The organism is Pseudomonas sp. GW821-FHT09C08 (genome assembly GCF_059418125.1).
Window position 1 is genome coordinate 111365 of the sequence record NZ_JBWKPG010000003.1, and the last position, 227243, is coordinate 338607.

Annotated in this window: 199 protein-coding genes and 1 pseudogene (2 of these 200 running past the window's edge); 104 read left to right on the forward strand and 96 right to left on the reverse strand. The window is 61.9% G+C overall.

The genetic code is table 11. The features are described 5' to 3' along the window. Together AC07OJ_RS11560 and AC07OJ_RS11565 are read right to left on the reverse strand one after the other, a co-directional pair. Window positions 1-511, reverse strand: the beginning of a protein-coding gene (locus AC07OJ_RS11560; protein WP_495094566.1) for a CHASE2 domain-containing protein. It extends 1769 nt beyond the left edge of the window; the window shows 511 of its 2280 coding nt (coding positions 1-511); its start codon is at window positions 509-511; the stop codon falls past the left edge of the window. A gap of 3 nt (window positions 512-514) precedes the next feature. Next, complete coding sequence (locus AC07OJ_RS11565; RefSeq protein WP_495094711.1) at window positions 515-1429, reverse strand: FecR family protein; 915 nt, start codon at window positions 1427-1429, stop codon at window positions 515-517. A 314-nt stretch (window positions 1430-1743) separates the two neighbouring features. On the opposite strand from AC07OJ_RS11565, the gene AC07OJ_RS11570 reads away from it, so the two are divergent. Continuing rightward, window positions 1744-2469 (forward strand): response regulator transcription factor, encoded by a 726-nt coding sequence (locus tag AC07OJ_RS11570; RefSeq protein ID WP_106805570.1) that lies wholly within the window; start codon window positions 1744-1746, stop codon window positions 2467-2469. 94 nt (window positions 2470-2563) lie between these two features. Here AC07OJ_RS11570 and gyrB read toward each other — a convergent pair whose 3' ends face one another. Genes gyrB through dnaA form a run of 4 tightly spaced genes read right to left on the reverse strand, consistent with a single transcriptional unit; the run spans window position 2564 to window position 8769 of the window. Continuing rightward, window positions 2564-4981, reverse strand: coding sequence for a DNA topoisomerase (ATP-hydrolyzing) subunit B (gene gyrB / locus AC07OJ_RS11575; protein WP_065902697.1), 2418 nt, complete (start codon window positions 4979-4981; stop codon window positions 2564-2566). A 4-nt stretch (window positions 4982-4985) separates the two neighbouring features. Further along, on the reverse strand, window positions 4986-6089 hold the full coding sequence (gene recF / locus AC07OJ_RS11580) for a DNA replication/repair protein RecF (RefSeq protein WP_065902696.1): 1104 nt from the start codon (window positions 6087-6089) through the stop codon (window positions 4986-4988). A 20-nt stretch (window positions 6090-6109) separates the two neighbouring features. Beyond that, a complete protein-coding gene (dnaN, locus tag AC07OJ_RS11585) occupies window positions 6110-7213 on the reverse strand; it encodes a DNA polymerase III subunit beta (protein ID WP_053258802.1) in 1104 nt (367 codons plus the stop codon). Window positions 7214-7251: 38 nt separating this feature from the next. Further along, on the reverse strand, window positions 7252-8769 hold the full coding sequence (gene dnaA, locus AC07OJ_RS11590) for a chromosomal replication initiator protein DnaA (RefSeq protein ID WP_106805571.1): 1518 nt from the start codon (window positions 8767-8769) through the stop codon (window positions 7252-7254). 585 nt (window positions 8770-9354) lie between these two features. Between dnaA and rpmH the strand changes: the two genes are divergently transcribed. From rpmH to mnmE, 5 genes are all read left to right on the forward strand, one after another. Next, window positions 9355-9489 (forward strand): 50S ribosomal protein L34, encoded by a 135-nt coding sequence (rpmH, locus tag AC07OJ_RS11595; protein ID WP_003213577.1) that lies wholly within the window; start codon window positions 9355-9357, stop codon window positions 9487-9489. 13 nt (window positions 9490-9502) lie between these two features. After that, the gene (gene rnpA / locus AC07OJ_RS11600; protein ID WP_020302575.1) at window positions 9503-9910 is read left to right on the forward strand and encodes a ribonuclease P protein component; all 408 of its coding nucleotides are present in this window, start codon (window positions 9503-9505) and stop codon (window positions 9908-9910) included. Continuing rightward, window positions 9903-10148, forward strand: coding sequence for a membrane protein insertion efficiency factor YidD (gene yidD, locus AC07OJ_RS11605; RefSeq protein WP_010207715.1), 246 nt, complete (start codon window positions 9903-9905; stop codon window positions 10146-10148). The genes rnpA and yidD overlap by 8 nt, the downstream gene beginning before the upstream one ends. A 2-nt stretch (window positions 10149-10150) precedes the next feature. Next, window positions 10151-11833, forward strand: coding sequence for a membrane protein insertase YidC (yidC, locus tag AC07OJ_RS11610; RefSeq protein ID WP_065902690.1), 1683 nt, complete (start codon window positions 10151-10153; stop codon window positions 11831-11833). Between the two features lie 79 nt (window positions 11834-11912). After that, window positions 11913-13283 carry a tRNA uridine-5-carboxymethylaminomethyl(34) synthesis GTPase MnmE gene (gene mnmE / locus AC07OJ_RS11615; RefSeq protein ID WP_213551889.1) on the forward strand — a complete coding sequence of 457 codons (1371 nt, stop codon included), beginning with the start codon at window positions 11913-11915 and terminating at the stop codon, window positions 13281-13283. A gap of 68 nt (window positions 13284-13351) precedes the next feature. On the opposite strand, the gene AC07OJ_RS11620 is transcribed toward mnmE, so the two are convergent. The 3 genes from AC07OJ_RS11620 to AC07OJ_RS11630 all read right to left on the reverse strand — a co-directional run bounded on the left by AC07OJ_RS11620 (window position 13352) and on the right by AC07OJ_RS11630 (window position 17332). Further along, a complete protein-coding gene (locus tag AC07OJ_RS11620) occupies window positions 13352-15790 on the reverse strand; it encodes a TonB-dependent siderophore receptor (RefSeq protein ID WP_495094567.1) in 2439 nt (812 codons plus the stop codon). A gap of 91 nt (window positions 15791-15881) precedes the next feature. Continuing rightward, window positions 15882-16826 carry a FecR domain-containing protein gene (locus AC07OJ_RS11625; RefSeq protein ID WP_495094568.1) on the reverse strand — a complete coding sequence of 315 codons (945 nt, stop codon included), beginning with the start codon at window positions 16824-16826 and terminating at the stop codon, window positions 15882-15884. Beyond that, window positions 16826-17332, reverse strand: a complete 507-nt coding sequence (locus AC07OJ_RS11630) for a sigma-70 family RNA polymerase sigma factor (protein WP_495005718.1) — start codon at window positions 17330-17332, stop codon at window positions 16826-16828. Before AC07OJ_RS11630 ends, AC07OJ_RS11625 begins: the two co-directional genes overlap by 1 nt. A 554-nt stretch (window positions 17333-17886) precedes the next feature. On the opposite strand from AC07OJ_RS11630, the gene mnmG reads away from it, so the two are divergent. The 19 genes from mnmG to AC07OJ_RS11725 all read left to right on the forward strand — a co-directional run bounded on the left by mnmG (window position 17887) and on the right by AC07OJ_RS11725 (window position 35971). Beyond that, window positions 17887-19779 (forward strand): tRNA uridine-5-carboxymethylaminomethyl(34) synthesis enzyme MnmG, encoded by a 1893-nt coding sequence (mnmG, locus tag AC07OJ_RS11635; protein ID WP_495094569.1) that lies wholly within the window; start codon window positions 17887-17889, stop codon window positions 19777-19779. Then, window positions 19776-20420 (forward strand): 16S rRNA (guanine(527)-N(7))-methyltransferase RsmG, encoded by a 645-nt coding sequence (rsmG, locus tag AC07OJ_RS11640; protein WP_065902677.1) that lies wholly within the window; start codon window positions 19776-19778, stop codon window positions 20418-20420. Before mnmG ends, rsmG begins: the two co-directional genes overlap by 4 nt. Window positions 20421-20438: 18 nt before the next feature. Further along, window positions 20439-21236: a ParA family protein gene (locus AC07OJ_RS11645; RefSeq protein ID WP_010207696.1), complete on the forward strand. Its 798-nt coding sequence runs from the start codon at window positions 20439-20441 to the stop codon at window positions 21234-21236. 9 nt (window positions 21237-21245) lie between these two features. Continuing rightward, window positions 21246-22118 (forward strand): ParB/RepB/Spo0J family partition protein, encoded by an 873-nt coding sequence (locus AC07OJ_RS11650; protein ID WP_015886650.1) that lies wholly within the window; start codon window positions 21246-21248, stop codon window positions 22116-22118. A 148-nt stretch (window positions 22119-22266) separates the two neighbouring features. Next, window positions 22267-22674: a F0F1 ATP synthase subunit I gene (locus tag AC07OJ_RS11655; protein ID WP_043048220.1), complete on the forward strand. Its 408-nt coding sequence runs from the start codon at window positions 22267-22269 to the stop codon at window positions 22672-22674. Between the two features lie 16 nt (window positions 22675-22690). Then, entirely contained in the window at window positions 22691-23560 is an 870-nt protein-coding gene (gene atpB, locus AC07OJ_RS11660) for a F0F1 ATP synthase subunit A (protein WP_034101609.1), read from the forward strand. A gap of 134 nt (window positions 23561-23694) precedes the next feature. After that, entirely contained in the window at window positions 23695-23952 is a 258-nt protein-coding gene (atpE, locus tag AC07OJ_RS11665) for a F0F1 ATP synthase subunit C (protein WP_002555987.1), read from the forward strand. 56 nt (window positions 23953-24008) lie between these two features. Next, complete coding sequence (locus tag AC07OJ_RS11670) at window positions 24009-24479, forward strand: F0F1 ATP synthase subunit B (RefSeq protein ID WP_015886647.1); 471 nt, start codon at window positions 24009-24011, stop codon at window positions 24477-24479. A gap of 12 nt (window positions 24480-24491) precedes the next feature. Beyond that, entirely contained in the window at window positions 24492-25028 is a 537-nt protein-coding gene (locus AC07OJ_RS11675; RefSeq protein WP_015886646.1) for a F0F1 ATP synthase subunit delta, read from the forward strand. Window positions 25029-25049: 21 nt separating this feature from the next. After that, complete coding sequence (gene atpA, locus AC07OJ_RS11680; RefSeq protein WP_003177064.1) at window positions 25050-26594, forward strand: F0F1 ATP synthase subunit alpha; 1545 nt, start codon at window positions 25050-25052, stop codon at window positions 26592-26594. A gap of 50 nt (window positions 26595-26644) precedes the next feature. After that, window positions 26645-27505: a F0F1 ATP synthase subunit gamma gene (atpG, locus tag AC07OJ_RS11685; protein WP_003233565.1), complete on the forward strand. Its 861-nt coding sequence runs from the start codon at window positions 26645-26647 to the stop codon at window positions 27503-27505. Window positions 27506-27532: 27 nt separating this feature from the next. Beyond that, window positions 27533-28909 (forward strand): F0F1 ATP synthase subunit beta, encoded by a 1377-nt coding sequence (atpD, locus tag AC07OJ_RS11690; protein ID WP_015886645.1) that lies wholly within the window; start codon window positions 27533-27535, stop codon window positions 28907-28909. Between the two features lie 44 nt (window positions 28910-28953). Next, window positions 28954-29370 carry a F0F1 ATP synthase subunit epsilon gene (locus AC07OJ_RS11695; RefSeq protein ID WP_003177061.1) on the forward strand — a complete coding sequence of 139 codons (417 nt, stop codon included), beginning with the start codon at window positions 28954-28956 and terminating at the stop codon, window positions 29368-29370. Between the two features lie 122 nt (window positions 29371-29492). Then, on the forward strand, window positions 29493-30860 hold the full coding sequence (glmU, locus tag AC07OJ_RS11700) for a bifunctional UDP-N-acetylglucosamine diphosphorylase/glucosamine-1-phosphate N-acetyltransferase GlmU (protein ID WP_495094570.1): 1368 nt from the start codon (window positions 29493-29495) through the stop codon (window positions 30858-30860). A 229-nt stretch (window positions 30861-31089) separates the two neighbouring features. Then, window positions 31090-31857 (forward strand): DeoR/GlpR family DNA-binding transcription regulator, encoded by a 768-nt coding sequence (locus AC07OJ_RS11705; RefSeq protein ID WP_028618576.1) that lies wholly within the window; start codon window positions 31090-31092, stop codon window positions 31855-31857. Window positions 31858-31867: 10 nt separating this feature from the next. Beyond that, a complete protein-coding gene (gene glmS / locus AC07OJ_RS11710; RefSeq protein ID WP_065902670.1) occupies window positions 31868-33700 on the forward strand; it encodes a glutamine--fructose-6-phosphate transaminase (isomerizing) in 1833 nt (610 codons plus the stop codon). Window positions 33701-33760: 60 nt separating this feature from the next. Further along, window positions 33761-34126 (forward strand): avidin-fold protein, encoded by a 366-nt coding sequence (locus tag AC07OJ_RS11715; protein ID WP_495094571.1) that lies wholly within the window; start codon window positions 33761-33763, stop codon window positions 34124-34126. A 100-nt stretch (window positions 34127-34226) separates the two neighbouring features. Further along, window positions 34227-34808 (forward strand): LemA family protein, encoded by a 582-nt coding sequence (locus tag AC07OJ_RS11720; RefSeq protein WP_106805580.1) that lies wholly within the window; start codon window positions 34227-34229, stop codon window positions 34806-34808. Further along, complete coding sequence (locus AC07OJ_RS11725) at window positions 34805-35971, forward strand: hypothetical protein (protein WP_495094572.1); 1167 nt, start codon at window positions 34805-34807, stop codon at window positions 35969-35971. The genes AC07OJ_RS11720 and AC07OJ_RS11725 overlap by 4 nt, the downstream gene beginning before the upstream one ends. On the opposite strand, the gene pbpC is transcribed toward AC07OJ_RS11725, so the two are convergent. The 3 genes from pbpC to AC07OJ_RS11740 all read right to left on the reverse strand — a co-directional run bounded on the left by pbpC (window position 35972) and on the right by AC07OJ_RS11740 (window position 44761). Next, window positions 35972-38269 (reverse strand): penicillin-binding protein 1C, encoded by a 2298-nt coding sequence (pbpC, locus tag AC07OJ_RS11730; protein ID WP_495094573.1) that lies wholly within the window; start codon window positions 38267-38269, stop codon window positions 35972-35974. Continuing rightward, window positions 38250-44054: an alpha-2-macroglobulin gene (locus tag AC07OJ_RS11735; protein ID WP_495094574.1), complete on the reverse strand. Its 5805-nt coding sequence runs from the start codon at window positions 44052-44054 to the stop codon at window positions 38250-38252. Before AC07OJ_RS11735 ends, pbpC begins: the two co-directional genes overlap by 20 nt. 77 nt (window positions 44055-44131) lie before the next feature. Beyond that, a complete protein-coding gene (locus AC07OJ_RS11740; RefSeq protein WP_065902661.1) occupies window positions 44132-44761 on the reverse strand; it encodes a LysE family translocator in 630 nt (209 codons plus the stop codon). A 127-nt stretch (window positions 44762-44888) separates the two neighbouring features. Here AC07OJ_RS11740 and AC07OJ_RS11745 point away from each other — a divergent pair, with 127 nt between their 5' ends. Next, window positions 44889-45371 carry an Lrp/AsnC family transcriptional regulator gene (locus AC07OJ_RS11745; protein ID WP_065902660.1) on the forward strand — a complete coding sequence of 161 codons (483 nt, stop codon included), beginning with the start codon at window positions 44889-44891 and terminating at the stop codon, window positions 45369-45371. A gap of 95 nt (window positions 45372-45466) precedes the next feature. On the opposite strand, the gene AC07OJ_RS11750 is transcribed toward AC07OJ_RS11745, so the two are convergent. The 6 genes from AC07OJ_RS11750 to AC07OJ_RS11775 are packed head-to-tail and all read right to left on the reverse strand — an operon-like array spanning window position 45467 to window position 51154. Continuing rightward, entirely contained in the window at window positions 45467-46399 is a 933-nt protein-coding gene (locus AC07OJ_RS11750) for a phosphatidate cytidylyltransferase (protein ID WP_065902659.1), read from the reverse strand. 1 nt (window position 46400) lies between these two features. Then, complete coding sequence (locus AC07OJ_RS11755) at window positions 46401-47021, reverse strand: lysophospholipid acyltransferase family protein (protein WP_065902657.1); 621 nt, start codon at window positions 47019-47021, stop codon at window positions 46401-46403. A 9-nt stretch (window positions 47022-47030) separates the two neighbouring features. After that, window positions 47031-47474: a hypothetical protein gene (locus AC07OJ_RS11760; RefSeq protein WP_106805586.1), complete on the reverse strand. Its 444-nt coding sequence runs from the start codon at window positions 47472-47474 to the stop codon at window positions 47031-47033. Next, the gene (locus AC07OJ_RS11765; protein WP_495094575.1) at window positions 47464-48762 is read right to left on the reverse strand and encodes a phosphatase PAP2/dual specificity phosphatase family protein; all 1299 of its coding nucleotides are present in this window, start codon (window positions 48760-48762) and stop codon (window positions 47464-47466) included. The genes AC07OJ_RS11760 and AC07OJ_RS11765 overlap by 11 nt, the downstream gene beginning before the upstream one ends. Before the next feature lie 2 nt (window positions 48763-48764). Beyond that, the gene (locus tag AC07OJ_RS11770; RefSeq protein WP_495094576.1) at window positions 48765-50519 is read right to left on the reverse strand and encodes a bifunctional alpha/beta hydrolase/class I SAM-dependent methyltransferase; all 1755 of its coding nucleotides are present in this window, start codon (window positions 50517-50519) and stop codon (window positions 48765-48767) included. Between the two features lie 11 nt (window positions 50520-50530). Continuing rightward, window positions 50531-51154, reverse strand: a complete 624-nt coding sequence (locus tag AC07OJ_RS11775) for a CDP-alcohol phosphatidyltransferase family protein (protein WP_495094577.1) — start codon at window positions 51152-51154, stop codon at window positions 50531-50533. A 304-nt stretch (window positions 51155-51458) separates the two neighbouring features. On the opposite strand from AC07OJ_RS11775, the gene hflK (AC07OJ_RS11780) reads away from it, so the two are divergent. The 8 genes from hflK (AC07OJ_RS11780) to cfaB all read left to right on the forward strand — a co-directional run bounded on the left by hflK (AC07OJ_RS11780) (window position 51459) and on the right by cfaB (window position 60626). Continuing rightward, a complete protein-coding gene (gene hflK, locus AC07OJ_RS11780; protein ID WP_495094578.1) occupies window positions 51459-53384 on the forward strand; it encodes a protease modulator HflK in 1926 nt (641 codons plus the stop codon). A gap of 9 nt (window positions 53385-53393) precedes the next feature. Next, window positions 53394-54380: a protease modulator HflC gene (hflC, locus tag AC07OJ_RS11785; RefSeq protein WP_371920718.1), complete on the forward strand. Its 987-nt coding sequence runs from the start codon at window positions 53394-53396 to the stop codon at window positions 54378-54380. After that, window positions 54377-55411, forward strand: a complete 1035-nt coding sequence (gene hflK, locus AC07OJ_RS11790) for a protease modulator HflK (protein ID WP_106805591.1) — start codon at window positions 54377-54379, stop codon at window positions 55409-55411. Before hflC ends, hflK (AC07OJ_RS11790) begins: the two co-directional genes overlap by 4 nt. Continuing rightward, window positions 55408-57294 (forward strand): cation-translocating P-type ATPase, encoded by a 1887-nt coding sequence (locus AC07OJ_RS11795; RefSeq protein ID WP_495094579.1) that lies wholly within the window; start codon window positions 55408-55410, stop codon window positions 57292-57294. The genes hflK (AC07OJ_RS11790) and AC07OJ_RS11795 overlap by 4 nt, the downstream gene beginning before the upstream one ends. A gap of 115 nt (window positions 57295-57409) precedes the next feature. Beyond that, window positions 57410-57661, forward strand: coding sequence for a BufA2 family periplasmic bufferin-type metallophore (bufA2, locus tag AC07OJ_RS11800; protein ID WP_065902641.1), 252 nt, complete (start codon window positions 57410-57412; stop codon window positions 57659-57661). Between the two features lie 68 nt (window positions 57662-57729). Further along, entirely contained in the window at window positions 57730-58575 is an 846-nt protein-coding gene (bufB, locus tag AC07OJ_RS11805) for an MNIO family bufferin maturase (RefSeq protein WP_106805593.1), read from the forward strand. Then, a complete protein-coding gene (locus tag AC07OJ_RS11810; protein WP_495094580.1) occupies window positions 58566-59354 on the forward strand; it encodes an HvfC/BufC family peptide modification chaperone in 789 nt (262 codons plus the stop codon). The genes bufB and AC07OJ_RS11810 overlap by 10 nt, the downstream gene beginning before the upstream one ends. A gap of 87 nt (window positions 59355-59441) precedes the next feature. After that, window positions 59442-60626 (forward strand): C17 cyclopropane fatty acid synthase CfaB, encoded by a 1185-nt coding sequence (cfaB, locus tag AC07OJ_RS11815; protein WP_065902635.1) that lies wholly within the window; start codon window positions 59442-59444, stop codon window positions 60624-60626. Between the two features lie 137 nt (window positions 60627-60763). Here cfaB and cls read toward each other — a convergent pair whose 3' ends face one another. After that, window positions 60764-62203 carry a cardiolipin synthase gene (gene cls / locus AC07OJ_RS11820; RefSeq protein ID WP_065902633.1) on the reverse strand — a complete coding sequence of 480 codons (1440 nt, stop codon included), beginning with the start codon at window positions 62201-62203 and terminating at the stop codon, window positions 60764-60766. A 130-nt stretch (window positions 62204-62333) separates the two neighbouring features. Here cls and AC07OJ_RS11825 point away from each other — a divergent pair, with 130 nt between their 5' ends. After that, the gene (locus tag AC07OJ_RS11825; RefSeq protein WP_065902631.1) at window positions 62334-62855 is read left to right on the forward strand and encodes a DUF3617 domain-containing protein; all 522 of its coding nucleotides are present in this window, start codon (window positions 62334-62336) and stop codon (window positions 62853-62855) included. On the opposite strand, the gene AC07OJ_RS11830 is transcribed toward AC07OJ_RS11825, so the two are convergent. Genes AC07OJ_RS11830 through folE2 form a run of 7 tightly spaced genes read right to left on the reverse strand, consistent with a single transcriptional unit; the run spans window position 62852 to window position 68477 of the window. After that, the gene (locus AC07OJ_RS11830; RefSeq protein WP_495005732.1) at window positions 62852-64189 is read right to left on the reverse strand and encodes a dihydroorotase; all 1338 of its coding nucleotides are present in this window, start codon (window positions 64187-64189) and stop codon (window positions 62852-62854) included. The genes AC07OJ_RS11825 and AC07OJ_RS11830 overlap by 4 nt on opposite strands. Window positions 64190-64192: 3 nt before the next feature. Next, window positions 64193-64753 (reverse strand): gamma carbonic anhydrase family protein, encoded by a 561-nt coding sequence (locus tag AC07OJ_RS11835; RefSeq protein WP_048721911.1) that lies wholly within the window; start codon window positions 64751-64753, stop codon window positions 64193-64195. Then, on the reverse strand, window positions 64750-65163 hold the full coding sequence (gene hisI / locus AC07OJ_RS11840; RefSeq protein ID WP_065902628.1) for a phosphoribosyl-AMP cyclohydrolase: 414 nt from the start codon (window positions 65161-65163) through the stop codon (window positions 64750-64752). Before hisI ends, AC07OJ_RS11835 begins: the two co-directional genes overlap by 4 nt. Continuing rightward, window positions 65160-66038: a metal ABC transporter substrate-binding protein gene (locus AC07OJ_RS11845; protein ID WP_120450584.1), complete on the reverse strand. Its 879-nt coding sequence runs from the start codon at window positions 66036-66038 to the stop codon at window positions 65160-65162. Before AC07OJ_RS11845 ends, hisI begins: the two co-directional genes overlap by 4 nt. A gap of 11 nt (window positions 66039-66049) precedes the next feature. Beyond that, the gene (locus AC07OJ_RS11850) at window positions 66050-66916 is read right to left on the reverse strand and encodes a metal ABC transporter permease (RefSeq protein ID WP_065902624.1); all 867 of its coding nucleotides are present in this window, start codon (window positions 66914-66916) and stop codon (window positions 66050-66052) included. After that, a complete protein-coding gene (locus AC07OJ_RS11855) occupies window positions 66916-67584 on the reverse strand; it encodes a metal ABC transporter ATP-binding protein (RefSeq protein ID WP_106802246.1) in 669 nt (222 codons plus the stop codon). The genes AC07OJ_RS11850 and AC07OJ_RS11855 overlap by 1 nt, the downstream gene beginning before the upstream one ends. Continuing rightward, window positions 67581-68477 carry a GTP cyclohydrolase FolE2 gene (folE2, locus tag AC07OJ_RS11860; RefSeq protein ID WP_495094581.1) on the reverse strand — a complete coding sequence of 299 codons (897 nt, stop codon included), beginning with the start codon at window positions 68475-68477 and terminating at the stop codon, window positions 67581-67583. Before folE2 ends, AC07OJ_RS11855 begins: the two co-directional genes overlap by 4 nt. 128 nt (window positions 68478-68605) lie before the next feature. On the opposite strand from folE2, the gene AC07OJ_RS11865 reads away from it, so the two are divergent. Further along, window positions 68606-69817: an N-acetylmuramoyl-L-alanine amidase gene (locus AC07OJ_RS11865; protein ID WP_106802248.1), complete on the forward strand. Its 1212-nt coding sequence runs from the start codon at window positions 68606-68608 to the stop codon at window positions 69815-69817. On the opposite strand, the gene AC07OJ_RS11870 is transcribed toward AC07OJ_RS11865, so the two are convergent. Beyond that, entirely contained in the window at window positions 69814-70182 is a 369-nt protein-coding gene (locus AC07OJ_RS11870; RefSeq protein ID WP_120450577.1) for a glutamine synthetase, read from the reverse strand. The genes AC07OJ_RS11865 and AC07OJ_RS11870 overlap by 4 nt on opposite strands. Before the next feature lie 125 nt (window positions 70183-70307). Here AC07OJ_RS11870 and dksA point away from each other — a divergent pair, with 125 nt between their 5' ends. Genes dksA through AC07OJ_RS11890 form a run of 4 tightly spaced genes read left to right on the forward strand, consistent with a single transcriptional unit; the run spans window position 70308 to window position 73598 of the window. Next, on the forward strand, window positions 70308-70712 hold the full coding sequence (gene dksA, locus AC07OJ_RS11875) for an RNA polymerase-binding protein DksA (RefSeq protein WP_282395540.1): 405 nt from the start codon (window positions 70308-70310) through the stop codon (window positions 70710-70712). Between the two features lie 26 nt (window positions 70713-70738). Then, window positions 70739-71947 (forward strand): zinc metallochaperone GTPase ZigA, encoded by a 1209-nt coding sequence (zigA, locus tag AC07OJ_RS11880; RefSeq protein ID WP_495094582.1) that lies wholly within the window; start codon window positions 70739-70741, stop codon window positions 71945-71947. Continuing rightward, a complete protein-coding gene (locus AC07OJ_RS11885; RefSeq protein WP_106802251.1) occupies window positions 71947-72591 on the forward strand; it encodes a DUF1826 domain-containing protein in 645 nt (214 codons plus the stop codon). Before zigA ends, AC07OJ_RS11885 begins: the two co-directional genes overlap by 1 nt. Before the next feature lie 44 nt (window positions 72592-72635). Beyond that, on the forward strand, window positions 72636-73598 hold the full coding sequence (locus AC07OJ_RS11890; protein ID WP_495094583.1) for a CobW family GTP-binding protein: 963 nt from the start codon (window positions 72636-72638) through the stop codon (window positions 73596-73598). Here the strand turns inward: AC07OJ_RS11890 and AC07OJ_RS11895 are convergent. Further along, complete coding sequence (locus AC07OJ_RS11895) at window positions 73592-73987, reverse strand: DUF3301 domain-containing protein (protein ID WP_065902609.1); 396 nt, start codon at window positions 73985-73987, stop codon at window positions 73592-73594. The two genes, AC07OJ_RS11890 and AC07OJ_RS11895, sit on opposite strands and share 7 nt — an antisense overlap. A 117-nt stretch (window positions 73988-74104) precedes the next feature. Here AC07OJ_RS11895 and pdxY point away from each other — a divergent pair, with 117 nt between their 5' ends. Then, the gene (gene pdxY / locus AC07OJ_RS11900) at window positions 74105-74977 is read left to right on the forward strand and encodes a pyridoxal kinase PdxY (protein WP_106802254.1); all 873 of its coding nucleotides are present in this window, start codon (window positions 74105-74107) and stop codon (window positions 74975-74977) included. Window positions 74978-75059: 82 nt separating this feature from the next. Beyond that, window positions 75060-76091 carry a hypothetical protein gene (locus tag AC07OJ_RS11905; protein WP_495094584.1) on the forward strand — a complete coding sequence of 344 codons (1032 nt, stop codon included), beginning with the start codon at window positions 75060-75062 and terminating at the stop codon, window positions 76089-76091. A gap of 21 nt (window positions 76092-76112) precedes the next feature. Here AC07OJ_RS11905 and AC07OJ_RS11910 read toward each other — a convergent pair whose 3' ends face one another. Continuing rightward, the gene (locus AC07OJ_RS11910) at window positions 76113-76595 is read right to left on the reverse strand and encodes an acyl-CoA thioesterase (protein ID WP_065902603.1); all 483 of its coding nucleotides are present in this window, start codon (window positions 76593-76595) and stop codon (window positions 76113-76115) included. Between the two features lie 291 nt (window positions 76596-76886). On the opposite strand from AC07OJ_RS11910, the gene AC07OJ_RS11915 reads away from it, so the two are divergent. After that, the gene (locus AC07OJ_RS11915) at window positions 76887-78650 is read left to right on the forward strand and encodes a cation:proton antiporter (protein WP_495094585.1); all 1764 of its coding nucleotides are present in this window, start codon (window positions 76887-76889) and stop codon (window positions 78648-78650) included. 79 nt (window positions 78651-78729) lie between these two features. Here the strand turns inward: AC07OJ_RS11915 and AC07OJ_RS11920 are convergent, their stop codons facing one another. The 3 genes from AC07OJ_RS11920 to uvrD form a co-directional block, all read right to left on the reverse strand. Further along, entirely contained in the window at window positions 78730-79137 is a 408-nt protein-coding gene (locus tag AC07OJ_RS11920; RefSeq protein WP_017739032.1) for an SMI1/KNR4 family protein, read from the reverse strand. A gap of 136 nt (window positions 79138-79273) precedes the next feature. Then, complete coding sequence (locus tag AC07OJ_RS11925; RefSeq protein WP_065902599.1) at window positions 79274-80146, reverse strand: Tim44 domain-containing protein; 873 nt, start codon at window positions 80144-80146, stop codon at window positions 79274-79276. Between the two features lie 271 nt (window positions 80147-80417). Continuing rightward, window positions 80418-82601, reverse strand: coding sequence for a DNA helicase II (gene uvrD, locus AC07OJ_RS11930; protein WP_106802256.1), 2184 nt, complete (start codon window positions 82599-82601; stop codon window positions 80418-80420). Window positions 82602-82880: 279 nt separating this feature from the next. Between uvrD and AC07OJ_RS11935 the strand changes: the two genes are divergently transcribed. The 3 genes from AC07OJ_RS11935 to AC07OJ_RS11945 all read left to right on the forward strand — a co-directional run bounded on the left by AC07OJ_RS11935 (window position 82881) and on the right by AC07OJ_RS11945 (window position 87176). Then, entirely contained in the window at window positions 82881-85754 is a 2874-nt protein-coding gene (locus tag AC07OJ_RS11935) for an EAL domain-containing protein (RefSeq protein WP_065902596.1), read from the forward strand. A 162-nt stretch (window positions 85755-85916) separates the two neighbouring features. After that, on the forward strand, window positions 85917-86783 hold the full coding sequence (hexR, locus tag AC07OJ_RS11940; RefSeq protein WP_010168370.1) for a transcriptional regulator HexR: 867 nt from the start codon (window positions 85917-85919) through the stop codon (window positions 86781-86783). A 195-nt stretch (window positions 86784-86978) separates the two neighbouring features. Further along, the gene (locus tag AC07OJ_RS11945) at window positions 86979-87176 is read left to right on the forward strand and encodes a PA3496 family putative envelope integrity protein (RefSeq protein WP_106802257.1); all 198 of its coding nucleotides are present in this window, start codon (window positions 86979-86981) and stop codon (window positions 87174-87176) included. On the opposite strand, the gene AC07OJ_RS11950 is transcribed toward AC07OJ_RS11945, so the two are convergent. Further along, the gene (locus AC07OJ_RS11950; RefSeq protein ID WP_065902594.1) at window positions 87106-88080 is read right to left on the reverse strand and encodes a LysR family transcriptional regulator; all 975 of its coding nucleotides are present in this window, start codon (window positions 88078-88080) and stop codon (window positions 87106-87108) included. The two genes, AC07OJ_RS11945 and AC07OJ_RS11950, sit on opposite strands and share 71 nt — an antisense overlap. Window positions 88081-88275: 195 nt before the next feature. On the opposite strand from AC07OJ_RS11950, the gene AC07OJ_RS11955 reads away from it, so the two are divergent. After that, on the forward strand, window positions 88276-89691 hold the full coding sequence (locus AC07OJ_RS11955) for an acetyl-CoA carboxylase biotin carboxylase subunit (protein ID WP_003195732.1): 1416 nt from the start codon (window positions 88276-88278) through the stop codon (window positions 89689-89691). A gap of 102 nt (window positions 89692-89793) precedes the next feature. Beyond that, window positions 89794-91602, forward strand: a complete 1809-nt coding sequence (gene oadA / locus AC07OJ_RS11960; RefSeq protein ID WP_065902592.1) for a sodium-extruding oxaloacetate decarboxylase subunit alpha — start codon at window positions 89794-89796, stop codon at window positions 91600-91602. An 83-nt stretch (window positions 91603-91685) separates the two neighbouring features. Here oadA and AC07OJ_RS11965 read toward each other — a convergent pair whose 3' ends face one another. From AC07OJ_RS11965 to AC07OJ_RS11980, 4 genes are all read right to left on the reverse strand, one after another. Beyond that, entirely contained in the window at window positions 91686-92987 is a 1302-nt protein-coding gene (locus AC07OJ_RS11965; RefSeq protein ID WP_495094586.1) for an autotransporter outer membrane beta-barrel domain-containing protein, read from the reverse strand. 179 nt (window positions 92988-93166) lie between these two features. After that, window positions 93167-93847 (reverse strand): GNAT family N-acetyltransferase, encoded by a 681-nt coding sequence (locus AC07OJ_RS11970; RefSeq protein WP_495094587.1) that lies wholly within the window; start codon window positions 93845-93847, stop codon window positions 93167-93169. A gap of 10 nt (window positions 93848-93857) precedes the next feature. Then, window positions 93858-94304, reverse strand: coding sequence for a GNAT family N-acetyltransferase (locus AC07OJ_RS11975; protein WP_065902585.1), 447 nt, complete (start codon window positions 94302-94304; stop codon window positions 93858-93860). After that, entirely contained in the window at window positions 94301-94939 is a 639-nt protein-coding gene (locus AC07OJ_RS11980) for an FMN-binding negative transcriptional regulator (RefSeq protein ID WP_106802262.1), read from the reverse strand. The genes AC07OJ_RS11975 and AC07OJ_RS11980 overlap by 4 nt, the downstream gene beginning before the upstream one ends. A gap of 87 nt (window positions 94940-95026) precedes the next feature. Here AC07OJ_RS11980 and pdxR point away from each other — a divergent pair, with 87 nt between their 5' ends. Beyond that, window positions 95027-96568 (forward strand): MocR-like pyridoxine biosynthesis transcription factor PdxR, encoded by a 1542-nt coding sequence (gene pdxR, locus AC07OJ_RS11985; RefSeq protein WP_201146177.1) that lies wholly within the window; start codon window positions 95027-95029, stop codon window positions 96566-96568. A gap of 2 nt (window positions 96569-96570) precedes the next feature. Here pdxR and AC07OJ_RS11990 read toward each other — a convergent pair whose 3' ends face one another. The 7 genes from AC07OJ_RS11990 to aspA all read right to left on the reverse strand — a co-directional run bounded on the left by AC07OJ_RS11990 (window position 96571) and on the right by aspA (window position 108925). Then, the gene (locus AC07OJ_RS11990; RefSeq protein WP_495094588.1) at window positions 96571-101178 is read right to left on the reverse strand and encodes a dermonecrotic toxin domain-containing protein; all 4608 of its coding nucleotides are present in this window, start codon (window positions 101176-101178) and stop codon (window positions 96571-96573) included. Between the two features lie 116 nt (window positions 101179-101294). Then, window positions 101295-102386, reverse strand: a complete 1092-nt coding sequence (locus tag AC07OJ_RS11995) for a polyamine ABC transporter substrate-binding protein (RefSeq protein ID WP_106802264.1) — start codon at window positions 102384-102386, stop codon at window positions 101295-101297. Continuing rightward, entirely contained in the window at window positions 102383-103417 is a 1035-nt protein-coding gene (locus AC07OJ_RS12000) for a histone deacetylase family protein (protein WP_495094589.1), read from the reverse strand. The genes AC07OJ_RS11995 and AC07OJ_RS12000 overlap by 4 nt, the downstream gene beginning before the upstream one ends. 133 nt (window positions 103418-103550) lie before the next feature. After that, window positions 103551-104543 carry an AraC family transcriptional regulator gene (locus tag AC07OJ_RS12005; protein WP_495005746.1) on the reverse strand — a complete coding sequence of 331 codons (993 nt, stop codon included), beginning with the start codon at window positions 104541-104543 and terminating at the stop codon, window positions 103551-103553. A gap of 50 nt (window positions 104544-104593) precedes the next feature. Next, complete coding sequence (locus tag AC07OJ_RS12010; protein ID WP_495094590.1) at window positions 104594-105571, reverse strand: asparaginase; 978 nt, start codon at window positions 105569-105571, stop codon at window positions 104594-104596. 86 nt (window positions 105572-105657) lie between these two features. After that, a complete protein-coding gene (locus tag AC07OJ_RS12015) occupies window positions 105658-107109 on the reverse strand; it encodes an alanine/glycine:cation symporter family protein (protein ID WP_106802267.1) in 1452 nt (483 codons plus the stop codon). A gap of 391 nt (window positions 107110-107500) precedes the next feature. Beyond that, window positions 107501-108925 (reverse strand): aspartate ammonia-lyase, encoded by a 1425-nt coding sequence (gene aspA / locus AC07OJ_RS12020; protein ID WP_017135792.1) that lies wholly within the window; start codon window positions 108923-108925, stop codon window positions 107501-107503. Window positions 108926-109107: 182 nt separating this feature from the next. Between aspA and AC07OJ_RS12025 the strand changes: the two genes are divergently transcribed. The 5 genes from AC07OJ_RS12025 (at window position 109108) to AC07OJ_RS12045 (ending at window position 112903) form a co-directional block, all read left to right on the forward strand. After that, the gene (locus AC07OJ_RS12025) at window positions 109108-110016 is read left to right on the forward strand and encodes a LysR substrate-binding domain-containing protein (RefSeq protein ID WP_010566930.1); all 909 of its coding nucleotides are present in this window, start codon (window positions 109108-109110) and stop codon (window positions 110014-110016) included. 331 nt (window positions 110017-110347) lie between these two features. Continuing rightward, window positions 110348-110839 carry a 5-(carboxyamino)imidazole ribonucleotide mutase gene (gene purE / locus AC07OJ_RS12030; RefSeq protein WP_003195648.1) on the forward strand — a complete coding sequence of 164 codons (492 nt, stop codon included), beginning with the start codon at window positions 110348-110350 and terminating at the stop codon, window positions 110837-110839. Window positions 110840-110850: 11 nt separating this feature from the next. Beyond that, entirely contained in the window at window positions 110851-111936 is a 1086-nt protein-coding gene (locus tag AC07OJ_RS12035) for a 5-(carboxyamino)imidazole ribonucleotide synthase (RefSeq protein WP_017476761.1), read from the forward strand. 106 nt (window positions 111937-112042) lie between these two features. Next, a complete protein-coding gene (locus AC07OJ_RS12040) occupies window positions 112043-112288 on the forward strand; it encodes a GlsB/YeaQ/YmgE family stress response membrane protein (protein ID WP_010168336.1) in 246 nt (81 codons plus the stop codon). A gap of 78 nt (window positions 112289-112366) precedes the next feature. Next, window positions 112367-112903, forward strand: a complete 537-nt coding sequence (locus AC07OJ_RS12045; protein ID WP_017135795.1) for a DUF3299 domain-containing protein — start codon at window positions 112367-112369, stop codon at window positions 112901-112903. A 50-nt stretch (window positions 112904-112953) separates the two neighbouring features. On the opposite strand, the gene AC07OJ_RS12050 is transcribed toward AC07OJ_RS12045, so the two are convergent. After that, window positions 112954-113853, reverse strand: coding sequence for a D-hexose-6-phosphate mutarotase (locus AC07OJ_RS12050; RefSeq protein WP_282395511.1), 900 nt, complete (start codon window positions 113851-113853; stop codon window positions 112954-112956). A gap of 57 nt (window positions 113854-113910) precedes the next feature. Next, window positions 113911-114315 carry an acyl-CoA thioesterase gene (locus tag AC07OJ_RS12055; protein WP_003176975.1) on the reverse strand — a complete coding sequence of 135 codons (405 nt, stop codon included), beginning with the start codon at window positions 114313-114315 and terminating at the stop codon, window positions 113911-113913. A gap of 466 nt (window positions 114316-114781) precedes the next feature. On the opposite strand from AC07OJ_RS12055, the gene AC07OJ_RS12060 reads away from it, so the two are divergent. The 8 genes from AC07OJ_RS12060 to AC07OJ_RS12095 all read left to right on the forward strand — a co-directional run bounded on the left by AC07OJ_RS12060 (window position 114782) and on the right by AC07OJ_RS12095 (window position 125244). Next, the gene (locus AC07OJ_RS12060) at window positions 114782-116071 is read left to right on the forward strand and encodes an MFS transporter (protein ID WP_065902562.1); all 1290 of its coding nucleotides are present in this window, start codon (window positions 114782-114784) and stop codon (window positions 116069-116071) included. A 243-nt stretch (window positions 116072-116314) separates the two neighbouring features. Further along, window positions 116315-117301: a phosphate ABC transporter substrate-binding protein PstS gene (locus AC07OJ_RS12065; protein WP_065902556.1), complete on the forward strand. Its 987-nt coding sequence runs from the start codon at window positions 116315-116317 to the stop codon at window positions 117299-117301. Between the two features lie 384 nt (window positions 117302-117685). After that, on the forward strand, window positions 117686-119719 hold the full coding sequence (locus AC07OJ_RS12070; RefSeq protein WP_495094712.1) for an ABC transporter permease subunit: 2034 nt from the start codon (window positions 117686-117688) through the stop codon (window positions 119717-119719). 15 nt (window positions 119720-119734) lie between these two features. Beyond that, complete coding sequence (gene pstA / locus AC07OJ_RS12075) at window positions 119735-121405, forward strand: phosphate ABC transporter permease PstA (protein ID WP_065902554.1); 1671 nt, start codon at window positions 119735-119737, stop codon at window positions 121403-121405. Between the two features lie 93 nt (window positions 121406-121498). Further along, complete coding sequence (gene pstB, locus AC07OJ_RS12080) at window positions 121499-122332, forward strand: phosphate ABC transporter ATP-binding protein PstB (protein WP_065902553.1); 834 nt, start codon at window positions 121499-121501, stop codon at window positions 122330-122332. A gap of 115 nt (window positions 122333-122447) precedes the next feature. Further along, the gene (gene phoU, locus AC07OJ_RS12085; protein WP_025856390.1) at window positions 122448-123209 is read left to right on the forward strand and encodes a phosphate signaling complex protein PhoU; all 762 of its coding nucleotides are present in this window, start codon (window positions 122448-122450) and stop codon (window positions 123207-123209) included. A gap of 168 nt (window positions 123210-123377) precedes the next feature. Further along, the gene (locus AC07OJ_RS12090; RefSeq protein WP_065902551.1) at window positions 123378-124286 is read left to right on the forward strand and encodes a response regulator; all 909 of its coding nucleotides are present in this window, start codon (window positions 123378-123380) and stop codon (window positions 124284-124286) included. Between the two features lie 286 nt (window positions 124287-124572). Next, a complete protein-coding gene (locus AC07OJ_RS12095) occupies window positions 124573-125244 on the forward strand; it encodes a M23 family metallopeptidase (protein ID WP_282395502.1) in 672 nt (223 codons plus the stop codon). A gap of 30 nt (window positions 125245-125274) precedes the next feature. On the opposite strand, the gene AC07OJ_RS12100 is transcribed toward AC07OJ_RS12095, so the two are convergent. The 3 genes from AC07OJ_RS12100 to phoB form a co-directional block, all read right to left on the reverse strand. Continuing rightward, the gene (locus AC07OJ_RS12100; RefSeq protein WP_010207573.1) at window positions 125275-126615 is read right to left on the reverse strand and encodes a hemolysin family protein; all 1341 of its coding nucleotides are present in this window, start codon (window positions 126613-126615) and stop codon (window positions 125275-125277) included. A 269-nt stretch (window positions 126616-126884) separates the two neighbouring features. Continuing rightward, window positions 126885-128171: a phosphate regulon sensor histidine kinase PhoR gene (gene phoR / locus AC07OJ_RS12105; protein ID WP_216864248.1), complete on the reverse strand. Its 1287-nt coding sequence runs from the start codon at window positions 128169-128171 to the stop codon at window positions 126885-126887. A 136-nt stretch (window positions 128172-128307) separates the two neighbouring features. Next, complete coding sequence (phoB, locus tag AC07OJ_RS12110; protein WP_003176964.1) at window positions 128308-128997, reverse strand: phosphate regulon transcriptional regulator PhoB; 690 nt, start codon at window positions 128995-128997, stop codon at window positions 128308-128310. A gap of 154 nt (window positions 128998-129151) precedes the next feature. On the opposite strand from phoB, the gene AC07OJ_RS12115 reads away from it, so the two are divergent. After that, window positions 129152-129529: a COG4315 family predicted lipoprotein gene (locus AC07OJ_RS12115; RefSeq protein WP_065902547.1), complete on the forward strand. Its 378-nt coding sequence runs from the start codon at window positions 129152-129154 to the stop codon at window positions 129527-129529. Between the two features lie 189 nt (window positions 129530-129718). Here the strand turns inward: AC07OJ_RS12115 and ubiA are convergent, their stop codons facing one another. Both ubiA and AC07OJ_RS12125 read right to left on the reverse strand, forming a co-directional pair. Continuing rightward, window positions 129719-130609: a 4-hydroxybenzoate octaprenyltransferase gene (ubiA, locus tag AC07OJ_RS12120; protein ID WP_065902545.1), complete on the reverse strand. Its 891-nt coding sequence runs from the start codon at window positions 130607-130609 to the stop codon at window positions 129719-129721. Next, complete coding sequence (locus tag AC07OJ_RS12125) at window positions 130609-131172, reverse strand: chorismate--pyruvate lyase family protein (protein WP_495094591.1); 564 nt, start codon at window positions 131170-131172, stop codon at window positions 130609-130611. The genes ubiA and AC07OJ_RS12125 overlap by 1 nt, the downstream gene beginning before the upstream one ends. A gap of 195 nt (window positions 131173-131367) precedes the next feature. Between AC07OJ_RS12125 and AC07OJ_RS12130 the strand changes: the two genes are divergently transcribed. The 3 genes from AC07OJ_RS12130 (at window position 131368) to AC07OJ_RS12140 (ending at window position 133188) form a co-directional block, all read left to right on the forward strand. Further along, entirely contained in the window at window positions 131368-131535 is a 168-nt protein-coding gene (locus AC07OJ_RS12130; protein WP_015886569.1) for a rubredoxin, read from the forward strand. A 37-nt stretch (window positions 131536-131572) separates the two neighbouring features. Further along, window positions 131573-132721, forward strand: a complete 1149-nt coding sequence (locus AC07OJ_RS12135) for an NAD(P)/FAD-dependent oxidoreductase (RefSeq protein ID WP_065902543.1) — start codon at window positions 131573-131575, stop codon at window positions 132719-132721. Between the two features lie 191 nt (window positions 132722-132912). After that, the gene (locus AC07OJ_RS12140; protein WP_003213368.1) at window positions 132913-133188 is read left to right on the forward strand and encodes an HU family DNA-binding protein; all 276 of its coding nucleotides are present in this window, start codon (window positions 132913-132915) and stop codon (window positions 133186-133188) included. Between the two features lie 159 nt (window positions 133189-133347). Here the strand turns inward: AC07OJ_RS12140 and AC07OJ_RS12145 are convergent, their stop codons facing one another. Further along, on the reverse strand, window positions 133348-133962 hold the full coding sequence (locus tag AC07OJ_RS12145) for a DUF6707 family protein (protein WP_495094592.1): 615 nt from the start codon (window positions 133960-133962) through the stop codon (window positions 133348-133350). Between the two features lie 234 nt (window positions 133963-134196). Between AC07OJ_RS12145 and AC07OJ_RS12150 the strand changes: the two genes are divergently transcribed. Continuing rightward, the gene (locus AC07OJ_RS12150; protein WP_495094593.1) at window positions 134197-134472 is read left to right on the forward strand and encodes an HU family DNA-binding protein; all 276 of its coding nucleotides are present in this window, start codon (window positions 134197-134199) and stop codon (window positions 134470-134472) included. A gap of 116 nt (window positions 134473-134588) precedes the next feature. On the opposite strand, the gene AC07OJ_RS12155 is transcribed toward AC07OJ_RS12150, so the two are convergent. The 12 genes from AC07OJ_RS12155 to tssA form a co-directional block, all read right to left on the reverse strand. Continuing rightward, complete coding sequence (locus AC07OJ_RS12155; protein WP_065902541.1) at window positions 134589-135215, reverse strand: hypothetical protein; 627 nt, start codon at window positions 135213-135215, stop codon at window positions 134589-134591. Continuing rightward, window positions 135212-139636 (reverse strand): RHS repeat-associated core domain-containing protein, encoded by a 4425-nt coding sequence (locus AC07OJ_RS12160; protein ID WP_495094594.1) that lies wholly within the window; start codon window positions 139634-139636, stop codon window positions 135212-135214. The genes AC07OJ_RS12155 and AC07OJ_RS12160 overlap by 4 nt, the downstream gene beginning before the upstream one ends. 12 nt (window positions 139637-139648) lie before the next feature. Next, window positions 139649-140083, reverse strand: a complete 435-nt coding sequence (locus AC07OJ_RS12165) for a DcrB-related protein (protein WP_065902540.1) — start codon at window positions 140081-140083, stop codon at window positions 139649-139651. 14 nt (window positions 140084-140097) lie between these two features. Then, the gene (locus AC07OJ_RS12170) at window positions 140098-142038 is read right to left on the reverse strand and encodes a type VI secretion system Vgr family protein (RefSeq protein WP_065902539.1); all 1941 of its coding nucleotides are present in this window, start codon (window positions 142036-142038) and stop codon (window positions 140098-140100) included. 111 nt (window positions 142039-142149) lie between these two features. Further along, window positions 142150-144807, reverse strand: a complete 2658-nt coding sequence (gene tssH / locus AC07OJ_RS12175; protein ID WP_495094595.1) for a type VI secretion system ATPase TssH — start codon at window positions 144805-144807, stop codon at window positions 142150-142152. Beyond that, window positions 144800-145843 carry a type VI secretion system baseplate subunit TssG gene (gene tssG, locus AC07OJ_RS12180; protein WP_065902535.1) on the reverse strand — a complete coding sequence of 348 codons (1044 nt, stop codon included), beginning with the start codon at window positions 145841-145843 and terminating at the stop codon, window positions 144800-144802. The genes tssH and tssG overlap by 8 nt, the downstream gene beginning before the upstream one ends. Further along, a complete protein-coding gene (tssF, locus tag AC07OJ_RS12185; RefSeq protein ID WP_065902533.1) occupies window positions 145807-147666 on the reverse strand; it encodes a type VI secretion system baseplate subunit TssF in 1860 nt (619 codons plus the stop codon). Before tssF ends, tssG begins: the two co-directional genes overlap by 37 nt. Beyond that, entirely contained in the window at window positions 147663-148178 is a 516-nt protein-coding gene (gene tssE / locus AC07OJ_RS12190; RefSeq protein WP_005792513.1) for a type VI secretion system baseplate subunit TssE, read from the reverse strand. Before tssE ends, tssF begins: the two co-directional genes overlap by 4 nt. A 78-nt stretch (window positions 148179-148256) precedes the next feature. Further along, the gene (locus AC07OJ_RS12195; protein ID WP_005792512.1) at window positions 148257-148745 is read right to left on the reverse strand and encodes an Hcp family type VI secretion system effector; all 489 of its coding nucleotides are present in this window, start codon (window positions 148743-148745) and stop codon (window positions 148257-148259) included. 184 nt (window positions 148746-148929) lie between these two features. Continuing rightward, window positions 148930-150426, reverse strand: a complete 1497-nt coding sequence (gene tssC, locus AC07OJ_RS12200; protein WP_032884437.1) for a type VI secretion system contractile sheath large subunit — start codon at window positions 150424-150426, stop codon at window positions 148930-148932. Between the two features lie 2 nt (window positions 150427-150428). Then, window positions 150429-150935 (reverse strand): type VI secretion system contractile sheath small subunit, encoded by a 507-nt coding sequence (gene tssB, locus AC07OJ_RS12205; protein WP_010207547.1) that lies wholly within the window; start codon window positions 150933-150935, stop codon window positions 150429-150431. Window positions 150936-150989: 54 nt separating this feature from the next. Continuing rightward, on the reverse strand, window positions 150990-152009 hold the full coding sequence (gene tssA / locus AC07OJ_RS12210) for a type VI secretion system protein TssA (protein ID WP_495094596.1): 1020 nt from the start codon (window positions 152007-152009) through the stop codon (window positions 150990-150992). Between the two features lie 395 nt (window positions 152010-152404). Here tssA and tagH point away from each other — a divergent pair, with 395 nt between their 5' ends. From tagH to AC07OJ_RS12275, 13 genes are all read left to right on the forward strand, one after another. Further along, window positions 152405-153733 (forward strand): type VI secretion system-associated FHA domain protein TagH, encoded by a 1329-nt coding sequence (gene tagH, locus AC07OJ_RS12215; protein ID WP_495094597.1) that lies wholly within the window; start codon window positions 152405-152407, stop codon window positions 153731-153733. Between the two features lie 51 nt (window positions 153734-153784). Further along, window positions 153785-154294: a type VI secretion system lipoprotein TssJ gene (gene tssJ, locus AC07OJ_RS12220; RefSeq protein WP_213551336.1), complete on the forward strand. Its 510-nt coding sequence runs from the start codon at window positions 153785-153787 to the stop codon at window positions 154292-154294. A 16-nt stretch (window positions 154295-154310) separates the two neighbouring features. Next, window positions 154311-155645, forward strand: coding sequence for a type VI secretion system baseplate subunit TssK (gene tssK, locus AC07OJ_RS12225; protein ID WP_495094598.1), 1335 nt, complete (start codon window positions 154311-154313; stop codon window positions 155643-155645). Between the two features lie 6 nt (window positions 155646-155651). Further along, on the forward strand, window positions 155652-156941 hold the full coding sequence (locus tag AC07OJ_RS12230; protein WP_065902521.1) for a DotU family type VI secretion system protein: 1290 nt from the start codon (window positions 155652-155654) through the stop codon (window positions 156939-156941). Continuing rightward, window positions 156938-160438, forward strand: coding sequence for a type VI secretion system membrane subunit TssM (gene tssM / locus AC07OJ_RS12235; RefSeq protein WP_495094599.1), 3501 nt, complete (start codon window positions 156938-156940; stop codon window positions 160436-160438). The genes AC07OJ_RS12230 and tssM overlap by 4 nt, the downstream gene beginning before the upstream one ends. Beyond that, window positions 160435-161088 carry a type VI secretion system-associated protein TagF gene (gene tagF, locus AC07OJ_RS12240; protein ID WP_065902517.1) on the forward strand — a complete coding sequence of 218 codons (654 nt, stop codon included), beginning with the start codon at window positions 160435-160437 and terminating at the stop codon, window positions 161086-161088. Before tssM ends, tagF begins: the two co-directional genes overlap by 4 nt. Beyond that, entirely contained in the window at window positions 161089-161808 is a 720-nt protein-coding gene (locus tag AC07OJ_RS12245; RefSeq protein ID WP_065902515.1) for a PP2C family protein-serine/threonine phosphatase, read from the forward strand. Further along, window positions 161805-164795, forward strand: coding sequence for a serine/threonine-protein kinase (locus tag AC07OJ_RS12250; protein WP_213551333.1), 2991 nt, complete (start codon window positions 161805-161807; stop codon window positions 164793-164795). Before AC07OJ_RS12245 ends, AC07OJ_RS12250 begins: the two co-directional genes overlap by 4 nt. After that, window positions 164795-165499, forward strand: a complete 705-nt coding sequence (locus tag AC07OJ_RS12255) for an ABC transporter ATP-binding protein (protein ID WP_315413980.1) — start codon at window positions 164795-164797, stop codon at window positions 165497-165499. Before AC07OJ_RS12250 ends, AC07OJ_RS12255 begins: the two co-directional genes overlap by 1 nt. Next, window positions 165499-166683 (forward strand): FtsX-like permease family protein, encoded by a 1185-nt coding sequence (locus tag AC07OJ_RS12260; RefSeq protein WP_495094600.1) that lies wholly within the window; start codon window positions 165499-165501, stop codon window positions 166681-166683. Before AC07OJ_RS12255 ends, AC07OJ_RS12260 begins: the two co-directional genes overlap by 1 nt. Continuing rightward, entirely contained in the window at window positions 166676-168388 is a 1713-nt protein-coding gene (locus AC07OJ_RS12265) for an SUMF1/EgtB/PvdO family nonheme iron enzyme (RefSeq protein WP_065902506.1), read from the forward strand. The genes AC07OJ_RS12260 and AC07OJ_RS12265 overlap by 8 nt, the downstream gene beginning before the upstream one ends. Before the next feature lie 84 nt (window positions 168389-168472). After that, window positions 168473-169396: a type VI secretion system-associated lipoprotein TagQ gene (tagQ, locus tag AC07OJ_RS12270; RefSeq protein ID WP_065902504.1), complete on the forward strand. Its 924-nt coding sequence runs from the start codon at window positions 168473-168475 to the stop codon at window positions 169394-169396. Between the two features lie 124 nt (window positions 169397-169520). Continuing rightward, on the forward strand, window positions 169521-169901 hold the full coding sequence (locus tag AC07OJ_RS12275) for a helicase (protein WP_065902893.1): 381 nt from the start codon (window positions 169521-169523) through the stop codon (window positions 169899-169901). A 178-nt stretch (window positions 169902-170079) separates the two neighbouring features. Here AC07OJ_RS12275 and AC07OJ_RS12280 read toward each other — a convergent pair whose 3' ends face one another. From AC07OJ_RS12280 to exbB, 6 genes are all read right to left on the reverse strand, one after another. After that, window positions 170080-171480 (reverse strand): aminoacyl-tRNA deacylase and HDOD domain-containing protein, encoded by a 1401-nt coding sequence (locus AC07OJ_RS12280; protein ID WP_065902502.1) that lies wholly within the window; start codon window positions 171478-171480, stop codon window positions 170080-170082. A gap of 129 nt (window positions 171481-171609) precedes the next feature. Beyond that, entirely contained in the window at window positions 171610-173685 is a 2076-nt protein-coding gene (gene recG / locus AC07OJ_RS12285; RefSeq protein ID WP_262133612.1) for an ATP-dependent DNA helicase RecG, read from the reverse strand. An 8-nt stretch (window positions 173686-173693) separates the two neighbouring features. Then, a complete protein-coding gene (locus AC07OJ_RS12290) occupies window positions 173694-174614 on the reverse strand; it encodes a hydrogen peroxide-inducible genes activator (protein WP_065902501.1) in 921 nt (306 codons plus the stop codon). 223 nt (window positions 174615-174837) lie between these two features. Beyond that, window positions 174838-175587, reverse strand: a complete 750-nt coding sequence (locus AC07OJ_RS12295) for a TonB family protein (protein WP_065902499.1) — start codon at window positions 175585-175587, stop codon at window positions 174838-174840. Next, a complete protein-coding gene (gene exbD / locus AC07OJ_RS12300) occupies window positions 175584-176009 on the reverse strand; it encodes a TonB system transport protein ExbD (RefSeq protein WP_003195519.1) in 426 nt (141 codons plus the stop codon). The genes AC07OJ_RS12295 and exbD overlap by 4 nt, the downstream gene beginning before the upstream one ends. 6 nt (window positions 176010-176015) lie before the next feature. Beyond that, window positions 176016-176990: a tonB-system energizer ExbB gene (exbB, locus tag AC07OJ_RS12305; protein ID WP_106802287.1), complete on the reverse strand. Its 975-nt coding sequence runs from the start codon at window positions 176988-176990 to the stop codon at window positions 176016-176018. Window positions 176991-177178: 188 nt separating this feature from the next. Between exbB and AC07OJ_RS12310 the strand changes: the two genes are divergently transcribed. Beyond that, entirely contained in the window at window positions 177179-178030 is an 852-nt protein-coding gene (locus AC07OJ_RS12310; RefSeq protein ID WP_120450510.1) for an SDR family oxidoreductase, read from the forward strand. 510 nt (window positions 178031-178540) lie between these two features. On the opposite strand, the gene AC07OJ_RS12315 is transcribed toward AC07OJ_RS12310, so the two are convergent. From AC07OJ_RS12315 to AC07OJ_RS12340, 6 genes are all read right to left on the reverse strand, one after another. After that, window positions 178541-179284, reverse strand: coding sequence for a hypothetical protein (locus AC07OJ_RS12315; protein ID WP_065902495.1), 744 nt, complete (start codon window positions 179282-179284; stop codon window positions 178541-178543). A gap of 55 nt (window positions 179285-179339) precedes the next feature. Next, complete coding sequence (locus tag AC07OJ_RS12320) at window positions 179340-179720, reverse strand: RidA family protein (protein WP_003176922.1); 381 nt, start codon at window positions 179718-179720, stop codon at window positions 179340-179342. 24 nt (window positions 179721-179744) lie between these two features. Further along, window positions 179745-181850, reverse strand: a complete 2106-nt coding sequence (spoT, locus tag AC07OJ_RS12325) for a bifunctional GTP diphosphokinase/guanosine-3',5'-bis pyrophosphate 3'-pyrophosphohydrolase (protein ID WP_065902493.1) — start codon at window positions 181848-181850, stop codon at window positions 179745-179747. Window positions 181851-181910: 60 nt separating this feature from the next. Next, on the reverse strand, window positions 181911-182174 hold the full coding sequence (gene rpoZ, locus AC07OJ_RS12330; protein ID WP_003176920.1) for a DNA-directed RNA polymerase subunit omega: 264 nt from the start codon (window positions 182172-182174) through the stop codon (window positions 181911-181913). Window positions 182175-182341: 167 nt separating this feature from the next. Then, a complete protein-coding gene (gmk, locus tag AC07OJ_RS12335) occupies window positions 182342-182962 on the reverse strand; it encodes a guanylate kinase (protein WP_010168203.1) in 621 nt (206 codons plus the stop codon). 10 nt (window positions 182963-182972) lie between these two features. Continuing rightward, window positions 182973-183836 carry a YicC/YloC family endoribonuclease gene (locus AC07OJ_RS12340; RefSeq protein ID WP_262133620.1) on the reverse strand — a complete coding sequence of 288 codons (864 nt, stop codon included), beginning with the start codon at window positions 183834-183836 and terminating at the stop codon, window positions 182973-182975. A gap of 227 nt (window positions 183837-184063) precedes the next feature. Here AC07OJ_RS12340 and rph point away from each other — a divergent pair, with 227 nt between their 5' ends. Together rph and AC07OJ_RS12350 are read left to right on the forward strand one after the other, a co-directional pair. Continuing rightward, complete coding sequence (gene rph / locus AC07OJ_RS12345; RefSeq protein WP_010207511.1) at window positions 184064-184786, forward strand: ribonuclease PH; 723 nt, start codon at window positions 184064-184066, stop codon at window positions 184784-184786. 22 nt (window positions 184787-184808) lie between these two features. Beyond that, window positions 184809-185177 (forward strand): DUF4870 domain-containing protein, encoded by a 369-nt coding sequence (locus tag AC07OJ_RS12350; protein ID WP_106802289.1) that lies wholly within the window; start codon window positions 184809-184811, stop codon window positions 185175-185177. 58 nt (window positions 185178-185235) lie between these two features. Here AC07OJ_RS12350 and crc read toward each other — a convergent pair whose 3' ends face one another. Next, window positions 185236-186015: a catabolite repression control protein Crc gene (gene crc, locus AC07OJ_RS12355; protein WP_003195493.1), complete on the reverse strand. Its 780-nt coding sequence runs from the start codon at window positions 186013-186015 to the stop codon at window positions 185236-185238. A gap of 82 nt (window positions 186016-186097) precedes the next feature. On the opposite strand from crc, the gene pyrE reads away from it, so the two are divergent. Beyond that, window positions 186098-186742 carry an orotate phosphoribosyltransferase gene (pyrE, locus tag AC07OJ_RS12360; RefSeq protein ID WP_106802290.1) on the forward strand — a complete coding sequence of 215 codons (645 nt, stop codon included), beginning with the start codon at window positions 186098-186100 and terminating at the stop codon, window positions 186740-186742. Between the two features lie 204 nt (window positions 186743-186946). Here pyrE and argB read toward each other — a convergent pair whose 3' ends face one another. The 4 genes and pseudogenes from argB to coaBC form a co-directional block, all read right to left on the reverse strand. Further along, window positions 186947-187852, reverse strand: a complete 906-nt coding sequence (gene argB, locus AC07OJ_RS12365) for an acetylglutamate kinase (protein WP_065902486.1) — start codon at window positions 187850-187852, stop codon at window positions 186947-186949. Window positions 187853-187871: 19 nt separating this feature from the next. Continuing rightward, window positions 187872-189293: pseudogene (locus tag AC07OJ_RS12370) on the reverse strand (phosphomannomutase/phosphoglucomutase); the annotation flags it as partial. Between the two features lie 241 nt (window positions 189294-189534). Continuing rightward, a complete protein-coding gene (gene dut / locus AC07OJ_RS12375) occupies window positions 189535-189990 on the reverse strand; it encodes a dUTP diphosphatase (RefSeq protein ID WP_065902484.1) in 456 nt (151 codons plus the stop codon). A 5-nt stretch (window positions 189991-189995) separates the two neighbouring features. Next, on the reverse strand, window positions 189996-191204 hold the full coding sequence (coaBC, locus tag AC07OJ_RS12380) for a bifunctional phosphopantothenoylcysteine decarboxylase/phosphopantothenate--cysteine ligase CoaBC (protein ID WP_010207499.1): 1209 nt from the start codon (window positions 191202-191204) through the stop codon (window positions 189996-189998). A 154-nt stretch (window positions 191205-191358) separates the two neighbouring features. Here coaBC and radC point away from each other — a divergent pair, with 154 nt between their 5' ends. After that, window positions 191359-192033: a RadC family protein gene (gene radC, locus AC07OJ_RS12385; RefSeq protein ID WP_065902483.1), complete on the forward strand. Its 675-nt coding sequence runs from the start codon at window positions 191359-191361 to the stop codon at window positions 192031-192033. 101 nt (window positions 192034-192134) lie between these two features. Here the strand turns inward: radC and AC07OJ_RS12390 are convergent, their stop codons facing one another. Continuing rightward, window positions 192135-193727, reverse strand: coding sequence for an ABC transporter substrate-binding protein (locus tag AC07OJ_RS12390; protein WP_065902482.1), 1593 nt, complete (start codon window positions 193725-193727; stop codon window positions 192135-192137). A gap of 458 nt (window positions 193728-194185) precedes the next feature. On the opposite strand from AC07OJ_RS12390, the gene rpmB reads away from it, so the two are divergent. Next, entirely contained in the window at window positions 194186-194419 is a 234-nt protein-coding gene (rpmB, locus tag AC07OJ_RS12395; RefSeq protein ID WP_003176907.1) for a 50S ribosomal protein L28, read from the forward strand. A gap of 11 nt (window positions 194420-194430) precedes the next feature. After that, entirely contained in the window at window positions 194431-194586 is a 156-nt protein-coding gene (rpmG, locus tag AC07OJ_RS12400; RefSeq protein ID WP_003176906.1) for a 50S ribosomal protein L33, read from the forward strand. A gap of 70 nt (window positions 194587-194656) precedes the next feature. Here rpmG and AC07OJ_RS12405 read toward each other — a convergent pair whose 3' ends face one another. Continuing rightward, window positions 194657-195019 carry a cupin domain-containing protein gene (locus AC07OJ_RS12405; protein WP_065902480.1) on the reverse strand — a complete coding sequence of 121 codons (363 nt, stop codon included), beginning with the start codon at window positions 195017-195019 and terminating at the stop codon, window positions 194657-194659. A 230-nt stretch (window positions 195020-195249) separates the two neighbouring features. Between AC07OJ_RS12405 and AC07OJ_RS12410 the strand changes: the two genes are divergently transcribed. Both AC07OJ_RS12410 and AC07OJ_RS12415 read left to right on the forward strand, forming a co-directional pair. After that, window positions 195250-196743: an aldehyde dehydrogenase gene (locus AC07OJ_RS12410; RefSeq protein ID WP_065902478.1), complete on the forward strand. Its 1494-nt coding sequence runs from the start codon at window positions 195250-195252 to the stop codon at window positions 196741-196743. Window positions 196744-196931: 188 nt separating this feature from the next. Further along, window positions 196932-198074 carry an MFS transporter gene (locus AC07OJ_RS12415; RefSeq protein WP_213551321.1) on the forward strand — a complete coding sequence of 381 codons (1143 nt, stop codon included), beginning with the start codon at window positions 196932-196934 and terminating at the stop codon, window positions 198072-198074. 60 nt (window positions 198075-198134) lie between these two features. Here AC07OJ_RS12415 and AC07OJ_RS12420 read toward each other — a convergent pair whose 3' ends face one another. Both AC07OJ_RS12420 and AC07OJ_RS12425 read right to left on the reverse strand, forming a co-directional pair. Then, window positions 198135-199703, reverse strand: coding sequence for a phospholipase D family protein (locus tag AC07OJ_RS12420; RefSeq protein ID WP_106802296.1), 1569 nt, complete (start codon window positions 199701-199703; stop codon window positions 198135-198137). Window positions 199704-199765: 62 nt separating this feature from the next. Beyond that, the gene (locus AC07OJ_RS12425; protein ID WP_065902472.1) at window positions 199766-201190 is read right to left on the reverse strand and encodes an aminotransferase-like domain-containing protein; all 1425 of its coding nucleotides are present in this window, start codon (window positions 201188-201190) and stop codon (window positions 199766-199768) included. A 167-nt stretch (window positions 201191-201357) separates the two neighbouring features. Between AC07OJ_RS12425 and AC07OJ_RS12430 the strand changes: the two genes are divergently transcribed. Beyond that, window positions 201358-201582 carry a DUF1127 domain-containing protein gene (locus AC07OJ_RS12430; protein WP_120450501.1) on the forward strand — a complete coding sequence of 75 codons (225 nt, stop codon included), beginning with the start codon at window positions 201358-201360 and terminating at the stop codon, window positions 201580-201582. Here the strand turns inward: AC07OJ_RS12430 and AC07OJ_RS12435 are convergent, their stop codons facing one another. After that, window positions 201583-202875 carry an NAD(P)/FAD-dependent oxidoreductase gene (locus AC07OJ_RS12435; RefSeq protein ID WP_495094601.1) on the reverse strand — a complete coding sequence of 431 codons (1293 nt, stop codon included), beginning with the start codon at window positions 202873-202875 and terminating at the stop codon, window positions 201583-201585. Between the two features lie 115 nt (window positions 202876-202990). Between AC07OJ_RS12435 and AC07OJ_RS12440 the strand changes: the two genes are divergently transcribed. Further along, window positions 202991-203344, forward strand: a complete 354-nt coding sequence (locus AC07OJ_RS12440; RefSeq protein ID WP_016975913.1) for a YkgJ family cysteine cluster protein — start codon at window positions 202991-202993, stop codon at window positions 203342-203344. A 98-nt stretch (window positions 203345-203442) separates the two neighbouring features. Here AC07OJ_RS12440 and AC07OJ_RS12445 read toward each other — a convergent pair whose 3' ends face one another. Further along, entirely contained in the window at window positions 203443-203931 is a 489-nt protein-coding gene (locus AC07OJ_RS12445; protein WP_003176896.1) for an Lrp/AsnC ligand binding domain-containing protein, read from the reverse strand. Window positions 203932-204087: 156 nt separating this feature from the next. On the opposite strand from AC07OJ_RS12445, the gene dadA reads away from it, so the two are divergent. The 6 genes from dadA to AC07OJ_RS12475 all read left to right on the forward strand — a co-directional run bounded on the left by dadA (window position 204088) and on the right by AC07OJ_RS12475 (window position 210185). After that, window positions 204088-205389 (forward strand): D-amino acid dehydrogenase, encoded by a 1302-nt coding sequence (dadA, locus tag AC07OJ_RS12450; protein ID WP_120450497.1) that lies wholly within the window; start codon window positions 204088-204090, stop codon window positions 205387-205389. Next, entirely contained in the window at window positions 205361-205714 is a 354-nt protein-coding gene (locus AC07OJ_RS12455; protein WP_495094602.1) for a RidA family protein, read from the forward strand. Before dadA ends, AC07OJ_RS12455 begins: the two co-directional genes overlap by 29 nt. Window positions 205715-205794: 80 nt before the next feature. Beyond that, on the forward strand, window positions 205795-206868 hold the full coding sequence (gene alr / locus AC07OJ_RS12460; RefSeq protein ID WP_201146138.1) for an alanine racemase: 1074 nt from the start codon (window positions 205795-205797) through the stop codon (window positions 206866-206868). Between the two features lie 116 nt (window positions 206869-206984). Next, entirely contained in the window at window positions 206985-207533 is a 549-nt protein-coding gene (locus tag AC07OJ_RS12465) for a cupin domain-containing protein (RefSeq protein ID WP_003176893.1), read from the forward strand. 182 nt (window positions 207534-207715) lie between these two features. Further along, window positions 207716-208126 carry a c-type cytochrome gene (locus AC07OJ_RS12470; protein WP_106802302.1) on the forward strand — a complete coding sequence of 137 codons (411 nt, stop codon included), beginning with the start codon at window positions 207716-207718 and terminating at the stop codon, window positions 208124-208126. A 136-nt stretch (window positions 208127-208262) separates the two neighbouring features. Then, the gene (locus AC07OJ_RS12475; protein ID WP_065902458.1) at window positions 208263-210185 is read left to right on the forward strand and encodes an acetyl-CoA hydrolase/transferase C-terminal domain-containing protein; all 1923 of its coding nucleotides are present in this window, start codon (window positions 208263-208265) and stop codon (window positions 210183-210185) included. A 57-nt stretch (window positions 210186-210242) separates the two neighbouring features. Here AC07OJ_RS12475 and AC07OJ_RS12480 read toward each other — a convergent pair whose 3' ends face one another. Both AC07OJ_RS12480 and rep read right to left on the reverse strand, forming a co-directional pair. Continuing rightward, window positions 210243-210815, reverse strand: a complete 573-nt coding sequence (locus AC07OJ_RS12480; protein WP_003195447.1) for a xanthine phosphoribosyltransferase — start codon at window positions 210813-210815, stop codon at window positions 210243-210245. 58 nt (window positions 210816-210873) lie between these two features. Beyond that, a complete protein-coding gene (gene rep / locus AC07OJ_RS12485) occupies window positions 210874-212883 on the reverse strand; it encodes a DNA helicase Rep (RefSeq protein WP_065902456.1) in 2010 nt (669 codons plus the stop codon). A 267-nt stretch (window positions 212884-213150) separates the two neighbouring features. Here rep and AC07OJ_RS12490 point away from each other — a divergent pair, with 267 nt between their 5' ends. Next, window positions 213151-214815 (forward strand): putative bifunctional diguanylate cyclase/phosphodiesterase, encoded by a 1665-nt coding sequence (locus AC07OJ_RS12490; RefSeq protein WP_065902454.1) that lies wholly within the window; start codon window positions 213151-213153, stop codon window positions 214813-214815. Between the two features lie 67 nt (window positions 214816-214882). Here AC07OJ_RS12490 and AC07OJ_RS12495 read toward each other — a convergent pair whose 3' ends face one another. Beyond that, window positions 214883-216286 carry a NorM family multidrug efflux MATE transporter gene (locus AC07OJ_RS12495; RefSeq protein ID WP_262133647.1) on the reverse strand — a complete coding sequence of 468 codons (1404 nt, stop codon included), beginning with the start codon at window positions 216284-216286 and terminating at the stop codon, window positions 214883-214885. A 152-nt stretch (window positions 216287-216438) separates the two neighbouring features. Between AC07OJ_RS12495 and AC07OJ_RS12500 the strand changes: the two genes are divergently transcribed. Both AC07OJ_RS12500 and AC07OJ_RS12505 read left to right on the forward strand, forming a co-directional pair. Then, window positions 216439-217359, forward strand: coding sequence for a LysR substrate-binding domain-containing protein (locus AC07OJ_RS12500; RefSeq protein WP_065902450.1), 921 nt, complete (start codon window positions 216439-216441; stop codon window positions 217357-217359). Window positions 217360-217537: 178 nt separating this feature from the next. Next, on the forward strand, window positions 217538-219514 hold the full coding sequence (locus AC07OJ_RS12505) for a methyl-accepting chemotaxis protein (RefSeq protein ID WP_120450489.1): 1977 nt from the start codon (window positions 217538-217540) through the stop codon (window positions 219512-219514). Window positions 219515-219565: 51 nt separating this feature from the next. On the opposite strand, the gene AC07OJ_RS12510 is transcribed toward AC07OJ_RS12505, so the two are convergent. Continuing rightward, entirely contained in the window at window positions 219566-221062 is a 1497-nt protein-coding gene (locus tag AC07OJ_RS12510) for a YifB family Mg chelatase-like AAA ATPase (RefSeq protein WP_065902447.1), read from the reverse strand. A gap of 163 nt (window positions 221063-221225) precedes the next feature. After that, window positions 221226-221486: an accessory factor UbiK family protein gene (locus tag AC07OJ_RS12515; RefSeq protein WP_027608312.1), complete on the reverse strand. Its 261-nt coding sequence runs from the start codon at window positions 221484-221486 to the stop codon at window positions 221226-221228. 422 nt (window positions 221487-221908) lie between these two features. On the opposite strand from AC07OJ_RS12515, the gene glnK reads away from it, so the two are divergent. From glnK to sutA, 4 genes are all read left to right on the forward strand, one after another. After that, complete coding sequence (gene glnK / locus AC07OJ_RS12520; RefSeq protein ID WP_002555808.1) at window positions 221909-222247, forward strand: P-II family nitrogen regulator; 339 nt, start codon at window positions 221909-221911, stop codon at window positions 222245-222247. 34 nt (window positions 222248-222281) lie between these two features. Then, window positions 222282-223622: an ammonium transporter gene (locus AC07OJ_RS12525; RefSeq protein ID WP_065902443.1), complete on the forward strand. Its 1341-nt coding sequence runs from the start codon at window positions 222282-222284 to the stop codon at window positions 223620-223622. 211 nt (window positions 223623-223833) lie between these two features. Beyond that, complete coding sequence (locus AC07OJ_RS12530; RefSeq protein WP_065902441.1) at window positions 223834-224259, forward strand: secondary thiamine-phosphate synthase enzyme YjbQ; 426 nt, start codon at window positions 223834-223836, stop codon at window positions 224257-224259. Window positions 224260-224361: 102 nt separating this feature from the next. Beyond that, window positions 224362-224688 carry a dormancy-specific transcriptional regulator SutA gene (gene sutA, locus AC07OJ_RS12535; RefSeq protein ID WP_015886504.1) on the forward strand — a complete coding sequence of 109 codons (327 nt, stop codon included), beginning with the start codon at window positions 224362-224364 and terminating at the stop codon, window positions 224686-224688. Between the two features lie 101 nt (window positions 224689-224789). Here sutA and AC07OJ_RS12540 read toward each other — a convergent pair whose 3' ends face one another. The 4 genes in view from AC07OJ_RS12540 to dapF are tightly spaced (at most 13 nt apart) and all read right to left on the reverse strand, a layout consistent with a single transcriptional unit that may run on beyond the window. Further along, window positions 224790-225491 (reverse strand): HAD family hydrolase, encoded by a 702-nt coding sequence (locus AC07OJ_RS12540; RefSeq protein ID WP_065902439.1) that lies wholly within the window; start codon window positions 225489-225491, stop codon window positions 224790-224792. Beyond that, window positions 225488-226387, reverse strand: a complete 900-nt coding sequence (xerC, locus tag AC07OJ_RS12545) for a tyrosine recombinase XerC (protein ID WP_065902437.1) — start codon at window positions 226385-226387, stop codon at window positions 225488-225490. Before xerC ends, AC07OJ_RS12540 begins: the two co-directional genes overlap by 4 nt. Window positions 226388-226389: 2 nt before the next feature. Then, window positions 226390-227106 carry a DUF484 family protein gene (locus tag AC07OJ_RS12550; RefSeq protein WP_120450487.1) on the reverse strand — a complete coding sequence of 239 codons (717 nt, stop codon included), beginning with the start codon at window positions 227104-227106 and terminating at the stop codon, window positions 226390-226392. Window positions 227107-227119: 13 nt separating this feature from the next. Next, window positions 227120-227243, reverse strand: partial view of a diaminopimelate epimerase gene (gene dapF, locus AC07OJ_RS12555; protein WP_495094603.1) — the 3' end only. Its footprint extends 707 nt past the window's final position; only the last 124 of its 831 coding nucleotides appear in the window; its start codon lies beyond the right edge, outside the window — the gene reads right to left on this strand; its stop codon occupies window positions 227120-227122.

Sequence of the window (227243 nt, forward strand, 5' to 3'; positions counted from 1 at the left end):
CGGCTTCCACGTTGATATGGCCCACGCCCCTGGCGCATTTCAGCAGCGCGGACATTTGCTCGCCTGGCCGGCTGTAGCTGGCGGTGCTATCGCGCAACAGTGGCAACAACACGTTACCGGCGTTGCACACGGCATCAGCCAGGCGTTTGTCATTAACGGGGTTGCCGGGCTCGCTGAAGATCACATCAAACAGGATACCGGCGGGTTGTGCGGCATTCAGGCGGTCGATGAGGTCGGCGTGCAAACTGCGCGGCCAAGGCCATTGACCGAGCTTTTTCAGGCTTTGATCGTCAATCGTCACCAGCAAAATACGCGGGTCCACCGGCAGTGGGGTCAGCCGACGCAGGCTGTCATACAACGGGTTGTTCAAGGCAAGGCCGGGGCTCAATGACAGATAGGCCGTGATCGGCAGCAGCAGTAAACCGATCCACAGCCACTCGCGGACCAGGCCATGGAACAAGCGCTGGGCGTGGGTGGGCTGGCGTTTCTCGGGCTTGCCCCAGAGCATCATCGGTCAGCCACCGGTAGCCTGCGCCTGCGCGGCGGGCGGGTAGTAGAAAATGTCATAGACCCCGGTTTCTCCTTCCAGTCCGTGGGCGTCATACGCCGACAAACGCACGTGATAAAACGACGCCTTGAGCCCATTGAAGCTCATTTTCGGCTCACTGGAGAAGTTTTCCTGCTTGATGTTCATGAAGGCTTTATCAGTCGCCACCTGGGCGCGATAACGTTGCGCGCCCGCCAATGGCCGCAGGTAGAGACGCCAGACGGGCGCGTCGCCTTTCTGCCCGTCCTGGCCAATGAGTTTCGGCGCGGGCAGCAACGCTAACGGCTCAAGCTCGCCTTGTTTCTTGAACAGCAGCCCTTGTCGCGCGCCGACTTTTACTTCGCTGTCAGACGCGCCAGCCTTGCTGTCACGGCTGACTGCGACCTGGCCGTCGAGTACTTCGAGCACCGATTGCTCACCATCGTCGCGCACTCGAAAATGGGTGCCACGTACCCCCAGCACGCCCACCGGCGTGACGATCTGGAAGCGATCATAATCGGTGGCCCGCTTGATCACATACGCTTCGGCCTGGCCTTGTTCGAGCATCACTTGGGGGATCAACTGCTTCTCGTCGAGGTGCAGGCGCACCTGGGAACTGGACGGCAGCACCACCCGAGAACCGTCGCCGAGCAACAGGCTGACAAATGCCGCAGCGGATGTTCTCACCCCCTCTTGCTCATCAATGGTCATGCCCTCCTGCAAAGGCGTCACCTTGCCGCCTACATCGAGCTTCCAGGCTTCCCCGGTCAGGTGCTGGACAACAGCCGGCAACGGCTGCGCACGGCACAGGGTGTGGTCATCGATATAGGCCGGCCGCGCTTTGGCCGATGCACCCGCAACCCCTACCGCCAGGATCAACAGGGAGGGAAGGGCGCGAAGCATTGAATGGGGGGAAAGCGTCATGGTTCTCATCAATGTCCAGGTTCCAGAGGACGTCTGACATCGGCACGCGGGCATTTACGGCAGCGCATGTGTCGGCTGATCCTTTTACTTACCCTCGGGAGCCGGTATCTTTCCCACAGAGGTACCCAGGACTTTCAGGGGGTTACGGCCCTTTGATATCAGCGTACCGAGAGATCCAAGGGGTCGTCGAATCTGACCACAATTATTCAGATTCAATGGCCGGCAACTGCGCAGTATGTGCCGTTATTCATTGGCCGTCGGCTGCCCTATATTAAGTACAAAGGACCCTCGACATGCGTGTCGCAATACTGGATGACGAACCTGCCGAGTTGCGGCGGGTGGAACAGACACTGCGACAGATCCCCGGCACCGCGGAGCAGCCTTGGTCCCTGCATTGCTTCGAGCGTGGTGAAGACCTGCTACGCCAACTGCGCCGGGAAACCTTTGACCTGCTGATACTCGACTGGCAACTGCCCGATATCACTGGCATTGCCTTGCTGCGCTGGACCCGCGAACACATGGAATCGCCGCCCGCCGTCATCATGCTCACCAGCCGCGATGCCGAGAGCGATATCGTCACGGCGCTCAATAGCGGCGCCGACGACTACGTCAGCAAACCCTTTCGTCCCAACGAACTGAAAGCCCGTGTCTCTGCAGTGTTGCGTCGCCACGGCCTGCAGAAGTCGGCGACCCAAGAGGTGCAAAGCTTCAACGACTTGACCTTTGACGATGCTGAACTGACGGTGACCCGAGCCGGCAAACCGATCAACCTGACCGAGCGTGAATACCGCCTGGCCAGTTGCCTGTTCGCCAACCTGGCCCGACCGCTGTCCCGTGAGTACCTCTATGAGCGCTTCTGGACTCATGAAGAAATGGTCTCGTCTCGCCCACTGGATACGCATATCTACCGGCTGCGTAACAAGCTTGGGCTGACGGCGGATCGGGGCTGGCAGCTGTTGACGATCTACGGGTATGGGTATCGGCTGGAGAGTGTCGCAACGGCGCCATCGCCCAACTGAAATGGCGATGTTCCACGTGGAGCATTTAAAAAATGCCCAATAAAAAAGGCCAACGCTGAGCGTTGGCCTTTTTGTTTTTAGCGGTCTTGCCTGATCAGAAGTCCAGGTTGGACACCGCCAATGCGTTGCTTTCGATGAAGTCACGGCGAGGTTCGACCGCATCACCCATCAGGGTGTTGAAGATCTGGTCTGCGCCAATGGCGTCTTCGATGGTCACGCGCAGCATGCGACGCTGAGCCGGGTCCATGGTGGTTTCCCACAGCTGATCCGGGTTCATTTCGCCCAGACCTTTGTATCGCTGGATGGTGTGACGCTTGGTGCTTTCAGCCATCAGCCAGTCGAGGGCTTCCTTGAATTCCTTGACCTGCTTCTTGCGTTCGCCACGCTGGATATAAGCGCCGTCGTCCAGCAGGGTGCTGAGTTGCGCGCCCAGGGTTACCACGGTCTTGTAGTCATTGCTGCCGAAGAAGTCGCGGTTGAAGGTGACGTAGTTCGACAGGCCGTGGGAGATCAGTTCGACCTCTGGCAGCCAGACATTACGTTCACGGTCTTCGCGCAGACTGGCTTTGTACACCAGGCCAGATTTCTCCACGGTGCGCAGGCGCACTTCGTACTGGGCCAGCCAATCCTGCATGTGAGCGTGGTCACCCAACTGCTCCAGGCTTACGGATGGCAGGTAGATGAAGTGCTCGGTCAACTCCTGCGGATACAGGCGCGACAGACGCTTCAGAGTCTTCATCACCATGCGGAAGTCGTTAACCAGGCGCTCCAGCGCCTCACCGGAAATGCCCGGGGCTTCGTCGTTCAAGTGCAGGCTGGCATCTTCCAGGGCCGACTGCGTCATGTACTCTTCCATGGCGTCGTCGTCTTTGATGTATTGTTCTTGCTTGCCCTTTTTCACTTTGTACAACGGCGGCTGGGCGATGTAGATGTAGCCGCGCTCGATCAGCTCCGGCAACTGACGGAAGAAGAACGTCAGCAGCAGGGTACGGATGTGCGAACCGTCGACGTCAGCATCGGTCATGATGATGATGTTGTGGTAGCGCAGCTTGTCGATGTTGTACTCGTCACGGCCGATACCGCAGCCCAACGCTGTGATCAAAGTGCCGACTTCCTGAGAGGAAATCATTTTGTCGAAGCGCGCCTTCTCGACGTTGAGGATCTTGCCCTTCAACGGCAGGATCGCCTGGGTGCGACGGTTACGACCCTGCTTGGCGGAACCGCCAGCAGAGTCACCTTCCACCAGGTACAGCTCGGAGAGGGCAGGGTCCTTCTCCTGGCAGTCAGCCAGCTTGCCTGGCAGGCCGGCGATATCCAGTGCGCCTTTACGGCGGGTCATCTCGCGAGCTTTACGCGCCGCTTCACGGGCACGAGCCGCGTCGATCATCTTGCCGACAACCAGCTTGGCTTCGTTCGGGTTTTCCAACAGGAAGTCCGAGAAGTACTTGCCCATTTCCTGTTCGACGGCGGTCTTCACTTCGGAAGACACCAGCTTGTCTTTGGTCTGGGAGCTGAACTTTGGATCCGGCACTTTCACCGAGATAATCGCGGTCAGGCCTTCGCGCGCATCGTCACCGGTAGTGGCAACTTTGTGCTTCTTGGCCAAGCCTTCGGCTTCGATGTAGGTGTTCAGGTTACGCGTCAGTGCGGAACGGAAACCCACCAGGTGAGTACCACCGTCGCGCTGAGGAATGTTGTTGGTGAAGCACAACAGGTTCTCGTTGAAGCTGTCGTTCCACTGCAGGGCGATTTCCACGCCGATGCCGTCTTCGCGTTGGATGTTGAAATGGAAAACCTGGTTGACCGCAGTCTTGTTGGTGTTCAGGTATTCAACAAACGCACGCAGGCCGCCTTCGTACTTGAACAGCTCTTCCTTGCCGCTGCGCTCGTCCTTGAGGACGATACCCACACCGGAGTTGAGGAAGGACAATTCACGAATCCGCTTGGCCAGGATGTCCCAGCTGAAGTGGATGTTCTTGAAGGTTTCAGCCGATGGCTTGAAGTGGATCTGAGTACCGGTCGATTCGCTGTCGCCAACGATCTTCATCGGCTCTTTCGGTACACCGTGGACATAGGTCTGTTCCCAGATCTTGCCACTGCGGCGAACGGTCAGGATCAGCTCTTCGGACAGTGCGTTCACCACCGACACGCCCACACCGTGCAAACCGCCGGAGACTTTATAGGAGTTGTCGTCGAACTTACCGCCGGCGTGGAGCACGGTCATGATGACCTCTGCCGCCGAAACGCCTTCTTCTTTGTGCACGTCTACCGGAATACCGCGACCGTTGTCGCGCACGGTAATCGACTCATCCGGATGGATGATGATGCTGATGTCGTCGCAGTGACCGGCCAAAGCTTCGTCGATGGAGTTGTCGACCACCTCGAACACCATGTGGTGCAGACCGCTACCGTCATCAGTGTCGCCAATGTACATACCGGGACGTTTGCGTACGGCATCCAAACCTTTCAGCACTTTAATGCTGGTCGAGTCGTACGTGTTTTCTTCGCTCATGCCTTCACTCCCGATGGTCGTGGGTCTGGGTGATACGGCCTTGTTCCACGTGGAACAAAGCGACTGGCGTATCCGTGTGCCAGCCTTCCCTCAATAATTCGTGGTCTACACAGGTGATGAACACCTGGCAGCGTAATTCTTCCAACAAGCGGCATAACGCGCGGCGGTGCTGCTCGTCGAGTTCGGACGGCAAGTCATCCACCAGATAAATACACTGACCGCGGCGGGCTTGGCTAACCAAGTGGCCTTGGGCGATCCGCAGCGCACACACCACCAACTTCTGCTGACCCCGGGACAAGATGTCCGCGGCATTGTGTGCGCCCAATCTAAGACGCAAATCAGCCCGTTGAGGGCCGGCCTGGGTATGACCCATTTGCTGATCCCGTTGCAAAGACGTGGCGAGCACGGCACTCAGGTCGCGCTCTTTGTCCCAACCACGGTAATAACTCAGCGTAAGCCCCTCGAGATCTAGCAACTCGCTCAAGGTCTGCTCAAAGACTGGTTTCAAGGCTTTGATATAGGCGCGGCGGTATTCATCTATTTCGTCGCTGGCCAGGCACAGTTCCCGGTCCCAGGCCGCTTGCGAAGCGGCGTCAAGTGTACCATGCCGCAGCCACGAGTTCCGCTGCCGCAGGGCCTTCTGCAGGCGCTGCCAAGTGGCCATAAAACGCGGTTCCACGTGGAACACTCCCCAATCGAGGAATTGCCTGCGGATTTTCGGTGCACCTTCCAACAGCCGAAAGCTGTCGGGGTTGATCAGTTGCAGTGGCAGAATTTCCGCCAACTGCGCAGCGCTGCGGGCATTTTGCCCGTCGATGCGAATCTGGAACTCCCCACCGCGATCACGCGATATCCCCAGGCTGCTATGCCCACCTTCCGCTAGTTCGACTTGGCCAAACACCGTGCACGCCAGTTGCTCGTACTGAATCACCGGTAACAGGCGCGCACTGCGAAATGAACGGGCGAGACCCAACAGGTGAATGGCTTCCAGCACGCTGGTTTTGCCACTGCCATTGGCGCCGTGGAGAATATTGATGCGGGGGGAGGGGGAGAAGGTCACCGGGTGCAGATTGCGCACCGCGGTGACCGAGACGCGACTGAGGGACATCTAGCTTCTGCTGAGCATGATTACAGGCGCATCGGCATGACAACGTAAGCCGAGTCGTCGTTGTCGGATTCCTGCACCAGGGCGCTGCTGTTGGAGTCGGACAGGATCAGGCGAACCTGTTCGGTCGTCATCACACCCAGCACGTCCAGCAGATAGCTCACGTTGAAGCCGATTTCCAGCGAGCCGCCGTTGTAGTCGACGCCCACTTCTTCTTCCGCTTCTTCCTGCTCCGGGTTGTTGGCCTGGATCTTCAGCTGACCATTGGCAAGTTGCAGGCGGATGCCACGGTACTTTTCGTTGGACAGAATCGCGGTACGGCTGAACGCTTCGCGCAGGGCCTGACGATCACCAATCACCAACTTGTCGCCGCCCTTAGGCAGGACACGCTCGTAATCCGGGAATTTGCCGTCAACCAACTTGGAGGTGAAGGTGAACTCGCCGGTGGTCGCACGGATGTGGTGTTGACCCAGGACGATGCTGACGTTGCCGTCCGGCTCGGTGAGCAAACGCGCCAGCTCGAGGATACCTTTGCGCGGCACGATAACCTGGTGGCGATCCGGCTGGCCGATGTCGGCTTTCATCGAGCACATGGCCAGGCGGTGACCGTCAGTGGCCACGGCGCGGATGATGCCTTCGGAGACTTCCAGCAGCATGCCGTTGAGGTAGTAACGCACGTCCTGCTGCGCCATGGCGAAGCTGGTGCGCTCGATCAAACGACGCAGTTTGCTTTGCTCCAGGCTGCACGTCAGCGAGCCAGGACCTTCTTCCACGGTCGGGAAATCATTGGCAGGCAAGGTGGACAAGGTAAAGCGGCTGCGACCGGCCTTGACCACCAACTTCTGCTCATCAACCTTGATGTCGATCAGCGCGTCGTTGGGCAGGCTTTTGCAGATGTCCATCAGCTTGCGCGCCGGTACGGTGATCTCGCCAGGCTCGGCGGGCTCTTCCAGCTGCACACGACCCACCAGCTCGACTTCCAGGTCGGTACCGGTCAAGGACAATTGCTGGCCTTCGACCACCAGCAATACGTTGGAGAGCACCGGCAAGGTCTGTCGGCGCTCGACGACGCCTGCGACCAGTTGCAGGGGTTTCAACAGGGCTTCGCGTTGAATGGTGAAATGCATGGTCTAGTCCCTTGCCTTAATAAGCTGCGCTGGTGTCATCAAGTTGTCAGTGTACGCAGCAGGTTCTTGTAGTCCTCGCGAATATCCGCGTCGGATTCCTTAAGTTCATTGATCTTGCGGCATGCGTGCAAGACCGTTGTGTGGTCGCGACCACCAAACACATCACCGATTTCCGGCAGGCTGTGGTTGGTCAACTCCTTGGAGAGGGCCATGGCCACCTGACGGGGACGTGCCACCGAACGCGAACGGCGCTTGGACAGCAGGTCGGAGATCTTGATCTTGTAGTACTCGGCCACGGTGCGCTGGATGTTATCCACACTCACCAGCTTGTCTTGCAGGGCCAGCAAGTCTTTCAGGGATTCGCGAATCAACTCGATGGTGATGTCGCGGCCCATGAAGTGCGAGTGCGCAATGACCCGCTTGAGCGCGCCTTCCAGCTCACGCACGTTGGAACGGATGCGTTGGGCAATAAAGAAAGCAGCATCATGCGGCAGGTCGACCTTCGCCTGATCGGCCTTTTTCATCAGGATCGCAACGCGGGTTTCCAGCTCCGGCGGCTCGACCGCCACGGTCAGGCCCCAGCCGAAACGTGATTTCAGGCGTTCTTCCAGCCCTTCGATTTCCTTCGGATAACGGTCACTGGTCAGGATGACCTGTTGGCCGCCTTCGAGCAGGGCGTTGAAGGTGTGGAAAAACTCTTCCTGGGAACGTTCTTTGCGCGCGAAGAATTGAATGTCATCGATCAGCAACGCATCAACCGAACGGTAGAACCGTTTGAACTCGTTGATGGCATTGAGCTGCAAGGCCTTGACCATGTCAGCCACGAAGCGCTCCGAGTGCAGGTACACGACCTTGGCATTCGGGTTCTTCTTTAATAGGTGGTTACCCACAGCGTGCATCAAGTGGGTCTTACCCAAACCGACGCCGCCATAAAGGAACAGCGGGTTGTAGCCGTGCTTGGGGTTATCGGCGACCTGCCAGGCGGCCGCGCGAGCCAGCTGGTTGGATTTACCTTCGACGAAGTTCTCGAAGGTAAAGGTGCGGTTCAGGTAGCTGGTGTGCTTGAGCGCGCCTTCGACCTGCACGGTGCGCTGTTCGGCGCGAACCGGCGCCTGCTGGGAGCTTGCGCCCGCCATCGGGTCAAAACTGTCGCGGGACGGTTCTTCGTGTTCGGGCGCATTTTTTTGCGCGGCGGATTTCGAAGGTGTCGGCGCAGGAGCTGGCGTGTTGTTGACCGGCGAGGTCGCCGCCTGAGCCTGCGATGCCGCAGCCGCCAACGGCGCGTTCGGCGCAGCACGCGGGACTGAACTGCGTTTGCTGCCTATTAATAAGGAGAGCACCGGTGCGAGACCATTGCCATGTTCATCGAGCAATTCGAGAACGCGGCTCAGGTACTTCTCGTTGACCCAGTCGAGGACAAAACGGTTAGGCGCATAGACACGCAACTCGTCGCCTTCGGCTTCGACCTGTAGCGGACGGATCCAGGTGTTGAATTGCTGGGCAGGCAGCTCTTCGCGCAAAAGCTCCACGCACTGCTGCCAAAGTTCCACTGACACGGATATCCCCTAAGTTGAAAGCCGGTGAGGCAAAAACAGCCGCCATTGTAGCGGCCAGCCGTCCACTTATCCACATGTAGGTTGCGCACAGGAGGCCCAAAATCAACGCGTTAAGTGAGAAAAAGGCGACCAATGGTCTGTGCATAAGCTCTGTGGATAAGCCTACCTAAGCTCGTTGTACAAGTGGGGTCGAAAGTCTGTGGGTAACTGGCCTGTGGATAACAACCTATTCCACACACAGCTTATCCGACAGTGCAGCACAGGCAGAGCACCGTTTTCCCCCGTAGTTGTCATTCTCTGTACAGTAGGCAGCTCATGGCCTCAGGGCACTTATCCACAGAGGATCGCCTGCCTAGCTTTTATAAGCTTTACAGAAAAGCTTTAAATAACTTCCTTCTTTATTTTTATATCTATGGCATTGCTCGTGAAAGCCGAGCGCATGGAAAACGGCAGATGACCCGTAAAGATCTAATTAAAGGAAAAGCTGGTTGGAAATTGACCTAGAGGCTTGCTTTCTCTAGAATCGCCGGTCTCTTAAAACGGGGGCCATTCCGGCCCGTTGTGGACGAACCAGGTAACAACGCCATGAAACGTACTTTCCAACCAAGCACCATCAAACGCGCCCGTACCCACGGCTTCCGTGCTCGCATGGCTACCAAGAACGGCCGTGCTGTCCTGTCGCGTCGCCGCGCCAAAGGTCGTGCGCGTCTGGCAGTTTGATAATCCGGTACTGGTGGTGAGTCAGGACTTCAGTCGGGAAAAGCGTCTGCTAACCCCCCGGCACTTCAAGGCAGTCTTTGACTCCCCCACCGGCAAGGTTCCGGGGAAAAATCTCCTGCTCCTTGCGCGTAACAACGATCTTGATCATCCCCGTCTCGGGTTGGTGATCGGCAAGAAGAGCGTAAAGCTCTCCGTTGAGCGCAATCGCCTCAAGCGTCTGATGCGCGAATCGTTTCGCCTCCACCAGGACACTCTGGTTGGTTGGGATATTGTTATCGTCGCGCGCAAAGGCTTGGGTGATGTAGAAAACCCCGAATTGATTCAGCATTTCGGCAAGCTCTGGAAACGTTTGGCGCGTACCCACAAGCCAGCACCAGCAGTCAGCACCGAAACTGTAGGGGTAGACAGCCTTGATGCGTAAACTGGCCCTCGTTCCGATCCAGTTTTATCGCTATGCCATTAGTCCTCTGATGGCCAGCCACTGTCGTTTCTACCCCAGTTGTTCCTGCTACGCGTTAGAGGCCATAGAAAATCATGGCCTTCTGCGCGGTGGCTGGCTGACCTTTCGTCGTTTAGGTCGCTGTCATCCGTGGAATCCCGGTGGTTATGACCCGGTTCCACCTATCCCTACCTCCCGTTCTTCTTCGATGGCCGAGTAATCATGGATATTAAACGCACGATCCTGATCGTCGCCCTGGCAATCGTGTCCTACGTCATGGTTCTTAAGTGGAACCAGGACTACGGCCAGGCTGCCCTGCCGACTCAGAATGTTGCTACCAATCAGGCTGCGCCGGCTATTCCGGACACCCCGCTGGGTAACAATGCGTCCGCGAGTGCCGATGTTCCCAGCGCGAATGGCGAGACAAGCGCCCCTTTAGAAACGCCAGTGGTCACCAATAAAGACCTCATCCACGTGAAAACGGATGTGCTCGACCTGGCTATCGACCCACAAGGTGGTGATATCGCGCAGTTGAAACTGCCGCTGTATCCACGTCGCCAGGACCATCCGGATGTCCCGTTCCAACTGTTCGATAACGGTGGTGAACGGACTTATCTGGCGCAAAGTGGCCTGACCGGCACCAACGGTCCGGATGCACGTGCTACCGGTCGTCCGGTTTATTCGACCGAGCAAAAGACTTATCAACTGGCTGACGGCCAGAACCAGTTGAACGTCGACCTGAAATTCAGCCTCGACGGCGTCAATTACATCAAGCGTTTCAGCTTCACCCGTGGTTTGTACGACTTGAAGGTCACTTACCTGATCGACAACGAAAGCGACAAGCCATGGAGCGGCAACCTGTTTGCCCAGCTCAAGCGTGACGCCAGTTCCGATCCTTCTTCCAGCACCGCCACTGGCACCGCGACTTACCTGGGCGCTGCCCTGTGGACAAGTAACGAGCCGTACAAAAAAGTGTCGATGAAAGATATCGACAAGGGCTCGCTGAAAGAAACCGTCCAAGGTGGCTGGGTTGCCTGGCTGCAACACTACTTCGTGACCGCCTGGATCCCGAACAAGGGTGACGCGAACCTGGTTCAAACCCGCAAGGACAGCCAGGGTAACTACATCATTGGCTTCACTGGCCCGGCGTTGACCGTCGCTCCAGGTGCCAAGGCCGAGACCAGCGCTACCCTGTACGCCGGTCCGAAAAGCCAGGCCGTGCTGAAAGAGTTGTCCCCAGGTCTTGAGTTGACTGTGGATTACGGCTTCCTCTGGTTCATTGCCCAGCCGATTTTCTGGTTGCTGCAACATATCCACAGCATTGTGGGTAACTGGGGCTTCTCGATCATCTTCCTGACCATGCTGATCAAAGGGATTTTCTTCCCGCTGTCGGCCGCCAGCTACAAGTCGATGGCGCGTATGCGTGCCGTTGCGCCGAAACTGGCCGCGCTGAAAGAGCAACATGGTGATGACCGGCAGAAAATGTCGCAGGCCATGATGGAGCTGTACAAGAAAGAGAAGATCAACCCGCTGGGTGGATGCTTGCCGATTCTGGTGCAGATGCCGGTATTCCTGTCGTTGTACTGGGTACTCCTGGAAAGCGTGGAAATGCGCCAGGCACCGTTCATGCTGTGGATAACTGACTTGTCGATCAAAGACCCGTTCTTTATCCTGCCGATCATCATGGGCGCGACCATGTTTATCCAGCAGCGTCTGAACCCGACTCCGCCGGATCCGATGCAGGCCAAGGTAATGAAAATGATGCCAATCATCTTCACCTTCTTCTTCCTGTGGTTCCCTGCTGGTCTGGTGCTGTACTGGGTGGTCAACAACGTGTTGTCGATCTCTCAACAGTGGTACATCACTCGTAAGATCGAAGCGGCTACCAAAAAAGCTGCGGCGTAATTTACTCTGTGGATAACCACTCAAGACGCCCCCTAGTGGGGCGTTTTGCTTTCTGTCACTTTCGTTCTGGAACCTGCTGATGAGCGCTCCTCGTGAAACCATCGCTGCTGTCGCTACCGCTCAAGGTCGCGGCGGTGTCGGTATCGTTCGTATTTCCGGGCCGCTTGCCGGCAGGGCAGCACAAGCGATCAGCGGTCGCGAGTTGAAGCCGCGGTATGCCCATTACGGGCCGTTCCTGGACGCTGACAACAGTGTGTTGGACGAGGGCCTGGCGCTTTATTTTCCGGGCCCGAATTCATTCACCGGTGAAGACGTCCTTGAACTGCAGGGCCACGGCGGCCCGGTAGTGCTGGATATGTTGCTGCAGCGCTGCCTGCAATTGGGTTGCCGCCTGGCTCGCCCGGGCGAATTCAGCGAGCGCGCCTTCCTTAACGACAAGCTCGACCTGGCCCAGGCTGAAGCCATTGCGGACTTGATCGAAGCCAGTTCTGCACAGGCGGCACGCAATGCGTTGCGCTCGTTGCAGGGGGCTTTTTCCCTGCGTGTGCATAACTTGACTGAGCAATTGATCAGCCTGCGTATTTACGTGGAGGCTGCGATCGATTTTCCGGAAGAGGAAATCGACTTTCTTGCCGATGGCCATGTCCTGGCAATGCTGGATAAAGTCCGCGATGAGTTATCCACAGTACTGCGTGAGGCCGGGCAGGGCGCGTTGTTGCGTGACGGCATGACCGTCGTGATTGCCGGCCGGCCGAATGCAGGCAAATCCAGTCTGCTCAACGCCCTGGCAGGTCGCGAAGCCGCGATTGTCACCGAGATTGCCGGCACCACCCGTGACATCCTGCGCGAACATATCCACATCGACGGCATGCCGTTGCACGTCGTCGACACCGCTGGCCTGCGCGACACTGAAGACCAGGTGGAAAAGATCGGCGTCGAACGGGCCCTCAAGGCAATCGGCGAAGCCGATCGCGTGCTGCTGGTGGTGGATGCCACGGCACCGGAGGCTGTGGATCCTTTTGCACTGTGGCCGGAATTCCTCGAGCAACGGCCGGACCCGGCCAAAGTCACCTTGATCCGCAACAAGGCCGACCTGACGGGCGAAGCCATCGCCCTCGAAACCAGCGAGGATGGCCACGTCACCATCAGCCTGAGCGCCAAGTCGGCAGGCGAAGGCCTGGAATTGCTGCGTGAGCATCTCAAGGCGTGCATGGGCTTCGAGCAGACGTCGGAAAGCAGCTTCAGTGCGCGCCGCAGGCACCTGGAGGCACTGCGCCACGCCAGCGCGGCGCTGGAGCATGGTCGAGCGCAGCTGACCCTGGCGGGGGCGGGGGAGCTGCTGGCTGAGGATTTACGTCAGGCGCAGCAGCTGCTGGGGGAAATCACCGGTGCATTCAGCTCCGATGATTTGTTGGGACGGATCTTTTCCAGCTTCTGCATCGGCAAATAACCAGGTTATCCACAACCCCTGCCGACGATAGTGGCCTGAAGACGTCCAGATGCTTCAGGCCTCATCCATCACCAGTTATACGAAACTGTCCCAAGCAGTGTACGGCTGTCGCCCCAATAGCAGCGGCCCGCATCGTTACAGCCGGACACATATTCCTTGTCGAACAGGTTCTTGGCGTTCAGATCCACAGACCAGTGTTTGTCTATCTGATAACCCACTGACGCATCCACCAAGGTGACACTTCCCGCGTCGAGTTTTCCGTACAGCGATGGCCCCGTGTAGGAAAAGGTGCTGTCGAAATAACGCACACCGCCGCCCAGGGACACGCCTTTCAACTGGCCGTCGAGGAACCGGTACTTGCTCCACACCGACGCCTGGTTGCGTGGAACTCCGCTCATCTGGTGTCCTTCGACCAGCGACGTGGCCGAGTCCTTGGTAATACGTGCGTCCGTGTAGGTGTAGGCCGCAGTGAGGTTCAGGTTGGGCGTAATGTTGCTGTTGACCTCCACCTCCACGCCCTTGGCTCGGCTCTCGCCAACCTGGCGATAACTGTTGGTGGTGGCATCGAGGTAGGTGTCGTCCTGCTTGCGCAGGTCATACACCGATAATGTCATCGCGGTGTCCCAGCCGATCGGCTCGTATTTCACACCCACTTCATACTGGCTGCTGGTGATCGGCTTCAAGGGGGAGCCGGCATTGGAAATCTGCTGCACCGGTACAAACGCGGTGGAGTAGCTGACATACGGCGTCAGGCCGTTGTCGAACTGATACATCACCCCGCCCTGATAGGTGAACTTGCGATCCTGCGAGTCGGTATTGCTGGCCTTGTTCACTTTGTCGCGGAAGTCACTGTCGACCCAGTCCTGGCGGCCTCCCAGCAGAAACAGCCAGTGGTCATACTTGCTCTGGATCTGTGCATAAACCCCTTTCATCTGCTGTTCGAGCAAGGTGTTTTGCACCGCGACCGGCGTGAGCGGGTCGCGCAGGTATACCGGGTTATACACATTGATGGTGCCGGCGAAGCCAGCGTCCCAGTCCTGGTTGAATGAGGTGCGGTCGTAGCTGGCGCCGAACAACAGGGTATTTTCCAGTTCGCCCAGCTGGAATTTGCCTTCAAGCTGGTTATCCAGGGAGTAGACCATCGACTTGTTGTAGCGGTCGTAGGCGGTCATGTTCAGTTGGGTACCGAAACCACGATTATTCAGCGTGCTTGGCCAGGTTTCATGCCGGTTGATGCGTGACTGCATATAGCGCGAGTTCTGGCGGAACTGCCAGTCGTCGTTGAGGGTGTGGCTGAATTCGTAGCCGGTGCTCCAGGCTTCGCGTTCGAAGGTGTTCCAGTCCGGATCACCGAGCATGGTGTGCTTGGACAGCTTACCGTTGGGGTTTTTAAGCAACGTGCCGGCAGCGGGCAGGCCGAGTTCCAGGTTGGTGTGGTCTTTCTGATAGTTGGCCAGCAGGGTGAGGGTGTTGTAGTCGTCGAAATTCAAGGTCAGGGAGGGCGCGATATAGAGCCGATCATCCGGGACGTGATCGGTCTGGGTGTCGGACTTGCGACCCAGCATTACCACGCGGCCAAGGATATTCTCGTTGTCATTGAGCGGACCGGAGATATCCACACCCACCTGGCGACGGTTGTTCGTGCCATACCCCAACTGCACCTCGCCTTGCGGGGTAGAAGTCGGGTGTTTGCTGACCAGGTTGACCAAGCCACCTGGGGCGTTTTCGCCGTACAGCAGGGAAGACGGACCACGGAAAATCTCGACTCGCTCCAGGCCATAAGGCTCGCTGGTGGTGTCGTACCGATTGCCTTGTACGCGTAAGCCATCACGTAGCAGGCCGTAGCCATAATCCGTGGCGTTGAAACCGCGAATGAAGAACAGGTCGCCCGCCAGGCTGTCGCCGGCCGCAAAGGGTGGAGCGAAGATGCCGGGTACATAGCCCAATACTTCAGTCAGGCTCTGGGATTTCTGGTCCTTGATGCGCTGGCCGGTGACCACCGAGACCGAGCGCGGTGTTTCCGACAGCGGCGTGCTGGTCTTGGTACCGATGCGGCTGTTTTGCGCCTTGTAGCCAACATCCGCGGCGATGTCCTGATTGAAACCCGCCTGTTGATAAGTACTCACGGTTGTTGGGGCGAGGGTCAGTTGACCTTCGGGAGCCGCCTGCAGGACATAGCTGCCGGGGGCCTGGGCGACAGCCTGCAGCCGCGAGTCTTGCAGGAGCAGTGCGAAGCCCTGGTCCACCGAATAGTCCCCCTCCAGCCCTGGGGTGTTCAATTGCGCGGTTTGCTGGGGCGAAAAGGATAGAATCACATTGGCCCGGGCGGCGAACTGGCTCAAGGCGCCGTCCAGCGGGCCAGCCCCGATGGTGTAGTGCTGCACCGCGCTGGCAGCCATCGCACCCGTGCAGAGCAACAGGCTGGTGGCGGCGGCAGACGTGAGCAGCAAACCGCAGCTCATGCCATGGTAGGAGAGTCGTTGGCGGATCTTGGTAGAAAGGCGCATAGGTGGATAAGCCCTGAAGGTAGCGTCGTGATTACCTGTAGGGCCGCGCCAGGTAAAAAAAAGATAACCCCCTTGTGGATAATTTTTTCCCTCAGCCGATGCGTTTTACCGATACCCAATAACGGGTGAAGTATTTCACCTGGATCGGCAGGGTTGCTTGCAGGTTGGCCAATACCGCGTCGGTGGCGTCCAGGCGAAACGTCCCGGAAACACGCAGGCGTGCCGAGGCCGGATCGCACTGCAGCATGCCCGGCCGATAGCGGGCGAGGTCGTCGATCACATCCCCAAGCCGTGCGTCCAGCACGATCAGTTGTCCGTCGACCCAGGCTGCCTGGGTGCGGCGATAAGGCTGGTTGAGCCCCACGTTCTGTCGGTCGAAGTCGACGCTTTCACCTGCTCCGAGCAGTCGGACATGATCGGGTTGGTCACCCGGCGCCACACTGACTCGATCTTCCAGCACACCAACGCGCGTGGCGTCCGGCAATTGGCGCACGGTAAACCGCGTGCCCAATGCCTGGATCCGGCCCTGGCGCGTCTCCACATAAAAGGGCGTCTGCCCGCCGGACTTGCCGGTGTGGATAAGCACTTCACCCTCGCGCAGGCGGATCAAACGCTGGCGACCGTCGAACAGCACATCAATTGCGGTGTTGGTATTCAGGTCTATCCGCGTGCCATCCGCCAGCTCGATGCGCCGTCGCGTGCCCACCGGTGTGCGGTAGTCAGCCCAGACATTGCCCAGGGAAGTATGTTGCTGGACATTCCAGCCCAGGTAGCCGGTAGCACCGAGTACCAGCATCCACTTGAGCACCTGGCGGCGTTGTTGCGTGGTCGACAATGCGCGGCGCGTGAGGTCCTGGGGCAGGGCGCCGAGGCTGCGCTGCAACCGCTCCATCTGGTTCCACGCAGCCAAGTGGGACGGATCACCATTGAGCCATTGCTGCCAGGCATGACGCTCGGCGGCGGTCGGCGGCTGGGATTGAAATTGCACAAACCAACTGGCGGCGGCCTCGAAGGTCTTGCGATCGGGCGCAGCCATCAAAGACTGGCCATGATCAGCGAGCATTCGGTCAGGGCGCGGATCATGTGTTTCTTCACAGTGGTCAACGAGACCTGCAACTGGTCGGCAATCTGTTGATAAGTCAGCCCGTCGATCTGCGAGAGCATGAAGATCCGCCGTGCCCGTTCACCCAGGCCAGCCAGCGCTTTATCCACAGCTACCAGGGTCTCGATGATGATCGCCTTGTCTTCTTCACTGATGGCGATGGCTTCGGGACGTTCGGCCAGGGTCTGTTTATAAGCCTGTTCGATGGCATGGCGGCGGTAACGATCAATCACCAACCCCCTGGCAATGGTCGCCAAGTAGTCGCGCGGTTCGAGGATCTGTCCCGCATGTCGCCCTCCCAGAATACGCACGAACGTATCGTGCGCAACATCAGCGGCATCGCAGGCGTTATGCAATTTACCTTTGAGCCATCCGTGCAGCCACGAGTGGTGTTGCTCATAGATGTGCTGGACGGCAACGGTGTGTGAAGAAGGGGACATAGGGCATGACAAGCGAGGTTAATGATAATCGCTATTATTAACTGCGCCGTGGTTTTCTCACAATAGCTCTGTTTTTGCCGCAGTCGAAGGATTCTGGTGGCCTCGTCGTGGGCGCTATTCACTCGGATCCAGCAATTTCTGTGGATTAAGCCCTGTGAATAACCGCCCCTGTGCCCAGTTGATAACAGGGCTTGAAACCTGAGCAAAAACCCCTCTGTGGATAACAACCTGTTTAATCCACAGGCTTAAAGCACTTATCCAAGGGCCTCCTTGGCACATGACCACAGACTTTTGAAACGCTGTACACAACGTAAATAAAGGCTTGTAGAGATCTATCCACAGAAACCATGCTCAGTAGAAATAAACATAAAAACAAAGATTTAATAAATTTCTCTCTTTTAATTTCTATTGTCTGTGATTCATCCACAGCTGGTTAAATTTTGTGCAAAGGGTTCTTTAGGAAGGGCTAAGTCCCTATACTTGCCGCCAAAGCTCTAAAACCAGCTCAACCAATCAATTCCTAATAACCTACATAAGCAGGCACGAGGTGCGTGGTGGATTTCCCTTCCCGTTTTGAAGTGATCGTCATCGGCGGCGGTCATGCCGGTACCGAGGCAGCACTGGCGTCAGCACGCATGGGCGTAAAAACCCTGTTGCTCACGCATAACGTGGAAACCCTCGGTGCAATGAGTTGCAACCCCGCTATTGGTGGGATCGGCAAAAGCCATCTGGTCAAGGAAATCGATGCCCTTGGTGGCGTCATGGCCGAAGCAACCGACAAGGGTGGTATTCAATTTCGCGTGCTCAACAGCCGCAAAGGCCCGGCGGTGCGTGCCACTCGGGCACAAGCCGACCGCATCCTGTACAAGGCGGCGGTACGCGAAACCCTGGAAAACCAGTCGAACCTGTGGATATTTCAACAAGCTGCCGATGACCTGATCGTCGAACAGGACCAGGTCCGCGGTGTTGTCACGCAAATGGGCCTGCGGTTCTTCGCAGAATCCGTGGTGCTGACCACCGGTACGTTCCTCGGCGGACTTATCCACATCGGTATGCAGAATTATTCGGGCGGTCGCGCCGGTGATCCGCCGTCGATTGCCCTGGCGCATCGCCTGCGTGAACTGCCACTGCGCGTCGGGCGCCTGAAAACCGGGACCCCGCCGCGTATTGACGGGCGTTCTGTGGATTTCTCGGTGATGACCGAACAAGCCGGCGATACGCCGATTCCGGTGATGTCGTTCATGGGCTCCAAAGAGCAGCACCCGAAACAGGTGAGCTGCTGGATTACCCATACCAATGCGCGCACCCACGAAATCATCGCGGCCAACCTCGACCGCTCGCCGATGTATTCCGGGGTGATCGAGGGCATTGGCCCACGTTATTGCCCGTCGATCGAAGACAAGATCCACCGCTTTGCCGACAAAGAAAGCCACCAGGTCTTCATCGAACCGGAAGGCCTGACCACTCACGAGCTGTACCCGAACGGGATTTCCACTTCGCTGCCGTTCGACGTGCAAATCCAGATCGTGCAATCGATCCGTGGTATGGAAAACGCTCACATCGTGCGTCCGGGCTACGCCATCGAGTACGACTATTTCGACCCGCGTGACCTGAAGTACAGCCTGGAAACCAAGGTGATCGGCGGTCTGTTCTTTGCTGGCCAAATCAACGGCACCACCGGTTACGAAGAAGCCGGCGCCCAGGGTTTGCTGGCCGGAACCAACGCGGCACTGCGCGCACAGGGCAAGGACAGCTGGTGCCCGCGTCGCGATGAAGCGTATATCGGCGTACTGGTTGATGACCTGATTACCCTGGGTACCCAGGAACCGTACCGGATGTTTACCTCCCGGGCGGAATATCGCCTGATCCTGCGCGAAGACAACGCCGATCTGCGCCTGACCGAAAAAGGTCGCGAGCTGGGCTTGGTCGATGACGCGCGCTGGGCGGCCTTCTGCAAAAAACGCGAAAGCATCGCGCTCGAAGAGCAGCGCCTGAAAAGTACCTGGGTTCGCCCGGGCACCGAGCAGGGCGACGCGATCGCGGAAAAATTCGGCACGCCGCTGACCCACGAATACAACCTGCTGAACCTGCTGTCCCGTCCGGAAATCGACTACGCTGGTCTGGTCGAAGTGACCGGCCAGGGCGCAGAAGATCCACAGGTCGCCGAACAGGTCGAGATCAAGACCAAGTACGCCGGTTACATTGATCGCCAACAGGACGAGATTGCTCGCCTGCGCGCCAGTGAAGACACCAAGCTGCCTGTGGATATCGACTACACCGGGATTTCCGGGCTGTCGAAAGAAATCCAGAGCAAGCTGGGGATAACTCGACCTGAGACCCTCGGCCAGGCTTCACGTATTCCTGGCGTCACCCCGGCGGCCATTTCGCTGTTGATGATTCATTTGAAAAAACGCGGCGCGGGCCGTCAGTTGGAGCAAAGCGCTTGAGTTCGTTGGTCACCTCGCAACACGCCGAAGAGTTATCCACAGGTGCACGCCAGTTGGGCGTGGACCTGACCGAAGCCCAGCACACGCTGCTGCTGGGTTATCTGGCCCTGTTGATCAAATGGAACAAGGCTTACAACCTGACCGCTGTGCGCGACCCCGATGAAATGGTCTCGCGTCATTTGCTCGATAGCTTGAGCGTGATGCCGTTTATCGAAAACGGTCGCTGGCTCGACGTAGGCAGTGGCGGCGGCATGCCCGGTATTCCGCTGGCCATCCTGTTTCCGGACGCGCAAGTGACATGCCTGGACAGCAACGGCAAGAAAACCCGCTTCCTGACCCAGGTCAAACTCGAACTCAAGCTGGATAACCTGCAAGTTATCCACAGTCGGGTCGAAGCCTTCACGCCTGAACAGCCTTTCAACGGAATTGTTTCCCGGGCGTTCAGCAGCATGGAGAACTTCAGCAACTGGACTCGCCACCTGGGCGACCGCGATACCCGCTGGCTGGCAATGAAGGGCGTTCATCCAAGCGACGAGCTGTTAGCATTGCCGGCAGACTTCCACCTCGATAGCGAACACGCCTTGGCCGTACCCGGTTGCCAAGGCCAACGCCATCTGCTGATACTGCGCCGCACGGCATGATTGGGAACACAAGCAAGAATGGCTAAGGTATTCGCGATAGCGAACCAGAAAGGTGGCGTGGGTAAAACCACCACCTGCATCAACCTCGCAGCATCCCTGGTCGCCACCAAGCGTCGGGTGCTGTTGATCGATCTCGATCCACAGGGCAACGCCACCATGGGTAGCGGTGTGGATAAACACGGCCTGGAAAACTCGGTCTACGACTTGCTGATTGGCGAGTGCGACCTGGCCCAGGCCATGCACTATTCCGAACACGGCGGTTATCAACTGCTGCCGGCCAACCGCGATTTGACCGCGGCGGAAGTGGTGCTGCTGGAAATGCAGATGAAAGAAAGCCGTCTGCGCAGCGCCTTGGCGCCGATCCGCGAGAATTACGACTACATTTTGATCGACTGCCCGCCGTCACTGTCGATGCTGACACTGAACGCGCTGGTGGCCGCCGATGGGGTGATTATCCCCATGCAGTGCGAGTACTACGCGCTGGAAGGTTTGAGCGACCTTGTGGATAACATCAAGCGCATCGCCGAGTTGCTCAACCCGAACCTGCAGATCGAAGGCCTGCTGCGGACCATGTTCGATCCGCGCCTGAGCTTGATGAACGATGTGTCGGCGCAGCTCAAGGAACACTTTGGCGATCAGCTGTACGACACGGTGATCCCGCGCAACATCCGTCTGGCCGAAGCCCCGAGCTACGGCATGCCGGCCCTGGCGTACGACAAACAATCGCGGGGTGCCATTGCCTACCTGGCACTGGCCGGCGAAATGGTTCGTCGCCAGCGCCGCAACTCACGCACCGCTGCAGCCCAGCCAACTTAAGGAATCCCCATGGCCGTCAAGAAACGAGGTCTCGGACGTGGACTGGATGCACTGTTGAGTGGTCCGACCGTCACATCGCTTGAAGAACAAGCGGTGCAGGCCGACGAGCGCGAGCTGCAACACCTGCCCCTGGACCTGATCCAGCGCGGCAAATACCAGCCACGCCGGGACATGGACCCCCAGGCGCTGGAAGAACTGGCCAATTCGATCAAGGCCCAGGGCGTGATGCAGCCGATCGTGGTACGCCCGATCGGTGGCGGACGCTTCGAAATCATCGCCGGTGAACGCCGCTGGCGTGCCAGCCAGCAGGCTGGCAAGGACACCATCCCGGCGATGGTGCGTGATGTGCCGGATGAAACGGCCATCGCCATGGCGTTGATCGAGAATATCCAGCGTGAAGACCTCAACCCGATCGAAGAAGCGATCGCGTTGCAGCGTTTGCAGCAGGAATTCCAGCTGACCCAGCAACAAGTGGCCGAGGCTGTGGGTAAATCCCGGGTCACCGTGTCCAACCTGCTGCGCCTGATCGCGTTGCCGGAAGTCATCAAGACCATGCTGTCCCACGGTGACCTGGAGATGGGCCATGCCCGTGCCTTGCTCGGATTGCCGGAAAATCAACAGGTTGAGGGGGCGCGACACGTTGTCGCACGAGGGCTCACCGTTCGTCAGACAGAGGCCCTGGTTCGCCAATGGCTCAGTGGTAAACCTGCACCGGTCGAAACGGCCAAACCTGATCCGGATATTGCACGTCTGGAGCAGCGCCTGGCCGAGCGCCTGGGCTCTGCGGTGCAAATTCGCCACGGCAAGAAAGGCAAAGGCCAATTGGTCATCGGATATAACTCTCTCGATGAGCTTCAGGGCGTCCTTGCCCACATCCGCTGAAACATTTGCTTATGTAGCGCGTGATCGGAAATCACTACCCGGCAGTTGAATAGGGGCAGAACCGCCCCTATACTCTGCGCGCATTTTGTCGGCACAAATTATGCCAAGTTATTGATTTCCGGCAGCCGACCATTGAGGAGCAAGAGTGATGGAAACCCGCACGCCAAACACGTTGCCGTTCCATCGCTTGGCCGTTTTCCCGGTTTTATTGGCTCAGTTAGTCATTTTGCTGATCGCCGCATTGGCGCTTTGGTATTGGCATGGAGTCGTAGCCGGGTATTCAGGACTTTGCGGAGGCCTGATAGCCTTGCTGCCCAATATGTATTTTGCTCACAGGGCCTTTCGGTTTTCCGGCGCCCGAGCAGCCCAGGCTATCGTCCGGTCCTTTTATGCCGGCGAAGCAGGGAAACTGATTTTGACGGCAGTGCTGTTTGCACTGACCTTTGCAGGTGTGAAGCCATTGGCGCCGCTGGCTGTATTCGGCGTCTTCGTGTTGACCCAACTGGTCAGCTGGTTCGCTCCCCTGCTAATGAAAACAAGACTTTCGAAACCTTAGGGCGTTTGAGGCAACCATGGCAGAAACAACCGCTTCGGGCTATATCCAGCACCACTTGCAGAACCTGACCTTCGGTCAGCTTCCCAACGGCGGCTGGGGCTTCGCCCACACCGCAGCAGAAGCCAAAGAAATGGGCTTCTGGGCTTTCCACCTGGATACTCTGGGCTGGTCGGTCGCACTGGGCCTGATTTTCGTCCTGATTTTCCGCATGGCGGCAAAGAAGGCGACTTCCGGTCAACCAGGTGCCCTGCAGAACTTCGTTGAAGTATTGGTCGAATTCGTCGATGGCAGCGTGAAAGACAGCTTCCATGGCCGTAGCCCGGTGATTGCACCGCTGGCACTGACCATCTTCGTCTGGGTGTTCCTGATGAACGCCGTCGACCTGATCCCGGTCGACTGGATTCCTCAGCTGGCCATCCTGATCTCCGGCGACCACCACATTCCATTCCGTGCGGTTTCCACCACGGACCCTAACGCCACCCTGGGCATGGCCCTGTCGGTGTTCGCGTTGATCATTTTCTACAGCATCAAGGTCAAGGGCATCGGCGGCTTCATCGGCGAACTGACCCTTCACCCGTTCGGCAGCAAGAACATCTTCGTTCAAGCCCTGCTGATCCCGGTGAACTTCCTGCTGGAGTTCGTGACCCTGGTCGCCAAGCCGATTTCCCTGGCCCTGCGACTGTTCGGCAACATGTATGCCGGCGAACTGGTGTTCATTCTGATCGCTGTGATGTTCGGCAGTGGTCTGCTCTGGCTCAGCGGCCTGGGCGTGGTTCTGCAGTGGGCGTGGGCTGTGTTCCACATCCTGATCATCACCCTGCAGGCCTTCATCTTCATGATGCTGACCATCGTCTACCTGTCGATGGCGCACGAAGAGAACCATTAAGACCAGTCTCGACTAGTCTGATGTCCTTCCCGGTCACCCGGGAAGGTGGGCTCTAACGGCCTATGAAACGATTTGTTTTACCGCTTTAAAATCTAAAAAACCTAAACCATACGACGTAAAAGTCGGGAGGAAAGATGGAAACTGTAGTTGGTCTAACCGCTATCGCTGTTGCACTGTTGATCGGCCTGGGCGCCCTGGGTACTGCCATTGGTTTCGGCCTGCTGGGCGGCAAATTCCTGGAAGGCGCAGCGCGTCAGCCAGAAATGGTTCCAATGCTGCAAGTTAAAATGTTCATCGTCGCCGGCCTGCTCGACGCCGTGACCATGATCGGCGTTGGTATCGCACTGTTCTTCACCTTCGCGAACCCCTTCGTTGGTCAACTCGCTGGCTAATCACTCGACTTTTCGAGTGATTGGGGTGATGGACAACGAATGAGCGAGGTGTTGGCGTGAACATTAATGCAACCCTGATTGGCCAATCCGTTGCGTTCTTCATTTTTGTAGTGTTTTGCATGAAGTTCGTGTGGCCTCCGGTCATCGCGGCTTTGCACGAACGTCAGAAGAAGATCGCGGATGGTTTGGACGCTGCCAGCCGTGCAGCTCGCGACCTGGAGTTGGCCCAAGAGAAAGTGGGTCATCAACTGCGCGATGCTAAAGCACAGGCAGCTGAAATCATTGAGCAAGCCAAGAAACGCGGTAACCAGATCGTCGAAGAGGCTGTTGAAAAAGCCCGCGTCGAAGCTGACCGTGTGAAGGCTTCGGCTCATGCCGAGATCGAACAGGAACTGAACGGCGTCAAAGACGCGCTGCGTGCCCAACTGGGTGCTCTGGCGGTCGGCGGTGCTGAGAAGATCCTCGGTGCCACAATCGATCAAAACGCGCACGCGGAGCTGGTTAACAAACTGGCTGCTGAAATTTAAGCGAGGGCGATCATGGCAGAACTGACCACGTTGGCCCGACCTTACGCTAAGGCAGCCTTCGAGCACGCCCAGGCCCACCAGCAGCTGGCCTCTTGGTCAGCCATGCTCGGCCTGGCTGCAGCAGTGTCGCAAGACGACACCATGCAGCGCGTGCTCAAGGCCCCGCGCCTGACGAGCGCAGACAAGGCCGCCACTTTTATTGAAGTGTGCGGCGACAAGTTTGATGTGAAAGTGCAGAACTTCATCCATGTCGTTGCCGAAAACGACCGTCTCCCGCTACTGCCGGAGATCGCCGCTCTGTTCGACCTGTACAAGGCCGAAGCAGAGAAATCGGTAGACGTTGAAGTGACCAGTGCTTTTGCATTGAACCAAGAACAGCAAGACAAACTCGCCAAGGTTCTCAGTGCACGACTCAATCGGGAAGTGCGCCTGCAAGCTTCGGAGGACGCATCCCTGATTGGTGGTGTTGTTATCCGTGCCGGCGACCTGGTTATCGATGGCTCGATTCGCGGCAAAATCGCGAAACTTGCCGAAGCATTGAAATCTTGAGTTTGAAGGGGCAGCAGAGCAATGCAGCAACTCAATCCTTCCGAAATAAGTGAAATTATCAAGGGCCGCATCGACAAGCTCGATGTGACCTCCCAAGCCCGTAACGAAGGCACTGTCGTCAGCGTATCTGACGGCATCGTGCGGATTCACGGTCTGGCCGACGTTATGTACGGCGAGATGATCGAGTTTCCGGGCGGCGTCTACGGTATGGCCCTCAACCTGGAGCAAGACTCCGTAGGTGCCGTTGTATTGGGCGCGTACACCAGTCTGGCTGAAGGCATGAGCGCCAAGTGCACCGGCCGCATCCTGGAGGTTCCGGTTGGTAAGGAACTGCTGGGCCGCGTAGTCGACGCACTGGGTAACCCTGTTGACGGCAAAGGTCCACTGGGCAACACCGAGACCGACGCGGTCGAGAAAGTTGCTCCAGGCGTGATCTGGCGTAAGTCGGTAGACCAGCCTGTACAGACTGGCTACAAGGCTGTCGATGCCATGATCCCTGTCGGCCGTGGCCAGCGTGAGCTGATCATCGGTGACCGTCAGATCGGTAAAACCGCTCTGGCGATCGACGCGATCATCAACCAGAAGAACAGCGGCATTTTCTGCGTCTACGTAGCTATCGGTCAGAAGCAATCGACCATCGCCAACGTGGTTCGCAAGCTGGAAGAAAACGGCGCCCTGGCCAACACGATCATCGTGGCTGCCAGTGCTTCGGAATCTCCTGCGCTGCAATTCCTGGCACCGTACTCCGGTTGCACCATGGGTGAATTCTTCCGCGACCGCGGTGAAGACGCGCTGATCGTTTATGACGATCTGTCCAAGCAAGCAGTGGCTTACCGCCAGATTTCCCTGCTGCTGCGCCGTCCACCAGGCCGTGAAGCCTACCCAGGCGACGTGTTCTATCTCCACTCCCGTCTGCTGGAGCGCGCATCCCGCGTTTCCGAAGAGTACGTAGAGAAGTTCACCAACGGCGCAGTGACCGGCAAAACCGGTTCCCTGACCGCACTGCCGATCATCGAAACCCAGGCTGGCGACGTTTCCGCGTTCGTTCCGACCAACGTGATTTCCATCACCGACGGTCAGATCTTCCTGGAATCGGCCATGTTCAACTCGGGCATCCGCCCTGCAGTGAACGCCGGTGTTTCGGTATCCCGTGTGGGTGGTGCCGCTCAGACCAAGATCATCAAGAAGCTCTCCGGTGGTATCCGTACCGCTCTGGCTCAGTACCGTGAACTGGCGGCATTCGCCCAGTTCGCTTCTGACCTGGACGAAGCGACCCGTAAGCAACTTGAGCATGGTCAGCGCGTTACCGAGCTGATGAAGCAGAAGCAATACGCCCCGATGTCGATCGCTGACATGGCGTTGTCGCTGTATGCCGCTGAGCGTGGGTTCCTGACCGACGTTGAAATCGCCAAGGTCGGCAGCTTTGAACAAGCGCTGATTGCTTACTTCAACCGCGATCACGCCGAATTGATGGCGAAGATCAACGTGAAGGGTGACTTCAATGACGATATCGACGCTGGCATGAAAGCCGGTATCGAGAAGTTCAAGGCCACCCAAACCTGGTAAGCCGCAGCGGGAGCCGCAAGGCTCCCGCTTGCTAACCTGATAGGTGTTACATGGCAGGCGCAAAAGAGATTCGCAGTAAGATTGCGAGCATCAAAAGCACGCAAAAAATTACCAGCGCCATGGAAAAAGTGGCGGTCAGCAAAATGCGCAAGGCACAAATGCGCATGGCTGCTAGCCGTCCTTATGCGGAGCGTATCCGCCAGGTAATTGGGCATCTGGCCAACGCCAACCCGGAATACCGCCACCCGTTCATGATCGACCGCGCAGTCAAGCGTGTGGGTTATGTGGTAGTGAGCAGTGACCGTGGTTTGTGCGGTGGTCTGAATACCAACCTGTTCAAGGCCCTGGTCAAGGACATGGCGGTAAACCGCGAAAACGGCGTCGAGATCGATCTGTGTGTTGTTGGTAGCAAGGGTGCGGCCTTTTTCCGCAACTTCGGCGGTAACGTCGTTGCAGCTATCAGCCACCTGGGTGAAGAGCCGTCGATCAATGATTTGATCGGCAGTGTGAAGGTGATGCTGGATGCGTACCTGGAAGGCCGGATTGACCGCCTGTCCGTGGTATCCAACAAGTTCATCAACACCATGACCCAGCAGCCAACCGTGGAGCAATTGATTCCACTGGTGGCGACTCCGGATCAGGAACTCAAGCACCACTGGGACTACCTCTACGAACCAGACGCCAAAGAGCTGCTTGACGGCTTGATGGTGCGCTACGTGGAGTCGCAGGTGTACCAGGCGGTGGTCGAGAACAACGCAGCTGAACAAGCGGCGCGGATGATCGCGATGAAAAACGCTACCGATAACGCCGGTGATCTGATCAGCGATTTGCAGCTGATCTACAACAAGGCGCGTCAGGCTGCGATCACCCAAGAGATCTCGGAAATCGTCGGCGGCGCTGCCGCGGTTTAACGGTTCAAATATTCAGAGGATCCAGCTATGAGTAGCGGACGTATCGTTCAAATCATCGGCGCCGTTATCGACGTGGAATTTCCACGCGACAGCGTACCGAGCATCTACAACGCGCTGAAAGTACAAGGCGCGGAAACTACTCTGGAAGTTCAGCAGCAGCTGGGCGACGGCGTAGTTCGTACCATTGCGATGGGTTCCACCGAAGGCTTGAAGCGCGGTCTGGACGTTGTCGACACTGGCGCTGCCATCTCCGTACCGGTCGGTAAAGCGACCCTGGGCCGGATCATGGACGTACTGGGCAACCCGATCGACGAAGCTGGCCCGATCGACACCGAAGAGCGCTGGGGCATTCACCGTCCAGCACCTTCGTTCGCCGAGCAAGCTGGCGGCAACGACCTGCTGGAAACCGGCATCAAGGTTATCGACCTGGTTTGCCCGTTCGCCAAGGGCGGTAAAGTTGGTCTGTTCGGTGGTGCCGGTGTAGGCAAGACCGTAAACATGATGGAACTGATCCGTAACATCGCCATCGAGCACAGCGGTTATTCCGTGTTCGCCGGTGTGGGTGAGCGTACTCGTGAGGGTAACGACTTCTACCACGAGATGAAGGATTCCAACGTTCTGGACAAAGTGGCACTGGTTTACGGTCAGATGAACGAGCCGCCGGGAAACCGTCTGCGCGTAGCACTGACTGGCCTGACCATGGCCGAGAAGTTCCGTGACGAAGGTAACGACGTTCTGCTGTTCGTCGACAACATCTACCGTTACACCCTGGCCGGTACTGAAGTATCCGCACTGCTGGGCCGTATGCCTTCGGCAGTAGGTTACCAGCCGACCCTGGCTGAAGAGATGGGCGTTCTGCAAGAACGTATCACTTCGACCAAGGAAGGTTCGATCACTTCGATCCAAGCGGTATACGTACCTGCGGATGACTTGACCGACCCATCGCCTGCGACCACCTTCGCCCACTTGGACGCCACCGTCGTACTGTCCCGTGACATCGCTTCCCTGGGTATCTACCCAGCGGTCGATCCACTCGACTCGACTTCGCGCCAGCTGGATCCGAACGTGATCGGCCAGGAGCACTACGACACCGCTCGCGGCGTCCAGTACGTGCTGCAGCGTTACAAAGAACTGAAGGACATCATCGCGATCCTGGGTATGGACGAGCTGTCGGAAACCGACAAGCAGTTGGTATCCCGCGCTCGTAAGATCCAGCGCTTCTTGTCGCAGCCGTTCTTCGTGGCTGAAGTCTTCACCGGTGCCTCGGGTAAATACGTTTCCCTGAAAGACACCATTGCTGGCTTCAAAGGCATCCTCAACGGTGACTACGACCACCTGCCAGAACAAGCGTTCTACATGGTCGGCGGCATCGAAGAAGCGATCGAGAAAGCCAAGAAACTGTAATCCAGGCGCCCGGAAACGGGCGCTCATCAGGTTGAGGCAATCAGATGGCTATGACAGTCCATTGCGATATCGTCAGCGCGGAAGGGGAAATCTTCTCCGGTCTGGTAGAAATGGTGATTGCACACGGCGAACTCGGTGACCTGGGTATTGCCATGGGCCACGCGCCGTTGATCACCAGCTTGAAGCCAGGTCCGATCACTCTGACCAAGCAAGGCGGGGAAAAGGAGGTGTTTTACATCTCCGGTGGTTTCCTCGAGGTTCAGCCGAACATGGTCAAGGTACTTGCCGACACCGTGCAACGTGCTGGCGACCTGGATGAAGCCTCCGCTCAGGAAGCCGTCAAGGCTGCCGAGAAGGCCCTGAATGAAAAGGGTGCGGACTTCGACTACAGCGCTGCTGCTGTACGTCTGGCCGAGGCTGCAGCCCAGCTGCGCACGCTCCAGCAGATCCGCAAGAAGTAAGCGGCTACGCCGTAATACTTATGCGCGATTGATTAAAAAGGGTAGCCTCGGCTACCCTTTTTCTTTTTCAGCAAAACACATCTCTGGTCTGAAGCAGGACCGCTCAGGATTGGTAGCCATTCATGTCTCTTGAAATCGTCATTCTCGCCGCAGGCCAGGGCACCCGCATGCGTTCAGCCCTGCCCAAGGTGCTGCATCCGGTCGCCGGCAATTCGATGTTGGGCCATGTTATCCACAGCGCTCGGCAGTTGGACCCCCAGCGAATTCACGTGGTGATCGGCCACGGTGCCGATGTGGTGCGCGAGCGCCTGGCTGCCGATGACCTGAATTTCGTTCTGCAAGACAAACAGCTGGGTACTGGCCACGCTACCGCGCAAGCCGTGCCGTTCATTACCGCCGACACCGTGCTGATCCTCTATGGCGACGTGCCGCTGATCGAAGTGGAAACCTTGCAGCGCCTGCTCAAACACGTAGTGCCTGGCCAGATGGGCCTGCTGACCGTTGAGCTGGACGACCCTACCGGTTATGGCCGCATCGTGCGCAACGCCGATGGCAAGGTCGCAGCCATTGTTGAACACAAGGATGCCAGTGAAGCCCAACGCGCGATCACCGAGGGCAACACCGGCATTCTTGCGGTGCCAGCCAATAAGCTCGCCGACTGGATGAGTCGTCTGTCCAACAACAACGCCCAAGGCGAGTATTACCTCACCGACGTGATCGAGATGGCCGTGAGTGATGGCTTGCTGGTCGCCACCGAGCAACCCCACGACCCGATGGAAGTGCAGGGCGCCAACGACCGCAAGCAACTGGCCGAACTGGAACGTCACTATCAACTGCGCGAAGGCCGTCGCCTGATGGCCCAGGGCGTTACCTTGCGCGACCCGGCGCGCTTCGATGTACGCGGTGAGATCACCGTTGGCCGCGACGTGCTGATCGACATCAACGTGATCCTCGAAGGCCGTGTGGTCATCGAAGACGACGTAGTGATTGGCCCGAACTGCGTGATCAAGGACAGCACCCTGCGCAAAGGTGTGGTGGTCAAGGCCAACAGCCATATCGATGGTGCCGTGATGGGCGAGGGCAGTGACGCTGGCCCGTTCGCGCGGTTGCGTCCAGGTAGCGTGCTGGGAGCCAAGGCCCATGTGGGTAACTTTGTTGAATTGAAGAATGCCAGGTTGGACGCGGAAGCTAAAGTCGGCCACTTGACCTACCTGGGTGACGCCAATGTAGGCGCGCGAACCAACATTGGCGCCGGCACCATCACGTGTAACTACGATGGCGCCAACAAGCACCAGACCACCATTGGGGCGGACGTGTTTATCGGTTCCAATAACTCCTTGGTTGCTCCGGTCACCCTCGACGATGGCGCCACCACAGCAGCCGGCTCAACCATCAACCAGGATGTGGATAAGTCTCAACTGGCCGTCGCCCGCGCCCGCCAGCGCAACATCGACGGTTGGAAACGCCCGGTCAAAATCAACAAGACCTGAGTTATCCACACGCTCATCGGCTAACGCTATCTCCTGTGGGAGCTGGCTTGCCTGCGATAGCGGTCTGGCATTCACCATGAATGTCGCCTGACACGCCGCGATCGCAGGCAAGCCAGCTCCCACATTTTTTGCTCCGAGTATTCAAAAAGCTCATTCCCGCGCTTGACGATCTTTCGCCAATAGGTTTTGATTGCCTTCGTTATCTTTCGAAGCGAAACTTATCATCACCATGTCGAAACGAAATACACCCCAACGACGCCACAACATCCTGACCTTGCTCAATGAACAGGGCGAAGTCAGCGTGGACGAATTGGCGAAGCGTTTCGAAACGTCGGAAGTGACCATCCGCAAGGACCTCGCTGCCCTCGAAAGCAACGGCCTGCTGCTGCGCCGCTACGGTGGCGCGATCACCATGCCGCAGGAACTGGTCGGCGACGCCGCCCAACCCATCTCGGTTTACAAGCGCGCCATCGCGCGGGCCGCCGTGATGCGTTTGCGTGAGCATGCCCGCATCATCATCGATAGCGGCAGCACGACGGCGGCCATGATCCCCGAACTGGGCCACCAGCCCGGCCTGGTGGTGATGACCAACTCCCTGCACGTGGCCCGCGCCTTGAGCGAACTGGAACACGAGCCGGTGCTGTTGATGACCGGTGGCACCTGGGACCCGCATTCGGACTCATTCCAGGGCCAGGTTGCCGAGCAGGTGCTGCGGTCCTACGACTTTGACCAGTTGTTCATTGGCGCCGATGGCATCGACCTGGAACGCGGTACCACTACCTTCAACGAATTGTTGGGCCTTAGCCGCGTGATGGCCGAGGTCGCCCGTGAAGTGGTGGTGATGGTCGAATCCGACAAGATCGGCCGCAAGATTCCCAACCTGGAACTGCCCTGGAGCAGCGTCCATACCCTTATTACCGATGATCGCCTGCCGCTTGAGGCCCGCGACCAGATCCAAGCCCGCGGCATTACGCTGATATGCGCGGCAATCATCTAGGAGAAATACCATGTGTGGAATTGTAGGCGCAGTCGCTGAACGCAACGTCACCGCCATCCTGCTTGAAGGTCTCAAGCGCCTGGAATACCGCGGCTATGACAGCGCCGGTGTGGCGGTCTTCACCAACGCCGGCAAGCTTGAGCGCATGCGCCGCCCGGGCAAGGTCGCCGAGCTGGAGCAAGCCCTGCTCGGCGAGCCGCTGGTCGGTCGCCTGGGGATTGCCCACACCCGCTGGGCCACCCACGGTGCGCCGTGCGAACGCAATGCCCACCCGCACTTCTCCGGTGACCTGGCCGTGGTGCACAACGGCATCATCGAAAACCACGAAGTACTGCGCGAACAACTCAAGGGCCTCGGCTACGTGTTCACCTCGGACACCGATACCGAAGTCATCGCCCACCTGCTCAACCACAAGCTCAAGGACCACAGCGACCTGACCACCGCCCTCAAGGCCACGGTCAAGGAACTGCATGGCGCCTACGGCCTGGCGGTGATCAGCGCCAGCCAACCGGACCGTGTGGTGGCCGCTCGCAGTGGTAGCCCGCTGGTGATCGGCCTGGGCCTGGGTGAGAACTTCCTCGCGTCCGACCAACTGGCCCTGCGCCAGGTCACCGACCGCTTCATGTACCTGGAAGAAGGCGATATCGCCGACATCCGCCGTGAAAGCGTGTCGATCTGGGACGTCGACGGCAATCCCGTCGAGCGCGAAGCCGTGCAATACCGTGATGGCGCCGAAGCCGCCGACAAGGGCGAGTTCCGCCACTTCATGCTCAAGGAAATCCACGAGCAGCCTTCGGTGGTGCAGCGCACCCTGGAAGGTCGCCTGAGCCAGAACCAGGTGCTGGTCAACGCGTTCGGCCCGCAAGCCGCCGAGCTGTTCGCCAAAGTGCGCAATGTGCAGATCGTCGCCTGCGGCACCAGCTACCACGCCGGCATGGTTGCGCGTTACTGGCTCGAAGAGCTGGCCGGCATCCCGTGCCAGGTCGAAGTCGCCAGCGAGTTCCGCTACCGCAAGGTGGTGGTGCAGCCTGACACCCTGTTCGTGACCATCTCCCAGTCCGGCGAAACCGCCGACACCCTGGCCGCCCTGCGCAACGCCAAGGAATTGGGCTTCCTCGCAAGCCTGGCGATCTGCAACGTCAGCATCAGCTCGCTGGTGCGCGAATCCGACCTGACCCTGCTGACCCAGGCTGGTCGCGAAATCGGCGTAGCCTCCACCAAAGCCTTCACCACCCAACTGGTCGGCTTGTTGCTGCTCACCCTGTCCCTGGGCCAGGTTCGCGGCACATTGGCCGCCGGTGTCGAAGCCACCCTGGTAGAAGAACTGCGTCGCCTGCCGACCCGCCTGGGTGAAGCCCTGGCCATGGACAGCACAGTGGAAAAAGTCGCCGAACTGTTCGCCGACAAAAACCACACCCTGTTCCTCGGCCGTGGCGCGCAATACCCGGTGGCGATGGAAGGCTCGTTGAAGCTCAAGGAAATCTCCTACATCCACGCCGAAGCCTACCCGGCCGGCGAATTGAAGCACGGCCCACTGGCCCTGGTGGATGACGACATGCCGGTGGTGACCGTCGCGCCGAACAACGAGCTGTTGGAAAAGCTCAAATCCAACCTGCAGGAAGTGCGCGCCCGTGGCGGCCAGTTGATCGTGTTCGCCGATGAGAAAGCCGGCATGGTCAACGGTGAAGGCACTCACGTCATCAACATGCCGCACATCCACGACACCCTGTCGCCGATTCTCTACACCATCCCGTTGCAGCTGCTGTCGTACTACGTCGCCGTGCTCAAGGGCACCGACGTCGACCAGCCGCGCAACCTGGCGAAATCGGTGACCGTGGAGTAACCCGCCATGCCCTGGAGACCCGCCCGGGTCTCCAGATCCCCGCGAAAGGACGCGACCTCGATGCACACGCCCTCCCAGATCCATCCACTTCTGCACAATCGCCGATTCACTGTCGCCAACAACGCCCAAGGGCTGTCGGGTACGGGTACGGTGTTTCATTACCTTGTCGAAGGTGATGCCATCTCCGGCACCTACCAAGGCGGTCGCATCCGGCTGGGTACGCAAGTAGGACGTGTGACAGGCCCGGATACCATCGAGTTGCTGTATCAGTGCCTGACGCTGGACGGTCAGCTGCTGTCCGGTTGGTCGCGTGGGACGGTCGCTGTAGACCCTGTCGGACGCACTACGCTGAGCTTCGAGTGGGGTTGGTTGTCAGGTGCCGCTGGCGGTGGCGAGTCGAGCTACGTGGAGCTTTCCTCGGGTTAAGCACCTCTTGTCGGTTCTGTGGGCCAGTGCCCGTCGCGTGACACCGTTTTCCCCCTAGAATGCGACCCTGTGGATAACTCAGCCAGGGAACGCCTTCACCATGAATATCGAACTGCTAATCGCCGGCATCGTTGCGCTGATCATTGTCGTGGGCGTCGTGGGCTGGATGGTGGGGGTCTACAACGGGCTGGTGATGCGGCGTAACGATGTGGACAAGGCTTTCGCCAACATCGACGTATTGCTCAAGCAGCGGGCCGATCAGATCCCGGACCTGATGCGCGTGGTCCAGACCGCCATGAACCATGAGAACGCGCTGTTCACCCGCCTGAGCGACGCGCGTACACAATACCTTAACGCCAGCAGCCTCAACGACAAGGTCGACGCCTCCAACCAGCTCAATGCTGCGCTGAAGTCGGTGATTGCGGTGGCGGAGAATTACCCCGCGCTGATCTCGGGGCCCAACATGGTCGCGTTGCAGCAGGCGATCTCGGCGGTGGAGGAGCGGATTGCCGACCGGCGTGAGTTCTTCAATGAGTCGGTCAACCTCTACAACATCGCGATTGCGGTGTTTCCCGACCTGTTCTTTGCGCGAATGCTCAGTTACCAGCGTATTCCGTTGCTGGCCATCAGTGCTGAAGAAACCCGCTACGAAGGCGTCAAGCTCGAAGTGCCCGGCACATGAAGACCACCCAGGCTGGCGCCATCAAGAAAAAGCAGGCATGGAAAACCCTGCTGGCGCTGCTGATACTCGCAGGCTTTATTGGCTTGATGGTCTATGCGCCGAACATCCTGATCGCGTTGTTTTTCCCGACGTTGATCCTGCTCGGCCTGTTGGCCAGCTTCGGGCCCAATTTCTACAAGACTGAACAGCGGCTGGCCACCAGCCAGATCCGCTCGCTGGCGATGGGGTTGGTGGAACTGCGCGGCAAGGTGGTTGTGGATAAGCCGCTGCTGTCGCCGGTGTATGGCAAGCCCTGCGCGGGCTACGTGTTGATCATCGAAGACGGCAAGAAGGACGACGACGGGCATTGGAGCTGGAGCCGGGCTTCGGGCGAGGCGCGCTGCAATGACTTCAGCCTGCAGGACGCCAGCGGCGAAATCCGGGTGATTGCCGAGGGTATTGATCTGTTCGGCAACAAGTCGCCTGACGATTACGAGCCGATGGGCAGCTCCCGCCGCCAGGGTGAAATCCTGCTGAGCCAGGACCTTGATGTGATGCTTATCGGCGATGCCTGCGAACGCGACGGCCTGCGCGTGATTGCCCAGGGCAAACAGGCCAAGGCGGTGTTCGGTGTAGCGCTGACTCAGGATGTGGAAAACCGTCGGGTCCTCGCGCCGCTGTGGCGCGCCGCTGGCTTCTACGCGGCCTGCGTGGGGCTGATCGGCGTGGGCATCATGGCCCTCACGCCCGAACACATTGCCCAACTGCATTTGCCGGGGCCGGACACTTATCAACAGATGGCCGAGCTTGGCCCTGTGTATAAATTGCTGGCCTGGTTATATCGCGAGGGCGGTTTCCAGATTCCGTTCATGGCGGCGTTTGGCTTCTTCCTGGCGATGATCGTGGTGCTGATGGCGACCCGCCTGGTGCTGCCCAAGGGCATCCGCATGGCCGTGGGCCGGGTGTTGGGTGCGTGGACCGGGCTGGGCATGGTGATTGGCGGCGTGGTCACCTTGCTGCTGTTCGTGGCCCAGGTGGATACGCTGAAGTTGTTTCTGGTGTGGATGCTGATCTTGGTCGGCACCCTGGTGTTCTCGATCTTCGAGCAGCGCAAGCTGGGCGCGGCGTACAACCATTTTGCCAAACGCGTGGGCAAAGCCAGTTTCGGCGACGAAGACGCCTGATCAGGGCACAAACTCCACTTTTAGCCCGCGACTCGCGCTGCGCCCCTGATCATCACTGACCCGCAGCCGGTATTCCCCCGACTTGCCCGGTCGCCAATTCAGCGTGGATTGCGGCGGGCCCTGGCCGATCAGGGTCTGGTCGGCGAACCAGTACAGGGTCGCCGCATCGCTGGCGGCGTTGGCGTTCAGTGGGATGCTTTCCTGGGGCTGGGACAGGCGTAACTGGTAGCTCACCTGGGTCAGGGGCGAGCGAATCTGCGGCGCTTCGCTCTGGTCGCTGAGGCGGTTGGGCTGGCAGTTTTTCATCACCGTGGGCGGCGTGCGGCGCGGCAGGCCGGCGGCGCGGTACAGGCGTTGTATGTCGCTGGGCCAGAACTCGAAGACTTCCTCGCGGGTGTACTGCGCCTCGAATGGCGGGCACGCGGCCTTGCCGGTGCGGGTGTCGATCAGCACCGGGCGGTGCAGGTTGGAGACGCGTATCGGCGAGACGCCGGGGATGTACCAGGTCTTGCGGGTTTGCGGGCACCAGCGGTTGGGCAGCTCGCCGGAGGCTGCGCACACGTCGATGCGCACCAGTCCGGCGGGCGGCTTGTCAGGCTTGATCAGCACATTGGGCAAGGCCAGGGGCAGGGCGTCGGCGATACGGAAGAACAATGGCGCGGCGGTTTTGGCGCCGATGAACGCCGGGTTCGGCCGCCCATCGAAGTTGCCCACCCACACCACCAGCACATACGGGCCGATCAAACCGGCACTCCAGGCATCGTGAAAGCCCCAGGAGGTGCCGGTTTTCCAGGCAGTGCGCCAATGGCGGCCGGGCAAGCCATCCGGACGCGGATTGCGGCGCAGCATGTCGCGCACCATAAACGCGGCCTGGGGGGTAAGCAGTTGCGCGCCGGTGGTCTGCGGTTGCTCCTGCAGATAGCGCAATGGCCGTAGATGCCCATCGCCGGCGAGCATTACATACAGCCCCGCGAGTTCTTCCGGGGTCATCTCACCACCGCCGAGGGCCAAGGCCAGGCCGTAATGGCTTTCACCCCGCAGGCCCTTGATACCGGCCCGTTGCAACAAGCCATACAGCGAAGGTGACCTCACCTGGCTGGCCAGCCACACCGCCGGGATATTGCGACTACGGATCAAGGCATCCCGCGCCGTCAGCGGCCCGACAAAACTGCCGTCGAAATTTTCCGGCTGGAAGTAGCCAAAATTACTCGGCAGGTCTTTGAGGATGCTCATCGGATGAATCACCCCCTGATCCAGCGCCAGCCCATACAGGAACGGCTTGAGGGTCGAGCCCGGCGAGCGCCGCGCCAGCACGCCGTTGACCTGGCCATGCAGGCTTGTGGATAAGTAATCCGCCGAGCCCACCAGGGCCTTGACGCTCTGGTCGCGGCTGTCGATCAGGATCGCGGTGGCGTTTTCCACCCCGGTGCTGCGGCGCTCGGCGATAAAGCCGCTGATCAAGCGCTCCAGCAATTGCTGAAGTGGCAGGTTAAGGGTGCTGTTCAGCTCATTACCGGTCTGGGATGCCAGCAGTTGCTCGCTCAGGTGCGGTGCCAGAAACGGGATCTGCTGGCGATTGCGGGCTTCCAGGGGCAGGTCGAGCAGACTGGCGTTGCGCGCGTCCTGTGGATAAGTTTCGCGCCAGTCGGCCATCAGCCGCAGCCGCGCGTTTTGCAGCGACGGCCCAAAGCGCGCACGCCGCCCCGGTTGCTGGGGGATCACCGCCAACGCCAGGGCTTCGGACAGCGACAACTGCGCCGCCGACTTGCCGAAATAGATGCGGCTGGCCGCCTCGGCGCCTTCAATATTGCCGCCCATCGGTGCCAGGTTCAGGTACGCCTCGAGGATGTCGTGCTTGCTGTAGCGTGCTTCCAGCCACAGGGCCAGGGCGATCTGCTGCAGTTTGCCCGGTACTTGCCGGGTGTTGAGATCCCACAGGCGCCGCGCCAGTTGCATGCTCAGGGTCGAGCCGCCCTGGCGCTGGCCACCGGTGTAGGTCGCCATGGCTGCGCGCAGCAACGCCGGAGGATTGACCCCCGGGTGCCAGTAGAAATTACGGTCTTCCTTGAGCAGCAGGGCCTCGACCAGTGATGGCGACATGCGCTCCAGCGGCAGCCATAAACGGTATTGGCCGTCTTGCGCGAGGGTCATGCGCAACAGCGAGCCGTCGTCGGCCAATACCACCCGTGACGAGGTCACGGCCTGCTCCAGCGGGGCATGGGGCCACAGCCGCAACCCCGCCAGCACCACCGCCGCTGCCAGCAGCGGCGTCAGGCGTTTAAGGCTTGGTAATTTCAAGCTGGCCTACTTTGCCGCGCCCTTGCAGGGTGGTTTCGTACATGCCTTCGGCGTAGGCCGGAGGTGTATTGAAGGTGCCTGCGTTAGTGGCGCGCACGCGGTAAACGAAAGTGCCTACGTCGCGCAGCGCAGTGCCGTACAACACCACCCGATCATCGCGGACATCCACATACTCCGGCTGCCAGTTACTCAGATCTGTTTCGCCGATCGGCGCCTGCCAGGTGTCGGCCTCTTCGTCGCTGGCTTCCACGTACTCGGATTCCTCTCCTTCACTTTCCTCGGCACTGGCGGCTTCCGGCTCCGGCGGCAAGTTATACACAGGCTCGACGCCACCCGGCAGCAAGTCGACCACGGCGACTTGCTGCACTTGGTCACGGTCAGTGGCGCGCAGGCGCAAGCGCACCAGGAACTCGTCGCCCACCGCCACTTTACTCACCGGCTCGCCCTTGAGGTCGAGGTATTCGTGGATGATCTCCAGGCCATTGGTGATTGGCTTGAGCTTGGCGCCCTTGTCGAAACCGGCCTCGCTGAGCATGTAGAACGCCGCTGGGCCGTCGGATTTTTCCATTACCAGCTTTTGCGTGGCACCCGGCACGGCAGCGCGTGGCGGCTGGCCGGCCATTTCCAGCAATTGTTGCTGTTTGTCGCCCAGCCAGGCGGTGGCCTTCAGGATCATGTCGCTTTGCGCGCGCTGGCCATAGTTGTCCAGAGCGCGCAGCAACAGGGCGGCCGACAGCGAGTTGTAACGTTGCTCGTTGAGGCGTTTGCCGAGTTTATCCAGCAACGCCACCGGCACATCGTCCAGCAGTTCGGGGAAGTGCCGCGCCAGCAGATGCAGATGCTCCGCGTCATGCACCAGCGGGTCGTAGTACAGGCCATCGCTTTCCCACTTATCCACAAGCGAACGCCATGGGATCTTGCGGAACAACGTATCGGCCTGGCGATCCTGCTTGAGCAGTTTGTAACTGGCGGCCAGGTAAGCGGCGCCGAGGTCGTTCTGCCAGGTGTCCTTGAAGTAGCTTTCGTAGCGTTCGCGGATATCGCTCAAGGCGCCGCTGACGAGAATCCCCTGACGGCTCAGCAGGTAACTGGCGTAGGCACGGTTGCGCAATTCCGACAGGCCTTCGCTCGGGCCGTTGGCCAGGTCTGTCAGATACGCATTCGAGCGCACCAGCAGGTCTTCGGGAACCGGCAGCCCACGTTCCCGGGCTTCGATCAGGAAGTCGGTGGCGTACAGGCTGGCATACGGCGCCACGTCCGGGTTGGCCGCCCACAAACCGAAGCCGCCGGCCTGGTTCTGGCGCTGGCGCAGCATGCGTACCGCGCTGCCGAAGGCCTGTTCGGCCTCTGGTGCATTGCCGCCCCAGATCAATGCCGGCATGGCCTTGGACACCAGTTGCTCGGTGCAGGCATAGCCGTAGTCATCCAGGTAATGCTTGAGGCCGTTGGCCCACACCAATGGCGAGGCCGCCACACCCAATTGCACGTCGCGCAATTGACTGAACAGTTCGCGGGTCGGCTTGAGCTCTTTGCTGGCGCTGTCGAAGCGGCCCAGGCTCAGGGCCACGCGATGCTCGCTCAGTGGGCGGATCGAGGTGGTTTCGGCGACCTGGATACGTTTGCCATCCGGCAGCACCGCGACAAAACGCAGGTCCGCCGAACCGAGGGTGTCGCCGACCTTGATCTTGAACTCGGCGGTGCCTTCCTTGCGCGGTTGCAGGGACAAGGTGCTGCCCTTGTCACCCTGCACCACCAGGCCGGCACTGGTCTGCACTTCAAACTTCACGTCCGCCGCCGCGTCGAGGTTACTGAACACCCCGGCACTGACGTTGAACACATCGCCCGGCGCCACGAAGGCCGGCACGTTCGGGGTGATCACAATCGGCCCGCGCACCTCGGTGTTGGCCTCGCTGACGCCGACGCTGTCGGCATCCACCGCCACCGCAAACAGGTGCAACTTGCCGTTGAAGCTGTCCGGCACCTGGTAATGCAGCACGGTTTCACCCGCCGGCAGGTCCACCAGGCCCGACCACCAGGCCACTGGCGGCTGGTGTTTACGCTTGAACGGGTTGAGGTGGTTGGCCAGGGCGCCTTCGGTATCGCCACCCGGCGCTGCCCCACTGAGCAGGCGGCTGAATTCCGGCAGGATCAGGTCAAGGATCTGACTGGTGCCGACCTCCAGCGCCCGCTTCTGGAAGAAGAAGCCCAGCGGGTCCGGCGTCTGGTAGCGCGCCACTTGCAGGATGCCTTCGTCCACCGCGTACACCACCGCGCGGCCCGGACGGTCGGCGTTGACCTTGATGTCCAGGGTCTGCCCCGGTTCGATCTTCGCCGGGCCTTCGACCTTCAGTGCCATGCGCCGCGCATCCAGGTTGATGCTGAAGGGCACCACGCCGTAGGACAGCGGGCTCATATAGACCTCGGACGAACCGATGTCCCGCACGAACTGCACGTTGACGTAGGCATTGCCCTCAAGCCCTGCCGGAACGCGGATATGTTGCACGCTGTTGGTGCTGTCGGCCTTGAACCACTGCTGGGTGTAGACCTTGTCGCGCTCGATGGTGATCAAGCCGGCGCCGGTGTACGGCGCGCGGATGCTGATCGCGATCTCATCGCCGGTGGCGTAGCTGCGTTTATCCAGGCGCAATTGCAGCTCGGCGTTGCGTTCCAGCGAGCGCGAAGTGTTGCCACGGCCGGCCACGCTGTAGTCGATCTGGTTGAGCAGGTTGCCGTTGGCGTCTTTGAGTTGCAGGGTGAAATCACCCGGCGTGCCGGTGTTCAGCGTCTGCTTGGCACCTTCCTGGGTCATCACCAGCGGTGAGGCGGGTTGGCTGATGTTCTTGATGCGCGACTCGTATTTGTAGGTGCCGTTGGACTGTTTCACCAGTACCGACACGTAGCGGTGCTCGACCACTTCGCTGGTCAGGCCGTCCACTGCCAGTGGCGTGAGGTCCGGCGCGACGGCCAGCCATTGCACCTGGCGTGGGGCGTCCTTGGCGACGTACGACAGCGAATCCTGACTTTTCACACCCACCAGGTAGGGCGCGGATGACACCAGCACGGCACTTTGCGCGGCCACGTTGCGGCCGCCTTCAGCCTCGAACACCTGGGTCATCACCTGCAGGCGATAGGTGCTGTTGGCGAAGCGTTGCAGGTTGAGGTCGAGCACGGCCTGGCCGTTGTCGTCGACGGTGGTCTCGGCCAGGTCTTCGGTGCTGGCCTCCTCTAGGGCATCGTTGAGGCGGAAGCGGTAATCGGGGTAACGGTCGAAGGCCGCGAGCGTGGGGCTCAGGGACATTTTCGCGGTGACACGCCGGCCGGATGCCGGGGCACCGAACAAGTGCATCGCAGTGACTTTGGCCACCACCTGGTCAGGTGGGATCCAGCCCTGCACCGGGGTGTCGTGCAGGCTCAGGCTGACCTTCATGCGGTCCGGCTCGAAGTCGCGGACTTTGAAGCTGACACTGCCCAGGTCGGTGCGGGTCTGCTTCTCGCCGATCAGCTGCAAGGTCGCGGTGTAGTCGCCGGCGGGGGCCACTTCGCTGCTGGGGAAATCAAAGGTTTCAAAACCGCTGGCGGATAGCTTCAGCGGCTGGCGAATCACTTCAAGGCCCCGCGGGTCGGTGATTTGCAGCTCCACCGGCAAGCCTTGCAGGGCGCCTTTCCAGTTGCCGCTGCGCACGATCATGCCCAGGTGCGCGGTTTCGCCGGGCCGGTACAGCCCACGGTCGGTGAACAGGTAGGCGCTGAGACGATCAACCGCACCGTCTTCTTCCAGACCACCTACGTCGAAGCGCGATAAATCCAGTTGTTGGGACTGACGGGCAATCGGCAGGAACGACTGGTCATTGCCGCGAGTGACCACATACATCAGCGGCGTTTTCTCACGGCGCAGTTCATCCAGCTTGGCGAAATGCACGTGGCCTTCGGCGTCGGTATGGCCGCTGCTCACCGGCAAACCGTTGCGGCCAATGATGTCGACTTGCGCATCCGTCACCGGCGAACCGCTGCCGATGGACTGCACGTACACATCATGGCTGCCGTCGCTGGAGCGCTTGGCGATGATGCCAAGGTCGGTCACCACGATAAAACGCAGATCGCTGGTGCTGCTGCGCTCGTACTCGAATGTGCGTGTTGCGGGATCATCCTGCGGGCTGAGCTTGAGTACGAAAATGCCGCGACGGCCGCCATTGGCGGTGAGGTAGTGACTGAGATCGACGTTGTCGTAGACAGTTTTCGCAGGATCCGAGGACGACAGCGGAATATCCAGTGCCTGACGCTCGACCATACGGTCGAAGTATTCGTTGCCGAAGTTAGGCCGCGCAAAGCTGCCGCTGCTCTGGTCCACCAGGTGTTGCAATTGGTTGGGCAGCAGGCGGGCGATTTCCACATGCGCGCCGGGCACGCCGCGAGCCATGAAGCCCAGGCGTTTTTCGCCATTGAGGCTGAGCAGCGCGCCGTCGGACAGGAACTGCAAGGTGCGCGGATACGCGGGCATGCTGAGCAGCGACGCTGTCGGATTTTTCGCCAGATAGCCACCGATGGCTTCGAGGTTGGCGGGCACGCGTACATACACGGCGCGACCGGCCGGGGCCTTGAATTTGAAGGCGTGCAGGGTGTTCAACGGTTCGACGCTGGGCACGTGGGTCAAGGTGATTTTGCTGCTGCGGGCGAGCAGGGCGTCGTCGATGTCGTTGCTGTTGTAGGGGCGCGTGTCGTCCTGGGCTTTTTCCGGCAACAGCCAGGCCTGCACCTTACCGGCGATGGTGTCATCGGCTACGGCGCTGGAGCTGCTGAACATCAGCACCGGCTCGGGCTCGCCGCGCGCGTTATCCACAAAGCTGACGTCGGCGCCGGTAAAGGTCAGGCGGTAGCGGCCGGGCACGGTGACTTCCGCCACCAGCGCTGCGGCGCTGGCGTTACCGCCGTCGCGCGCCTTGATGCCTTCGTCGAGCTTGGCGCTGACCGGCGTGCTTTCCAGCGGTGTGGCCAGGGCGGCAGAGCGTATGTAGGCGTTGAGTTTTTTCTCGTCGAAGGTGATTTCCGGGCGGTTGGGCAATTGGGCGTCGCGGTAGGCCAGGCCTTTGCCGAGGGTCACCGAGACACGCTTGCGCAGGCTGTCTTCGTCAACAGGGTGGGAAAAATGGAAGGTTGCCACCAGCTGTTTCAGCGTCGGGTTGGACGGGTCCTGGTACAGCTCGTTTTGCGCCAGGGTGGCGCGGAACGGTTGGGTGGAAAACTGGCTGCTGTATTGGCTGAGGAGCACGCCATCGGCCAGCAGGTTTTTCTTGGCCAGGCCGAGGGTGTAATGGGCGTCTACCGGCCAGTCCTTTTCCGGCACGAACAGCAAGGTGCGGTCATCGGACCAGCGCCAGGCACCGGCCACGGAGGGGTTCAGGGTGATGCCTTCGGTCACCGGCTTGCCAATGGCGGCCAGCGGGGCCACGGATTCGGCGAAGCGTACTTGCAGGTTATCCACAACCGGCGGCTGTAGGGTGTAGTCGGTCAGGTTGGGCTTGTGCAGCGAATACCCCACGGTGTGGGGCTGCGGCAGGTTGGAATACCAGTGCCAGCCGTAGAACCCTGCGGCCGCCAGCAACACCAGGCCCACTAGGCCGGCGCCGGCCTGACGCGGATAGGCACGCGCCTTGTGCCCCAGGTTCGCCACGCCACGGCCGATCGCACGGAGCCAGAGCGGCGGATGCCATTGGCCGAAAACGGCCCCCACCACAGTCAACAACACAGCGCTGATACGGCGGCTGATCGCTTTGAACGAATCGAACATGGTGAGCATCCCTGGCTAAGTGCGGCGTATCTTACACGCGTCTTTGATACAAAAGATGACGCCGATACGCCGTACCGCTAGGCGTGTTGCACAAAAGTGAGGCGCACCGCAAAACCGATCAGAAGACTGCCGAACAACCACTGCTGCATACGCTGCGCCGAGCGATTACGCGCCAGCCAATGGCCGATGCGCGCACCCGTCAGGGCATAACAACAGTCGAAGGCGAAACCGACGCTCACCAGCATCACCCCCAACCACGCAAACTGCATTGCCACTGGCCCAGCCTGCGGGTTGATGAATTGCGGCAGCAATACCGAGCAGAACAACAGCGCCTTGGGGTTGAGCAGGTTGGTGAGCAGGCCGCGTTGAAACGCCGTGCGCCAGGCATGCAGCGTTGGCGGCGTGTTCGCGTTGGCGAGGGACGGCAGCATATTCGCGCGCAAGCATTGAACCCCCAGCCATAGCAGATAGGCCGCGCCGCCCAGGCGCACCACATCGAATGTCCACGGCGCCACTTTGAACAAGGTCGCCAGGCCCATGCCTGCCAGCGCCACATGGCACGCCCGGGCAATCCCCAGCCCGATCGCCGTGGTCAGCGCGAGGGCCTTGCCCTGGCGTGCGCCGGTCTGCAGCAACAGGATCATGTCCGGCCCCGGCAACAGATACGCCACCGACAGGGCCATCAAAAACAACCAGAGTTCCGCCATGTTCCACCCCCGTATTTGGTCGACTGATTCTAGGGCGCGAGGGCGGGGCAGGTGCTTGCGTAATAAGCCAGAAAAGCGTCTAGTCTTGGCATTCTCTGCCACTGAATAAGCTAACAGCCATTCACTTATGCCAACTCTCAAACTCGATACGTTTGATCGCAAGATTCTCGAGGCCCTGCAACGCGACGGCCGCTTGAGCAACGTGCAACTGGCCGACGAAATCGGCCTGTCTGCCTCACCGTGTCTGCGGCGTGTGCGCCTGCTGGAAGAGGCCGGCGTGATTCGCGGCTACCAGGCCACGCTCGACCGCGATGAAGTGGGGCTGGGCATGATGGTATTTGTCGGGGTGAAAGTGGAACGGCATAACGACACCGAGGCCAACGCCTTTCGCGAGGCGGTCACTGCGCTGCCCGAGGTGATCTCGGCATTCCTGGTCTCGGGCGAGTCGGACTTTCTGCTGCAGGTGGTGGTGCCGGACTTGCGTGGCTATGAGCGGTTCGTCACCGGCAGCCTGTTGAAGCTGCCGGGCGTGAGGGATATCCGCAGCAACTTCGCGATCCAGACCGTGAAAACCCCGGGGGCGTTGCCGCTCGGGCATTTGCCAGGCTAATGATCCGTAGGCGTCGGGGTGCCAGCGATGAGGCCTGCGAATTTCATGCAGTGTTCAAGACCGTCATCGCCGGCAAGCCGGCTCCTTAGGATTTTTCAGGTCCACCAGTAGCGCACGAGGTGGAAGAAGATCGGCGCGGCAAAACATACCGAATCCAGTCGATCCAGCATGCCGCCGTGCCCTTCGATCATGTGCCCCCAGTCTTTCACGCCGCGGTCGCGCTTGATCGCCGACATCACGATGCCGCCGGCAAAGCCCAGCAGGTTGATCAGCAATGCGATCAAAAACGACTGCCACGGGTTGAACGGCGTGGTCCACCACAGCGCGGCGCCGATCAGCGAGGAGAGCAAAACCCCGCCGATAAACCCTTCAACGGTCTTGGACGGCGACAGGTTGGGCGCGATCTTGTGCTTGCCGAACAGCTTGCCGCACACGTACTGCAGCACGTCCGAGAGTTGCACCACGATCACCAGGTAGGCGATCAGCAAGAGGTTGCGGCCCTCATAGCCAGGGATGTCGAGGGTCAGCAGGGCCGGGACGAACGACACGCAGAACACCGCGATCATCAGGCCCCACTGCACCTTCGAGGCACGCTCCAGGAAGTGCGTAGTGTCGCCGCCAAGCGAGGCGAGGATCGGCAGCAGCAGGAACACGTACACCGGGATGAAGATCGAGAACAGCCCGTACCAGTCCGAGTAGATCAACAGGTATTGCAGCGGCAGGGCCAGGTAGAACGCGGCCACCAGGGCCGGGTAGTCGCTGCGGCGGGTAGGCGTGAGGGTGAGGAATTCGCGCAGGGCGTAGAACGAGACCGCGTAGAACAGCAGGATCACCGCGCCGGTACCGAGCCAGAAGGCGATGCCGATCACGACTACCATCACCCACCAGGCGTTGATGCGCGCGTTGAGGTTCTCGATCACCGCATTCGGCGTGCCACGCGTGCGCAGTTTGAGGACCAGGCCGATCAGCGAGGCGAGTACCAGGATCGCGCCGATCCCGCCGAACAACATCAGGGTTTGGCTATCCATCTCAGGAATGCTCCGGGGCAAGGGCGAGCAAAGCATCGCGGGTACGGGCGAGGAACGCGGCTTTGTCTTCGCCTTCGGCCAATTGCAGCGGGGCGCCGAAGCTGGTGGTGCACAGCAGAGGCAGCGGCAGCACGCGGCCCTTGGGCATGACGCGGTTGAGGTTGGCGATCCACACCGGGATCAACTCGGCCTGTGGGTAACTTTTCGCCAGGTGATACAGGCCGCTTTTGAACGGCAGCAGGCCGTCTTCCAGATTGCGTGTGCCTTCGGGGAAGATGATCAGCGAGTCTCCACCCTCCAGCGCATCGAGCATGGGCTGCAAGGGGTTATCCACAGGGTCCTTGCGCTCGCGGTCGATCAGCACGCCATTGAACACGCGGTTGATGATGTAGCGGCGCACTGCGCTTTTGTTCCAGTAATCGCTGCCGGCTACCGGGCGCGTGAATTTGCGCAGGTTTTGCGGCAACGACGCCCACAGCAGCACGAAATCGCCGTGGCTGCTGTGGTTGGCGAAATAGATGCGCTGCACCGGCACCGGCGCGCAGCCCAGCCACAGGCTGCGGGCGCCGGTGACGGTGCGGGCCATGGAGGTAATCAGCGTGGCGACCACGGGTTCGAACATGGGGATTCCTTATCCGGCGAAGGGCAGCCAGGGGCTGGCGAGGATCACGGCGAGGGTCAGCAGCGCTTGCGCGCCCAGCAGCCAGGCTTGTTTGCGCAGCAGTTTGAGGGCGCCGCGACGGCGCTCGGTCCAGGGGCGGCCCGCGCGCTTGGCCGACTGCAGGCCAAGGGATTGCAGGGCCTGGTCGAGGTCTGCGGTACGATCGGTGTCGCGGGCGAGCAGCGCGAAGAGGTCGGCATCAAAGGCCACGCGCAGTGCCCAGTACTTTTGCAGCAGCCCGAGGATAATCATCCACAGGCTGAGCAGCAGGCAGATGGTCGAAATACTCGCCATCAGCAACTGGGCCAAGCCGAATAACACACCGACCACGGTCAGGCCTGTGGATAACTGATCCAGTGAACGACCACGGCGTAGCAGGCTGGCGACGACCTGCAGTTCCATATCAGCGGGCATGGGGCAAACCCTCCAGAGCTTTACGGTGAGCGGGGTGCAGGACTACACGGGTACGCGCTGCACGAATAATAGCCAGCGCGTCATCTACTGTGGCCGCACGGCCGCTGTGCAGCAGCCAGGCAGCGACGGCGGTGGCGCTGCGTGAATAGCCGAGGGCGCAGCACACCAGCAGCGGCCCGCTCTGGCGCAGACGTTCGATGGCGTGTGCGGCTTGCAGGCATTGTTCGGGTGTCGGTGCGATCAGGTCCAGCACCGGCACATTCTGATAAGCGCGGCCCTGTGGATTAATCGGCAATTCGGCGCACAGGTCGACGATAGCCTTGAACGGCTCCTGCTCGCGGGCGCTGGGAATCCTGCCGAGCCAGACGTTATCCACAATCAGATCCGGCTGTGGATGTTTGCGTGTCCACAGCCGTGAATTGACCCACGCGCCCGCGAGGTAAGGCGCGTACAGCCAGCGGGCGGCGGGTGTGAGCCGGCCATCGGCGCGTTTCTGGAAGCCTGCAGCACCGAGCACGAAGTAATTGGCCTTGATCAGACCCAATGAAACCGCTGGCCACAGCAGCCACAACCACCCGCCGCCCAGCCCAAAGGCCAGGATGACCAACACCAGGGCGCCGAGGCCGTAGCGCGCGCCCAACCGCCAGCGCTTCGGGTCTCGCGTCAGCCGCGCATTCAATAGCGGGCTGGGGTGCTCCAGCGGCCACAACCACACGCACAGCCAGCCGGCGAGGGCGCCTGTGGGTAAGTCGATAAAGTGGTGTTGATAAGTGGTCAGCACTGAAATCCCGATCAACGCGAACCAGCCATGCACCACCCAGCGCCAGAAGCCCTGCGTATGGCGTTGGTACATGACCCACAGGATCACCAGCAGCGCGATGTGCAGCGAGGGCGCCTGGTTGAACGGCTTGTCGAACCCCGCCAGCACGGCGAACAGCCAGCCAAACACGCCGTCCAGTTCCGGGCGTTCGAAGGTGAAGCGCAGCGGCCAGATCAGGAAGCAACTCACTGCGATGACCTGCGCCGTCAACAGGCGCAGGGCATGTTGCTTGAGCTCGTGACGGCTATTGGGCAGCAACAGCGAGAAACCGTAGAGCAGGTCGATGGACCAGTAGGGCACGATGGTCCAGGCCCAGAAGGGCATATGGGTTTCCCAGTCGAACACCAGCGTGCCGACGTCGCTGCGCTGGCTGGTGACCCAGGTGGCGAAGCCATAGGTACTGAAAAACAGCGGCGCCAACAGCAGCAGCCATAGCACCGCTGGCTTTAACAGGCCGGGTTCGCGCATGTTCAGATCTTCTGTGCCAGGGACACGGTAAAGATGCCCCACTCGTCCACACGCTGGGTGATCTTGCGGAAACCGGCGGCTTCCACCAATTGGTCCATTTCCGCCTGGCTGCGGCGGCGCATCACCCAGGCCTGGCCCTGGCGATGGCTGGTCAGCGCACGGGCGATCAGTTCCAGCTGCGGGTGCCACGGCTGGCCGGTGTAGACCAGATAACCGCCAGGCTCCACGGCCTCGGCGAGGCCCGCCAGTGAGCCGCCGACCATGCCGTTGTCGGCAAACAATTCATACAGCCCGGACACCACCGCCAGCGTCGGCTTGGGCTCCAGTGCGGCCAGGTCCAGTCGGTCGAATGCATCGCCTTTGACGAACTGCGCGATATCTCCCAGGCCCTTCTCGCGGATCAGGGCGCCACCGTCGCGCACGTTGATGTCGCTGTAGTCGCGCAGCAGGATCGACTCCGGCAGCGGCGACACACCCTGCAAGGCTTCCAGGATGTAGCGGCCGTGGCCGGCGGCGATGTCGACGATGCGCACTTCGCGCTGCTGATCGCGCAGCCGGGTCATGGCCAGGCGCAGCAGTTCTTCGACATTCAACTTGCGCTGGCGAATGCCACGCCAGCCGATGGAGTTGAGGTAGTTGGTGTCGATCATCCGCCCCAGCCCGCCCTTGCCGGTGGGCTTGTTGCGGTACACGTAATCCAGGGTACTGCCGGAGTCGAAGCCGGTGTCGAAACCGAGTTTCACCCCGTCCGACAGGTTCTTGCCCAGACCCATGCTGGCGCGGGTCAGGCGCCAGTACAGGTCGCGCAGGGAATTGCGCGGCAGCGGCGCGGCGAGGGCTTCGGACTCGGCGCAGGTGGCACCCAGCTTGTCGGCGTCCAGCAGGCAAGCGCGGTCCAGCGGCTGGGTGAAATTCTGCAGGATAAAGCGCCGGGCACTGCTCACGGCCACCGCGCGGTCGCGTTCGCCAAGGGTGTCGTGGAAGAAACCGGGGAGGATATGCAGCTCTTTTTTCAGGCTGCCAAGGCGGTCGAAAAACTGCTGCTGGGGTTTGCGGTGCACCACAAAGTCGGAGCCGGAGATCAGCAGTTGGGTCGGCACCTGGATCGCCTGGGCATCGGCCACGACGCGGTCGGCCGCTTCGTACAGGCCAAGCAGCACATTGACCGAGATGGCCTTGGTGATCAGCGGGTCGCTGTCGTAGGAAGCCACGCGCTCAGGGTCATGGCTGAGGAACTTGGCCTTGACGTAACTGTTGACGAAAAAGTTGCCGCGAAACTTGCGCATCAGCGCCAGCCCTGGCCGTGCGAACGGCACGTACAGCTTGACCTTGAACGCCGGCGAGGCGAGTACCAGCGCGCGGATTTTCGGCGCGTAGTCATGCACCCAAGTGGCTGCGATCACCGCGCCGACGCTTTGCGCGACCACCGCGAAGTTTTCTTCCTCGATGCTGTAAGCCGCGCCGATATGCTCGCAGAAGGTCTGCACGTCGCGGGCGCTGGTGGCGAAGCTCGGGCTGTCGCCGCGCGCGCCCGGTGATTGACCGTGGCCGCGGGCGTCCCAGGCGAAGAAGTCGAATTGCGGCAGGTCGAGTTCATCCACCAGGTGCGCGATGCGCCCCGAATGCTCATGGCCGCGATGGAACAGCAGGATCGCCTTGCGCGGCTCATCGCCCGCAGGCGCAGTAGCCGGCCAGTGCCGATAGAAAAGCTCGACGCCATCATGGGTACTGAAGGTGTGCTCTTGCTGTTCGCGCATCGCAAAAATCCTTATGCAATCGGTGGAGTATCTGAGTGTTCCTTGAGGCCCTGGCGCACCCGGTTGACCAGGGTGTAGGCGAGCAGGGCGGCGACCAGCCACATCACGGTGTCGACCCAGCCCGCGCCGAGCCAACCCAGTGCAACACCGGTGGCCAGTACGCCGAGGACGAAGGCCCGGTCACTCTTGCCCATCGGCCCGTCGTAGCGGCGCGACGCACCGACCATGGGCCCGAGCACGCCGGCGTATTCGCTGAATACCGCCAGCAGCGCCACCAGCAGCACCGGCGCCAGGCTCACACCGGGGATCAGCGCGAAAGGCAGGATCAGCGCGCTGTCGGCGATGACGTCGCACAGTTCATTGAGGTAGGCGCCCAGGCGCGACTGCTGGCCAAATTCACGCGCGAGCATGCCGTCGATGGCGTTGAGGGCCATGCGCAGGATCATCCACAACGGGATCAGCGCAAACAGCCACAGGTGTTGAGCGAAGCTGGCGATCAGCAGGCCGACCAACAGGGAAATCACGCCGGCCAGGACGGTGATCTGGTTGGCGGTGGTGCCGTTGTCGTAGAGGCGCTGCACGAGGGGGCGCAGCAGGTTTTGAAAACGCGGCTTGAGCTGATAGATCGAAATCATGGGGAGTGACGCTTCCTTGTCCGTGAGCCCGCGAAAAACTGGTTTGGAGTGTGCCGATTATTCATGGCCTGCACCAGTGATGGCGCGTGTTTATGGGGGTTTTGTCACGCTATAGAAGGCGTCGCCGGACAAATCAGCGAGCGGGCCGGCTCGCGAATGCGGTGGGTAAGGGTGAACAGCGATAACTGACAGACCGCCATCGTGGGCAAGCCCACTCCCGCAGGGGTTTTACACGGGTTTCGAACAAAAATTTCACGCTGCGTGTTATATCGTAACGAATTGTGTACAACTGGGCGTTAAGTAGATGCAAGTGGATCTAGAGGCTGACGGCGCTTCGGTGGAAGGCCTGCCGCGTTTTCAGCAAGGGCTGTTCCATGCCCGTCGATTGCGCCAGGCCGGCATCAGCCTGACGGCCCTGGCCGTTGCCGGTTGGGTGCTGGCGCTGTTTGTCGCGCTGTTTGCGCCGCTGTCGATCTGGCCGGTGGTGTTGATCAACTGTGCCTCGGCGCTGCTGGTGGTGGTGGCCGGGTTGCAGTCGGCGTGGTGGGTCGCCGATTGGCGTGCCCAGGCGCTGGAAGAACCGGTGGCGGTGTTGACCGAACAGCCCGATGACCCCGTCACCTGGCATCGAAGCCTGGCCAACCGCCTGGGCAGTGGCCTGCTGGCCCAGATCGGTGCGCCGGTGTTGTGGCTGTGCGGTTGGGCGCTGCTGGCGCTGGTGAGTGTTATCGAGTTCTGGAACCTGGCGCTGCCCACCGCGGCGGTGGGGCAGTCGGCCAGTGTCGGTGCCGCGCTCGGCTTGGCACTGGCTTTTGGTTTGCTGGTGTTCGAGCGGCGCCTGGCTCAGGAAACCACCACGCAATGGCCGGAAGCCGCGCAATTGGCACAGTTGAGCCGGGTGGCGATTGTTTGCCTGGTGGTCAGCGCGATCTGCCTGCTGTTTGCCGGCGCAGCGTCTGTCTGGCCGCTACGCCTCGCCACACTGATCGGCCTGTTGCCCGCCCTGGTGGCGCTGGAGTTTCTGCTTCGGGCCGTGCTGTCGCTGTTCAGCCCGCGCCAGCCACGCCTTGAACCGCGCTTGATGGCGCAGAGCTTTATTGCCGACCTGCTGCGCTGGCCGCCGCAACCGTTGCTCGCCTTGCAGCATGAACTGCACAACCGCTTCGGCATCGACCTGCGCCAGATCTGGGCGTTTACCTACATGCGCCGTGCATTCTTCCCGGTGCTGCTGGTGGTGCTGGCTGTCGGCTGGACACTGACCGGCGTGCATGAAGTACCGCTGCAAGGGCGTGGGATTTATGAACGCTTTGGCAAGCCCGTCGAGGTGTTCGGGCCCGGCTTGCATGCCGGTCTACCCTGGCCGTTAGGCCGTGTCATCAACGTGGAAAATGGCGTGGTGCATGAGTTGGCCACCAGCGTCAGCGAAGCGGCTGCGCCGGAATTGGCGCCTGCCGAGGGCCCGGCGCCGTTGATCGCCAATCGGTTGTGGGACGCCAGCCATGTGAATGACAAATCCCAGGTGATCGCCAGCAGCAGCGGCGACAAACAGAGCTTCCAGATCGTCAATATGGATGTGCGGTTTGTCTATCGCATCGGCCTCACCGACCAGGCCGCGCTGGCCGCCACCTACCACAGCGCGGACGTGCCGACCCTGATTCGCAGCACCGCCAGCCGTATCCTGGTCCACGACTTTGCCTCGCGCACTCTCGACGAATTGCTCGGCGAGCAACGCACTCGCCTCGCTGACGAAATTGGCAGCGCGGTGCAGGCGGACCTGCAAAAACTCGACAGCGGCGTGGAAATCCTCGCCACGGTCGTGGAAGCCATCCACCCACCGGCCGGTGCCGCCAATGCCTACCACGGCGTGCAAGCCGCGCAGATTGGCGCCCAGGCCCTGATCTCTCGCGAGCGCGGTGCCGCCAGCGAGCAGACCAACCAGGCCTTGCTGCAAGCCAGTACTGCGCGCGACCAGGCGCTGGCCAGCGCGCGTGAAGTGAAGGCCGGGGCCCAGGCGGCCGACCTGCGCTTTGCTGCCGAACAAAAGGCCTACGCCACGGCCGGCCAGGCCTTTGTGCTCGAGCAGTACCTCGGCCAACTCAGCCAGGGCCTGGCCCACGCCAAGCTGCTTATTCTGGATCACCGCCTGGGTGCCGATGGCGCGCCGACGATCGATCTGCGTTCTTTTACCTTACCGGCCGATCCTTCGGTGCCGCGTAAAGCCGTTCAATAAGGAGTCTGTCTGTTGAGCGCTCATTCTCACGATCATCATCATGGCCATCACCACCACGCTCATCATGGTGATGAACACGCGGCAGGCCCGTTCCCCTGGCGGCGCATGGCCTGGGCGGTGCTGCTGGTGCTGTTTGCCGTAGCGGCGGCGAGCCTGGTGCAGGTGCGTTCCGGTGAAGCCACAGTGATTACCCGCTTCGGCAACCCGTCGCGGGTATTGCTGGAGCCGGGCCTGGGCTGGCGCTGGCCGGCGCCGTTCGAAGCGGCGATCCCGGTGGACCTGCGCCTGCGCACCACGTCCAGTGGCTTGCAGGATGTAGGCACCCGCGACGGCCTGCGCATCATCGTGCAGGCCTATGTGGCGTGGCAGGTGCAGGGCGATGCCGACAATGTGCAGCGCTTCATGCGCGCGGTGCAGAACCAGCCGGATGAAGCGGCGCGGCAGATTCGCACCTTTGTCGGCTCGGCGCTGGAGACCACGGCCGCCAGTTTTGACTTGTCGAGCCTGATCAATACGGATGCCAGCCAGGTGCGCATTGCCGATTTCGAGGCTCAGTTGCGCCAGCAGATTGATCAACAATTGCTCACTACTTATGGCGTGCGCGTGGCCCAGGTCGGCATCGAGCGGCTGACGTTGCCGTCGGTCACCCTCACCGCGACGGTCGACCGCATGCGTGCCGAACGCGAAACCATCGCGACCGAACGCACCGCCGTGGGCAAGCGTGAAGCGGCGCAGATCCGTTCCGCCGCCGAGCGTGATGCGCGCATCGTGCAGGCCGATGCCACGGTGAAAGCGGCTGACATCGAAGCACAGTCGCGTGTCGAAGCGGCGCAGATCTATGGGCGTGCCTACGCCGGCAACCCGCAGCTGTACAACTTGCTGCGCTCGCTGGATACCTTGGGCACCGTCGTGACGCCGGGTACCAGGATCATCCTGCGCACCGACGCGGCGCCGTTCCGTGCATTGGTGGACGGGCCGAAGGACGTCCAGCCATGATCGAGCGTGGCAGCCCGGACAGCCCGTGGATCCAGGCTGGGCGCCTGACCTTTCTGGCGCTTTACGCGGTGACGGTTTTGGCGGCATTGGCCTGGGCGTTTTCCAATGTGCGGCAGATCGACCCGCAGAACCGTGCCGTGGTGTTGCACTTCGGCGCGCTGGATCGCATCCAGAATGCCGGCTTGTTGCTGGCCTGGCCGCAGCCGTTCGAGCAAGTGGTGCTGTTGCCGGCGGCGGATCGCGTGATCGAGCGGCGCGTGGAGAACCTGCTGCGTTCCGATGCGGCGATCCAGGCCGACCGCGTGGCCAGTTTCGCCACCCCGTTGAGCGACGCACTGGCCGGCTCCGGCTACCTGCTGACCGGCGATGCCGGCGTGGTGCAGCTGGATGTGCGGGTGTTCTACAAAGTCACCGAGCCCTATGCGTTTGTGTTGCAGGGCGAGCATGTGCTGCCGGCGCTGGACCGCCTGGTGACCCGCAGCGCGGTGGCCCTGACTGCCGCGCGGGACTTGGACACGATCCTGGTGGCGCGACCGGAACTGATCGGCACCGACAACGGCGCCGCGCAACGGCGCGAAAGGCTGCGTGGAGACCTGGTGCAAGGCATCAACAAGCGCCTCGCGGAGTTGACTTCCACTGGCCTGGGATTGGGCATCCAGGTCACCCGCGTCGACGTGCAATCAAGCTTGCCGGGCCCGGCGGTAAATGCCTTCAACGCCGTGCTCACCGCCAGCCAGCAGGCCGACAAAGCGGTGGCCAATGCGCGTACCGACGCGGAAAAACTCACCCAGACCGCCAATCAGGAGGCCGACCGCCTGGTGCAGGTTGCCCATGCCCAGGCCAGCGAACGCCTGGCCAATGCGCAGGCGCAGACTGCTACCGTCGCGAGCCTGGCCCAGGTGAAAGATCCCGGCTTGCTGCTGCGTTTGTACCGCGAGCGGCTACCGAAGATTCTCGGCCAGGCCGGCGCTGTGACCACCGTCGATCCCAAAGACGACTCCCGCTTGATCATCCAGGGAGCCGAACAATGAGCGCACCCATGTTGACCTCCGCCGAGCAGCGCAGCGCCGCCCGGCAATTGACCCTGGCGATGCTCGCCCTGGGTTTGCTGGTGCTGGGCCTGGTCTGGCGCTGGCTGGCGCCGGACCAGGGTGGCGTCAGTCAATTGCTGCTCGGCGCGGCGTCCTTGCTGGTCGCGGTGCCGGTAATGCGCTCGGCCTGGTACAGCCTGCGCTTCCCCAGCCTGCATGGCATCACCGACCAGTTGATCGCCCTCGCGATGATGGGGGCGTGGGCCACCGGTGACCTGCTGACCGCCGCACTGCTGCCGATCATCATGATTTTCGGGCATGTGCTGGAGGAGCGCAGTGTCATCGGCTCCCAGGAGGCGATCCACGCCCTGGGTAAATTGACGCGCAGCCATGCCCGTCGGGTGCACGCCGATGGCAGCATCCATGAGGTGGATAACGGCACGCTGAACCCCGGCGATATCGTTGAAGTGCGCGCCGGTGACCGCGTGCCGGCGGATGGCGTGGTGCTGTCGGGCCAGGCCAGCCTGGACACGGCGCCGATCACTGGCGAGTCGGTGCCGCTGGAGGCCCATGTCGGCGTCCAAGTGTTTGGTGGCGCGATCAACCTCGACGGCCTGTTGCGTTTGCAAGTGACCCGCACCGGCAATGAGTCGACGCTGGGCAAGGTGATTGCGCTGATGCAGAACGCCGAGCGTTCCAAGCCACCGATCACGCGGCTGCTGGAGCGTTACGCCGGCAGCTACATGGTGCTGGTGCTATTGCTGGCGGCGGTGACCTGGTTTGTGACCAATGACGCCCAGGCGATGTTGGCTGTGCTGGTGGCGGCGTGCCCGTGTGCGTTGGTGTTGTCGGCCCCGGCCACGGCGATTGCCGGAATTGCCGTGGCGGCACGGCATGGGATTCTGATTCGCAGCTCGGCCTTCCTCGAAGAGTTGGCGGACCTGACCTCGCTGGTGGTCGACAAGACCGGCACCCTGACCTTTGGCACCTTGCGCTTGCAGTCCATCGAGAGCGCATCGATGGATCGCCAGGCGCTGCTCAACCTGGCGGCCAGCCTCGGCTCGGCCAGCAGCCACCCGGTCAGCCGCGCGTTGGCGGAACTGGCGGCGCCGGAACAACGGCTGGCGCTCAGCGATATCCGCGAGCGCCAGGGCCTGGGCGTGGTGGCACAGACCGAACAGGGCGAGGCGGCGCTGGGGCGTCCGGAGTTGTTCGAGCAATTGGGTATCGCCGCGACGCCTGTTCCTGACCACGACGGCCCGATTGCCGGGCTGGCGCTGAAGGGGCAATTCGTCGCCTGGCTATTGCTCGCCGACAGCGTCAAGCCCGAAGCCCGCCAGGCGCTGCAGGAACTGCGCGACCTCGGCCTGGGCCGCCAATTGCTGCTGACCGGCGACCGTCAGAGTGTGGCCGACAGCCTGGCGCTGGACGTGGGCATCAGTGATGTCGAAGCCCAGGCCCTGCCGGAAGACAAGCTCAACCGCGTGCTCGGCGAGATCGACAGCGGCTTTCGGCCCATGGTGGTGGGCGACGGCATCAACGATTCCCTGGCGCTCAAGGCCGGTGTGGTCGGCGTGGCCATGGGCGCGGGCGGCGCGGATATCGCGCTGGCCTCGGCGGATGTGGTGTTGATCGGCAGCGACCTGCGCCGGCTGGGCACCTGCGTGCGCTTGAGTCGCCAGTGCCGGCACACGTTGCAGGTCAACGTGATCATCGGCCTGGGCTGGACGCTGGCCATCGTGGTGTTTGCCGCCTTCGGCTGGCTGGGCGCCGCCGGGGCCATGATTGCGGCGGTGCTGCACAACCTCAGCACCTTGCTGGTACTGGGCAATGCCGGGCGTTTGCTGCGGTTTCAGGAGCCGCTGCTGAAGCTTGAGGAATAATTTTCGAATTATTTTCGTAGCGCTGTAACGCCGGCAGGGGGCCTCACTCTAGTGGTGTGTCGAGACTGAACAATCCGTTCAGACCGACTCCACTACCGATCATGAGGACTACAAAATGAACATTAAATCCGCTGCTGCCGGTGCCGCTCTCGCCATGGCCGCCGCTACGATGTTTGCCGGTGTTGCTACCCAGGTCCAAGCCGCAGACGCCTCGGTTCATTGCTATGGCGTCAACGCCTGCAAAGGCCAGAACGACTGCAAAACCAAGGACCATGCGTGCAAAGGCCAGGGTTCTTGCAAAGGCCAGGGCTTCCTCTCCATGAGCAAGGCCATGTGCGACCAGAAAGGCGGCACCGTCGGCGAGTAACCGGCAACCGAGTGCAACCGCAGCGGCTGCCTCCCACCGCTGCGGACACTTTTACCTTGGAGTGTCCTATGCCCACTTCTCTTGCGAGCCTCGGTTACGGCCTGGGCTTACGCAGCGAGTACTACCAGCAGATCCTCGAACAATCGCCGCCGGTGGATTGGTTCGAAGTGATCTCCGAAAATTACCTGGTGCAGGGCGGCAAAGCCCTGTACTACCTGGACGCAATCGCCGAGCGTTATCCGCTGGTGATGCACGGTGTGTCCCTGTCCATCGGCGGGCCGCATGCCCTTGATACCGATTACCTGAAGCAGCTCCACGCCCTCGCCGAACGCATCCAGCCGGCGTGGATTTCCGATCATCTGTGCTGGAGCCGCGGCAGCGCGCACCAGTTGCACGACCTGCTGCCGTTGCCCTACACCGAAGAAAGCCTTTACCACGTGGCCGCACGCGTGCGGCAGGTGCAGGACGTTCTGCAGCGCCCGCTGGTGCTGGAAAACGTCTCCAGCTATGTGCGCTCGAAGGCCGATGAATTTACCGAGTGGGAATTCCTCAACGCGCTGACGCACTTGTCGGGGTGCCAATTGCTGCTGGACGTCAATAACGTCTACGTCAGCTCGCGCAACCACGGGTTCGACGCCTGGACCTTCATCCGCAACCTGCCGCCTGCGAGCATTCGCCAACTGCACCTGGCCGGGCATATGGACTACGGCGATTATGTCGTCGATACCCATGACCAACCGGTATGTGATCCGGTGTGGGCGCTGTACCAGCAGACGTTGGAGCACCTGGGGCCGGTCTCGACGCTGTTGGAGCGCGATGATCATTTCCCGCCGTTCGACGTGTTGCTCACCGAGTTGGACAAGGCTCGCGCGTTGGGTGCTAGCGCCCTGGCCCGGAGATCGTTATGCGCCTGACCGATTGGCAGCTGGCGTTTGAACAGCATGTGTTATCTGAAGCCCCGCTGGCCAACAGCAGCTTTGCCGCCACTTTGCTGGGTGGGCCGACGCTGGACGTGGACACGGGCCTGGCGATTTACCACAACGCCTACCTGTCACGGCTGCAGGACGTGTTGCGGCATGACTTCAGCGCCATCCGATATTGGCTTGGGGACGATGAGTTCGCCGCGCTGACCGAGGCCTACGTGCGGCGTTATCCGTCGGCCCATTACAGTTTGCGTTGGCTGGGCGAGCGGTTCCCGGCGTTTATCCTCGAACACCTGGTGGCCGAACAGAGTGCGCCGCTGGCCGAGCTGGCGCGCTTGGAATGGGCCTTCACCCTCGCATTCGATGCGCCATCAGGGCAGCCACTGACCCTGGACGACATGGCATCGTTGCCGCCTGAAGCCTGGCCGGCGCTGCAGGTCAGTCTGGCGCCCTCGGTGCAGCAGTTGCTCTGCCACTTCAATACGCTGGCGCTCTGGCGGGCCAGCAAGGAGGAGTCCGCCTTCCCGCCCAGCCAGGCGTTGGCGTTGGCGCACATCTGCCTGGTGTGGCGTCATCAGAATGTGTGCCATTACCGCAGCCTGGAGCCGGCAGAAGCCTGCGCGCTGGCCGGTATGGTGACCACCGGCTGGAATTTTTCAGAACTGTGCGAGCAGCTGCAGGTCACTTATGCAGAGGGAGCCCCATTGCAAGCGGTCACGTGGCTTAAACAGTGGATCCAGGACGGTTTGCTCGAGCGCCGAGCCCCATAGAAGAACGCTATCAAATCGATAGCCTCCTACTTTGTCTTCGGATGGTCTACCCTCACACCAGACGTCTGAAACAAGGGGGGACTACTCATGCTCGCGCAACTTCCACCGGCCTTACAGAATCTTCAGCTACCGCTGCGTCTTCGACTCTGGGATGGCCATGAATTCAACCTGGGACCCGATCCCAGTGTGACCATCGTGGTGAAGGACCCCACGGTTGTCTCCAAGCTCACCCATCCCACGCTCGATTCATTGGGCGCAGCCTTTGTCGAGGGCAAACTGGAGCTGGAAGGCTCCATCAGCGAAGTGATCCGGGTGTGTGATGAATTGAGTCACGCCCTGATCGATGACGACGAGGGGAGTCGTCCGGTGCGCTCGATCCACGATAAGGCCACTGACGCAGCGGCGATTTCCTACCACTACGACCTGTCCAACGAGTTCTACCAGCTGTGGCTGGACCAGGACATGGCGTATTCCTGCGGTTATTTCGAAACCGGCAGCGAGTCCATCGACCAGGCCCAACAAGACAAATTCCGCCATCTGTGCCGCAAGCTGCGCCTGCAGCCGGGCGAGTATCTGCTCGACGTCGGCTGCGGTTGGGGCGGGTTGGCGCGGTATGCCGCGCGGGAGTTCGGCGTCAAAGTATTTGGCATTACCCTGAGCAAGGAGCAGTTGGCGCTGGCCCGGGAACGGGTCAAGGCCGAGGGCCTGGAAGACCAGGTCGACCTGCAACTGCTGGATTACCGCGACCTGCCCCAGGATGGCCGTTTCGACAAAGTGGTCAGCGTGGGGATGTTTGAACACGTCGGTCATGCCAACCTGGCGGAATACTGCAAGACACTGTTCGGTGCGGTACGCGAAGGCGGCCTGGTGATGAACCACGGCATTACCGCCAAGCACACCGACGGTCGACCTGTGGGCCGTGGTGCCGGTGATTTTATCGAACGTTATGTCTTCCCCAACGGCGAGTTGCCGCACCTGGCGATGATGACCGCCGAAATCAGTGAGGTCGGGCTGGAAGTGGTCGATGTCGAAAGCCTGCGCCTGCATTACGCGCGCACGCTGGACCACTGGAGCGAGCGGTTGGAAGACAACCTGGAAGCGGCGGCGAAGATGGTGCCGGACCAGGCGCTGCGTATCTGGCGGCTGTACCTGGCCGGTTGCGCCTATGCGTTCGCACGCGGCTGGATCAACCTGCACCAGATCCTCGCGGTCAAGCCGCACGCCGATGGCAGCCATGAACTGCCGTGGACGCGGGAAGATATCTACCGCTGAAACACAATCACGACAACTGCGGTGATCTAGATGTGGGAGCGGGCTTGCTCGCGAAAGCGCTTTATCAGTGACTCATCGAGTACTGATGTAACGCCTTCGCGGGAAAGCCTGCTCTCACATGGATCGCGTATTGATCGCTAGAGAATGGGTGAAATAAGCCGCGCCACCCGCATGCCCAGTTGTTGCAGGCGGCGGGTTTCGCGGCTTTCTTCCTGGCTGACTTCATGGGCCAGGGCGAAGTCGTCGAGCAGCATCTGTTCCACTTGCTGGGCGAAGGCTTCGTCGACCGTGAGCAACATCACTTCGAAATTCAACCGGAATGAGCGGTTGTCCATGTTCGCACTGCCGATGGCGCTGATCTCGCTATCGACCAACACCACCTTCTGATGCAAAAAGCCCGGCGTGTAGCGGAATACACGAACCCCGGCGCGTACCGCTTCGATCGCATACAGGCTGGACGCGGCGTAGACGATGCGGTGGTCGGGGCGCGACGGCAGCAGCAGGCGCACATCCACCCCACGCAGCACCGCCAGGCGCAGCGCGGCAAACACGGCTTCGTCGGGGATGAAATACGGGCTGGTGATCCACACGCGCTCGGTCGCCGCATGGATGGCCTCGACGAAAAACAGCGAGCAGGTTTCATACGGGTCGGCCGGGCCGCTGGCGAGCAATTGGCAGAGCACACCGTCTTCCGGGTAGGCGTCCGGCAGGATCAGCGGCGGCAACTCGCGTGCGGCCCAGAACCAGTCTTCGGCAAACGACTCCTGCAGGCATGCAACCACCGGCCCGGTGACCTGCACATGGGTATCGCGCCACGGCGCCAGCGGCGGCTTTTTGCCGAGGTATTCATCGCCGACGTTATGCCCGCCGACAAATCCAGTGACGCCATCCACCACGACGATCTTGCGGTGGTTGCGGAAGTTGACCTGAAAGCGATTGAGCCAGCCGCTGCGGGTGGCGAAGGCCTTGACCTTGACCCCGGCGTCGCGCAGCGATTGCACATAGTGATGGGGCAGGGCGTGGCTGCCGATGCGGTCGTAGAGCACGTGAATATCCACGCCCTCGGCGGCCTTGGCTGTCAGCAAGGTGTGCAGTTGGCGGCCCAACTCATCGTCGTGAATGATGAAGAACTGGAACAGCACGGCCGTCTTCGCGCGGCGGATGGCGTCGAAGATCGCGCTGAACGTAGCCTCGCCATTGATCAGCAAGCGCACCTCGTTGTTTGCCAGGCACGGCATGCGGCCCAACTTGGGCATGGCGCGCAGCGAGGCGTAGGCGCTGGAGTTGCGCGCGGCCAGGGCTTCCTCGACCCACGGGCGCCAGTTCAGCTCGGTGATCGCGGTGTGCATTTCCTGGTTGGCCTGGCGCCGCGCCTGGATGTAGGCGTCGAAGGTGCTGCGGCCGAAAATCAGGTAGGGAATCAGCGTCAGGTAGGGCATGAACATCAGCGACAAGGCCCAGGCGATCGAGCCTTGGGCGGTCCTGACGGTCAGCACCGCGTGGATCGCGGCGAGAGTCCCGAGAAAGTGCAGCGTGGCGATGAAGTAGGCGAGCAGGTGCGGGCCAAAAAAATCCATGGACGACATGACTCCAGACAATCCAGTGCCTAACAGACCATGAACGGCTGCGAATGTCGCTATTTTATTTGCCGTGCAACACTGGCACTTTTGCGGCGTCTAACGCCCACAATTGCCCAGGAGTTACCCGATGAATGCTCGTCTGCTTGGTTTGGCCATGGTTATTGGTGTGTCGCTGCCCGTGGCGGCGCAGGCGCAGATGCTGGCGCCGGGCTTGTGGGAATTGACCACCAGCAACATGAAAGTCGATAACCAGGACCTGCCGGACCTGTCCTTGATCCTCGGTCAGCTCAAGCAACAGATGACCCCCGAACAGCGTGCGATGCTGGAAAAACAAGGCATCACCATGGCCGGCAAAGGCGTGCAGGTGTGCCTCACGCCGGCGCAAGTCGCCTCGGACTCGATCCCCCTGACCGACCCGCAATCGGGCTGCAAACAGGAAGTGACCGACAAGACCGGCAACCAGTGGAAATTCCGCTTCAGCTGCCCCAAAGCCCAGGGCACTGGCGTCGCAACCTTCCAGAGCCAGAAAGAATTCACCACCACCGTCAACGGTACCTTCAATGCCACCGGCATCCAGCAGAAGGGCAGCCTGGACAGTCATGCGCAGTGGCTCGGCAACGATTGCGGTACGGTCAAGCCCCGCGCTTAACGCAGGAAATGCAGCGGCAAGCCCTGGCAGCTGTCGACCACCTGGCCTTTGTGCCAGGCCAGGTGGCCGGACACCAACGTGGTGCTGACGCTGTGGCGAAAGCGCCGCTCGGCAAACGGCGTCCAGCCGCAGCGGGCCAGGATCGGCTCGTCGCTGACCGGCTTGCCTGCAGGTTCGGGTTTGATCAGCACCAGGTCGGCCCAATACCCTTCACGTAAATAACCCCGATCCGGGATGGCGAACAAGTCGGCGACGCGGTGGCTGGTTTTCGCCACCAGGGTGGTCAACGGCAGCAGCCCGTCGGCGACCAATTCCAGCAGCGCCGGCAGCGCGTGCTGCACCAGCGGCAGACCCGCTGGCGCGTCCCGGTACCCCAGCTGCTTTTGCGTCCAGGTATGCGGCGCATGATCAGTGCCAATCACATCCAGGCGATCACTCAACAAGGCCCGGCGCAGGGCGTCGCGGTCGGCGCGGGTCTTGATCGCCGGGTTGCATTTGATCTGGTGGCCAAGGCGGTGATAGTCGCGGTCATCGAACAGCAGGTGGTGCACGCAGACTTCCGCCGTGATGTGCTTTTGCGCGAGGGGCAGGTCTTCAAACAGTTCCAACTCTCGGGCGCTGGTCAGGTGCAGTACGTGCAAGCGCGTACCCAAGCGCCTGGCCAACTCCACGGCAAAAGAAGACGAGCGATAACACGCCTCGGCATCGCGGATCAGCGGGTGGGCAACCGCCGGGATCTTGTCCCCGAAGCGCTCGCGCAGGCGCTGTTCATTGGCCTGGATGCTCGGCGTGTGTTCGCAGTGGGCAAGGAGCAGGGTGGGCACCTCGGCAAACAGTCGCTCCAGGACCTTCGGGTCGTCTACCAGCATGTTGCCGGTGGAGGCGCCCATGAACACTTTGACCCCGGCCACTTCGCGCGGATCGAGCGCGGCAACGGTGTCGAGGTTGTCGTTGCTCACGCCGAAGTGAAAGCCGTAGTTGGCCACCGAGTGCAGGGCCGCGCGGCGCTTTTTATCGGCCAGGGCTTCCAGGGTCAGCGTGGCCGGGTTGGTGTTGGGCATGTCCATGAAACTGGTGATGCCACCGGCCACGGCCGCCCGGGACTCGCTGTAGAAACTGCCTTTGTCCGGTGCGCCAGGCTCGCGGAAATGCACTTGGTCATCGATCATGCCCGGCAGCAGCCACTGGCCTTGGGCGTCAATGGCCACCGGCGCATTGCAGCCCTCGATGCTGGCGGCGATCTTCTCGATGCGGCCGTTGGCAAGCAGTACGTCGGCGTCGAACTCCTGGCCCTCATTCACCAGGCGGGCGTTGCGGATCAGCAGGCGGCTCATGGTTCAGAACTCGTTTTGCAAGGCTTTATAGCCGCGCACCAGGTCGACGTTGGTACGCGCCACGTCTTCGGAAAACTCCGAGGCGCTGACGCTGACCGGCGGGAATTGCGACAGGTCGGTGTTGGGCCCGATGCGCGTGGTGGAGGGCACGTAAAACGCGGCGGGCAAGTCGCGGCCGTCGACCACCGAGTTGTGGCGCACTACGCAGCCGTCGCCCACGGCGCAATTGAACAGCACGCTGTTGAAGCCGATGAACACACGGTCGCCGACGGAGCAGGGGCCGTGGACGATGGAGCGGTGTGCGATCGAGGTGAACTCGCCGATGGTCACCGCCGCGCCGGACTTGGAGTGGATGACCACGCCGTCCTGGATGTTCGAGTTGGCGCCGATGGTGATCGGATCCATCGCGCCGCTGGCGTCGACTTCGTCGGCGCGGATCACGGCGTAGGGGCCGACGAACACGTTCTCACCGATGATGACCTTGCCGCAGATGATCGCGGTCTTGTCGACGTAGGCCGATTCGGCGATCACCGGCAGATCGCCGGAAGGGTTCTTGCGGATCATGCGGCGGGCTCCGTAATGATGTGAACGTAATGACCGTCGATGGCGTTGTAGAAACAGGTCGGGCGGCCGGTGTGGCAGGCCGGGCCTTGCTGGTCGACGATCAGCAGCACCGCGTCGCCGTCGCAATCGAGTCGCGCTTCCACCAGTTGCTGCCAGTGGCCGGACGACTCGCCTTTGCGCCACAGTTGCCGACGCGAGCGCGACCAGTAGCAGACCTGCCCGGTGGCCAGGGTTTCGGTGAGGGCCTGGCGGTTCATCCAGGCCAGCATCAATACCTCGCCGCTGCCGTGTTGCTGGGCAATGGCGGCAATCAGTCCATCGCTGTTCCACGCCAAGGCATCGAGCACCGGATCGAGTGGAAAGCGGCTGCCGAGGGCAGCCTCTTCCAGTTCGAGCATGCTCACGGTCATGGCTTGCCCAGGGCGGCGCACAGGGTGTTGAGGTTGTATTCGAACAGCCCGGTGAAGGTGCTGGCCGGGCCTTCGGCGGCCAGGGCATCGGAGTACAGCGTGCCGCCGATCTGCGCGCCGCTTTCGTCAGCGATCTGCTTGAGCAGGCGCGAGTCCTTGATGTTTTCCATGAACACCGCCTTGACCTTGTCTTTGCGGATCTGGGTAATCAGCGCAGCGACTTCGGCAGCCGACGGTTCACGCTCGGTGGACAAGCCTTGGGGCGCGAGGAACTCGATGCCATAGGCCTGGCCCAGGTAACCGAAGGCGTCATGGGAGGTGACGATGCGGCGGTTGCCCGGCGGCAGTGCGCCGAACTTGGTCTTGGCTTCGGCCAGCAGACGGTAGATTTCTTTCAGGTAGGCCTGGCTGTTGCGCAGGTAGTCGGCCTTGTTGGCCGGGTCGGCGGCGACCAAGGCCTTGGTGATGTTGTTCACGTAGATTTCGGCGTTGGCCAGGTTGTGCCAGGCGTGCGGGTCGGGGATGGTTTCGCCGTCCTCTTCCATGGTGTGGGAAATCACGCCCTTGCTGGCGGTGACCACGGTGGCCTTGGTTTCGGTGCTGGTCACCAGGCGGTCCAGCCAGGGTTCGAAGCCCAGGCCGTTCTTGATGATCAGCCTGGCCTTGAGCAGCGCCTTGGCGTCGTCCGGAGTGGGCTCGTAGGTGTGGGCGTCGGAATCCGGGCCGACCATGTTGCTGATCTGGATGTGATCGCCACCGATCTGGTGGGTGATGTCATCGAGAATACTGAAACTGGTAACCACCTGGAGTTTGTCAGCGGCCTGGGCCGTCGATAACGACAGCACCAGACTGAACAGCACGAGTAGAGCGCGCATCGGGAAACACCTCATTGGGATGACAGCAAGGGCGGGCGGCGCAGCAAGCCGTGCACCGGACCGAAGACCACGGACAGCAAATACCCGACGCCAGCCACCAGCACGATCGCCGGGCCGCTGGGTAGCGAGTAGTAGAACGACAGCAGCAAGCCAAACCACACCGACAGGCATCCCAGCACCGCCGATACCGCGATCAGCACCGGCAGGCGCCGGCTCCAGAAACGTGAAGCGATGGCCGGCAACATCATCAAACCCACCACCATCAACGCGCCGATAGCCTGGAAGCCGATCACCAGGTTCAGTACCACCAGGGTCAGGAACAACCCATGGGCGAGCGGGCCGAGGCGGCTGACGGTTTGCAGGAACAGCGGGTCGAGGGTGTCCAGCAGCAGCGGTTTGTAGATCAGCGCCATGGCGAGCAGGCTGAAACCGGAGACCCAGAGCATGCCGGTCAGGGTGGTTTCATCCACCGCCAGGGCGGAACCGAACAGCAGGTGCAAAAGGTCCAGGCGCTTGCCGGCGATGCCCAGGATCAGCACCCCGGCGGCGAGCGAGATCGGGTAGATGGCGGCGAGGCTGGCGTCTTCGCGCAGGCCGGTGCGGCGGGTGATCCACGCCGACAGGCCGGCCATGCCCAGGCCTGCGCCGAGGCCGCCGATGGTCAGCGCGGGCAGGCTCAGGCCAGCGAACCAGAAGCCCAGCGCGGCGCCGGGCAGGATGCCGTGGGCGACGGCGTCACCGATCAGGCTCATGCGCCGCAGGATCAGAAACACCCCCAGCGGCGCGGTGCTGCAAGCCAGTACCAGGCCGCCGATCAAGGCGCGACGCATGAACACGAAGTCGAGGAAGGGCATCCACAGGTGGGCGGCGAAGTGCATCAAGCCACCTGCATGTGCGGTTGCGGGCGGATCAGCTCTTTACTGGCCCCGAACACGCAGCCGGTGCTCTTGATCTGCACCACTTGCTGGGTGTGGTGGCGCACGGACGCGAGGTCGTGACAAACGATCACCACGGTGCGGCCTTCATCGTGCCAGGCGTGCACATGTTTCCAGCACAGCGCCTGGCCTTCTTCGTCGAGGGCAGCGTGGGGTTCGTCGAGCAGCAACACTGGCGCTTCGGCCAGGCTCATGCGGGCGAGCAGGGCGCGTTGCAGTTCGCCGCCGGACAAGGCCATCAACGGGCGATGTTCAAGGCCGCTGAGGCACCAGTCTTCGAGTACTGCTTGCAGGCGTTCGCTGCGTTGCGGCGGCGTGAGCCGGGTGCCCCAGAAACCGGCGGCAACCAACTCTTGCAGGCTGATGGGGAACTGGCGGTCGAGGTGCTGTTGCTGAGGCAGAAACGACAGGCCGCCGCGGCGTGGAACATCCACGGTCACTTTACCGGCCAGCGGTTTCTGCAGGCCGGCGATGACTTTGAGCAAGCTGCTCTTGCCGGTGCCGTTGGCGCCGATGATGCCGGTGAGGCTGCCTTTTTCCAAGGTGAAATCCACCGCCGGCGTCAGCGGTTGGCCGGGGGCGCCCCAGCGCAAAGCGGTGCAGGTGATCATGCAGAGGGTCTCGTCCAGCGGCTTTCAGCCACGGCATCGTGCGCGTGCAGGCTTTCGGCGTGGATCACTTTCAGGTGGAAGGCGTTGATGGCATCCGAGCGCTTCAAGGCGAGGTTCAGGCGGCGGGCAGCGTCTTCGCAGAACATCAGGTTCTGCCCGTTGGCCAGGGCGAAGGCTTGTTCGTCCGCGCGTTTTACAGCGGTTTGTACGGCGGTGCCGAGGGCCGCCTCGACGTCGTCGATCAGCGCGGTGATGGGCAGTTCGGGCTGTTGGCCGTCCAGCTCGATCAACAACTGCGCACTGCTGCGCTGGCTGTGGGGCGTGGCAACAATGCCGTTGGCGCTGCCGAGCCAGGTGAGGACGTCTTCATGTTGCAAAGGCGTGTTGCCGAAATCTTCAACAAATTGCTGCTGAATCAATTGCCTGGCGAGGGCAGCCGAGCAAGGGCAAGTCGAGGAATAAGTAACGTCAATTTTTAGTTCCACGTGGAACATCTGGTTTTGCAGACGCGCTTCGATGCTCACCGGGTAGCTTTTCCAGCCGGCCAGCGGGCTGACCAACGCCGGGCGTTTGAGCAGCAAATCGGTGTGGATCCGCAGGTAGGCGTTCTTAGATAAACCTTCATGACTGTCGAGAAAACGCTGCAGTACATTACGCAGAAGTGCCGGCGTAAGGGGCTGCTGGTCGAGCATCTCCAGTGCCAGGTACAGGCGTGACATATGAATGCCACGGGCGGCGCCATCGTCCAGGCTGACGCCGGCATCGGCGGTGGCGGCCAGGCGATGGCCGTCGATGAGGATCGGCAAGGCGATACCGCACATGCCGACCCAGTCGAGTGGCAAGGCTTGGCGTGAAGCCTGCGCGGCGATATCCGGCAGAGTCAGCGCATTCATGAGCAGGTCCATCGTTGGAAATAAAAAGACATGTTATATTATAACTATTGAGTCGACGATGATTTTTCTGCTCCAGCCTTTTTTCAGTCATGTCGAGCAGGGACGCTCCTTTATTTGCGGTATTTGTCATGCACAGACGTCAGCTCCTAAACCTGCTTCTGGCCAGCCCGCTGTTCACCTTGCCTTTCACCGCGTCGGCCACGCAGATTCGCAATGCGCGCCTGTGGCGCTCGGACGACAAGCTACGGCTGGTGTTCGACCTCAGCGGGCCGGTGCAATACAAGACCTTTTCGCTGAGCGCACCCGAGCGCCTGATCATTGACCTCAGCGGCGCGGGGCTCAGTGGGGATTTCTCCCAGTTGATGCTCAAGGGCAGCGGGATCACGTCGATTCGCTCCGGACATTTCGGCAAGGGCGATACGCGGATCGTGCTCGACCTGGCCGCGCCGATGCAGCTCAACAGCTTTTTGTTGCCGCCCCAGGACGGCCAAGGGCACCGGCTGGTGCTGGACCTGACCGGCGCCACCCATGCGCCGCGCCAGATCGCGGCGCAGCCTGCGCCGTTGGTGGCACCGGTGGACAAGGCTCATCCCAAGCGCGACATCATCGTGGTGGTCGACCCCGGCCACGGCGGCAAGGACCCCGGCGCCGTCGGCTCCAAAGGCCAGCGTGAGAAAGACGTGGTGCTGTCCATCGCCCAGCTGTTGGCCAAGCGGCTGAAGCGCGAGAAGGGCTTCGATGTGAAGCTGGTGCGCAATGACGACTTTTTCGTGCCGCTGCGCAAGCGCGTGGAAATTGCCCACAAGCACAACGCCGACATGTTCATCTCGGTGCACGCGGATGCCGCACCACGGATTACCGCGTCGGGCGCTTCGGTGTATGCCTTGTCCGAAGGCGGCGCCACGTCCGCGACCGCGCGGTTCATGGCGCAACGTGAAAACGGCGCCGACCTGCTCGGCGCCACCAGCCTGCTGAACCTCAAGGACAAGGACCCGATGCTGGCCGGGGTGATCCTGGACATGTCGATGAACGCCACCATCGCTTCCAGCCTGCAACTGGGCAACTCGATCCTGGGCAGCCTGGAAGGCATCACCTCGTTGCATCAGAAACGCGTAGAGCAGGCCGGCTTCGCGGTGCTCAAGTCACCGGACGTGCCGTCGATCCTGGTGGAAACCGGGTTCATCTCGAATGCGCGGGACAGTGCTCGACTGGTAACCGCGCGTCATCAACAGGCGGTTGCCGATGGCCTGTTCGAAGGTTTGAAGAAGTACTTCCAGAAGAACCCGCCGATGAACAGCTACATGGCCTGGGTGCAGGAACAGAAGGATGCCCAGGCCTAGCAGCCGGTTATCCGGCTGCAGGTGAACTTGGCGCTGGCGCCACCCGAACTGGAGAACCGGTTGAGGGTGGTCCAGCCCACGCGCCGTGTGTAGCCCACCCATGCCTCACCGTCCGAGGCCAATCCGGTAAAGAACGTCAGCTGCCCATAGCGGCTGTTGGTCTGTGCCCAATAGCGTTTGCCGATCACCTCGAAGCCGCGCAGGTAGGTGGTGCTGCCGACCGTTGCCACGCTGTAGGCATTGCCCAGCGGGTCGACACACGCCAGCAGGTTGGCGCTGCGCGTGCAGTTGGCCAGCAGGCTCGGTGTCTGCGCGCAGGCCGAGCCTGCCGCTGCCAATAACAGGGCGCACCACAGATATTTCATAGGGCTTCTCGGGGCAGGGAGGGTTCCAGCATTGCGCCCTTCGTCGTGACGAGCAAGGGGGATTGGCTTATTTGCATTGTTATACTATAACATTAAACCACAGCCTGACCCGTGAACCGCTCCCCATGACTGAACAAGACCTCCTGGCCCAGCCACCCGCCGACTACATGAATGAAGCCCAGCAAGGCTTCTTCCGTGCGCTGTTGCTGGCCCAGCGCAATGAACTGCAAGTGCGTATCGACGCCGAGTTCCAGCAGCTGCGCGAGCAGGAAACCAACAGCGATCCCGCCGATGTGGGCAGCGCCGAAGAGCAGCGCCAGTGGCAACTGCGCCTGCTGGAGCGGGAAAAAAAGCTCCTGGACAAGATCGACGACGCCCTCGAACTGCTGGCCCGTGGCGAATACGGCTGGTGCCGCGAAACGGGCGAGCCCATCGGCCTGCAACGCCTGCTGCTGCGTCCTACCGCCACGCTGTGTATCGAAGCCAAAGAACGTGAAGAGCTGCGCGAACGCCATAAACGGGCGATTTGACCGGCCACCCTGATGAGGACTACCTGATGCCCAATCGTCTCCCCGTTACCGTGTTGTCCGGCTTTCTCGGCGCCGGTAAAAGCACGCTGCTCAACTACGTCCTGCGCAACCGCGACAACCTGCGTGTGGCGGTGATCGTCAATGACATGAGCGAAATCAATATCGACGGCAGCGAGGTGCAGCGCGACGTCACTCTCAACCGGTCCGAAGAAAAACTGGTGGAGATGAGCAACGGCTGCATCTGCTGCACCTTGAGGGAAGACTTGCTCGAGGAGGTCGGAAAACTCGCCAAGGAAGGTCGCTTCGATTACCTGCTGATCGAATCCACCGGCATTTCCGAGCCGTTGCCCGTGGCCGAAACGTTTACCTTCCGCGACGAAAACGAGCAAAGCCTGGCCGACATCGCGCGCCTGGACACCATGGTCACCGTGGTTGATGGCATGAATTTCCTGCTCGACTACCAGGCCGCCGAAAGCCTGGCTTCACGCGGCGAATCCCTTGGCGAGGAAGACGAGCGCTCGATCACCGACCTGCTGATCGAGCAGATCGAATTCGCCGACGTGATCCTGATCAGCAAGATCGACCTGATCAGCAGCCGTGAGCGCGAGGAGCTGATGGCGATTCTCGAGCGCCTGAACGCCCAGGCGGAAATCATCCCGATGGTCATGGGCGAAGTGCCGCTGCACAAGATCCTCAATACCGGCCGTTTCGACTTCGAACGTGCAGCGCAGGCCCCGGGGTGGCTGCAGGAACTGCGCGGTGAGCATGTGCCGGAAACCGAAGAGTACGGCATCGCCTCCACCGCCTATCGCGCGCGCCGTCCGTTGCATCCGCAGCGCTTTTTCGACTTTATCGACCGCCCATGGGTCAACGGCAAACTGCTGCGCTCCAAGGGCTTCTTCTGGCTGGCCAGCAAGCACCAGGACGCGGGCAGCTGGTCCCAGGCCGGCGGCCTGATGCGGCACGGCTTTGCCGGTCGCTGGTGGCGCTTCGTGCCAAAAAGCCAGTGGCCCCAGGACGAAGAGAGCGTCGCGGCGATCATGGGTAACTGGCAATTGAGCACTGGCGATTGCCGTCAGGAACTGGTGTTTATCGGGCAGAACATCGACTTCGCGCGCCTGCGTGCCGAGCTTGATGCCTGCTTGCTCACCGACGAAGAAATGGCCTTGGGCGTCGACGGTTGGCGCTTGCTGGACGATCCCTTTGGCCCTTGGTATGACGAGGCGGCCGCCTGATGCTGGCCCCGGTTATTCCCCTGCGCCCCGTGATCCGCCAGACCCGCGGCGAAACCCCGCTGGCGCTGTCCGACATCCTCGAAGACGGCGTCAACCTGGCGCTGTGGCAGCGCCAGTTGCCGCTGCACATTGCCGAGTTCGGCGCGTTGCTGGTGGCGCTCAATGAGCCGTTGGCCGATTCGCTGGTCGTGGAGTTGAGCCGCGAAGACGCCGCGCCGAACTTGCAGGGCCTGGCGTCCAGTTGTCGCGATCTTGAAGGCTATGAAGGTTTTATCGCTGATGTAGCGTGGCTGGTCAGCGCCTTTGCCTGCCTGCTGGGTGCCAAGCGAATCGGTGTACGCCTGCGCCTGTTGGACAAGGCCATGTGTCCGCGCTTTCACGTGGACCACGTGCCGGTGCGGCTGATCACCACCTATGCCGGGATCGGCAGCCAATGGTTGCGCGAAGGTGTGATGGACCGTCGCCTGCTGAGCCGACCGGAGGCCGAGCCTACCGAGCGAATCGAGCAGATTCACTGCGGCGAGGTGGCCTTGCTCAAGGGCACGAAATGGCATGGCAATGAAGGTCATGGCCTGATCCATCGCTCGCCCGCCCTGAAGATGGATGAACGCCGCTTGATCCTGACGCTGGATTGGCTGGCATAACCGCGTAGGATCTAGCGTTCTACACGGTCTGAATGAAGCGTCTCATGCTGCAGAACATTCCCACCCACGTGATTGCCGGACCTTTGGGCGCCGGCAAGACCAGCCTGATCAAGCACCTGCTCGCGCAACGCCCGGCCAACGAGCGTTGGGCGGTATTGATCAACGAGTTCGGGCAGATCGGCCTGGACGCTGCGCTGCTGACCCAGGATGACGACGGCATTGCCTTGGGCGAAGTCGCCGGTGGCTGCTTGTGCTGTGTGAATGGTGCACCGTTCCAGGTAGGCCTTGGCCGTCTGCTGCGGAAGGCCAAGCCGGATCGGCTGTTTATCGAGCCCTCGGGCCTGGGGCACCCGGCGCAGTTGCTCAAGCAGTTGCGCCAGGCGCCGTGGCAGAACGTGCTGGCGGTTCAGCCCTGCGTACTGGTACTCGATGCCCAAGCCCTGGCGGCGGGTAAACCGTTGCCACCGGCGCAGCAGGAAGCACTGGCCAGTGCCGGGCTATTGGTATTGAACAAGGATGAGACGCTGGATGCCGCGCAGCGCCAGGCTGTCGAACGGCAGTTGCCGGATTGCCCGGTGTACTGGACCCGCCAGGCCCAGTTGCCACTGCAGCAGCTACCCGGATTAAGCGCACAGGCCGCCGCCGCGGTGGATAACTTCGCCGTGCCCGAGGGGCTCGCGCAACTGCCGGCGATCTGGAACGATCCCACGCTGCCGATTTGCTTGAGCCAGGCCCAGGAAGGCGGTTGGAGTATTGGCTGGCGCTGGCACCCGAGTCAGCAATTCGATGCCGTGCGGGTATCCGGATGGCTGGAAAGCCTGGAATGGCGCCGCGCCAAGCTGGTTATCCACAGCGCCGAAGGCTGGATTTGCGCCAACGCCGTGGATAACGCTTCGCTTGCCTGGCAACCCAGTGAATGGCGCCGCGACTCGCGGATCGAATTGATTTTCAGCGCACCACAGGACGTGGCCGCGTTGCAGATGGCGCTCGCGGCCTGCCGTCAGTGACGATTCTTGGCCGCGTGGTCCTCGCGCCACTGGCTCAGCTCGATCACATTGGCACTGGGCAATGGCGTCTTGATCTCGAACGGGTAGGGCGCCAGTTCGATCTGCGCGCTGTGGGCGCCGAACTGGGTGATCGTCCCCGGATGGCGGGTCTCGCCGGTCACGGTGAATTCGAAATTGTAGATGCGCGCCAGGCGTCGCCGACCACTGGCATCCTTCACAAAACCGATGCGCTTGAGCGCCACCGCACCGTCGAGCAGCTCGATATCGAGCTTGGCGCAATGCTGCTTGACCCGTTCCAGCGCCCGCTCGCGCAGGCCGTGGTTGTGCCACACCCAGGCGGCAGCGGTCGCCAGCAGCATCAACACGAAGATGTTTCCCAGGGTCAGCATGCAAAGAACTCCAACAAAGTGAGAGCAGCTTAACTGTGTCGCCGGTCTGTCGTACAGGCTGCGTTTAGTCGCATACTGCGCGGCCAGAATTTCAATGGCTTTACGGAAATCTCCCGCATGAAACGCACACCTCATCTGCTTGCGATCCAGTCTCATGTGGTCTTTGGCCACGCCGGAAACAGCGCTGCCGTGTTCCCCATGCAACGGGTCGGGGTGAATGTCTGGCCGCTGAACACCGTCCAGTTCTCCAACCACACCCAGTATGGCCAATGGGCGGGAGAAGTGTTGGCGCCGCAGCAGATTCCGGCGCTGGTGGAAGGCATTGCCGCGATCGGCGAGCTGGGCAACTGCGACGCGGTATTGTCCGGTTATCTGGGCAGTGCGGACCAGGGGCGCGCGATCCTCACCGGTGTGGCGCGCATCAAGGCCATCAATCCCAAGGCCCTGTACCTGTGCGACCCGGTGATGGGGCATCCGGAAAAAGGCTGCATCGTGCCGCAGGAAGTCAGCGATTTCCTGCTGGAAGAGGCCGCGGCGATGGCCGACTTCCTGTGCCCCAACCAGCTGGAACTGGACAGTTTTGCCGGGCGCAAGCCGCAATCACTGTTCGATTGCCTGGCCATGGCCAAGGCGTTGCTGGCGCGCGGGCCGAAGGCGGTACTGGTCAAGCACCTGGATTACCCCGGCAAGTTGCCGGATGGCTTCGAGATGCTGCTGGTGACCGCTGATGGCAGCTGGCACCTGCGCCGGCCGCTGCTGGCGTTTCCGCGCCAGCCGGTGGGCGTCGGCGACCTGACCTCCGGGCTGTTCCTGGCGCGTGTGCTGCTCGGCGACAGCCTGCTGGCGGCCTTCGAGTTCACGGCGGCAGCAGTGCATGAAGTGCTGCTCGAAACCCAGGCCTGCGCCAGTTACGAATTGGAACTGGTGCGCGCCCAGGACCGCATCGCCCATCCGCGTGTACGCTTCGAGGCCACGCCCATCGGGTTGTAGGCCTCCGCCGGATTGAGTCAGGCCAAGCGCGTCCGGTACTATCGGGCGCTTCTTGTCCCCCTGTGCTTTTCAAGGAAGATCCATGTCGCCATCCCTTAGGGTTTTCTCCGCGCTCAGCCTGGCCTCGCTGCTCAGTGCCTGCAGTGTCAACGGCAGCTACCCGGATGCCACCGAACCTGATGCGGCGAAACTGCGCTTTATCTCCAACACACAGAACTCCACGCTCGACCTCTTCGATGCGCAGCACTGCGAAGGCCGTACCACCGGCATGCTCAACAACTTCATGATGGCCGATACCCGGCGCCGCGCCGACATGAGCGTGCCGCCGCCAGCGAAAACCCGTGGCCTGCTGGAAGTGAAGTTGCCCGCCGGCCAGCCGCTTTTCGTGCGACTCAATACCAACGGCGGCTCTTACGTATGCGCCAAGGCGTTCAATTTCACGCCCGAAGCCGGCAAGGAATATGAAGTGACCTTCGACGTCGACGGGAGCAACTGCATTACCACGTTCCGGCGCCTGTCACGGTTCAATGGCAAAGACGCGCGTACGCCACTGCCAATGTTCGAAACGCCGTTGCTGGCATGCGCCGGCAGCACGCCGATGTTCCCCAGGCAGCTGCCCGAAACCGCCCAGCGCACAGCGTTGATCAACACCATCGTCGACACCAACGTGCAGCTGTTCAAAATGATGAACCCTGATACCCCGGCCGAAGCACCGACGACCGCCAAAGCCCTTGAGGAGCAGATTGCCAAGCGCAAGGTGGCGATGGGATCGTTTACGTTGCCGCAGGATTACTGGGCTCAATATCGCCAGAACTACGCACTGTTGAATGAAGAGGCTGCAGCCCAGCAGACACGCACGCTGGGGTTCTACAAGGAGGTTTATCGCTTCCGGCTCACGCTTATCGAGGACGCTGTGCTGCAACAGTGGCTGAACCCGACGGACCTCGCCACGCGCGAGCGGGTCAAGGCCAACGACAAGATGATGACCACGTACTACACCAATACACGCACGTCAGTGATGATCGAGGTGCTCAACCATCACATGGAGCGCATGAGCCAGTTGGACCAGCGCTTTGATGTCTGTGCCCACTACGACAAGTGCTGGCACCTGTAGGCGTGGGCGCGCTCGCGCTTACTAGGCGTCTGCCTTGATCTCCTGGTAGCGCTTCTCCAGCTCCTGGCGAATCTGCCGACGCTGCTGGGCCTGCACGAACCGGCGCTTGTCTTCGCTGTTGTGGGGCTGCAGTGGTGGCACGGCGGCGGGTTTGCGCTGGTCGTCCACGGCCACCATGGTGAAGAAGCAGCTGTTGGTATGGCGCACCGAGCGTTCGCGGATGTTCTCGGTGACCACCTTGATGCCCACTTCCATCGACGTGTTGCCGGTGTAGTTGACCGAGGCGAGGAAGGTCACCAATTCGCCGACATGGATCGGCTCGCGAAAAATCACCTGGTCGACCGACAACGTGACCACATAGCGACCGGCATAACGGCTCGCGCAGGCGTAGGCCACTTCGTCGAGGTACTTGAGCAGGGTGCCGCCGTGGACATTGCCTGAGAAGTTGGCCATGTCAGGGGTCATCAATACCGTCATCGACAGCTGGGCGTTTCCGGGTTCCATAGCACACTCACGGGTTGTAGGCATTGGTTGGGGGGCACCTCTGCGGGTGCTGGAATCTTTGCAGCGCCATCCTTTACGGGACGCCGCTGGGCGGCTTGCCGTCACGCGTGCACCGATCTGTTTCCATATATTGCACCGGCTTTCCGGCGGAAGTCGCGGTGTTAACCTTCAAAAGCCCATCTCAGGGCATTTCTTACGATCAAGGCAGACTCTTCCTCTCGCTCTTTGCGACCGTTCAAAGGCGCGGACGGATGCAGGAAGAGCGCCAGTACCCTCAAGGAGCCCCTCGCCATGCACGCCATCAGCTTTATCCAGGACCTGGCCGTGATCATGTTGGTGGCCGGGGTTGTCACCATCCTGTTTCACCGCCTCAAGCAACCCGTGGTGCTGGGGTACATCGTCGCCGGCTTCATCATCGGCCCTCATACGCCGCCCTTCGGCCTGATCCACGACGAAGACACCATCAAGACCCTCGCCGAGCTGGGGGTGATCTTCCTGATGTTCTGCCTGGGCCTGGAATTCAGTCTGCGCAAGCTGTTCAAGGTCGGTGCCACGGCGTTTATCGCGGCGTTCCTGGAAATCATCCTGATGATCTGGATCGGCTACGAGATCGGCCGCTGGTTCGACTGGAATACCATGGACTCGCTGTTCCTCGGCGCAATCCTGGCGATCTCCTCGACCACCATCATCGTCAAGGCGCTCAATGACCTGAAGATGAAGAACCAGCGCTTCGCCCAGCTGATTTTTGGCGTGCTGATCGTGGAAGACATCCTCGGGATCGGCATCATTGCCTTGCTGTCGAGCATCGCCGTCAGTGGCACGGTCAGCTCCGGCGAGGTGTTCTCCACGGTCGGCAAGCTCTCGCTGTTCATGATCGTCGCGCTGGTCATCGGCATTTTGCTGGTGCCGCGCCTGCTGGCCTACGTGGCCAAGTTTGAAAGCAACGAAATGCTGCTGATCACCGTGCTCGGCCTGTGTTTCGGTTTCTGCCTGCTGGTGGTCAAGCTGGAGTACAGCATGGTGCTGGGCGCGTTCCTGATTGGCGCGATCATGGCCGAATCGCGCCAGTTGATTAAGATCGAACGCCTGATCGAGCCGGTTCGCGACATGTTCAGCGCCATCTTCTTCGTCGCCATTGGCTTGATGATCGACCCGCAGATCCTGCTGCAATACGCCTGGCCGATTGCGGTAATCACCGTGGCGGTGGTGCTGGGCAAGATGCTGTCCTGCGGCCTGGGCGCGTTTATCGCCGGCAATGATGGCCGGACCTCACTGCGCGTAGGCATGGGCCTGTCACAGATTGGCGAGTTTTCCTTCATCATCGCCGCGCTTGGGATGACCTTGCAGGTGACCAGCGACTTCCTGTACCCGGTGGCGGTTGCCGTTTCGGCGATCACCACGTTGCTCACGCCGTACTTGATTCGGGGTGCCGACCCGTTGTCGTTGAAGATTGCCGCCGTGATGCCCAAGCGCCTGAGCCGGGTGTTTGGCCTGTATGGCGAGTGGCTGCGCAGTATCCAGCCGCAGGGTGAGGGCGCGATGCTGGCGTCGATGATTCGCAAGATTATCCTGCAAGTGGGGGTGAACCTGGCGCTGGTGGTGGCGATCTTCTTCGCCGGCAGTTACTTCGCGGCGCGCATTGGCGGGTATCTGGAGGGGTGGATCAGTGATCCAAGCTGGCAGAAGGCATTGATCTGGGGTGGGGCGCTGCTGTTGTCGCTGCCGTTCCTGATTGCGGCTTACCGCAAGCTCAAGGCGTTGTCGATGTTGCTGGCAGAGATGAGCGTGAAGCCGGAAATGGCCGGGCGGCACACCCAGCGTGTACGACGCGTGATCGCCGAGCTGATCCCGCTGTTGTCGCTGCTGGGGATCTTCCTGCTATTGGCGGCCTTGTCGGCCAGCATTCTGCCGACCAACAAGTTGCTGGTGCTGATCGCCGTCGTCACGGCCGCAGTGGCGGCCGTGCTCTGGCGGTGGTTCATCCGCGTGCATACGCGCATGCAGGTCGCCTTGCTGGAGACCCTGGATAACCACAAGGACACGCCGGAGCATTGAGAGCAACTGTGGCGAGCTTGCTTGCGCTGGGCTGCGCAGCAGCCCTGAATAGTAATCTCGCCACACAAGCCTTGTGGGATCAGCTTTCCAGCCAGACGTCCCGCGCCCAGTGCCACACCGATTCCCAGGTTTCTTCGGTGACGAGTTCTTCTTCGCCGGACCACAGCACCACGGTGCCGTCTTCTTCGACGCAGTAGTAGTCGTCACCGTCCTGGCAGATCGGGATCATGCTGCGATCAACGCCGGCATCCCAGGCGTTGGCGGCCACGTCGGGCAGGTAGGTGTGGGATTGCGGGTCGGTGACGGTCACCGGCTCCAGGCTGCCGTAGACCACGTCGCTGACGGTCAGCAGGAATTCGCGGAACACAAACGGGATGTCGATGAACAGTTGTTCCTCGATTTCCACCAGTTGGTCTTCGTCAGGCAGTTCCAGAGGAACCGGGACCGGTTCGTTGGCTTCACGCAATTGTTCGATGATTTCTTCCACGGCCGGGATCCTCTTGCTAGATGGCGCGGTTTATAGGGGCGTTTTATACAGTAGCTCGCTATAAGTGCAACCGTGAAATAGAAAACCCCGGACAGGTCCGGGGTTTTTTGTTACGGCTTGCTCAAGCGTGCGGGTATCAGCCGTTCTGGCGGATACCGGCGACCAGCCAAGGCTGGTTGTCGCCTTGGGCGCGTTCCATGTTCCAGCTTTCGCTGAACACTTCGCCCTGGTCGAAACGCGAGGTCTTCGACACACCGCTGAAGGTCAGGGTGGCGATGGTCTTGTCGGCGCGGTCATCCACACCTTCCAGCTGTACGCGCAGGTCGTCGATGTAGGTCGACTGGAAAGCGTCGCCCAGGTCGGCGCGTTCGCGCTTGAGGAACTCCAGCAGTTGTGGGGTCACGAACTCGGAGATCTTGTCCATTTCGTTGGCGTCCCAGTGCTGCTGCAGGGACTGGAAGTGGCTGCGGGCTGCTTCGACGAAACGCTCTTCGTTGAACCACGCCGGGGCGTTGATCACCGGGCGGGCGGCGGCAGGCGCGGCCGAACCACCGAAGATCGAACCCATGGCTGGCTTCTGCTCGAACACTTCACGCTGCATCGGCGCGCCGGCTGGAGCCAGGTGCTCCTGCTGCTTGCGTCGACGGGCGGCGATGAAGCGGAAGATCACAAAAGCGATGACCGCCAAGATCAGGATGTCGAAGATCTGCATGCCCTGGAAGCCGCCGCCCATGAACATGGAAGCGAGCAGGCCACCGGCCGCGATACCGGCCAGAGGGCCCAACCAGCGCGAAGCACCGCCGGCCTTGGCCGCGGCGCCAGCAGCACCGGCTGCGCCTGCGGTGGCGGCTGCACCGCCCATGCCGCCGGCGGAAGGAGCCATTTGGCTGGTCTGGTGAGTCGGTGCCGAGCCCATGCTTTTGCCGCCACCGAAGCGCTTGGCGTTGGCGTCGAGGCTCATCGTCAGGCCGATGCACAACGCCATGGCGATGCTAAGAAAACGTTTCATAAAGGGAATTCCCATTTGTGGATTGCACGCGCGCCATGTTGCACAGGTGTAGTGACAGTGGCTAGCGACATAATGTTTCGGGCTTTTGCGTAAGACCGAATCAGAATGGTCTGTAGGACTTAATACAGATATTGGCCCGTGCAGGTGAAAAACAAGGGAGGGTCACAATTCTTCACATTGCAGGAGCCGGCTTGTCGAGTCGTCGCCCCGCAGCGATGGCGGTCTTAGGACCGCCATCGCCAGCAAGCCGGCTCCTACAAAGGGGAGGGTGTCAGATGGCTTCGAGCTTCGCGTAGCCCATCATCAGCCATTTGCTGCCTTCAGCGAAATTCACCTGCACCCGTGCCTGGGCGCCGGCGCCTTCGAAGTTGAGGATCACGCCTTCGCCGAAAATCGCATGCTTGACCTGTTGGCCCAGGCTGAACGGGGTTTCCGGAATTTCGGAACCGGCAAACAGGCTGCTGGAGTTCTGCTGCTGGCCACCACCGAACGGGCGGCTGACGCTGTTGGACAGGCGCACTTCCTGGATCAGCCCCTTCGGCACCTCACGGACGAAACGCGACACCTTGTTGTAGGTCTCGCTGCCGTACAGGCGTCGGGTCTCGGCGTAGGTCATCACCAGGTTCTGCATCGCCCGGGTAATGCCCACGTAGGCCAGGCGGCGTTCTTCCTCAAGGCGGCCAGGCTCTTCCAGGCTCATCTTGTGCGGGAACAGGCCTTCTTCCATGCCCACCAGGAACACGTAGGGGAATTCCAGGCCCTTGGCGCTGTGCAGGGTCATCAGCTGGATGCTGTCTTCATGCTCATCGGCCTGGGTATCGCCGGCTTCCAGCGAGGCATGGCCGAGGAAGGCCGCGAGCGGGGTCAGCTCTTCGTCTTCCTCGGTGTTCTCGAACGCACGCGCGGCGCTGACCAGTTCCTCAAGGTTTTCTACCCGGGCCTGGCCTTTCTCGCCTTTTTCCGCTTCGTGGTAGGCGATCAGCCCGGATTGCTCGATTACAGTCTGGGTCATCAAGTGCAGGGGCATTTCCGAGCACTTGGCGGCGAGGTTCTCGATCAGTTCGACAAACACGCCCAGTGCCCCGGCAGCGCGGCCGGTCAGGCCTTTATTGGCGATGAGCAGGCGCATGGCTTCCCACATCGACACATCGGCGTGGCGGGCGTGGTCGCGGATCGCTTCCACGGTTTTCTCGCCGATGCCGCGGGCCGGGATGTTGATCACCCGCTCCAGCGCCGCGTCGTTGCCACGGCCTTCGAGCAGGCGCAGGTAGGCCATGGCGTTCTTGATTTCGGCTCGCTCGAAGAAGCGCTGGCCGCCATAGATGCGGTACGGGATGCGCTCGCGCAGCAAGGCTTCTTCCAGCACCCGCGACTGGGCGTTGGAGCGGTACAGAATCGCGATATCGCTGCGCGCCAGGCCGGTCTTCAGTGCGCTTTCGATGGTTTCCACCACGTAGCGCGCTTCATCGTGCTCGTTGAACGCGGCGTACAGGTTGATCGCCTCGCCTTCGCCGCCGTCGGTCCACAGCTCTTTGCCCAGGCGCCCGGTGTTATTGGCGATCAGGGCGTTGGCGGCCTTGAGGATGCCGGCGGTGGAGCGGTAGTTCTGCTCCAGGCGGATGGTGACCGCGTCCGGGAAGTCTTCGGAATACTGGTAGATGTTCTCGATTTTCGCGCCACGCCAGCCATAGATCGACTGGTCGTCATCGCCCACCACCATCAAGCTGTCGCCGCCCTTGGCCAGCAGGCGCAACCAGGCGTACTGCACGGCGTTGGTGTCCTGGAACTCGTCCACCAGGATATGCCGGAAGCGTTTCTGGTAATGGGCCAGCAAGCCCGGGTTGTCGCGCCACAGGTCGAGGGCGCGCAGCAGCAGTTCGGAGAAGTCGATGACGCCGGCCCGCGCGCAGGCGGCCTCGTAGGCTTCATAGATGCTGCGCATGGTGGCCAGGAACAGGTCGCCGCTGGCCTGGATATGTTGCGGGCGCAGGCCTTCGTCTTTCTGGCCGTTGATGAACCACTGCGCTTGCCGCGCTGGCCAACGCTGTTCGTCGAGGCCCAGCTCGCGGATCACGCGCTTGACCAGGCGTTGCTGGTCATCGCTGTCGAGGATCTGGAAGGTCTGGACCAGGCCCGCTTCCTGCCAGTGCGCCCGCAACAGGCGGTGCGCCAGGCCGTGGAAGGTGCCCACCCACATGCCGGCCGGGCTGATGCCCATCAACTGCTCGATGCGATGGCGCATCTCGGCAGCGGCCTTGTTGGTGAACGTCACCGACAGGATGGAGTGCGGCGACGCGTTCTCGACCTGGATCAACCAGGCGATACGGTGCACCAGCACTCGGGTTTTACCGGAGCCAGCACCGGCCAGGACCAACTGACGGCCAACGGGGGCGGCTACGGCCTGGCGTTGGGCATCGTTGAGGGAGTTCAGCAAAAGGGAGAGATCATCGCGCATCGGCGCATTCTAGGGTGCCGGGGGGGCTCGGGCAAATCCCAATGCCGGGCGGGCGACGGAAAACATCCAGGCTGATCCGCGCCGGGCAAACATTCTGCATCGGGTGATGACTGGTCGGTCAATGGCCGCAGCCCCCGCCGTGTCTCGCTCAAGCCGTCTGGCGCCTAGGTTTGCGCTGGATAAACGTGAGGTTTTTATGACGTGGAGCAGTTTGGCCCAAGCGCGTGCTTGTGTATGCTCCGTCGACGTTTCGGGCTCACCATTATAAGAACACTGCCTATGACCCTCAGCACCGACCTGTTCGGCCCCACGATGGCGCCCGCGCAGGTCATCCACAAACATTACGCCACCGAGATGGCGGTCGAGCGCACGCGCCTGCTCTACCAGGGCTCGTTGCTGCCTACCTTATTAATGCTGGTCAACGGCCTGGTCTGCGCCTGGCTGCTGTGGAACCCCAAGCAATACTTGCTGGACAGCATCTGGCTGGTCTGGCTGCTGGCGTTGGTGGCGATGCGCGTGATCCAGGTGGCGGCGTTTGACTCGGCCATGCCCAGCCGCCAGGCCCAGCCGATCTGGCGCCGCATGTTCATGCTGGGTTCAGCGGTCAGCGGGCTGACCCTGGCCGTCGCCGCCATCGCGCTGGTACCGGTGGACAGCTTTATGCAGCAGGCCTGGGTCTTTGGCCTGATCGGCGCCGCGACGCTGTCGGCCAGCGTGGCCTATGCCGTGAGTCTGCCGGCGTTCCTGTCCTTTTCCCTGCCGTGCCTGGTGCCGGCCATCGCGTACCTGTTCTGGAACGGCGCCCCGCAGCAACAAGGCTGGGGTGTCCTCGGCCTGATCCTGCTGGCGTCCTTGAGTGTGGTGGCGTGGCAGGTCAATCGCTTGATCCAGCGCGGGCTGCTGCGACGCTTCCAGAACCAGGCGCTGATCGAGCATCTGCAACAGGCGCAGCAGCGCAGCGAGCAGTTGAATCAGGAACTGGTGCGCGAAGTCGAGCAGCGTCGCCAGGTCGAACAGGAACTGCGTGAAGCGCAGATCGGCCTGCAGGACCGCGTGGCGCAGCGCAGCCAGGAACTCGACGCTGCCAGCCTGGCCCTGAATAAAAGCGAGGCGCGCCTGGCCATGGCCCTGCAAGCCAGCGAACTGGGCCTGTGGGACTGGAACCTGCAGACCGACGAGGTCCACCACACCCAGCTCAAAGAGTTGTTCGGCCTGGAACCTGAGTACGTCACGGCGATGCTCAGCCACCTCAAGCCGCGCCTGCACCCCGAGGACCTGCCGTTGCTCAAGCGCGCGCTGGTGGAGCACCTCAAGGGGCGCAGCGAGGACTATCAGGTCGAATACCGCGTGCGCCATGGCGATGGCCATTGGGTGTGGATCGAAGACCGTGGCCGCGCCGTCGAGCGCACGCCCAGCGGGCGCGTCACGCGCATGCTCGGTACGCGCCGCGACATCAGCGCCGGCAAGGCCCTGGAAGAACAGCAGCGCCTGGCTTCGACGGTATTCGAGGCCGCCAGCGAAGGCATCGTGATCCTCGACCCGGATTACGCGTTGATTGCGGTCAACCAGGCCTTCAGCCGCGTCACCGGCTTCGACATCGACGACATGCTCGGCCGCAATGTGGTGGAGCTGCCCAGCAGCCGCGATGCGCGGCGCCACTTCCCGGTGATCCGCCAGGCGCTGCTCAGCCATGGCACCTGGCAGGGCGAACTGGTGGAGACGCGCAAGAACGGCGAGCTGTACCCGCAGTGGCTGCAGCTGAACGTGGTGCGCGATGTTCGCGGAAAAGTCAGCCATATCGTGGGATTCTTCGCCGATTTGTCCGCGCGGCGCGAATCCGAGGAGCGCATGCGCTACCTCACGCATTACGATGAATTGACCGGCCTGGCCAATCGTTCGCTGTTCCGCGAACGGTTGCGCGAAGCCCACCAGCGCGTGCGCCTGGGCGGGCGGAGCCTGGCGCTGCTGCACATCAACCTCGACCGTTTCAAGTTGCTCAATGACAGCCTCGGCCATGAAGTCGCCGACCAGCTGTTGCAGAAAATGGCGCGGCGCTTGATCAACGCCTTGCCGGAAGCCGACACCATTGCGCGGCTGTCCGGTGATGAATTTGCCGTGCTGTTCGATGCCTATGGCAACCTCTCGAGCCTGGCGCGGGTGGCGACGCGGCTGCTCGCCAAGTTGCGGGTGCCGGTGACGGTGGAAGGGCATGAGCTGGTGGTCAGTGCTTCGATGGGGGTCAGCCTGTTGCCGGACAACGCGCGGGAAATTTCCGCGCTGGTCAGCCAGTCGAACATGGCCATGCAACATGCCAAGCATTTGGGCGGCAACAATTTCCAGTTCTACACCGACAGCCTGCAAGCCAGCACCCTGGAGCGCCTGCAGCTGGAAAACCACCTGCGCAAGGCCATCGAGGAGCGCCAGCTGACGGTGTTCTACCAGCCGAAACTGTGCCTGGCCACCGGCAAGCTGAATGCCGCCGAAGCGCTGATTCGCTGGGAGCATCCGCAATGGGGCATGGTGCCGCCGGGGGACTTTATCGGCCTCGCCGAAGAGACCGGCCTGATCGTGCCGCTGGGCGAATTCGTGCTGCGCCAGGCCTGTTGGCAGGCGTGCGAGTGGCAGCGCCAGGGGCTGGCGCCGATCCGGGTGTCGGTGAACCTGTCGGTGCATCAGTTGCGCCAGGGCAAGCTGGTCAGCCTGGTACGCCAGGTGTTGGAAGAGACCGGGCTGGACCCGCAATACCTCGAGCTGGAGCTGACCGAGAGCCAACTGCTCGACAGCGTCGAACACATCATCGCGACCTTCCAGCAGCTGCGCGACCTGGGTGTGAAGCTGGCCATCGACGACTTTGGCACCGGTTATTCATCCCTCAGTTACCTCAAGCGCATCCCCGTGGACTACGTGAAGATCGACCAGACCTTCATCCGGGGCCTCGGGCAGGGTCGGGAGGACGCAGCGATTACCCGGGCGATCATCGCCATGGCGCATGGGCTGGCGCTCAAGGTGGTGGCCGAAGGCGTGGAAGATCAGCAGCAGCTGGATTTCCTGCGCGGCGAGCGTTGCGACGAGGTGCAGGGCTACCTGATCAGTCGGCCGATGGCGGCCGAAGGGCTGGCCGATTTGTTGCGGAAAAATGCAGTTTTTCCTTAGCCGCACGGCTTCAACCCCAGCGGCTACAACTCGGCCGCCCTTAGATTCAAAGGCGGACAGGGCGATTTAGTGATGCATCGGACGGGCAAAACGACAATTCTTGTAGTATAACTACAAGCTTGCTACATCCCTGGCACCTGCCAATAACAAGAGTCCTGCCCTTTGAACCTGTTGCAACATATCGCCCAGTCGCGCCACCTGTTACGCAAATCGGAACTCAAGGTTGCCGATCACGTGCTGCTTGACCCTGCGGCAGTGATGCACAGTTCCATGGCCGACCTGGCCCACAGCGTGGGCATCAGCGAGCCGACCATCGTGCGCTTCTGCCGCGCCATCGGTTGCTCCGGGTTCCAGGACTTGAAACTCAAGCTGGCGCAAAGCCTGGCCGCCGGTGCGAGCTTCGGCCAGTTTGCGATTCATGAAGACGATTCCGTCGCCGACTACAGCCTGAAAATCTTCGACACCACCCTGCACACCCTGATGGAAGTGCGCGAGAAGCTCGACCCGGTGGAGCTGCAAAAGGCCGTGACCGCCATGTCCCAGGCCCAGCGCGTCGAGTTCTACGGCTTCGGTGCGTCTGGTGCGGTGGCCGCCGATGCCCAGCACAAATTCTTCCGGCTGCTGCTCACCGCTGCGGCCTACAGTGATCCGCACATGCAGGCCATGTCGGCGGTGACCTTGAAGCCCACCGACGTGGCGATCTGCATTTCCCAGTCGGGCCGTTCCAAGGACCTGCTGATCACCGCCAACCTGGTGCGTGAAAGCGGCGCGACCCTGATCACGTTGTGCCCGAGCCAGACGCCGTTGGCGGAGCTGTCCACGGTCAACCTGGCGATCGATGTGCACGAAGACACCGAGATCTACACCCCGCTGACCTCGCGCATCGCCCACCTGGTGGTGATCGACGTGCTGGCGATGGGCGTGGCAATGGCGCGCGGCCCGAGCCTGGTCAACCACCTCAAGAGTGTGAAGCGCAGCTTGCGCAGCCTGCGTCTCTCGCCCAAATCAGTCAAAGCCCTCGACGATTAATCGGGTGTACACAGATCGATGTGGGGGCTGGCTTGCCTGCGATGGCGATCTGTCAGCTCGCACATTCATTGACTGAGCTGCCACACAGGATGTGCACAGCGCCTGAAGATTCATCGTCCTGTAACCCCCGCGCCGCCAAACCGTCATCCCCCAGGGCCATCCTGAACTCCCCGTACTCGCATTGGGAGACTGAAAATGGCCCGGCACTACGAAGACAGCAACAGCTCCGTCAAAACCCGTCGTCAGCAGGAAGACCAGCGCCGCATGGCGTTCCGTCGTGCAATCGAAGACCGCTGCGACGAGCGTCAACTGCAGCAGAGCATCACTGACTACCCGGAACTCCACTGGCAGGCACCCTTGGCTGCCCAGCGAAACGCTCAGCCAACGCGCTGATCTGCACCCGTTCGCTGCGGATAAAGCCCAGGAACGCATGGGCCACCGGTGACAGGCGCTTGGCCTTGGCCTGCACCAGGCACCAACTGCGGTACAGCGGCAGTTCTTCCACCGGCAGCTCCTTGAGCCCGCCGGTGGCCAGCTCCAGGTTGACCGCGTGGCGCGTCAGCAAGGCCACGCCCAACCCGGCGTTCACGCATTCACGCTGCGCCTCGGCCGAGGCCACTTCCACCGTCTGGGTGAAGTGCACGCGTTTCTCCTTGAAGTATTCCTCGCACGCCAGCCGCGTACCTGAACCCGGTTCGCGCAGCAGCAGTGTATAGGGCTCCAGGTCCTGCAGGCGCAGCGGGCCTTGCAGGCTCAACGGATGTTCAGGTGGGGCCACGGCCACGATCGGGTTGTTGAGGAACGGCAGGAATTCCAGGCCCATGTCCTGGGGCACCATGGACATGATCACCAGGTCGTCGCGGTTGTCCGAAAGCCGGCGAATCACCTGGGCGCGGTTGACCACCGTCAGGTGCAACTGCACCTCCGGGTGCTGGCGCTTGAAAGCCGCAAACAGGTGCGGCACGAAGTATTTGGCGCTGGATTCCACCGCCAGTTTCAACTGGCCCTGCAGCGAGCCCTGCATGTCCGACAGCTGCATATCGAGGTTTTCCAGGCGCCCGAAAATATCCCGGCTGGCACGTTGCAGGGCTTCGGCGGCTTCGGTCATGTAGAGCTTCTTGCCGACGTAATCGAACAGCGGCTGGCCGATCAGCTCTTCCAGCTGACGAATCTGTAGGCTAACGGCCGGTTGCGTAAGCGACATTTCCTCGGCTGCACGGCTGTAGGAACGCAAATCGCACACTTCATTGAAGATCTGCAATTGACGCAATGTCATACGCATCAATGACTTACGCATTATTTAGTGATCCCGGCCTGCCCCTGATGCATCGACTATAAGTCTTTACTTATACACAGCCCAATAATTATTGATTTTTGTTAATCCCTGTTGGGGCTTAGTGTGTGTCTCGCGACTGTCATGAAACATTTGGTCACGCGCCGACCCGGATCCAGTGGGTTGAAGACGCAGCAATCGGCTCAAGGGAATTTCCAAGTGATAAAAAAGATCCTGATCGCCAACCGTGGTGAAATTGCCGTACGAATCGTGCGTGCCTGCGCCGAGATGGGCATTCGCTCGGTCGCGGTCTATTCCGACGCCGACCGTCACGCGTTGCACGTCAAGCGTGCCGACGAAGCCCACAGCATCGGGGCCGAGCCCCTGGCCGGCTACCTGAACCCGCGCAAGCTGGTGAACCTGGCCGTGGAAACCGGCTGTGATGCGCTGCACCCCGGCTACGGTTTCCTCTCGGAAAACGCCGAACTGGCAGACATTTGCGCTGAACGCGGGATCAAGTTCATCGGCCCGTCGGCTGAAGTGATCCGTCGCATGGGCGACAAGACTGAAGCGCGCCGCAGCATGATCAAGGCCGGCGTGCCGGTCACGCCGGGGACTGAAGGCAACGTTGCCGACATCCATGAAGCCCTGACCGAAGGCGACCGCATCGGCTACCCGGTGATGCTCAAGGCCACGTCCGGTGGTGGTGGTCGTGGTATCCGCCGCTGCAACAGCCGTGAAGAACTCGAACAAGCCTTCCCCCGCGTGATTTCCGAGGCCACCAAGGCCTTCGGTTCGGCGGAAGTGTTCCTGGAAAAATGCATCGTCAATCCCAAGCACATCGAGGCGCAGATCCTCGGTGACAGCTTCGGCAACGTGGTGCACCTGTTCGAGCGTGACTGCTCGATCCAGCGCCGCAACCAGAAGCTGATCGAAATTGCCCCCAGCCCCCAACTGACCCCGGAACAGCGCGCCTACATCGGCGACCTGTCGGTGCGCGCGGCCAAGGCGGTGGGCTACGAGAATGCCGGTACCGTGGAGTTCCTGCTCGCCGAGGGCGAGGTGTACTTCATGGAGATGAACACCCGGGTGCAGGTGGAACACACCATCACCGAAGAAATCACCGGGATCGACATTGTCCGCGAGCAGATCCGCATCGCCTCGGGCCTGCCGCTGTCGGTCAAGCAGGAAGACATCCAGCACCGTGGCTTCGCGTTGCAGTTCCGCATCAACGCCGAAGACCCGAAGAACAACTTCCTCCCCAGCTTCGGCAAGATCACCCGTTACTACGCGCCCGGCGGTCCCGGCGTGCGCACCGACACGGCGATCTATACCGGCTACACCATTCCACCGTTCTACGACTCCATGTGCCTGAAACTGGTGGTCTGGGCGTTGACCTGGGAAGAAGCCATGGACCGCGGCCTGCGCGCCTTGGACGACATGCGCCTGCAAGGCGTGAAGACCACCGCCGCCTACTACCAGGAAATCCTGCGCAACCCGGAATTCCGCAGCGGCCAGTTCAACACCAGTTTTGTCGAAAGCCATCCTGAACTGACCAACTACTCGATCAAGCGCAAACCCGAAGAGCTGGCCCTGGCCATCGCCGCCGCCATCGCCGCCCACGCAGGCTTATAAATAAGCAGCTGCAAGTTGCAAGCGGCAAGCTACAAGTTAAAGCGGATCAGCGTTTACTTGCAGCTTGTAGCTTGAAACTTGCCGCTATGAGGAGATCCGAATATGACTAAGAAAATCTTCGTAACCGACACCATCCTGCGCGACGCCCACCAATCGTTGCTGGCGACCCGCATGCGCACCGACGACATGCTGCCGATCTGCGACAAGCTCGACAAAGTCGGCTACTGGTCGCTGGAAGTCTGGGGCGGCGCGACCTTCGACGCCTGCGTACGCTTTTTGAAAGAAGACCCATGGGAGCGCCTGCGCAAGCTGCGCGCCGCGTTGCCTAACACGCGCCTGCAAATGCTCCTGCGCGGCCAGAACCTGCTGGGCTACCGCCACTACAGCGACGACGTGGTCAAAGCCTTCGTCGCCAAGGCCGCCGTGAATGGCATCGACGTGTTCCGCATCTTCGACGCCATGAACGATGTGCGTAACCTGCGCGTGGCCATCGAAGCGGTGAAAGCTGCCGGCAAACATGCCCAGGGCACCATCGCCTACACCACCAGCCCGGTGCACACCATCGAAGCGTTTGTGGCCCAGGCCAAGCAAATGGAATCCATGGGCTGCGACTCGGTGGCAATCAAGGACATGGCCGGCCTGCTGACCCCGTACGCCACCGGCGAACTGGTCAAGGCGCTGAAGGCCGAGCAGAGCCTGCCCGTGTTCATCCACTCGCATGACACCGCCGGCCTGGCCGCGATGTGCCAACTCAAAGCCATCGAGAACGGTGCCGACCATATCGACACCGCGATTTCCAGCTTCGCCTGGGGCACCAGCCACCCGGGGACCGAGTCGATGGTTGCCGCGCTCAAAGGCAGTGAATTCGACACCGGCCTGAGCCTGGAGCTGCTGCAGGAAATCGGCCTGTACTTCTACGCCGTGCGCAAGAAGTACCACCAGTTCGAAAGCGAATTCACCGCCGTCGACACCCGCGTGCAAGTCAACCAGGTGCCGGGCGGGATGATCTCCAACCTCGCCAACCAGCTGAAAGAGCAGGGCGCACTCAACCGCATGGGCGAAGTGCTGGCCGAAATCCCGCGGGTGCGTGAAGACCTTGGCTTCCCGCCGCTGGTCACGCCGACCTCGCAGATCGTCGGCACCCAGGCGTTCTTCAACGTGCTGGCCGGGGAGCGCTACAAGACCATCACCAACGAAGTGAAGCTCTACCTGCAAGGCGGCTACGGCAAGGCGCCGGGTACCGTGAACGAGAAACTGCGCCGTCAGGCCATCGGCAGCGAAGAGGTGATCGACGTGCGTCCGGCCGATTTGCTCAAGCCGGAAATGACCAAGCTGCGCGGCGAGATCGGTGCGTTGGCCAAGTCTGAAGAAGACGTGCTGACCTACGCGATGTTCCCGGACATCGGGCGCAAGTTCCTCGAGGAACGTGACGCCGGCACCCTGGCCCCTGAAGTGCTGCTCCCGATCCCTGAAGCCGGCGGTGTGGCGCGTGCTGGCGGCGAAGGCGTGCCGACCGAGTTCGTCATCGACGTGCACGGCGAAAGCTACCGCGTGGACATCACCGGCGTCGGCGTGAAGGCCGAAGGCAAGCGCCATTTCTACCTGTCCATCGACGGCATGCCGGAAGAAGTGGTGTTCGAACCGCTCAACGAATTTGTCAGCAGCGGCGGCAGCAAGCGCAAGCACGCCACTGAGCCGGGCCACGTCAGCACGGCAATGCCGGGCAACATCGTCGACGTGCTGGTCAAGGAAGGTGATGTGGTCAAGGCTGGCCAGGCCGTGCTGATCACCGAGGCCATGAAGATGGAAACCGAAGTGCAGGCGTCGATCGCCGGCAAGGTCACCGCTGTGCATGTGGCCAAGGGCGACCGGGTCAACCCGGGCGAGATCCTGATTGAGATCGAAGGCTGATACAGCCTTCGACATAACCGTTTAATCCTCGGGGGAGCAGGTGCTCCCCTTTTTTTTGCCTGTCGATCGGGCTTCCCGGTGACTTAGAACGCCATCGCCCATTGGCCCATCAACCCCTGGTTGCGACTGTGGCTGCCAAACTCGGCGCTGTAGGCCAGGCCTACGCTGTGCTCGTCCGACAGCGCCAGCTCCACGCCGGTGCGCAGCGCCAGGCTGTCACGGTCCAGGGACGTGCCGCCGACGGTGAACGCGCTGTTGAAGTCCTCACGTTTTTCCCAGGCGAAGGACTGACGTACGCGGCTGCTGGTGTCGCCATAGAGATGCTTCCAGCTTGTGCTCAGGTGCGGCTTGAGGATCATCTGGTTGCCCAGCGTCACGTCATGGGTCACGCGCAGGCCGAAGGTGCTGCTGAGGTTCTGCTGGGTCTGCGTACCCACGTTCAAGGCGCTGTAGCCGCCTTTCTCCTGGAAGCGTTCGCGGTGATAACGCTGGAAACCCACGCCGGCAAAGGGCTCGGCGCGCCAGTCAGCGGTCTGCAGCTGATAGCCCAGCTCGGCAAATGCGTTTTGGCTCCGCGCCTTGTACTTGCCCGAGAGGTGATCGCGGTGATTGATGAAGTCGAAGTCGACCGTGCGTTTGTTTTGCCCGGTATGGCTGCTGTACAGCGCGCCGAAGCGTAGCGCGAGTGGCCCGTCCAGGCGGACGGCGTAGGCGCCGAGGTGCCAGCTGTCCACTTCGCCCTTGAAGCGCCTGGCGCTCAGGTCGCTGCCGGATTTGCCGCCCACCACACCCACCCGCCATGCATCGTCGATTGCGCCGTCAGCCCCCAGTAACAGGCCTTGGCTGCTCTGTTTCAAGCCGGCACTGCCGTGTTGCGCATCAAGGCTGCCGCCATTGCCCAGGCCTTGCAGCCATACGCGACCGGTGTCGCCGGTGTCTTTATCCAGCTGGCGTATGGCTGCCAACAGGTTGGCGTTCAAGGCTTTCTGGCCGTTCTGGGTGGCAGTGCCGAGGTTGGCGTTCTGGCTTCCCGCCAGTTGCTCGAGCACTGCACCTATTCGGCTCGGCTCCAGGGTGCTCAGGTACAGGCCGTAACGTTCGAGCCGGCTTTTTTCCCACTCGTTGAACTCGTCAGACGCGAGCAATCCATCCACGGCGGCGTCCAGCACCCGAGCGACGCTCAGGGCGTTTCGGCTGGTCGCCCGGTCGGCAAAGTAGAAGTCTTCAGGCGCCGGCAGCGCCGGCGCGGAATGACCCTTGTTGCCGGGCTGTTCGAACCATTCACTGTCTGGCTCCATATCGCCCCTGGCCTGTGCGTATTGAGCGCCGAGGGCACCCAGCGCCAGGGTGATGGCGAGCGCGAGTTGTTTGTGTATGCGCGGCATGTAATCCCACCTCTTGATGTATGAGGCGGGGAATTTAGCGAGGCTGCGGGGGGATAAATGTCAGGCCGGGCGACCCTTGCTTGCGGGAGATGTCGCTAGTCTGCAGCGATAATTGCGGCTATCGCCAATGCATTGGGCCGACGCGCATTGCGTCGCCGGCCCAGCGGTTGAACCACGTGTCAGAGCGCCTGCTGGCGACACTCCGCGAGGCTCTTCAACTGCCCAGAGCCCGACTGGTTGGCCGCTGACAACCAGGCCTCGAAACCCGCGCCAATCGCGGGCCATTCCGAATCCAGGATCGAGTACCACGCGGTATCGCGGTTTTGCCCCTTTACCACCATGTGCTGGCGGAACACCCCTTCAAAACTGAACCCCAGCCGCTCGGCCGCGTATTTGGAGCGGGCGTTGCCGTTGTTGCACTTCCATTCCAGGCGGCGATAGCCCTGTTCGAACGCATGCTTGGCGAGCAGGTACACCGCTTCGGTGCTTTTCGGCGAGCGTTGCATCGGAGCGCCGAAGGTCACGTGGCCGATTTCGATGCGGCCCTGGGCCGGGACGATGGACATCAGGCTGAGGATGCCTTGCACCTGGCCGCTCGCCCGGTCGATCACGCTGAAGAAATACGGATCGCTGTGTTGCGCATGGTTGTTGAGCCAGTCATTGAAGGCACCGCGCTCGGGGAACGGGCCATAAGGCAGGTAATCCCACAGTTTCGGGTCGGCGCCGGGGCCTTGCAGGGCTTGGAACAGGTCGTCGCCATGGCGTGCCGGGTCGAGTTTTTCCAGGCGGATAAAGCGCCCTTCGAGCAGTTGGACCGTAGGCGCCGGGACGCCTTTCCAGTCGGCGGGTGAGATAGGCATGCTGCGCTCCTTAAAGACCTTTGCGAAATTGAATGAAACCCGGACGTTCGGCGATGCGCTCGTATAGTTGGATCGCCGTGGCGTTGGTCTCGTGGGTCAACCAGTGCACCTTGGCACAGCCATCAGCCTTGGCGGTGGCATAGACGAACTCGATCAGTTTGCGGCCAACGCCGGTGCCGCGCTGGGCCGGGTCCACCAACAGGTCCTGCAGGTAGCACGAGTTCTCGATGCTCCAGTTGGAACGGTGGTAGATGAAGTTGACCATGCCCACGGCCTTGCCATCCTGCCAGGCCAGCGCGGAATGGGTCGGCTCCTGTGCATCGAGCAGGCGTTGCCAGGTGCTCTGGGTCACGGCGTCCGGCAGCTCGGTGTTGTAGAACTTCAGGTACGCCTGCCACAGCGGCAGCCAGGCGGCGTGGTCGGCGGCAGTGACCGGGCGGATGTCGATCTGGCTCATTCTGGAACTCCTTGGGGAATAAAGCGGGCGAGGGTCTGGTCGCGCACATCGGCGCTGGCGGCCAGCCCTTTACGAACACCGTCGATGTCGGCCTGGCTGCGGTTCTGGCTGAGCTTGCGCTTGCCGATCAGGCGCTCGATCGGCAGGGCGAAGCCGACGATGGCCTTGAGCATGCCGTCGATGTAATCGGCCGGGGCGTCGCTGACCTTCCACGGCTGGGTACGGTTGCCTTCATGGCGATCAGTCAGGGCACTGACCAGCGCCAGCAGGCGCTCGGCGTCGGTAAACACTTCAGCCTTGCCGTAGGCATGCACCGCCAGGTAGTTCCAGGTCGGGACCACCTTGCCGTGCTCGGCCTTGGCCGGGTAGAACGCCGGGCTGATGTAGGCCTCGGCGCCGGCGAAGATCACCAGGGCCTCGCTGCCGTTTTGCAGGTCGCGCCATTGCGGATTGGCCTTGGCCAGGTGCCCGTAGAGGGTGCCATTGGGGCCTTCATCGGGGTTGAGCAGCAGCGGCAGGTGGCTGGCTTGCAGGCCTTGCTCGCCAACGGTCACCAACTGCGCCAGGCGCGTGTGCTGAATCAGTTGCTGCAATTCGGGCAAGTCTTCGAGGGCAAAGGCGCGAGGTGTGTACATGAATATTTTCCTTGGCGAATGCCTGCATCGTAGGCAGGCTAATGGTCTGTTGTAAGAGCCATCTCAGGCCAATTTCATAGGTCCAATATGCCGCCCCTTTCGCCGCCTCTGTCATTCAATCCTGCCGGCATCGAGCTGGACCGGCGCCAAGGCCTGACGCGCCAGCTGTATGAGGCCCTGCGCCAGCGGGTGCTGGACGGACGCCTGGCCAGCGGCACGCGCTTACCCGCCAGTCGTGACTTGGCGGCGGCCCTGGCGATTTCGCGCAACAGCGTGGTGCGTGCCTACGATCAACTGTACGCCGAAGGGTTTATCGAAGGCCGAGTCGGTGATGGCACCTATGTGGCCCAACTGCCCCAGCCGAAAAAACTATCCACAAAAGTGTCCACAGGGTTACCCACAGGCTTATCCCCAGCCTTATCCACAAAATGGACGGATTTGCCCGAAGATCTCGATAACGAAGTTATCCACAGACCGGGCCTGGCCCGGGTGAAAAACAACCATCTTTCACAGCCACCTGCGGGCCCGCCCAGGGCGTTTCGCGTGGGTGTGCCGGCCTTTGATCTGTTTCCGTTTGAGGTATGGGCCAAGCTGAACGGGGCATTCTGGCGCAAGCCGGACCTGGAGCAGTTGTGCTACGGCGACCCGGCGGGCGATGCTCGCCTGCGTGGCCTGATTGCCGCTTACCTGCGCAGCTCGCGGGGCATGCAGTGCGCGGCTGAGCAAATAGTGATCACCTGTGGCGCACAGCAGGCAATCAGCCTTTGTGCACAGTTGCTGGTGGAGCCGGGCGACGGCGTTGCGGTGGAAAACCCGGGTTACCGCGCTGCCGGCCATGCATTCGCCCTGGCCGGTGCGAACCTGCAGGGCGTGCCGGTGGACCACGAAGGCATCGACTGCCACACCCTCAACAGCCTGAAAGATTGCCGCCTGGCCTATGTCACGCCGTCCCACCAATACCCGTTGGGCGTGGTCATGAGCCTGGCGCGGCGCCTGGAACTGCTGGCCTGGGCCGAGCGCACCGGCGGCTGGATCATCGAGGACGACTATGACGGCGAGTACCGCTACAGCGGCGCACCGCTGGCGCCCCTGGCCGCGCTGGACCGCAGTGGCCGCGTGCTCTACGTCGGCACCTTCGGCAAAGTCGCGTTCCCGGCCCTGCGCCTGGGGTATCTGGTATTGCCGCCGGGGCTGGTGGATGCGTTCTCGCGGCGCCGTGCGGTGGACATGCGCCACTCGGAAGTCAGCACCCAGGCGGTGATGGCCGAGTTCATGGCGGCCGGGCACTTCCAGCGCCATATTCGCCGCATGCGGCGGGCGGCGTTGAGTCGCCGCAATGCGGTGCTGGCCGGTTGGCCGGGCGGCTTGCCGGGCGTCGGCGAACTGCCCAGTGTGGCGGCGGGGCTGCACATGACGGTACGCGTGGATAGCCTGGCCCGCGAGCAGCAATTGGTTGAGCAGGCCCAGGGCGTGGGGGTCGAGGTGAATGGGCTGAGCAGTTATTGGCTGGCGCACTCCACCACGCCGGCGGACCAGCGCGCCGGCCTGGTGCTGGGCTTTGCCGCCGTGCCCGAAGCGGCCATCGCCGAGGCCCTGGCTAAGCTGCGCAGGGCCTGGCAGGGCGGTTGAGCTCAGCTCTGGAAGAACAGTGAACGAGCCAGCTGCGGGCTGATTTCGCTGCGATAAATCGCAATCTGATCGCCGTCGCTCAGGCCGGTGCGATGGATCGCGCCGCCGAGTCGCTGTTGTTCGCGGGTCTTGAGGTGGCCGGCGGTGAAATGGTCGAGCTCGGCGTGCGGCGAATCGTAATGAAAGTGCGCATACCACAGCACTTCCTGGGTGTTGTGATCGCTGATCGCGTACTCATCCAGGTAGTCCTTGCCGGGGCCCTTGAGGCGCCGGCGGGTGATCACCTTGGCGATGTTCACCGCCCCCTGGCTGTGCAGCCACTGCACCCGCGCGGCAGTCGGCAGTTGCTGTTTGGTCATGCTGATGCGGGTACTGGTGCCCAGCGCATAGAGCCGTTGCGTGGCCTCGTTGAGTTGGCGGTTGAGGGTGGCGGCAGACGGGCGATCGCTCTCCGTGAGGTTGCGTTGGGTCAGCGCCTCTTCGATGTTGCTCGCTGCCAGCTCCATGCGGGCGGCGTGCTGGTGCAGCATCTCTTCGATTTCCACCGGGATTCGCCCGGCTTTCCTTGACTGCACCAGGAGGCGCTGGGTCGCGGAGGGCTCTTCATCCAGCAGGTTCTGCGCGTTGCTCATGCTGATATTGAGGTCCACCGCCACCGGCCGTTGTGGCCTTGGGGTCGGCGTCGTGCGCTCGACCCACACCCCGGGGCTTTTTTCGTGGAAGGTCGCAATGACCTTGCCCGTGACCGGCGCCTTTACGTCCAGGAGCCCCTCGTCAGAGGGGCGTGGCTCGCCTACTACCACCGCGTTGAAGCGGGTCTTGATGACCTTCTTCTTCGGCGCCTGCTGCGTTTTCGACGGGCCGGCCTTGGTCTCCCGCGGCTTGCGTTCTTTCAACAGTCGGGCCAGTTCATGCACGGCTTGCCTGTTGAAATCGTCGATGCGCTGGCGAAGGCTCTCCAGCGGTTCCCTCTGCACGTAGTCAGGGTGTTCGGCGTGCAGGTCCAGCAGGCGTTGGTCGACCAGGGAGAATTGTTCGACCAGGCTGTTGAGCACCTCGATCCGCTCGCCCGGGTCGCTGACACTGGCGTCGGGCATGGCCTCGATCCATGTTTGTATGTTGAGGTCGGCGATGTTCACGATTTCATTGAGCTGGGTGTGGGCATCGACGAAGGCTTCACCGCTGCCTTCCCTGATGCACAGGTAGCGATTCAAAGTGATTTGCAGGGCCTTGAGGTCGTGAAGCTTGAAGTCAGGCAAGGCATGGAGGGTGTTCTGGATGACTTTCATGCCGTCGATGCCCAGTTCCTGCAGGTGCAGGTAACGGGTTTGCGCGTATTCGAGGCGGCTGATCATGTCCAGATTCAGCTGCGACATTTTCTCGGCAAGTGCGGTCTGTCTCTCGGTTTGCATCGGCGCGAGGGCCTCCATCTCATCCAGCGTCGACAACAGTTCTGTCCGGAACGTCGGCAGGGTTTCAGAGACGGCGAAGCGGGTGAGCAGCAGTTGCTGGTTCAAGTAGTCGATCATGTCGCCCTGGTAGTTGGGCACCGTATCGATGACGTTCAATGCCCGCAGCTGGCGGATGGGCACGTCATACTCGGCCAGGCGCGTGTCCAGTTTTTCGATGAATGCCCGGCGTTGTTGGTTGGTGGAGGGGCCCGGTTGCGGGTCTATTGCCGCGTGTGCCATGGCAACCTCGGCTTGCCCGCGCTTCTGGCCTGCATTGAAGGTGGTGAGCTGGCCCCTGAGCTCGGCGATCCGCGATGGTTTTTTGGCCTGGGCGGCCTTGCGCCGATTCCTGAACCCGGCGCCACGCAGGCGTAGTCGCGTGTCGACAAACCATTGGCCGGCCAGGTTACTGACCAGCAACGGGCCGACGTGGGAGGGGCGCTGCGGATCGACAATCATGACGTTGTCGTTCTCATCCAGCATGACCTCGAACCAGCGCTCCTTGACCGGTGCGTACCATTTATCACCCAGGGCAGAGAGGTTCAGGTGGGGACCGGGTTCTTGGCTTGGCTCCCTAAGCCCTGCGGGTTTATCGACTTTGAAGCGATCCAGTGTTGCCGCGAGGCTCGCGGGTAAGCGATTGAGTGCGCCACTGTTGTGCAGCGGCCCCAGATGGCGTGCCGGCAGTTCGGCATCGGGCAAGTTGGGTTGCTGCGTCACCACGATCTTGCGCGGCAGCGGCGTGGGGCGATGGGCGCTCGCTGGCGGTTCAAGCCTTGGCGGCTGTGCCTTGAGCGGGCGGGGCTGCGGTGGATGGCGCAGGGCAACATGCAGCACCAGGGCCATGCCCAGGTTGAGCAACAGGTCGACCTGCGCCGTCCAGGAGGTCTTGCCGTCAGGCCCGGGCTCGGCTTGGGTGGCTTCCTGCAGGTCGTCCATGATTTGCCAGATCCAGGCGGCAATCCCGACCGTGCGCCCCAGAAATGGCAACGCCGCGCTGAAAATCAGCCAGCCGGCCTGCCGGTAGGTGGCCCAGCGTTTCTTCACGTTGGATACCGATTGCCGGTTGGCCAGTTCAACCATCGCATTGGCGTTGTCCTTGAACAGGGTCGCCAGGTGATCGTTGCCCAGCACCTCATCACTCAAGGCAATGGGGCCGCTCATTTGCACCACTACCTGCGTTTCCACCAACCCGCGCACCACGGTCCATGGCGAGGGCAGGGCGGCAGGGAAGACGTACTGCTCGTAATTGAAGCGGCTGTCGTTGGGTAACCAGGCCAGCACCGAATCGCGCAAGCTGCGGTGATGCTTGATGGCATACAACAGGTTTTCGCGTGATGGGAACTGCACCAGCACCGGGTCCAACAGGGGGCGATACAGCAGGCAGGGGCCTTGGGTGTGATCGCGGGGGCCGATCACGAACATATTCGCCACCGCATCCGGTTCCCGGCCGGGCCGCAGGGTGGGGATAAATGCCAGGCGACGGATGACAATCTCTTGCCCCTCGACCTGTCGGTCGTGCGCTTGCGCCTGCACGGCGGCGGCGACATAACGGTAACCGCGATCATCAATGCCATGCTCGCCCTGGATTTTCCACTGCAGGGCCAGCAGCGGCAGTTGCGCCCGCAGGTGCGAGGTGTAGAGGGTTTGCCGGCTACGGGATTGCTCCGGGTCATCGAGCAGGGTTGTCTTGATCAGCGCGGGGTAGTGTTGGCCGATGTCGAGGGTTTCGATCACGCCCTTGAGGTAGTCGTACGTCAGCCACGCGGGACCTGTGCCGCCGTTGTAGTGCACGCTGGGCGTGCCGGTGGGCAGGCCGGTGAGGTTCTCCAGGGCCAGGTCGATCAGGCTGCGCCGGGTGATGTCGCTGGCGCCGGGCAGCACAAACGTGCCCCAGACCACAGGGCTTTCGATGCTGATCTCGACCTTGTCCAGGCTCAGGCTCGCGCCATTCCTCTGCCGATTGATCTGTTTTTGCAGTTGCTCGCGTGCGTAATCGCGGATCGGAGGAATGCCGTCCTGGAACGTTCGACCGAGGTTGTGGGTATGCACCTCGGCCAGTTCGATCACGTACCGGCTGTAGATCGATACGTCGAGGTCCGAGGCGTTGGCGAGCCAGTCGGGGAGCTGCTCATGAATCTGGCGGATGCTCGACAACGAGTGCTCGCTCAGGTCCTCGATCACCGGCAGGATCCGCGCGACAGCCTGGCCGGTGGTGACCGCCACGGGAGCGACCTCGAAGCCGGCCGGGCCAATCGAACCGATCGCCTGCAGTTGCAGGGCGATCAGGTTGCACGCCAGGCTGTCGAAGAAATCTGCACTGGGCTCGTACAGCCGCCATTGCACGCCGACATCCAGTTGATATTGGACCAGGCTGGCGGGCAGCGACTCACCGAGCTTTTCCAGCGACTCGAACTTCTCATAACCGTTGAGCAGCGAGTAGGCCAGAATCCGCTCGCTCTGCTCGTGTTTGCCGATCAACACCGCCATGTCCGACAGGCCGATATGCGTGGATTGGTTGTTGTGATGGCCATCCATGTCGATCAGGTAGGCGTGGGTCTGGAACGTATCGAAGGCCTTGCGCTTGGCCTGCTCCGGAAAGTGGAACAGCAACCTGGCCATGGCGCAGTCGTGTTCGTCCCAGCCCTCCTGCGTGGTGACGTTCCACACGTTGCGCAAGGAATGTGAGAGCAGCTGCCAGCGCGGGCCAGACATACCGTTGGAGGTATTCCAGTAGTCGAGTTGCTGCTCCTGGTAGGCGGTGAAAATCAGGGCTGCCAGCTCATTGATCAACCGCGCGATGGCATCGATCTTCACCGGCAGGTGTTCGGCGCGCGGTGCCTGTGGCTGCGCCGTGAGGAAATGCTCGCCGTCGATATAAATCACCGGCTCCGGCGACAGGGCCTGGTTGGCCAGGACCGAGGTCAGCGACTCCATGGCGGGGGGCGTTGACTGAATGAGGTCGTCGGCGATGCGCCAGTGTGGCGTGACGACGGTGGCCAGGTCCGGGTCGATATTCAGTGTCGGGTATTGCTCCTTGAGGGCGGCGCGCAACAGGTTGGCGGCGACTTCGCGGATGGACGGGCCGGTACTCAGTTGCGTCAGCAGATCGTAGGTGCTGGGCGGGCGGTTACTGGTGGGGATCGAGTCGGTGGGCATTTGCAGCTCCTTGGCCGGTATCAGGCGTGAAGAGCTCCAAGGTAGAGTCTGGCAAGGCGGGCGAGACGGTAGATAAGTAGTAACGGCCGGGGCCTGCACGCCCCGGCCGTGGCCGATCAGGTCCCGGACTTGATCTTGGTCCAGGCGCGGGTCCTGGCGCGTTCGGCGTCTCGGCCCAGGGGTTTCAAGGTGTAAAGCGTGGCCATTGCCGCTTCGGTGGGGTACAGGTTGGGGTTGTTGCGGATCGCCGGGTCAACCTGTTCAGTCGCGTCCTTGTTGGGATTGGGGTAGCCGACGAAGTCACTGATCGGCGCGATCACACCGGGTTGCAGCAGGTAGTTGATAAAGGTGTAGGCGTCCTGCGGGTTCTTCGCGCCTTTGGGGATGGCAAGCATGTCGAACCAGATCGGCGCGCCTTCCTTGGGCAGGCGCATGTCCACTGTCACGCCGTTCTTGGCTTCCTTGGCGCGGTTGGCGGCCTGGGAAAAGCTGCCGGAATAGCCGACGGCGACGCAGATGTCTCCGTTGGCAATGTCGGCCATGTACTTGGAGGAGTGAAAGTAGGTGATGTACGGACGGATCTTCATCAGCAGCGCTTCGGCTTTTTCATAATCCTTGGGGTTGCTGCTGTTGGGGTCCAGGCCCAGGTGCTGCAGGGCCAGGGGCAGGATCTCCGACGGCGAGTCCAGCAGGGCGACGCCGCACTGCTTGAGTTTGCTGATGTTTTCTTCCTTGAAGATCAGGTCCCAGCTGTCCACCGGCGCGTTGTCGCCCAGCGCCGCCTTGACCTTGGCCGGGTTGAAGCCGATCAGGATGGTGCCGTACATGTAGGGCACGGCGAATTTATTGCCGGGATCGTTGGCCTCGATCAGCTTCATCAGCTTGGGATCAAGGTGGTTCCAGTTCGGCAACTGGCTGCGGTCCAGGGGCTGGAACACGCCGGCCTCGATCTGCTTGGCCAGGAACACATTGGAAGGCACCACCACGTCATAGCCGGAGTTGCCGGTGAGCAACTTGGCCTCCAGGGCTTCGTTGGTGTCGAAGATGTCGTAGACCAGTTTGATCGCCGGGTTCTGCGCCTTGAAGTCATCCAGGGCCTTGGGCGTGATGTAGTCGAACCAGTTGTAGACGCGCAGGGTTTTTTCTTCGGCGTGGGCGGCAGTGCTGAGCACCGCCGCGCAGAGTACAAGCGACTTGAGCATGTTCATTCGGCTGACCCCTCAAAACCTTCGAGAACGTTGACGGCATTGATGCCGATTTCTTCCACGGCGTAGCCGCCTTCCATCACGAACAGCGTGGGCGTGCCGAGCTGCGCGATGCGTTTGCCCATGGCCAGGTAGTCCGGGCTGTCGAGCTTGAACTGCGAGATGGGATCGTCCTTGAACGTGTCCACACCCAGGGAGACCACAATGATGTCGGCGCCGTAGCGCTCGATTTCCCCGCAGGCCTGCTCCAGGGCCGCGCTCCAGGTGTCCCAGCCGGAACCGGCTGGCAGCGGGTAATTGAAGTTGAAGCCTTCCCCGGCGCCCTCGCCCAGCTCATCGGCGTAGCCGAGGAAGAACGGAAACTCCGCTTCCGGATGCCCGTGGATCGAGGTGAACAGCACATCGCTGCGTGCATAGAAAATCGACTGGGTGCCGTTGCCGTGGTGGTAATCCACGTCGAGGATCGCGACTTTCTTATGGCCCTGATCGAGAAAGGCCTGGGCGGCGATGGCGGCGTTGTTGAGGTAGCAATAGCCGCCCATCAAGTCGCTGGCGGCGTGGTGTCCCGGTGGCCGGCACAGGGCGAAGGCGCTGCGGGCGCCGTGTTGGATCGCCTGTTGCGCGGTGAGCGCGACCTGCGCCGCGCTGTAGGCCGCTTGCCAGGTGCCGGCGGTAATCGGCGCGCCGCCGTCGAAGCTGTAATAACCGAGCTGGCCGTGCAGGCTGGTGGGCAACACGCGGCGCAAGGTGCGTGCGGGCCAGGTGTAGGGCAGCAGGTCGCCGTCCTGGTTGAATTCTGTCCAGAGTGCCCAGGCGCCTTTGAAAAAGTCGAGGTAGTCGTGGCTGTGAGCGCGTTGCAGCGGTGCCAGGCCAAAGTCCTGCGGCGCTTGCACGGGGCCCAGTTCGCGGTCCTTGACCCGCTGCAGCACGTGGTCGGCGCGCGAGGGCATTTCGAAGCAGGGCATCAGTTGCCCGTCCATCAGTTCGCAACGGCCATGGTGCAGGTGGTGATCGTCCGAGTAGATCGTCAGCATATTGTTGTTCTCCGCAGGCGGTATCGGTGCGTGCAGTCTTGCGGGCGACGGCGATTATGAGAACGGCAGGAGCGGCCAAAAGGGGATAAATGTGGCCAGATTGTCTGTCCGAAATTCGCCCCTCAATGGGGCGTCATGGTCGAAATTGGCTCGGCGTCACACCGCTCCAGCGCACGAACGCATGGCGAAAACTGGCGGTCTCGCTGAACCCCAGGGCCTCGGCGATCCTATAGATCGGCCACTGATCTTCAGCCAGCAACTGTTTGGCGCGTTCAAAGCGCAGCTCGTCGAGCAGTTCCTGGTAGCTGCAGCCCAGGTCATGCAGGTGTCGGCGCAGGGTGCGCGCCGAGCACTTCATCTGCTCGGCCAGGCCTTCGAGGCCAGGTGCGGCGTGCAGTTGTGCCGCGAGCAGCTGGCGGATCCGTCCCAGCCAGGCTTCGCGCCCGGTGAATTCGGTGTTCTGTTTACGGCAGCGCTCGGCCATGGCCTGATGGGTCACGGTATCGGCGAGGGGCAAAGGCTGGGAGAGCCAGCGTTGGTCGAAGGCGAACGCATTGGCGGTGGCCTGGAACTGCAACGGGCAGTCGAAAGACTCGGTGTAGCGCGCCTGATAATCCGGCGCATCATGCTCAAAGCGCGCGCCCAGCAAGGGCAGCGGATGGCCGAGCAGGTCGTCGCAGATGACCTTCAGCGATCCCAGGCACAGCTCGACGTTGAAGGCGGTCAGCGCCGGGTTCTCGCGATAATCGCCGGCGGTGAACCAGATACGCTCGCCGTCCTCCTCCAGGCTCAGTTCGAACAGTGTTCCCAATAGCGCCGGATACCGCAGGGCCAGGCGCAAAGCGTCACCGAAAGTGGCACTGGTGAGCAGGGCATAACCGAGCATGCCGTAGGACGAAACGTGCATGCGCCGCCCCACGATCAGGCCGATATCGCGCTGCAACGCCACGGCATTGGCGCACACCTGCATCTCCTGGTGGGTGGCAATGCGCGTGTCGGCGCGGCTCAAGTCCGCCGCGCAGATACCGCTGCCGGCCAGCAGCGCCTCGGCGGGCAGGCCTTCGGCCTTGAAGGTGCTGAGCACCAGGGAGACAGCATTGAGGGTGGTGAGGTGGGAGTGCAGCATGCGGACTTCCAGCCAGGTGATGGCTGGAAGTGGAGCAAGTTATATGCCGGTCAGCTCAGTTCGCCACACAGGTCGAGTTCCACCAGGCGGCGGACGTCTGCGGTGGCGAGGCCGGCACCGAGCAACGCTTGCAGCTTGCCGAATGCCGCTTCGCGGGTCATGCCGCCCCCGGACAACACACCGACACCGCGCAAGCGGCTACCGGCTTCATACACGTCCAGTTCTACGCCGCCTTCATGGCATTGAGTGATTGCCACCACCACCACGTCCCGATCCTGCGCGCGCTGGAGGCTGGCCAGGAACGCCGGGTTATCGCTGGGCCCGGTGCCGCTGCCGAAGCATTCGAGCACCAGTGCCTGGATCCCGCTGTCGATCAGTGCATCCACCTGCACGGCGGCAATGCCCGGCACCAGCGGCAATACGCCGACATTGGCCAGGGCCTTGGGCTGGCGGTAGTCCAGGGCGGCAGGGAGCGTCTCGGCCTTGGCCACGCCACCGTTACGCTGCAACGCAGCAAACGGATGGCGACCAAAACTGCGGATTTTCGCGCAGCGGGTCGGGGCCATCAGCGCGCCGTGGAAATACAGGTGCACACCCGGGGCCAGGCCTGCGCCCAGCGCTGCCAGCGAACCGCTGACGTTTTCCCAGGCGTCGCTGTCAGGCACGCCGGCGGGCAGCATCGAGCCGGTAAATACCACGGGCACCGGCAAACCCAGCAGTTGGAAGCTCATGGCCGCCGCGCTGTAGGCCAGGGTATCGGTGCCGTGCAGGACCAGCACCGCGTCGCAGCCTGCGTCCACGGCTTCAACCACCGCGACGCGCAGGCGCTGCCAGTAGGCGGGAGTCATGTTGGCGCTGTCGATCAGCGGTGCCATTTCCCGGAAGCGCCAGGCGGGCACGGGCTCGTTGGCGAGATGTTCGCGCATGCGGGCTTCGAAACCGGATGCGGGCGCCAGGCCGTTGGCGCTGGCCTGCATGCCGATGGTGCCGCCGGTGTAGAGCACCATGATGTTGTTAGCTGGGGACATCGAAGAATCTCCTGAACGAAAAACGCCGCCGGGCCCAGAGCATGCCCAAGGCCGGGCGGCGTGTCATCTATCTAGGCTTACGACGCTCAGCGTTGCGCTTGAGCGTTCAGTTCAGCCGATGCTTGAGCCGTTGGCTGCGACTTCACCGGATTCGCCGGCCAGGCCTTGCGATCCAGGTCCAGGTCAGGGAACTGGCTGGAGTCGAACACCGGGGTCTTGATGCCCGCTGCGCGCTGGTTGTCGTAGTCATTCAGGATGCGCATGGCGATCTTGAACAGGAACGCCAGGGCGAACAGGTTGACGAACGCGAGCATGGTCATGGTGATGTCGGCGAAGGCGAACACGGTGCTCAGGTTCTCGATCGAACCCCAGAAAATCAGCACCAGCACCAGTGCGCGGTAGCCCATCAACACTTTGCGGTTGTCGCCCACGATGAAGCGCAGGTTGCTCTCGCCGAGGTAGTAGTTGTACATGATCGAGGTGAACACGAACAACGCCAGGGCCACCGAGATGAACATCCGGCCCCAGTCACCGACCACGGCCGCCAGGGAGTTCTGGGTCAGGGCAATGCCGTCGCCTTCAAAGCCCGGGGTGTAGAAACCGGAGAGCAGGATCAGCAGCGCCGTACAGGTGCAGATCACGAAGGTGTCGAGGAACACGCTGAACGCCTGCACCACGCCTTGGGCGATCGGGTGTTCTACCGACGCCACCGCTGCCACGTTAGGCGCACTGCCCAGGCCGGCTTCGTTGGCGAACACGCCGCGCTTCACACCCATGATGATCGCGCTGCCCACCAGGCCACCGAAGGCCTGGTCCAGGCCGAAGGCGCTCTTGACGATGGTCGCGAGCATGGCCGGCACGTGGTCGAATTGCAGCACGATCACGTACAGGGTCACGGCGATGTAGACGAGGGTCTTGACCGGCACCAGCAGGTCGGCGATCGAGGCAATACGCTTGATCCCGCCGATGAACACCAGGCCCAGCAATACCGCCAGCGCCAGGCCGGTGTAGGTGGTGTCCAGGCCGAAGGCGTTGTTCAGCGAGTGAGTCACGGCGTGGGCTTGCAGGCCGTTGAAGGCAAAGCCGAAGGTCACCAGCAGCAGGAAGGCCATGACCATGCCCAGCCAGCGTTTCTTCAAGCCATGCTGGATGTAGTAGGCCGGGCCGCCACGGTAGGTGCCTTCGGCGTCGGTGCGCTTGTACAGCTGGCCGAGGGAGCATTCGATGAAGCTCGAGGACATGCCCACCAGTGCGGTGACCCACATCCAGAACACGGCACCCGGGCCGCCCAGGGTCACGGCGATGCCGACACCTGCGATGTTACCGGCGCCGACGCGACCGGCGAGGCTGAGCATCAGCGCCTGGAACGAGCTGAGCTGGCCGGAGCTGCTTTTCAGGCTGTCGCGAAACACCGAAAACATGTGGAAAAAGTGACGCAATTGAACGAAACGCGAGCGGATCGTGAAGTAGCCACCGAGCCCGACAATGAGCACGATCAATACTTTCCCTGAGAGGAAGTCGTTGATGACTTCTAGCATGGAGTGTTCCTCGCTGATTTTTCTAATGGCAAACGCAGGACGGTCCGACACGTCGTATGGCACCAGGCAGTGCACGACGGTTCGACCCCAATCCTTTTGCGGGTGTTGTTATTCATGCGGTTTCGCGCTTCCAGGGTCTCGTTACCGACGACCGCTGACGCGAAGAGGGGCGGCACTATACCTAGGAGTGTGTGATCCGTCTGCACGAGGCGATTAAAGGTTTCAGCAGGCCGGAGTCGGGCAAGGCGGGTTTGCAGGGCGATATTGGAGTTTTTATGGACGTCATTTCACAACCTTGAGGCAAAAAAAAGGGCCTGAAGAACGAGCCTTCAGGCCCTCAAAAGGTGAGAGGTGTCTAGTCCCTCAACCTGGTGAGCGGTGCAACAAACGCTTAGGCCTTCAACGGGACCAAACGTGGGGCAATCATGTTTTCGGGGCGCAGGATGTCGTCGAGCATGGCGTCGTCGAGCAAGCCTTCTTCACGCACCAGTTCCAGCACGCCGCGGCCGCTTTCGAGGGCGATGCGCGCGATGCGGGTGGCGTTTTCATAGCCGATGTACGGGTTCAGCGCGGTGACCAGGCCGATGGAGTGCTCCACCAATTCGCGGCAACGGGCTTCGTTGGCGGTGATGCCGACGATGCAGTGCTCGCGCAGCATGTCCATGGCGCGTTGCAGCAGGCGGATCGAGTCGAAGATCTTGAAGGCGATCAGCGGCTCCATCACGTTCAACTGCAGTTGGCCGCCTTCGGCTGCCATGGTCAGGGCCAGGTCGTTGCCGATGACCTGGAACGCCACCTGGTTGACGGCTTCCGGGATGACCGGGTTGACCTTGCCGGGCATGATCGAGCTGCCTGGCTGACGCGCCGGCAGGTTGATCTCGTTGATGCCGGTACGTGGGCCGCTGGACAGCAGGCGCAGGTCGTTGCAGATCTTCGACAGCTTCACCGCGGTGCGCTTGAGCATGCCGGAGAACAGCACGAAGGCGCCCATGTCTGAGGTGGCTTCGATCAAGTCGGCAGCCGGTACCAGCGGCTGGCCGCTGATCAGGGCCAGGCGTTGTACGGCCAGGGCCTGGTAACGCGGGTCGGCGTTGATGCCGGTACCGATCGCGGTGCCGCCCAGGTTCACTTCGGTCAGCAGCTCTGGCGCCAGGGTTTTCAGGCGGGCCAGGTCTTCACCGAGGGTGGTGGCGAAGGCGCGGAATTCCTGGCCGAGGGTCATCGGCACGGCGTCTTGCAATTGGGTGCGGCCCATTTTCAACACGTGACCGAACTCGACGCCTTTGGCAGCGAAGGCCTGGATCAGGCTGTCGAGGCTGGCCAGCAGCGCGTCGTGGCCCAGCAGCAGACCCAGGCGGATCGCGGTCGGGTAGGCGTCGTTGGTCGACTGCGCCATGTTCACGTCGTTGTTGGGGTGCAGGTACTGGTACTCGCCCTTGTTGTGGCCCATGGCCTCCAACGCGATGTTGGCGATGACTTCGTTGGCATTCATGTTGGTTGAAGTGCCGGCGCCGCCTTGAATCATGTCCACCACGAACTCTTCGTGGAAATCGCCGCGGATCAGGCGGGCACAGGCTTCGCTGATAGCTGCGTGCTTGGCTTCGCTGAGCTGGCCCAACTCGCGGTTGGCGTCAGCGGCTGCTTGCTTGACCATTGCCAGGCCGACCACCAATTTCGGGTAATGCGAAATCGGAACGCCCGAGAGGCGGAAGTTATTCACCGCTCGCAGGGTCTGGATGCCGTAATACGCTTGGGCAGGTACTTCGAGTACGCCAAGCAGGTCTTTTTCTGTGCGGAATGATGCAGCGGAGGACATGACGGAAATCATCTCGATATGGACCCGGAACAGGCCGGAACGCTGCGAATGCTAGGCTTGTAGAAGTTTTTGGGCCAATGCTGTTAAACACTGGCCTATGCACAAACGGCATAATGTCGGTGTGACCCGGTTATCATGGCGGGCGTGTGTGCCAAAATGGTGCGTACCCGTGGGAGGAAGTGATGAACCTTGAGAGCAAATGGCTGGAAGACTTCAGCGCCCTGGCGGCAACCCGCAGCTTTTCCCAGGCGGCGGAGCGGCGCTTTGTCACCCAGCCGGCGTTCAGTCGGCGTATTCGCAGCCTGGAAGCTGCGCTGGGCCTGACCCTGGTCAATCGCTCGCGCACGCCGGTTGAACTGACAGCAGCGGGGCAGTTGTTTCTGGTGACCGCGCGCACGGTGGTCGAGCAGCTCGGTGAAGTGCTGCGCCATTTGCATCACCTGGAAGGCGGGCAGGGCGAGGTTATGCAAGTAGCCGCTGCCCACTCCCTGGCGCTGGGTTTCTTTCCGCGCTGGATCGCGCAACTGCGCAACGAAGGCCTGAACATCGCCACGCGGCTGGTGGCCACCAACGTCGGCGACGCCGTGCATGCCCTGCGCGAAGGCGGCTGCGACCTGATGCTGGCGTTCTACGACCCGGATGCGGCGATGCAGATGGACGCCGAAATCTTCCCCTCACTGCACTTGGGCAACACCGAAATGCTCCCGGTGTGCGCCGCCGATGCGGATGGCAAGCCGCTGTTCGACCTGGAAGGCGAGGGCAGTGTGCCGTTGCTGGCGTACAGCGCCGGTGCGTTCCTGGGGCGTTCGGTACATCTGCTGCTGCGCCAGCGCGCATTGCGCTTTACCACCGTGTACGAAACCGCCATGGCCGACAGCCTCAAAAGCATGGCCCTCGAAGGCCTGGGCATTGCCTGGGTGCCGCAGTTGAGCGTGCGCGCTGAACTGGCACGGGGCGAACTGGTGGTGTGCGGCGGGCCGCAATGGCATGTGCCGCTGGAGATTCGGCTGTATCGCTGCGCGCTGGTGCGCAAGGCGAACGTGCGGTTGTTGTGGCGTAAGTTGGAAGGCGGCGCAGCGCAGAATACTTGAGCCAACACAGATCAAATGTGGGAGCTGGCTTGCCTGCGATAGCGGTGTATCAGCCGACATTTCAGGCACTGACCCTCCGCCATCGCAGGCAAGCTAGCTCCCACAGTATTTTGTGGTGCTTTCGCTGACCTGGAAGTCAATAAAACCGCCTGTTTGAGGTGTAAGACAGATGGTCATCCAAGGGGCTGTTTATCTGGATTATTACGGTATACTGCGCGGCCTTCGGCCGGTCCAACCGGCCAAATTTCGTACAACAAGCCACGCCGGATTTCCCGCGTGGCTTGTTGTTTTTTGACGCGCCTGCGGGCGCCCAGAGAGAAGAGGCACGACGATGAGTGCATTGGTTGGCGTGATCATGGGCTCCAAGTCCGATTGGTCCACCCTTAGCCACACCGCCGATATGCTGGAAAAACTCGGCATTCCGTATGAAGTGAAAGTGGTCTCTGCCCACCGCACCCCGGATTTGCTGTTCCAGTATGCCGATGAAGCAGAATCCCGTGGCATCGAGGTGATCATCGCCGGTGCCGGCGGGGCGGCGCACCTGCCAGGCATGTGTGCGGCCAAGACTCACCTGCCAGTGCTTGGCGTACCGGTGCAGTCGTCGATGCTCTCGGGCGTGGATTCGCTGTTGTCCATCGTGCAGATGCCGGCCGGTATCCCGGTGGCGACCCTGGCGATCGGCAAGGCCGGCGCGATCAACGCCGCGTTGTTGTCCGCCAGCATCCTGGGCGCCAAGCACCCGCAGTTTCACGCGGTGCTGAAAAAATTCCGTGCTGAGCAGACAGACAGCGTGCTGGACAATCCAGACCCACGTATCGCCTGAGGTTGTTGACGATGAAAATCGGTGTAATCGGTGGCGGCCAACTGGGCCGCATGCTGGCCCTGGCGGGTACCCCGCTGGGGATGAACTTCGCTTTCCTGGACCCGGCGCCGGACGCGTGCGCGGCTGCACTGGGTGAACACCTGCGTGCGGACTACAGCGACCCGGACCATCTGCGCCAACTGGCCGACGAAGTCGACCTGGTGACCTTCGAGTTCGAAAGCGTCCCGGCCGAAACCGTGGCATTCCTCTCGCAGTTCGTGCCGGTGTACCCGAGCGCCGAAGCCTTGCGTATCGCTCGCGATCGCTGGTTCGAGAAGAGCATGTTCAAGGACCTGGGCATCCCGACCCCGGCCTTCGCCGATATCCAGTCCCAGGCCGACCTCGACGCTGCGGTGGCCAGCATCGGCCTGCCGGCGGTATTGAAAACCCGCACCCTGGGTTACGACGGCAAGGGCCAGAAAGTCCTGCGCACCGCCGCCGATGTGGTCGGTACCTTCGCCGAGTTGGGCAGCGTTGCCTGCCTGCTGGAAGGCTTCGTGCCGTTCACCGGCGAAGTCTCGTTGATCGCCGTGCGTGCCCGTGATGGCGAAACGCGCTTCTACCCGCTGGTGCACAACACCCACGACAGCGGCATCCTCAAGCTGTCCGTGGCCAGCACCGACCACCCGTTGCAGGCTCTCGCGGAAGACTATTCCAGCCGCGTGCTCAAGCAGCTGGATTATGTCGGCGTGATGGCGTTCGAGTTCTTTGAAGTCGACGGTGGCCTCAAGGCCAACGAAATCGCGCCGCGTGTGCACAACTCCGGGCACTGGACCACCGAAGGCGCCGAGTGCAGCCAGTTCGAGAACCATCTGCGGGCAGTGGCCGGCTTGCCGCTGGGCTCCACGGCCAAGGTCGGCGAGAGCGCCATGCTCAACTTCATCGGCGTGGTGCCGCCGGTTGACCGCGTGATCGCCATCGATGACTGCCACCTGCATCACTACGGCAAGGCCTTCAAGGCTGGGCGCAAGGTCGGCCATGCCAACCTGCGCTGCAAGGACCGTGCGACGCTGCAAGCGCAGATCCTCAAGGTCGAAGCGCTGATCGCCGAGCAATAACCCAAGGATCGGCGGGAACCATTGGTTGCCGCCGTCTCTCTGATTGCAGGATGGCGAAGCCTGACTAGGCTTTGACATGACTCACATTCAATCAGAGGGAAATGCCATGGGTATCATCGGAACCATCTTCATCGGCTTGATCGTCGGCCTGCTGGCGCGTTTCCTCAAGCCAGGCGATGACAGCATGGGCTGGATCATGACCATCCTGCTGGGTATCGCAGGTTCGCTGGTCGCCACCTACGGTGGTCAGGCCCTGGGCATCTACCAGGCGGGCCAGGGCGCAGGCTTCATTGGCGCGCTGATCGGTGCCATCGTGTTGCTGGTGATCTACGGCCTGCTGCGAAAAAAATGATTTAGCTTCATGGCCCTCTGCGCTGCGCAGGCGCGGAGGGCTAGAATGCCGACACTGTTAACCTTGTCGAGCCTCTCCATGCGCCGTCTTCTGTTCACTCTTCTATTACTGGGCTCCGGCCTGGCCCACGCCGGCGAACTGCCGGAAACCGACTGGCTCGACCTGATGCCGCTGTCGGACCAGAAAGCCCTCGAAGCGATGCCCGAGATCGATCACAACTCCCCCGAAGCCCAAGGCACGTTCACCGACAAAGGTGGCTTGAAGCAGAGCAAGGGCTTGCCGGCTGTGATGTATTCGACCAAGACCGTGGCCGCCATGAACGGCAAGAACATCCGCATCGGCGGTTACCCGGTGCCGCTGGAGACCGACGCCAAGGGTCGCAGCACGCTGTTTTTCCTGGTGCCCTACCCAGGCGCCTGCATCCACGTGCCGCCACCGCCACCCAACCAACTGGTGCTGGTGCGGTACCCCAAGGGTTTGAAGCTGGATGATATCTACACGCCGCTGTGGGTCACGGGCACGTTGAAGGTGGAGAAGGTCAACAATGACCTGGCCGATGCGGCCTATGCACTGGATGCGGGGAAGGTGCGGGTGGTGAAGGAATCCGACCTCTAGACACCGCGAAACCCGTAGGCGCTGGCAAGCCAGCTCCTACGGGTTCGGGTTTACAGGGCTAGCGCTTTGATGCTCACACCCAGGGTATGACTTTCGCCCGGCGCCAGGCTCACCACATCATCCAGCACATTCGCCGTCTCGATGCACAGCATGCCTGTCCACCCATCATCGGCCATGTCATCAAACGCCTTGGCGCGTTCGGTCCAGGGGTTCCAGATCACCGTCGACTTCGAGCCCTCGGCGGTGAGTTGGATTCTGCGCTGCCAGTCTTTGTCGACAATAGTCAGCTGGGGCGGCGTGTCGAGGTAGATGCGATCCGTCTCGGCGGTGAAGTGCAGCAGGCCCGATTGCGTCTTCTCGGTCCAGCCGTCGGCGGTATCGATGTACGCCAGCCCGTCCAGGCCCTCGACCTGCACGTTGCGCACATCGCTCACGGCGAAGTAGGTGTGCAGCGCCTGGCTGAGCGTCACGGTATCAGTGCCGCGGTTGTGGCTGGTCAGGTGGATATGCAGTTGGTCGTCCAGCCGCAGGCTCAGTTTCAGGTCGACCTGATGCGGCCAGCCGGGGAAGCCTCCCGCAGGCACCGGCAACACCAGGTCGACCCGCAGCGTTTCGCCTTCGAGTTCCGTCGCGGCCAGTTCCCACAGGGCGGTGCGCACAAAACCGTGGGCGCCGGCGGGCTGGTCACTCTGGCGCATTGCCTTGACGCTTTGCGGATTGCGGTCAAACACGCCAAACCATGGCCAGCACACCGGAACGCCGGTGCGAATGCCTTTGCCTTGCTTGAACACCGCCTCAGGATTCGGCCAGATCAGCGGCTGCTCGCCTGCGCGTTGGTAACTGAAGATGTGCGCGCCTTGTCGGGCGACTTTCAGTTCGGCGCCGTTGTGGCGAATGTGCCAGCAATCCAGCTCGTCGATTTTCACGGTTTCAACGTGGGGCGTAGGCATACACAGCACTCTTTATGGCAGGCAATGGGGCAATTGACCGTCAAAATCCGATGAGGTTTAACGCGCGCGCGACGGGACCGAACGCGTGCGGCCGCTGCCATCGATGGCGACGAACACGAACACCGCCTCGGTGACCTTGCGCCATTCGCTGGACAGCGGGTCATCGCTCCACACTTCGACCATCATCTGGATCGAGCTGCGGCCGATTTCCAGGGCCTGGGTATAGAAGGAAAGCTGCGCGCCCACCGCCACCGGGACCAGGAACGCCATGCGATCAATCGCCACGGTGGCCACGCGGCCACCCGCGACCTTGCTGGCCATGGCGGTACCCGCCAGGTCCATCTGCGCGACCAGCCAGCCGCCGAAGATGTCGCCGAAACCGTTGGTTTCACGCGGGAGGGCGGTGATTTGCAGGGCGAGATCGCCTTGCGGGATAGGATCTTCTTGTTCGAGTTCGATCATGCCGAGGGTGCCTCTGACCCGTGACGCTTCATGGGTATTTCAAGTGGATAGCCGTCTTCTGGAAAAACGTTTCAGCACCAACATACACCGCGTGATGCGTTTCTCGTAAGGCGTACTAAAAGGGAAACTCTGCCAAATCGGCTGGATGGCACCCAACGACGTTTTGGCACAGCAGCCCCTCAAGACTGGGGTTCTGCGCTTGCAAGGGCCGAGTATATCGAGACACATGCGCCACGACGACCTCTGGGCACTCATTTGGTCGGCAATTCGCGGCTGTATCGCGGCTTTTTCCGGCAACTGTGCTTCTGATTGCGGTCAATGTGCGGTCACCGGGGATAATTTGCCCACTGGAACTGTTATCAGCTCACCGCTGTGCTTTTCCAAGCGATTTGCTATCTTGCCGAACCCACCCTGGCGCAGCCAGCACCCCGGATCTGCCGTCCTGACTAATAAGAGAAGCCTTGCCATGTCCTCCGTGCCCGCAAGCAGTGCGCAACCTTCGCGCCCGCTGACCCGCAACGACTACAAAACCCTGTCGCTGTCTGCCTTGGGCGGGGCGCTGGAATTTTATGATTTCATTATTTTCGTGTTTTTCGCCACCGTGGTCGGAAAACTGTTCTTCCCCGTGGACATGCCCGAATGGCTGCGCATGATGCAGACCTTTGGCATCTTCGCCGCCGGCTACCTGGCGCGCCCGTTGGGCGGCATCATCATGGCGCACTTCGGTGACCTGCTGGGCCGCAAGAAGATGTTCACCCTGAGCATCTTCATGATGGCCGTGCCGACCCTGATCATGGGCCTGCTGCCGACGTACGCGCAGATCGGCCTGTGGGCGCCGATCCTGTTGCTGCTGATGCGCGTCATCCAGGGCGCGGCGATTGGCGGCGAAGTACCGGGCGCCTGGGTGTTCGTTTCCGAACACGTGCCACCGCGCCATATCGGCTACGCCTGCGGCACCCTGACCAGCGGCCTGACCGCCGGGATCCTGCTGGGCTCGCTGGTGGCCACCGCAATCAACACTATCTATAGCCCGGAGCAGGTCTCGGATTACGCCTGGCGCATCCCGTTCCTGCTCGGCGGTGTGTTCGGCCTGCTGTCGGTGTACCTGCGCCGCTGGCTGCATGAAACGCCGATCTTCGCCGAGATGCAGCAACGCAAGACCCTGGCCGCCGAGCTGCCGTTGCGCGCCGTGCTGCGTGATCACCGCAGTGCCATCGTGTTGTCGATGCTGCTGACCTGGCTGCTCTCGGCCGGCATCGTCGTGGTTATCCTGATGACCCCGACCGTGTTGCAGACCGTCTATCACTTCAGCGCGACCGTGGCGCTGCAGGCCAACAGCCTGGCAATCGTCACATTGAGCCTGGGCTGCATCGCCTCCGGCGCGCTGGCCGACCGTTTCGGCGCCGGGCGTGTGTTGATCTTCGGTTGTGCCCTGCTGCTGGCGACCTCCTGGACGCTGTACCACAGCCTCATCGCCCACCCCGACTGGCTGTTCCCGCTGTACGCCTTGACCGGTTTGTTCGTCGGCACCATCGGCGTGGTGCCGTATGTCATGGTCAAGGCTTTCCCGCCGGTGGTGCGTTTCAGTGGGTTGTCGTTCTCCTATAACGTCGCCTACGCCATATTCGGCGGCCTGACGCCGCTGGCGGTGTCGCTGCTGATGAAGGAAAGCCCGATGGGTCCGGCCTACTACGTTGCTGTCCTGTGCGTGATGGGGATGGTTGTGGGTGGGTTCCTGTGGAAGCGCGGGCGCTAAGACCCGCCCGATCACCCAGTGTGGCGAGGAAGCTGGCTCGCGCAGCGGCCCTGAAAAAGGCAGTGCTGCGCAGTCCCGCGGGAGCCAGCGCCCTCGTCACAATTCAATGTTTCTGCCCTCGTAGCCTGCGCTCCTCTCGATAGTGGCCTTTCATCTAATTGTCACATTGCAGACATAGAGTGTTCACACGGCCTCTCGATACTTGGCCCCGATCCAACTATCCCTATCTGCTAGGAGCAAGGCATGAAACTGAAGCGTTTGATGGCGGCAATGACTTTTGTCGCTGCTGGCGTTGCGACCGCCCACGCGGTGGCCGCTGGTGTTGACCCGGCAATTCCGGCTTACGCCAAGACCACTGGCGTATCGGGCAACTTGTCCAGCGTTGGTTCCGACACTCTGGCGAACCTGATGACTTTGTGGGCTGAGTCCTACAAAAAGGAATACCCGAACGTCAACATCCAGATTCAAGCTGCCGGCTCCGCTACTGCGCCACCTGCGCTGACTGAAGGCACCTCCAACCTGGGCCCGATGAGCCGCAAGATGAAGGACACCGAACTGGCGGCCTTTGAGCAGAAGTACGGCTACAAGCCAACCGCAATCCCGGTTGCCGTGGATGCCCTGGCGGTATTCGTCCACAAGGACAACCCGATCCAGCACCTGACCATGGAACAAGTCGATGCGATTTTCTCCTCGACGCGTCTGTGCGGTGGCAAAGCCGACGTGAAAACCTGGGGTGACCTGGGTGTGACCGGCGACCTGGCCAACAAGCCAGTGCAATTGTTCGGTCGTAACTCGGTATCCGGCACCTACGGCTACTTCAAGGAAGAAGCCCTGTGCAAAGGCGACTACAAGCCAAACGTGAACGAACAACCGGGCTCGGCGTCGGTCGTGCAGTCGATCAGCTCCTCGCTGAACGGCATCGGTTACTCGGGCATCGGCTACAAGACCGCCAGCGTGAAGACCGTGGCCCTGGCCAAGAAAGGCAGCACTGACTACATCGAAGACAGCGAAGAAAACGCCCTGAACGGCAAATACCCGCTGTCGCGTTTCCTCTACGTTTACGTCAACAAAGCCCCGAACAAGCCTCTGGCCCCGCTGGAAGCCGAGTTCGTGAAGCTGGTTCTGTCCAAACAGGGCCAGGAAGTTGTAGTGAAAGACGGCTACATCCCACTGCCAGCCAAAGTTGCCGCCAAGGCCCTGGCTGACCTGGGTCTGAAAGAAGGCAACTGATTGCCTCTGCGGGGCCGGCCTGCCGGCTCCGCATCCGAATTTTCTAGTCCGCTGCCAGCTTTGCTTCGCGGCGGATTTGTTGCGTCACTGCACTGTCATCTTTCTGTCATACAGGATCGCTAGGGTGTGCGCATGAATGATCTGGCCAATTCCACCATGACGACGACTTCCCCTCCCAAGCGCATTGATTTCAATACGCCTGAGCTGCAACGCAAGCGCCGCATCCGCGCCCTCAAGGATCGCCTGACCCGTTGGTACGTGCTGGTAGGCGGCCTCGCCGTCCTCGGCGCCATTACCCTGATCTTCTTCTTTCTGGCCTATGTCGTCGCGCCACTGTTCCAGGGCGCCTCGCTGACCAAGGAAGACGCCCTGACCCCGGCCTGGATCCAGGACGCCGGCAAGCCGCTGATGATCTCCCTGGAAGAACAGAACCAAGTCGCCATGCGGGTTTCCGACAAGGGCCAGGCGCTGTTCTTCAACGTCGAGACCGGTGCCGAGCTCAAGCGTGTCGACTTGCCACTGCCCGCCGGCACCCGTGTTGCCTCCATCGGTGAAGACCAGCCCGGCAGCCCGCTGGTGATCCTCGGTTTGTCCAATGGCCAGTCCCTGGTGTTCCGCCACACTTATAAAGTGTCCTACCCGGACGGCAAGAAAACCATCACCCCGGCGATTGAATACCCTTACGGCGAAAACCCGATCGTGCTCGACGACGCCGGTCGCGCGCTGGAGCATGTGGCCCTCAACGCCACCGACTCCTCCCTGGTCGTTGCAGGCTCCGCCGGTTCGCACTTGAACGTGCTGACCCTGAGCCGTGAAGAAAACATGATGACCGGCGAAGTCACCAGCGAGCAGAAGCGCATCGAGCTGCCGCAGATGACCGAGCCGGTGAAGGCGATTTTCATCGATCCGCGCCAGCAGTGGCTGTACGTGATCAACGGTCGCGCGCTTGCGGATGTCTTCAGCCTGCGCGACAACAGCCTCAACGGGCGCTACAAATTGTCGGAAGATGGCACTGCCGAAATTACCGCCAGCACCCAGTTGGTGGGCGGCATCTCGCTGATCATCGGTAACTCCAAGGGCGGCCTGGCCCAGTGGTTCATGGCCCGTGACCCGGATGGCGAGCAGCGCTTCAAGCAGATCCGCACGTTCCAGATGGGCACGGCGCCTATCGTCGAGATTACCGCCGAACAACGTCGCAAAGGCTTCACCGCCCTGGATGCGTCCGGCAGATTCGGCGTGTTCCACAGCACCGCGCACCGCACCTTGCTGGTGGACCCGGTGGTCGACGGCCAGGGCGTGTTCGGCATGTCGCCACGGGCCAACCGCGTGATCGTCGAAGCCGGCGGCAAGTTGCAGCCGCTGGTGCTGGACAACCCGCACCCGGAAGTGTCCTGGAGCGCGTTGTGGAGCAAGGTCTGGTACGAAAACTACGACGAGCCTAAATACGTCTGGCAATCGACCGCCGCCAACACCGATTTCGAACCCAAGATGAGCCTTGCGCCGCTGACCTTCGGCACCCTGAAGGCCGCGTTCTACGCGATGCTCCTGGCCGCGCCACTGGCGGTTGCTGCCGCGATCTACACCGCCTACTTCATGGCCCCGAGCCTGCGCCGCAAGGTCAAGCCGGTGATCGAGCTGATGGAAGCGATGCCGACGGTGATCCTCGGCTTCTTCGCCGGCCTGTTCCTGGCGCCGTATGTGGAAGGCCACCTGCCGGGGATTTTCAGCCTGCTGATGCTGCTGCCGATTGGCATCCTGGTGGCCGGTTTTGTCTTCAGCCGCCTGCCTGAGTCGCTGCGCCTGCGGGTGCCGGACGGTTGGGAGAGTGCGATCCTGATCCCGGTGATCCTGTTTGTGGGCTGGCTCTCGCTGTACATGAGCCCGTACCTGGAGACCTGGTTCTTCGGCGGCGACATGCGCATGTGGATCTCCCACGACCTGGGCATCACCTACGACCAGCGCAACGCCCTGGTGGTCGGCCTGGCCATGGGCTTTGCGGTAATCCCGAACATCTACTCGATCGCCGAAGACGCCGTGTTCAGCGTGCCACGCGGCCTGACCCTGGGCTCGCTGGCCCTGGGTGCCACGCCGTGGCAGACCATGACCCGCGTGGTGATCCTGACCGCCAGCCCAGGCATCTTCTCGGCCCTGATGATCGGCATGGGCCGCGCCGTCGGCGAGACCATGATCGTGCTGATGGCCACCGGTAACACGCCGGTGATGGAGATGAACCTGTTCGAAGGCCTGCGCACACTCGCGGCCAACGTCGCGGTGGAGATGCCCGAGTCGGAAGTCGGCGGCAGTCACTACCGCGTGCTGTTCCTCTCGGCGCTGGTGCTGCTGTTGTTCACGTTCGTCATGAACACCCTCGCCGAGCTGATTCGTCAGCGTCTGCGCAAGAAATACTCGTCGCTTTAAGAAAGGTAGAAGTCTGTGAAACAGAACTCCCTGAATGGATGGTTCAAGAGCGGCGCCCCCGGCGTCTGGATCAGCGGTGGCGCAGTGTCCATCGCGGTCATCATGACCATTGGTTTGCTGGCCGTGATTGCAGTGCGTGGCTTGGGCCACTTCTGGCCGGCCGACCTGATCCAGGCCAACTACGACGTGCCGGGCCAGGCCAACCATATCGTCATCGGCGAAGTGGTGCAGAAAGAAGAAGTGCCGCGCGAGCGCCTGAAAAGCGCGGGCCTGCCGGTGCCGGATGCGGGTCCGGAATTCATGACCCGCGAGCTGATCAAGGTCGGCAACCGCGACCTGAACGGCAATGACTTCACCTGGATTGTCGGCGAATGGCTCAAGGACCAGACCACGCCGGCGAACTTGATGACCATCGAGCGTCGTGAGTGGGGCAACTTCTACGGCACCCTGGTCAACGTCAAGCAGGATGGCAAGGTCATCGCCGAAGGCGACGCCGCGTGGCCGGAGCTGCAGGCGCGGGTCGACCGCGTCAACAAGCTCGCTGCCCAGCTCAAGACACTCGAAAAATCTGACATCGGCGCGATCAACGCCGGGCTTGAACGCATCCGCCTGCATGGCCGCAAACTGGAACTGGAAGGCAAGCTCGACGCCGCCGCCCAGGCCGACATGGACTCCGGTCGCGCCGAGCTGAATGCCCGTTACCAGGACATCGAAGCACGCCTGGCCGACCTGCACGCCCAGTTCAATCGCGATGCCCTGACGGCGCGTGATGCGAACGGCAAGGAAGTCGAAATCGGCATCGGCAAAGTCGTTCACGCCTACCAGCCGAACGCCATGGGTACACTGACCAAGATCGGCTTCTACTTCAGCAAGGTCTGGGAATTCCTCAGCGATGACCCCCGGGAAGCCAACACCGAGGGCGGGATTTTCCCGGCTATCTTCGGCACCGTGATGATGACCCTGATCATGGCGATGATCGTTACCCCGTTCGGCGTGCTGGCAGCCGTGTACCTGCGTGAATACGCCAAGCAGAACACCCTGACCCGCGTTATCCGGATCGCCGTGAACAACCTGGCCGGCGTACCGGCCATCGTCTACGGCGTGTTCGGCCTGGGCTTCTTCGTGTATGTACTGGGTGGCTCGGTTGACCGTCTGTTCTTCGCCGAAGCCCTGCCGGCCCCAACCTTCGGTACGCCGGGCCTGCTGTGGGCCTCGCTGACCCTGGCGCTGCTGGCGGTGCCGGTGGTGATCGTGGCCACCGAAGAAGGCCTGGCGCGGATTCCTCGCACTGTGCGCGAAGGGTCCCTGGCTCTCGGCGCGACCAAGGCGGAAACGCTGTGGAAGATCGTACTGCCGATGGCCAGCCCGGCGATGATGACCGGCATGATCCTCGCCGTGGCCCGTGCCGCCGGTGAAGTGGCGCCGCTGATGCTGGTGGGCGTGGTGAAACTGGCGCCGTCGCTGCCGCTGGATGGCAACTACCCCTACCTGCACCTGGACCAGAAGATCATGCACTTGGGCTTCCATATTTATGACGTCGGCTTCCAGAGCCCCAACGTCGAAGCCGCGCGGCCGCTGGTGTACGCCACCGCCTTGCTGCTGGTGCTGGTGATTGCCACGCTCAACTTGTCGGCGGTGTGGATTCGCAACCACCTGCGCGAAAAATACAAAGCGTTGGACAGCTAAAGCTATTAGCCACAAGCGGCAAGCTACGAGCCGCTTTTGCCCAAATCTTGCAGCTTGCAGCTAGAAGCTGGCAGCTACGAACGGAGTGAGACCATGCAACACGACACCCATTCCCACGGCATCAACATGTCTGCCCTGGGTCGCGACAAGCAGGGCCTGAACCTGGCCCAGGAAACCGTGGCCATTGAAGTGCCGGGCCTGAGCCTGTACTACGGTGAAAAGCAGGCGCTGTTCGACGTCAGCATGAACATCCCCAAGCAGCGCGTGACGGCCTTCATCGGCCCCTCGGGCTGCGGCAAGTCGACGTTGCTGCGCACCTTCAACCGCATGAACGACCTGGTCGACGGTTGCCGCGTGGACGGCGCCATCAACCTCTACGGCACCAATATCTACCGCAAGGGCGAAGACGTGGCCGAGCTGCGTCGCCGGGTGGGCATGGTGTTCCAGAAGCCCAACCCGTTCCCCAAGACCATCTACGAAAACGTGGTCTACGGCCTGCGCATCCAGGGCATCAACAAGAAGCGCATCCTCGACGAAGCGGTTGAGTGGGCCCTCAAGGGCGCGGCGCTGTGGGACGAGGTCAAGGACCGCCTGCACGACTCGGCACTCGGCTTGTCCGGTGGTCAGCAGCAGCGCCTGGTGATCGCCCGTACCATCGCGGTGGAACCGGAAGTGCTGCTGCTCGACGAGCCGTGCTCGGCACTCGACCCGATTTCGACGCTGAAAGTCGAAGAGCTGATCTACGAGCTCAAGTCCAAGTTCACCATCGTCATCGTGACCCACAACATGCAACAGGCGGCGCGGGTTTCCGACTACACCGCGTTCATGTACATGGGCAAGCTGGTGGAATTCGGCGACACCGATACGCTGTTCACCAATCCGGCGAAGAAGCAGACCGAAGACTACATTACCGGTCGTTATGGCTAGTAGCGGCAGTTGCAAGCCGCAGGTTTCAAGCGGCAAGTAAAAGCAGCTCAATGGAACGACACACATCAGCTTGCAGCTTGTAGCTTGCGGCTTACAGCTTTTGCGGAGCAAACGCATGATTAGCAAAGAAGGTCTTACCCACCACATCTCCGCGCAGTTCAACGCCGAGCTTGAGGAAGTGCGCAGCCACCTCCTGGCGATGGGCGGGCTGGTGGAGAAGCAAGTCAACGACGCAGTCACCGCGCTGATCGAGGCTGACTCGGGCCTGGCCCAGCAAGTGCGCGAGATCGACGACCAGATCAACCAGATGGAACGCAACATCGACGAAGAATGCCTGCGCATTCTGGCCCGTCGCCAGCCGGCGGCGTCCGACCTGCGTTTGATCATCAGCATTTCCAAGTCGGTGATCGACCTGGAGCGCATCGGCGACGAAGCCACCAAGATCGCCCGTCGTGCTATCCAGCTGTGCGAAGAGGGCGAAGCGCCACGCGGCTACGTGGAAGTGCGCCACATTGGCGACCAGGTGCGCAACATGGTGCGCGATGCCCTCGACGCATTCGCCCGCTTCGACGCCGAGCTGGCGTTGTCGGTGGCCCAGTACGACAAGATCATCGACCGCGAATACAAGACCGCGCTGCGCGAGCTGGCCACCTACATGATGGAAGACCCACGCTCTATCTCGCGGGTCTTGAGCATCATCTGGGTCCTGCGTTCGCTGGAGCGCATCGGCGACCACGCGCGCAATATCTCCGAGCTGGTGATTTACCTGGTTCGCGGGACCGACGTGCGGCACATGGGCCTCAAGCGCATGAAGGCTGAAGTTGAAGGGTCAGCCGATCTAATCCCTAATGTTCCGGGCGAAACTGACGATAAGTAAGGTTGCCCGAGAAATTAACGCCCGGCCCTTGGCCGGGCGTTTTTGTTTGTGGCAGCTGGATTTTTTGCGCGTCGGGTCAAAGAAAGTCCCGCCGTGACTACAGAGTTTTGGCAAAATGCCATCAGTCAGGCGTTCTGCGTGCCGCGGTTTTTATAGGAAATAGGGTCGATGAGTAAAGTCAGTGTATTGGTGGTGGATGACGCCTCGTTTATTCGCGACCTGGTGAAGAAGTGCCTGCGCAACTACTTCCCCGGGATCAAGATCGAAGATGCGGTGAACGGCAAAAAGGCCCAGGCCATCCTGATGCGCGAGACCTTCGACCTGGTGCTGTGCGACTGGGAAATGCCCGAGATGTCCGGGCTTGAGCTACTGACCTGGTGCCGTGAGCAAGCGCACCTCAAGGCCATGCCGTTCGTGATGGTGACCAGCCGCGGCGACAAGGAAAACGTGGTCCAGGCCATCCAGGCCGGGGTTTCCGGCTATGTCAGCAAACCGTTCACCAACGAGCAGTTGTTGAACAAGGTCAAGCAGGCCCTGCACAAGATCGGGCGTCTCGATGCACTGATCGCCAGTGCGCCGACCAAGATGAACTCGGCCTTTGGCAACGACTCCCTCAGCGCCCTGACCGGCGGCAAGCCCGAAGCCGTGCGCGCGGCCCCGGTTGCAGCGGCTGCCCCGGCGCCCAGCAAAGGCCTGCTCAACAGCCCACCGGTGCAAGCGCCCGCCGCCTCGCCGGCGGGTGGTCGTGGCCAGGGCCAATTGCGCCTGTCCAGTGGCAACCAGCAATGTGTGATCAAGGCGCTGAGCATCAAGGAAGCGCTGCTGGTGGTGCGTCGCGGTGAAGTGCTGCCGCAGGTGTTGGAAAGTGCCGTGCTCGACCTTGAGCAAGGCGACAACGCTGAAATCGCCCGCCTCAATGGCTACCTGCACGCCGTCGTCGCCTTCGAACCCAAGCCTGATAGCGACTGGCTGCAACTGACCTTCCGGTTTATCGACCAGGACGCGCAGAAGCTCGATTACATCTCCCGCCTGATCGCCCGCGGCACCGCGCAGAAGCACTTCGTGCCGGGTGCGTGACCACCTGAATGCCGGAGTCGATCGGTTGTCTGATTCGCGCTCGATGCCCGACGGACAGCCGGTTTTCAGTTGGCGCTCTTGCAGGCTGCACTAAGACTTCGGATCAGCCAGCCCCGTCTTAACCACGTCCTCACTGGCAAGATCGACAAACTGTCTCTGGATGCGCGGGTCATTTTGTCGGCGGCGGCCCGGATAAACGTGGGTATCGGTTTCAACGGACTGCCAGCCTAAAGCTGTCATCAAGCCTTGCTAGCCTGCCGTTCAGTCATCCTGGCAGGTTTGCGTCATGCTCCTTCGCCTATTGCTGTTCTGCATGCTGGCCACGGTCGCCACCTCGACCCTGGCCATGACCCTCTATCAATCCACCGATGCCAATGGCGCGGTGTTTTTCAGCGATCGACATACACCGGGGTCCCAGGCGTTCGTGATCCAGGAACGCAGGGTCGAGCCTGTGCGAAGGCCGCTGTTGCAAAGGCCACGCGCAGTTTACCCACGACCAGCCTACCGCTACCCCTTGCCCTGGCGTGGCGGTCCGTTCCGCCTGACCCAAGGCCCCAACGGCGGCTTCAGCCACACCGACGCCAAGAGCCGCTACGCCATGGACATCGCCATGCCCGAAGGCACGCCAATCATTGCGGCGCGTAGCGGTACGGTAGTGAAGACCGAGAACAGCCAGATCGGGCGCGGTAACGATGCGTCCGGCAATTTCGTGCGCGTGCAGCACGATGACGGCACCCAGGGCGTGTACCTGCACCTCAAGCAAGGGTCGGTCAGCGTGCGGGTGGGGCAGCGTGTCGCGGTGGGAAGCCTGCTGGCGCTGTCGGGCAATACCGGCAACAGCAGCGGCCCGCATCTGCACTTCGTGGTGCAGCAGGGCACCGAGGCCGGGCTGGTGTCGATCCCGTATGAGTTCAACCAGCCCGTCGGTACATTGCCCAACTTCGCAGCGGGACTGTAGGAGCCGGGCTCCTACAGGGGTTTGGGGGGCTCAGTCCAGCAGCAGGACTTTGGCCAAGACGATCTTCGGCCCTTTCATCTTCTTGATGATGATCCGCAGGCCTTCAACCTCCAGCACTTCTTCCTCTTCCGGCACCCGCTTGAGGGTGTCGTAGATCAGCCCGGCGAGGGTTTCGGCTTCGATGTGGTCGAGGTCGACACCCAGCAGGCGCTCGACCTTGAACAACGGCGTGTCGCCACGCACCAGCAGTTTGCCGGGCTGGTAGGCGAGGATGCCGCGCTCGGCCTTGCGGTGTTCGTCCTGGATATCGCCGACCAGCACCTCAAGCACGTCCTCCATGGTCAGGTAGCCGATGATCTTGCCATCGGCTTCTTCGACCAGGGCGAAGTGCGCGCCGCCTTTGCGGAACTGCTCCAGCAGTTGCGACAGCGGCATGTGCCGCGACACACGCTCCAGCGGACGAGTCAACTCGGCCAGGTTGAACGATTCGGGAATGTGGTCCAAGGCTGCCAGCTCGAGCAGCAGGTCCTTGATGTGCAGCAGGCCCACGAACTCATTGCGCACCGCGTCATACACCGGGTAGCGGCTGAATTTGTGGCGACGGAACAGCGCGAGGATTTCCTTCAACGGCGCGTTGAAGTCCAGGGTGACCAGGTCTTCCCGGGAGTTGGCCCAGTCGACTACTTCGAGTTCGCCCATTTCGACGGCCGAGGCCAGCACGCGCATGCCTTGGTCGCTCGGGTCCTGGCCACGGCTGGAGTGCAGGATCAGCTTGAGTTCTTCGCGGCTGTAATGGTGTTCGTGATGCGGGCCGGGCTCGCCTTGGCCGGCGATGCGCAGGATGGCGTTGGCGCTGGCGTTGAGCAGGTAGATGGCCGGGTACATGGCCCAGTAGAACAGGTACAGCGGCACTGCCGTCCACAGCGACAGCAGCTCGGGCTTGCGAATCGCCCAGGACTTGGGCGCCAGCTCACCGACCACGATGTGCAGGTAGGAAATCACGAAGAAGGCGGCAAAGAACGACACGCCCTTGATCACTTCCGGCGACTCGACGCCCACGGCGCCCAGCAGCGGCTCGAGGATATGTGCAAAGGCCGGCTCACCGACCCAGCCCAGGCCCAGGGAGGCGAGGGTGATACCCAGCTGGCAGGCCGACAGGTAGGCGTCGAGCTGGCTGTGCACGGTGCGCAGGATCTGCCCGCGCCAGCCGTTCTTGTGGGCGATGGCCTCGACCCGGGTGGCGCGCAGTTTGACCATGGCAAACTCCGCCGCAACGAAGAAACCGTTGAGCAGTACCAGGATCAGTGCAAAAAGAATCATGCCGAAGTCGGCGAAGAGTGTAGCGAGGGTGATACCAGGGGAAGGGTCCATGATGGGGTTTTGCAGGTTCCGTGTGTTCAATTAGGGGTGGCAGGTGGGCCTGAAAGACAGGCGCAAGTCGGCCAATGTAGCGGCTGACGGGGCGCTTGCCTAGTGCCCACTGCCCGGCGGGACTTGGAATGCCCTTTCCACAACAACACAAATCCAACGTGGGAGCGGGCTTGCTCGCGAATGCAGTGGGTCAGTCAACCCATGTGTAGCTGACCGACCGCATTCGCGAGCAAGCCCGCTCCCACATTTAGGGGGGTGTCGTTTTCAAGTTACTCATCTGTTCCAACCTCCCGCGAACGGGTTACCTGCGCCGGCGGAAAATGGCAGGTGAACGTACTGCCATGGCCCAGCACGCTGCTGATTTCCAGGCGCGCACGGTGGCGCAGCAGCACGTGCTTGACGATCGCCAGGCCAAGCCCGGTGCCGCCGGTGTTGGAGTTGCGGCTGGAGTCGACGCGGTAGAAACGTTCGGTCAGGCGCGGCAGGTGCTTGGCGTCGATGCCGATGCCGGAGTCCTGCACGCTCAAGTGCGCGCCGTGCTCGTCGGCCCACCAGCGGATGCGGATATTGCCCTTGTCCTGGGTGTACTTCACGGCGTTGAACACCAGGTTGGAAAACGCGCTGCGCAATTCGCCTTCGCTGCCCTTGAGCAGCACGGCCGGGTCGGCTTCCAGGGTGATCTGCTGCCCGCGTTGGCCGGAGAGCGCCTGGGCGTCATTCTTGATGGTCTGCAACAGGCTCTGCACGGCCACCGGATGGTTATCCGAGGGGTAGTCGGTGGCTTCGAGCTTGGCCAGCAACAGCAGGTCGTTGAGCAGCGTCTGCATGCGTGAACCCTGCTGCTGCATCTGCTGCAGGGCACGGCTCCAGCGCGGGTTGATCTCGTCGACATTGTCCAGCAGCGTCTCCAGGTACCCGCAGATCACCGTCAAGGGCGTGCGCAGTTCGTGGGAGACGTTGGCGACGAAGTCTTTGCGCATCTGTTCCAACTGGTGGATACGCGTCACGTCGCGCACCAGCATCAAGTGCTCGTTGTTGCCGTAGCGCGTCAGGTACAACTGGATCCGTACGCGGTCATTGGTGGGCGAGGGGATTTCCAGGGCTTCTTCGTAGTTTTCCTGCTCGAAGTACTCCTTGAAGCGCGGGTGACGCACCAGGTTGGTCACCGGCTGGCCGCTGTCCTGGGGCGTCTTGAGGCCCAGCAGGGTTTCGGCGGCGCGGTTCCACCATTCCAGGTTGCCGTCGCTGTCGAGCATGATCACCGCGTCTTTGAGCGCGGCGGTGGACTCCTGCACCCGGTCGATCACCGCTTGCAGGCGCCCGCGCACCCGTTGGTCGCGGCGTTGCAGGTGGTAGATGCTGTCGAACACCTCGCCCCACAAGCCGTAGCCGTCGGGTGGCGCTTCGTCGGGTTTGTGCTGGCGCAGCCATTCATGCAGGCGCAGCAATTGCTTGAGGGTCCAGCCCAGGTACAAGGCAATGCCGACTGCCAGGCTCCAGCCGTAATAACCACTCACCAGGCCCACCAACAGGCAGCCGGTGATCAGCAAAAGCATGTGACGGATCAGGGTGCCATGCCAGTTTTGGTTCACAATCGGTCCTTCGCACAGTGAAAAGTTTCAAGCTGCAAGCTTCAAGTCAGAGCAGATCAGCTTCTACTTGCCGCTTGTAGCTGAGAGCTTGCAGCTGCTTTCAACCCTTGGTGGAAAACCGATAACCGGTGCCGCGCACGGTTTGTACCAGATTCTCGTAGGCATCGCCCAAGGCTTTGCGCAGGCGGCGGATATGCACGTCCACAGTGCGCTCTTCGACATACACGTTGCCGCCCCACACCTGGTCGAGCAACTGGCCACGGGTGTAGGCACGCTCCTGGTGGGTCATGAAGAATTGCAGCAGGCGGTATTCAGTCGGACCCATCTCGGCTGGCTTGCCGTCGATGGTCACGCGGTGGCTGATCGGGTCCAGCAGCAGGCCGCCGACTTCGATCGGTGCTTCACCATCGGTAGGGCCGGCGCGCCGCAGTACGGCTTTGAGGCGAGCGACCAGTTCGCGGGGGGAAAACGGCTTGGTGATGTAGTCGTCGGCGCCGACTTCCAGGCCCTGGATCTTGTTGTCTTCCTCGCCCTTGGCCGTGAGCATGATGATCGGGATGTCCCCGGTCAGCTCATCGCGCTTGAGGCGGCGGGCCAGTTCGATACCGGAGGTGCCGGGCAGCATCCAGTCCAGCAGGATCAGGTCCGGCTTGCGGTCGACGATAATGGCATGGGCCTGCTGGGAGTTCTCCGCCTCCAGGCAGTCATAGCCGGCCATTTCCAACGCAACGGCGATCATCTCGCGAATGGGCGCTTCGTCGTCAACGATCAGAATGCTCCTGCCAACCATGCCTAAAATCCTCTTGTCATTTAACTGTCTTGCGCCGCATTAGATAACGGAATTATTGCAGTCGTGTGACAGTAATTTAGTCGCTTGGGCAATTCGCGCCTCTCTGGACTACGCTTTGGGTCCGAATCCTTACAACCAAAAAAGGAAGGTTCCGATGACTTACAGCACAATTTCCTGGAAAGCCCTGCTGGTCACGGCGGCGTTGACGCTGCCGACCCTGGCATTCGCGGCGGAGCCGGCGATGACTAAAGACGGGATGCTTGTCGACCACAAGGGCTTGACCCTCTACACCTTCGACAAGGATGCCGACGGCAAATCCGTGTGCAAGGATCAATGCGCGACCAACTGGCCGCCGCTGAAGGCGGATTCCACCGACAAGTCGACCGGCGATTGGACGGTCATCACCCGTGACGACCAGACCAGCCAATGGGCCTACAAAGGCAAGCCGGTCTACACCTACAAGGATGACAAAAAGGCTGGTGACAAGACCGGTGATGGCAAGGGCGGCGCGTGGCACATCATCAAGCCGTAAGGTAATCCTGTCGCGGGCGGGCCTGTTGTGGTGAGCGGGCTTGCCCCGCGTTGGGCTGCGCAGCAGCCCCAGTAGAAACTACTGCGGTATTTCAGGAATAACGCGTCGCCAGGTTTTGGGGGGGCTTCGCACCCCAACGCGGGGCAAGCCCGCTCGCCACATCAAGCTCCATCGCCCTGACAGCCCGGCTCACCGCAATGCGTAATCCGCCACAATCCCGACAAATATCGCCAACCCGGCCCAGTGGTTGTGCAAGAACGCCTTGAAGCATTTGAGGCGGTCCCTGTCGCGGGTGTACCAGAACTCCCAGGCAAAACAGCCTGCCGCCGCCAACAATCCCAAGTGGAACCAGCCACCCAGCTCAAACCTTGCGCCGGCGAGCAACAGGCACACCAGTGCCAGGCCCTGCAGGGTCAGGATGATCACGCGGTCCGCATCGCCAAACAGAATGGCGGTGGATTTCACGCCGATCTTCAAGTCGTCGTCACGGTCCGTCATTGCGTAATAGGTGTCGTAACCCACCGTCCACAGCAGGTTGGCGATATACAGCAGCCACGCAGTGGCCGGCAGGTGGCCGGTCTCGGCGGTGAACGCCATCGGCATGCCCCAGGAAAACGCCGCGCCCAGCACCACCTGCGGGTAATAGGTGTAGCGCTTCATGAACGGGTAGCTCGCCGCCAAGGCCAGGCCGCCCAGGGACAGCAGGATGGTGGTGGCGTTGGTCAGCAGTACCAGCAGGAAACTGATGCCCATCAGCACCGCGAAAAACACCAGCGCCTCTTTCGAGCTGATCTTGCCGCTGACCAGCGGGCGTTGCTCGGTGCGCTTCACATGGCCGTCGACCTTGCGGTCGGCCCAGTCATTGATCACGCAGCCGCCGGCCCGGGTCAGCACCACGCCCAGCACGAAAATCACGATATTGCCCAAGGACGGCGAGCCCTTGCCGGCGATCCACAGCGCCCACAGTGTCGGCCACAGCAGCAGGTAGATGCCGATGGGCTTGTCCATGCGCGTCAACTGAATGAAATCCCAGGCCCTGGGGTTCAGGCGGTTCAGGGACTTGAGCAGACGTTGGTACATCAGCAGTTCTCCGGATGATCATGCAGCGCCTGCCAGAAGCTCGGCAGGAAGATTTCCGCCACCAACACGCTCAGCGGCCCGCGATCAAAGCGCGAGCGACGTGCCCACAGCCCGTCGACCTGGTCCGCGGTGGGCAGCCATGGGCGAGGGTAGCGGCATACTTCGATGGCCTGGCGGGTGAACGCATGGTCGCAGAACAACAGTTCGCCGAGCGAACGGCTGCCGAGTTCGTCCATGTGCAGCCCGTCGCCCTGCAGTGCGCTGCGGGCCGCGACGCTGCGGGCGAACACCCACGGCTGGCCGTGCCCGCGCAAATACACTTCGCGTACCCAGCCGATCGTGGCCGGGGCCAGGCCCAATGCGGCACATTCATCGTCGCGCAGCGGCTGCCAGCCTTCGAACAGCGGCGTCACGCTGAAGCCGTCGTCGGACAGCCACGTCAGCCGGCGCGTGAGCGAGCCTTCGTCGAACAGCCAATCGAGGGTCAAGGGTGCAGGCGCTGGGACCAGAAGGCTCTGGGTCAGCCATTGGCAAGCATCGGGAAGGGCGATTGAGTGCGGCACAGTGAGTCAGTATTGGCAGCAAAAGAGGCGGCGAGCTTACCATGGCATCCTGAGCTTTTGCCGGGCGGAACCCGCCGTTTGCGTCGATCATGCTTGCATCTGCCGGCCCCGATCAGTACAAAACGCCCTGAGCCGCACGGCAACGTTGGTCTATCGACCGTCGGCCAAGATGCCTGGACCCTGAGGAAGCAAGTAATGAAGAAGTGGCAATGTGTAGTCTGCGGCCTGATCTATGACGAGAAAGACGGCTGGCCGGATGACGGAATTCTGCCTGGCACCCGTTGGGAAGACGTCCCGGAAGATTGGCTGTGCCCGGACTGCGGCGTGGGCAAGATGGATTTCGAAATGATCGAAATCGGCTGATCTGAACATTTAAGAAACGTACTACAAGGAGAAAGGAATGAACGCACCTGTCGTGATCATCGGCACAGGATTGGCCGGTTACAACGTGGCCCGGGAGTTTCGCAAGCTCGACAGCGAGACCCCGTTGCTGCTGATCACTGCGGATGACGGCCGCTCCTACTCCAAGCCCATGCTCTCCACCGGCTTTGGCAAGAACAAGGAAGCCGATGGCCTGAGCATGGCCGAACCGGGTGCCATGGCCGAACAACTCAAGGCCGAGGTGCGCACTCACACCCGCGTCAGCGGCATCGACCCCGGCCACAAGCGCCTGTGGATCGGCGAGGAAGCCGTGGCCTATCGCGACCTGATCCTGGCCTGGGGCGCCGAAACCGTGCGCGTGCCGGTCGAAGGCGATGCGGGCGAGCTGGTGTTCCCGATCAACGACCTCGAGGACTACGCGCGCTTTCGGGCTGCCGCTGCCGGCAAGCGCCGCGTGCTGCTGCTTGGCGCCGGGTTGATCGGTTGCGAATTCGCCAACGACCTGATCCTTGGCGGCTATGAAATCGACCTGGTGGCGCCGTGCGAGCAAGTCATGCCGACCTTGCTGCACCCGGCGGCAGCCGCGGCCGTGCAGGCCGGGCTCGAGAGCCTGGGCGCACGCTTCCATCTCGGCCCGGTGCTCAATCGCCTGCAGCGCAGCGCGGACGGCCTGGAAGCGCACCTGTCCGACGGTGAAGTGATCCACTGCGACCTGGTGGTCTCGGCCATCGGCCTGCGCCCGCGCGTCGACCTGGCGGCGGCTGCCGGCTTGCAGATCAATCGCGGGATCATGGTCGACCGCCACCTCAAGACCTCCCACGCCAATATCTACGCCTTGGGCGACTGCGCCGAAGTCGACGGTCTCAACCTGCTGTACGTGATGCCACTGATGAGCTGCGCCCGTGCCCTGGCCCAGACCCTGGCCGGCAACGCCACGGCGGTCAGCTACGGCCCGATGCCGGTCACCGTCAAGACGCCGGTCTGCCCGCTGGTGGTGTCGCCACCGCCACGCGGCACCGAAGGCGTGTGGAGCGTTGAAGGGCAGGGGGCCGACATCAAGGCCTTGTGCCGCGACGCCAGTGGCCGCCTGCTGGGTTATGCCCTGACCGGCAGCGCCGTGATGGACAAACTGGCCCTCAACAAAGAACTTCCGCCTTTGCTGGCGTAAATACCGGTCGTTCTGTCGGAATAAGCACGTTTTTGTGCCCAGAAAGGTCGCCGCGAGACTGGCGGAGCGTGCGAGGGCATGCCATCCTCACTCCCGTCTGCCGCAGAGTAGAGCCTGCGGCGCCTTGGGCGCTGCTCCAGAAGAGAGCAGCACGGACATAACAACAAAAAACCGTCAAAGAGGCTTCACTTATGCGTAAACCAGAACTCGCAGCCGCTATTGCAGAAAAAGCAGACCTGACCAAAGAACAGGCCAACCGCGTACTCAACGCCGTACTCGAAGAAATCACCGGCGCGCTGCATCGCAAGGACAGCGTCACCCTGGTTGGCTTCGGCACCTTCCTGCAACGCCACCGCGGCGCCCGCACCGGCAAGAACCCGCAAACCGGTGAGCCGGTGAAGATCAAGGCGAGCAACACCGTTGCGTTCAAGCCGGGCAAGTCGCTCAAAGACAGCGTCAACCCGTAATAGCGATACCGTCTCGTAGGGAGGCGGGGCGGTAAAAAAGATGGGCACGCCGACTGGGTCGGGTGCCCATTTTTTATTGGATTAAACAAGACGGTAATGCAATCTGCCCCGTCCGCCTTGTCATAGACAGCTTTTTATCTGGAGCTTTCTGATGAGTCTTCATTTGAATGGCGTGAGCTTTTCTAATCCGATCTTGCCAATGATTTCATTGATTCTGGCGACGTTTTCTTCGATATCGGCTTTTATCTTTTCGCGCGGGTAATGTTCGGGTTTATCAAAGAACTGAATTTTTAACAGGCTCATCAGGTAAGTGACACGTTGATTGCCCTCTGTCACAAAGTCGCCTTCGTTCTCCGCGTCCTGGATTTTGTCCAGGCTCAAGGTCTCGCCTCTTACAAAGCGTTCATGGGTGTTGCGCTTCACCGTGACTTGCAGCTCGTTTCCGGTGTTCAGCGCCGCCAATACACGAGCAAGCGCATCCGCGTACACGGGCTCATCACCGCGCTCCCTCGCCAGGGCGCCGTTGAGTACCAGTGACGCCTCGATCCAGACCCAATAGTCATAGTTATTTTCAAAAGGGATTTTGCTCAGCGGTGCAGTGAGCTGCTCGGCCAGGTCTTTTTCATTGATGACGTACAACAGGTAAGCCAGACGGGTCAGCGATTCGATACGTGACTTCTGGGTTTTATTGTATTCGGCTGCCACTTTCGACACGCGGTCTGCCAATGGGCCGCTGGCAGCAGAGAGTGAATCAAGTGCTTCTGTGATCTGCATGGAAATCTCCAATCGGTTACTTCACGACTATTTTTACTCGGGTCCCGTCGTCATAGCCGCTCAGGGCATGCGCGATCGAGGAGCCTGCGCCTCGGTTGTCGCTAGGGTCGATGTACCTGACGCTAGCCCCTTTGCCACCTTCTGTCTGCCGCAGAGTAGAGCCTGCGGCGCCTTGGGCGCTGCTCCAGAAGAGAGCAGCACGGACATGAAAAACCCGTCAAAGAGGCTTCACTTATGCGTAAACCAGACCTCGCAGCCGCTATTGCAGAAAAAGCAGACCTGACCAAAGAACAGGCCAACCGCGTACTCAACGCCGTGCTCGAAGAAATCACCGGCGCGCTGCATCGCAAGGACAACGTCACCCTGGTTGGCTTCGGCACCTTCCTGCAACGCCACCGCGGCGCCCGCACCGGCAAGAACCCGCAAACCGGTGAGCCGGTGAAGATCAAGGCGAGCAACACCGCTGCGTTCAAGCCGGGCAAGTCGCTCAAAGACAGCGTCAACCCGTAATAGCGATACCGTCTCGTAGGGAGGCGGGGCGGTAAAAAAGATGGGCACGCCGACTGCGTCGGGTGCCCATTTTTTGTAGGCTGGAGAATGTAAAGGTCCAGTAGTAGGCACCCCGGTTATAGCTCCCCCCAAGGATCGAATTTATAACTGGCATCCAACGGTATGAACTCAAGCCCAAAGAGCGCCTTGGATTCGAACATCGCCTTGAACTCAGCGGAGCAGACGGTTTCGTTAATATCCGTGCATAGAAACAAGTGTTGATGAATACCTGGTTTTATTTTGAATGATTCGATGGATTCAAAAACTATTGCGGGTACATCACTTTCTTCTGGAGTCTTGAGTTTGCCGGTGTATTTATCGCGGTCGATGGTAAATATCGAATGCTCAAGGTCAAGCAGGCTGAGTCGGGTGGTCGGAACAAACAGGTTGTAGTGCTTTTCGGGTGCCTTTTTGCCTTTTAATTCTATCTCGACCGTGCGCGTGATATGAGGAACCTCAAGTGTTTCGCAGATGTTCAAGACTGCATCTGTCGCCAGCAACTCCTCAATCATGAGGTCCGCCTTCAACTCCTTGATCTTGGCTTTGACTTTATAAGCGCTAGCAAACTCACGTTCATCCGGTGTTTCTGAAGGGTAATGAAACTCCGGAACGGGAGGGATCCAGTCCGACTCAAAGAAACTGGGAGCATCCGCCCCGTTGGTGTGGTAATTCACGATGAAGAAATCAGCGCTGGCGCCGGTCATAAAAGTCGTCCTGTCACTGCATCAGTTTTGAAGAGGCCATTCTGCAGCCCGCCGCTCGCCCATTTCTGGATGTTCGAGACTTCCAGTGCAAGGTCCATGTCAGATAGCCCGGCTTGTTGTTTGTTCAAACCCCTGAGTCTATCCCTGACGGCATCGGTGTAATTGTTATGGTTCGACCAATGCCCAGGAAGCTGCGTTTTAGCGGCGAGGTCCTTTGATCCTGGCAGGAAAACACCATTGGAGGCGCCATCTGGGTCCCAACCTATCTTTTTCAGCCTGGAGAACATTTTGCCGAACTCTTTGTGCTTGATCAGCTCTTCGGGTATCAAGTGATGGTTGGCCATACCGTCACCTTTGCGAGCCCCCATATTTTTGCCCAGCTTCGTCGAGCACCAGCCTAGTGGGTCACTCCAGCCCAGAGGATTGGTGGCGTACTGGTAGAGGTTAATGCCGCCCAGTAATCCAACCGGGTCTTCTGTGGTGAATCTGCCGACATCGGGGTCATAAAAGCGGAACGTGTTGTAGTGCAGTCCGGTTTCCCGGTCGAGATACTGGCCTTGGAAGCGAATATTCTGATCTTCCAGATAATAGGGCTCGCGTTCTTCACTCACGGTATTGCCCCATACCTGATAGATCGCTTTCCAGACGATGCTGCCATCGCTCTCGGTCAATTGCTCAGGCAAGCCATTGAGGTCGTTGTGGTAATAACGGATCTTTTTGTGCGCGCCCAGTCCATCGACTCGCGCCAAAGGCTCGTGTCCTTGATTGAGATATACATAGAGGCTACTGCGCCCATTTTGTCGCTCTGAGAGCAGCCGCAGACCGTCCCAGGTGAAGCTGACTTGGCTCAAGGTATAACCATTGCGATCTTGTTCGGTTTTTTCAATACGCCGGTCTAGCGGGTCGTAGGCCATCCGAACCACATGGCCCTTTTCATTGCGTACTTCTATCAGGCGGCTTTCGGCGTCATAGCTGAATCTTTGTACACCGTATCGTCCGCTACGCTTTTCGATTATTCGGCCGAAGCCGTCATAGCGATAACGCTTGTCTTGAAAGCTGACCAATCTGTTGTGGAGCACCTTTTCCTGGCTTGAATGGGCGCTGTCGAGCAAGTTGGCTGCTGCGTCATAGGCAAAGGTCTCACGGGTGCCGTACAAAGGGTCTTGGCTCGCGATAAGGCGGTCAGTTGCGTCGTAATGAAACAGTTTTTGATGGCGTACAGAGGGCCTCTGGTCCAGCTTTCCGATCAAATTGTCAGCAGGGTCGTAGTCAAACTGTCTTTGCGTATCGGGTGGCAACAAGACGGGCTGGCTGTCATGACGGCGTGTGCGAGCACGTAAGCGGCCCACAGGATCGTAGTCGCTGTGCGTACTGAGCTGGCCCTGAGTGCGCAATACTTCACGATGGAGTCGGTCACGCTCGAAGTCACTGATCAACTCGCCGTCAAGATTGATCTGGTGCAAATGACCGCTGCCGTAGTAGAGGCGGTTGAGCCAGCGGCCATCAGGCAACTGGGTTTGTATCAGATTGCCGAGTTCATCATAGCGATGGTGAAGACTGCCAGAGGCACTGTGTTCCTCAAGCAGATGGCCGAGCGCGTTGTAGGCAAAACCAAGGCTCTGTTCAACGCCCGACGCATCCTTGAACGTGACGGCGCTGAGTTGGCTCAGTGGGTCGTACTGGTATTCGGTGCGGCCGTCATCTGTGACTTTTGCGATTAACCGGCCAACAGCGTCGCGTTCCAATTGGTGAATGATCGGTGCTTCAGGTGCTTGGGCGACAATTGCGAGCCCGGTGCCATAAGGCGCTGGCGTGGATGTCACTCGGATCAGGTTGTCCAGCCCATCGTAGGCGTAGGATTTTGTGCCACCGTCGAGGCCTTGTTGTTGGATCATCCGATCGCACGCATCCCAGGTGAACCGATAGCGCTCACCATTTTCGTTGCTCAACGACTGTAGCCGGCCGAACGTGTCGTAGCCCAGGCTAACTTGGCGACCCTGTGCATCAGTACGTAGGCAGACCTGGCCCCTACGATTGTGTTGGTAAAGGGTACTGTGCCCGGCAGGGTCTGTATGACCCAACAGTAGGCCGGAACTGTCGCGCTGAAAATATTCGGTTCGCCCGTCCGGAAATTGCTTGCTGATCAGCCGACCCTGGCGGTCATGCTTGAACTGCGTCCGTTCGCCCATTGCATTGGTGATCACCTGCAAGTACCCATGTCGGTCGTAGCCAAAGCGAGTCGGGAATCCCGAGCAATCCAAGTGGTCGGTCAGTTGCCCGAGCGTATTCCATTTCAACTGTTTGCTTTTGCCGGTCGCATCAGTGACCTCCACCACCAGGCCTTGTGCGTTGTAGCGATACCGGGTCGTATGACCCAGCGGGTCGGTCTCGGCGACACAGTTACCGCGCTGATCATAGCGATACTGCCAGGTGTTGCCGGCGGCGTCGGTTTGTGTGCGCGGCAGCGACCAATGCTCCAGCCAACGCGTGGATACGCTACGCCCGAGTGGATCCGTCTCAGCCGTGAGGTTGCCGGACTCATCGTAGCTGTATTGGTAGCGCCCCCCTTGAGGGTCCGTGGCGCTCAGTAACTGACGCTCGTCGTTCCACTCAAAAAGCCAGGTTTTATCCAGATTGTCGGTGAACGCGATTATCTGATGCTGTGCATTCCACTGACGAGTACTGATACGTTGCAGGCTGTCTGTGACGCGTGTGATGCCCTTTTGCAAGTCATAATCGAATTGGTAGGCGTCGCCCTCGTCAGTCCAGTGCCGTACCACTCGCCATTCAGTGTTGTCGACGAGCCCCCACTCATAAAAGCAGCGCAGGCCGGTAGGCAGCTGGTGTTCAATCATCCTGCGCCCGGCGTCGTAGGCAAAGCGGCGCTGAACCTCGCCGGACGCGTTGCTCACTTGCACCAATTCACCTATCGCGTCGTAGCGGTAGCTGACGAGGACCTCGCGCGACTGGTCGGTGTACAGGCGTTCGATTCGCTCCAGGCGACTCTGGGCGTAAACCAGCTCAACCTGGACCTGACTTGATGTGTCCACGAGGCGCGCAATGCGACCATCCTCGTGGTAGCCAACGAAAATCCGGTTGTCATTGCGATCCCCCAACTGACTCAACCGAAGGTGCGTGGTCGAACCTGGCGTGAGATCGAACAGGCGATACAATCCGTCATCGCTCTCGATCAATAACTGACCGTTGTGATGACGCCTGAAGCTAAGCACTTCTGCAGGGCTGAACATTGCGCTGCCTGGCGCAAGCGAGCCCAGGCTGATACGCCGTCCTTGCTCATCTGTGTAGATCAGCTCCTCGCCGCCTTCAGGGTGCATCAAAATTTCGACGCTCACCTCATAGGCAACGCTCCAGCCCGCGCCGAAGAGCCCTGTCTTGCGCATATCGTGGCTGTTATAGACGCGCTGCCAGGCCATGGGTAACGCACCTGGCAGTACAAAATCCAGTTCATTCTGGCCGCCCAGTATTTTGGCGCCTGTCGCGGCATGCACAGGGTTAAGTGAAGACATTGCGGCGTTAGTCATGGCGCCGATGGCCTGGCTTACGGCAAAGGAACTGACACCGCCGAGCAACATGCACGGCAAATTACTCAGCGTCTTGCCCTTGGCTCCTTTAAGCATCATCAATGCTTCAATTGCCAACCCCACTCCTGGGGTTTTCCCGCTGCGGATCTCCTGCACCACCACCGTGCCGCCGCCAATCGTGACATTCGGCGAGATCAGCCCCGACGACACCACAGTCGCCTCGCACATGCTGCGATCACCGCTGCGCACGGCGGGTTGCCCATTGATGGTGACCTTGTCCGAACCCTCGGCCAGGAGCTGCGGCGGCATCGGTGGGTGGCGGGCACACAGGACCATGTCGGTAAGCGCCGGTACCACGCCCGGTGCAGGCGTGGCGACGGTGGGCCGCCATAGCTGGGAGAAGAAACCCTCGGCCATGTCAAGGAAGCCAGGCTCGGGTTGTGGCTCGGGGTCGGGCTCAGGCGGTGCCTGCTCAAGCTCCGTGCCTGCGGGAGCCACGTGCGAGGCGATCGACCCTGCAGCACGCGCAGCCGGAATGCTGTTGACGAAAGTGTCGGTCGAACCCACCGCAATCGTGGCTTCCACCACGGGCGGGAACAGCGCGTTGGCGAAACTCTCGCACATCTTACTGAGGCCCTTGTCGGCCCCTGTCTTGCTCATGGCCATACCGACCACGATGCCCACCACTGCACCGAGGATGCAGCCACCGATACCTGCGGTGGCGACGGTGACGCCAATCGCCGCCGCCACCGCCGCAGTCGCCAGTGCCGTGATCGCCACGTTGGCCGCCACCTCCAGCACCCCACCCAGGATATCGGCCATCATCGAGGTGTGGGTCAGCGCATCGCCCATCCGGGCCGCCCATAACGCGTCAGACATGCAGGCAACTCATCAGGAAACAGCGTCGAACGACAGCGAGTTTTTGATCAATGCCCAGTGCGCCGCCTCGGCATCCCCAAGCGTGTCTGCCTTCACATAACTCAAGGCGAGCATCTTGCGCGTGCCCGGTATCACCAATGCCAGCTGATACTGGAAAACCTTGTCATTGCCCTTGTTGAACTGGCTGCGCAGCTCGATGCCTTGCACCTCTTGGGCGGCGCCCAAACGCACATCGACCCCCGGTTGGTAGCGCAGATCCTGCACCTGTTTTTCCAGGCGCTGGAGTTGGTCATTGAAGTTGCTGTGCAGGGTTTCACCCTCGGCGAGCAGGCTGCGGCTGACGATCAGGGAGGTCCCCAATTCAGGGAACTTGAGGATATTGATGGTCGCGTCCTGCAGCTCGCTGGCGGGCAGTTGAAACTGGAATTCGTTAATTCGATACGTCATGAAAACAGGTCTCGTCAGGAGCTTTTAGGCGCGGGGAACGCGGCTTTGATGTTGGCGTCGATGGCGCTTTTCTGGCCTTGGCCATCGGGTGTGGCGCCGGGGCCGCCGCCGTTGTTCAGGTGCAGCACGCCGCCGGTGTTGAATTCGGCATCACCGCTGGCGTAGAAGCTGATTTGCACGCCGGTCAGGTTGATCTGCCCGCTCGCGTTCAACTCCAGGATGCTTTCACCGCAGACCAGGCGCAGGTTTTCGCCCACTTCAATCACGTAGCTCTGGCTGATGCTGTCGGTCTTTCTCTGGCCTACCGAGAGGATGTCTTGCTGCTTGACGATGCGCAGGCGGTTATTGCCAATCGTCACCGTCTCGTTGTGGCCAATACTTTTGTTACGGTCATGCCCCACCGAGTGGCTTTCATCCACCTCCACCACGATGTCCTGGTTACGCTCGGCATGGATGTACAGCTGCTCCAGGCCCTTCTTGTCCTCCATACGGATTTCATTGAAGTTGGCCGGCGTGCCGCCCTTGCTCGAGCGGCTTTTCATGCCGCTCTGGGTCGCGTTTTCCGGCAGGTCGTAGGGCACCGTCTGCTCGGCGTTGTAGACGCGTCCGGTAATGATCGGCCGGTCCGGGTCACCTTCCAGAAAGCTCACAATCACTTCCTGGCCGATCCTTGGGATCTGCATCGAGCCCCAATTCTTGCCGGCCCAGGATTGCGACACGCGAATCCAGCAAGAGCTGTTTTCGTTGGATTGGTCGTGGCGGTCCCAGTAGAAGTGCACCTTCACGCGGCCGTACTGGTCGGTCCAGATTTCTTCGCCTTTAGGGCCGACCACCAGCGCGGTTTGCGGGCCCTTGACGATTGGGCGGTGGGTGTTGGCCAGTGGCCGGAAGCTTTGTTGCGCGTCGATGCAGGTCAGGCTGCTTTCGAACTGTGCAGACCCCGAGCCGCCGCCGCTTTCCAGGCTTTCCTGGACGATGTAGTAACGGCAGCCGACGATCAGGTATTCGCGGTTCTGGTCCTGGCGGCTGAAGCCGGTAAGGCTGAACAGGTGACCCGAACCCAGGCCACGGGCATTGCCGCTGAACTCGATCTGTTCATGCAGGGTTTGCAGGGCTTCGATCCGGGTGCGGGCGTAGTGTTCGCCGTCTGCGCTTTGCACGTAGGTGCCGGGATAGTCATACAACGGGTAGTCGCCGGCGGTGTGCGGGCGCGGCATTGCCGAGCGCACGTCGATGCTGGCGCTGGGGCGCTGGAAGTCGTAGTCGTTGAGTTCCAGCGAGCCCGGTTGTACTTCCTGCGCCAGGTGCCAGTTGTGCATATGGTCGCGTTCGCGCTGCTGCTCGTCCTTGGGGTAGTACGGGATCGACGCGTAGCCGGGCACCGTGGCGTGGGCGCCGTAGGCGTCGGCCAGCACCAGCACGTGGCGATCCTGTTCGTGGCGGAAGAAGTAGTAGATGCCTTCCTGTTCCATCAGGCGGCTGACGAAATCGAAACTGGTCTCGCGGTACTGCACGCAGTATTCCCACTCGCGGTACGGCCGGCTCAGGGCGTCCTCGAAGTCGGAAAAACCCAGGTCGCGAAACACCTGCTTGATGATCTGCGGGATGCTCAGGTTCTGGAAAATCCGGCAGTCCGAAGTGCGGCTCAGCAGCCACAGCCATGGGCGCAACGTCACCTGGTAGCTGGCGAACTGGCCCTGGTCGATATTCTGGCTGCAGCGCGCGACGATGCCGTGAAAGTGTCGCTCGCCACCGTCCGCCAACTGCAGGCCGACGCTCATCGGCTTGCCCAGCAACTGGTTGAGGTCGATGTTGGCGTCCAGCGAGGTCAGTTGCAGCTCGTAGTTGAACAACCGGCCCAACTCTTCACCGCCGCCCATTTCATTGAGCAGCAGCACATCCGGCCCGAGGGGGCTGGTGATCTTGGCCAGGCGTGTGGCTTGGTTGAATAGCATCGGTTAACCCGTAAATGACTTAATAACTGAAGAAACCGAATCCAATGTGGGAGCTGGCTTGTGTGGAAGCAGGCAAGCCAGCTCCCACAGTTTTTATCGCATTCCGTCAGGTCAATCGTTGAAGTCGTAGTGCAATTCGTTATCCCGCGTGCTGATACGCACGCCCGCCAGCGCCTTGCCTTCGAGCATGCGCGTGAGGAATTCACGGCTCATGTCCGGCAGCAGGCTGTTGGTCAGAATGGTGTCGATCATGCGCCCGCCGCTTTCGGTTTCGGTGCAGCGCGAGACGATCAGGTCGACCACCGCATCGTCGTAGTCGAAGGCGACCTTGTGGGTGCTCTCCACGCGCTTCTTGATGCGGTCCAGTTGCAGGCGAGTGATCGCCTTGAGCATCGTGTCGCTCAGCGGGTAGTAAGGAATGGTCACCAGGCGGCCGAGCAGTGCCGGCGGGAAAATCTCCAGCAACGGCTGGCGCAGGGCCTTGGCGATTTCTTCCGGCTCGGGCGTGTTCGCAGGGTCTTTGCAGACATGCGAAATCAGCTCGGTGCCGGCGTTGGTGGTCAGCAGGATCAGGGTGTTCTTGAAGTCGATCACCCGGCCTTCGCCGTCTTCCATCACGCCCTTGTCGAACACCTGGAAGAAGATCTCGTGCACGTCCGGGTGGGCTTTTTCCACCTCGTCCAGCAGCACCACGCTGTAGGGTTTGCGCCGCACCGCCTCGGTCAGCACGCCGCCTTCGCCGTAGCCGATGTAGCCCGGTGGCGCGCCCTTGAGGGTCGACACCGTGTGGGCTTCCTGGAACTCGCTCATGTTGATGGTGATCACGTTCTGCTCGCCGCCGTACATGGCTTCGGCCAGGGCCAGGGCGGTTTCGGTCTTGCCCACGCCCGACGTGCCGGCGAGCATGAACACGCCAATCGGCTTGCTCGGGTTGTCGAGGCCGGCGCGGGAAGTCTGGATGCGCTTGGCGATCATCTGCAACGCGTGGTCCTGGCCAATGATGCGCTTCTTCAGGTGCTGGTCGAGGTTGAGCACGGTCTCCAGCTCATTGCGCGCCATACGGCCCACCGGGATGCCGGTCCAGTCGGCGACCACCGAGGCCACGGCCTGGTAATCCACGGTCGGCAGGATCAGCGGGGTTTCGCCTTGCAGGGCCGTGAGGCGCTGTTGCAGGTCGACCAATTGGGCGCGCAGCTCATCGTTGCCGCTGTCCACCACGCCGGCTTTTTCACGCAAGGTCGCGCGGGTCGCCAGCAGTTCGTCGACCAAGGTTTTCTCTTCGGCCCAGCGGCTTTCCAAGGTGGCCAGGCGTTCACGCTCGGCACTCAGCAAGGCTTCGCTGTTGGCCTGGCGTGTACCGATGGCGATGCCGATCGCGTGTTCGCGGGCGATGATCTGCAACTCGGTTTCCAGCGCTTCGATGCGGCGGCGGCTGTCGTCGACTTCAGCCGGCACGGCGTGCAGGCTGATGGCGACACGGGCGCAGGCGGTGTCCAGCAAACTCACGGATTTGTCCGGTAGCTGGCGCGCAGGAATGTAGCGGTGCGACAACTTCACCGAGGCTTCCAGGGCTTCGTCGAGAATCTGCACCTGATGGTGTTTTTCCATGGTCGAGGCCACGCCGCGCATCATCAGCAGTGCCTTGTCTTCCGACGGCTCGGCCACTTGCACGACCTGGAAACGCCGGGTCAGCGCCGGGTCCTTCTCGATGTGCTTCTTGTACTCGGCCCACGTCGTCGCGGCCACGGTACGCAAGGTGCCACGGGCGAGGGCAGGCTTGAGCAGGTTGGCGGCGTCACCGGTGCCGGCGGCGCCACCGGCACCTACCAGCGTGTGGGCTTCGTCGATGAAGAGGATGATCGGCTTGGGCGAAGCCTGGACGTCTTCGATGACCTGGCGCAGGCGCTGTTCGAACTCACCTTTCATGCTCGCGCCGGCTTGCAGCAGGCCCACGTCGAGGCTGCGCAGTTCCACGTCTTTGAGCGCAGGCGGCACATCGCCGGCGACGATGCGCAGGGCGAAACCTTCGACCACGGCGGTCTTGCCCACCCCGGCTTCACCGGTGAGGATCGGGTTGTTCTGGCGCCGACGCATCAGGATATCCACCAACTGGCGGATCTCTTCGTCACGGCCCACGATCGGGTCGAGCTTGCCGCTGCGGGCCTGTTCGGTGAGGTCGACGGTGAAGCGCTTGAGGGCTTCCTGCTTGCCCATCGCACTCGGCGCCATCGCGCCGCTGGCTTCGCCTGGTACCGCACCGGCATTGAAACCGTCGCTGGCGCTCAAGGCATGTTCGGGCGAGTCGCCGACGTATTCGTCAAAACGTTCGCTCAGGGCTTCGGCCTTGATCTTGTCGAACTCCGAAGACAAGCCCAGCAACGCGTGGCGCAGGCTCGGGGTCTTGATAATACCGAGCACCAGGTAACCGGTGCGCACCTGGCTTTCGCCGAACATCAGGCTGCCGTAGACCCAGCCGCGTTCTACGGCCTCTTCGACGTGAGATGACAGGTCAGTGATCGAGGTCGAGCCGCGCGGCAGGCGGTCCAGGGCTTCGGTCAGGTCGCGGGCCAGGCGTGCCGGCTCGACGTTGAACTGGCGAATGATGCGGTGCAGGTCCGAGTCCTGCAGCTGCAGCAACTGGTGAAACCAGTGGGCCAGTTCCACGTACGGGTTGCCCCGCAGTTTGCAGAACACGGTGGCGGCTTCGATGGCCTTGTAGGCCACGCTGTTGAGTTTGCCGAACAGTGCGGCGCGACTGATTTCACCCATGCTCTGGATTCCTTGAGGTGGTGGCGTGATCGGCGTAGTGCCGGGCCAGGATTAGGTCGTTGGCGTCTTGTGCAGGTTTGCCGAGCCAGGTGTTGAAGCCCAGGCGGAACTGGCCGTTGAGTTGCAGCGTCGGCACTTCGGGTTGTTGCAAAACCAGGTTCAGGTCCCAGTCCAATTCATGGCCCAGGTACTCGGCCACCCACGCCACCAGCTCATTGAACGGCTGGCTGCCGGGCAGCATGCCCATGTAGTCATCGAGCTTGAGCGGGCCGAGGCGGATGCGAAATTTATGCTGGCGGTCCCACACGTGGCTGCCCAGGCAAAAGTCCACGCCCAGTTGATTGGCGCTCACGCTGACGCGGCTGCGCTCGGGCAGCTCCAGCCATTGACCGACGTATTCCTCGATCTCCACGGGCAGGCCGAAGTACTCGCCGAGGATCGCCTTCAAGCCGTCCGGGTAGCGGGTTTGCGCCGACAGGTGACCGCTGTAGTGCAGCTTCGCGGTGTCCGGAATCAGGCCCTGGTTGAGCAGGCTCGGCATGCCGCGGCCACTCAAGGCCGCCAGGCGTGCGGACCAGTAGTCGTCGTCCGGACGGTCGTGGCTGACGGTCGGCCGCGCCTCGGCCCAGGCCCGGTAGAACAGGCTCAGCAGGCGGTGGTGGAAAATATCCAGGAACTGTTTGCTGGTGCTGTCGGCGTTGTTGCGCTGACGCTCGCGCACGTACTCGGTGATGTGCAGCGGCAACGGGCCGTTGGGGCCGCCGAGGCCGAAGAAGAACTGCTCCAGCCGCGCCGGCTTGCCGTCGCCACCCGGATCGACCGAGGCCAGGGTCGCCGGGGCGAAGGTGCAGTCGGCCTGTTGCCCGAGGCGCAGCGGGTCATCCGCCAGGCGCAGGGAATGGCCCAGGCGTGGCAGCTCCGGCGATTCGCACTCGATACGCCGCAATGCCTGGAAAAAATCGTATTCCCAGGGCTCCTGATGCATCGCATCCAGTGTATTCACAGGGTCGGACGCCGCCCGGGCTTGGCTTTCCATCGCATGATCTCGCCGCGTTCGGTGGTACGGATCACCGTCTCGGTAAAACTGTTGATCGACACGTAGCGTGCCAGGAAGCGCTCCAGCACTGCACCGAGCAGGAACACGCCAGTGCCGCGAAACGCGTTTTCATCGAATTCCAAGGTGATTTCCAGGCCGCGACCAAACACGATCGGGCCGGGCATCGGCAAGCGTCGGGTCACCGCTTTGCTGCTGACTTCGCGCAGGCCTTCGATCTGCAATTGCAGGGCGGCATCGTTGCTGTCGCCGTACAGGCGCAGCAGTTCGCGCAAGGCGCCGGCGCCCTGGCCTTGTTCGCTCAGCGACAGGTAGTTGAGCGACAACTGGCTGATCAGGCGCCAGGCCTTGGCATCATGGGCGTGGCTGGCGCGCGGGCGGCTCGGGCCGGCAACGCAACGCACGGCCAATACCGGGGCGCTGTCGGCCAGGGTGAAGTCGGTCTTGCCGTTGCCCACACTCATGAACAGCGGCAAATCGCGGTTGGTGCACAGCGCGGTCACGCCAAGTTGGCGCAGGTCGTGGCGGTACGGCGCCTGCTGACTGTCGACCAGGCTGACGAAGGTTTCACTGCCCACATACGTGGAGCGCGGACCGTTGCGGCGCTGATCGCTGGACAGCACACGCGGCTCGCGGCGCACGGTGTAGTAGGCCTGGTCACGACCATACCGCGACGGATCGCGTACCGCGTAGAACGGCAAAAACGGCTGTTCCGGCCCCGTGCCGTGGCCGGTGATGCCGCTCAACGAATGAATCTCGAAGTCCATCGGCCGGGTGCGGTCGGCGATCACATGGTGTTCGTTGACCCGGTCGGACAAGTGGATGCGGTCCACCCGTTTCGCAAACAGGTTGATGGCCGGCGTGCAGAACGGCATGAACTGCGCGGCGCCGACACTGCCTTCCAGGCTCGGCTCGTGACGGTCGAACAGGACGATCAGCTCCAGTTCCTGGCCGTCGCAGCGTTTGACCGCGCGGCCCAGCTCGGCGAATTCGACGAACAGGAAGCGATGGGGCAGGGCGAAGTATTCCTGCAGCAGGCGATAGCCCTGGAATGCCCGCGCGACCACGGGCATCGCCGCGTCGGCGTCGTCAAACCCCCGCGAGCGCAATGCGCCTTGAGGCAGGCGTTCGACCCAGTCGCCACCGGGCTTGCGCGCGAACACCGCGCAGGCGTTGCCGAGCAATTGCTCGTAGAGACGGAACGGTTGCTCGTCGGCGCCGCTCAGGTACAGCGGCAGGTTATCGAGGTCGAGGCTGTTGAACGGCAATTCGGCGCCGGTGCGCAGGGTCAGGCGCAGGCCGGCCTTGGCTTTCGGCTCGCTGGCGGCCAGGCGGCCGAGCACGGCGGCGGGGTTGCCGAAGTACTCGGCGCCGCTGACTTGCAACGGCCACAACGTCACCGGGTGTGCGGTGCGGTACTCGCAGCAGGTCTGGGTCTCGCGGCCCAGCGCGGCACGCAACACCGTGTCGCGCGGCAGCGGGAAGCCACTGGCCAGGGAGCCTTCATCGGGATCGGTCTGCAATTGCACCACGGTCATCGACGGTGTCGGTGCCAGGTAGTGCGGGTAGGCGATTTCCAGCAGGTTGTGGGTGAAGGTCGGGTACTCGGCGTCGAGCTTGAGCTGTACGCGGGCCGTCAGGTAGGCAAAGCCTTCGAGCAGGCGTTCGACGTACGGGTCGGCGCAGTCCATGCCGGACAGGGTCAGCCGACTGGCGATCTTCGGGTATTCCTTGGCGAACTCGGCGGCGCTTTCGCGCACGTGGTGCAGTTCCTGGTTGTACAGCTCCAGCAGGCGCGGGTTCATGGGCGCCTCCGCTGGTCGGCATTCACCACGCGTACATGGCCAGACTCCAGGTCGAGGTCGGTTTGCAGCAGCAGGCGCAACGGCACCGGTTGTGCCCACAGGTCGCCTTCGATCTCGAAACTCAGCGCGTTGTGGTTCATCTCGCCATGGCCGACGCGGGCTTTGACCCGCAAGGTGTGGCGCAGGATACGCGGCTCAAACGTGGCGATGGCCTGGTAGATCAGGGCTTCCAGGGCCTTGATATCGACGCTGGATACACTGTTGCCCGCCAGTGCCGGCAGGCCGTAGTTGACCACCGAAGTACCGGCCGGGGTGTGCAGGGTGGCATCGGCATCCAGCAACGACGTGGTGTTGAGCAGCCACGCCAGGTCGCGTAGAACCGAGGCTTTCAATTGGGTCAGGGACAGCACGCGTTTGTCGGCGCTTTCCTTGGGATTGGTCGGGTCGTCGTCGGTCAACCGGTCCAGCAGGGACGGTTGCAGACGGTCGCGGGAAGCGATTTCAGTTACCACCAAAGCAGCTCCACGGACGGGTTGCGAGAGGAACACAAAGCCTTGGGCCGTGGCGCCGGGCCACGGCCGCAAGGGTTATCAGCGCTTGGTGTTGGAACGGATATTCCAGCCAAACTTGATCGCGCCGCCGTCTTTGGTGCCGTCGGCTTTCTGCGGCTGGTAGTCGACCATCACTTGGGCGAAGTTCAGGGTGACGTTTTCGGTCAGGCGGTCATCGGTGCCCGAACCGCCGGTGCTCAGCGAGGTGACCAGCACTTCTTCCAGGTTGATCACCATGTACTCGACCTGGCTCTCGCCACCGGCCTTGCGCACGGTCAGCTTGACCTTGTCGATGTGCTTGCCGCTGGCGCAGTGCATCATCAGGTTCGGCGACGCCTTGTCGACGTACTTGGTCAGCGACAGGTCCTGGATATTCACCTTGCCCGCACCGCCGCCACCGCCCACGTGCATGTTGCCGGACTGGGCCATGCCCCAGCTCCAGTTCAGCACGTCGATTTCGTCCTTGTGGGCCTTGTCCATGGACTCGCCCTTGATGTCGCCGATCTTGATGAAAATATCAACAGCCATGTTTTCTCCCTGTGTGGCGTGCGCCACTCGATTTGGTTTGTGTGGGAGCCCGCTTGTGTGGGAGCGGGCTTGCTCGCGAAAGCGGTGTATCAGCCTGAGATGTTTCGACTGACCCACCGTATTCGCGAGCAAGCCCGCTCCCACACAAGCCCGGCTCCCACAGAAGAGCTAGCTCATCCGATGTTTAGGCGCTTTTCGCCGAAGGCAGCTTCGATACCAGGCGCAGCGACACGGTCAGCCCTTCAAGCTGGTAGTGCGGGCGCAGGTAGAACTTGGAGTTGTAGTACCCCGGGTTGCCTTCGACGTCTTCCACGATCACTTCGGCTGCCGCCAACGGGTGCTGGGCCTTGGTGGTCTCGGTGGAGTGCGCCGGGTCGCCGTCGACGTAGTTGAGGATCCAGTCCTGCAACCAGCGCTGCATCTCGTCCTTCTCTTTGAAGGAGCCGATCTTGTCGCGCACGATGCACTTCAAGTAGTGGGCGAAACGGCAGGTGGCGAACAGGTACGGCAGGCGTGCGGCCAGGTTGGCGTTGGCGGTGGCGTCCGGGTCGTCGTATTCGGCCGGTTTCTGCAGCGACTGCGCGCCAATGAATGCGGCGAAGTCGGTGTTTTTCTTGTGCAGCAGCGGCATGAAACCGTTCTTCGCCAGTTCCGCTTCGCGGCGGTCGCTGATGGCGATTTCGGTCGGGCACTTCATGTCCACGCCACCGTCATCGGTCGGGAACGTGTGGGCCGGCAGGTTTTCCACTTCACCGCCGGACTCCACGCCACGGATGCGCGAGCACCAGCCGTAGTGCTTGAACGAGCGGTTGATGTTCACGGCCATCGCGTAGGCGGCGTTGGCCCAGGTGTATTTGGAGCTGTCGGCGCCGTCGGTGTTTTCTTCGAAGGCGAAGGCTTCCACCGGGTCGGTCTTGGCGCCATATGGCAGGCGCGCCAGGAAGCGCGGCATGGTCAGGCCGATGTAGCGCGAGTCTTCCGATTCACGCAGCGAGCGCCAGCCGGCGTATTCCGGGGTGGTGAAGATCTTGGTCAGGTCGCGCGGGTTCGACAGTTCCTGCCACGAGCCCATGCCCATCACGGTCGGCGACGCTGCAGCGATGAACGGCGAGTGCATGGCGGCGCAGACTTTCGACAGCTCGCCCAGCAGCTCGACGTCGGGTGGCGATTGGTCGAAGTAGTAGTCGCCGACCAGGCAACCGTACGGTTCGCCGCCGAACTGGCCGTATTCTTCTTCGTACATCTTCTTGAAGATCGGGCTCTGGTCCCAGGCAGTGCCCTTGAATTTCTTCAGGGTCTTGTGCAGGTCCGGCTTGGAGATGTTGAGCACGCGGATCTTGAGCTGCTCATCGCTCTCGGTGTTGTTGACCAGGTAGTGCAGGCCACGCCAGGCGCTTTCCAGCTGCTGGAAATCCTGGTGGTGGATGATCTGGTTGACCTGGGCGGTGAGCTTGGCGTCGATGGCGGCGATGATCGATTCGATCGACTTGATCGCGTCATTGGACACCAGGTCGGTTTGCGCCAGGGCCTGCTCGGCCAGGGTGCGCACGGCGGTTTCCACGGCTTCGCGGGCACGCTCGGTCTTGGGCTTGAATTCTTGCAGCAGCAGGTTCGCGAACTCGCTGGCTTCTTCGGTAGCCCCCAGGATCTGGGAGCCTTCGCGGGCGGTATTGTCCGTCATGATTATTGGTCCCCTGCAGGCTTGGGTGCGCTGGCAAGTGCCTGGAGCAATGCCGGGTCCTTGATCGCCTTCATGATGATTTCTTCAGCGCCAGTCTTGCCGTCCATGTAGGTCAGCAGGTTGGCCAGCTGGGTACGGGCTTCGAGCAGCTGGTTCAGCGAATCGACCTTGCGGGCCACGGCCGCCGGGCTGAAGTCGTCCATGCTTTCGAAGGTGATGTCCAGGCTCAGGTTGCCTTCGCCGGTCAGCTCGTTGGGGACGTGGAATGCCACGCGCGGCTGCATGGCCTTGAGGCGCGAGTCGAAATTGTCGACATCGACTTCAAGGAACTTGCGGTCGGCCACGGGCGCCAGAGGCTCGGCAGGCTTGCCGGCGAGGTCGGCCATCACGCCCATCACGAAGGGCAGCTGGACCTTTTTCTCGGCGCCGTAGAGCTCGACGTCGTACTCGATCTGCACTCGAGGCGCGCGGTTGCGCGCGATGAATTTCTGAGAACTTTGCTTCGCCACGTTGCTGCTCCTGGTCGCTTGAGCGACGGTGTTGTTACTGCACGCTCGGGCGGCTTACTCGCCGTCCGGACCGCGCAGGTTTTCAAATTGGGACATGCCGTCGGGAATCAGGTTGCGCACGATGGCCGCGAAGTCGGCGTGCACCAGATTCTTGGCCCGGTTCAACAACACCGGCAGCGGGCTCGAAGGCTCGTGCCGGGTGTAGTACGCAAGGATTTTGTCGAGGCTGCGCAGCACGTCATCGCGGCTGGCGATATCGCCAGTGGGGCGCGGTGCTGCGGGGGCTGCAGCGAAGTCGACCGAGGGGGCATTGTCGTCACTGACGGCCTCGGGTTCGCTGCGGGTGTCGCTGTTCGGTACGAATTGGTTGAGGATTTGCAGGGCCTGCTTGAGCGGTTGCTTCAACAGGCTGAGGTCGACGCCTTGGGCCGAACCGACCTGGTCGCTGACCTGTTGTTCGATGGCTTCGCAAGCGGCGCGCGCGGCGCTCAGGGCATCGCGGGTGGCCTGTAATTGCTCGGGGTCGCTGTCCAGGAACGCGGCGTTGAGTTGCTGCGCGCCGAGCTGCTCATCGGGGAAATTCATCAGGCCGCTGGCGTTCAGCGCGGCCCGCAGGCTGACCGGGCCGAAGGTGCGCGAGCGGGTGAGAATGCTTTCGCGCAGCAGGCGAATGGTCGCGTCGCTGGTCAGGCCGGACAGTGCGTTGATGCGAACCGTGGGGTCGTTATCGTCGTCGGCATCCAGGCGTGGGTGCAGGTCGGCCCAGTATTCGCGCAGCAGCGCGTTGATCAGCGTGAGCACTTCTGCGAGCCCGGCCACGCCTTGCAGGGCGAGCGAGCTTTGCAACAGGAAATGGGTGATTCGCAGGTCCTTGCTGCGCTGCAACAAGTCGAGGCTTTGCTGCTGGATGCTGCGCCATTCCGGCGGTTCAGCGGGCAAAATCGAATCGCCCATGCTGCGCTCGGGTTGGCCCTTGGCATCACGCTCCAGTTGGAGAAAGTCCGCGTCATATTCCATGTCTTCGCCACACGGCGAAGTTGCGGAAACGGCGGTGAGCAGCAACGGCACATCCACTGAAATTGATCTCCCTATCAGCCCGTTAGATGGCGGGCAATGCATGCATTAGTTGCGCGAGGAACTTTGCATGTTTTCTTGGTCATATAAGCAAGATGCCACTAATGTGCCATCACTGGTATTCAAGAAGTTGTGCATTTTTGGTGTAGTACTTAGGGCTTGTCAAGGTAAGCTATTCGCCCTCTGTGACAGATGTGCGGTGCTTAACAACCTGCACGACTGGTGGGTCGAACGGCGTATCGGGACAGGATTTTTGTCATGGAGCCCAGTTAAGATCAGCGATCATGCTGGTATCGGCAGGTTGTGGACGGTCGATTGCACGACCAGATGGGGATCTCCCGGGAACCGCTCGGCCCGGGAATCGACTGCGCGCGAAGTATCAGCAAGGAGGCAAGATGTCGCTGTGTTTGACTATCACTAGTTATCACAAGATCACCCCTGGGCAATGCTCGGAAAAGTCCATGAATCAGGGCTCGATGGCTATCGGCCGCAGCGCGGACAATGACTGGGTGTTGCCTGACCCTGAGCGGCTGGTGTCTTCACAACACTGCGTTATTCAATACAAAGAAGGCCGTTATTATTTAACCGATAACAGCACCAATGGCGTGGAGTTGGTCAACGCCGGTATTCGGATGCGCCGGGGTAACAGCGAACCCCTGCAAAATGGCGAGTTGATCCGCATTGGCGATTACGAGATCCAGGCGCGTATCGACTTCAATGTGCAGGCGGTCGACAGCCAGCCGTTTGCCGGGGATTCACCGAACAGTTTTGAAGCGCTGATGGGCGCCGTGGTGAGCACTCCCACGCCGACGCCGGTGATTGCGCCGCAGTTCCATGGGGCGTCGTCGATGGACACGCTGCCGGACTTGTTCGACTTCCTCAGCCCCACTGCCGTACCCCCCCCGACGGTACCGGACCACGTGCCGTCCGAGCAGCATGACTTCCGCCCCCCGACCCCTGTGGTCGTCGAGAAACCCGTGGTGCCGATTTCGGTCATTCCCGAAGATTGGGACCTGTTTGGCGACACGCCCGCACCGGTCGTCAGCGCACCGCCCCCTCCGCCGTCACCGCCGCCTGCGCCCATTACCCCGCCGCCGCCCGTGGTCGAGCCCGTGCTCCCGGTGGCCGACAGCCAACAGCCGGATCTGTTGCAAGCCTTCCTGCGCGGTGCCGGCCTGGACCAGTTGCGCCTGGACCGGGCCGATGCCTGCGCGCAGATGGAAAGTATCGGCCGCAGCTATCGGCTGATGGTCGAAGGCTTGATCGATGTGCTGCGCGCCCGCGCCAGCCTCAAGGGCGAGTTCCGCATGCAGCAGACGATGATCCAGCCCGCTGAAAACAATCCGTTGAAATTCGCACCGAATGCCGACGAAGCGTTACTGCTGCTGCTTCGCCATGGCAACCAGGCGTTTATGGCGCCCGATGCTGCCGTGCGCGACAGTTTCGACGACTTGCGCGCCCACCAGTTGGCGGTGATGGCCGGTGTGGAAGCAGCGATCAAACACCTGCTCGGGCGTTTCGAGCCGGCGCAGCTGGAAGAGCGCATGGGCAAGCCCGGCGGTCTCTCGAGTCTTTTCAACGGCTCGCGCCAGGCCCAGTACTGGCAACAATTCACCGAGCTCTACAGCAACATTTCCCGCGAGGCCCAGGAAGACTTCCAGGACCTGTTCGGCCGCGAATTCAGCCGAGCCTATGAGGAACACAGCGCACGCCAGCGTCGCTGACCCGCAACACATGGATTAACGGATAGCTAAGTACGTCATTGAGGACGCAGGATGATTCCCAGGTTTTTATTCGCAGTCGCCACACTGCTTCTGCTGACGGCGTGCGCCAAGGATGCCGCCAAACCCGACGCCGCCACCGAGGCGCCAGCGGACACCGCCGCCGTCGAGCTGCACTTCCACGCGATTGCCGGGCTCAACCCCGGCGCCAACGGCCAGGCCGCCCCGGTACGGGTGCGCATCTTCGAACTGAAAAACGCCGCCACCTTCGCGCGCTCCGATTACTTCGCCCTGGCTGACCGCGCGCAATCCACCCTCGGCCTGGACCTGCTGGACCAGGATGAAGTCATGGTGCAGCCCGGCGAGCAACTGAGCATCCAGCGCGACCTCGACCCGTCCACGCGCCAGATCGGGCTATTGGTCGGCTATCGCGAGTTGGACCGCGCGCAGTGGCGCACGGTGATCAACGTGCCAGCGCGCCAATACACCGAATACCAGATCAGCCTCGATGTGCGCGCGGTGCGCGCCGACGTCGTGGTTGCCCCATCCAGCCCTGCCCAATAACGCAATCGGAGCCCCCATGTCCTGGAACAATCGCGTGGTCTGGTCGGAAGGCATGTTCATCGGAACGCAGCACTTCCAGCAGCATGACCGTTACCTGGAAAACCTGATCGACGCCCGCAGCCGCCCGTTGTCCGTGGGCGCCTGGGGGTTCTCCGAGCTGCTGATCGACCAGGGCCTGCTGGCCCAGGGCAAGCTGGCGATCGTCTCGGCGCGCGGCCTGTTGCCCGACGGCACGCCGTTCAACATCCCCCAGGATGACCTGGCGCCAAGCCCGCTGAATATCGATGACTCCCTGCGCGACGGCCTGGTGTACCTGGCCTTGCCGCTCAAGCGCGCGGGCGCCCGTGACACCGTTGATGACGGCGAAGACTTGGGCGCTGCGCGCTATGTGAGCCAGGTGCGCGAAGTGCGCGACGACAACGCGCCGTTCGAGAACCGCGCACCGGTGGCCGTCGGTTCGCGCGCCTTGCGTCTGTTGACCGCGCAGGATGGCATCAGCGACTACGCCGCCATCGGCCTGGTGCGCATCAAGGAAAAACGTGCCGACCGCGCACTCGTGCTCGATGACAGCTACATCCCGCCAGTCCTCGATGTGGCCGCGAGCAAACCGCTGACCGCGTTTCGCAGTGAGCTGCTCGGCCTGCTGCACCAGCGTGGCGAAGCCCTGGCCGGCCGCGTGGTCGCCTCGGGCGCGGGAGGCGCCTCGGAGATTGCCGATTTCATGCTGCTGCAACTGGTCAACCGGGCGCAGCCGCTGCTCCAGCATTTCAGCCAATTGAGCCCACTGCACCCGGAGCGCTTCTTCAGCGAACTGGTGAGCCTGGCCGGTGAGTTCTCGACCTTTTCCACCGCCGGCCGACGTCCGCAGGAATACCCGCAGTACCAGCACGACGACCTGGCCCTGAGTTTCACCCCGCTGATGGCGGCCCTGCGTGAGGCCCTGTCGATGCTGATCGACAGCAAGGCCACGCCGATCCCGATTGTGGAGAAAGCCTATGGCGTCCACGTGGCGATGCTGGCGGACAAAACCCTGCTCGACAGCGCCAGTTTCATCCTCGTGGTGCGCGCCGATGTGCCGGGCGAAACCCTGCGCGGGCGCTTCGGCCAGCAGAGCAAGGTCGGCTCGGTGGAGCACATCCGCGACCTGGTCAACCTGCAACTGCCGGGCATCGGCCTGCTGCCGCTGCCGGTGGCGCCGCGCCAGATCCCGTACCACGCAGGCTCCACTTACTACGAGCTGGACCGTGGCAGCGAGCACTGGCAGCAGTTGAGCAACTCCGGTGGTTTTGCCTTTCATATCGCCGGGCAATTCCCGGGCTTGAACCTGGCCTTCTGGGCGATCCGAGGATAATCCGCGATGCATCCCAATGACGATGACCGCACCCAGTTCATGCCGCGCCCGGGTGGCCGGGCGCCGGAGCCGGTGCGTGCACAACCGGCTCCGCTGTCGATGCCGGCGGCGCCGATCCTGACCGGCAAGAGCCAGGGCCTCAACCCGCTTGAAAGCGCCGCCGGCCCGCTGCTGGCACTGCTCACGCGCCTGCGCAGCACCATCGCCCATCCGGCGCCGGCCAGCCTGCGCGCGCAATTGCTGGCCTACCTGCGCCAGTTCGAAGAACGTGCCGAAGCCGCCGGCGTGGCGCGCAACGAAGTGCTGCTGGCGCGCTACGCGCTGTGCACCGCCCTTGACGAAGCAGTGCTGAGCACGCCGTGGGGCAGCACCAGCGACTGGGGCAAGCAGAGCCTGCTGATCACTGTGCACAACGAAGCCTGGGGCGGCGAAAAGGTCTTCCAGCTGCTCGACCACTGCCTGCAAAGCCCACGGGAACGCCTGTACCTGTTGGAGCTGTTGTACCTGTGCATGTGCCTGGGTTTCGAAGGTCGCTACCGCGTGATGAACGACGGTCGCAGCCAGTTGGAAGCCCTGCGCGAACGCACCGCCGCTGCCATTCGCAGTGCGCGTGGCGAGCACGAGCGCGAGCTGTCGCCGCATTGGCGCGGCGTGACGGTGGCGCGCGACCGGTTGGCGCAGTTCATGCCGCCGTGGATCGCCGTGGCCATCGGCCTGGCGCTGCTGCTGGCGCTGCTGTTTGGTTTGCGCATGAAGCTGGCCGCGGACGCCGAGCCGGTGTTCAAGAATATCCATGCCCTGGGCGAAATCCCGGTGCAGGCCATCGACCGTCCGGTGGCGCAGCCCAAAGTCATCGAACGGCCGCGCCTGGCGGGTTTCCTGGTGGAAGACATCAAGGCCGGTCGCGTTGCGGTGGAGGATGCGGTCGACCGTTCCGTGGTGACGATCCGCGGCGATGAACTGTTCGCCTCCGCCAGCTCCAGCATTGTCGATGACTACCAGCCGCTGATGCTGCGCATTGCTGACGCCATCCGCAAGGTCAAGGGCCAGGTGCGCGTGACCGGGCACAGCGACAACCGCCCGATTGCCACGCTGCGCTTCCCATCGAACTGGGCGCTGTCCGAAGCACGCGCCAAGTCGGTGCTGGAGATCCTGGCAGCCAAGACCGGCCAGGCCGATCGCTTCAGTGCCGAAGGCAGAAGCGACACCGAGCCGGTGGCGACCAACGCCACTGCCGAAGGCCGTGCCCGCAATCGTCGGGTTGAAATCACCGTATTGGCGGAGGGCGTCGAGTGAAGGCGTTTTTCAGTTTCATGATTCGCTGGGTGATCCCCGTCCTGGGCCTGATCGCCCTGAGCCTGATCATCTGGTTTGTCGGGCCATTGCTCGACGTGCTGGTGCCCGAAGGACGACGCTGGGCGCTGATCATCCTGGTGTTTGCGCTGTGGATCGCCTACCGCGTGTTCCGCATCCTCCAGGCCCGGCGCCAGGCCGCCGAAGTGATGCGCAGCCTGGCGGCGGAAACCCCGGCCGACCCCAACAGCGTGGCCACCGCCGAAGAACTCACCACCCTGCGCCAGCGCATGGACGAAGCCCTGGCGCTGCTGAAAAAGGCCAAGCTGGGCGGTGATGAGCGGCGCAACCTTTACGAGCTGCCGTGGTACGTGATCATCGGCCCGCCGGGTTCGGGCAAGACCACTGCGCTGGTCAATTCCGGGCTGCACTTTCCGCTCGCCGCCCAGTTGGGCGCCGGAGCGGTGCGCGGTGTCGGTGGTACGCGCAACTGTGACTGGTGGTTTACCGACCAGGCCGTTTTGCTCGACACCGCCGGCCGCTACACCACCCAGGACAGCAACTCCACGGTGGACAAGGCTGCGTGGCTGGGCTTTCTCGACCTGCTGAAAAAGCAGCGTTCGCGCCGCCCGATCGATGGCGCCTTCATCGCCATCAGCCTGTCGGACCTGCTGCTGGGCAGTGACGAGGAACGCGCTGCCCACGCCGCCGCGATTCGCCTGCGGATCCAGGAGCTGTACACCCAACTGGGCGTGCGCTTCCCGATCTACCTGATGCTGACCAAGCTCGACCTGGTGCCGGGCTTCATGGAATTCTTCGACAACCTGAGCAAGGAAGAGCGCGCCCAGGTGTGGGGCATGACCTTTGCCCTCGATGACGGCAAGAACAGCGACAGCCCGCTGGCGCACTTGCAAAGCGAATTCGCCGGCCTGGAGCAGCGCCTCAACGAGCGCCTGGTCGAACGCCTGCAACAGGAACGCGACCCGGCGCGGCGCGACCTGATCTATGGCTTCCCGCAGCAGTTCGGCGCCTTGAAGGATTGCCTGCAAAGCTTTCTTGAGGGCGTGTTCAAGCCCAATGCCTTTGAAGAGCGCGTGCTGCTGCGCGGCGTGTACTTCACCAGCGGCACCCAGGAAGGCAGCCCGATCGACCGCCTGATCGGCGCCATGGCCCAGAGCATGAACCTGGACCGCCAGCACCTGGCGCGCCAGAGTGGCACCGGGCGCAGTTACTTCATCGAAAAACTCTTCACCGCCGTGGCCTTCGCCGAGCGCGGGCTGGTGGGGGTGAACCCTAAGGTCGAGCGCCGACGCAAGTGGATCGCGCGCGGCGTGCTCGCGGCCACCGTGGCGTTGGTGGTGGTGGTCAGCGGCCTGTGGTGGGTGAGCTATCGCGCCAACCAGGCGTATATCGCCCAGGTCGACCAGAAGGTCGCGCCGCTCGGCCAGACCGTGCAGAACCTCAGCCCGGCGCAGCGTGATGTGCTCGCGGTGCTGCCGCTGCTCAACGCGGTTAAAAACCTGGCGGGCGACTCGCCGAGCTGGTCCGAAGGGTTGGGCCTGTATCAGGGCGACATGCTTGAAGCCGAGTCCGCCAGCGTCTATCGCAAGCTGTTGATCGCCGTCTTCGCGCCACGCCTGGTGACGCGCATCGAAGAGCAACTGCACGGCGGCGGCAATTCGGACTTCCTCTACGAGGGGCTCAAGGCTTACCTGATGCTCGCCGACACCGAGCACTACGACCCGGACTTCATCAAAGCCTGGATCGCCCTGGACTGGGATCGCAACCTGCCGCGCGACTTGCCGGCCGACCAGCGCCAGGCCTTGACCGGGCACTTGCAGGCCCTGTTCGAACGCCATCCGCCGAGCGCGCGGCTCGACCCGCGCCTGATCGACGACCTGCGTCGCCAGCTGCAGCAACTGCCGGTGGCGCAGCGCGTCTACGACCGGGTCAAGCGTCAGAAGCTGCCCGAAGGCATCCCGGACTTTCGCCTCAACGAAGCCGCTGGGCGTGACGCGGCGCTGGTGTTCAGCCGCAAGAGCGGCAAGCCGCTGGGCGAGCCGTTGAGTGGGTTCTTCACCGCCAAGGGCTATCGCCAGGCGTTTCTGCTGAGCAGCCTGAATCAGACCGGCACCCTGGCCGAGGAGCAATGGGTGCTCGGCCATGAGCAGGCCGACCAGCAAAACGTGGTGAGCCTGGCCGCCGATGTGCGGCGCCTGTATTTCCAGGATTACCAGCGCCAGTGGGATGCCTTGCTCGCCGATATCGACTTTGTGCCGATCACCAGCGTGGCCCAGGCCGCCGACGTGCTGCGGGTGATTTCCGGCCCGACCTCGCCGCTGAAAAAACTGCTGGTGGCGGTGGCCAGGGAAACCGATCTGCAAGCGGAAGAGCGCCAGCTGGCGGCCAAGGGCGTACCGGTGGAAGGCGGCGTCGACAAGCTCAAGGAGCGTCTCGGCAGCCTGCTCGGCCAGGAGCAACCTGTCGCCAATGCACCGCAGGCGGCAGACGATCCGGTGACCGCGCACTTTGCCGAACTCAACAGCATCGTCAGCAAGAACGAAGGCGAGCCGGCAGCTATCGACGGTTTGCTGGCGGACATGAACGCGCTGTATGTGCAGGTCAGCGCCATGGTCGGCGCCAGCGGTGATGCCTTGCTCGGCGAGGCGAAGAACCAGGCAGCGGCGGCAGCCACGCGGGTCAGCCTGAATGCCGAACGCCAACCGCCGCTGGTGCAGGGCATGGTCAAGTCGGTGGTCAATTCCACCACCAACAGCATGATGGGCGGCGTGCGCAACCAGCTGAACGCAGCCTGGGTCAGCGAAGTGGTCAACGTGTATCGCCAGTCCCTGGCCGGGCGCTACCCGATGGCGCCGGGCAGCGTGCGGGATGCCACCCTGGATGACTTCGGCCAGTTCTTCGGCGTGGGCGGGGTGATGGACAACTACTTCCGCAAATACCTGCAGCCGTACGTGGACACCTCCGCGCAGACCTGGCGCTGGCAGCCGGGCGCGGCGCAGAAGCTCGGCATTGCGCCGGGCGTGCTGCAGACCTTCCAGCGCGCCGCGACGATTCGCGATGCGTTCTTCCGCGCCGGCGGCACCCAGCCGATCGTGCGGTTCGAACTCAAGCCGGTGTCGATGGACCCGACCATCACTCAGTTCCTGCTTGACCTCGACGGCCAGCAATTGAGTTACGACCATGGCCCGAGCCGGCCGGTGGCGATGCAATGGCCGAACCCCGGCAGCATTGGCGTGGTGCGTATTTCGATCATGCCGCCGTCGGCCAGCGGGCGTTCCGGGGTGACGTTGGACGGGCCGTGGGCATGGTTCCGCCTGCTGGAGCAATCGGACCTGACCGCCGGCAACTCGCCGGATCGCTTCAACCTGCGCCTGCGGGTCGACGGCGCGAGCATTGCCTACGAACTGCGCGCCAACAGCGCTTTCAACCCGTTCAAGAGCCGTGTGCTCAGTGGCTTCAGCCTGCCGGAGCGGCTATGACGACCCTGGGTTTCTACGGCAAGCTGGCCAGCCGCGGTGACTTTGTCAGCCGCGCCTTGCCGCAGAGCTTTATCGGCCCGTGGGACAGCTGGCTGGCGGCGGGTCTGCTCGCCAGCCAGCACAGCCTCGGCGCCGACTGGCTCAATGTGTACCTGGTCAGCCCGCTGTGGCGCTTTGTACTGGCGCCGGGCGTGTGCGGGCCGGACGCGGCGGCGGGCGTGGTGATGCCGAGCATCGACCGGGTCGGGCGCTATTTCCCGCTGGCGGTGGTGGCCTTGCTGGATCACGACACCAATCCTGCCTCGCTGGTGGGCGGGCCGGACACCTGGTTCGAGCACGCCGAAGAGCTGTTGCTCAGCACCCTGGATGCCGGCGCCTCGTTCGAAAGCTTCAATGCTGGCCTCGACAGCCTGGGCGTGCCGGCAAGCACATTGCGCGCGGTGGACAGTCGTTTCGCCGGCCTGCAACGCGTGGCGGCCAGCGAGCCCGAGCAGCGCATGAATGCGCTCGCCGAACAGGCCTGCGACGGTGCGAGCCTGTGGTGGGGCCGTGGTTCGCAGACGATTTCCCCTGGTTTATTGCGGTGTCAGGGCCTGCCTGCCACCGGCGATTTTGCGCAGTTTTTGCTCGGACAAGAAGGTGTGGTGTAGATGGGGTCGACGTACAAATCCGCGAGCAAAAGCCATGTGGGCATGGTCCGCCAGGTCAACGAAGACGCGTGCCTGGACCTGCCGGAGAATCGCCTGTGGGTGGTCGCCGATGGCATGGGCGGGCATGCGGCGGGGGACTACGTCAGCAGCCTGATCGTCGACAGCCTGCGCAGTCTCCCTGTGGGGCGTTCCCTCGACGAATACTCGGCGGCGCTGCGCAATGACCTGATCCGCATCAACGCGGCCGTGCGTGAAGAAACCGCCAACCGTGGCGTGACGATGATGGGCAGCACCGTGGTCGTGCTGGCCGCGCGCGGCTTGCGCGGCGTGTGCCTGTGGGCGGGCGACAGTCGCCTGTACCGCCTGCGCGACGGCGTGCTCGAAGGCATCTCCCGCGACCACAGCTACGTCCAGGACCTGCAAGACAGCGGCCTGCTCAGCGAAGCCGACGCCCGTGTGCACCCACGCGCCAACATTGTCACCCGTGCGATTGGCGTGGAAGCCCAGTTGGAACTGGCGGTGATCGACCTGCTGATCGCCCCTGGCGACAGCTACCTGTTGTGCAGCGACGGCCTGAACAAAACCGTCGAAGACCATGAAATCCGCGAAGTGCTCAGCCACGACGCGCCGGATGAAATCGTGCGCAGCCTGGTGCACCTGGGGCTTAACCGGGGTGCGCCGGACAACATCACCGCCATCGTCGTGAAGGTATCGGCATGAACATCCTGATTCCCGGCTATGACATCGAAGGCGAAATCGGCGAAGGCGCCATGGCCAGCGTGTACCTGGCGACCCAGCGTTCGCTGGAGCGCAAGGTCGCGTTGAAGGTGATGGCGGCGGCACTGGCGGCCGACCCGAGCTTCTGCGAACGCTTCCTGCGCGAGGGCAAGACCCTGGCGCGTTTGTCGCACCCGCACACAGTGACCATCCATGACATCGGCAATGTCGGTGAGCTGTATTACATGGCCATGGAATACCTGCCCAACGGCACGCTGAAAGAGCGCATCGCCGCCGGCCTGACGCCGGAGCAGGGCGTGACACTGATTCGCCAGATCGCCTCGGCACTTGGCTATGCGCATGCCCAGGGCCTGGTGCACCGCGACGTCAAGCCGGCGAACATTCTGTTTCGCGCCGATGGCACGGCGGTACTGTCGGACTTCGGCATCGCCAAGTCCCTGGACGACCGCACCCAGTTCACCCAGGCCGGGTTTGCCGTGGGCACGCCGAGCTACATGAGCCCGGAGCAGGCGCGGGGCCAGGAGATCGATGGCCGCGCCGACCTGTATGCGTTGGGCGTGGTGTTGTACGAAATCCTCGTCGGCAAGCTGCCGTACAACGGCACCGATGCGCTGTCCACGGCGCTGGCGCACCTGACCGAGCCTTTGCCGGAGCTGCCGGTGCACCACGGGCGTTATCAGGACGTGCTGCGCAAGCTGTTGGCCAAGGATCCGGCGGAGCGTTTCCCGGATGCGGCGGCGTTGCTGGCAGCGCTGGACAACCTGCCAGCGGAGTCGTTGGAAGCCACCCTGGTGCGGCCGTTGCCGATCCCGCTGAGCTTCGATCTGGCGGGCATGACACCGGTCACCATCGACATCCCGACCGATAAACCCCAGCCGCAGCCGGTGCGTCAGCCGGTGGTGACGCCGACCCAGCACAACGCCGTGTCCGAGCAGCGCCGTGGGCCGGTGTTGGCATTGGCCGCCGTGGCCGTGGCAGTCGCGTTGGCCATTGGTGGCGCGAGCTACTGGTGGCTGAGTGGCAACGATGAGCCCGCCAAGCCGCCGGCTGCCGTGCTGCCCAAGGCGCCGCCGGCCGAGGCGACACCGGCAGTGGCCGAGGTGGACGGCGGGCAGCGCCCGCTCTTGATGGCCGGCAAGAAGACCTTGTTCCAGCGCGTGCTCAGCAAGCCGGGCGCCAAGCTCTCGCATGATGCCGGTGGCGCGCCAGGCGAAGGACTGCCGGCGTTTTCCGTGCTCTACGTTTATCAGCGCAAGGACGTCGATGGCAGCCCGTGGGTCCGCGTCGGCGCCGCCACCGATGGCCGCAGCGATGGCTGGTTGCCGGCCGCGCAAGTGAGTGACTGGAAACAGAGCCTGGTGCTCAAGTTCACCGAGCGCTCGGGCCGGGCGCCGGTGATGTTCCTGCGCCAGTCCAGCGAAGTCGAGAAACTGCTGGCCGACCCCGCCGCCGCCAAGGGCGCGTTGGCCAAGGCGCAGAAAAACAGCGACGACAACGGCCAGGTGCTGGCCCTTGAACCGACCGCCAGTGCAGTGCCGCAGAACCAGTTCTACCTGCTGCCGATCTTCGATTCCAAAGAGAGTTTCGACGAAAACGGCCAGCCGGTGCAGTTGCTCAACGTGGCCTCCATCGACCCCGGCACCGCCGCCGCAAAACCCGCCAAACCGGCCACGCCGGTGCTGAATGCCAACGCGGACGCCTTCCGTACCGCTGTGGTGCTGGTGGTCGATACCACCGTGTCCATGCAGCCCTATATCGACCAGATCCGCGATGTGGTGCACGAGCTGCAAACCCGCATCGCCGAGCGTGGCGAGTTGGACAGTGTCAGCTTCGGCATGGTCGGTTTTCGCAGCAGCATCAAGAAAACCCCTGGCCTGGAATACGTGGCCAAGACCCTGATCACCCTCGATCAGGGCCGCGACCCGCAGCGTTTTCTCGACATGGCGCGCCAGGTCAAGGCGTCCACCGTGTCCAGCCACTCGTTCAACGAGGACGCGTTCGCCGGCGTGATGCAGGCCGTGGACGGCATGGACTGGTCCGGCTATGGCGGTCGCATCATCCTGCTGGTGACCGATGCCGGCGCGCTGCGCAAGAACGACCCTTTTGCGGCCACCCAGATGAACGAAGCCGAAGTGCGCCAGGCTGCGCTGGGCAAGCAGATCAAGATCTATGCGCTGCACCTGCGCACCGACGCCGGCAAGAAAACCCACGCCGGTGCCGAGAGCCAGTACCGCATCCTCACGGCCGACGCCAACCCGCAGATCGCCGATCTGTACACGGCGGTGCCGGGTGGCGATGTGCGCAAGTTGGGTGAGCGTGTCGACGAGATCGGCACGGTGTTCGCCAACCTTGTCCACCAGGTGCGCAGCAATACGCCGCAGCCGGTGCCGCAGTTGAGCAGTGCACCGAGCCTGGCGGACAAATCGGCGGCGGTCGGCTACGCGATGCACATGGATTTCCTCGGGCGCAAAACCGCGAGCCAGGCGCCGCAGCTGGTCAGCGCCTGGACCGCCGACCGCGACCTGACCAACCCGGCGCTGCCGGCGTTCCAAGTGTGTGTGATGCTGACCAAGTTGCAGCTCAATGACCTGCAGCAGTCGCTGAAACTGATTGTCGACGCGGCGCGCAAGACCCAGACCTCGCCCAAGGATTTCTTCCAGGAAATTGCCAGCGCCTCGGCTTATATGAGCCGCGACCCGCAAGCCCTGCGCAAGGGCGGCAACCTGGCCGACGGCGGCATTCTCGGCGAATACCTGGAAGGCCTGCCGTACCGCAGCAAGTCGCTGAACATGACCCAGGACTTGTGGTTGTCGTTGAGCGTGGCCGAGCAGGAAGACTTTATCGACGAGCTGGACTCGAAAATCCGTCTGTACGAAACCTTCCACAATGACGTGGCCAACTGGGTCCGTTTCGGCGATGCCGAGCCGGGCGATGCGTTGTACCGCGTGCCGCTGTCGACGCTGCCTTGATGCTGAACCTGAGCGCGGTGCACAAGAGCCGGGGTGTCGGTAGCCAACGTTACAGCCTGGTGATTCCGGCGCTGGCGCTGCGTGCCGGTGAGCAAGTGGCAATCGTCGGTCCGAGCGGCTGTGGCAAAAGCACCTTGCTGGATTTGCTCGCGCTGGTATTGGCGCCGGATCAAGTCGGTCAGTTTGACTTCCATCAGCAGGATATTGCCGGGTTGTGGCGCGCCGATCAGCAATCCACCCTGGCCGAGCTGCGCAGCAGGCACCTGGGTTACGTGCTGCAAACCGGCGGGCTGCTGGGGTTTCTGGATGTGCGCAGCAATATCGCGCTGTCGCGGCAACTGCTGGGCCTGAAGGATGACGGCAGCGTGGCGCGCCTGGCGGCGCAGTTGGAAATCAGCGATCAGTTGATGAAGAAGCCGGCAGCGCTGTCGGTGGGGCAACGCCAGCGTGTGAGCTGCGCCCGCGCGCTGGCCCATGCGCCGCAGCTGGTGCTGGCGGACGAGCCGACTGCCTCGCTTGACCCGCTGAACGCCGAGCGCGTGATGCACGCGCTGCTGGCCCAGGCTCGCGAGCATCGCGCCGCCTGCGTGATTGCCACCCATGACGAGGCCCTGGCGCGTGCCAGCGGCTTGCAGGTGCGGCGCATCAGTTGTCGTCGCGACACCGACGGCGGTGTCACCGCGACGCTCGGGGAGGCGAGCTGATGCGCATCCCTCTGGTGGCCTCCCTGGCTTGGCAGGATTACCGCAACGACGCGTGGCTGTCGGCCTGCTCGGTGCTGGCACTGGTCGCCGTGATCGCGCCGTTGCTGGTGTTATTCGGCCTGAAATTTGGACTGGTTAGCAGTTTGACCGAACGTTTGGAGACCGACCCCGCGACCCGTGAAATTATTCCGTTGGGCGGTGGTCGATTCAGCAGCGCATTTGTCGAGCAACTGGGCCAGCGCCCGGATGTGGCGTTTGCACTGCCACGTACACGGCAGATTGCAGCCACCGTGCAAGTGGGCACGCTGACCCTGGAAATGCTGCCGACAGCGTCGGGCGATCCGTTGCTGGCGGGCGTGCCGATGCCGCACGGGCTGGATCAGATCGTGCTGAGCCACACCGCCGCCGAAAAGCTCGCGGCGCGGCCAGGCGATTGGCTGGAAACCAGCTTTGCACGGCAAGTGGCGGGGCGCGTCGAGGCCCGGCGCACACGCCTGCAGGTGCTGGCGGTAGTGCCGCTGGAAGCCTTTGCACGCGACGGGTTGTTTGCTGATTTGAGTTTGCTGGAAGCGGCCGAGGATTACCGCGATGGCCGCGCCGTACCGGCATTGGGTTGGGACGGTGAAGCCGTGGGTGTGAGCGAGCAGCGCGTGTACCCGGCGTTTCGCTTGTATGCGCGCAGCCTGGTCGACGTGGAGCCGCTGCGGGTGTATTTCGCCGGGCAGAACCTGCTGGTGTCGACCCAGGCGCACACCATCGCCCAGGTGCAGTCGTTGAGCCGCAACCTGTCGATTGTGTTCTGGATCATCGCCGGGTTGGCGTTGGCGGGGGCGTTCGCAGCGATCTTCGCCGGGGCGTTGGCTGCGGTGGCGCGCAAGCGTCGGGAGTTGTCGGTGCTGCGCCTGCTGGGCTTTTCCACCGGCGCGCTGTTGCTGTTTGTGGTGATGCAGGCGCTGTACAGCGCAGGTGTTGCCGCCGTGCTGAGTGCCGGGCTGTATGCACTGGCCGAGGCGGGATTGAATCAATTATTCGTGCAGGTGCCGGGCGAACACGCCAGCCACCTGCTGGCGCGTCATTACGCCCTGGCCCTGGTTGCAGTCCTTGGCGTCAGCGCCGTGGCGGCGGCCTGTGGCGGTTGGCGAGTGGCGCGTATCCAGGCTTCTGAAGGAATCAGAGATGTATAAGTTACTGGGCGCCTGTGTGGCGCTGAGCCTGGCCTCGATGGCCTGGGCCGATGAGGCAAGCGACAAGCTCGACAACCCCAAACCGTTGCCCGGCGACGTCAGCCTGCCGCTGCCGTGCGAAGGCAATATGCTGTTTCGCTACGCCTACGTCCTGGCCCAGGGCACCCTGGACGATCGCGAGATCAGCCTCGGCTACCCCTTTGCCGAAGGTGAGGCCGGCTACCAGCAGTCGTTTATTTCCGGTTACCGCCGCGACTTCATCAACGGCCAGTTCACCCTCAAGGACCTGCCGAAGGAGTGGAACAAAGTCATCGCGCCACTGATGCCGAAGACCGACGCCAAGACCCCGCTCAAGCCCATGCTCTACTTCATCGGCAAGTACGAAGTGACTGCCCGTCAGTACGCCCAGGTGATGTCCCAGGCGCAGTCGCTGGCCAGCGGCGAGCCGGCGCCGGCCTGCGATGTTCCCAGCGGCATGGCCGGGCGTTTGCCCAAGGTCAAGCTCTCGCGCTTTGAGGCCGAGCGCTTCTCGGCGGTGTACAGCGCCTGGTTGATGAAATACCACCGTGACTTGCTGCCGGTCAGCGGGCGCGGTTCGTCGGCGGATGACGGCGGCCTGGGGTTTGTGCGCCTGCCCACCGAAGTGGAATGGGAATTCGCCGCGCGCGGCGGCCACGCGGTGAGCCGCCAGGACCTGGAAGGGCGCCTGTTCCCGCGCCGCACTGACGGCAGTGACAGCGACGGCCCGCTAGGTGATTACGCAGTCTTCAACCAGGTCGCCGGTGGTACCGGGCAGGCGGCGCGGCTGATGCCCATCGGCACCAAATTGCCCAACCCGATCGGTATGTTCGATGTGATCGGCAACGCCGCGGAAATGGTCCAGGAGTCTTTCCAACTGGTGCACGCCGGGCGTCGCCAGGGCACCTACGGCGGCTTTGTGGTCAAGGGCGGCAACTACCTGGAAGGTGAGGGCACGCTGTTTACCGGCATGCGTCGCGAATACCCGCTGTTCGCTGCCGATGGCACCGAGCAGAGCAACGAAACCACGGGGTTTCGCGTGGCGATGGGGGCCTTGTCGGCGCCGCGCTCGCGCTACAAGGAACTGTTCGCGCAGTGGCAGAAAGAGGGCCGCCTGGCCGCGCTGACCGACGCCATCGACGATGCCCAGGACCCTACCAAGCGCCTGGACAGCATCATCGCCGCCAGCGCCGACCCCAAGCTGCAGGCCGAGCTGGGGCTGGTCAACGAAGAGCTCAAGCGCAATGTCTCGCTGATCGCCCAGCAACGCGAAGAGGCGGCGGGCAACCTGATCCAGTCGGCCGCGTTGGTGGCCGAGACCATCAGTAACTACAACATCCGCCTGGCCAACCTGCAGAAGAGTCGCCAGCAGGCCCTGGACAACAAGGACGAGGCCAGCGCGCAGCTGTTCGCCACCGCCATCGACAACGGACGCAGCGCCCTCGACGGCGCGGTGGCGATCTACATCGACAACCTGGCCACCGGCACGCGCTACACCGATGCGGTGATCCAGGCGCAGTTTCAACGAATCAAGGAAGAGTTGGATCGCAAACCCGTGCTCGGCAAGAGCCTGGTGACGCGCGCAACACTGTTCGTCCGCCATGTCGGCAACTACCGCAAGCAACAGCGGGCCGACCCGGCGACGATCTTGAAGGAATTGCTCGCAGCGAGCGGTCAGCGGTCTTGATCGTTGGCTGTATGGCGAGCTTGGAAGGGACTCAGGCGGCGGTGGGCCGTGCTGGGCAAGTCAAACTTAAAAGAGAACACATCTATGCTTTTTTCCCGTAAGGCGGTTTCCAAGCGTCACTTGCTGCTGATCGCGGCCGGTTTCAGTACCGTGCTGACTGGCTGCGCCACGTCGCCGGCGTCCAAGGTCGCGTCGAGCACCAAGGTCGAGTACTACCCCAACTGCTACGAGCCGGTGCAGCACCTGCGCGCCACCGATTCGGACATGACCAAGTCGGTCGTCACCGGTGCCGCCCTCGGCGCGGCCGGCGGTGCACTGCTTGGCGCCTTGACCGGCGACTCCGACAAGCGCGGCCGCAACGCGGCGATCGGCGCAGCGGGCGGCGCCCTGGCCGGCGGCGCGGCGGGTTACTACACCGAGCGTCAGAAGCAGATCACCGATGACAACCAGCGCATCGCGTCGTACTCCACCGACTTCAACAAAAGCGCCTCCGACATCGACCGCAGCACCGCCTACGCCAAGGCGTCCCAGCAGTGCTACCAGAGCGCGTTCACCAAGCTGGTGGCCGACCGCAAGGCCAAGACCGTCAACGACACCGAAGGCCGCAAGCGCCTGGCAGAAATCGTCGCGGGCCTGAAGGAGTCCAATGACCTGATCGTCGCGGTCAACGGCAAAGCCAGCGAAGACCTGAACAACTACACCCAGGCCTACGAGCAAGACCTGCAGCAGGTAGGCGTGCAGCGCGCCGACGTGGTCACCGTGGCCACCGCCGACACCACGCCGCCCGTGGCCCCGGCCAAAGGCAAGAAAGCCGTGAAGCCAGCGAAGAAGCCTGCGCTGCCAGTGGTGCCTAAAGAAGCGGTAACCACCGAGAAGAGCATCCAGACCGTGCAGGCCAAGCAAGCTGAAAGCAAGCAGGTCGCCAGCGCCGGCAAGGCGCAGATCGAAGGCACCTGCCGCGATCCAAACCTGGCCGACTGGGCGCCGGTGCCTTGCCCTAACGTTTAAGCAACATGTTGCTATAAGCGTTAAACGCCAGCCGATCTCCGTCTAAAGCGCGAGATCGGTGGCGTTCCTCGATCAAATCGTTACACTGCTGCGGCCACTCAATAATTACACCGAGGCCGTGTGCATGAAATTTCGTCTTCTGCTGTGGGTGCTGGGCCTGCTGATGGGCAAAGCCAGCCGCACCAATCCTGCCTTCCAGCAACAGCTGGGTGACAAAGACCTGGCGTTCCAGTTGCAGACACTGGACGGCAAGGTTGCCCGTCACTTCATCGTCAAAGACCAGCGCATTACCAGCCACTCGGGTGTTCACCCGACGCCGGCGTTTGCCATCGCGTTCAAGGATGCCGCCTATGGCTTCGCCACGATGCAGGCGAAGAACAAGCAACTGGCGTTCATGACGGGGATTCAGGACAAGTCGATCCAGATCAAGGGCAACCCGGCGCTGGTGATCTGGTTTCAGGGGCTGACCAAGTATTTGAAGCCGAAGAAAAAGAAGAAAACCTGAAGCTACCTTTTTGGCAGGCGATCCTTTTTGTGGCGAGCGGGCTTGCCCCGCGTTGGGCTGCGCAGCAGCCCCCTGTTCAGGCCACCGCGTCATTTCATCAAGCGTGGGGTGTCAGGTTTTAGGCTCGCTTCGCGGCCCGACGCGGGACAAGCCCGCTCGCCACAATTGCGCTTGAGGGTTAGGCCTGGCTGAACTGCGAAGCCAGCTCACGCAACAGCACCTCGGCATCCAGTACCTTGCCTACAACTTCTTCAGCCTTGTCGCGCGTCAGTCCCAGGCGCTCAAGCAGCGCGTCCGGAATCGCCTCGTCCGGCCCGGAGCCGATCCCACGGCTACGCAGCAGGCGCACGGCCAGGCACACCAGGTTCGGGTACTCGGCGTATTGGCCGTCGTAGGTCGGGTCGTGCTGGAAGCGCAGGGCGGTGGACAGTTCGTCCGGCATGTCCCAGTAGCGCATCAACCAGGCGCCGATCTGCTCGCGGCTGATGCCCAGCAAGTGCTGTTCGACATAGCTGTGGCACAGGTGCGGGTTGACCTCCAGGTGCCGGCAGATCAGCGAGAAGTGCGGCGGGAACACGTGGGCCAGCAACAGGTAGCCGAAGTTGTGCAGCAAGCCGGCCAGGTAGGTCAGGCCCGCTTCCGGGCGCTGGGCGCGCGGCATGGCGCGGGTCAGGCCTTCGATCACGGCGGCGGTGTAGATCGACTGGTGCCAGTACGGCGTCGACTGGTGCGGATGGTCCTTGGGCAGGCTCAGGGTCTTGCCCAGGGCCAGGCCCAGCGCGAGGTTGATCACCAGGTCAAAGCCCAGCACGCGCACGATGGCGTCTTCCACCGAACGGATCTTGCCCGGCGACGCGTAGTACGGCGATGCGGCCCAGCTCACTACCTGCGCGGCCAAGGCCGGGTCGGTTTCCACCACACCGGTGATGTCGTCGATGGTGGCGTTGGGGTCGACCCGCAGCTTGATGATTTTCTGCGCGGTATCGGCCAGCGGTGGAATCTCGATGGTCGCTTCCAGGCGCTGCTGGATCCGGCGGGCAGTGAACGCCTGCATCGCCTGGGTGATTTCCTCGCGGTCATCATTGGGGCGATCGAGGTTGGGGCGAATATTACTCAGCGGCTCGCCGAAGTGGCCGGCGCTGGCCTTGGTGAGCATCGTCTTGAATGCGTCGCTGGTGATTTCCAGCAGCAGCCCGGCTTCGCCCGAATGCACCAGCAGGCTCGGCTCGTCGAGCAGGCTGCCTTCATACAGGCACGGCGAACTGGTGAGTGGCGGCAGGCCCGGCAGCAGGCTCAGGTCATGCTTGCCCAGCATGCGTTCAACGCGGTCCGGCGACACGGCGGTGAGGCGGCGCCCGGTGAGTTCGGCGAGGCGGTTGAGATCGAGCAACTGGTTCTGCGGGAACAGCACCATCAGTGCGCCCACCGCATCTTCCAGCAGCACGGCCTGGACCTTTCGCGCAGGATTCAGGCCCGGTTGGTCGGCAACTTCCGTGTAGCTGACGGCGAGCTTAGCGAGCAGAGCCCGAATGACCGGCGGGGCGGTCAGTGGGGCTGTGGCGAGGGCAACTTCTGACATGGCCTGATCCAATTTCCTACAGTCACCGAAGTATAACCAGCTTGATACATATGTTGGTCGACTAACTGCGGTTTGTGACGCGGTTAGCGAAGGGGCCGGGCGTTCTGGCGCTATCGCCGGCGGGGAGGGTCAGACCTGGCCGTATTGTTGGCCGTGGCGCAACCAGCGATCCAGCAGCGGGCTGACGTGGTCCGGCCAGCGCTCGAGCAGCGCCTGCGCGGCATCGCGTACGGCGGGCAGCAGATCGGCGTCGCGCATCAGGTCGGCGACCTTGAATTGCAGCAGGCCGGTCTGGCGCGTGCCGAGCATTTCGCCGGGGCCGCGCAGTTCGAGGTCTTTCTCGGCGATGACAAAACCGTCGTTGGTTTCACGCATGATGCCCAGGCGCTGACGGCCGATCTGCGACAGCGGTGGGTGGTAGAGCAGCACGCAGTGGCTGGCCGCGCTGCCCCGGCCGACGCGGCCGCGCAATTGGTGCAGCTGCGCCAGGCCCAGGCGTTCGGGGTTTTCGATGATCATCAGGCTGGCATTGGGCACGTCCACGCCGACTTCAATGACGGTCGTGGCGACCAACAGTTGCAGGTTGCCCGCCTTGAACTCGGCCATCACCGCGGCCTTTTCCACGGGTTTCATGCGGCCGTGGATCAGCCCGACCTTGAGTTCGCCCAAGGCGCTGGTGAGGTCTTCATAGGTGGTTTCGGCGGCCTGGCAGGTCAGCTCCTCGGACTCCTCGATCAGCGTGCACACCCAATAGGCCTGGCGGCCCTCGGCGCAGGCTCCACGCACGCGCTCGATGACTTCGACGCGGCGGGTGTCGGTGACCAGCACGGTGTTGACCGGGGTACGGCCGGGGGGCAGTTCGTCGAGGATCGACGTGTCGAGGTCGGCGTAAGCGCTCATGGCCAGGGTGCGCGGGATCGGGGTGGCGGTCATGATCAACTGGTGCGGGCTCATGCGTCCGCCCACGCCTTTCTGGCGCAGCGCCAGGCGTTGTTGCACGCCGAAGCGGTGCTGTTCGTCGATGATCACCAAGGCCAGGTTCTTGAATCGCACTTCGTCCTGGAACAGCGCGTGCGTGCCCACCACCATGGGCGCGCCGCCGGCGATTTGCTCCAGCGCTGCTGCGCGGTTCTTGCCCTTGAGCTTGCCAGCCAGCCAGGCCACTTCCAGGCCCAGGGGTTCGAGCCAGCGCTTGAACGTGATGAAGTGCTGTTCGGCGAGAATCTCGGTGGGCGCCATCAGCGCCACTTGGTAGCCGGCCTCCAGGGCTTGCAGGGCCGCGAGGGCCGCGACCACGGTCTTGCCTGCGCCCACGTCGCCCTGGATCAGGCGCAGCATGGGTTCTTTCTGGCTCAGGTCGTAGGCGATTTCATTGCCCACGCGCTGCTGGGCACCGGTCGGCGCAAAGCCGAGGTTGGCCAGGTATTGCGCAGGCAGGCGCGTGGCCTTGGGCATGGCTGGCGCGCGCAACGAACGCATGCTTTCGCGCAGGCGCTGCTGGGACAGTTGGTGGGTCAGCAATTCTTCGAAGGCCAGGCGGTGCTGGGCCCAATGATGACCGAGGGCCAACTCGTCGACGTCGGCGTCGGCCGGCGGGTGATGCAGGTAGCGAATCGCATCGTCCAGCGGCGCCAGTTGGTAGTCGCGGGCCAGCTCCAGAGGCAGCCAGTCGGGCAGGCTCTTGGGGCCGAGCAGGGTCAGGGTTTGCATGCACAGCTGGCGCAGACGCTGTTGGGTCAGACCTTCGGTCAGCGGGTAGATCGGGGTGAGCGTGGTGTCCACCGGCGGCGGCTCGTCGCCGGTGATGGCACGGTATTCCGGGTGGTAGATCTCCAGGCCGGACGCGCCGGGACGAGCTTCACCGTAGCAGCGCACGCGGGTGCCGCGCTTGAGGCCTTCTTTCTGGGCGTTGCTGAAATGGTAGAAGCGCAGGCTCAAGCCGCCGGTGCCGTCCTGCAGGCGCACGACCAGACTGCGGCGCTTGCCCATCACCACGTCGGCGCCGCTGACGGTGCCCTCGACTACCGCGTCCTGCCCAGGGCGCAAATGGCCAATCGGCACCACGCGGGTACGATCCTGGTAACGCAGGGGCAGGTGGAACAGCACGTCCTGGAGGTTTTCCAGGCCGACCTTGGCCAGCTTTTCAGCCATGGCCTCACCGACACCCTTGAGTGCCGTCACCGACACCTGCGACAGCTCAGTCATACCGTTAATCAGCTCGCAGCAGGCGGCTTGGCCACCGAGCACAGGCGGATCGAGTCCGCGAGGATCTCAATGGCCTTGGGCCGCGGGAAGCTCGCGCGCCAGGCGATCGCCACGGTACGAAACGGCACCGGTGGCGTCAGTGGGCGTACTTCGATCACGCCGGGGGCGTAGTGATGGCTGTCCACCGCCGACAGCGGCAGGATCGAAATGCCCAGGCCGGAGGCGACCATGTGGCGGATGGTTTCCAGGGAGCTGGATTCCACAGTGGTGTGCTTGGCGCCGTCGTTGCCTTTGGTCAGGGTCGGGCAGGCTTCCAGGACCTGGTCGCGGAAGCAGTGGCCTTCGCCGAGCAGCAGCAGGCTCTTGTCGTTGAGCAGGCCGGCGTCGATGGTGTCTTTTTTCGTCCACGGGTGGGAGGCCGGCATCAGCACGTAGAACGGCTCGTCGTAGAGCGGCAGGGTCAACACATCCGCTTCATTGAACGGCAGGGCGATGATGATCGCGTCCAGTTCACCGTTGCGCAGCTTGTCGCGCAGGATGTGGGTGAAGTTTTCTTCGATATACAGCGGCATCTGCGGCGCGACGCGATGCAGTTGCGGGATCAGGTGCGGGAACAGGTACGGGCCGACCGTGTAGATGGCGCCGACTTTCAGCGGTGCGGTCAGCTGGTTCTTGCCGGCCTGGGCCAGTTCGCGAATGCTTTGCGCTTGCTCCAGCACCTTCTGGGCCTGGGCCACGATGCCTTCGCCCACCGGGGTGAGGCGCACGGCGCTCTTGCTGCGCTCGAAAATCAGCACACCGAGTTCGTCTTCAAGCTTTTTCACGCCCACCGACAGCGTCGGCTGGCTGACGTGGCAACGCTCGGCCGCATGGCCGAAGTGCTGCTCTTGGGCGAGGGTAACGATGTAGCGTAATTCTGTAAGAGTCATAGCGGGCGTCCATGAGGTTGCGAGCCAAGCATACCGGCTGCAATCGATAGACGCACGTTATCAGAACTTTGGTGGGGATTGAGCGGGGAGTGTGGCGGATTTTGCTGAAGTGACAAAAACAATCTGGGCTTGCCTGCGATGCACACCCCTCGGTCTATCCGTTGCACCGAGGTGATGCTATCGCAGGCAAGCCAGCGCCCACACAAGTTGACTCCCGCAATCCTTAGCGGCGGCGTTTCTCGATGTTGTACACGAACGGTGCAACGATCTCGATGCTGCCGCCCTTGAGCATATCGGCCGGAGGCTTGGGCAGCGGCTGGGCACGACGGATCATGTCCAGGGTGGCGCGGTCCAGGTCGGCGTTGCCGGAGCGGCCCACCAACTCGTAGGACAGCACATTGCCGTCGGCGTCGACCACAAAGCGCAAGCGGTTCAGGCCTTCCTTGCCACGCGCCTGGGCACCTGGCGGGTACTTCTTGTACTTCTGCAAGTGAGCCAGCAAGGTGCCTTCCCAGGACGCCTTGGCCGCGACTTGCTGCGGCGACGGGCCTGGAACCGGCTGGGCCGATTTCTCAGCTGGCGCGTTAGTCGGCGGAGCGTCGCTCGGCGGCTCTTCGGAAGGTTTCTCCTTAGGCGGCTCGGGCTTTTTCTCCACCGGCTTGGGCGGTTGTGGCTTGGGCTTGGGCTTGACCGGCTTGGGGACCTGGATCGTCGGCTTGGGTGCCTCGGCCAGTTTCGGCAGCGGCAGCTCTTCCACCGGCGCCGGTGGTTGCGGCGGCGTTACGACTTTGGGCGGAGCCGGCGGCGGCGGTGCAGGCATCGGTGCCAGGTCGATGACCATGGCGGCCGGTGGCAGCTGCACCGTATGCGGCGCCGACCAGTGGAGCGCGATGGCAATCGCGACGGCATGCACGCCCAGCACGACGGCGAGGCTGGTGCCATAACGCGTCAGTTTGTGGCGCGTCGTGATCATTTTTTGGCTGCCGTCTCGAGTCCGACCAGGCCCACCTTGAGGTAGCCGGCTGCCCGCAGGGCATCCATCACGCTCATCAGGTCGCCGTAGTCCACGCCCTTGTCAGCCTGGAAGAAGATCGTCGTGTCTTTCTTTCCTTGGGTCTTGGCGTCGAGCACCGGCCCCAGAGTTTCAGCCTTGACTTCTTCTTCGCCCAGGAACAGGCGTTGGTCCGCCTTGACGCTGAGGAAGATCGGTTTCTCTGGCCGCGGCGCCGGCTTGGCGCTGGAGGCGGGCAGGTCAACCTTGATGTCCACGGTCGCCAGCGGTGCCGCCACCATGAAGATGATCAGCAGCACCAGCATCACGTCGATAAATGGCGTGACGTTGATTTCGTGGTTCTCGACGAGTTCGTCGTCGCCTTGATTCAAATGCAGGCCCATGGCCGATTACCCCACTTTCACCATGTGCGGTTGCGAGCTGCGCTCGGTAGGCAGGTGATCGAGGTCGCGGCTGACCAGCAGCAGGACTTCTGCCGACGCGTCCGACACCTGGGCCTTGTAGCCGGCGATCGAACGGGCGAAGACGTTGTAGATCACCACCGCAGGAATTGCCGCAACCAGGCCCAGGGCGGTTGCCAGCAGGGCTTCGGCGATGCCCGGGGCAACGACGGCGAGGTTGGTGGTCTGGGTTTTGGCGATGCCGATGAAGCTGTTCATGATGCCCCATACGGTACCGAACAGGCCGACGAAAGGCGCGGTGGAACCGATGGTCGCCAGCACGCCGGTGCCGCTGCTCATGTTACGACCGCAGGCGGCTACCAGGCGCTCCAGGCGGAAGGCCACGCGTTCCTTGATACCTTCTTTTTCGCGGGTGTTGGCCGACAGGCGCATTTCTTCCAGCGCGTCGTGCACCAGGGTGTTGGCCAGGGTGCCCTTCTTGGTTGCCGTCTCGCTGGCTTCCTTGAGGGTGGTGGCTTTTTTCAGGTGGACGATCTCGGTGCGCAGGCGACGCTTGGCGCCCAGCAGCTCGAAGCCCTTGGCGATCCAGATGGTCCAGGTGATGATCGAGGCGATGGCCAGGCCGATCATCACGGCTTTCACCACCACGTCAGCGTTCTGGTACATGCCCCACGGCGACAGGTCGTGGGCCATGCCCAGGGTGTTGTCTTCTTCCAGGACCACACCGGTATCGTCAGCGGGAGCGGCTGGGTCTGCAGCCTGGGCCGGGTCGGTGGCGGCTGGCGCAGCGGCTGGAGCAGCCGTGCTGTGCTCGGCTGCCGGGGTCGTGGCGGGTGCGGTGGCGTCAGCGAATGCGGCGGTCGGTGCCAGCAGTACGCTGAACAGCAGCGCAGCAATCGCGCGCCAGGCGCGGGATGGGCTGTGAAGCTTGGTTGGCGAAGCGGGGTTTGTATTACGTGTCATGCTGGCCGGACCTGAGTAAAGAAAATGAGTTGAGCGTCCTTCCAGGCCTGGGGGCCGAGGACAAATGGGCGGTTATTATTGCAAGTAATTCTTGTTAACAGAAGTAATACAGTTACTTTATTTGTCCTTTTTGTGGCCGCCTGTCATGTGTGAAGGCTAACCTAGACCTTTCTGTACGGAGTTTTCTGATGTCTGCGCCTTCTGTTGTGATTGCCGGTTGTGGCGATGTGGGTAGTCGGCTGGCTAGCCAATTGCTTGCCTCGGAATGGGAGGTTTATGGCCTGCGGCGTGATATTTCACGCCTGCCCGACGGGGTGATCGGCATCGCCGGCGACCTGTTCAAAAAGGATTGCCCTGACACCTGGCCGATCGGCGGGGTCGATTACCTGGTGTATTGCGCCGCCGCAACGGATCACGATGAGGCCGGCTATCGCGCAGCCTACGTACAAGGTTTGCAGCACGTGCTGGAGTGGCTGGGCGACTACGGCCAGGTGCCGAAACACCTGCTGTTTGTGTCCAGCAGCAGCGTCTACGGGCAGCAGAACGGCGAGTGGGTCGACGAAACATCCGAGACCCAGGCGAAGGGCTATTCCGGCCAGGTAATGCTGGAGGCCGAGCAAGTCGCGCTCAACAGCGGTATCCCCGCCAGCATCGTGCGCCTGACCGGCATTTACGGCCCGGGCCGTGAGTGGCTGTTGAGCCAGGTCCGGCAGGGTTACCGCGTGGCGATCGACCCACCTTTATATGGCAACCGGATTCACGCGGACGATGCCGCGGGCCTGTTGGCTTTTTTGCTGCGGCACGTGGAGCAGGGCGGTTCGCTGGACAAGGTCTACATCGGCGTCGACGACGCGCCTGCGCCATTGGCGGAAGTGGTGGGCTGGTTGCGTGAATACCTGGGCGTGACCGAGTGGGCCGCCGACGCCAGTGTGCGTCGTGCCGGCAGCAAGCAGTGCAGCAATGCCCGCGCCAAGGCGCTGGGCTGGAAGCCGACGTACCCAACCTATCGAGAAGGCTACGCGTCGATTCTCAAAGGCTGAAACACGGCCAGAGAATCTGGGAGCTGGCTTGCCTGCGATGACGGTGGCACATCCAGCAAATAGGGTGACTGGTAAACCGCTATCGCAGGCAAGCCAGCTCCCACATTGAGGTCGCAGCGCCCGAGCCAATGCGCTGATCTGGAAGCCGACTTATCCAACTTACCGAGAAGGCTACGCGTCGATTCTCAAAGGCTGAGCACGGCCAGAGAATGTGGGGCTTGCTTGCGATGACGGTGGCACATCCAGCAAATAGGGTGACTGGTAAACCGCTATCGCAGGCAAGCCAGCTCCCACATTGAGGTCGCAGCGCTCCAGCCAATGCGCTGGGCTGGAATCCAATTTACCCGACTTACCGAGAAGGCCGCGCGGCGCTCCTCGAGGATTGAAACGCGGTGAAAATGTGGGAGCGGGCTTGCTCGCGAATGCGCAGTGTCAGTCACTGAATATGTTTCTGATGCACCGCTTTCGCGAGCAAGCCCCGCTCCTAGATTCAGTTCAGCGCTCGGCCGCTTATTGCTTTTCCAGCAACCACTGGCGAGGGCCAGGGGTGAACGAGGGCACTTCGTCTGTCTGGGCGGTGTTGATAGCCTGGAAGATTTCCAGCTGCTTGCCCTTGCGCACGAAGATCCACGGGTTGCCCTGGCCGTTGAGCTGCAGCCAGATACTGTCGTAGCCGCCGCTCATGGAGGCGCAATCGCCCGCCAGGCACAGTGAGTACTGATCCACATTGGGCAGGCCCGCGACCTTGCCGTTGGCCTGGAACTGCACGATGGCGCCGTTGCCGAAGCCGTCCGTGATCTTCCAGTCGCCGCCCATGTAGGCCGCGTACAGTGCCCGCTCGAAGTTGGCGCCCAGGGGCGCCCCCTCCGGGGCCGGGTCTTTGGCGCGGGCGAACAGTTGCTCGGGCTCGTTATCGTTGGCCACCTGCAGCAATTGCTTGCCTTTGCGCTTGAGTTCGGTCGCGGAGCTGCCGTAGAAGTCCACGCTCCAGGCACCGGATTTTTCGCCGAGCAACTTGCCTTCGGCGACTTCGAAACCGTTGTAGTAGCGCGCCTGCGAAGCCTTGGTGTTGATTTCCCACTCAAGGTTCGGGCCGTAGCTTTGCAGCGCTTCACGCAAAGGGCCGCCCTTGGACGCCGCGTCGATGGCGGCCTGGTTGATCCAGGTACCGCTCACATCCACATCGGCAGGGTTGCTGGCGCAGCCGCCGAGCAACAGGGCCAGCGTTGATAGGGCTACAAGCGCTTTGCGCATCATGAAATCCTTCTGAAACGAAGTCGGCGCAGCTGGGGAAGCTGCGCCGGGTGTTTTACTCGATGACCAGGATCGCGTCCATCTCAACCTGCGCACCCTTTGGCAGGGCGGCAACGCCAATGGCGGCGCGGGCTGGGTATGGCTGTTCGAAGTACTTGCCCATGATCTCGTTGACCTTGGCGAAGTGGCTCAGGTCGGTGAGGAAGATGTTCAGCTTGACGATGTCCTTGAACGAACCGCCAGCCGCCTCGGCCACCGACTTGAGGTTTTCGAAGACCTGTACAGTCTGTGCTTCGAAGCCTTCAACCAGTTCCATGGTCTTTGGGTCCAGCGGGATCTGGCCGGACATGTAGACGGTGTTGCCCGCCTTGATGGCCTGGGAGTAGGTGCCGATGGCGGCCGGGGCCTTGTCGCTGGTGATAACGGTCTTGGTCATGAGTGACTCCTTGTAAGAGGTGGGTTATGCACGCATACGGGTGATGCGGATCACACCGGTCAAGGCGCGCAGTTTCTTGATCACGCGGGCCAGGTGCACGCGGTCGTGCACGCTGACCACCAGTTGGACCACGCTGATGCGACCATCACGCTCGTCCATGCTGATTTTCTCGATATTGCCGTCGGCCGCGTTGACGCTGCTGGCCAGCAGGGCGATCAGGCCACGCTGGTGCTCCAGCTCTACCCGCAGCTCGACATTGAATTCGCCGGTGACATCCTTGGCCCAAGAGAGCTGGATGCATTTTTCCGGGTTGTGGCGGATTTCGCTGATATTGCGGCAGTTGTCCAGGTGCACCACCATGCCTTTGCCCGCCGACAGGTGGCCGACAATCGGGTCGCCCGGGATCGGCGTACAGCACTTGGCGTAGCTGAGCACCAGGCCCTCGGTACCACGAATCGCCAGTGGGCCTTCCGGGCTTGGCAGCTGTTCGCCTTCGCCGAGCAGGCGGCGGGCGACCACGTAGGCCATGCGGTTACCCAGGCCGATATCTTCCAGCAGGTCTTCGATGGTTTCCTGGCGATACTCATGCAGCATCGCTTGCACGCGCTCTGCAGGAATCTTGTCCAGGGCGCTGTCGAAACCGTTGAGCACTTTGTTCAGCAGGCGTTCGCCGAGGCTGATGGATTCGGAACGGCGTTGCAGTTTCAGGGCGTGGCGAATATGCGTACGCGCCTTGCCGGTGACCACGAAGTTGAGCCAGGCCGGGTTTGGGCGAGCGCCTGGAGCGCTGACGATCTCGACCGTGGAGCCGCTTTGCAGCGGTTCGGACAGCGGCGCGAGACGACGATTGATCCGACAGGCAATGCAGCTGTTGCCCACGTCGGTATGCACCGCGTAGGCAAAGTCGACAGCCGTGGAGCCTTTGGGCAGCTCCATGATCCGGCCTTTTGGCGTGAACACGTAGACCTCGTCCGGGAACAGGTCGATCTTCACGCTTTCGATGAATTCCAGGGAGTTGCCAGCACGTTGCTGCATCTCCAGCACACCCTTGACCCACTGGCGGGCGCGGGCATGCGTGCCTTTTGGCTGCTCGTCGCCGGTGGACTTGTACAGCCAATGGGCGGCAATACCGTTGTTGGCCATCTCTTCCATTTCGCGGGTGCGGATCTGGATCTCGATCGGCACCCCGTGCATACCGAACAGCGTGGTATGCAGCGACTGGTAGCCGTTGGCCTTGGGAATCGCGATGTAGTCCTTGAAGCGTCCCGGCAGGGGTTTGTACAAATTATGTACAGCGCCGAGCACGCGGTAGCAGGTGTCGACCTTGTCGACGATGATCCGGAACGCGTACACATCCATGATCTCGTTGAAGGCCCGGCGCTTGCCACGCATCTTCTTGTAGATGCCATAGATGTGTTTCTGCCGGCCGCTGACTTCGCCCTCGATCTCGTCGATCGCCAGGCAATGGCTCAGCGACTCTTCGATCTTGTTGACGATTTCCTTGCGGTTGCCCCGGGCGCGCTTGACCGCCTGGTAGATGCGCGCTGAGCGCATCGGGTGCATGGCCTTGAAGCCGAGGTCTTCGAACTCGATACGAATGGCGTGCATGCCCAGCCGGTTGGCGATGGGCGCGTAGATTTCCAGGGTTTCCTTGGCGATGCGCCGGCGTTTTTCGCCGGACAGCACTTCCAGCGTGCGCATGTTGTGCAGCCGGTCGGCCAGCTTGACCAGGATCACCCGGATGTCCCGGGCCATGGCCATGGCCATCTTCTGGAAGTTTTCCGCCTGGGCTTCGGCCTTGGTCTCGAAGTTCATCTGGGTCAGTTTGCTGACCCCGTCGACCAGTTCGGCCACGGTTTCGCCAAATTGCGCGCTGAGCGCTTCCTTGGCAATGCCGGTGTCTTCGATCACGTCATGCAGCATCGCGGCCATCAGGCTCTGATGGTCCATGTGCATGTCGGCAAGAATATTTGCCACCGCAAGGGGATGGGTGACATACGCCTCGCCGCTGCGGCGGCGTTGGCCGTCGTGGGCTTGTTCGGCGTAGAAATACGCTCGGCGGACCAGGTTGACCTGGTCTGGGCCGAGGTAGGTCGATAAGCGATCGGCGAGGGCGTCTATGCTCGGCATAGGAATGACTCCTGCCGTTGGCTGTGACCCTGCGCCGTGCTACGTCGACCAGGCATAGGCTTAGACGGCCTCGTTGGACTCGTCCTCGAACGCTGCAAACAGCGGTTCGTCTTCAACGATTTCGGCGTTGGCGATGAACTCGTAGCTCATCAGGCCTTCAGCGATTTCACGCAGCGCTACAACGGTAGGCTTGTCGTTTTCCCACTGGACCAGGGGCTCTTTGCCGCCAGTGGCCAGTTGACGGGCACGCTTGGTAGAGAGCATGACCAGCTCAAAGCGGTTATCCACGTGTTCTAGGCAGTCTTCAACGGTTACGCGGGCCATGGTATTCCTCGGAGCGAATGCAAGATGCGCGCTGCCCGGTTGGGCGAGCGGACTAAACAGTTTAAAAAATCACCAGCGTTTAGGGAAGCGCTGATTTTTCCCGCGTCCTCGCAAAACCGCTACAAGTGCCAATGTAAAGCCCTTGCAGCGGTTTTGGGAAGAGCCAATCAGCCGAGCAGTTCAGCGAGTAATTTGCCGAAACGTTGCTGTTGACGCTTTTGCTGGAGCTGATTGGTGCGGAAAATCGCCTTCAAATCATCCAGCGCGTGGGCAAAATCGTCGTTGATGATCAGATAGTCGTAGTCGACGTAGTGGCTCATTTCGCTGACGGCTTCACGCATGCGGCCTTCGATGATCTCGTCGCTGTCCTGGCCACGGTTGGTCAGGCGCTGGTGCAAGGCCTCAAGCGACGGCGGCAGGATGAAGATCGAGCGCGCCTTGGGCATCAGTTGGCGCACTTGCTCGGCGCCCTGCCAGTCGATTTCCAGGATCAGGTCGTGGCCTTCATCCAGGGTCTGCTGCAGGTGGCTTTGCGAGGTGCCATAGAGGTTGCCGAACACTTCGGCGCGCTCGAGGAAGTCGCCGTGCTCGATCATCTTGACGAACTCGGTGCGCTCGACGAAGTGATAGTGCACGCCGTTCACCTCGCCCGGGCGCATGGCGCGGGTGGTGTGGGAGACCGAAATGCGGATCTGCTCGTCGGCGTCGGTCAGGGCCTTGACCAGGCTGCTTTTGCCCGCGCCCGAGGGGGCGGAAATAATGTAGAGGGTGCCGGTGCTGTGGGTCATGGAGGTTGCCTTACTCAATATTCTGTACTTGTTCGCGCATCTGCTCGATCAACACCTTGAGGTTGACCGCTGCCTGTGTGCTGCGCGGATCGAATGCCTTGGAGCCCAGTGTATTGGCTTCGCGGTTGAGTTCCTGCATCAGGAAGTCCAGGCGCCGACCGGCGGCACCGCCGGACTTGAGGACGCGGCGCACTTCGAGGATGTGGGTGCTCAGGCGGTCCAGTTCTTCGGCGACGTCGCTTTTTTGTGCGAGCAGCACCATTTCCTGTTCCAGGCGAACCGGGTCCAGGTCTGCCTTCATGTCGGTGAAGCGGTCGAGGACCTTCTGGCGCTGGGTGGCGAGCATCTGTGGCACCAGTTCGCGCAGGGTCACCACGTCTGCTTCGATCGAGGTCAGGCGCTCGTTGATCAGGCGGGCCAGTTCGGCGCCTTCGCGTTCGCGGCCAGCCTTGAGCTCCTTCAGGCCCTGGTTGAACAGGGCAAGGGCTTCGGCATTGAGGGCTTGCGGATCGGTGGCGTCGGCCACCAGCACGCCGGGCCACGCCAGCACTTCCAGGGGGTTGAGCGCGGCCGGCTGCTTGATCAGGCTGGCGATGGTTTCGGCGGCGGCAACCAGTTGCGCGGCGCGCTCGCGGTCGACCTGCAGCGGCTTGCCGGTGGTTTCCTCGGTGAAGCGCAGTGTGCATTCCAGCTTGCCGCGGGAGATGCCCTGGCGCAGTGCTTCACGCACGGCCCCTTCGAGGTCGCGGAATGATTCGGGCAGGCGCAGGTGCGGTTCCAGGTAGCGGCTGTTGACCGAGCGCAGTTCCCAGCTCAGGGTGCCTTGTACGCCGGCTTTTTCGACGCGGGCGAAGGCGGTCATGCTGTGCACCATGGAGGTACCTCGCGATGCAGTCCCGCATAACGGGCTGGTGGATGGGTTGCAGCCGACCGGCTGCGAAGGCGCAGGAGTGTAGCGCAACGGCGTGGGAGGCCCCAAACGCTGGCGTTAACAAAGCATGACAAATCGCCCATTCGTAACCGAATTTTAAGAAGTGCCCCGAATCGGCTCGCGGCTCTATAATGCTCGGCAGTTTTTCGTCCTCAGTACAGGTATCCCCTATGAAACGTCCAAGTGGTCGCGCTGCCGATCAGCTCCGCTCGATCCGCATCACCCGCAACTACACCAAACACGCCGAGGGATCCGTACTGGTCGAGTTTGGCGATACCAAGGTGATCTGCACCGTCAGCGTCGAAAATGGCGTACCACGTTTCCTCAAGGGCCAGGGCCAGGGCTGGTTGACTGCCGAATACGGCATGCTGCCGCGCGCCACCGGCGAGCGTAACCAGCGTGAAGCCAGCCGTGGCAAGCAAGGCGGGCGTACCCTGGAAATCCAGCGCCTGATCGGTCGTTCGCTGCGCGCCGCCCTGGACATGTCCAAGCTGGGCGACGTGACCCTGTACGTCGATTGCGACGTGATCCAGGCCGACGGCGGTACCCGTACCGCGTCCATCACCGGTGCCATGGTGGCCCTGGTCGATGCGCTGAAAGTGATCAAGAAGCGTGGCGGCCTGAAAGCCGGCGACCCGCTCAAGCAGATGATTGCCGCTGTCTCGGTGGGCATGTACCAGGGCGAGCCAGTGCTGGACCTGGACTACCTGGAAGACTCGGCCGCCGAGACCGACCTGAACGTGGTCATGACCAGCACCGGTGGTTTCATCGAAGTGCAGGGCACCGCCGAAGGTGCGCCATTCCAGCCGGCCGACCTGAACGCCATGCTCGCCCTGGCCCAGAAAGGCATGACCGAGATCTTCGAACTGCAGAACGCCGCCTTGGCTGACTGAACCCGCCTCAAGGAGAAGCGCCATGAATGACAACCAGATGCTGGTGCCCACGCCTTCCTACGAAGTGCGCCAGGCGGCAATGCTGTGCCATCTCGCGGCGTTTCTCGGGTTTGTGTTCCCCTTCGGCAGCGTCGTCGGGCCGCTGATCCTGTGGCAGATGAAGAAGGAAGTGGACCCGTTCATTGATGACCAGGGCAAGGAAGCCTTGAACTTCCAGATCACCGTGGCCATCGCCTGGATAGCCTGCATTGTGCTGGCCTTCGCGGTGGTCGGGTTTTTCCTGATGTTTGCCCTGGCGATCGCCACCGTGGTGCTGACCATCATTGGCAGTATCAAGGCCAACAAGGGGATCGTCTATCGCTACCCCTTGACCTGGCGTGTGATCAAATAATGAGCGCCCACAAAAAAACCGACAGTGATGTCGGTTTTTTTGTGCCTGGGAAAAGACCTCAGATGGTCAGTGTCCAGTCGTAGTCCACGATCAGTGGCGCGTGCTGCGAGAAGCGCGGCTGGCGCGGCAAGCGTGCACTGCGCACGAACCGACGCAGGCCCGGGGTCAGCAACTGGTAGTCGAAACGCCAACCCAGGTTGAGCATCTCCGCCTGTTCGTTGTCCGGCCACCAGCTGTACTGGTCGCCTTCGCGACTGACTTCGCGCAGGGCATCCACATAGCCCATGTTGCCGACAATCTCGTCCATCCAGGCCCGTTCCGGCGCCAGGAAGCCCGGGGATTGCTGGCTGTCGCGCCAGTTCTTGATATCCAGCTTCTGTTGCGCCACGTACAGCGAGCCACAATAAATGTACTCGCGACGTTTGCGTCGCTGTTTATCCAGGTAACGGGCGAAATCGTCCATTAGCTTGAACTTCTGGTTCAAGTCTTCATCGCCGTTCTGCCCCGAAGGAAGCAGCAAGGTCGCGATGCTGACCTTGTCGAAATCGGCTTGCAGGTAGCGCCCGTAGCGGTCGGCTGTCTCGAAGCCGAGGCCGCTGATGACCGCCTTGGGTTGCAACCGCGAATACAAAGCCACGCCACCTTGGGTGGGCACTTCGGCATCGCAGGCATAAAGGAAGTAGCCATCCAGTTGGAAGGCTGGGTCGTCCAGTTCAAAGGCGGAGGCGCGGGTATCCTGCAGGCAGATGACGTCGGCATTCTGGGCTTGCAGCCAACTGAGCAAACCACGCTCGACTGCAGCCTGAATACCATTAACGTTCACACTGATGATCCGCATAAATGGCCCCAAAAATCGCGTGCGTGTATGATACACGCCGTCTACCTAATTAGCTAAATCCGTGGTATCTGAGGCTTTTTTCATGCAGGCGTATCAACGCGATTTCATTCGTTTTGCCATCGATCGCGGGGTTTTGCGCTTCGGTGAGTTCACCCTGAAGTCCGGGCGCACCAGCCCATACTTCTTCAATGCGGGCTTGTTCAACTCGGGTTCGGCCCTGGCTCAGCTGGGTCGTTTCTACGCGGCAGCGATCGTTGACAGCGGCATTTCCTTCGACGTGCTGTTTGGCCCGGCCTATAAGGGCATTCCCCTGGCGGCCGCGACCGCCGTGGCGTTGGCTGAACATCACGAGCTGGATCTGCCGTGGTGCTTCAATCGCAAAGAAGCCAAGGCTCATGGCGAAGGCGGTAGCCTGGTCGGGGCTGCGCTCAAAGGCGACGTGTTGATTATCGACGACGTGATCACCGCTGGTACCGCGATCCGTGAAGTGATGCAGATCATTGCTTCCCAGGACGGCGCCAAGGCCGCGGGTGTGCTGATCGCGCTGAACCGCCAGGAACGCGGCAACGGTGAGTTGTCGGCAATCCAGGAAGTGGAACGTGACTTCGGCATTCCCGTGGTCAGCATCGTGTCGCTGAACCAGGTGCTGCAGTTCCTGGAAGATGATCCACAGCTCAAGCAACACCTGCCGGCTGTACGTGCGTACCGCGAGCAATACGGCGTCTGATACCGGACCTGTAGGAACCGGCTTGTGTGGGAGCGGACTTGCTCGCGAAAGCGTCGGGTCAGTTAGCGCATGTGTCACTGACAGACCGCTTTCGCGAGCAAGCCCGCTCCCACAGGGGGATGCATTTAGCAGTTGGATCGCGATCGCACGCATAAAAAAGCCCCGCTCAATTCGATTGAGCGGGGCTTTTTTGGTTTTTGCTGCTTAAGGACGCTTGCGGTTACTGATCAGCGTGCCCATGCCGGTATCGGTGAAGATTTCCAGCAATACCGCGTTCGGAACCCGGCCATCGATGATCAACGAGCTGCCCACGCCGCCTTGCACCGCTTCCAGTGCGCAGCGGATCTTCGGCAGCATGCCGCCGTAGATGGTGCCGTCAGCGATCAGGTCGTCGACCTGTTGGGTGGTCAGGCCGGTCAATACCTTGCCTTCCTTATCCAGCAGGCCGGCGATGTTGGTCAGCAGCATCAGCTTTTCAGCCTTGAGTGCCTCTGCCACTTTACCGGCCACCAGGTCGGCGTTGATGTTGTAGGACTCGCCATTGGCGCCCACACCGATCGGTGCGATCACCGGAATGAAGTCGCCCTTGACCAGCAGGTTCAGCAGGTCGGTGTTGATGCCGATCACTTCGCCCACTTGGCCGATGTCGATGATTTCCGGCTGGGTCATTTCCGGCGTCTGGCGGGTCACCGTCAGTTTTTTCGCGCGGATCAGCTCCGCGTCCTTGCCGGTCAGGCCGATGGCGCTGCCGCCGTGGCGGTTGATCAGGTTGACGATGTCCTTGTTGACCTGGCCACCGAGGACCATCTCCACCACGTCCATGGTCTGCGCGTCAGTGACACGCATGCCATCGATGAAGTGACTCTCGATCGACAAGCGCTTGAGCAGGTCGCCGATTTGCGGGCCGCCGCCGTGGACCACTACCGGGTTGATCCCCACGGCTTTCATCAACACGATGTCGCGGGCAAAGCCGGTTTTCAGCTCGTCGCTTTCCATGGCATTGCCGCCGTACTTGATCACCAGCGTCTTGCCGACATAGCGTCGGATGTAAGGCAACGCTTCGGACAGGACCTTGGCAGTATTGGCAGCGGCTTCGCGTTCGAGGGTCATTCAGGGCTCCGGTAAAAAATCAGAACGGTAATTGGAGATCAGGGGCAACACGTTTCAACTGGGCGTGGAACACGTCCTTGATGCGCTGCAACTCAGCCTCGGTATCCGCCTCGAAGCGCAACACCAGCACCGGTGTGGTGTTGGATGCGCGCACCAGGCCCCAGCCTTTGGCGTAATCGACTCGCACACCATCAATGGTGGTCAGGTTGGCGCCTTCACCCCATTGCGCATCGTGCAGTGCGTCAATGATGCTGAATTTGCTCTCCTCGGTCACATGGATATTGATCTCTGGCGTAGAAATATCGTTCGGGAAGGTCTCAAACAGCCCTTGCGCGGTGGATTTTTCCTTGCTGAGGATCTCCAGCAGGCGCGCAGCACTGTAAATGCCGTCGTCAAAGCCGAACCAGCGTTCCTTGAAGAATACGTGACCGCTCATTTCGCCGGCCAACAGGGCGCCGGTTTCCTTCATTTTCTTTTTGATCAACGAATGACCGGTCTTCCACATTAGCGGGCGGCCGCCATATTCCTTGATCAGCGGGGTGAGACGGCGGGTGCACTTGACGTCGAAAATGATCTCGGCGTTGGGATTGCGCGCCACCACGTCACGGGCGAAGAGCATCAGCAGGCGGTCCGGGAACACGATCTCGCCGGTTTCGGTCACCACGCCCACGCGGTCGCCGTCGCCGTCGAAGGCCAGGCCGACGTCGGCGCCGGTTTCCTTGACCTTGGCGATCAGGTCGACCAGGTTCTCAGGCTTGCCAGGATCCGGATGGTGGTTGGGGAAGTGGCCGTCGACATCGCAGAACAGCGGGATCACTTCGCAGTTCAGGGCTTCGAGCAGTTGCGGGGCGATCACGCCGGCTGCGCCGTTGCCGCAGTCCACCACGACTTTCAGGCGGCGTGCGAGTTTGACGTCACGGGTGATTTCATCGGAGTAGCGCTGGAGGATGTCGACCCGGGTGATGCTGCCTTTGCCGCTGGTCAGGTCGTTGGTCTTCAGGCGCTGATGCAGGGCCTGGATCTGTTCGTTGGCGAGAGTGTCGCCCGCGATGACGATTTTGAAACCGTTGTAGTCAGACGGGTTATGGCTGCCGGTCAGCATCACGCCGGACTTGCCGGCCAGCACGTTGGCGGCGTAGTACAGCGCAGGCGTGGGCACCAGGCCGACGTCGCTGACATGGCAGCCGCTGTCGGCCAGGCCCTGGATCAGTTGCTCCACCAGCTCCGGGCCGGACAGGCGACCGTCACGGCCGACCGAAACATTGGGCTCACCCTGGGCCAGGCTCTGGGAGCCGATGGCGCGGCCGATCCAGTAGGCGGTTTCGGCGGTCAGGGTCTTGGGCACTACGCCACGGATGTCATAGGCGCGAAAGATGCTGTCGGGGAATGTCGGGGCTACTCGGGCTGCGGTACTCATCGCGGGGGGAAACTCCATCTGAAGGGGGCAAGGCTGGCCTTAAAGTGGCGGACCGGCAGGCTCAAACTGAAGGGTATGACGGTGTTTTCGGCAGAGAGTTCGTGGTGCAAAAATGCCATCGGCGCTTGCGATCCGACTGTTCTATGCCGTAATGCATTGATTTAAAAGGGGAAATCTTGATGATTAAGTCCGCGCATTCTTCGTCCTGAAAAGCCTTGCGGTGGGCGTCGAGCCGGGCAGTGACGCCCGGCCAGAATCAGCTTAGTCAGTGACTGCCGGAATGCCCAAACCCCCCTGCGCCACGTTGTGTTTCATCGAATTGCTCAACCAGTTCGAAATGCGCCTGCACCACGGGCACCAGCACCAGTTGGGCAATGCGCTCGCCGACCGCGATGTTGAACGCAGTCTGGCCACGGTTCCAGCACGACACCATCAGCTCGCCCTGGTAGTCGGAGTCGATCAGGCCGACCAGGTTACCCAGCACGATCCCGTGTTTGTGGCCCAGGCCGGAACGCGGCAGGATCAGCGCCGCCAGGCCTGGGTCGCCGACATAGATCGACAGGCCGGTGGGAATCAGGATGGTCTGGCCCGGCTCGAGGACGGTGTCTTCCTTGAGCATGGCGCGCAGGTCCAGGCCGGCGGAGCCCGGGGTGGCGTAGGCCGGCAGTGGGAAGTCGGTGCCGATGCGTGGGTCGAGGATCTTGGCTTGCAAAGCGTGCATGGAAATTAAACCTGGTTCAGCCGTTGGGCGATAAAAGAGATCAGTTGGCGGGCAATCTTGCCCTTGCTGGTCTGGGCGAAAACGGTGGCGTGCAACTCGCGGTCGATCACGCTGATGGCATTTTCCTCGCTGTTGAAGCCGATGCTCGGGTTGGCGACATCATTGGCAACGATCAGGTCGAGGTTTTTGTCTTTCAGTTTGCGTGCGGCGTAGTCCAGCAGGTGCTCGGTCTCGGCGGCAAAGCCGACGCTGAACGGACGGTCCGCACGCGTGGCGATGGTGGCCAGGATGTCCGGGTTACGCACCATTTGCAGGAGCAGGCCGTCGCCGCTCGTAGGGTCTTTCTTGAGCTTTTGCGGGGCGACGACTTCCGGGCGGTAGTCTGCAACCGCAGCGGACGCGATAAACAAATCACAGGGAATAGCCGCCTCGCAGGCCGCCAGCATGTCCCGCGCGCTGACTACGTCGATTCGCGTGACGCGATCGGGGGTCGGCAAATGCACCGGACCGGTGATCAGGGTGACGCGTGCGCCTGCCTCGACCGCGGCTTCGGCCAGTGCGAAGCCCATTTTTCCTGAGCTATGGTTGGTGATGTAGCGCACCGGGTCGATGTTTTCCTGGGTCGGGCCGGCGGTGATCAGCACGTGCTTGCCGGTCAGGGCCAGGTGCTGGAAGCACTCGGCGGCGCACAGCGCCAGGTCAGTGGCTTCGAGCATGCGGCCCATGCCGACGTCGCCGCAGGCCTGGCTGCCGGAGGCCGGGCCGAACACCTTGAGGCCACGGCTTTGCAGGAGTTGAGTATTGGCTTGGGTGGCCGGGTCGCGCCACATGGCCTGGTTCATGGCCGGAGCGATGGCGACGGTGGCGTCGGTGGCCAGTACCAGGGTGGTCAGCAGGTCATCGGCGATGCCCTGGGCCAGGCGGGCGATCAGGTCGGCAGTGGCCGGGGCGATCAATACCAGGTCGGCCCATTTGGCCAGCTCGATATGGCCCATGGCAGCTTCGGCCGCCGGGTCCAGCAGGTCCAGGTGAACCGGGTGCCCGGACAAGGCCTGCATGGTCAGCGGGGTGATGAACTCACTGCCGCCGCGGGTCATGACCACGCGCACTTCGGCGCCCTGGTCCAGGAGCCGGCGGACCAGCTCTGCGCTCTTGTAGGCGGCAATGCCGCCGCCGACGCCGAGAACGATGCGTTTCCGATACAGACGCTGCATTGGTTTGCCTTTCCAGTTCAGTGATGCCAGTTCAGTGACGCGTGCGATGCCCCCTCCCCAGGTGAAATCGCATGCAAAAAAGAGGGCCTACGATAACACAGCGCCTGCCGTGCAACAGCGGCGTACATGTGGCGCATAGGGAGAGGGAGGTGAGATGAGTATTCGCGATTGGCCATTGGCAGAACGGCCGCGGGAGAAACTTCTGGAGTGGGGGGCGGCGAGTCTGTCCGACGCCGAGTTGCTGGCAATCTTCCTGCGGACCGGGGTTTCTGGCAGGAGTGCAGTGGACCTGGCGCGCCATCTGTTGGCGCAATTTGGCGGCCTGCGCCCGCTGCTGGAAGCCAGCCAGACGCTGTTCAGCCAGCATCTGGGCCTCGGCCCGGCGAAGTTTGCGCAATTGCAGGCCGTGCTGGAAATGTCCCGACGGCATCTGGCCGAGCGGCTGCGCAGCGACTCGGTGCTGGAAAATCCGGTGGCGGTGCGCGATTACCTCAAGGCCCTGTTGCGTCATGAACCCCACGAGATCTTCGGCTGCCTGTTCCTGGATTCAAAGCACCGGGTGCTGGGTTTCGAGGCGCTGTCCCAGGGCACTATCGACGCCGCGACCGTTTATCCCCGGCAGGTGGTGAAGCGCGCCCTGGCGTACAACGCTGCGGCCTTGATCTTGTGCCACAACCATCCATCGGGGAGCGTGGAGCCCAGCGCGGCTGATCGAAAATTGACCAAGCTGCTGCAAAAAGCCCTGGAGGTGGTGGATGTGCGGGTGCTGGATCACATCATCGTGGGCGATGGTGACCCACTGTCGATGGCCGAATATGGATGGATGTAAGTGCTTTCAGCAGGAGCCGGCGTGCTGGCAATGACATCCGCAAAATTACCAGGGATTTAACGGACGCCATCGTCGGCAACTCGGCTTCTACAAGAGGATGGTCAAGGTTTCACGCTGACCTTGGAAAAGTCCTGGCGCCCGAACGGGCTCACCTGGTATCCCTCGACGTTCTTGCGCGCCAGGGCAAACGCCGTCGGGTGTGCCAGCGGTAGCCACAGTGCCTGCTGCTGGATCTGTGCCTGGGCCTGCTGATACAGCTTGCTGCGCACGCCTTGCTCGTTGGTGGTCTTGCCGGCGCTGATCAGCTTGTCCAGCGCCGGGTCGCAGTAACGGGCGAAGTTGGTGCCGGATTTTACCGCCGCGCACGAGAACTGCGGAGTCAGGAAGTTATCCGGGTCGCCGTTGTCGCCGGCCCAGCCCATGAACAGCAGGTCGTGCTCGCCGGCCTTGGCGCGGCGAATCAGTTCGCCCCATTCGATCACGCGAATCTCGGCCTGGATGCCGACCTTGGCCAGGTCAGCCTGCAGCAATTGCGCCCCGAGGTTAGGGTTGGGGTTCAGCAGGCTGCCGGTGGGGCGTGTCCAGATCGTGGTCTTGAAGCCGTCCTTGAGGCCGGCGCGATCCAGCAGTGCCTTGGCCTTGGCGAGGTCCTGTGGATAACCCGGCAGATCCTTGGCGTAGCTCCAGGTGTTGGGCGGGTAGGGGCCGTTGGCGGCTTCGGCGGTGCCTTCAAACACGGCCTTGAGGTAGCTGGCCTTGTCGAAGGCCAGGTTGATCGCCTGGCGCACTTCGGGCTTGTCCAGCGGTGGGTGCTGGCTGTTGATGGCGACGAAGGCGGTCATGAAGGCGGCAGTCTTTTCTACCTTGAGTGCGGGATCCTTCTCGGCCTCGCCGACATCCAGGGGCTTGGGCGACAGGGCGATCTGGCATTCATCGCGATGCAATTTCTGCAGGCGCACGTTGGCGTCAGGGGTAATGGCGAAGATCAAGTTATCCACAGCCGGTTTGCCGGCGAAGTAGTCCGGGTTGGCCTTGTAGCGCACCACGGCGTCTTTCTGGAAACGGCTGAAGATAAACGGGCCGGTACCGATTGGCTGGCTGTTGAGTTTTTCCGGGGTGCCGGCCTTGAGCAGTTTGTCGGCGTATTCGGCCGGGTAGATAGAGGCAAAGCCCATGCTCAGGGCGGCGAGGAAGGTGGAGTCGGCGTGGTCCAGGGTAAAGCGCACGGTCAGCGGGTCGAGGGCGTCGATCTTCTTGACCAGGGTGGGCAATTGCAGGGACTGTGCATGCGGGAAACCGCTCTGAGCGATCTGGTGCCATGGGTTGGCCGGGTCGAGCATGCGTTCGAAGCTGAAACGCACGTCTTCGGCGGTCAGTGTGCGGCTTGGGGTGAAGTAGTCGGTGCGATGGAATTTCACCTCCGGGTGCAGCTTGAACGTGTAGGTCAGGCCGTCTGGCGAGACTTCCCAGCTGTCCGCCAGGCTGGGCACCAGTTTGCCGCTGGCGGCGTCGTAGTCCACCAGGCGGTTCATCAGCACGTCGGCCGAGGCGTTGGTGGTGGTCAACGAGTTGTATTGCACCACATCGAACCCTTCGGGGCTGGCCTCGGTGCAGACGCTCAGGTTGCTGGCGGCAGATGCCAGCGGCGCGATAAATAGAGGGGCTAGCAATAGCGGTAGGGCAGCGAGGCGCATGTTCGGTTTCCTTTGCAGATCGAAGGCCCATCTGCGAGTGCAGTCTGGAAAAGTCCTACCGTAGTGGTCTGCCGGATAAATGACTAGCCCATTTTTGCCTGTGCTTTTGCCTCAAATGCTGTTTTGATGGCGCCTCAGCGCGTTTCGTCGTGCGCTTTGCCGCGCGCAATGCCGCTGTAAATCATTCTGTGCGACGAGCGGTCGGCTGTTGCAGCGGCCCCTCCTGGCAACGGTTCGGGCGTCTGTCGCCGAGATTTACGCCGGGAAAAACACACGGGCTGTTGTTGCACTGGGGTCTTTCTGGTATAAAGCAGCGCTCTTTTCTAGGGGCCCGGTTCCTTCGCTTGTAGGTGTAGCCGGTAAGACCCTAAAGAAACGCGGCGCCTGGCGCCAAATGACTGAGAGATTAAGCGGCCAACCCATGCCGGGTTGGGCATGTGGTTTTAGAGGGCTGAGGCATGTCGAGAGTCTGTCAAGTTACCGGTAAGGGTCCGGTGACTGGGAATAACATTTCCCACGCAAATAACAAAACCCGTCGTCGTTTCCTGCCGAACCTGCAGCATCACCGCTTCTGGGTTGAAGAAGAGAAACGTTTTGTACGCCTGCGCGTATCCGCCAAAGGCATGCGCATCATCGACAAGCGTGGCATTACTGTCGTGCTGGCCGAAATCCGCGCCGCTGGCAAGATCTAAGGAGCTCTATCATGCGTGAATTGATTCGAATGATCTCTAGCGCCGGTACTGGTCACTTCTACACTACCGACAAGAACAAGCGTACTACCCCGGACAAGCTCGAAAAGAAAATGTTCGACCCGCGCGTTCGCAAGCACGTGATCTACAAAGAAGGCAAAATCAAGTAATTGATTTTCCTCCTTGTGAAAAAGCCCGTATCTCACGATACGGGCTTTTTTTTGCCTCGGATTTGCCGGATCAGGCTTTCTGCTCGAACACCACGTAGATCTTGCGGCACGGCTCCAGCACTTCCCAGGTGCCGCTGAAGCCGGCGGGGATCACGAATCGGTCGCCGGCGCGCAAGGTCTTGGCGTTGCCCTCGGCATCACGCAGCACGGAAACACCCTGCACGATCTCGCAGTACTCGTGCTCGGTGTAGTTGACCTTCCATTGCCCGACTTCACCTTCCCAGACCCCGGCACTCATCTGGCCGCACGGGCTGTTGTAGTGGTTGTAGATCGTTTGTTCGGGGTCGCCCTTGAGGATTTTTTCCGCGGCGGGGCGGTAGCGGTCTGGGGCGGTATTGGCCTGGCTGAAGTCGACGATGTCCTGGATGCTCATGTGCGTGTCCCGTCTGGCCTGCGGTTGGAGAGCCCAAAGTCTATGTTTATTAAAATGAACATCGCAAGGGCGTTTACCGGCGTTATGTCAAATATATTGAAACATCCCCAGCCGCTGGTTTAGGGTGGTAGCCGCCTTGAGCCGAACAGCAGGCTGGCCGGGCAAGAATTCTTTGAGGCTGCCGGGGGACATCACCTGGCCCTTGTATTCAATAAGAGGAGGACACTCGCATGACCACCCTGACCCGTGCCGACTGGGAACAACGCGCCAAGGATCTGAAGATCGAAGGTCGCGCCTACATCAACGGCGAATACACCGCCGCCGCTTCCGGCGACACCTTCGAATGCATCAGCCCGGTCGATGGCCGCCTGCTGGCCACCGTTGCCAGCTGTGACGTCGCCGACGCCCAGCGTGCGGTAGAAAATGCCCGCGCCACCTTCAATTCCGGCGTTTGGTCGCGCCTTGCACCGGCCAAGCGCAAAGCCGCGATGATTCGTTTCGCCGCGCTGCTCAAGGACAATGCCGAAGAGCTGGCGCTGCTCGAAACCCTCGACATGGGCAAGCCCATCAGTGACTCCCTCGGCATCGACGTGCCCGGCGCTGCCAACGCGCTGAGCTGGAGCGGCGAGGCGATCGACAAGATCTACGACGAAGTCGCCGCCACCCCGCACGATCAACTGGGCCTGGTGACCCGCGAGCCAGTGGGCGTGGTCGGTGCCATCGTGCCGTGGAACTTCCCGCTGATGATGGCCTGCTGGAAACTCGGCCCGGCGCTGTCCACCGGTAACTCGGTCATCCTCAAGCCGTCCGAAAAGTCCCCGCTGACCGCCATTCGCATCGCGGCCCTGGCCGTTGAAGCCGGTATTCCGAAAGGCGTTTTCAACGTGCTGCCGGGCTACGGCCATACAGTGGGCAACGCGCTGGCGCTGCACATGGACGTCGACACTCTGGTGTTCACCGGTTCCACCAAGATCGCCAAGCAGCTGTTGATCCGCTCCGGCGAGTCGAACATGAAGCGCGTGTGGCTGGAAGCCGGTGGCAAGAGCCCGAACATCGTGTTTGCCGATGCGCCGGACCTGCAAGCCGCCGCCGAATCCGCCGCCGGGGCGATCGCCTTCAACCAGGGCGAAGTCTGCACTGCGGGTTCGCGCCTGCTCGTCGAGCGCTCCATCAAGGATAAATTCCTGCCGCTGGTAATCGAGGCCCTCAAAGGCTGGAAGCCGGGCAATCCGCTGGACCCGGCGACCAACGTCGGCGCATTGGTGGACACCCAGCAGATGAACACCGTGCTCTCGTACATCGAAGCCGGCCATGCTGACGGCGCCAAGCTGGTGGCGGGCGGCAAGCGCACCCTGGAAGAAACCGGCGGCACCTACGTCGAACCGACGATTTTCGACGGTGTGACCAACGCCATGAAGATCGCCCAGGAAGAAATTTTCGGCCCGGTGCTCTCGGTGATCACCTTCGACAGCGCTGAAGAGGCGATTGCCATCGCCAACGACACCCAATACGGCCTGGCCGCAGCGGTGTGGACGGCGGATATCTCCAAGGCGCACCTGACTGCCAAAGCGCTGCGCGCCGGTAGCGTGTGGGTCAACCAGTACGATGGCGGCGACATGACTGCGCCATTTGGTGGCTTCAAGCAGTCGGGCAATGGTCGCGACAAGTCGCTGCACGCGTTCGACAAGTACACCGAGCTGAAGGCGACCTGGATCAAGCTGTAAGCCTGTAGGCAACACCGCCGGCCAAATGTGGGAGCCGGCTTGTGTAGGCGCTGGCTTGCCGGCGATAGCATCACCTCGGTGCAACTGAAAAACCGAGGTGTCTGCATCGCGGGCGAGCCCGGCTCCCACATAAGCCTGCTCCCACGCTGTTCTGTGTGAACTCGAAAATTATCCACAGGAGCGTGGACATGCGTTGGGCGACTTACTTCGCCGTGCTGGCCTCGGTGCTCAGCGTCGGCCTGGCGCTGGGCGTGAGCATGCCGTTGGTATCCCTGCGCCTGGAGGGCTGGGGCTATGGCAGTTTTGCCATCGGCGTGATGGCGGCGATGCCGGCCTTCGGCGTGCTGCTGGGTGCGAAAGTCTCCAGCCGGCTGGCCGCGTGGCTGGGCACCGCCAACCTGATGCGCCTGTGCCTGTGGGCCGGCGCGGTGTCTATCGGCTTGCTGGCGATACTGCCCAGCTATCCGGTGTGGCTGGTGCTGCGCCTGATGATCGGGGTGATCCTGACCATCGTGTTCATTCTCGGTGAAAGCTGGATCAACCAGTTGGTGGTGGAGCAGTGGCGCGGTCGCCTGGTGGCCCTGTATGGCTGCAGTTATGCCTTGAGCCAACTGTCGGGGCCGTTGCTGCTGGGCCTGATTGGCACAGACCATGACTACGGTTTCTGGGTCGGCGTCGGCTTGTTGATGGTCGCGCCGTTGCTGTTGCTGGGACGCTCCGGCGCGCCGACCGCCGATTCGTTCAGCGTGACCTTCGGCGACCTGTGGCGCTTCTGCCTGAGCCTGCCGGCGATTGCCTGGGCGGTGGCACTGTTCGCCGCCTTCGAGGCGATGATTCTCACCCTGCTGCCGGTATATTGCCTGCAACAGGGCTTCACTGCCGAGATTGCCCTGGCAATGGTCAGCACGGTGGTGGTCGGCGATGCGTTGCTGCAGTTGCCCATCGGCGCGTTGGCCGATTACCTGCCACGGCGCACGCTGTTCCTGGGTTGTGCGCTGCTGTTGCTGGTTTCGAGCCTGGCGATTCCGTTGTTGATGCACACGCCGCTGATCTGGCCGGTGTGGGTGCTGTTCGGGGCGAGTGCCGGCGGGTTGTTCACGCTGTCGCTGATCCTGATCGGCGAGCGCTACCGCGATGACGCGCTGGTGCGCGCCAATGCCCACGTGGCGCAATTGTGGGGGATCGGATGCCTGATCGGCCCTCTGGTGGCCGGTGCCGGCAGCCAGTGGATCAGCGGGCATGCACTGCCGTTGCTGATGGCGGCGGGCTCGCTGGGCCTGGTCGTGCTGTTGCTGCGTCAAGGCGCATTCGGCGCCGCACAACCGGCCTGACTTGAAATGCATTCACCGTAGGCGCTGGCTTGCCAGCGACCACAGTTGATCTGTGTCGTTTTAGAGCATGCGTTCCAGCCCCACCGAGGTGGCGAACCAGGCATTGAAGCGACGCCACCAACTGCCGGGTTCTTCGGTGATTGTGTGTAACTGGCCGTTATCTTCGGTCACCCACACCACGTTGCCGTCCTGCAGTTTCGCCTCATAGCTCAAGGCTGGGGCCATGCCTTGCAGCGCCAGGTTGCGCACGTGCTCCGCCAGTTCGGGGCTGTCGACCAGCACGCCGACTTCGGTGTTCCACAGCACTGAGCGCGGGTCGAAATTGAACGAGCCGATAAACGACTTCTCGCGATCGAAGATCATCGCCTTGCTGTGCAGGCTGGAGTCCGAGCCGCGAAAGGTGCCGCGTCGGAACAGGTGCGGCCCACTGCCTGCGCTGGGGTCGCCCGGTTGGCGGCGCAGTTCATAGAGTTTCACCCCATGCTCCAGCAGCGCCTTGCGGTAGGGCGCGTAGCCGCCATGCACGGCTGGCACGTCGGTGGCTTCCAGGGAGTTGGTGAGCAGGCTCACCGACACGCCGGCGTCGGCGCGCCCGGTCAGGTACACCAGGCCCGGTTGCCCCGGCACGAAGTACGCCGAAATCATCATCAGCTCGTGATTGACGCCCTCAAGTTCCGGCGCCAGCTGTGTGGTGAGCAGCAATCGCGGGTCCGGATCGGCCTTGGCCAATACCTTGCTCGGTGCGTCCCACAGCGCCTGGTTCCAGGCCCAGATCAGCTCGCGGCGCCAGGTGTCCATGCGCGGCTGGGTCTGGTAGGTGCGCAAGCGGTTGTACAGCGCGTGATTCTGCTGGCGCGACTCGGCCAGGGAGTCTTGCAGGCGTACACGGGCAGCGGCCAGGTCGCCTTTGGACGGCGTGTTGGCGACAAAGTCGTCGATGGGCTTGCTCAGCGCGCTGTTCCAGTACTGGTCGAAGCTGTGGCCGAGTTGCTCGGCCACCGGCCCGACGCTGAGCATGTCGATGTCGGTGAAATTCAGGTTGGGCTCGGCATCGAAATACTCATCGCCCAGGTTGCGCCCGCCAACGATGGCCACGCTGTTATCTGCCAGCCACAGTTTGTTATGCATGCGCCGGTGTTGCAGCGACAGGTTGAACAGCCGCCCCATGGCCCGCGTCACGCCGGTGCTGCGCCCCAGGTGCAGGGGGTTGAACAGGCGGATCTCGATCTTGGGATGAGCGGCGAGGGTGGCGATGATCTGGTCGAGGCCGTCGCTGGTGGTGTCGTCGAGCAGGATGCGCACGCGTACGCCACGGTCGGCGGCCTTGAGCAGTTCATCCACGAGCATCCGCGTGCTGATGCCGTCGTGGACGATGTAGTACTGCAGGTCGAGGCTGGTCTGGGCATTGCGGATCAGCTCGGCGCGGGCCATGAACGCTTCGCTGCTGTTGGGCAGCAGGCGAAAGCCGGAGCGACCTTGATAGGGCGCCGCCTGGGCCTGGATCGAGCGACCGAAGGAAGACTGCGCAGCGGGCAGGGCATCGCTGGGGATGCGCGGGGAATCGATGGTTGCGCAGCCGCCCAGCGTCAAGGCGCCCAGCAGTAAAAACGGTAAAAGCCGTCGAATCATCAAGGGCACTGCTTCCAGGTCAGGGCGGTTGTGGGTATATGACGGCTATTTTCGGTGAAAGGTCAGTCTGCAACCTCGGCAAGCATCTTGATTGCGGCGGCACCGACCTTGCGTACCGCTTCTTCGATCTGCGGGGTTGGCTTGGCAGCGTAGTTCATGCGCAGGCAATTGCGGTACTTGCCGGACGCAGAAAAGATACTGCCTACCGCCACCTGTACGCCTTGTTCCATCAGGACGCGGTTGAGCTTCAGCGTATCGAAGCCTTCCGGCAGCTCGACCCACAGCATGAAGCTGCCTTGCGGGCGGCTGGCGCGGGTACCCGCCGGGAAATAACGGCTGACCCAATCAAGCATCAAGTCGCGATTGCGCTGGTATTGGGTGCGCATCCGCCGCAAATGCGGTTCGAAATGGCCGCCCTTGAGAAACTCTGCAATCGCAATCTGCGGCTGGGTGGCGGTGGAGCCGGTGCTGATGTATTTCATGTGCAGCACCCGCTCGAGGTAGCGTCCCGGCGCGACCCAGCCAATGCGCAGGCCCGGCGCGAGGGTTTTCGAGAACGAGCTGCACAGCAGCACGCGGCCGTCTTCGTCGAAGGATTTGATGGTGCGCGGGCGCGGGTAGCTGTAGGCCAGTTCGCCATACACATCGTCTTCGATGATGGCCACGTCGAAACGCTGGGCCAGGGTCAGCAACGCCCGTTTGCGCGCCTCGGGCATGATGTAGCCGAGCGGGTTGTTGCAGTTGGGGGTCAGTTGGATGACCTTGATCGGCCACTGCTCCAGCGCCAGTTCCAGGGCTTCGAGGCTGATCCCGGTGAGCGGGTCGGTGGGGATTTCCAGGGCTTTCATGCCCAGGCCCTTGAGAGTCTGCATGGCGCCGTGAAAGCTCGGCGAATCCACTGCGACGATGTCGCCCGGCTCGCAGATCGCGTGGATGCTGGCCGACAGCGCTTCATGGCAGCCGGTGGTGATCACGATGTCTTCGGCGGTGAGTTGGCAGCCGGAATCCAATGACAGCCGTGCAATCTGCGCGCGCAGCTCCATACAGCCAAGGATGTTGTCGTAATACAGGCCTGGCAGATCCTGGCGCCGGCTGACGCGTGCAAGGCTGCGCAGCAGCGGCTTCAGGGTGGGCGACAATACATCCGGCATGCCGCGACCCATCTGTATGACATCTTTGCGCGGTACTGCGCGAATCAGCTCGAGCACCTGGTCCCACTGGGAAATCTCCACCGGTCGTTGGGCCGGGCGACCGATCTCGGGCAAGGCCGGCAGCTCACGGCTGACCGGTACAAAGTAGCCGGACTTGGGCTTGGGCATGGCCAGGCCGTTGTCTTCGAGCATCCGATACGCCTGCTGCACGGTGCTCAGGCTGACCCCATGTTCGACGCTCAAGGCCCGCACGGAGGGCAGTCGATCACCGGGGCGATAGAAGCCTTGCTCGATGCGTGTGCCCAGCAATTCGGCGAGATTGATGTAAAGCGTCATGGCGGTCGCTCCCGGGAGACCAGTACAGATACGGGGAAAATACAGGATTCAGCCGCGCATAGGCAGTGTCTGTATGGATTTAATAAAAGTTGGTTGAATCTGTAATGGTTTTGCCCGCTCACCCATTCTAGTCACTCATGGCAACAGGGCAATTGAGGGGCAAGACAATGAACGGCATGAGCGATGTGCGACTGATGTTACACAGTCAGGAATTGCAGGCAGGGCAGGAGCGGGCGACGGCGCCGCGCGATATCAGCCGCTGGAGTCTGTTCTGGCACCGCCGCCACACGCGCAAGGCCTTGCTGCACCTGACCCGCGAGCAATTGCGTGATGTCGGATTGTCTGCTGAACAGGCGCGCCAGGAAGGGTTGAAACCGTTCTGGCGGGATTGATCAGAGCAGCTCTTTGAAGCGATGCCAGAGCATGCCCAGCGCCAGCAGCGGCGAGCGCAAGTGCTTGCCGCCGGGGAAGGTGATGTGCGGCACCTGGGCGAACAGATCGAAACGCCCCTGTTGCTGGCCGCTGATGGCCTCGGCCAATAGCTTGCCCGCCAGGTGCGTGGCGTTGAGGCCGTGGCCCGCATAGGCCTGGGCGTAATACACATTGGGTTGATCGGCGAGCCGGCCGATCTGCGGCAGACGGTTGGCGCCGATACCGATCATGCCGCCCCACTGGTAATCGATGTTCGCCTCGGCCAGCTGGGGGAACACTTGCAACATCTTCGGTCGCATATAGGCGCCGATATCCTTGGGATCGCGTCCGGAATAGTGGCAGGCACCGCCGAACAGCAGGCGACGGTCGGCGGACAGGCGGAAGTAATCCACCGTCACGCGCTGGTCGCACACCGCCATGTTCTGTGGCAACAGCTCGGCGGCCTGGGCTTCGCTCAACGGCTCGGTGGCGATGATGTAGCTGCCGGCGGGCAACACTTTGCCGCTCAAGTGGGGGTTGAGGCCATTGAGGTAGGCATTGCAGGCCAGTACCAGGGTCTTGGCGCGTACATTGCCGTGGGCGGTGTGAACGTTGACTTCAGGGCCGTAGTCGATCCGCGTGACTTCGGACTGCTCGAACAGCTTCACGCCCAATTGCTGCGCGGCGGCGGCTTCACCCAGCGCCAGGTTCAGCGGGTGCAGATGGCCGGAGCCCATGTCGATCATGCCGCCCACGTAGCGTCCGGAGCCGATCACACTGCCCATTTCGCCGGCTTGCAGCAGGCGCACCTCGTGGCGATAGCCCAGGCTGCGCAGTTCTTCGGCGTCTTCGGCGAGGCCTTGCAGGTCCCGGGGTTTGTTGGCCAGGTCGCAGTAGCCCCAGGTCAGGTCGCAGGAGATCTGGTAGCGCTCGACGCGTTCACGCACGATTTCCACGGCTTCCAGGCCCATCAGCTTTATCTGGCGCACGCCGTCGCTGCCGATGATCGGGGTGAATTGCTCCAAACCGTGGCCGACGCCGCGAATCAGCTGGCCGCCATTGCGCCCACTGGCGCCCCAGGCGATCTTGCGCGCTTCCAGCAACACCACGCTGAAGCCGCGCTCGGCCAGCTCCAGGGCGGTGTTGAGCCCGGAAAAACCACCGCCGACCACGCAAACATCGGCGCGCACATCCCCCGTCAACACCGGGTAATCGGGCTGCGGCACGCTGCTGGCGGCGTAGTAGGAATTGGTGTGCCGGGCGCTGGCAGTCATCGGGAGCATCCCTGTTTGGAAAATTTGACGCAGGATACAGCGGTCGGACGAAGCTGTCTGCGCAGGGCGTTTTGCGTCAGAATCCACGCCTATTCGCCGTTCGGTACGTGTTTCGATGAGTTGCAACAGTCAGAAAATCAGCGCGCTGCGTCGACAGATTCCTTCGTTCGAGTGTGTCCCCGGTTGCCATGATTGCTGTGGGCCGGTGACGACTTCGCCCGAGGAAATGTCGCGCCTGCCACGCAAGACCGCCGCCGAGCAGGACGCGGCGATGGATGAGCTGAACTGTGTGCACCTGGGCCCCAATGGCTGCACCGTGTATGACGAGCGCCCGCTGATCTGTCGCCTGTTCGGCACGACGAAGACCTTGCCATGCCCGAATGGGCGGCGGCCGGTGGAGCTGATTCACCCGCGGGTCGAGAAGCAGATCCACGAATACATGGCGAGCACCCGGCAGGTGCTGGTGTAACCCGATCAAGCGGTAGACGCAGGCCTGGCGATGAAGATATCGACGCTAAAATCGCTAGCGCCGGCAAGCCGGCGCCTGCAGTGATCTGCGCTGTGAGGTCAGTCCGGGATCGGCAGGTTCAGGCTCTCTTTCACCTCTTCCATCACGATATAGCTCTTCGACTCCCGCACGTGGGGCAGCTTGAGCAGGATATCGCCGAGCAATTTGCGGTACGAGGCCATCTCGGAAATCCGCGCCTTCACCAGGTAATCGAAGTCGCCTGACACCAGGTGGCATTCCAGCACGTGGGGCAGTTTCAGCACGGCGCGGCGGAACTCTTCAAAGGTATCGCCGGACTTGTAATCCAGGCTGATCTCGACAAATACCAGCAAACTCCCCTTCAAATGCTGCGGATTGAGTCGTGCGTTGTAGCCCATGATGATCCCTTCACGCTCCAGCCGACGAACCCGCTCGGTGCACGGCGTGGTCGACAGCCCGACCTTTTCTCCCAGCTCCGTGAACGAAATACGCCCATCGGTCTGCAGGATGCGCAGGATATTGCGGTCGATCTTGTCCAGCTCCCGCTTGGTCTGGGTGTTGGTACGCATAGGGGATACGCCTCTGTGAAAAGGGTTTTTGCCGAGAATTGTCGCCAAATATAGGCATTTATATAGTGAAATGCACTGGCGATTGCTTTTTATACTGCGCCCATCATTGCTCGAATAACACACGTCAGCGGCTAAGCCCGTGATGAGGATATAAAAATGCGCGTTCTGGTCTTGGGTAGCGGCGTCATTGGTGTGACCAGTGCCTACTATTTGGCTCGGGCCGGTTTCGAGGTGGTTGTCGTCGACCGCCAGCCCGCCGCGGCCATGGAGACCAGTTTCGCCAACGCCGGCCAGGTGTCCCCAGGTTATGCGTCGCCATGGGCAGCACCGGGCGTGCCGCTCAAGGCCATCAAGTGGCTGCTGCAGCGCCACGCGCCCCTGGCCATCAAGGCCACCGCCGATATCGATCAATACCTGTGGATGGCGCAGATGCTGCGCAATTGCACCGCCAGCCGTTATGCGGTGAACAAAGAGCGCATGGTCCGCCTGTCCGAGTACAGCCGTGACTGCCTCGACGAATTGCGCGCCGAGACCGGCATTGCCTACGAAGGCCGCAGCCTGGGGACTACCCAGCTGTTCCGCACCCAGGCCCAGTTGGATGGGGCTGCCAAGGACATCGCGGTCCTCAAGGAGTCTGGCGTTCCGTTCGAACTGCTCGATCGCGCCGGCATTGCCCGCGTTGAACCTGCCCTGGCCAGCGTCACCGATATCCTCGCCGGTGCCCTGCGGCTGCCGAACGACCAGACTGGCGACTGCCAGATGTTCACGACGCGCCTGGCCGACATGTGCAAGCAGTTGGGTGTGGAGTTCCGTTTTGAACAGGACATCCAGCGCCTCGACTACGCCGGCGACCGCATCAACGGCGTCTGGATCGACGGCAAGCTGGAAACGGCCGACCGCTACGTGCTGGCGCTGGGCAGCTACTCGCCGAAGTTGCTCAAGCCGTTGGGGATCAAGGCCCCGGTGTACCCGCTCAAGGGTTACTCGCTGACCGTGCCGATCACCAATCCGGCGATGGCCCCGACGTCGACCATTCTCGACGAGACCTACAAGGTCGCGATCACCCGTTTCGACAACCGCATTCGCGTCGGCGGCATGGCTGAAATAGCCGGTTTTGACCTGTCGCTTAACCCGCGTCGGCGCGAAACCCTGGAGATGATCGTCAACGACCTTTATCCTCAGGGCGGCGATTTGACCGAAGCCACATTCTGGACCGGCCTGCGCCCGACCACCCCCGACGGCACGCCGATTGTCGGTGCCACCCCGTTCAAGAACCTGTTCCTGAATACCGGCCACGGCACCCTCGGCTGGACCATGGCCTGTGGCTCCGGTCGTTTGCTCGCTGATTTGATGGCGAAGAAAACACCGCAAATCAGCGCCGAAGGTCTCGATATTTCCCGTTATGGCAACCACCAGGAGTCCGCAAAACATGTCAATCCAGCGCCAGCTCACCAATGAGCGCATGAGCCAGATCGTCGTTCACAGCGGTACCGTGTATCTGGCCGGGCAAGTCGGCGACGACATGAATGCCGGGATTGAACAGCAGACCCTTGAAACCCTGGCCAATATCGAGCGGCTGCTCGACCTGGCCGGTACCGACAAGACCAAGCTGCTGTCGGTGACGATTTACCTGAAGGACATCGACGCCGATTTCGCCGGCATGAATGCGGTATGGGACAAGTGGCTGCCCAAAGGCGTCGCTCCGGCCCGTGCCACGGTTGAGGCGAAGCTGTGCGAGCCGCAAATCCTGGTCGAGCTGTCCGTCGTGGCCGCGCTGCCTTAAACAACGATCCCTCTCCCGGTGCCGAAGTGGTTGGTCGGTGCCGGTTTTTTCTTCACTCTGCCGCCTAGAAGCCTGCCGCCATGCGTCCTGCCCGTGCCCTGATCGACCTTGAAGCCCTGCGCCACAACTACCAATTGGCCCGTGAAGTGACCGGGGCAAAAGCCCTCGCCGTGGTCAAGGCGGATGCCTATGGCCATGGCGCCGTTCGCGTTGCCCAGGCGTTGGAAGCCGAGGCGGATGGGTTCGCCGTGGCGTGCATCGAGGAGGCGCTGGAGCTGCGTGCTGGCGGCATTCGTGCGCCGGTGTTGCTGCTCGAAGGTTTTTTTGAAGCCGACGAGTTGCCGCTGATCATCGAGCACGATTTCTGGTGCGTGGTGCATTCGCTGTGGCAATTGGAGGCAATCGAACAGGCGGTGTTGAGCAAGCCGCTCACCGTGTGGCTCAAGCTGGATTCGGGCATGCACCGCGTCGGTCTGCATCCCAAGGATTACCACGAGGCCTACCAGCGCCTGCTGGCCAGCGGCAAAGTGGCCAAGATTGTATTGATGAGCCACTTCGCCCGCGCCGATGAACTCGATTGCGTGCGCAGCAATGAACAGGTAGCGGTGTTCGAGGCGGCGCGCCAAGGCTTGTCGGCCGAGGTCAGCCTGCGCAATTCGCCGGCGGTGATGGGCTGGCCGAATGTCTCCAGCGATTGGGTGCGCCCGGGCATCATGCTCTACGGCGCGACGCCGTTTGGCGAAAACCAGGCCATCGCCGCGCGTTTGCAGCCGGTGATGACCCTGGAATCCAAAGTCATCTGCGTGCGCGAGCTGCCAGCCGGCGAGCCTGTGGGCTATGGCGCCAAGTTCATCACGCCAAAACCGATGCGCATCGGCGTGGTCGCCATGGGTTACGCCGATGGCTACCCGCGCCATGCGCCGACCGGTACGCCGGTGCTGGTGGCAGGGCAGCGCACTCAGTTGCTGGGGCGTGTGTCCATGGACATGCTGTGCATCGACCTCACCGACGTGCCTGAAGCGGGCCTGGGTTCCACGGTGGAGCTGTGGGGCAAAAACATCCTCGCGAGTGATATCGCGACCGCCGCCGAGACCATTCCCTACCAGATCTTCTGCAACCTGCGTCGGGTGCCAAGGCTCTATTCCGGCGCTTGATCGCACGCTACGAACGCCGCTGCCCGGGATTTAGGCCCAAGTGTTGTAAATACTGAACGCTGTCGCCATGATAACGCTCAACTACAACAAAGCCTGAATCCTAGGAGGCACCTGCATTGGACGTCGGCGAACGACTGCAATCCATCCGTAAACTGAAGGGTCTTTCCCAGCGTGAGCTCGCCAAGCGCGCGGGTGTCACCAACAGCACCATTTCGATGATCGAAAAAAACAGTGTCAGCCCCTCGATCAGCTCCTTGCGCAAGGTGCTGGGCGGCATCCCCATGTCGATGGTCGAGTTCTTTTCCGAGGAGATCCTCCAGGAAATACCGACGCAGATCGTCTATAAAGCCAATGAGCTGATCGACATCTCTGACGGCGCCGTCACCATGAAACTGGTCGGCCGCGCACACCCGAGCCGGGCCATTGCCTTTCTCAACGAAATCTACCCGCCGGGCGCCGACACGGGCGAAGAAATGCTTACCCACGAAGGCGAAGAAACCGGGATTCTGGTGGAAGGTCGTCTGGAACTGGTGGTCGGTCTTGAAACTTTTGTGCTCGAAGCCGGCGATAGCTACTACTTTGAAAGCACTAAGCCGCATCGTTTTCGCAACCCGTTCGACGTGCCGGCGCGACTAATCAGCGCAGCCACACCCGCGAACTTTTAACAATAGAGGCGCCCTGCCAGCGTTGCAGAGGTTCCCGTGGCAGTATTCCGTGAGGCTGAATCTCCCTTTATTTAATAGGGTTGTTTCGGCCGGACGGGCTAACCGTTATACTTTCGCCGCCTGCGAAACCGTGGCCGCAGGCGTGAATAGCCACCATTGAGGGTGAACGCGTGAACCTAATTATGAAAATGCTGGCTGCACCAGCAACCGTACTGGCCCTATGGGCTGTCAGCGCTCAAGCTGCGACCAATGATGAAATTGCCAAACGCCTGGAGCCGGTCGGCCAAGTCTGCGTCCAGGGCCAGGAATGCAAAGGGATGGAAGTGGCGGTAACCGCTGGCGGAGGCGCTGCGAAGACGCCGGACGACATCATCGCCAAGCACTGCAACGCCTGCCACGGCACCGGCCTGTTAGGCGCGCCGAAGATTGGCGACACCGCGGCCTGGAAAGAACGTGCCGATCACCAGGGCGGCCTTGATGGCATCCTGGCCAAGGCCATCACCGGCATCAATGCCATGCCGCCTAAAGGCACCTGCGCGGATTGCACGGATGACGATCTGAAGGGCGCGATCAAGAAGATGTCCGGCCTGTAACCGCCGATCTTCGCCAAAAATGCCGCTTACGAGCGGCTTTTTTGTGCCTGCAATTTGTGTTTCGAGTCTGGTCTTTGCAGCAAAGACCCGCCACTCTCTGTCCAACCCCTAATCATGGAATGTTCAGGAGGGTCGGATGGTGCAGTTGTGTTCAATCGAGCAAGCAGTTGACGACGTACTGGCGCGCTTGCCGGCGCATATCCACATGGGCATGCCCCTTGGGCTGGGCAAGCCGAACCTGTTTGCCAATGCCTTGTACCGGCGCATCGCCAAGTTGCCGGACCGGGCGCTGACGATCTACACCGCGTTGAGCCTGGGCCGCCCGACCTTGGGCGACGGCCTGCAGAAGCGTTTTCTCGAGCCCTTCATCGAACGCGTGTTTGGCGATTACCCCGAGTTGGACTTTCTCGCCGACCTGCAGAAGGACAGCCTTCCAAAAAATATCCACGTGCAGCAGTTCTTCATGCAGCCCGGCAGCCTGCTTCACAGCACCTCGGCCCAGGAGGATTACGTCAGCAGCAACTACAGCCATGCGGCCCGCGACATCAACGCCGCCGGCCTGAACCTGGTGGCGCAGCTGGTGGCGAGCAGCGCCGAACACCCTGATCGCCTGAGCCTGAGTTGCAACCCCGATATCACCCTCGACCTGTTGCCGATGATCGCCAAGCGCCGCGCCGCCGGGGAAACCATCCTGGTGGTCGGTCAGGTGCACAGCGATTTGCCCTACATGCCCGGTGATGCCGAGCTGGGCATGGATGAATTTGACTACCTGCTCGACGAAAAGGACAACACCACGCTGTTCTCCACGCCGAACATGCCGGTGGGGTTCCAGGATCACTTTATCGGCCTGCATGCCAGCACCCTGGTACGTGATGGTGGCACCTTGCAGATCGGCATCGGCTCGATGGGCGATGCGCTGACAGCTGCGCTGTTGGCGCGCCAGGCCGACAACGAGTCCTACCGCTTGCTGCTGACGGATCTGGATGTGTACCAGTGGGCGCCGCTGATCAGCCACGAAGGCGGCGTCGACCCGTTCGCCCGTGGCCTTTATGGCTGCAGCGAAATGTTCGTCAACGGCTTGCTGGTGTTGGCAGACGCGGGGATCGTGCGGCGCAAGGTGTACCCGGATGTGGCGACCCAGGAGCAGGCCAATGCCGGCCTGATCGATGATGCCGCGCAGCCCGACGGTGTGTCGATCCATGGCGGGTTCTTCCTCGGGCCGCGCAGTTTTTACCAGCGCCTGCAGGAAATGACCCACGCCAAGCGCCTGGAATTCAACATGACCCGCATCAGCTACATCAACGAGCTGTATGGCCAGGAAGACCTCAAGCGCCTGCAGCGCCAGGACGCGCGGTTTATCAACAGCGCGATCATGGTGACGTTGCTCGGCGCCGGGGTGGCGGACCAGTTGGAAGATGGCCGCGTGCTCAGCGGCGTCGGCGGGCAGTACAACTTCGTGGCCCAGGGGCATGCGCTGGAAGGCGCGCGTTCGATCCTGATCCTGCGCAGCTGGCGCGAGTCGGCGGGGGAGGTCAGTTCGAATATCGTCTGGGAGTATGGCCACTGCACGATTCCGCGGCACCTGCGCGATATCGTCATTACGGAGTACGGCATTGCCGACCTGCGCGGTCAGACCGATGCGAAGGTGATCGAGGCCTTGCTCAACATCACTGACTCACGTTTCCAGGCTGACTTGATCGAGCAGGCGCAAAAGGCCGGCAAGTTGCCCAAGGATTTCGAGCTGGACCCGCGTTTCAGCGATAACACGCCGGAGCGCCTCAAGGCCATCCAGGCACGGCATCGTCGGCTGTTTCCGGAATATCCGCTGGGCAGTGACTTCACGGACGAGGAGCGGGACCTGCTGCGGGCATTGAATTGGCTCAAGAGCAAATTCAAGCTGACGGAGATCCTGGAGCTGGGCAAGGCGGCGTTGGACGCGCCGGAGCCGGAGGCGTTTCCCAAGCATCTGCAGCGGATGCGCCTGGATAAGCCGGAGGGGCTGAAAGAAGATTTGTATCAACGCTTGCTGCTCGCCGGCCTACAAGCCACCGCGCATTAAAACCCGCCACAAACCTACTGTAGGAGCCGGCAAGCCGGCTCCTACAGGGTTTTGCGATTATTCGATGAAGGTGACCACACCACCGGCGAGGGATTTGACCCGTGCCAGGGATTCCACTCGGTATCCCTGCGCATCCAGCTCCGCACGGCCGCCCTGGAACGACTTCTCGATCACAATCCCCAAGCCGGCCACGGTGGCGCCGGCTTGCTTGATGATCGAAATCAGCGCCTGGGACGCCTTGCCGTTGGCCAGGAAGTCATCGATCACCAGCACGCGGTCGCTGCTGGTGAGGTGACGCGGCGAGATCGCGACGGTGCTTTCGGTTTTCTTGGTGAAGGAATACACCGTCGCCGACAGCAGGTTTTCGGTCAAGGTCAGCGATTGCTGCTTGCGCGCGAAGATCACCGGTACGCCGAGGTTCAGGCCGGTCATGATCGCCGGGGCGATGCCGGAGGCTTCGATGGTGACGATCTTGGTGATGCCCGAGTCCTTGAACAGCGCGGCGAATTCGTCGCCGATCAGTTTCATCAGCGCCGGGTCGATCTGGTGGTTCAGAAAGGCGTCGACCTTGAGTACCTGATCGGAAAGCACGATGCCTTCTTCGCGAATTTTCTTGTGCAGTGCTTCCACGGAAAGCTTCCTCTAATGGCGCGTTGTGCGCCGAAAGTAGATTAAAAAGTAGTCGATTCTAGCGCTTTAACATCGCGCGTATATCCGCCAGGGCGGTGTTGCCGCGAACGGCCTTGACCTCGGTCGGGGTGTCGTCATTGCCTTCCCAGGCCAGGTCGTCCGGTGGCAGCTCATCGAGGAACCGGCTGGGGGCACAATCGATGATTTCGCCGTATTGCTTGCGCTTGGCGGCAAAGGTGAAGGCCAGCGTCTGACGCGCGCGGGTAATGCCCACGTAGGCCAGGCGCCGTTCTTCCTCGATGGTGTCGGCTTCGATGCTGGAGCGGTGCGGGAGGATTTCCTCTTCCATGCCCATGATGAACACGTAGGGGAATTCCAGGCCCTTGGATGCATGCAAGGTCATCATCTGCACACCTTCGGCACCGTCTTCTTCTTCCTGCTGGCGCTCGAGCATGTCGCGCAGCACCAGTTTGCCGATGGCGTCTTCGACGGTCATCTCGCCGTCTTCGTCTTTTTCCAGGGTGTTCTTCAGCGCTTCGATCAGGAACCAGACGTTGCCCATGCGGTAATCCGCGGCCTTGTCGCTGGAGCTGTTGGTGCGCAGCCAGTTCTCATAGTCGATGTCCATGACCATGCTGCGCAGCGCGCTGATCGGGTCTTCGCCGGCGCACTGCTCGCGGACCTTGTCCATGAAGCGCTTGAAGCGCGACAGGCGATCGGTGAAGCGCGAGTCCAGGTGTTCGCCCAGGCCGATTTCATCGGTGGCGGCGTACATCGAAATCTTGCGTTCGGTGGCGTAGTTGCCGAGCTTTTCCAGGGTAGTCGAACCGATTTCCCGGCGTGGGACGTTGATCACCCGCAGGAAGGCGTTGTCGTCGTCCGGGTTCACGATCAGCCGGAAGTAGGCCATCAGGTCTTTCACTTCCTGGCGTCCGAAGAAGCTGTTACCGCCTGACAGGCGATACGGCACCTGGTGGTGCTGCAGCTTCAGCTCGATCAGCTTGGCCTGGTAGTTGCCGCGATACAGGATCGCGAAGTCGCTGTACGGCCGGTCGGTGCGCAGGTGCAGGCTGAGGATCTCGACGGCCACTCGCTCGGCTTCGGCGTCTTCGTTGCGGCAGCGGATCACGCGGATCTCGTCGCCATGACCCATCTCGCTCCACAGTTGTTTTTCAAACTCGTGGGGGTTGTTCGAGATCAGCACGTTGGCGCAGCGCAGGATGCGGCTGGTGGAGCGGTAGTTCTGCTCCAGCATCACCACTTTCAGGGACGGGTAGTCGTCCTTGAGCAGCATCAGGTTTTCCGGGCGGGCGCCGCGCCAGGCGTAGATCGACTGGTCATCGTCGCCGACCACGGTGAACTGGTTGCGCGTGCCGATCAGCAGCTTCACCAGCAGGTATTGGCTGGCGTTGGTGTCCTGGTATTCGTCCACCAGCAGGTAGCGCACCTTGTTCTGCCACTTTTCGAGGATGTCGGCGTGCTCCTGGAACAGCTTCACCGGCAGCAGGATCAGGTCGTCGAAGTCCACCGCGTTGAACGCCTTGAGCGTGCGCTGGTAGTGGGTATAGACAATGGCGGCGGTCTGCTCCTTGGGGTTGCGTGCGGCTTCGAGGGCTTCGGCGGGCAGGATCAGGTCGTTTTTCCAGGCGCCGATCATGTTCTTGATCTCGTCGACGCCGTCGTCGCCCGCGTATTCCTTCTGCATGATGTCGGTCATCAAGGCCTTGACGTCGGTCTCGTCGAAGATCGAGAAGCCCGGCTTGTAGCCCAGCCGCACATGCTCCTTGCGGATGATGTTCAGCCCCAGGTTGTGGAAGGTACACACGGTGAGGCCACGGCCTTCGCCACCCTTGAGCAGGGTGCCGACACGCTCTTTCATTTCCCGCGCCGCCTTGTTGGTAAAGGTCATGGCGACGATGTACTGGGCGCGGATGCCGCACTGCTGGATCAGGTGCGCGATCTTGCGGGTGATCACGCTGGTCTTGCCGGAGCCTGCGCCGGCGAGCACCAATAGAGGGCCGCCGACGTAGTTCACGGCTTCTTGCTGCCGGGGATTGAGTCGGGACATACAGAATTCAGGGAGTCGTTGTTCAAAAGGGCGGGCATTTTAACAGGCTGGCAGGATTCTGCTCTGTCAGAACGACAGTGTGACGTACCACTCGATCTAAATTTGCCGGTTTTGATACTTTGCCGCAGGATGTCGGAGGCTTTTTGTGATTAGCTGCCACTAACCTTTACAGATGGCGTATTTGATAACCCCTATCATTGGTGATTATCAGGCCGCACGTCATAATGCCCGCCGCCAACGAAATTTTGCAGAGTCTAGGGAGCTAGCTTGTCTACGCCTGTCGAACCCTTGCGTTTGCTGCTACTGGCCGATGAGCCAGCGTGGGCAGCGTTGTTGCGCGAGTGCCTGGCGCCGATGGGCGATGGGGCTGTGCTGATCAGCGCACCAAACTGGGAGTCCGTGAGTCGTCTGTTCGATGACGATCACAGCGCCGTTCTATTGACCACGCCCAGCCTGCAACCCGGCCCTGGCCGTTGCAGCCTGCCGTGCGTGTTGTTGCTGGAGCAGGAGCCCCTGGTTTCGCCCCTGGGCGTCAGTGACTGGCTGGTTCGTGCGGTATTGGACGCTGACACCTTGCGCCGCTGCCTGCGCCACGTTCGCGAGCGCGGCCTGCTGGAAAATACCCTGCAGCGCCTGGCCGAACAGGACCCGCTGACCGGTATCGCCAATCGCCAGGGCTTCCAGACCCTGCTGGCTGCGCGGCTGGCCGAGAATGAAGGTCGCGGCCTGGCCCTCGGTCACCTGGACCTCGATAACTTTCGCCATGCCAACGACGCCCTCGGCCACCAGGCCGGTGACCGCCTGATCCTGCAAGTGGTCTCGCGGCTCAAGAGCCAGCTCGAGGCGGGCGACCAGCTCGCGCGCCTCGGCAGCGATGAATTCGCTCTGCTGATCGACACCCGCCGCGCACCCCAGCGTGCCGAGTGGATGGCCGAACGCATCACCGAAGTAATGGCCGAGCCTTACTGGGTGGATGGCGAAAGCCTGCTGATCGGCTGCAGCCTGGGCGTCGCGCATGCCCGCGCACGCGCCGGTGCAGACCCGCTGATGTGGCACGCGCATATCGCCATGCAACAAGCCAAGAGCACCCAGGGCTGCACCTTTCATATCTTCAACGAACGCATCAACCGCAACGCGCGCAGCCTGGCCGACCTGGAAACCGAGCTGCGCCGCGCCTTGCGCCGCGACGAGTTGGAGCTGCATTACCAGCCACGCCTGGACTTGGACGACGGCCATATCGTCGGCCTCGAAGCCTTGGTGCGCTGGCGCCACGGCGAGCGCGGCCTGTTGCCGCCCAGCGAGTTCGTACCGCTCGCCGAGCAGAGCGGGTTGATTGTGCCACTGGGGTACTGGGTGATTTCCCGGGCCCTGCGTGACATGCAGGACCTGCGTGAACGCGGCCTGCCGCCGTTGCACATGGCGGTCAATCTGTCATTTCGCCAGTTCCAGGACAGTCAGTTGCTCTCGACCCTCAGCCGGCTGATCAGTGAGCGCGGAGTGGAAGCGCAGTGGCTGGAATTCGAACTCACCGAAACCGCCGTGATGCGCCGCAGTGACCTGGTCAAGCAGACCATGGACGCCCTTGGCCGCTTGGGCGTGCGGTTTTCCCTGGATGATTTCGGCACCGGTTTCTCATCCTTCGTGCACCTCAACAGCCTGCCGATCGCCTTGCTGAAGATCGACAAAAGCTTTGTCGGCGGTATGGAAGAGCGCGAAGAGAACCGCAAGCTGGTACACGCGATGATCAACCTGGCGCACAACCTCAACCTGGAAGTGGTGGCTGAAGGCGTGGAAACTCCTGAGCAGCTGGCGTTGCTGCGCTTGTTCGGCTGCGACCAGGCCCAGGGTTACCTGATCAGCAAACCGCTGCCGTTGCCGGAGCTTGTGGAGTACCTGACCTTCGGCAAAGGCCAGCAGGCCTTGCTGGGCTGAATCGAGTTGCGAACGCCACAAACTGTAGGAGCTGGCTTGCCTGCTCCTACATTGATCCATGCAGCCTTCAGTCCGCCTGGACAGCCTGCAGGGAGCTGTAGGTCTGCGGCTCCTGCCGAATCATGCGCTTCATCTTCGCCTCAAACGCCCAGGTCAGGCTGAGCGCCGCACATGCGAGGCCCAGCGCCAGCCCCCACCACACACCGGTCGGCCCCCAGCCCAGGGTGAAGGCCATCAGCCAGGCCGACGGAGCGCCGATCAACCAATAGCAACCCGCGCCGATCAGAAAAGTGGTCTTGGCGTCTTTCAGCCCGCGAATGCAGCCCATGGCGATGGTTTGCACGCCGTCGAACAGTTCAAACCACGCGGCCACGGCCAGCAGGCTGACGGCCAGGACGATCACGTCGTGGAACGCCGGGTCGTTGGGGTCGATCAACAGTCCGATCAGTGGAACGGAAAACAGCCACAGCACTGCGGCGAATCCCAACATCACCGCTGCGCCAAATCCGATGCCGACGCGACCGGCCAGGCGTGCATGCAGCAACTGCCCGGCGCCGTAATGTTGGCCGATACGCATGGTCACCGCGTAGGACATCCCCGCCGGCACCATGAAAGCCACCGAGACAATTTGCAACGCGACCTGGTGCGCGGCCAGCTGTGTGCTGCCCATCGTGCCCATGCACAGTGCGGCGAAGGCAAACAGCCCGACTTCCACCGCATAGGTGCCCCCAATCGGCAGGCCGAGGCGCCACAATTCCCGCAGGTACTGGGTGTTGAGGCGTAGCAGGCCGGTGCTCAGCGGGTAGGCGGCATAGGTGCGATTGCGGTGGATGTAGACCATCAACGCCAACGCCATGCCATTGGCGACGAGGGCCGTGACCAGGCCGATGCCCATCAGGCCCAGTTTCGGCAGGCCGAACATGCCTTCGATCAATGCGTGGTTGAGCAGGTAGTTGGCCACCGCGCCGCCGAGGCTGATGACCATCACCGGCTTCGCCTTGCCAATCGCGCTGGTGAAACCGCGCAAGGCCATGAAGCTCAAGAAGCCCGGCAACGCGAACGGCAGGATCGTCAGGAACTGCCCTGCCGCGTGCACGTTGGTTTCGGTCTGGCCAAACATCAGCAACAGCGGCTTGAGGTTCCACAGCAGCAAACCGGCCGCCAGGGCCATCAGCCACGCGAGCCATAGCCCGGCCTGGGTCAGGCGGGTGGCGCCTTCGATATCGCCCGCGCCGTGGCGGATGGCGACCAGTGTGCCCACGGCGGCAATCACGCCGATGCAGAAAATCGACACGAATGAATAGCTCGCCGCACCCAGGCCGCCACCGGCCAGGGCCTCGGGGCTCAGGCGCGCCATCATCAGGGTGTCGGTCAGCACCATCAGCATGTGCGCCAACTGTGAGGCAATCAACGGCCCTGACAGCCGCAGAATGGCCCAGAGTTCGGTACGTGCCGGATGCTGCATGATCATCACGCTCAAAAAGTCAGAGGGTTGGGGGAGGGTTGATTCTCGGCGCTCTCAGCGCATTGCACAAAGGGATAAATGCGATCGCTTGCATGATTAAAACTCATGCCTGTTTGATTCTGGTAGGGTTTTGGCATTGCGCTGTCGGAGCTTTCCCTATGTCTCGTCGTCTTCCTCCGCTTTACGCGTTGCGTGCCTTTGAGGCCGCTTCCCGACACAACTCTTTCACCCGTGCGGCCGAGGAGCTGTCGATTACCCAAAGTGCGGTCAGCCGACATATCCGCACCCTCGAAGAGCACTTCGCCTGCCGGCTGTTCCAGCGCAGCGGCCGCAACCTGCAGCTCACCGAAGCCGCGCGCCTGTTGTTGCCTGGGGTGCGCGAGGGCTTCGCCGCGCTGGAACGCGCCTGCCATACCCTGAACGCCGAAGATGACATCCTGCGCATGAAAGCGCCGTCGACCCTGACCATGCGTTGGCTGCTGGCGCGGCTCAGCCGTTTTCGGGCGTTACAGCCGGGCAACGAAGTGCAATTGACCAGCGCCTGGATGAGCGTGGACGAGGTGGACTTCAACCAGGAGCCCTTCGACTGTGCGGTGCTACTGAGCTACGGGCATTTCCCGGCGGACTGGGAGGCCAGCTACCTGTTTCCTGAACTGTTGATCCCCGTCGGCGCCCCGAACCTGTTGGCGGATGGGCCCTGGGATGCCGCCCGGCTGGCCACCGCCGAGTTGCTGCACCCCACGCCGGACCGGCGCGATTGGCGCAATTGGCTGGAGCGCATGGGGTTGTCATCCCAGGTGTCGCTGAAGGGCGGGCAGGTGTTCGATACCCTCGAGCTAGGCATGATCGCTGCCGCGCGAGGCTACGGCGTGTCGATGGGCGACTTGCTGATGGTGGCTGAGGACGTGGCCCAAGGGCGGTTGAGCCTGCCGTGGCCGACCGCCGTGGCCAGTGGTGAAAATTATTACCTGGTGTGGCCGAAGACCCGCCCCGGCGGCGAGCGTTTGCGCCGGCTGGCAGACTTCCTACAGGGCGAAGTGCGGGCGATGGTTTTACCGCCGGTCGAGCGCCTCGATTGAGTGGCCCGAGGCACGGGTGCGCAACCGTTTGCGAGATACCCCTGTGATTCGCTCAAGTATTTCCCGCGTCCGCCGAAGTAGGTGTGTTGGAACCATCGTGCACCAACGTTTCCCATCAGATAATTTGCCGAGCAGCGCTATGAGATCAGGATGATCCTGGCCTCGGCCAGGAGCCGTCATGTCTCAACCTCGCGCCCGGATTGCCTCACAGTTAGGCCTCGCATTAGCCGTGATACTGGCTGTTGTCATCAGCGGTAGTACGGTATTCGCCTTGCGTTCACTGGACTCCGCCAACCTCGACACCCGCGAAGAGCACCTGGCCAGCGAGGCGCGGCTGCTCGCCGATCAACTCAACACCTTCCACAGCACCTTGCGCGAAAGTACCCAGCGCTTGAGCGGGCTGTTTGAAAAGCGCTTCGGCGCCGGGTTGAGCGTGCATGCGGATCAACCGGTTACCGTCGCCGGGATGCAGACGCCAGGCCTGTACCTGGGCAATGACGTGTTGAACAACGATTTCGATGAGGTCGATGAATTCAAGGACACCTCCGGCGGCGTGGCTACGGTGTTTGTGCGCAGTGGCGAAGACTTCATCCGTGTCAGCACGTCCTTGACCAAGCAGGATGGCAGTCGCGCCATCGGCACGGTGCTGGATCATCAGCACCCGGCGTATCAGCGCCTGCTTGCCGGGCAGAGTTATGTGGGCCGTGCGGTGCTGTTCGAACGTTCCTACATGACCCAGTACACACCGGTGCGCGACGCGGCCGGCAAGGTGATCGCGGTGCTGTTTGTCGGCTTCGACTACACCGACGCGCAGAATGCCCAATTCGAAAACCTCAAGCGCTTCCGCATCGGCAAGACCGGCTCTCTTGCGTTGCTGGACGAACAGAAGCGCTGGCTGGTGCCGCCCGCTGGCGTGCAGGCACTGGATCAGGCAATCCCGGTGATGCTCGACCTGGCGAAGAAGCCGGGCGAGGGCCGTTTCTGGAGCGACAAGAACGAAGACTTCTACAGCGTCTCGGTGCCCTTCGAAGGCGGCCCGTGGTCGGTGGTCGCGAGCATGCCCAAGGCTGAGATCCGCGAAGTCACCTGGGCCGTGGGTATCCGCCTGGTGATCGGCAGCGTGCTGGCGATGCTGTTCGCGGTCGGCGCGGCGGTATGGCTGTTGCGCAGCAAACTGCAGCCGTTGAGTGATCTGGTGAGTCAGGCCGAGGCCTTGGGCGCCGGTGATTTGAGTGCCCGCTTGAACGTGTCCAGCCATGACGAAATCGGCCAGTTGGCACGCAGCTTCAACCAGATGGGCGAGGCGCTGTCGACCATGGTTTCGCACATTCGCAGCGCAGCCGAAGAAGTTAATAGCCGTGCCCAGGCCTTGTCCGGGTTGTCTGGCGGGGCTTATGAGGGCATGGAGCAACAGTCGGGCGAAATCACCAGCATGGCCGGCGCGGTGGAAGAGTTCAGCGCCACCTCGCTGAACATCGCCGACAACATGGGCAATACCGAGCGCCTGGCGCAGGAAAACGCGCAGCAGACCCGGATTGGCCGTACCTCGATGCAAGAGGCGTCGTCGTCTCTTGAGCACATCGCCACTGCGCTGAACAGCACCGCCACGGTGATCAACACCCTCGGCCAGCGCTCCCAGGAAATCGGCGGGATCGTCGGCGTGATCACCTCGATCGCCGAACAGACCAACCTGCTGGCGCTTAACGCCGCCATCGAAGCCGCGCGGGCCGGTGAACAGGGTCGTGGGTTCGCCGTGGTCGCCGATGAAGTGCGCAACCTGGCGTCGCGTACCCGCCAGGCCACTGATGAGATTTCCGGGATGATCCAGAGTATCCAGCAGGAAACCGGCAATGCCATCAGCACCATGGAGCACGGCAATGTGTTGATGCAGGAAGGCCTGTCGCGCAACGCCGACGTGGCCTCGGCCCTGGCACGGATCGACGAACAGAGCCGCTCGGCCGGCCAGCAGTTTGCCGCGATCACCACCGCCACCCAGGAGCAGAGCAGCACCGCGACCTTGCTCAGCAGCAACTTGCAGAGCATTGCGCTGGCCAACAGCGAGCAGCGTGAAGTGGTGTCGAACCTGGCGATTACGGCCAAAGAGCTGGAGACGCTGGCAGCGAGCTTGCGGCATGAGGTGGATCGGTTTCGCTGAAACTGGATTGGCGCACACTTCCTGCCCAGGCCCTGCTGATGCTCAAAAGGCTCAGGTGATCGCTGCCGGACGATATTGCAGCGCCTCTTGCAGGTGATGGCGAGCGATAGTGTCTGCTTGTTCCAGGTCCGCCAGCGTGCGCGCTACCTTGAGCAGCCGGTGGGCCGCGCGCAGCGACAATGTCAGTCGCTCGCAAGCGGTCTCCAGCCAGCTTTCGTCGACCTTTGCCAGCGTGCAATGCTTGCGCAGCCCCGGTAGATCCAGGAAGGCATTGGCGCAGCCCTGGCGCTTCAGCTGACGCTCCCGGGATTCGGCAACCTGCGCCGATGCCTTCGCCGTGTTATCGCCATCCTGCAGGGTCGGGTTCAGCGCGGTGGTCTCCCGGGCGACGGTGACGTGCAAGTCGATCCGGTCCAGCAGCGGCCCGGAGAGTTTGTTGCGATAGCGCTGAATCTGCTCCGGCGTGCACCGACAGCGCCCGCTGGGATCGCCCATGTAGCCGCAGGGGCAGGGGTTCATCGCCGCCACCAGTTGAAAGCGCGCCGGGAAACTCACGCGGTCGCGGGCGCGGGAAATCACGATATGCCCCGATTCAAGGGGCTCGCGCAGCACCTCCAGGACCTTGCGATCAAACTCCGGCAACTCATCCAGGAACAACACCCCGTGATGGGCCAAGGTGATTTCCCCCGGCTGCGGCTTCGAGCCGCCGCCCACCAAGGCCGGGCCTGATGCAGAGTGGTGCGGCTGACGAAACGGTCGGTGCGGCCAATGGCTCAGCGGCGCGAGGCTGACCACTGACTGAATCGCTGCCACTTCCAGGGCTTCCTGTTCACTCAATGGGGGCAATAATCCAGGCAGGCGGCTGGCGAGCAAGGTCTTGCCGGTGCCGGGCGGTCCGCTCAGCAACAGGTTGTGCGCGCCTGCAGCGGCAACCAGCAGAGCACGCTTGGCCATTGACTGGCCTTGCACTTCGCTCAGGTCCGGGTACGGCTTGTTCAGGTACAGCAGTCCATCGGACTTGTAGGGCTCAATCGGCGCATGCCCGTTCAGGTGTGCCACCACTTGGAGCAAATGGTCGACTGCGATCACCGTCAGCCCGGACGCCAGACACGCTTCCTCGGCATTCGCCCGGGGCACTATCACGGTGCGTCCGGCCTTGCGTGCTGCCAGCGCCGCGGGCAGCACGCCTTTCACCGCCCGCACCGCGCCGGACAGTGCCAGTTCGCCCAGGCATTCCACGTTATCCAGGGTCAGCGCCGGCACCTGCACGCTGGCCGCCAGGATCCCCAAGGCAATCGCCAGATCAAAACGCCCGCCGTCCTTGGGCAGGTCGGCGGGCGCGAGGTTGAGGGTGATCCGGCGGTCGGGGTATTTCAGCGCTGAATTGAGAATGGCACTGCGTACACGGTCCTTGCTTTCCTTGACTGCGGTTTCCGGTAAACCCACCAGAGTCAGGGACGGCAACCCATTGGCCATATGCACTTCGACGGTGACGGCAGGGGCTTCGACGCCAATTTGGGCGCGGCTGTGGACAATGGCGAGGGACATGCTCGTTCCTTGAAAGGGAGGGCCGCTTCCTGCGGTTTTTCAAGGGTAGACGAGCTGGATTAGAGCGGGGCGTGGAGGTTTTACAGAACGTATCCAGAGAACGAGGCAGAACAAATGTGGGAGCGGGCAAGCCTGCTGCCACATTTTGACCCCGTTGCGTCAGTTACTCGGCCGGGGGTGTCAACCGCGCTTCCAGCTCAGCCACTTTGGCTTCCAGGCTCTCCAACCGCGCACGTGTGCGGGCCAGCACGACCATCTGGCTATCAAACTCTTCGCGGCTCACCAGGTCGAGTTTGCTGAAGCCGCTTTGCAGCAGCGCCTTGAACTGGCTTTCGATTTCATTGCGGGGCAGCGGGGTGTCGCCGCTGAACAGGCGAGAGGCGTGGCCGCTCAGGGCATCGAGGAGATCTTTGGGCGCGAGCATGGGAAATATTCCGGAAAACTGTTGGCCGGCAGTGTATCACGCAGCGTCTATAGTGATTTTCACGGCCTGCCGCGCACGCTTTTCGCGCAGCTGGCCGTAGGGCGACGCACTGTTTTTGTGCGCATTGCGTTCGCCAGAAAGCCCCGCAGGTGGGCATAAGTGAGCAAAGGACTGATTTCAGTGATTTTTACGGAGCTGGCAAGGTTTCTGCTTAGACGATCATGACCCATGCACTGATGCAGTCGCTGTGACGAATGCAGTGCGCCGACGGATCAGGGGTACAGGTTTCGTCACCAGTGGTTCGCTGGCGTCGCCACGGCAATTGCCCTTGCGACGACGCGTTACAAAGCCAGGCACTGCGCTTAGACTTGAGACGGGTTTGTTTTCCTGGGGCAAGTCCACCAATTCGGGAGAGAGTTTTCATGAAGCTAGTCACTGCCATCATCAAGCCGTTCAAGTTGGACGATGTACGCGAGTCGTTGTCCGAGATCGGCGTGCAGGGCATTACCGTTACTGAGGTCAAAGGCTTCGGTCGGCAGAAGGGTCACACCGAGCTGTATCGCGGCGCGGAATACGTGGTCGATTTCCTGCCGAAGGTGAAGATTGATGTCGCCATTGACGACAAGGATCTTGACCGGGTTATCGAGGCGATAACCAAGGCCGCCAACACCGGCAAGATCGGTGACGGCAAGATCTTCGTGGTCAATCTGGAACAGGCTATTCGCATCCGTACCGGCGAAACCGATACCGACGCAATCTAAGCCGCCAAACCCCAACGCCCCAGGAGAAAACAATATGACTCTGCGTAAATTCGCAGGGCTCGGAGCCCTGTTGTCCATCGTAATGCCCAGCCTGGCCATGGCGGCAGACGAAGTGGCTGCTCCAGTCCTCAATTCCGGCGACACTGCATGGATGCTCACATCCACTGCGCTGGTGCTGTTCATGACCATTCCAGGCCTGGCGCTGTTCTACGGCGGCATGGTGCGTTCCAAAAACATTCTTTCCGTGATGATGCAGTGCTTCGCCATCACCGGCCTGATCACCATCCTGTGGTTCGTGTACGGCTACAGCATGGCGTTCGACACCACCGGGATGGAAGCGGGCGTCGTCAACTTCAACTCGTTCGTCGGCGGCTTGTCCAAATTGTTCCTGTCGGGCGTGACCCCTGCGAGCATCACCGGCCCTGCGGCGCTGTTCCCTGAGGCGGTGTTCGTCACCTTCCAGATGACCTTCGCGATCATCACCCCGGCGCTGATCGTCGGTGCCTTCGCCGAGCGTATGAAATTCTCCGCGATGCTGATCTTCATGGGCGTCTGGTTCACCCTGGTCTACGCACCGATTGCCCACATGGTCTGGGGCGGCCCGGGTTCGTTGCTGGGCGACTGGGGCGTGCTGGACTTCGCAGGCGGCACCGTGGTGCACATCAACGCCGGTGTGGCTGGCCTGGTGGCGTGCCTGGTACTCGGCAAGCGCAAAGGCTTCCCGACCACCCCAATGGCGCCGCACAACCTCGGTTACACCCTGGTGGGTGCCGCGATGCTGTGGGTCGGCTGGTTCGGCTTCAACGCCGGCTCCGCAGCGGCAGCCAACGGCACTGCCGGCATGGCGATGCTGGTCACCCAGATCGCTACCGCTGCTGCAGCGCTGGGCTGGATGTTCGCCGAGTGGGTCACCCACGGTAAGCCAAGCGCGCTGGGCATTGCCTCGGGTGTGGTCGCTGGCCTGGTGGCAATCACGCCAGCCGCTGGCACCGTGGGCCCGATGGGCGCCCTGGTGATCGGTCTGGCTGCCGGTGTGGTGTGCTTCTTCTGCGCCACGACGCTGAAACGCAAGCTGGGCTACGACGACTCCCTGGACGCCTTCGGCGTGCACGGTATCGGCGGTATCCTCGGCGCAATCCTGACCGGCGTGTTCGCTGCCCCTTCGCTGGGCGGCTTCAACGCGGCCACCACTGACATCGCGGCGCAAGTCTGGATCCAGTGCAAAGGCGTCGGCTTCACTGTGATCTACACAGCCATCGTGACCTTCATCATCCTCAAGGTGCTGGACGTGGTGATGGGCCTGCGTGTGACCGAAGAAGAAGAGGCGGTCGGCCTCGACCTGGCGCAACACAACGAGCGCGGCTACAACTTGTAAGTACGCGAAAAAAAGATGCCCGGCTTGCCGGGCATTTTTTTGCCTGGCGTTTGTCAGTCATAACAAGCTGTGTCGGTTTTTGCGCCCAGTTTGTGATGGGGCGCACGCGGCACTTTCCAGCGTGCGAATGTCTTACAGGCATGTAGGCGTATTCGGCACTTTGTTTTTTCCCAGAGCGCGCTAGAATGCGCGCCGATGGGCGGAGAACTGTATGTGGCAACAGACCCTGGTCACCCTGCGGGCAAAGCCCCGGGGCTTTCACCTGGTAACCGACGAGTTACTTGCCGGCCTGCCTGAATTGAAGGCATGTCGCGTGGGCCTTTTGCATCTGTGGCTGCAGCACACCTCGGCCTCGTTGACCGTCAACGAGAATGCCGACCCGGCGGTTCGTCGTGACTTCGAGCGTTTCTTCAATTCGCTGGTGCCGCAAGGCCGGGCAGGATTCGAGCACAACGACGAAGGCCCGGACGATCTGCCGGCGCACTTCAAGGCCAGTCTCCTGGGCTGCCAGCTGAGTTTGCCGGTGAAGAACGGCCGCTTGGCGATGGGGACCTGGCAAGGTGTTTATCTGGGCGAGCACCGTGATCATGGCGGTGCTCGTAAAGTCCTCGCCACTCTGCACGGTGATGGGGCATAAGCCACTGGTTATCCAGTGGATGTTGATTTTTTTCCGGCGACCTCGACAGAGGGTGAAGCTGGGCTATAACTAATCTGCTTTTCGCAAGTCATGAGGTAGAACATGAGCGACGATGATCTGGAAAACGACGAACTGGAAGTAGGTGACGAAGACGACACCGAAGAAGGTCTTGAAGCGGCGGCTGAAGACGTTGCTGACGACGACGGTGGCGATGATGCGCCTGTTCCGGCTGCCAAGGGCAAGGCCAAGGCTGCTGTTTCGGTAGACGAACTGCCGAGCGTCGAGGCCAAGAACAAAGAGCGCGATGCGCTGGCCCGTGCGATGGAAGAATTCCTCGCGAAAGGCGGCAAAGTGCAGGAAGTCGAGGCCAACGTGGTGGCAGATCCACCGAAGAAGCCAGATAACAAGTACGGCAGCCGACCTATCTGAGGTCTGCCACCTGCTTGCTGAAAGAGCCCGCCGTCGCTGCGGGCTTTTTCATGCCTGTAGCAAACTGGCTGGCCCACCGCATTCCTGTGTGGGCGCTGGCTTCAGTGTGTATGCCAACTGCGCAGCAATGGCGGCAGTTCGGTCAAGCTGCGAATCTCGGCATCCGGGCGCTTTTCACCTTCCCACGGCTTGCCTGTCGGGTTGAACCACACCGCACGCAGGCCCGCCTGCTGCGCCCCGGCGATGTCATCACCCGGGTGGTCGCCCACGTGCACCGCCTTACTGGCGTCCACGCCACCGCGTTGCAACGCTTCCTGAAACAATCGCGCATCCGGCTTGGCGATGCCGACATCTTCGGCGCGCAGGGCAAAGTGAAAGTAGTCCGCCAGGCCCACGCGCTGCACATCAGCATTGCCATTGGTGATCACCCCCAGCAAAAAGTGCTGGCGCAAGGCTTGCAGCATCGGCTCGGCTTCCGGGAATACGCTGAGCTGGTGGCGTGCGTGGATGAACGCCTCGAAGCATACATCGGCCATTTCCGTGGCCTCGGGCTGTGGATAACCGGCCTCTTCAAAGGCGTGCATCAGCACCCGGTGGCGCAGGATGCTGATGCGGTATTTCAGCTCGGGATGACGCTCCAGCACGTGTTGGCGCAGCTTGGCGAAATGCTCCAGGGGCAAGTCGCCGACCTTGGCGGCGTTCACCGCCAGCCATTCGCGCATCGACGCCTCGGCGCTGATGATGACGGGTACGTTGTCCCAGAGTGTGTCGTCCAGGTCGAAGGTGATCAGCTTGATACTCATGAGTCGCCGCCCTTGATGCGTTTGGCCCGTGGATGGGCGCTGTCGTACACCGTTGCCAGGTGCTGGAAGTCGAGGTGGGTATAGATCTGCGTAGTCTTGATATCGGAGTGGCCGAGCAGCTCTTGTACCGCGCGCAGGTCCTGGGACGATTCCAGCAGATGGCTGGCAAAGGAGTGCCGCAGCATATGCGGATGCAGGTTCTGGCCCAGCTCGCGCTCGCCGGCAGCCTTGACCCGCACCTGAATGGCCCGAGGCCCCAGGCGCCGACCTTGCTGGCTGATAAACACGGCGTCGTCCACCGGGTTGGCCAGGGCGCGTAGCGGCAACCACAGTTGCAGCGCCTCGCGGGCCTTCCTGCCGACCGGCAGCACGCGGGTCTTGCTGCCTTTGCCAAGCACTTGCACCAGGCCGTCCGCCAGGTCCAGTTGATCCAGGTTGAGTCCGGTCAGCTCCGACAGGCGCAGGCCAGAGGAATAAAACAGCTCGAGGATCGCCTGATCGCGGTGGGCGAGGAAGTCATCCTCTACCGCACCCTCCAGCAGTTGCAGGGCGCGATCGGTGTCGAGGGTCTTGGGCAGGCGCCGCTCGCCCTTGGGCGGGGACAGGCCGTTGGCCGGGTCGTGGTCGCACAGGCCTTCGCGGTTGAGGTAGTGATAGAGGCCGCGCACCGCCGACAGCAGGCGCGACAGGCTGCGCGAGGACTGGCCCTGCTGGTGCAGGCGCGCGATCAGGCTGCGCAGGCCCTGGATATCCAGGGCTTTCCAGCTGCTGATCTGGTGTTTTTCGCAGTACGCCAGGACCTTGTTCAAGTCCCGTCGATAAGCTTCCAGGGTATGGGGCGACACCTGGCGCTCGTTGCGCAGGTGAGCGCAATAAGCGTCCAGTTGCCGTTCCATGGCTAGCGCACCGCGCGCAGGGCGGTGGTAAAGCGCGGTAATACCCGGCCCAGCACTTCGGCGATATAGGTCAGGAACAGCGTGCCTACCGAGCTTTTGTAGTGTTGCGGGTCACGGCTGGCGATGGCCAGTACGCCGTGCAGGCCTTGATGGCTGAGCGCGACCACGGCGGTGGAGCCGATCTGCTTGCGCTGTTCGGCGCCAAACAGGAAGTCCAGTTCGTGCTCGCGCAAGGTACCGCTGATGGTCTTGCCTTCGGACAACAGGCCGCCGATCGCGGTTTGCGCATCGCCACCGCTGACCCAGCGACCCACCGGCATCGGGTTGTCGCTGAACAGGATCAGGCTGACAAAGGGCACCTGGAAGTCCTGGCGCAGGCTGTCTTCGACGGCGATCACCGTTTCTTCCAGGCTGGTGGCGTCCATCAGGGTCAGAATCAGGCGGCGGGTCTTGTCGAAAAGGCGGTCGTTGTCGCGGGCCACGTCCATCAACTGCGAGAGCCGATGGCGCATTTCGATATTACGCTCGCGCAGGATCTTCATCTGCCGCTCCACCAGCGACACGGTATCGCCGCGCTGGTGAGGGATACGCAGGGCCGGCAGCAGCTCTTCGTGCTCGACGAAGAAATGCGGATTCGCCTCAAGGTACGCCGCGACGGCAGCGGCCTCCAGACTTTCGCTCGGGGTAGCTTGTGCGGGTACTTGAGGCTTATCGGTCATTAGCTTTGCTCACTCATAGACGGACCTGTCCTTCGTATACACGCGAGGCCGGCCCGGTCATCATCACCGGGTGGCCAGGGCCTGCCCATTCGATGGAAAGGCGTCCACCGGGCAGGTCGATCAGCAGCGGCGAATCC

Excerpts from the sequence above, each read along its gene's own strand:
- AC07OJ_RS11740 (WP_065902661.1), bottom strand. The coding sequence starts at position 44,761 with ATGGCGGAACTCTGGTTGTTTTTGATGGCCCTGTCGGTGGCGTATCTG.
- AC07OJ_RS11905 (WP_495094584.1), top strand. The coding sequence starts at position 75,060 with ATGTCGCCATCCCTTAGGGTTTTCTCCGCGCTCAGCCTGGCCTCGCTG.
- AC07OJ_RS12525 (WP_065902443.1), top strand. The coding sequence starts at position 222,282 with ATGACTCTGCGTAAATTCGCAGGGCTCGGAGCCCTGTTGTCCATCGTA.
- exbD (WP_003195519.1), bottom strand. The coding sequence starts at position 176,009 with ATGGGCCTGCATTTGAATCAAGGCGACGACGAACTCGTCGAGAACCAC.
- AC07OJ_RS12260 (WP_495094600.1), top strand. The coding sequence starts at position 165,499 with ATGCGCATCCCTCTGGTGGCCTCCCTGGCTTGGCAGGATTACCGCAAC.
- AC07OJ_RS12115 (WP_065902547.1), top strand. The coding sequence starts at position 129,152 with ATGACTTACAGCACAATTTCCTGGAAAGCCCTGCTGGTCACGGCGGCG.
- AC07OJ_RS11935 (WP_065902596.1), top strand. The coding sequence starts at position 82,881 with ATGACCCTCAGCACCGACCTGTTCGGCCCCACGATGGCGCCCGCGCAG.
- AC07OJ_RS12095 (WP_282395502.1), top strand. The coding sequence starts at position 124,573 with ATGCTCCTTCGCCTATTGCTGTTCTGCATGCTGGCCACGGTCGCCACC.
- AC07OJ_RS12060 (WP_065902562.1), top strand. The coding sequence starts at position 114,782 with ATGTCCTCCGTGCCCGCAAGCAGTGCGCAACCTTCGCGCCCGCTGACC.
- AC07OJ_RS12155 (WP_065902541.1), bottom strand. The coding sequence starts at position 135,215 with ATGACCGGCGCCAGCGCTGATTTCTTCATCGTGAATTACCACACCAAC.
- AC07OJ_RS12130 (WP_015886569.1), top strand. The coding sequence starts at position 131,368 with ATGAAGAAGTGGCAATGTGTAGTCTGCGGCCTGATCTATGACGAGAAA.
- AC07OJ_RS11810 (WP_495094580.1), top strand. The coding sequence starts at position 58,566 with ATGCGCCTGACCGATTGGCAGCTGGCGTTTGAACAGCATGTGTTATCT.
- AC07OJ_RS12435 (WP_495094601.1), bottom strand. The coding sequence starts at position 202,875 with ATGACTGCCAGCGCCCGGCACACCAATTCCTACTACGCCGCCAGCAGC.
- AC07OJ_RS12140 (WP_003213368.1), top strand. The coding sequence starts at position 132,913 with ATGCGTAAACCAGAACTCGCAGCCGCTATTGCAGAAAAAGCAGACCTG.
- phoB (WP_003176964.1), bottom strand. The coding sequence starts at position 128,997 with ATGGTTGGCAGGAGCATTCTGATCGTTGACGACGAAGCGCCCATTCGC.
- AC07OJ_RS12340 (WP_262133620.1), bottom strand. The coding sequence starts at position 183,836 with ATGGTGCACAGCATGACCGCCTTCGCCCGCGTCGAAAAAGCCGGCGTA.
- AC07OJ_RS11855 (WP_106802246.1), bottom strand. The coding sequence starts at position 67,584 with ATGATCACCTGCACCGCTTTGCGCTGGGGCGCCCCCGGCCAACCGCTG.
- AC07OJ_RS12050 (WP_282395511.1), bottom strand. The coding sequence starts at position 113,853 with ATGCCTACGCCCCACGTTGAAACCGTGAAAATCGACGAGCTGGATTGC.
- dnaN (WP_053258802.1), bottom strand. The coding sequence starts at position 7,213 with ATGCATTTCACCATTCAACGCGAAGCCCTGTTGAAACCCCTGCAACTG.
- AC07OJ_RS12540 (WP_065902439.1), bottom strand. The coding sequence starts at position 225,491 with ATGAGTATCAAGCTGATCACCTTCGACCTGGACGACACACTCTGGGAC.
- phoU (WP_025856390.1), top strand. The coding sequence starts at position 122,448 with ATGATTAGCAAAGAAGGTCTTACCCACCACATCTCCGCGCAGTTCAAC.
- zigA (WP_495094582.1), top strand. The coding sequence starts at position 70,739 with ATGCCCAATCGTCTCCCCGTTACCGTGTTGTCCGGCTTTCTCGGCGCC.
- AC07OJ_RS12005 (WP_495005746.1), bottom strand. The coding sequence starts at position 104,543 with ATGCTGCACTCCCACCTCACCACCCTCAATGCTGTCTCCCTGGTGCTC.
- AC07OJ_RS11650 (WP_015886650.1), top strand. The coding sequence starts at position 21,246 with ATGGCCGTCAAGAAACGAGGTCTCGGACGTGGACTGGATGCACTGTTG.
- AC07OJ_RS12310 (WP_120450510.1), top strand. The coding sequence starts at position 177,179 with ATGTCTGCGCCTTCTGTTGTGATTGCCGGTTGTGGCGATGTGGGTAGT.
- xerC (WP_065902437.1), bottom strand. The coding sequence starts at position 226,387 with ATGGAACGGCAACTGGACGCTTATTGCGCTCACCTGCGCAACGAGCGC.
- AC07OJ_RS11975 (WP_065902585.1), bottom strand. The coding sequence starts at position 94,304 with ATGAGCCAGATCGACATCCGCCCGGTCACTGCCGCCGACCACGCCGCC.
- pdxY (WP_106802254.1), top strand. The coding sequence starts at position 74,105 with ATGAAACGCACACCTCATCTGCTTGCGATCCAGTCTCATGTGGTCTTT.
- cls (WP_065902633.1), bottom strand. The coding sequence starts at position 62,203 with ATGGATTTTTTTGGCCCGCACCTGCTCGCCTACTTCATCGCCACGCTG.
- AC07OJ_RS11970 (WP_495094587.1), bottom strand. The coding sequence starts at position 93,847 with ATGCCTATCTCACCCGCCGACTGGAAAGGCGTCCCGGCGCCTACGGTC.
- AC07OJ_RS12090 (WP_065902551.1), top strand. The coding sequence starts at position 123,378 with ATGAGTAAAGTCAGTGTATTGGTGGTGGATGACGCCTCGTTTATTCGC.
- AC07OJ_RS12495 (WP_262133647.1), bottom strand. The coding sequence starts at position 216,286 with ATGATCATGCAGCATCCGGCACGTACCGAACTCTGGGCCATTCTGCGG.
- AC07OJ_RS12170 (WP_065902539.1), bottom strand. The coding sequence starts at position 142,038 with ATGCTATTCAACCAAGCCACACGCCTGGCCAAGATCACCAGCCCCCTC.
- AC07OJ_RS11945 (WP_106802257.1), top strand. The coding sequence starts at position 86,979 with ATGGCCCGGCACTACGAAGACAGCAACAGCTCCGTCAAAACCCGTCGT.
- AC07OJ_RS11965 (WP_495094586.1), bottom strand. The coding sequence starts at position 92,987 with ATGCCGCGCATACACAAACAACTCGCGCTCGCCATCACCCTGGCGCTG.
- AC07OJ_RS12405 (WP_065902480.1), bottom strand. The coding sequence starts at position 195,019 with ATGAGCATCCAGGACATCGTCGACTTCAGCCAGGCCAATACCGCCCCA.
- AC07OJ_RS11760 (WP_106805586.1), bottom strand. The coding sequence starts at position 47,474 with ATGCCCGCTGATATGGAACTGCAGGTCGTCGCCAGCCTGCTACGCCGT.
- AC07OJ_RS11565 (WP_495094711.1), bottom strand. The coding sequence starts at position 1,429 with ATGCTTCGCGCCCTTCCCTCCCTGTTGATCCTGGCGGTAGGGGTTGCG.
- AC07OJ_RS12045 (WP_017135795.1), top strand. The coding sequence starts at position 112,367 with ATGCGCCGTCTTCTGTTCACTCTTCTATTACTGGGCTCCGGCCTGGCC.
- phoR (WP_216864248.1), bottom strand. The coding sequence starts at position 128,171 with ATGCTTTTGCTGATCACCGGCTGCCTGTTGGTGGGCCTGGTGAGTGGT.
- AC07OJ_RS11950 (WP_065902594.1), bottom strand. The coding sequence starts at position 88,080 with ATGCGTAAGTCATTGATGCGTATGACATTGCGTCAATTGCAGATCTTC.
- AC07OJ_RS11770 (WP_495094576.1), bottom strand. The coding sequence starts at position 50,519 with ATGCGCGAACAGCAAGAGCACACCTTCAGTACCCATGATGGCGTCGAG.
- AC07OJ_RS11765 (WP_495094575.1), bottom strand. The coding sequence starts at position 48,762 with ATGCGCGAACCCGGCCTGTTAAAGCCAGCGGTGCTATGGCTGCTGCTG.
- bufB (WP_106805593.1), top strand. The coding sequence starts at position 57,730 with ATGCCCACTTCTCTTGCGAGCCTCGGTTACGGCCTGGGCTTACGCAGC.
- AC07OJ_RS12320 (WP_003176922.1), bottom strand. The coding sequence starts at position 179,720 with ATGACCAAGACCGTTATCACCAGCGACAAGGCCCCGGCCGCCATCGGC.
- AC07OJ_RS12055 (WP_003176975.1), bottom strand. The coding sequence starts at position 114,315 with ATGATCGAACTCGAACAAGAAGATCCTATCCCGCAAGGCGATCTCGCC.
- AC07OJ_RS12100 (WP_010207573.1), bottom strand. The coding sequence starts at position 126,615 with ATGGACCCTTCCCCTGGTATCACCCTCGCTACACTCTTCGCCGACTTC.
- AC07OJ_RS11695 (WP_003177061.1), top strand. The coding sequence starts at position 28,954 with ATGGCTATGACAGTCCATTGCGATATCGTCAGCGCGGAAGGGGAAATC.
- tssC (WP_032884437.1), bottom strand. The coding sequence starts at position 150,426 with ATGACGGACAATACCGCCCGCGAAGGCTCCCAGATCCTGGGGGCTACC.
- hisI (WP_065902628.1), bottom strand. The coding sequence starts at position 65,163 with ATGACCGTGAGCATGCTCGAACTGGAAGAGGCTGCCCTCGGCAGCCGC.
- AC07OJ_RS12420 (WP_106802296.1), bottom strand. The coding sequence starts at position 199,703 with ATGATTCGACGGCTTTTACCGTTTTTACTGCTGGGCGCCTTGACGCTG.
- AC07OJ_RS12165 (WP_065902540.1), bottom strand. The coding sequence starts at position 140,083 with ATGACGTATCGAATTAACGAATTCCAGTTTCAACTGCCCGCCAGCGAG.
- AC07OJ_RS12025 (WP_010566930.1), top strand. The coding sequence starts at position 109,108 with ATGAACCTTGAGAGCAAATGGCTGGAAGACTTCAGCGCCCTGGCGGCA.
- tssG (WP_065902535.1), bottom strand. The coding sequence starts at position 145,843 with ATGGAAAGCCAAGCCCGGGCGGCGTCCGACCCTGTGAATACACTGGAT.
- cfaB (WP_065902635.1), top strand. The coding sequence starts at position 59,442 with ATGCTCGCGCAACTTCCACCGGCCTTACAGAATCTTCAGCTACCGCTG.
- rpmH (WP_003213577.1), top strand. The coding sequence starts at position 9,355 with ATGAAACGTACTTTCCAACCAAGCACCATCAAACGCGCCCGTACCCAC.
- dut (WP_065902484.1), bottom strand. The coding sequence starts at position 189,990 with ATGCACGCTTTGCAAGCCAAGATCCTCGACCCACGCATCGGCACCGAC.
- glnK (WP_002555808.1), top strand. The coding sequence starts at position 221,909 with ATGAAGCTAGTCACTGCCATCATCAAGCCGTTCAAGTTGGACGATGTA.
- AC07OJ_RS12295 (WP_065902499.1), bottom strand. The coding sequence starts at position 175,587 with ATGATCACGACGCGCCACAAACTGACGCGTTATGGCACCAGCCTCGCC.
- AC07OJ_RS12425 (WP_065902472.1), bottom strand. The coding sequence starts at position 201,190 with ATGACGCTTTACATCAATCTCGCCGAATTGCTGGGCACACGCATCGAG.
- pyrE (WP_106802290.1), top strand. The coding sequence starts at position 186,098 with ATGCAGGCGTATCAACGCGATTTCATTCGTTTTGCCATCGATCGCGGG.
- argB (WP_065902486.1), bottom strand. The coding sequence starts at position 187,852 with ATGACCCTCGAACGCGAAGCCGCTGCCAATACTGCCAAGGTCCTGTCC.
- gyrB (WP_065902697.1), bottom strand. The coding sequence starts at position 4,981 with ATGAGCGAAGAAAACACGTACGACTCGACCAGCATTAAAGTGCTGAAA.
- AC07OJ_RS11630 (WP_495005718.1), bottom strand. The coding sequence starts at position 17,332 with ATGTCCCCTTCTTCACACACCGTTGCCGTCCAGCACATCTATGAGCAA.
- rpoZ (WP_003176920.1), bottom strand. The coding sequence starts at position 182,174 with ATGGCCCGCGTAACCGTTGAAGACTGCCTAGAACACGTGGATAACCGC.
- AC07OJ_RS12440 (WP_016975913.1), top strand. The coding sequence starts at position 202,991 with ATGAGTTGCAACAGTCAGAAAATCAGCGCGCTGCGTCGACAGATTCCT.
- AC07OJ_RS11825 (WP_065902631.1), top strand. The coding sequence starts at position 62,334 with ATGAATGCTCGTCTGCTTGGTTTGGCCATGGTTATTGGTGTGTCGCTG.
- AC07OJ_RS12470 (WP_106802302.1), top strand. The coding sequence starts at position 207,716 with ATGAAAATGCTGGCTGCACCAGCAACCGTACTGGCCCTATGGGCTGTC.
- AC07OJ_RS11735 (WP_495094574.1), bottom strand. The coding sequence starts at position 44,054 with ATGTTCGATTCGTTCAAAGCGATCAGCCGCCGTATCAGCGCTGTGTTG.
- coaBC (WP_010207499.1), bottom strand. The coding sequence starts at position 191,204 with ATGCAGCGTCTGTATCGGAAACGCATCGTTCTCGGCGTCGGCGGCGGC.
- tssK (WP_495094598.1), top strand. The coding sequence starts at position 154,311 with ATGTCCTGGAACAATCGCGTGGTCTGGTCGGAAGGCATGTTCATCGGA.
- purE (WP_003195648.1), top strand. The coding sequence starts at position 110,348 with ATGAGTGCATTGGTTGGCGTGATCATGGGCTCCAAGTCCGATTGGTCC.
- AC07OJ_RS12160 (WP_495094594.1), bottom strand. The coding sequence starts at position 139,636 with ATGTCTGACGCGTTATGGGCGGCCCGGATGGGCGATGCGCTGACCCAC.
- AC07OJ_RS11655 (WP_043048220.1), top strand. The coding sequence starts at position 22,267 with ATGGAAACCCGCACGCCAAACACGTTGCCGTTCCATCGCTTGGCCGTT.
- crc (WP_003195493.1), bottom strand. The coding sequence starts at position 186,015 with ATGCGGATCATCAGTGTGAACGTTAATGGTATTCAGGCTGCAGTCGAG.
- AC07OJ_RS12430 (WP_120450501.1), top strand. The coding sequence starts at position 201,358 with ATGAACGGCATGAGCGATGTGCGACTGATGTTACACAGTCAGGAATTG.
- folE2 (WP_495094581.1), bottom strand. The coding sequence starts at position 68,477 with ATGAATGCGCTGACTCTGCCGGATATCGCCGCGCAGGCTTCACGCCAA.
- atpB (WP_034101609.1), top strand. The coding sequence starts at position 22,691 with ATGGCAGAAACAACCGCTTCGGGCTATATCCAGCACCACTTGCAGAAC.
- tagH (WP_495094597.1), top strand. The coding sequence starts at position 152,405 with ATGTCGCTGTGTTTGACTATCACTAGTTATCACAAGATCACCCCTGGG.
- tagQ (WP_065902504.1), top strand. The coding sequence starts at position 168,473 with ATGCTTTTTTCCCGTAAGGCGGTTTCCAAGCGTCACTTGCTGCTGATC.
- yidD (WP_010207715.1), top strand. The coding sequence starts at position 9,903 with ATGCGTAAACTGGCCCTCGTTCCGATCCAGTTTTATCGCTATGCCATT.
- AC07OJ_RS11625 (WP_495094568.1), bottom strand. The coding sequence starts at position 16,826 with ATGGCTGCGCCCGATCGCAAGACCTTCGAGGCCGCCGCCAGTTGGTTT.
- AC07OJ_RS11850 (WP_065902624.1), bottom strand. The coding sequence starts at position 66,916 with ATGCACTTCGCCGCCCACCTGTGGATGCCCTTCCTCGACTTCGTGTTC.
- gmk (WP_010168203.1), bottom strand. The coding sequence starts at position 182,962 with ATGACCCACAGCACCGGCACCCTCTACATTATTTCCGCCCCCTCGGGC.
- AC07OJ_RS11795 (WP_495094579.1), top strand. The coding sequence starts at position 55,408 with ATGAGCGCACCCATGTTGACCTCCGCCGAGCAGCGCAGCGCCGCCCGG.
- AC07OJ_RS12250 (WP_213551333.1), top strand. The coding sequence starts at position 161,805 with ATGAACATCCTGATTCCCGGCTATGACATCGAAGGCGAAATCGGCGAA.
- AC07OJ_RS11715 (WP_495094571.1), top strand. The coding sequence starts at position 33,761 with ATGCACACGCCCTCCCAGATCCATCCACTTCTGCACAATCGCCGATTC.
- glmS (WP_065902670.1), top strand. The coding sequence starts at position 31,868 with ATGTGTGGAATTGTAGGCGCAGTCGCTGAACGCAACGTCACCGCCATC.
- AC07OJ_RS12410 (WP_065902478.1), top strand. The coding sequence starts at position 195,250 with ATGACCACCCTGACCCGTGCCGACTGGGAACAACGCGCCAAGGATCTG.
- recG (WP_262133612.1), bottom strand. The coding sequence starts at position 173,685 with ATGACTGAGCTGTCGCAGGTGTCGGTGACGGCACTCAAGGGTGTCGGT.
- AC07OJ_RS12195 (WP_005792512.1), bottom strand. The coding sequence starts at position 148,745 with ATGGCTGTTGATATTTTCATCAAGATCGGCGACATCAAGGGCGAGTCC.
- dksA (WP_282395540.1), top strand. The coding sequence starts at position 70,308 with ATGACTGAACAAGACCTCCTGGCCCAGCCACCCGCCGACTACATGAAT.
- AC07OJ_RS11980 (WP_106802262.1), bottom strand. The coding sequence starts at position 94,939 with ATGTACACACCTCGCGCCTTTGCCCTCGAAGACTTGCCCGAATTGCAG.
- spoT (WP_065902493.1), bottom strand. The coding sequence starts at position 181,850 with ATGCCGAGCATAGACGCCCTCGCCGATCGCTTATCGACCTACCTCGGC.
- AC07OJ_RS12505 (WP_120450489.1), top strand. The coding sequence starts at position 217,538 with ATGTCTCAACCTCGCGCCCGGATTGCCTCACAGTTAGGCCTCGCATTA.
- AC07OJ_RS12350 (WP_106802289.1), top strand. The coding sequence starts at position 184,809 with ATGAATGACAACCAGATGCTGGTGCCCACGCCTTCCTACGAAGTGCGC.
- AC07OJ_RS12010 (WP_495094590.1), bottom strand. The coding sequence starts at position 105,571 with ATGTCCCCAGCTAACAACATCATGGTGCTCTACACCGGCGGCACCATC.
- AC07OJ_RS12245 (WP_065902515.1), top strand. The coding sequence starts at position 161,089 with ATGGGGTCGACGTACAAATCCGCGAGCAAAAGCCATGTGGGCATGGTC.
- AC07OJ_RS11895 (WP_065902609.1), bottom strand. The coding sequence starts at position 73,987 with ATGCTGACCCTGGGAAACATCTTCGTGTTGATGCTGCTGGCGACCGCT.
- AC07OJ_RS11915 (WP_495094585.1), top strand. The coding sequence starts at position 76,887 with ATGCACGCCATCAGCTTTATCCAGGACCTGGCCGTGATCATGTTGGTG.
- AC07OJ_RS11755 (WP_065902657.1), bottom strand. The coding sequence starts at position 47,021 with ATGTTCGAACCCGTGGTCGCCACGCTGATTACCTCCATGGCCCGCACC.
- AC07OJ_RS11835 (WP_048721911.1), bottom strand. The coding sequence starts at position 64,753 with ATGATCCGCAAGAACCCTTCCGGCGATCTGCCGGTGATCGCCGAATCG.
- mnmE (WP_213551889.1), top strand. The coding sequence starts at position 11,913 with ATGAGCGCTCCTCGTGAAACCATCGCTGCTGTCGCTACCGCTCAAGGT.
- AC07OJ_RS12255 (WP_315413980.1), top strand. The coding sequence starts at position 164,795 with ATGCTGAACCTGAGCGCGGTGCACAAGAGCCGGGGTGTCGGTAGCCAA.
- AC07OJ_RS12000 (WP_495094589.1), bottom strand. The coding sequence starts at position 103,417 with ATGCTGACGATCTACTCGGACGATCACCACCTGCACCATGGCCGTTGC.
- AC07OJ_RS11865 (WP_106802248.1), top strand. The coding sequence starts at position 68,606 with ATGCACAGACGTCAGCTCCTAAACCTGCTTCTGGCCAGCCCGCTGTTC.
- AC07OJ_RS11675 (WP_015886646.1), top strand. The coding sequence starts at position 24,492 with ATGGCAGAACTGACCACGTTGGCCCGACCTTACGCTAAGGCAGCCTTC.
- AC07OJ_RS11705 (WP_028618576.1), top strand. The coding sequence starts at position 31,090 with ATGTCGAAACGAAATACACCCCAACGACGCCACAACATCCTGACCTTG.
- AC07OJ_RS12455 (WP_495094602.1), top strand. The coding sequence starts at position 205,361 with ATGTCAATCCAGCGCCAGCTCACCAATGAGCGCATGAGCCAGATCGTC.
- AC07OJ_RS11620 (WP_495094567.1), bottom strand. The coding sequence starts at position 15,790 with ATGCGCCTTTCTACCAAGATCCGCCAACGACTCTCCTACCATGGCATG.
- tssJ (WP_213551336.1), top strand. The coding sequence starts at position 153,785 with ATGATTCCCAGGTTTTTATTCGCAGTCGCCACACTGCTTCTGCTGACG.
- bufA2 (WP_065902641.1), top strand. The coding sequence starts at position 57,410 with ATGAACATTAAATCCGCTGCTGCCGGTGCCGCTCTCGCCATGGCCGCC.
- tssF (WP_065902533.1), bottom strand. The coding sequence starts at position 147,666 with ATGAACCCGCGCCTGCTGGAGCTGTACAACCAGGAACTGCACCACGTG.
- AC07OJ_RS12475 (WP_065902458.1), top strand. The coding sequence starts at position 208,263 with ATGGTGCAGTTGTGTTCAATCGAGCAAGCAGTTGACGACGTACTGGCG.
- AC07OJ_RS11745 (WP_065902660.1), top strand. The coding sequence starts at position 44,889 with ATGCCAACTCTCAAACTCGATACGTTTGATCGCAAGATTCTCGAGGCC.
- AC07OJ_RS12415 (WP_213551321.1), top strand. The coding sequence starts at position 196,932 with ATGCGTTGGGCGACTTACTTCGCCGTGCTGGCCTCGGTGCTCAGCGTC.
- AC07OJ_RS12040 (WP_010168336.1), top strand. The coding sequence starts at position 112,043 with ATGGGTATCATCGGAACCATCTTCATCGGCTTGATCGTCGGCCTGCTG.
- AC07OJ_RS12230 (WP_065902521.1), top strand. The coding sequence starts at position 155,652 with ATGCATCCCAATGACGATGACCGCACCCAGTTCATGCCGCGCCCGGGT.
- pdxR (WP_201146177.1), top strand. The coding sequence starts at position 95,027 with ATGCCGCCCCTTTCGCCGCCTCTGTCATTCAATCCTGCCGGCATCGAG.
- rpmB (WP_003176907.1), top strand. The coding sequence starts at position 194,186 with ATGTCGAGAGTCTGTCAAGTTACCGGTAAGGGTCCGGTGACTGGGAAT.
- AC07OJ_RS12445 (WP_003176896.1), bottom strand. The coding sequence starts at position 203,931 with ATGCGTACCAACACCCAGACCAAGCGGGAGCTGGACAAGATCGACCGC.
- glmU (WP_495094570.1), top strand. The coding sequence starts at position 29,493 with ATGTCTCTTGAAATCGTCATTCTCGCCGCAGGCCAGGGCACCCGCATG.
- pstB (WP_065902553.1), top strand. The coding sequence starts at position 121,499 with ATGCAACACGACACCCATTCCCACGGCATCAACATGTCTGCCCTGGGT.
- AC07OJ_RS11570 (WP_106805570.1), top strand. The coding sequence starts at position 1,744 with ATGCGTGTCGCAATACTGGATGACGAACCTGCCGAGTTGCGGCGGGTG.
- dadA (WP_120450497.1), top strand. The coding sequence starts at position 204,088 with ATGCGCGTTCTGGTCTTGGGTAGCGGCGTCATTGGTGTGACCAGTGCC.
- AC07OJ_RS11830 (WP_495005732.1), bottom strand. The coding sequence starts at position 64,189 with ATGAGCCGCCTGCTGATCCGCAACGCCCGCCTGGTGAATGAGGGCCAG.
- AC07OJ_RS11995 (WP_106802264.1), bottom strand. The coding sequence starts at position 102,386 with ATGAACATGCTCAAGTCGCTTGTACTCTGCGCGGCGGTGCTCAGCACT.
- hflK (WP_495094578.1), top strand. The coding sequence starts at position 51,459 with ATGCAAGTGGATCTAGAGGCTGACGGCGCTTCGGTGGAAGGCCTGCCG.
- uvrD (WP_106802256.1), bottom strand. The coding sequence starts at position 82,601 with ATGCGCGATGATCTCTCCCTTTTGCTGAACTCCCTCAACGATGCCCAA.
- AC07OJ_RS11725 (WP_495094572.1), top strand. The coding sequence starts at position 34,805 with ATGAAGACCACCCAGGCTGGCGCCATCAAGAAAAAGCAGGCATGGAAA.
- AC07OJ_RS11775 (WP_495094577.1), bottom strand. The coding sequence starts at position 51,154 with ATGATTTCGATCTATCAGCTCAAGCCGCGTTTTCAAAACCTGCTGCGC.
- AC07OJ_RS12015 (WP_106802267.1), bottom strand. The coding sequence starts at position 107,109 with ATGCTAGAAGTCATCAACGACTTCCTCTCAGGGAAAGTATTGATCGTG.
- AC07OJ_RS12500 (WP_065902450.1), top strand. The coding sequence starts at position 216,439 with ATGTCTCGTCGTCTTCCTCCGCTTTACGCGTTGCGTGCCTTTGAGGCC.
- atpD (WP_015886645.1), top strand. The coding sequence starts at position 27,533 with ATGAGTAGCGGACGTATCGTTCAAATCATCGGCGCCGTTATCGACGTG.
- yidC (WP_065902690.1), top strand. The coding sequence starts at position 10,151 with ATGGATATTAAACGCACGATCCTGATCGTCGCCCTGGCAATCGTGTCC.
- AC07OJ_RS12145 (WP_495094592.1), bottom strand. The coding sequence starts at position 133,962 with ATGCAGATCACAGAAGCACTTGATTCACTCTCTGCTGCCAGCGGCCCA.
- AC07OJ_RS11890 (WP_495094583.1), top strand. The coding sequence starts at position 72,636 with ATGCTGCAGAACATTCCCACCCACGTGATTGCCGGACCTTTGGGCGCC.
- AC07OJ_RS12315 (WP_065902495.1), bottom strand. The coding sequence starts at position 179,284 with ATGCGCAAAGCGCTTGTAGCCCTATCAACGCTGGCCCTGTTGCTCGGC.
- AC07OJ_RS12290 (WP_065902501.1), bottom strand. The coding sequence starts at position 174,614 with ATGACTCTTACAGAATTACGCTACATCGTTACCCTCGCCCAAGAGCAG.
- AC07OJ_RS11925 (WP_065902599.1), bottom strand. The coding sequence starts at position 80,146 with ATGAAACGTTTTCTTAGCATCGCCATGGCGTTGTGCATCGGCCTGACG.
- AC07OJ_RS11845 (WP_120450584.1), bottom strand. The coding sequence starts at position 66,038 with ATGCGCGCTCTACTCGTGCTGTTCAGTCTGGTGCTGTCGTTATCGACG.
- AC07OJ_RS12515 (WP_027608312.1), bottom strand. The coding sequence starts at position 221,486 with ATGCTCGCGCCCAAAGATCTCCTCGATGCCCTGAGCGGCCACGCCTCT.
- AC07OJ_RS12265 (WP_065902506.1), top strand. The coding sequence starts at position 166,676 with ATGTATAAGTTACTGGGCGCCTGTGTGGCGCTGAGCCTGGCCTCGATG.
- atpE (WP_002555987.1), top strand. The coding sequence starts at position 23,695 with ATGGAAACTGTAGTTGGTCTAACCGCTATCGCTGTTGCACTGTTGATC.
- AC07OJ_RS12035 (WP_017476761.1), top strand. The coding sequence starts at position 110,851 with ATGAAAATCGGTGTAATCGGTGGCGGCCAACTGGGCCGCATGCTGGCC.
- AC07OJ_RS11870 (WP_120450577.1), bottom strand. The coding sequence starts at position 70,182 with ATGAAATATCTGTGGTGCGCCCTGTTATTGGCAGCGGCAGGCTCGGCC.
- tssH (WP_495094595.1), bottom strand. The coding sequence starts at position 144,807 with ATGGGTGAAATCAGTCGCGCCGCACTGTTCGGCAAACTCAACAGCGTG.
- AC07OJ_RS11910 (WP_065902603.1), bottom strand. The coding sequence starts at position 76,595 with ATGGAACCCGGAAACGCCCAGCTGTCGATGACGGTATTGATGACCCCT.
- exbB (WP_106802287.1), bottom strand. The coding sequence starts at position 176,990 with ATGACACGTAATACAAACCCCGCTTCGCCAACCAAGCTTCACAGCCCA.
- hflK (WP_106805591.1), top strand. The coding sequence starts at position 54,377 with ATGATCGAGCGTGGCAGCCCGGACAGCCCGTGGATCCAGGCTGGGCGC.
- AC07OJ_RS12280 (WP_065902502.1), bottom strand. The coding sequence starts at position 171,480 with ATGTCAGAAGTTGCCCTCGCCACAGCCCCACTGACCGCCCCGCCGGTC.
- AC07OJ_RS12275 (WP_065902893.1), top strand. The coding sequence starts at position 169,521 with ATGAAATTTCGTCTTCTGCTGTGGGTGCTGGGCCTGCTGATGGGCAAA.
- AC07OJ_RS12135 (WP_065902543.1), top strand. The coding sequence starts at position 131,573 with ATGAACGCACCTGTCGTGATCATCGGCACAGGATTGGCCGGTTACAAC.
- tagF (WP_065902517.1), top strand. The coding sequence starts at position 160,435 with ATGACGACCCTGGGTTTCTACGGCAAGCTGGCCAGCCGCGGTGACTTT.
- rph (WP_010207511.1), top strand. The coding sequence starts at position 184,064 with ATGAAACGTCCAAGTGGTCGCGCTGCCGATCAGCTCCGCTCGATCCGC.
- ubiA (WP_065902545.1), bottom strand. The coding sequence starts at position 130,609 with ATGTACCAACGTCTGCTCAAGTCCCTGAACCGCCTGAACCCCAGGGCC.
- oadA (WP_065902592.1), top strand. The coding sequence starts at position 89,794 with ATGACTAAGAAAATCTTCGTAACCGACACCATCCTGCGCGACGCCCAC.
- AC07OJ_RS11720 (WP_106805580.1), top strand. The coding sequence starts at position 34,227 with ATGAATATCGAACTGCTAATCGCCGGCATCGTTGCGCTGATCATTGTC.
- AC07OJ_RS12390 (WP_065902482.1), bottom strand. The coding sequence starts at position 193,727 with ATGCGCCTCGCTGCCCTACCGCTATTGCTAGCCCCTCTATTTATCGCG.
- recF (WP_065902696.1), bottom strand. The coding sequence starts at position 6,089 with ATGTCCCTCAGTCGCGTCTCGGTCACCGCGGTGCGCAATCTGCACCCG.
- aspA (WP_017135792.1), bottom strand. The coding sequence starts at position 108,925 with ATGTCCTCCGCTGCATCATTCCGCACAGAAAAAGACCTGCTTGGCGTA.
- AC07OJ_RS12065 (WP_065902556.1), top strand. The coding sequence starts at position 116,315 with ATGAAACTGAAGCGTTTGATGGCGGCAATGACTTTTGTCGCTGCTGGC.
- AC07OJ_RS11645 (WP_010207696.1), top strand. The coding sequence starts at position 20,439 with ATGGCTAAGGTATTCGCGATAGCGAACCAGAAAGGTGGCGTGGGTAAA.
- AC07OJ_RS11885 (WP_106802251.1), top strand. The coding sequence starts at position 71,947 with ATGCTGGCCCCGGTTATTCCCCTGCGCCCCGTGATCCGCCAGACCCGC.
- sutA (WP_015886504.1), top strand. The coding sequence starts at position 224,362 with ATGAGCGACGATGATCTGGAAAACGACGAACTGGAAGTAGGTGACGAA.
- alr (WP_201146138.1), top strand. The coding sequence starts at position 205,795 with ATGCGTCCTGCCCGTGCCCTGATCGACCTTGAAGCCCTGCGCCACAAC.
- atpG (WP_003233565.1), top strand. The coding sequence starts at position 26,645 with ATGGCAGGCGCAAAAGAGATTCGCAGTAAGATTGCGAGCATCAAAAGC.
- rpmG (WP_003176906.1), top strand. The coding sequence starts at position 194,431 with ATGCGTGAATTGATTCGAATGATCTCTAGCGCCGGTACTGGTCACTTC.
- atpA (WP_003177064.1), top strand. The coding sequence starts at position 25,050 with ATGCAGCAACTCAATCCTTCCGAAATAAGTGAAATTATCAAGGGCCGC.
- AC07OJ_RS12530 (WP_065902441.1), top strand. The coding sequence starts at position 223,834 with ATGTGGCAACAGACCCTGGTCACCCTGCGGGCAAAGCCCCGGGGCTTT.
- radC (WP_065902483.1), top strand. The coding sequence starts at position 191,359 with ATGAGTATTCGCGATTGGCCATTGGCAGAACGGCCGCGGGAGAAACTT.
- AC07OJ_RS12510 (WP_065902447.1), bottom strand. The coding sequence starts at position 221,062 with ATGTCCCTCGCCATTGTCCACAGCCGCGCCCAAATTGGCGTCGAAGCC.
- rep (WP_065902456.1), bottom strand. The coding sequence starts at position 212,883 with ATGTCCCGACTCAATCCCCGGCAGCAAGAAGCCGTGAACTACGTCGGC.
- AC07OJ_RS12150 (WP_495094593.1), top strand. The coding sequence starts at position 134,197 with ATGCGTAAACCAGACCTCGCAGCCGCTATTGCAGAAAAAGCAGACCTG.
- AC07OJ_RS11750 (WP_065902659.1), bottom strand. The coding sequence starts at position 46,399 with ATGGATAGCCAAACCCTGATGTTGTTCGGCGGGATCGGCGCGATCCTG.
- AC07OJ_RS12550 (WP_120450487.1), bottom strand. The coding sequence starts at position 227,106 with ATGACCGATAAGCCTCAAGTACCCGCACAAGCTACCCCGAGCGAAAGT.
- AC07OJ_RS11990 (WP_495094588.1), bottom strand. The coding sequence starts at position 101,178 with ATGCCCACCGACTCGATCCCCACCAGTAACCGCCCGCCCAGCACCTAC.